We start from the raw sequence: 230,686 nt of genomic DNA, 5'->3' as shown, positions 1-230,686 counted from the left end.
GCGACTATCCCGTCGTGGCAGAGCACAAATACGCGTATGCCTACGATGTCCACAGCATCGATGCGGTACGGCTGGTGCGCCAGGGCGCCGGCGTGAACGCCGTCACCGATTGCCAGCCGTTTTATGCGATGCGCCATGGGCCGCGCAATGGCGGACGCAACCGCTACTGGGTGGCGCGGCGCGACGAGGCAAGGGCACACGGCACGCCCGGCCATGAAGTGCGTCTGTCGTTTGTCGACAGCGATGCCGACCATGGACCGGAGGTCGTCACGACGGTGTCGGTCGATATCACGTGCAGCAATCGTGACTTGCCTGCCGCACTACCCTACGGCGCCGTCGATGGAGACTTGCGGCATGAAAGCGTGGCCAATACCTTGCCGGTGCGTCTGTTGCGCCGGCCAAGCCCGACCTGCCGGTTCGCCCTGGACCTGATGACGCAGATCCGTTTGCTATCGCTGCTGTCCTTGAATCATCAGTCCTTGCTCCAGGAAGGACTGCCGATGTTTCAGGAATTACTGGAATTGCATAATTTGCCAGCCTCACAGATGTCGCGGCGGCAGATTCAAGGCCTCATGGCGCTGGCGCACCGCGCGTCGAGCACCTGGATGCCGGACGCCAGCGGCGGCACGCTGGTATTCGGCATCGATGTCTTGCTGACCGTTGATGAAGACGCGTATGTCGGTAGCGGCCTGCATGCCTTTGCGCAGGTCATCGACCATGTGCTGGGCTTGTATGTGCATGTGAACAGCTATTGCCGTTTGCTGTTGCTTTCCCACCAGAGCGGAAAGGAGTTGCTGCGATGCCAGCCTCGCAATGGCCAGCAAGTGCTGGTGTGATCGCCCTGTTATCCGAGGCGCCTTACCGGTTTGGTTTTTTCCAGACCGTGCGCTTGCTGGAGCGCTGGGTATGCCGGCAAGGGGCCTGCCCTGAATCGGCGCTGCAGGATGGCGTGCGCTTCCATAACAGCGTGGCGCTGGCGTTTCCTGCCGGCGAAGTGGAAGCGGTCTGGTACGACAGCGCACAGCGGCGCGTGCATCTGCGGCCCAGTTTGCTGGGTCTGCTGGGCGTGCACGGCACTTTGCCACTGCACTATACGGAACGCCTGGCCAGCCAGGAAAGAGCGAGTGGTCACGCCGGTGCGCGCGCCTTTCTCGACGCCGTGTGGCAACGCGCGCCGGCCATGTTTTATCGCGCCTGGGCCGATAGCCGCATCGAGTGTCAAGTTGATGCCGAAGGCCGGCCCGGCTATTTGCCGCTGCAACTGGCGCTGGCTGGCGCCTGGCCTGCGCAGCTCGCCAAGGCAGGCGCCTTGCCATCGGAAGCTATTGCCTGCCATGCGGCGGTGCTGCGCCAGCGTCCGGTCAGCAGCGAGTCGATGGGCGAGGTACTGGGCGACTATTTTGGCGTGCCGGTACGGATCGAGTCGTTTGTGAACGCCTGGCATACGCGCGCCAGCGATGAACGGTCGCTGCTGGGAGTGGCAAATGTGTCTTTGGGCCAGGGTGTCATGCTGGGAGAACGATGCAGGCGCAGCGATTTGCGTTTGCGCCTGTGGATCGGTCCCCTGAGTCGCGCACAATTTGATGAATTTTTACCAGGAAGTTCAGCCGGACTGGCCTTGCGCAGCATGTTGAGTCTTTTCGGCTTGCCTTCAGTGCAATTTGAAATTCGCCTGATCCTGCGCGCGGCCGATGTGCATGGCGTCACGCTGGCCGCTGGCATGGCCGGTGGTGGCGCTTGCCTGGGACAAACGGCCCGCCTGCAGACCGAAGAGGCAATGCGTGACTGTGACGAGATGCACTACGAGATCCGGTTTCCCGGTGCGGCTTGATGTTGCGCAGTGTCAACATGGAGACAAAGCCGAATACTGATGAGCCAGCCACTCTACATCGCACGGTGGTACCCGCTGACAGGAGAAGACAATGGATGGATCCGGCGATTTCATGCAGTTCATGCGCATGGCAAAAGAACTCGGTGCCGGCAACCGGCCATTGCGGCTGCGCCTGGCCTATGCGGACGGCTTGAATGACGACATTGTGCTGCCACAGCAGGTCGATGGCAGCGAAACCGTGTGTGGCGGCATGCAATACACCATCTGTTGCGTATCGCTCGACGCCCACCTGCCACTCAAGCAATTCATCGGCGTGGCGGCCGAATTGCTGATCGTCACCGATGAGGGGCGCTTGCGCAGCGTCTGCGGCATCATCGCGCAGGCGTCGGCGGGCCAGAGCGACGGTGGCCTGGCCGCCTATCGGTTGGTGATGCATGACGCGCTGGCGCTGATGGAAAAGCGCCGTAATACGCGGGTATTTCGCAGCAAGAATGAACTTGATATCGTCGAGTTGTTGATTGCCGAATGGCGGCTCGGCAATCCTGTCATCAGCGCCGCTTTTGCTTGCGAAGTCGACCAGGCACTGGCCGGCCGCCACTTCCCGGCGCGTGAACTGACCATGCAGCACAACGAGTCCGATGCCGCCTTTATTCGCCGGCTGCTCGCGCGGCGCGGCATTGCCTGGGTGATTCGTCCGGGGCGTCGTCCGCCTGGAGCGACGAGGACGGCGCCTGGCGATACGCCTGCACACACCTTGTTCCTGTTTGACGATGCGCGGCGTTTGCCGGACAACACGGCGCCCGTTATCCGCTACCATCGCGCGGGCGCCACCGAGCACAGTGACACCTTCACCGCCTGGGGCGCGGTGCGTACTTTGCAAGCGGGCAGCATCGGTCTTCACAGCTGGGATGATGCGGCGCCGCGCAACCGCCCGTTCATGCAAATGGCATTGAGCGGGGCGGCCGACCAGGGCCCCAATGGCAACCGCTGGGCCGCCAGTGTCGACGATTATTTTGTCGCCACGCCGCACCTGGGCGACGGCAGCGATGATTTTCGCCAGTTGGGCTTGCTGGCGATGGCGCGCCACGATCTCGATACCAAGTGCTTTCACGCCGAAGGCGTGGTGCGCGCCTTGGCCGCAGGGCAGCATTTCAGCCTGGCGGGCCATCCTGAAATCGACCGGCACCGGCCTGAAGAGCGTCGTTTTTTCGTCACCGCGCTGGAAGTGCACGCCACCAATAACTTGCCCTTGCAGCTAGATGCGTTGGTTGCCCGTCTGTTTGCCGCCAGCGGCTGGGCGACGCAAGAGGCTGGCCGCGCAGATGGCCAGGCGCAGCCCGGCATGCCCCGTTACCGCATGCGCTGTACCTGCATGCGCTCCGGCGTGGCGCTGGTGCCGGCTTTCGATCCGCAACGCGACGTGCCGCAGCCGCAACTGCAAAGCGCCATCGTCGTCGGGCCCGCCGGCGAGGAGGTGCATTGCGACGGCCAGGGGCGCATCAAGGTCCGTTTTCCGGCGACGCGCGCGGCCGACCACGCCCATGCGCAGGGCAGCGGGGCGTCCGATACCGAACGCGATACGGCCTGGTTGCGCGTCGTCAGCAACTGGGCCGGCGACGGGCAGGGTAGTGCGCACCAGTGCGGAGCGCTGTCGCTGCCGCGCGTCGGTGCGGAGGTGCTGATCGGTTTTCTGGCCGGCGATCCTGACCGGCCCATCGTGTTGGGCCAGTTATTCAATGCCGTCGCCCCGCCGCCGGCCCTGAGCAAGCGCGGCGCGCTACCGGGAAACCGCTATCAATCCGGCTTGCGCAGCCGCGAAGTGCGTGGTCAACGCGGCAATCAATTGCGCATGGACGACACGCCGGCGCAGATCAGCGCTCAACTGGCCAGCGACCATGCCGCCACCGAGCTGAATCTGGGATTTCTGGTCGAACCGCGCGCAGGTGGTGCGGCGGCACAGCGCGGCGACGGCTTCGAGTTGCGCAGCGACTCTGGCGGCGCCATTCGCAGCGGCAAGGCGCTGCTGCTGTCGGCCTGGAAGCGGCTCGATGCCGCCGGCGGTCAGTTGTCGGCGAATGAGCATCTGGCCCTGATGCAGGAGTGCCTGGACCTGTTCAAGTCGCTGGGCGAGTACGGCGCCGCGCACCAGGCGCTGCCGTTGGACGCGTCGCCCGCCGCCGCCCTGAAAGACGACGTGGCCACCGCCGCTGCGCCTACGGCCAGCCTGACGGCGCCGGCCGGGCTGGCATTGAGCAGCCCGAAGACCATCGTCAGCTATGCCGGCGTCAATGTCGACACGGTGGCGCAGCAGCATGTGCAACTGAGCGCCGGCCAGCATTGCAGCATTCACGCCGGCAAAGGTATCTCCGTGTTCGCCCACCAGGGCGGCATTGCGCAGATCGCGCACCATGGCAAATTTCTCATGCAAAGCCAGTTCGACGAGATGCAGCTCAACGCCGCCAAGGCCTTGAAGATGACGGCCAATACCAGCCTGATCGGTATCGCCCAGGATGACATCACCTTCATGACGGCGGGCGGCGCCTATTTGAAGCTGTCAGGTGGGAAAGTCGAGCTGGGCGGCCCCGGCGCGCTGACGATACGGACCGATGGCCATCACTGGAACGGACCGGCCAGCGCCACGGCCGAGCTGCCCGGCTTTGGCGAGGCGGAACTGGGCCGGGTGCCGCAGGCCGTTTCCATCCTCGACGGCAGTCCCGTCAAGGGCGTCAAGATCGTGATTGACCGCGAAGACGGCACCCGCCAGGTATTCGACGCCGACGGCGAGGGCAAGGCAGAGGCCATCGTTGGCGATACGCTGGAAAAGCTGAAGGTGCGCATTTTCAGGCCGCGCGACTGATGTTCACTGTTTTGATCGAGCAAGAGGAGATGCCATGACGCGACATAAAACCGGCGCCAAACCCACGTCGAACGCCCTGCCTTTCGATGAAAGCAAGTATATCCAGATCGGCGAAAACGACGGCCTGCTGCGCTTCGACCACGGCCTGATGCCGGTCAGCACGCGCCTGCCCCTGCCGGGAATCATGATTTTCGTGCATGGCGTCAATTCCGACGGGGAATGGTATGACGAGGCGGAGCAGGGGCTGTGCGACGGACTCAACGAGCGCTTGCACCGGCGCCAGCAGGATCCCGGCCGCAGCGCGCAGGAAGGCATTGCCATGACGCCCGCCCGTTATCTGGACCAGCTGACGCGGGACGGTTTCATCAACCCGAAAATGAAGCCGAAAACTTTCATGCAGAGCGACGGCTATTCGCCCGTGATCCGTTTTCGCTGGGGCTATGCGGCCAACGACACGGAACTGCAGACCTACGGCGACGCGATATTCCTGAATGAACAGAATTATTGGGGTGGCGGCCCGTTCGCCAACGGCTGCACTTCGCTGCCGGACTTGTGGGGGGAAGGGTTATCGGACCAGTTGTTTCTCTGGCTGCAGATCCAGCACCTCAATCCCACCAATGACCGCAAGGTCTATACGTGTCCGCCGCGTCCTTATTTTGTCCTGGCGGCGTATCGGCTGGCGTGCCTGATCCAGGCCATCCGGCAAAAGCAGGCCGATGTGCCGATCACCATCGTTTGCCACAGCCAGGGCAATATGGTCAGCATGGCCGCTGCCTTTCTCGGCGAACGCCTGCCCAAGGTCAGCGATGCGCAGGGAAGGTCATGGCCCTGCATTGCCGATAATTATGTTTTATGCAATCCCCCCTACAGCGTGGTCGAAGACAATATGGCTGATAACTGGACGGCCTCGAACCTGAAGGCGGCCGATGGCAGCAGCGGCCGCCAGACAGCCGCCGCCCGGTTCGAGACGCTGGCGGCATTCTTCGCGATGATAGGGGCGCGCAGAGCCCAGCAATGGCCAGCCGAAAAAATCGATGCCGCCATGAGTGGCAGCAACCATCCTTTCAAGGCACAACAGGACCTGAACCAATACGGGCTGCAAGGCGCCACCATGGGCCGCGTGACCCTGTATTGCAATCCGCACGACCAGGTGATCTCGTCCCTGACCGTGCAAGGCATGGGTTGGCGTGGCCTGTGCGGCCCCAGGAAGGACAAGGATGGCGTGCCGCAGCGAGACCGGCATGGCGTGGTCGATCCGGGCGAAATTGCGCGGGCTGGCGGCCAGGGCGTATTCACCCAGCGCGTATTTGCCGAAGGTTATCCGGTTGGCAAGCAAGGCGAGTATGACTACTGGGCCAATCACTGCCCGGCGCTGGTCGCCGGCAGTGACGATTTCTGGAAACCGCAATCCATGCTCTCCCGCTACAGTGTGGCCAAGGGCCTGGAAGCGCAAAATAACTGGCTGTTCAAGGTACTGACCGTGGCATTCGCGCCGGCCTTCATCATCGCCACCAGCCTGATGCGCAAACCCATCAACGCCTCGCCCGACGCGCGATGGAAAATTCCGCTCGAAGCGCCCGACCTGCCCGAGCCCTTTTTGCCGAAAGCAAAACTGTTTGGCCAGATCGAGTCCGGTTTCGACATGGGGCTCGATCCGCACGGCTGGCAACGCGACAAGGAAACCGTGCGCGCCAAGGGCGATCCATTTTTTGGCGATATCAGCATACCGCGCGGCGGCCTGCATGGCGAGCAGCAGCGTACCGACGCCGCGCGCGGCGATGCCCACAGCGAAGCGTCGCTGCAATATGAATACCACGCCGCACTGCGCATGGCGGCCAAGCGCGACGGCATGGTCGCCAACAACGAACATGTGACGCAGGAAGACAAGCCCGAAACGGCCACGGCCGACTACACCGCCTGGCGCAATCAGAAAATCCAGGGCATGTTGGCCAGCAACGTCGGTACCTATGCGACCGACCACTCGACCATCATGACCAACAGCGAGCATGCGCAAAAGGCGCTGGCGTATGACGTGGCAGTGGGCTGCTGCTATCTGCGGGACGAGGATTTGCGGGAACTGAGGACGATGGCGGATTGGCGGTTTCTTGATGATTTTGACGGTAAGAAAAATATGAATCTGAATCTGTTTATTGAATACTTTTCAGAAGGAAAGATCAATAAGTTGACTCCCTTGAAATCATAGGTTTATACACAAATCACCCAGCTTCGTCGCGTAGCGCTTTGATGGTGAGTGCAGCCACGCGCACATCCTGAATGCCCTGCCAGATTGTCTTGACGCCCGGATCGCCGTCGCCTTTTCGTCCAAGGAAGCCGCCGATGCGCGCGATCAAGCGCACCACATCGTTAAGTGTCGGAGGCTGATCCGGCCGTCGCTCCTTCGTGAGCAGGTAAGCGCCACGGATTTCATCTGGGTCGAAGAACAGGCTGGCGTCGAGATCCGGGCAGATGCGCCCGATGCGCATCAGATAGGAGACGCGCCACGCCACGATCATGAACAGCGCCAGCGCGCGTTCAAGATTGTCGATGTGGGAGAGCTGCATCGCCTCGACCTTGCAGGCGTTCTTCAACACATGGAAGAACATCTCAATTTCCCAACGCGCGCGGTACCAGTCGATCAACTCGATCACCTCATCGACGGTGGTGGCGGTTCGATTGGTGAGCAAGCGCCATTCGATCGGCTCGATGCCGGCGGGCGCATCGATTTCGCGCGCGATGACGCAGGTCGCAGCGATCTTGACGCCGCGCCGCGCCGGCAGTTCCACACGCCTGGCCCAGAGTTGCTGGCGCACCTTGCGGCCCTTCTGTTTGTCGCGCGCGCCGATGACGAAACTGATTTCCCCCACCGGCGCACCATCGAGCGTGTGCGCCCACAATCGCTCGCCCTCTGGCAGTGCCCGGTCGGTCTTCGCGCGCACCAGCCAGTCGGCCGGCGTGCCGCAGTCCTGTGCGTAGGTCATCAGCTCGATCATATCGGCCTCGCGGTCGGCCACGTACACCAGTCGCGTCGCCGGCATCTCGGCGGCCATCTCGGCGATCCGCCCGTAGCCTTCGATCCAGCGGCCACTTTCCTTGATTCCCGGTCGAACGCCGGCAGCGTTGATCTTCTCGCGCGCCCACATCCAGGCGTCGAGCACGCCTAGCGGCAACCGTTCCGGCGTGACGGCGTACGTTGGATGGACATACATGCCGCGCTGGACTTCATAGCTGAGCGGCCCGAGACCTTCGATCTGCTGCCCGTTGAAATTGAGTTCGGTCGTGTCCTGCAAGCACAGAATGACGGGGTGTTCGCCCATGCGCTGCTGCGTCTTGGCCCAGTGCGGTGCCATGATGTCGCGCCACTCGACGGCGTCGTTCTCGAGAAATCGGTATGTGGCGATCGTCTCGGCCCAGCCATTGCACGACTTAGGAATGCTGGACGAGGGCTTGTCGGCAAATCGCGCCACGATCTTCCTGGCGCGACTGTCAAGGCGGGAGTCCCCAAGGTCAAGTTCAGCAAATTCCAGGCCCGTCCAGTGCGTCGATTTAGTCATTATTTCGCGAGCCAAAAGACGAGAGTAAACCTGAAAAATCAATAGTTTACAACTGCTCCCGCAAGTGCTTGAATGTAAACGGATTTTTCCGCCCCACTGTTATCGCCAAGCAAACTTGGCGGGCTGACGCGGAGATGTGTATAAACCTATGCCTTGAAATGGGTGGAGACATGCAAGGAGGGAGCAATGCCGGAAAAAATAAAAAATTTACGTGAAAATATTTCGAAGTGAATATTTAATTTTAAAAATTAGATCGGAGATAATGTGATGGCTAAAAATTTTTTCTTTTCTTCTGTGGCGGCAATTACGGCCGCCTTAGGATTGTCCTCTTGTGCAACGACGCAGCAAGTAGTTATCGATAAAAGCAAGCTTGAAACTGTAGAGGCGAGTTTGCCGTTCATTGCGCAAGTGGTGGGAGTGCAGTGGCTGAATCCTTTGCAACGCCAGGATTATCCCACCGAGTGGCAGTTGCTATGGACTATGGGAAAAGTGAAGCCAAATAAAAAAGATGATATGGTTGAATTGTACCCTGCCGATTTCTCCGATGTTCGATCAGTGGCGGGGATTGCCTCATCTAACAATGGGAAAGGTAGTTTTGATAATTTCCACATTAAATATGTTAGGCAGGTAATAACAAAATTCCATGGCATGTATTTTTCCAATCCTACGTATTTCTATAATGCCCACGACGTAAAAAATAAAATTGGTTGGCGCGAACTGGCGGGTATTCATGTCGAGTATGCGCTCCCCGCCGAGCGGTTTGACCCGCTGCAGGCCGGCGAGGATTTGCGCGAGCAAATCAGTAGTACATTTTCCATCGGTAACCCCAATTTCCCCAACTCATGGACCCGCTCCACGCCGCCCGATGTGCGGGTCACTGCGGGCGGCGCCAACGCCGGTTTTGTCTCGCTGGCCGCCGCCCTCGATTATCTGCGCGCGCATCCCGATGAAACGGTGTGGGTGATGAGCTGGGATGCGCCCAGCTTTCCGAAAGACGAGCAGATCAATGAAAACATGGTGTTGCTGGTGCTGGCCGGCCCGCAGTTCAAGACCGAGCGCGATGCGCTGGCGTGGATCGCTTATCCGGCCACGCATCAGGTCAGCGATTTCGTGGCGGAAAAGGGCCTGCCGCCGCCCACGGTGCAGGCCTGGCAGGCCACGCTGGCGCAGGCGGCCGGCAATGGGCGCAAGAGCGATACCGAGATCGGCTATGTGATACACGACGCGCACCATGCGCACGCCGCCTCGTCCGATCGCCTCGGCAATCTGGCGCAGACCCTGACGATGGAATTGCCGGCCTTTGATTTCCTGAAACAGAGCTTCAATACGCCGGCGCTGCTGGGCGAGATGGGCGCCGCCACGGCGCTGACCAATGTGGCGCTGGCCATCGCGCAGGCCAATCACTTCGGACAGAACGTGCTGGTGGCCGGCACCACCGATGCGGGGCGGACGACGGGGGTGCTGGTGCTGCCGCCGGCCACGGTGCGGCCGATCGACCCGGTCAAGCCGTGGTTTCGCGCGCGTGGCGGCGGCAATGCCTATCTGATGTGGTGGGGCATACGGCATGCCTGGGCCAAGCTGGATGCCGGACAGTTCAATGAGCAGGGGTATTCGAAGTAGGAGGGCGGCCCGGTGTGTTGATGTCGCCGCTTACAAATCGAACGCCGCTGACAGCTGCACGGTACGCGGCGCCGATTGCGAGATGGTGCCATAAGACGCCACGCCTGCCCAATAATGGCGATCGAAGGCGTTCATCAATCCGGCGCGCACGGTGGTGGCGCGGCCGCCGATGGTGGTGCGGTAGCGCAGGCCCAGGTCGGCCCTGGCCCACGACGGCACCGATTGCACATTGCCCTGGTCGACATACTGTTTGCCGGTGTAGCTCACGGCGGCGGTAGCGGTGAGGCCTGGCAGGGCCGGCAGATCCCATTGCGCTCCCAGGTTGGCCATGACTGCGGGAACCCCCACCGGCCGCTTGTCCTTGGTGGCGGCGCTATTGGTCTTGACCAGCCGTGCGTCGAGCACGGTCAGGCCGGCAAGCAGGCGCACCGTTTTGCTGGCAGCCCCGGACAGGTTCAGCTCCAGGCCACGGTTACGCTGCTCGCTGTCCATGCGATACACCGCGCCGTAGAGCTGGCCGCTGGGTTTGCTGACCTGGAACACCGCGATGGTGGCCAGTACCTCTCCCATGTCCGCCTTGGCGCCGAGCTCATGTTGCCTGCTCTTGTACGGCGTAAATACCTGTCCCGCGTTGCTGGCGATATTGGGGGCGATATCGCCCTTGCTCAGACCTTCAATATAATTTCCATACAGCGAAATATGGCGCCAGGGCTTGACCACCAGGCCCGCCAGCGGTGTCAGCGCGCCTTGTTTGTAGCGCGTCTGCAGAGCGCCGCTGGCGGCGTTGTAGTTCTTCGATTCGACCAACTGGCGGCGGATGCCCAGTGTCAGCTGGACACGCCCGTCCAGCATGTCGAGCGTATCGGCCACTGCCAGGCTCGACAGCGTCGAGGCGGACAGTTTGGGCGTGCGGCCCGGTGCAGGCACGCCGGGATCGGCGACGGCGACCGGCGCGTAGATATTCGATGTGATCAGCTTGCCGGCCTGACTGATGCTGCCAAACTCGTCGCGATAGACATTGCCCATCACCACCATTGCATGCTGAATGGCGCCGGTGCGAAAGCGCGCGCGTACGCCGCTGTCGCCGCTGGCGCGTCGCACGCGGAATTTCCAGTTCATCGGGATGACCGTCATGTCGCCGGCGGCACTGGTAATGGTCGGTGTCTGATCCGAATAGCGCAGCACATCCGAGCGGGTTCCCCCGGCGTCCAGGAACACGCTGATATCATCGTTGAGCTCGTATTCCAGCTTGCCCAGCGCGGCCAGGTCGTTGGATTTCCACCAGCCCCACGATTGCGCGATATTGCGCTGGCCGTCGGGTGCTTGCGGGACCGGCAGCCTGGCGGCGACCAGGAACGGACGCGTCGGCGCGTCGATCCATTGATACTGTTCGATCAGGTCGAGCGAGGCGCGCAGGCGTGAACCACGGTAATCGAGTGCTACCGCAGCCACTTCGGCCCGTGACCGCTGGTGATCGAGCGGCGTTCGCCCCTGGCGATGCAAGCCATTCACGCGCACGCCGAAACGGCGCTCCTCGCCAAACCGACGGCTCACGTCAAGCGCGGCGCCCAACTGGGTGTCCGAGCCGTAGTCCAGCGTCAGCCGCGTCAGGTCGCGCGGCAAGGACCGCTTGGGTACCGCATTGACCACGCCTCCCACGCCGCCATTCGGCGACATGCCGTAGAGCAGGGCGGCAGGACCTTTCAACACTTCCACGCTCTCCAGGTATTCCGTAAATAAATGATAATTGGGCGACACGCCATACACGCCATCGAATGCCACTTCGCTCAGATTGCCTTCGTTCAGAGGAAATCCCCGGATGAAGAAGGAATCGGTGACGCCGCCGATCTGGCCGGTAAAGCGCGTCGATGCATCACCGCCCAGCACCTCCGCCAGGGTCAGCGCTTGCTGGTCGAGCATGCGCTCGCTGGTGTAGCTGCTGACACTGAATGGCGTGTCGAGCAAGTTCTTCTCGCCCAGCAGGCCGGCGCGTGCGCTTTTCTCGATCTGTCCGCCCGAATCGGGCTCGCTCTGGCCATTGACGCGCACCATAGGCAGATCGGGCGGTGCTTCGGCGCTGGTTTGCGCCCAGGCCTGCGGGGCAAGGCAGGCGCCCAGCAAGGCGGCCAGCGCCAGCGTGTGGGTGGGGCGGGAAAAACCTGGATTTGTTTGCTTGATAGGCATTGGTTGATTGGCATGATGTGAAAAAAACCAAATTATAAATGAGAAGCATTTGCATTCATAATTTATTGACGCGATATCGATGTGAGTCGACGGCTGCAACCGTGGCTGGCATGTTCTTTAAGCCCGGCCTCATCCGCCTTGGGGCCGCTTGCGCTACAATCGGCGCTTCCTTTGCTGTCACTGCCGCGCGCGGCACCCTACCTGTCCACTATGCTCCCTAAACGCCTGACCCTGCTTGCCCTGGCCGCCTTCGTGCTGGCCGGCTGCGAGACCACCGCCCCGAAACCCGTGCAAGTGCTGACGCCGCCCGAGCCGGCGGCCGTCACGCCGCGCAAGATCAAGATCGGGTTGGCGCTGGGCGGCGGTGCGGCGCGGGGGTTTGCCCATATCGGCGTGATCAAGGCGCTCGAGTCGCAAGGCATCGATGCCGATATCGTCACCGGCACCAGCGCCGGCAGCGTGGTGGGCGCCTTGTATGCGGCGGGCAACTCCGGTTTTGCGCTGCAGAAGATGGCGTTTGACATGGACGAGGCCGCTATTTCCGACTGGGCGCTGCCGCTGTTCGGCAAGTCGTCCGGGGTGCTCAAGGGCGAGGCGCTGCAAAGCTATGTCAACAAGGCTGTTGGCGGCGTGTCGCTGGAAAAACTCAAGATTCCGTTTGGCGTGGTCGCCACCGACCTGAAAAACGGCCAGCCGATCCTGTTCCAACGGGGCAATACCGGCATGGCCGTGCGCGCCTCGTCGGCCGTGCCGGGCGTGTTCCAGCCGGTGGTGATTGGCGGTCATACCTATGTGGACGGCGGCCTGGTGGCACCGGTGCCGGTGCGCTTTGCGCGCGACATGGGCGCGGACTTCATTATCGCCGTCAATATTTCCTCGCAAACCGATACCCAGAAGGCGATCAGCTCGATGGAAGTGATCATGCAGACCTTCGCCATCATGGGCCAGCGCATCAACCAGTTCGAACTGAAAGACGCCGACGTGGTGATCCAGCCCAGTCTGGGCACCATGAAGGGCAACGATTTTGCCAGCCGCAACCAGGCCATCCTGGCCGGCGAGCAGGCGACGTTTGCCGTCATGGCGCAGATCAAACAGAAACTCAAGGCCAAACGCGCGCAGTAAATACTGTCGCTGGCGTTCCTGTTTCAGCTACAATTTTAAATCACCGAATCACCGAATCACCGAATCACCGAATCACCATCACAAGGAAGCATCATGCAATCGAAACCGGTACTGAGCCTGGAAGACATCAAGAAAATCGCCGCCGCCGCCGAAGCGGAAGCGGTCAAGAACAACTGGGCAGTAGCGATCGCCATCGTCGATGACGGCGGCCATCTGGTGTGGATGCAGCGCATGGACGGCGTGGCGCCGATCTCCTCGCATATCGCCCCGGCAAAAGCCAAGACGGCCGCGCTGGGCCGCCGCGAATCGCGCATCTATGAAGAAATGATCAATGGCGGCCGGGTCTCGTTCCTGAGCGCACCGGAAATCGACGGCCTGCTCGAAGGCGGCGTGCCCATCATTTACGATGGCCACTATGTTGGCGCCGTTGGCGTGTCGGGCGTGAAATCGCATGAAGATGCGCAAATCGCCAAAGCAGGCATTGCCGCCATCACGGCCTGAGTAGCAGCCGCTATTGCCTGACAAGCCGTTCCGCGCATGCCGAACGGCCATCAATCTGCATTTTCTTCCTTGTGGAAAAGCTGCCTTTTGGTTATAATTCAAAGGTTTAGCCAATCACACACATACCGTAGCGACTACCCATCCCATCATTCAAAATGACCGTTGAAACACCCTGAGCGCATGCGACTCGGGTATCTAGGCGGTCGGTCTGACGTGGCGCAGCTACGGTAACTTTATCAGGAGTTGCCCTTGCCGCCATTTTTTTCTGGCCCTGCCGTTCCAGCCATATTAGCGCTTGCTGATGGAACGATTTTCAAAGGTTTTTCGATCGGCGCCGCCGGTCATACCACGGGCGAGGTTGTTTTCAACACCTCGATGACCGGGTATCAGGAAATCCTCACCGACCCCAGCTATAGCCGCCAGATGGTCACCCTGACCTATCCGCATATCGGCAATACGGGCGTCAATCCGGAAGACGTCGAGTCTTCCAGGGTGCATGCTTCCGGCCTCATCATCCGTGACCTGCCTTTGCTGGCATCCAATTTCCGTTCCACCCTGTCCCTGTCCGACTACCTGAAAGCTGAAAATATCGTCGCCATCGCCGGCATCGATACGCGCAAGCTCACGCGCATCCTGCGTGAAAAGGGCGCACAGGGCGGCGCCATCCTGGTTGGCACGCAAGGCAACGAACCATCGGCCGCGCAAGCGCTGGACCTGGCCCGTTCCTTTCCCGGCCTGGCCGGCATGGACCTGGCCAAGGTCGTCTCGACCAAGGCGGCCTATGAATTCCGCGATACGGAATGGACCTTGGGCGAAGGCTACGGCCAGTTGGCGGACGCCGATGCGAAATACCATGTAGTGGCGTTTGACTACGGCGTCAAGCGCAATATCCTGCGCATGCTGACGTCGCGCGGCTGCAAGGTCACCGTGCTGCCGGCGCAAGCGAGCGCCGCCGATGCGCTGGCATTGAATCCGGATGGCATCTTCCTGTCGAACGGCCCCGGCGACCCGGAGCCATGCGACTACGCGATTGCCGCCACCCGCGAGCTGATCGAGAAGGGCATCCCGACCTTCGGCATCTGCCTCGGTCACCAGATCATGGCATTGGCTTCCGGCGCAAAAACGCTGAAGATGAAGTTCGGCCACCACGGCGCCAACCACCCGGTGCAGGACCTGGAAACGAAACAGGTGCTGATCACTTCGCAAAACCACGGTTTCGCCGTTGACGCCGCTACCTTGCCGGCCAACTGCCGCGTGACCCATGAATCGTTGTTCGACGGCTCCCTGCAGGGCTTTGCCCGCACGGACAAGCCGGCCTTCTGCTTCCAGGGCCACCCTGAAGCGTCGCCGGGCCCGATGGATGTTGCTTACCTGTTTGACCGCTTCATCAAGCTGATGGACGCGGAGGAGAAAAAGAAAAATGCCTAAACGTTTAGATATCAAAAGTATTCTGATTATTGGCGCTGGCCCGATCGTGATCGGCCAGGCCTGCGAGTTTGATTATTCCGGTGCGCAAGCGTGCAAGGCCCTGCGCGAAGAGGGCTACAAAGTCATCCTGGTCAACAGCAACCCTGCGACCATCATGACCGACCCGGAAATGGCCGATGTCACCTATATCGAACCGATCACCTGGTCGGTGGTCGAGCGCATCATCGCCAAGGAGCGTCCTGACGCCATCCTGCCGACGATGGGTGGCCAGACGGCGCTCAACTGCGCGCTGGACCTGTTCAACAATGGCGTGCTGGCGAAATACAACGTCGAGCTGATCGGCGCCTCGCCGGAAGCGATCGACAAGGCCGAGGACCGTTCCAAGTTCAAGGACGCGATGACCAAGATCGGCCTCGGTTCGGCCCGTTCCGGCGTGGCGCACTCGATGGAAGAAGCGTGGGCCGTGCAGCGCACGGTCGGCTTCCCGACCATTATCCGTCCGTCGTTCACCATGGGCGGCTCCGGTGGCGGGATTGCCTACAATGAAGAAGAATTCGAAACCATCTGCAAGCGCGGCCTGGAAGCATCGCCGACCAAGGAATTGCTGATCGAAGAATCCTTGCTGGGCTGGAAAGAGTACGAGATGGAAGTGGTGCGCGACAAGGCGGACAACTGCATCATCATCTGCTCGATCGAAAACCTGGACCCGATGGGCGTGCACACGGGCGACTCGATCACGGTCGCGCCGGCGCAGACCCTGACGGACAAGGAATACCAGATCATGCGCAACGCCAGTCTGGCGGTATTGCGCGAGATCGGCGTCGACACCGGCGGCTCGAACGTGCAGTTCTCGATCAATCCGGCTGACGGCCGCATGATCGTCATCGAAATGAACCCGCGCGTGTCGCGTTCGTCGGCACTGGCGTCGAAAGCCACCGGTTTCCCGATCGCCAAAATCGCCGCCAAGCTGGCAGTCGGTTTTACGCTCGACGAGTTGCGCAACGAAATCACGGGCGGCGCCACGCCGGCCTCGTTCGAACCGTCGATCGACTATGTCGTCACCAAGATTCCACGCTTCACGTTCGAGAAATTCCCGACCGCCGACCACCACCTGACGACGCAGATGAAGTCGGTCGGTGAAGTGATGGCGATCGGCCGTACGTTCCAGGAATCGTTCCAGAAAGCCTTGCGCGGCCTGGAAGTGGGCGTGGACGGCATGAACGAAAAAACCAAGGACCGCGAAAAGATCGAAGAGGAACTGGGCGAGCCAGGTCCCGAGCGCATCTGGTACGTGGGCGACGCGTTTGCCCAGGGCTTCACCCTGGAAGAAGTGCACAACCTGACCAAGATCGACCCATGGTTCCTGATCCAGATCAAGGAAATCGTCGACCTGGAATTGTGGCTGGACACGCAGAAGCTGGAAGGCCTCGATAAAACCACCTTGTACAAGCTGAAGCAAAAAGGTTTTTCGGACCGCCGCCTGGGCTTTTTGCTGCAGACGACCGATACGGCCGTGCGCCAGCAGCGCCATGCGATGAACATCCGTCCCGTCTACAAGCGCGTCGATACTTGCGCGGCTGAATTCTCGACCGACACGGCGTACATGTATTCGACGTATGACGAAGAGTGCGAATCGAATCCGACCGACAAGAAAAAGATCATGGTGCTGGGCGGTGGCCCGAACCGTATCGGCCAGGGTATCGAGTTCGACTATTGCTGCGTCCACGCCGCCCTTGCCATGCGCGAAGACGGCTACGAGACCATCATGGTCAACTGCAACCCGGAAACCGTGTCGACCGACTACGATACCTCGGACCGTTTGTACTTTGAATCGCTGACGCTGGAAGACGTGCTGGAAATCGTCGCCATCGAAAAACCGGTCGGCGTGATCGTGCAGTACGGCGGCCAGACGCCATTGAAGCTGGCGCTGGACCTGGAAGCGAACGGCGTGCCCATCATCGGCACCTCACCCGACATGATCGATGCGGCCGAAGACCGCGAGCGTTTCCAGCAACTGCTGCACAAGCTGGAACTGCGCCAGCCGCCGAACCGCACCGCGCGCACCGAAGCCGACGCCCTGGCGCTGGCCCAGGAAATCGGCTACCCGCTGGTGGTGCGTCCTTCCTACGTGCTCGGTGGGCGTGCGATGGAAATCGTCCACGAGCAACGCGACCTCGAGCGCTACATGCGCGAAGCGGTCAAGGTCTCGCACGATTCGCCGGTGCTGCTGGACCGCTTCCTGAATGACGCCATCGAGTGCGACGTCGATTGCATCTCCGACGGTGAAACCACCTTTATCGGCGGCGTGATGGAACACATCGAGCAAGCCGGCGTGCACTCGGGCGACTCGGCCTGCTCGCTGCCACCGTATTCGCTGGCGCCGGAAACCATCGCCGAACTGAAACGCCAGACGGCGCTGATGGCCAAGGGCCTGAACGTGGTCGGCCTGATGAACGTGCAGTTCGCGATCCAGAAGCAGGAAGTTGAAGGTGAAATGCGCGACGTCGTGTTCGTGCTGGAAGTCAATCCACGCGCCTCGCGCACCGTGCCTTTCGTATCGAAAGCGACCGGCTTGCAGCTGGCGAAAATTGCCGCCCGTTGCATGGTCGGCCAGAGCCTCGCCTCGCAGGGCATCACCGAGGAAGTCGTGCCGCCGTACTATAGCGTCAAGGAAGCTGTGTTCCCGTTCGTCAAGTTCCCTGGCGTGGATACCATCCTCGGCCCTGAAATGAAGTCGACCGGCGAAGTGATGGGCGTGGGCCTGACGTTTGGCGAAGCGTTCGTCAAGTCGCAGCTGGGCGCCGGCGTGAACCTGCCGAAGGCCGGCAAGGTCTTTATCAGCGTGAAGTCGTCGGACAAGCCGCGCGCCGTGCAAGTGGCGCGTGATCTGGTCGCGTCCGGGTTCACGGTGGTGGCCACCAAGGGCACGGCGGCCGTGATCGCGGCGGCCGGCATTGCTGTCACGCCAGTGAACAAGGTGATCGAAGGCCGTCCGCACGTGGTCGACATGATCAAGAACCACGAGATCGTGCTGGTGATTAACACCGTCGAGGAAAAACGCAGCGCCATCGTCGATTCGCGGGCCATTCGCACCTCGGCCCTGGCCGCGCGCGTGACGACCTACACCACCATCGCCGGCGCGGAAGCGGCCGTCGAAGGCATCCGTCACCTCGATGAACTGCGCGTGTACGATCTGCAAGGCTTGCACAAGACCCTGCATTAAGATCGCGTCCAGTGTTATTTGCAGTGGCCGCCGTTAGGCGGTACACTGCATGCTTATCAACCACAGAGTTCCGTGCAGAGCAGCGCGCGGCCTCTGTGGTTTTCACTTGGTGCATGCATTTACCACCGATAACTAGCAGATAGTAGAGATAACATGACCTCAGTCCCATTGACCAAATTCGGCGCAGAACTCTTGAAAGAAGAGCTGCATCATTTGAAGACCAAGGAACGCCGTATCGTCATCGATGCGATCGCCGAAGCGCGCTCGCACGGTGACCTGTCGGAAAACGCCGAGTACGATGCCGCCAAGGAGCGCCAGGCGTTTGTCGAAGGCCGCATCGCCGAACTCGAAGGCAAGCTGGGCGCAGCGCAAATCATCGACCCGACCACGCTGGACGCGGAAGGCCGCGTGGTGTTTGCCGCGACCGTGAACCTGGAAGACCTGGATTCGGGCCAGAAAGTGACGTACCAGATCGTCGGCCTCGATGAAGCCGACCTGAAACTGAACAAGGTATCGGTGACTTCGCCGATCGCCCGCGCGCTGATCGGCAAGTATGCCGGCGACGTGGTCGAAGTGCAGGCGCCGTCCGGCCCGCGCGAATACGAAATCCTGGAAGTGCTGTACATCTGATGCCGGCCCGCCTGCGCATCCTGGTCGCCACCCTGTGGGCCGGCAGCCTGTGGACCATCGGCTTTGTGGTCGCACCCACCCTGTTCGCTACCCTGAGCGACCGTGTGCTGGCAGGTAATATCGCCGGCAGTCTGTTCCGTGTCGAAGCCTGGCTGTCCATCGCCTGCGCTTTGGTGTTGCTGGCCTTGCTGCAATGGGCGCCAGGCACACTCGATTTGAGGCGCCGCCGCCTGCTCGCCGCGCTGGTGCTGTCCATGCTGGTGTGCGCGCTGGTCAGCCATTTCGGCATCACGCCCTTGATGAGCGAGATCAAGGCGCAGGCGCCGTCGGGCATCATGGACGACGCCATGCGCAGCCGTTTCGGCATGCTGCATGGGATGTCGAGCCTGGTGTTTGCGGTGCAGAGCTTGTTGGCGGGTCTCTTGATCTGGAAACAACAATAATTTTTCAAGCCCAGAAGCAAAAAAAGCCGGGGTCGAACCCTCAGGGTTCGACCCCAGCCTTTGGTGCTGGGGGTGAAAAGAGCCTTATTTGCTACCCAGTGCGCTTTTCTTGGCGCTCTTCTGGCGCGGCTTGGCACGCTTGATGGAGCCGCCTTCGGTGACGCGCTCATTGCCCTTGATCATGACTTTCGTCACGCTGGGGCGCTTGGTGCCGCTGGCGCTGGCTTTGACGATGGTCACTTCGCGCATGCCCTTGCCGGAACTGACCTTCTCCTTCACCACTTCTTTTTTCGGACGGTAGATTACCAGCAGTTTGCCTATGTGTTGTACGGGGGCGGCGCCGAGATTGCCGCAAATCGTTTCGTACATTCCGACGCGCGCTTCGCGGTCGTCGCCGAACACGCGTACTTTGATCAGGCCGTGTGAATCGAGGCCCAGGTCGATCTCTTTGAGGACAGCAGGTGTCAAGCCCGCTTCGCCGATAATGACGATAGGCTTCAGCGCGTGTGCTTCGGCGCGCAGTGCGCTGCGCTCAACGGGTGTAAGTTTTAGCATAATAATTTTTAGTAATTCCCTTAAAAGCAGTATTCTACGCGAATGGCAAAGAAGAAATTAAACAAAAACTGGTTGCACGACCACATTAATGACCCATATGTGAAGTTGGCGCAAAAAGAGGGCTACCGTGCCCGGGCCGCATACAAGCTCAAGGAAATCGATGAAGACGAGAAGCTGATCAAGCCTGGTCAGGTGATTGTCGACCTCGGTTGCACTCCTGGCAGCTGGGCGCAATACATGCGCCGCAAGCTGGCCGGCAAGGATGGCGGCGGCGTCAATGGGACGCTGATCGGCCTGGACATGCTGGAAATGGAACCGATCGCCGACTTCCATTTCATCCAGGGCGACTTCCGCGAAGCGCGCGTGCTGCGCCAGCTGGAAGTGGTGTTGCAGGGGCGCAAAGTGGATCTGGTGCTGTCGGACATGGCGCCCAATCTGTCGGGCATCGCCACGGCCGACGCCGCGCGCATGGAGCATCTGATCGACCTGGCCATCGAATTTTCGCAACTGCATTTGAAACCTTCCGGCGTCTTGCTGGTCAAGTGCTTCAAGGACATGGGTTTCAGCCAGATCGTGGAAAAATTCCGCGATGAGTTCAAGGTCGTGGTGCAGAAGAAACCGAAGGCCAGCCGCGACAAGTCGTCGGAAATCTTCCTGATGGGACGGGGTCTCAAGAATCCCCTGAAAATTGCCGTTGAAGAAGACGATTCCGCCCTTGATATTTAAGGTGGAATCCGCACATGGGAACGAGAAGTGCGGCAGTGATGCTGGCCTATCGGCCTAAATTGTTTATACTGCATTTCTTGACGTGAGCGCGGTTTTTTGGGCGCGCACGGATAGTCGGGCTTTGGCACGGCCCGCTTATTGCGAGTAAAATCGTGTTTCTAGCTATAGCAAAAAGATGCGCACTGCATCCAAGGAGTCTTCGTGAATAACATGTTTTCCAAATCTGCCATCTGGGTCGTCGTACTGCTGCTGCTGTTCATGCTGTTCAAGCAGTTTGATAGCCATGGCGCCACGGGCGGCAGCAAGGCCATCGCTTATTCCGATTTGCTGGATGAGGTCAAAGCCAAGCGCGTCAAGGATGTCGTGATCGAAGGTTCGTCGATCACCGCCAAGCTGTCGGACGATACCAAGGTGCGCACCACTGCCACCACCCTCGACAAGGGTCTGATCGGCGACCTGCGCGACAATGGCGTGCATTTCGATGTGCGTCCGCCCGAGGAAGCGTCATTCCTGCAACAAATTTTCGTCTCTTGGTTCCCGATGCTGTTGTTGATCGGCGTCTGGGTGTTCTTCATGCGTCAGATGCAGGGTGGCGGCAAGGGCGGGGCATTCTCGTTCGGCAAGTCGAAAGCCCGCATGATGGATGAAGCGAGCAATACCGTGACCTTCGCCGACGTCGCCGGTTGCGACGAAGCGAAAGAAGAAGTCAACGAAGTGGTCGACTTCCTCAAGGACCCGAGCAAGTTCCAGAAACTGGGCGGTCGCATTCCGCGCGGCGTGCTGATGGTCGGCCCTCCGGGCACCGGTAAAACCCTGCTGGCGCGCGCGATTGCCGGCGAGGCCAAGGTGCCGTTCTTCTCGATCTCGGGTTCCGACTTCGTGGAAATGTTTGTCGGCGTCGGCGCAAGCCGTGTGCGCGACATGTTTGAAAACGCGAAGAAACATTCGCCGTGCATTATCTTCATCGACGAGATCGACGCGGTCGGTCGTCACCGTGGCGCCGGCACCGGCGGCGGCAACGACGAGCGCGAACAGACCTTGAACCAGTTGCTGGTCGAGATGGACGGTTTTGAAGCGAACTCCGGAGTGATCGTCGTGGCCGCCACCAACCGGGCCGACGTGCTCGACAAGGCGCTGCTGCGTCCTGGCCGTTTCGACCGCCAGGTGTCGGTGGGCTTGCCGGACATCCGCGGCCGTGAACAGATCCTCAACGTGCACATGCGCAAAGTGCCTATCAGCACCGACGTCAAGGCCGATATCCTGGCCCGCGGCACGCCTGGTTTTTCGGGCGCCGACCTGGCCAACCTGGTCAACGAAGCGGCCCTGTTCGCCGCGCGCCGCAGCAAGCGCCTGGTGGAAATGGCCGACTTCGAAGACGCCAAAGACAAGATCTACATGGGTCCTGAGCGCAAGTCGATGATCATCCGCGAGGAAGAGCGCCGCAACACTGCGTATCACGAATCTGGTCACGCGGTGGTGGCGAAGCTGCTGCCGAAGGCCGACCCGGTCCATAAAGTGACGATCATGCCGCGCGGCTGGGCCCTGGGCCTGACCTGGCAGTTGCCGGAACACGACAATCTGTCGGCCTACAAGGACAAGATGCTGGAAGAAATTTCCATCCTGTTCGGTGGCCGTATCGCCGAAGAAATTTTCGTCGGCCAGATGTCGACCGGCGCCTCGAACGACTTCTCGCGCGCCACCAAACTGGCCCGCTCGATGGTCACCCGCTTCGGCATGTCCGACAGCATGGGCGTGATGGTCTACGAAGACAGCGAAAACGAAGGCTTCTTCGGTGGCGCCACCAAGACGATCTCGGAAGCGACCCAGCAAAAGGTCGATGCCGAAATCCGCAGCATCCTCGACACGCAATATGCACTGTCGCGCAAGCTGCTGGAAGGCAACCGTGACAAGGTCGAAATGATGACCAAGGCGCTGCTGGAATGGGAAACCATCGATGCCGAGCAGATCAACGACATTATGGCCGGCCTTGAGCCGCGTCCGCCGAAAGTCATTCCGCCACGCCGTAATGCGGGCGACAGTGGTGCCGGCGGTATCTCGCCAAACGTGACGGCGCCAGCTTGATCGTAGCCGCCTTTGCTCGTCAGGCGGCACTCACAAAAAATGGGTAAGGAGCAATCCTTGCCCTTTTTCATTGAGGCTTCCACCTTTCTTCTCGACCTGATCGATTTACATGCGACACTATTTACAATTTGGCCGCTTCGGCTTCCAGTTGCAGGCGCAGGAACAGGGCCAGCGGGCGCTGGTGATGGGCATCCTTAACATCACGCCCGATTCGTTTTCCGACGCCGGCAAGTTCCAGCACCTGGAGTTTGCGCTGTCGCGCGCCGAGCAGATGATTGCAGACGGTGCCGACATCATCGATATCGGCGGCGAATCGAGCCGCCCGGGCGCGCCGCCGCTGCCTTTGGCCGATGAACTGGGGCGCGTGATGCCGGTGCTGTACGCGCTGCGCGACTGCGGCAAGCCGCTCTCGGTCGACACCTACAAGCCCGAAGTAATGCGCGAGGCCCTCCTGGCCGGCGCCGACATGATCAACGATATCAACGGTTTTCGCGCGCCGGGCGCCATCGAGGCCGTCAGGGGCAGCGACTGTGCGCTGTGCATCATGCACATGCAAAGCGTGCCGCAGACCATGCAGGACCGGCCGCAATACGAAGACGTGGTGCGCGAAGTGACCGACTTTTTGCGCGAGCGGGTCGATACCCTGGTGGCGGCAGGCATAGCCCGCGAACGCCTGTGCGTCGATCCCGGTTATGGCTTCGGCAAGACGGTCGAGCAGAATTACGCCTTGCTGCGGGCAACAAGGCAGTTGCGCAACGAATTGGGCCTGCCGGTGCTGGCTGGCCTGTCGCGCAAATCCATGATAGGCGCCGTCACCGGCCGCCCCGTTGAACAACGGCTGGCGGGCAGTATTGCCGGGGCGCTTGCCGCAGTCGCGCACGGCGCGCAAATCGTGCGTGTACATGATGTTCTGGACACCGTCGATGCGCTCAAAGTGTGGCGCATGGCGCATTGATCTTGTAAAATTTACTATAAACAACAAAAGAGAAGAATATGACACGCAAGTATTTTGGTACCGATGGCATCCGCGGCCTGGTAGGCAAGGCTCCGATCACGCCTGATTTCGTCATGCGCCTCGGTTACGCGGCAGGCAAGGTATTGGTCAAGGCGCAAAACAGCAATGTACATCCTACCGTGCTGATCGGCAAGGACACGCGCATTTCCGGCTATATGCTGGAGGCGGCGCTGGAGGCGGGCCTAGCGGCCGCTGGTGTGGACGTGATGCTGGCCGGACCCGTGCCGACGCCGGCTATCGCGTATCTCACGCGCGCGCTGCGCCTGACGGCCGGCGTGGTGATTTCCGCTTCACACAATCCTTACCATGACAATGGCATCAAGTTCTTTTCCGGCCAGGGCACCAAGCTGCCCGACAGCCTGGAACAGGAAATCGAAGCGGCGCTTGATGAGCCGATGGATTGCGTGACATCTGAAAAACTGGGCCGCGCCACGCGCCTGGACGACGCTTCGGGCCGCTACATCGAATTTTGCAAGAGCACCTTTCCGAACGAACTCGACCTGCATGGACTGAAGATCGTCGTCGATTGCGCGCATGGCGCCGCCTACCAGGTCGCGCCCCATGTGCTGCATGAACTGGGTGCGGAAGTGATCGCCATCGGCAACAAGCCGGACGGCTTCAATATCAACGCCGGCTTCGGCGCCACCGCCACCAAGGCGATGGCCGCCGCCGTGCTCGAGCATGGCGCAGACCTCGGTATCGCGCTCGACGGCGATGCCGACCGCCTGATCATGTGCGACGCCAATGGCCGCCTGTACAACGGCGACGAGCTGTTGTACGTGATGGTCAAGGACCGCCTGGCCACCGGCCCGGTGGCTGGCGCCGTCGGCACCCTGATGACCAATATGGCGCTGGAAGTGCTGTTCAAGCAGCAAGGCATCGGCTTTGCGCGCGCCAAGGTGGGCGACCGCTACGTGCTGGAAGTGATGAAGGAAAAAGGCTGGATCCTGGGCGGCGAAGGTTCCGGCCATCTGCTGTGCCTGGACAAGCACACCACCGGCGACGGCATCGTGTCGGCGCTGCAAGTGCTGTCGGCGCTCAGGCGCAGCGGCCAGAGCCTGCAGCAGTGCCTCGCCGAACTGGTGCTGTTCCCGCAGACCCTGATCAATGTGCGCGTGGCGCCCGGTTTCGACTGGAAACAGAATGCGGCCATGGTGGCGGAGACGGCCAAGGTGGAAGCCGAGCTGGGCGACACGGGCAGGGTGCTGATACGCGCCTCCGGCACGGAACCGCTGGTGCGCGTGATGGTCGAAGCGAAAGATCCCGTCAAAGCTGAAAGCATGGCCAGGCGCATTGCTGACAAACTTGCTGCTTGATTTGACGCAGTCGGGGCCTGGCGATAGTTATTTCCATTTAATTTGCCTCTGGCAATTGACGAAATTGTTCCCAGGCCTTATTATCTTGTCTTCGGAGTGTGGCGCAGCCCGGTAGCGCACCTGGTTTGGGACCAGGGGGTCCAAGGTTCGAATCCTTGTACTCCGACCAAAGTCATAAGCGGGCTGTCAGAAATGACAGCCCGTTTTCAATTCCGGGCAGCGATCGTTTGCGCTGCCACGGCATCAGTTAAAATACGGCACCTTTCCGCCCATCGTTCAACGGATAGGACAACGGTCTTCTAAACCGTGAATGGGGGTTCGATTCCCTCTGGGCGGACCAGCGATCGCTGGCCCTTGATGCGCTCCTGCATCGCGCTTTACTCTTCTTCCTGCTCTTTTTTGTTGCCCGTGCCAAACAGGCGATCCTTGGCATTCAACAGCTTTTGCACCTTGGCGCCCATCTTCATCAGCTGCGCCATCGATTCGGGCGACAGCCGCTGCAAGTCGTCGAACCAGGTATTGGCCAGGTCGACCAGTTCATACATTTCGCGCATGCGCTCCTGCGCATACTTGTCGCCCGGCTCGATGGCCGGCTCCAGCAGCGACTCGCGCAGCACCGTCAGCGTGGGCGCCACTTCGCGTCGGCGCCGTTCGGCCGCCACCACGCGGAAAATCTGCCAGACGTCGCCCAAGGACGAGAAATACTCGCGCCGGTCGCCCGGAATGCGCGTCAGCCGTATCAAGCCCCAGCCCTGCAATTCTTTCAGGCCTATACTCACGTTCGAGCGTGAAAAGCTCAGGTGCTCGGCGATTTCATCGGCGTGCAGCGGCTGCTCGGATACGAACAGCAGGGCATAGACCTGGCCTACCGTGCGGTTAAAGCCCCAGCGGCTGCCCATCTCGCCGAAATGACTGACGAAGGTCAGGATCAGCGGCGTCATGTCGATATGGTGAGTTTTCATAATTATCTGGAAGTTTTGCACTCTATTGATAGTGGGTCAATTGATATTTGTCACGTTTCGCAGTATTATACAAAAAATCGAATTTACATAAATTACTGAAAACTCAAGAAATACAAGTAACCGAGAATTTTTTTATGGCCCCCCCGCTTCCTGCCTTGCCGCGTTTTGTCCTGCCCCGTCTTGCCAGCCTGGTCCAGGGTGGCGCCGCGTTGTTGTGGCTGCCCCAGGCGGCCCTGCTGGCCTGGACGATCTCCAGCATGACGGCGGGCGCCGGCTGGCGCGCGGCCGTGCCGCCGGCCGCCGGCATCGTAGTGCTGGGCCTGCTGCGCGCTGCCGGCGAAGCGTGGGGCGCGCGCACCCTGTACGGGGCCGCGCGCGGCCATCTGTCGACCCTGCGCGCGCAAGTGGCGCTGGCCCTGGCGCAGCGTTCACCGCTGGACCGCCAGCGGGCGCAGTCGGGCCAGGCCGCCAGCGTGATCGCCGAGCAGGCCGAAGCCATCGTGCCCTACCTGGTGCGCTACCAGAGCGCGCGCTGGAAAGTGCTGCTGGTGCCACTGGTGATCCTGGCCGTGATTTTTCCGCTGTCGTGGATCGCCGCCCTGGTCCTGCTGCTCGCCGCGCCCCTGATTCCCGTCTTTATGGCGCTAGTCGGCATGGGCGCGCAAGCGGCCAGCCGCGCGCAGATGGTGGAGATGGGCGGCATGAACGCCTTTTTGCTCGACCGCCTGCGCGGCCTGGCCACCTTGCGCGCGCTCTACGCCGTCGAGGCCACCGCCGAACGCCTGGACGCCAGCGCGCAATCGTTGCGCCGGCGCACCATGGCCGTGCTGCGCATCGCCTTTCTGTCGTCGGCCGTGCTGGAACTGTTTTCCGCGCTGGGCGTGGCGATGGTGGCGGCGTATATCGGTTTTTCGCTGTTGGGCACTTTCAATTTCGGCAGCTGGGGCGGCAAGCTCAGCTTGAATGAGGGGCTATTTATCCTGCTGCTGGCGCCGGCTTTTTTCGAGCCGCTGCGCGAACTGGCCGCCGTCTGGCACGACAAGGCGGCCGGCGAGGCGGGCCTGGCCGCATTGGCCGACCTGGCCGACGGCGGCGTCGCCATGCCCGGCGGTGGCGCGACGACTGCTGTCGTGTCCAGCATCGTCCACGCCGCGCCACCGGCGCTGCACTTGCAGGGCCTCGGGTTCGCCCATCCTGGCGAGGCGCCGCTGTTTGACGGTTTTGATTTGCAGGTGTGTCCCGGCGAACAGGTGGCCCTGCTGGGCGCCAGCGGCGCTGGCAAGTCCACCTTGTTGTCGCTGATCGCCGGCCTGCTGCCGGCCACCAGCGGCGCCATCCATATTGGCGGCGTGGCGCTGGACGACGCCACGGTTGGCGGCCTGCGCCAGCGCATGGCCTGGATGGGCCAGCGGCCGCACGTGTTTGCCGCCTCCGTCAGCCGGAACATCAGCCTGGGCCGGGAAGGCGCGGACCCTGGCGCCGTCAGCGCTGCGCTGCACCTGGCCGAACTGGCGACGGTTGCGCAGGCGCAGCCCGGCGTGATGCTAGGGGACGGCGCGCAGGGGCTGTCGGGCGGCGAAGCCGTGCGCCTGGCGCTGGCGCGCGTGGCGCTCCACCCGCATGCCGATCTGCTGCTGGTCGACGAGCCGACCGCCCACCTCGACAGCGAAACGGCGGCGCGCGTGACCGATGCGTTGCTGCTGCTGGCCACAGGCAAGACCCTGATCGTCGCCACCCATGACCCGGTACTGGCGGCGCGCTTGTCGCGCCGCGTGCTGCTGGGTGCACAAACGCAGGAGCTGCAGGCATGAAAACCGCATTCACCACCAATCCCCTGTTGCGCCAGTTGCTGCTGGACCAGCCACGCAAGATGCTGCTGGGCGCCGCGTTGTCGGCCCTGACGGTGGTGGCCGGCATGGCGCTGCTGGGCCTGTCCGGCTGGTTCATTACCGCCACCTCGATCGCCGGCCTGGCCACCAGCACCGCGCTGGCGTTCGATGTGTTCGCGCCGTCGGCCGGCATACGCCTCTTGGCCATCGGCCGCACCGGCACCCGCTACGCCGAGCGCCTGGTCACGCACGACGCCACCTTTGCCGCGCTGGCTGCCATCCGCGTGCGCCTGTTTCGCCGCTGGTCGCTGCCCGCCGCCGGCCACCGCCTGCTGCGCCAGCCGAGCAAAATGCTGTTTCGCCTGACGGCCGATATCGACGCGCTCGAAGCGCTGTATCTGCGTCTGCTGGTGCCGGTCTCCACCGCCGTCTGCGCGGCGCTGCTGGCCGGCCTGGCGCTGGCTTTTCTCGACCTTGCTTTGGGCGTGGTGTTTGGCGCCTGGCTGTTGCTTGGCGGCGCCGTCATCGCAGGCGACGTTCTGCGCCGGGCGCGCCGCCACGCCGTCCATCGCTCGCGGGCGATGGAACAGCTGCGCTCTGGCGCGATTGACCTGGTGGCCGGCCAGACCGACCTGGTGATGGCCGGGCGCCTGGCCGCCCAATGCCAGGTGCTGGCGCAGATCGACCGCTCGCTGGCGGCCACCGATATTGCCCTGCAACGCCTCGACGCCAACGCCGGCGCCGCCTTCGGCGTGCTGGGCAGCATGGCCCTGGCCGGCGTGCTGCTGGCCGCTGCCGCGCTGGTCGAGGGCCAGCGGATCGGCGTGCCGGCCGCGGCGCTGGCGGTGCTGGTGGCCTTGACCGCCATGGAACCGTTTGTGGCCTTGCGCCGTGGCGCGCTGGAAGCGGGGCGCATGCTGCTGGCGCTGCGTCGTTTGAACCCGCGCGTGGCAGAACCGGTGCCGTCGCGCGTGGCGCCGGCGACAGACGGTTTGCGCTTCGAGCAGGTCAGCGCGGCGCATGCCGGCAGCCAGGTGGCCATCGTGCACGGCGTCAGCCTGGCGGTGGCGCCCGGTGAAAAAGTCGCGCTGATCGGCCCCAGCGGCGCCGGCAAGTCGACCTTGCTGGCCCTGGCCGCGCGTGAACTGGCACCGTTGTCCGGCAGCGTCAGCGCGCCGCGCGCGTGTTTATTTACTCAACGGACCGAATTGTTCCAGGACAGCCTGCGCGACAACCTGCGCCTGGCCGACCCCAGCGCCAGCGATGCGCACCTGTGGCACGCCTTGCAGGCGGCGGGCCTGGCGCAAGAGGTGCGCGCGCTCACCCTCGGCCTCGATACGCCGCTCGGCGAGGGGGGGATGGGCTTGTCGGGCGGCCAGTCGCGCCGCCTGGCGCTGGCGCGGCTGTTCCTGCACGATTCGCCCCTGTGGCTGCTCGACGAAGCCACCGAGGCGCTCAACGCCGATACCGCCATCGATGTGCTGCGGCGGCTCGCCGAGGGGAGCCGCGGGCGCAGCCTGCTGATCGCCACGCATCTGCGGCGCGAAGCGCAACTGGCGGACCGGCTGGTGACGCTACGGCACGGGCGCATCGTGGCCGAAGCGCGGCGCGGCACGCCGGCGTTCGAGGTGGCGCTGGCCGGCCTGCGTGCCGATTGAATACCATTTGTTGCAGTACAGCTGGTTTAACGAAGTAGAAACTTAGGGAACAAACAGGAGCATCATGGACCTCGATATTGTTGCATTATCAAGACTGCAGTTTGCGCTGACCGCGCTCTACCACTTTCTTTTCGTTCCGCTGACCATCGGTTTGTCAGTGATCCTCGCCATCATGGAAACCGTGTACGTGATGACGGGCCGCACCATCTGGCGCGACATGACCAAATTCTGGGGCGTGCTGTTCGGCATTAACTTCGCCATGGGCGTGGCCACCGGCATCGTCATGGAGTTCCAGTTTGGCATGAACTGGAGCTATTACAGCCACTATGTGGGCGATATTTTCGGTGCGCCGCTGGCGATCGAGGGCTTGATGGCCTTCTTCCTGGAAGCGACCTTTGTCGGCATCTTCTTCTTTGGCTGGGATAAATTGTCCGCGCGCGGCCATTTGGCCACCACCTGGCTGGTTGCCATCGGTTCGAATTTTTCGGCCCTGTGGATACTGGTCGCCAACGGCTGGATGCAGAACCCGGTGGGCGCCGCCTTCAATCCGCAAACCATGCGCATGGAAGTGACCGACTTTGGCGCCGTGCTGACCAATCCGGTGGCGCAGGCCAAGTTCGTGCACACGGTGTCGGCCGGCTATACGGTGGCCGCCATCTTCGTGCTGGGCGTATCGGCCTGGTATCTGCTCAAGGGCCGTCATGTGCAGCTGGCCAAGCGTTCGATGACAGTGGCCGCTTCCTTCGGCCTGGCGGCGTCGCTGTCGGTGGCGGTGCTCGGCGATGAAAGCGGCTACCTGGCCTCCGAACACCAGAAGATGAAACTGGCGGCCATCGAAGCGATGTGGGAAACCGAACCGGCGCCGGCGGCCTTTACGGCCATCGGCTTTCCCGACCAGGCCGCGCGCGAGACGCACTATGCGCTGCATATCCCGATGGTGATGGGCCTGATCGGCACGCGTTCCCTGAACACCGAGATTCCCGGCATCGCCCAGCTGGTCGAACGCGGCCAGTTGCTGATACGCGACGGCATCAAGGCCTATGACGCGCTGCAAACCATCCGCGCCGTGCCGCCGGGCGGCGTGGTGCCCGAAGAAGCGACGGCCCTGTTCGAATCGAAAGGCCAGTCGCTCGGCTACGCCTTGCTGCTGAAACGCTATGTCGACGATCCGCGCCTGGCCACGCCAGAACAGATCGCCAAAGCCGCGCTGGACACGGTGCCGCCCGTGATGCCGCTGTTCTGGTCCTTCCGCGTGATGGTGGGCCTGGGCATGTTCTTCATCCTGCTGACCGGGACCTTTTTTGTCCTGTCCGTGCGCCGCACCCTGGACGCCCACCGCTGGCTGCTGAAAGTGGCCGTGTTCGCCATTCCCTTGCCCTGGGTGGCCGCTGAAGCGGGCTGGATCGTGGCCGAGGTGGGCCGCCAGCCGTGGGTCATCGAAGGCGTGCTGCCGACCGCCGTGGCGGTGTCGAACCTGGGCGTGACGACGTTATTGATCACCATCGCCGGCTTTGCCGCCATCTATACCGTGCTGCTGGTGATCGAGATGAAGCTGATGCTCAACACCATCCGCAAGGGACCGCACGCGCCTGCGCCTGCCTTGTCGCCCGTGCCAACCGCCGTACAACCTGCCTGAGGAGTCGCATCGTGATCTTGCATGAATTGTTATCGTATGAAACCCTGCGCCTGATCTGGTGGCTCTTGATCGGCGTGCTGCTGATCGGCTTTGCCGTCACCGACGGCTTTGACCTGGGCACCGGCATCTTGCTGCCGTTTGCCGGCAAGACCGACCTGGAGCGCCGCGTCATCATCAACAGCATCGGCCCCGTGTGGGAAGGCAACCAGGTGTGGCTGATTTTAGGCGGCGGCGCCATCTTTGCCGCCTGGCCGCAGTTGTACGCCGTCTCGTTCTCGGGCTTTTACCTGGCCATGTTCGTGATCCTGGTGGCGCTGATCCTGCGTCCGGTCGCCTTCAAGTTCCGCAGCAAGCACGAAGACCCGGCCTGGCGCGCGCGCTGGGATATCGCCCTGTTTATCGGCGGCTTCGTGCCAGCCCTGATCTTCGGCGTAGCAATGGGCAATGTGCTGCAGGGCGTGCCTTTCCGTTTTTCCGACGACATGCATATCTTTTACGAAGGCAGCTTCTTTGGCCTGTTGAACCCGTTTGCCTTGCTGGCCGGCCTGGTGTCGGTAGCGATGCTGGTGATGCACGGCGCCACCTGGCTGCAAGTGAAAACCGAGGGCGCCGTCGCCGAGCGCGCGCGCACCTTGGGCAGCGTGGCGGCGATCGCTACCGTTGTCCTGTATGCCGGCGCCGGCGTGGCCTTGTGGGCCATGGTGGACGGCTACCGCATAACCAGCGCGATCAGCGTGGCCGGTCCGTCGAACCCCATGTTCAAGACGGCCGAAGTGGCCGCCGGCGCCTGGTTCCTCAACTACGCGGCCCATCCGTGGACCTGGACCGCGCCGGTGCTGGGCCTGCTGTCGCCGTTGCTGGCCCTGGTGTTTCTGCGCCTGCGCCGCGCCGTGCCGGCCCTGCTGGCCAGCGCGCTGGGCATTGCCGCCATCATCCTCAGCGTGGGCGCCTCCATGTTTCCCTTTATTCTGCCGTCGTCGCTCGATCCGCGCGCCAGCCTGACGGTCTGGGATTCCTCCTCGAGCCACATGACGTTGTTCATCATGCTGGTGGTCACTGCGATCTTTATTCCTCTGATCGTGGTCTACACGAGCTGGGTTTATAAAGTGTTGTGGGGCAAGGTCGACGGCCAGGCCATCGCGGACGGCAACGGCCACGCCTATTAATTCAACTTTTCAAAGGAAATCATCATGTGGTATTTCGCCTGGATACTGGGCCTTCCGCTGGCGGCGATGTTCGCCGTGCTCAATGCAATGTGGTACGAAATGGTCGACGGCGACGCGACGCCCGACAAGTATCTTTGATATGCGCAGGGGCCGGCAGCTGCCCTCGATGGTGCGCAGTGCTACACTGCGCACCATTGTTTTCACCGGACCCGCCTGATGACCACCACGCTTTCTTCCTTGCCCTACCGCGCCACCGCCGACGAGGCTTGCCAGTGGCTGCAAACGCAGACCGGCACGCCCTGGACCCTGGCGCGGCTGCTCGAAGCGGGCGGCTTGCCCTATGTCTGGCTCGATTATTCGGAACAATGGGCCGAGCTGTTCCATGACGGCGTGACGCGCTATGCGGCGCCGGTGGTGTTTATCGACGACAAGCGACACCTGGTCGCTGGCAGCAAAGATGTGTGGCTGCGTTTTACACGCGACTGCGGCAACCTGGCCATCGCCCTGAAGGATCAAGGCCTGCGCGCCAGCCTGGACGGACTGCATTTCCAGGAGCGCGACCTGCTGAAACTGGTCAAGGAATTGCTCAATCCCACTCCGGTCGAGCCTGAAACGCCTTTGGCGCCGCAGGAAAGCCTGAAGGGCCTGGAGCGCAGCGAGATCCTGCAAGCGTTTGCCGGCATCGGCAAGGTCAACCTGGAGCAGGGCATGCTGGCGGGCCAGGGCATCTTTGGCGACGATGGCGCCAGAGTGCGCAAGAATTCGCGCGGCGGCAAGAACAATTATCTGTGGAACCCGGTCACCCTGGCGTTCGGCCTGCACGATGTGCACCGCGTGCCGATGCCGCATTTGAAAAAGGCGTTTGCCACCCAGCCGCTGCTGCGGCCGTGGAAGGCGGCCTGGCTGGAATCGCTGGCGCTGCTGGGCGAATAATTTAGAACAGCTTGCCTTGCGCCAGGTCGACTTGCCGGGCGCGCCGCATGGCCAGGCCCGTCTTCTGCGCGTCCTGCTCGCTCGACAGGGCGATGCCTTCCAGCGCCAGCAAGGTCTGCTTGGCTTCCAGGCCGCCCGCGAAACCGGTCAGCGCGCCGGTGGCGCCGATTACCCGGTGGCAGGGGGCAATAATCGAAATGGGATTTTTCCCATTGGCCGCGCCGACGGCGCGCACGGCGGCAGGCCGGCCAATTTGACGCGCGATCTCGCCATAGCTGCGCGTCTGGCCGAACGGGATCGTCAGCAGCGCCTGCCATACTTGCTTCTGGAAATCGGTGCCCATAAAATCGAGCGGCACCTCGAACTGCTGGCGCATGCCGGCAAAATACTCGCGCAATTGCTGCTGCGTTTGCAGCAACACCGGATGCGCGCCGTCTTCACGCAGCTCGCCCAGGCGCACCCGTGTCGGCTGGTCGTCCTGCCACAGAATGGCGGCCAGCGCATCGCCGCGCGCCACCAGCGTCAGTTCGCCCACGGGCGAGGGCATGATCTTGCAGACACAGTGCATGGGCATTCCTTGTGAGCGGCGATAAGGTCCAGTTTATCAGCATACAAACACGTGTAGCATGCCGGCAGGGAGGATGTTGATGGAAAAAGTTGCCACTTATAAAGAAATCCGCGCGCTGGCCGTGCAACTGGCGCACGAGCGTTATCCGGGCGCGGTGGCGGCCGTGATCGGCGGCTCGTTTGCCACCGGGCGGCAGACGGCCAGTTCCGATATCGATCTGCTGCTGCTGTTCGAGCATGTGGACGCCGCCTGGCGCAGCACCCTGGTGTGGAAAGGTCGAACCGTGGAACTGTTCGCGCATGACCTGGCGACTTTCCGGTATTTTTGCCTCGATATCGACGCGCCTGGCGGCAAGGTGCCTTTGGTGATGATGGTGATCGAGGGCGCCAATATCGTGGCGCCGAGCACGCAATATGAAGAGTTGAGGACGCTGGCGCAGGCGATACACGCGGCCGGGCCGCCGGCGCTGACCGCGCAGCAATTGCAGCAGCGCCGCTACGCGATCACCACCGCGCTCGAGGACCTGGTCGATAGCCGTCATGCCGCTGAGGCGATGGCGGTGGCCTGCGGCCTGTACGGCATGCTGGCCGACCTGCATCTGCGCGCGGCTGGCCAGTGGAGTGGTGGCGGCAAGCATCTGTTTCGCCGCTTGCACGCGGTCGATGCGGCCATTGCCGTGCAACTCGACAGTGCCCAGCGCTTGTTGGTCAGCGACTTGCCGGCCGGCCAGCATGCGTATGCGCAAGTGGCTGCGGCGATACTGGCGCCGGCCGGCGGGCCCTTGCTCGAAGGCTACGACTTGCTGGCGCCGGCGTACTGGCGCTGTGACTGAGGACCGCCATTAGAACGTACTGCGTACGCTCAGGTTCACATTGCGCGGCTCGCCCCAGAACACGCTGTCATAAAAGCCGACATTGCGATAGTACTTTTTGTCGAGCAGGTTGTTGACGTTCAACTGCACGGTGGCCTTGCTGGTCAGCGCATGGCTGGTCATCAGGTTGACCAGCGCATAGCCTGCTTGCGCAATGCGCGCGGTGGTGCGCGCCGGTGGACGGCCGTACCAGGACTGGCCGTAGGTAGCGCTTTGCGCGGTGGCGCTGCCGCCCACTTTCAGGCCTTGCCAGCGGCCCTTGAAACGGTATGCTGTCGACACACGCAGCAAATGGCGCGGCTGGTTCGGCACGGCGCGCTTGCCGTCGGCTTCTTCGGCCTTCAGGAACGTATAGCCACCATTTGCCTCCCAGCCAGGGGCCAGCTGGCCCGAAACGTCGAACTCAAACCCCTTGGCGCTGACGCCTTCGCCATCGGCCACATAGGCCGAGCCGCCACCGGGCAACACAAAACCTTGCGGCACGGTGGTGTCGAGTTCGGCCAGGTTTTTCTTCCTGACTTTAAAGACGGCGGCCGACGCATTCAGCTTGCCGTCAAAAAATTCACCTTTGACGCCGGCTTCGAGGTTGTCGCCCGTTTCAGGGTCGAGGAAACGGTTGTTGCGGTCGCGGTTGGACTGCGGCGTAAACAGTTCGGTGTAGCTGGCATAGGTCGAGTAGTGTGGATTGATGTCGAACACCACCCCCGCATATGGCGTGATTTCATTGCGCGTTTCGGAAAAGCCGCTGCTGCCCGTGTAGTTTCCGCAGGTATCCCAGGCGCGCGTTTCGGTGCGGTAGTTGCTGCTGCGCGCGCCGATGATCACGTGCAGCGGGTCGGCCAGGCTCAGGCGCGAGGCCACGTAGCCGCCAGCCAGGCGCGTCATGTCGCGCGTGTAGGAGCCGTCTGGCGTGAACACGGGTTTCGGGATATTGCCGGTCCAGCTGCGGTAGTCGGGCACGGCGGCCGGATACAGTATCGTTGCTTCGCCGCCCAGCGACTTCGAATCGGTATTGCCGCCATTCCAGCCGATAATGGCCGTATGCTTGCGGCCCAGCAGTGAAAATGGTCCGCTGGCGTACAGGTCGAAATTGTCGGCCGTGCTCTTGCCTTCGCCCCAGGCGCCCGTCCACAGGCGCATGCCGGTGCCCGTTTGCGGATTCGGATAGCCGGCGCCCGCATAGGCCACCGTGGTGTTGTTGCTGCTTTCCGTGCGCGCATAGCCCAGGTGCAGCTTCCAGTTGCCGGGCAGGTGCTGGTCCAGCGCGGCGAACACCGTGTGCTGGTCGTTGGCCCAGGTGCTCCATGGCGTGCTCAAGCTGGTATTGCGTGGCAGGTTCGCCAGGCTGCCATCGGCATTCCAGTAGGGGACGGCGCCCCAGGTGGCGCCGGTCGGCGTATTGTTCTGGAAATCGATACCGGCCGTCAGCATGGTGCCTTGGCGCAAGTGCGCTTCCAGCACGGCCATGCCGACGGCCTTGCGTTCATGATACATGTCGAAATACGAATCGCGTTCCTGCCAGGCCATGGTGGCGCGGCCGCGCACGCTGCCATCCTGGCTGAGCGGGGTGGAAATGTCGGCTTCCAGCCGGTGATTGTTCCAGCGCCCCAGGCTGGCGCCGGCGCTGGCCTGGAAAGTTTTGGTGGGGCGCTTGCGTATCATGTTGATGGTGGCCGACGGGTCGCCCGTGCCGCCCATCAGGCCATTGGCGCCGCGCACCACCTCCACGCGGTCATACAGCACCGTATCTTGCAGCGGTGCATTCGAGCCGCGCGGCATGCCATCGACCTGGATATTGTTGATGCTGAAACCGCGCGCATAGAAACTGGTGCGTTCGCTGTCCTGCTGGCCCACCTGGATGCCGGTGGTCAAGCCCAACGCCTGGTCCAGGCGCACGGCACCGAGGTCGTCGAGCAGTTCGCGGGTGATGATGCTGACCGATTGCGGCGTTTCGCGCAGCGACAGTTCCATGCGCGTGGCGCTGCGTGCTTCGCCGCTGGTGTACGCACCCGTGCCTTCGGTCGTTTGCGCGGCCTGGCCGGTGATGGTGATGGCTGGCATGGTCGGCTCGGCGTCAGCTGCCTGCAGCGGCAGGCAGGCGCCGGCCAGGCCCAGCAGGGAAATGCGCAGCAGGCGTGGCAAGGGGAGCAGAGCGGGGCAGGTGTTGCGGGTGGTTGCGGCGTGTACAGACATGGTCATCCTGGCGTGGTGTCGTTGTGGGTGTCATCTCTCTTCTGGCGCTAGGCGCAGTGGCTGGTGGGGTGGCGTGTTGCTGCCCGGTCTGGCTTGGAGTACATCTATAAATTGAATGAGAATCATTAACAATATAAGGGATGTTGATTAAATAAGCCAGTATTTGCACCAAAAATGTGCGAAAAATATTGCTATCATGATATTTTTGGATGCTGTACGCTGTGCAAATGGTTCTGCGATAATGCATGCAGGATATTTGTCAGATGAAGGAATTTCATGCGTAAACAAATCGGGATCGGGATAGTGATCGCCTGTGCCGGATGCTTGTGCATTGTGTTGCCAGGCCAGGCACAGGAAGCGCCAGCGCTCGTGACGGCGCAACCGCAGCAGGAAACGCCGGCCGCGCCGGTTCCGGCACTGTCCCCATCGCCGGCGCATGAAGTTCCCGCCGCAGCAGCCGTAGCGGAACCGGGCGCGTCGGAACTGCTGCAAGCCACGCCCCAGTCGGTGACGGTCAAGGCCAGCAATCTGGCCACTGCGCCGCGCGTGCGCTTTACGGCGTACCGCGACAGCTATCTGACGGCAAAGAAAGTGTGGCAGGTATCGCGCGGCAATGTGGTGATGGCCTTGCGCCTGATTCCCGCCAAGCTCAGCGCTACCATCGACGATGTGCGCGTGGCCTTGCAGGGCGATGGCGCACCGATTGCAGTCAAGGTCGGCGAGGGCGGTGTGTTTATCGTGCCCATCAACGACGAGATCGCCGCCCAGGATGGCAGTTTCCTGGTCAACAAGGGCAAGGGGGAATTGACCGCCAGTATGGTGATCCAGCCGTCCGTGGCGCGCGACGCCTGGACGGTGGCGAGAGTGGCGCAGGTCTTGCACGACGCCAGGCTGGCGGTGCGCGCGATCACGCCGTGGTACAAGCGCCTGTTCACCACCGAGATCGAGTCGCTGGCCTTTTGCGCACCGGAGCGTGGCAGCGCCGTGCAGCTGGTGCAGGACCAGCAACTGATCGCGACCCTGCCCATGGATGACGTGGCCGTCAACGATATCAAGCTGCCCGTGTATTGCAAGAAATTCGATGGCGAAGACAAATACCCGGGCCAGTATCGCGTGGTGATGCCTGAACAGGCCACCGTGCTGCTGCTGTAAGGCGCTTAGTTGGGCTGGCGCTGCACCAGTTCCAGCGCCGCAGCCAGCGCCAGGTCCATCGTGGCCTGGTGAAACAGCAGCCACTGCGGCAGCAGGGTCAGCGCATGGCGGCCCTGTTCCAGGTCGCCCTCGTCGACGGCGGCCCAGGCGTGGTGCAGACCGCTCAGCACCCGCGCGTGCTGTTCGCGGTGGTTGGCCAGCGAGGGAAAACCGATTTCCTCCATCAGGTCTTCCTCTTCGCGGAAATCGCGTTCCACGGCCGCGATCAGTTCGCGAAAGGCCGTGCTGAACTGCCGGTCGCCCAGTTGCGACAGGCGCGCCAGTTCGTCAAACAGCGCTTCATGCGCCTCGTCGATGGCGGGGACGCCCAGCGCCATGTCTTGCTTCCATTGCGATGTCAACATGCCAACTCCTGTGTGGGCCTACGGTCGGGTTGACCGGTCCACTCCAGTGTGGGCGCGCCGAACACGGAAATCCATGATCTGGATCAAAATTACAATGGGATCAAACGCAGACAACCGGCATCTGCATCAGCGTTGCGGCCATCGCGACCACATCGCATGGGCATCGACATTCGGCGTTTGCAGCACTTGGGTCATGGAGGGAGTAGATCTGTGCAACACCACTGGCAGCAGCATCAGGGACGAGATGGCAAGGCAGGCCAGCACTTTGAGCGTCAACATGATCATCTCCCGGCAAGCCGGCGGCAGCGCGGGGATGCGGCGCCAGCCGGTTATCCAACGACATCATGCCTGCAGTGTAGGTCAACTGGCGATAAGTTCAACTTATTGCTGTGATGCACTGCACCAAGCTGTGCCGTGCCGCCGTCTATTTTGCCTTGCGGCTTTTGCGCGGCCTGCCCGCCGGCGGCAGCAAGGAATCGAACCACACTTGGGTCAGCTGCCGCGTGTTTTTCGCCGCTTCGCGCTTGATGGCGGCTGTCGCGTGGCCGCGCGCCGTATTGGCGACGCGGTTGGCGGCGCTCAGGTACATGCTCATCCAGGGGTTTTTCATGGCGCACCTCAAAGTGGAGAAGAGAACTCCACTGTAGGCCGATGGCGTGGCCTGACCGTGCGGCGCCCCACACAGGGCGCCGGGCTCCAGTCATGGTTTGTGCCACATCAATAAACATCGCGGCGGTAGCGCCCCTGGGCGCGCAGTTCGTCGAGTCCCTCCTGGCCCAGTACCTCTTGCAGCACTGCATCGACGCCGGCCGCCATGCCCTGCAGGCTGCCACACACGTAGATGATGGCGCCGTCCCGCAGCCAGGCGCCCAGTTCGTCGGCGGCGCTGCGCAGGCGGTCCTGCACGTATTCGCCAGGTTCGCCGTCGCGCGAAAAGGTGCGGTCCAGGCGCGCCAGGTGGCCGTCCTGCAGCCAGCTTTCCAGCTCTTGCGCGCAGATGCTGTCGACACTGTGCTGGCGCTCGCCGAACAGCAGCCAGTTGCGGCCAAGCCCCGCCTGCCGGCGCGCACGCAGGTGCGCGCGCAGGCCGGCCAGGCCCGAGCCGTTGCCGATATAAATGCAGGGTAGCTGCGTCAAGGCCGGCGCGAAGGCCGGGTTGGCCTGCAAGCGCAGGCGGATGGCGCTACCGAGCGGCGCGAACCGCGTCAGCCAGCCCGAGGCCACGCCATAGCCGCCGTTGGTGCCGCCCTGATGGCGTTCCTGGCGCACCAGCAACTGCAGCTCGCCGTCCTGCGGCATGGACGCCAGCGAATAGCTGCGCGGCGCATGCGGCACGCTGCCAGCGGCGTCCAGGCCTTCGCTGCCGTCGATATTACACGCGATGATTTCCGCCAGCGTGCCCGCTTCCCACTGCGCACCCACCGGACCGGACAAGCCGATTTCATACAGTTCGCCGCCCTGGCTGCCGGCATTGAGCAGTACGCGGCGCGTCAAGGTCCAGGCCTGGTACGACGCTTCTTCCTGGCGGCCGATGGCGTCGATCGGGCTGCCACTGGTGCGCGCCAGTGCCTGCGACCAGGCGTCGAGAGCCTGGGCATCGTGCTTGTCGACTTCGATCAGCGGGAACAAAGCGGTCGCGCCGAGAGCGCGCAGGCGCGCGTCCAGCACGTGGCCAAAGCCGCAGAATTCGGCGTAATGGCGGTCGCCCAGGGCCAGCACGCCGAACTCCAGGCCCGTCAAGTCAGCTGCCTTGCTGTCGCCCAGCAGGCGTGCAAAGCGGCGCGCGCCGTCGGGCGCTTCGCCTTCGCCAAAGGTGCTGGCAACGATCAGCGCGCGTTCATACTGGCGCAGTTGCGAGGGAGATAATTGATCGAGCGAGCGTACGTCGACCGGCACGCCGGCCTGCTGCAGGGCGCGCGCGCTTTCCAGGGCCAGCCTTTCGGCCTGGCCCGACTGGCTGGCGTAGGCCACCAGGGTCGGCAGGGCGCTGACATGGGGGCCGGGCGCGCCGGCGCCCAGCATGGCGCGCTGCGCGGCAACGGCCCGCCTGGCCTTGCGCCGGCCCAGATACAACATCCAGCCGGTAATGCCGAACAGCGGCATGCACAGGCTGGCGATGGTGACGATAATGCGTCCCGGCAAACCGAAATACGTGCCCATATGCAGCGGGTAAATCACGCTGACCAGGCGCGAACCCGTACCTTGCTGGCCGTAGCGCTTGTCCTCGGTGATGCTGCCGTCGGCGGGCAGGATGGCCATGGTGCTGCGCGCGCGGTCATGGGGCGCATCGGCCGCCAGCCAGGTGATTTGCACCGCCTCGCCGGCGCGTGCGGGCAGGCGCACGATGGCCAGGCTCCAGGCGCCGGCGCGCTGCTGGAAAGCATGCCAGGCGAGCGTGGTGTCGATTGCGGCGCGCGCGACCTGCGGTTTCTTCTCGCGTGCCTGTTCCGGCCGGGCCGGTGCTTGCGCCATGCGCGGCGGCTTGCCGGCCCAGGCGTCGATCTGGTCGCGCACAAAGTCGTAGCTCCAGTACACGCCGGTCAATGTCAGCATCACATACACCACCAGGCACCAGGTGCCGATCACGGCATGCAGATTCCATAAAAACGAGCGGCCTTTCAGGGCCGGATCGAACGTCAGCCAGGTGCGCCAGGCCAGCGGGCGGCGCGGCCAGCGCAGATACAGGCCCGACAGGGCCAGGCCCAGCAGGCACAGCGCCAGCGCGCCTGCGACCTGGCGGCCCGGCTCGCGCGGCAGCAGCAGCCAGCGGTGCAGGGACTCCGTCCACTCGAAAAAGCCGGCGCCTTGCAACGCCGGGCGCGTCGCGCCAGTGTAGGGGTGGACATAGACCGACTCGCCACGGCGCTGGCCCGCTTGCGGCGCAAACAACACGCGCGGCGCGGCGCCCGGCTCGGCATATACGGTGACGGAGGCGACACGCTGGCCATGGTCGGCGGCCGCCACGCTGGCCAGCTGGCCTGGCGTCAACGGCGCGCGCGTTTCCACTGGCACCTGGCGCACGCCGGGGTTCATTACATCGAGCAACTCATCCTTGAAGGAAATCGTCGCGCCCGAGATGCCAATGATCATCAGCACCGTGCCGGCCGTAATGCCGATAAACCAGTGCAGCTGGAACCAGATTTGTTTCCAGCTGGGCCAGTTGCGGCGCGTGGCGTTGCGCTGGCGCACGCCCGCCTTCGGCAGGGGCGTCGATGGCGTTGGCATGCTCGCGCGCGGCGCGGGCGTTGCGGCGATGGTCGGTGTACTCATGAATCGGCTTTCAGACGAAGGGTGGCGCTGACAACTGCAGACCAGGCCCACATCATATCGCAAATGAGAATGATTCGCGCTAATGCTTCGGCGGTTTTTTCCTGCCGCGACAGTGCCCGCGTGCTTGTCGCGCCGCGTTTTGCCATGCATACTGCCATTTTGTCCCGTGCGCAGGGCGGCACGCTGCCATCGCCGCGACGAAGGACTACAATAGCCGCCTGAATTCATACTCTCATCGATATCCCATGACCACATCGAACATCGCCATCACGCCTTCCGCCCACCCCCTGTCCGACGCCGAGCGCGGCGAGCGCATGAACAAGCCGGCCTTTGGCCGCGTGTTTACCGACCATATGGTGGTCATACCTTACCGCGACGGCAAGTGGCAACAGGGCGAGCTGAAAGCCTACGGCCCGTTGATGCTCGATCCGTCAGCCTCGTCGCTGCATTACGGCCAGGCCATTTTCGAAGGCTACAAGGCATTTGCCCAGCCCGACGGCAGCATCAGGACGTTCCGCCCGGAACAGAACGCCGAGCGCTTCAACCGCAGCGCCGCGCGCCTGGCCATGCCGGCCATTCCTGTCGACCTGTTCCTGGAAGCGGGCGACGCCCTGATTTCCATCGACCGCAACTGGGTGCCAACGAAAACCGGCGAGAGCCTGTACATGCGCCCTTTGATGATCGCCACCGATCCTTATCTGGGCGTGCGTCCGTCGGAAGAATACCTGTTCGTGCTGTTCGCCTCGCCTGCCGGCGCCTATTTCCCGCAAGGCGTGAAACCGGTCACGGTGTGGATCAGCGAAGACTTCGTGCGCGCCGCGCCGGGCGGCACAGGTGAAGCCAAGTGCGCCGGCAACTATGCGGCCAGCCTGATGGCGCAGTCGCAGGCGCAGGAAAAAGGCTGTGACCAGGTGGTCTGGCTCGACGCCGTGCACCGCGAATTCATCGAAGAGATGGGCGGCATGAACCTGTTCTTCGTCTACCAGGATGGCGAAAAAATCACGGTGGTGACGCCGGAACTGACGGGCACCCTGTTGCCTGGCATTACCCGCCGCAGCCTGCTGGAGATGGCCAAAGACCTCGGCTATGCCACCGAAGAGCGCAAGTTGTCGGTACAGCAATGGCGCGACGATATCGCCTCGGGCCGCATGACCGAAGTGTTCGCCTGCGGCACGGCCGCCGTCATCACGCCGGTGGGCGTGGCCAAGGCCAACGGCTTTGAAATGACCATCAACAACAACGAAAACGGCACCGTGACCCTGGCCCTGCGCGAGGCCCTGCTGGGCCTGCAGCACGGCACCAGGGCCGACACGCACGGCTGGATGCACACCGTCTGCTGATCTGCCGCAGTTGATCGCGTCCGCGCCGGCACTGTGTTGCCGGCGTTTTTACATCGTTCGAGGAATCCCATGCAACTGCGTTTCATATTGCCCGCCCTTGCCACACTTCTGTTGAGCCTGTCGAGCGGCCTGGTGCACGCCGCCGACGCCCGGTGCGCCATTCCGCGCAATGTCAGCTACGCCGATTACGACGTCAAGCCGTCCGACGAAAAAAATACCTGCTACAAGCAGAGCACCAATGTGCCGACCGACTACTTCATGCTGGCGCTGTCGTGGTCGCCCGGCTTTTGCGACAGCCAGCGCCGCCGTGGCGAAGTGTCCAGAAAAGCCGCGTTCCAGTGCGCCGACAACCAGCACTTCGGCTGGATCGTGCATGGCCTGTGGGCGCAGTCACGCAATCCGGCCAGCTGCGACGATCTTTCCGTTACGCCGCCGCGCAAGACGGAGCTGCATCCGCGCTATTGCAAGGGCAACCTGCCGAAACTGGCGCCGGCCGAGATACTGCCGTATATGTGCATGCAGCCCGGCGAAGCGCTGCTGCAGGGCGAATGGGAAAAGCATGGCGCCTGCGATTTCGGGACCGCCAAGCAATATTTCGAGAAGGAACGCGAGTTGTTCCAGGCCTTGACATTGCCCGACACCAGTATGCCGAAGAACGCGCTGTTCCAGTGGATGAAGGAACACAACCCGCAACTGAAGGGCCGCTGGCTCGGCTATGAAAAGCATAGCGGCGAGCTGCGCATCTGCTACTCGACAGATTTCAAAGTGATCGATTGCCAGAAATAGGCCAGCCATGATGAACTGGAACAGAACCGCGCCATTGATGGCGGGCGAAGACGGCTTGCCGCCGAAGGCGCGCGTGTGGGCCATGCTGTCGCTGGCCATCGGCGTGGGCATGGCCTCGCTCGACACGGCGATTGCCAATACGGCCCTGCCGGCGATCGCCAGCGAGCTGCACGCGACACCGGCGGCGTCCGTGTGGATCGTCAATGTGTACCAGCTGGCGATGGTGGCGACCCTGCTGCCGTTTTCGGCGCTCGGTGAAATCGCCGGCTACCGCCGCGTGTTTATCGCTGGCATGTTCTTGTTTACCCTGGCCTCGCTCGCTTGCGCGCTGGCCTGGTCCTTGCCCTCGCTGGTGGTGGCCAGGCTGTTCCAGGGTGTCGGCGCCAGCGCCATGATGAGTGTCAATACGGCGCTGTTGCGCGTGCTGTATCCCAAACATTTGCAGGGCCGCGCGTTTGGCCATAATTCGCTGGTCGTCGCCGTGGCCTTTGCCATCGGCCCCACGGCCGCTTCGCTGATCCTGGCCACCGCCTCCTGGCCCTGGCTGTTCGCCATCAATGTGCCGCTGGGCGTGGCCGGTTTTTTCGTCGCCAGCCGCATGCTGCCTGCCACCAGCTTGTCGGGCCACGTGCTTGACGCGCGCACGGCGCTGTACAACGTGGGCGCGTTTGGCTTGCTGATTTTATTGTTCGGCGACGCCGCCCACCACGCGCCCTTGAGCACCTTGCTGCCTGAGCTCGTCGCGGTGGTGATCTTCTTTATTTTGCTGCTGCGCCGGCAAAGCGGCCACCAGGCGCCGATGTTTCCCATCGACCTGTTTCGCCGGCCGCTATTTTTCCTGTCGTCGATGACGGCGATCTGTACTTTTGCCGCGCAAGGGCTGGCGTTTGTGTCGCTGCCGTTTTATTTCGAAGTGACCCTGGGCCGCTCGCCGATCGAGACGGGTTTCCTGATGACGCCGTGGGCGGTGCTGGTGGCGGTGATGGCGCCGGTTGCGGGCCGTCTCAGCGACTGCTATTCGCCGGGCGTACTGGGCGGCATCGGCCTGGCGGCGCTGGCTACCGGCCTGCTGACCCTGATCTGGATACCTGCCAGCCCGACCGTGTTCGATATCTGCTGGCGCATGGCGCTATGCGGCATCGGTTTCGGCTTTTTCCAGGCGCCGAACCTGAAAGCCATCATGGGCAGCGCGCCGCCGCAGCGCAGCGGCGGCGCCAGCGGCGTGGTCGCCACCTCGCGCCTGGTTGGGCAGGCCACCGGCGCCGCGCTGGTAGCGTATTGCTTTACGGTCTCGGCGAGCCTGGGCACGACCTATGCCCTGTGCCTGGCGGCCGGCTTTGCGGCGCTGGCCAGCATTGCCAGCTTTTCGCGCCTGGTGGTGGCGCAGCCGGCCGCGCACACCTGAACAAGCTCAGACGTCGATCGCCTTGTCGGACTGCATGCGCTTGCGCAGTTCGAATTTCTGGATCTTGCCGGTCGAGGTGCGGGGCAGGGGGCCAAAATAGATCGCTTTCGGCACCTTGAAGCCGGCCAGGTTATTTTTGCAAAAGGCGATCAGTTCGGCTTCCGTCACGCTGGCGCCTTCGCGCAGTTCGACAAACGCGCAGGGCGTCTCGCCCCATTTTTCGTCGGGCTGGGCAATCACGGCGGCGGCCAGCACCTGCGGGTGATGGTAGAGCGCGTCTTCGACTTCCACGCTGGAGATGTTTTCACCGCCGGAAATAATGATGTCCTTGCTGCGATCCTTGAGCTTGATATAGCCGTCCGGATAGCGCACGCCCAGGTCGCCCGTATGGAACCAGCCGCCGGCAAACGCCTCCTGCGTGGCTTTTTCGTTTTTCAGGTAGCCCTTCATGCAGATGTTCCCCCGGAACATGATCTCGCCGACCTGCTCGCCGTCAGGCGCGACTGCCAGCATGGTCTCCGGGTCGATCACCGCCACCTCGCTTTGCAGGTGGTAGCGCACGCCCTGGCGTGACTTCATGACGGCGCGCTCCTCCGGCGACAGCACTGCCCATTCCTCCTGCTCGGCGCAGATGGCGGCCGGCCCATACACTTCCGTCAGCCCGTATGAATGGATCAGGTCAAAGCCCATTGCCTCGATGCGCGCCACCATGGCCGCCGGCGGCGGTGCGCCGGCCACCATGCCGCGCACGGTCCAGTCTATGCCGTCGCGCCAGCCGGCCGGCGCATTGGCCAGCGCCGCATGCACGATGGGTGCGGCGCAGTAATGCGTGACGCGCAGCTCGCGCATCAGGTCGAATACCAGCTTCGGTTCGAACTTGCGCAGGCAGACGTTGACGCCGGCGCGCGCGGCGATGGTCCACGGAAAGCACCAGCCATTGCAATGGAACATCGGCAAGGTCCACAGATAGACGGCGTGCTTGGGCATGTCCCACTCCAGAATATTCGACAGCGCGTTGAGCGCCGCGCCCCGGTGGTGGTAGACCACGCCTTTCGGGTCGCCCGTGGTGCCGGACGTGTAGTTGAGGGCGATCGCATCCCATTCGTCGGCTGGACCCTGCCATGCATATTCGGGGTCGCCGCTGGCCAGCAGGCTTTCGTAGTCGAGCTCGGCAAATTGTTCCACTTGCGGCCCCAGCACGTCATTGACCTGGATCACGCGCAGCCCGGGAATCTGCGCGGCCATCTGGCGCGCCAGCTCGGCAAATTCCGTATCGGCCAGCAAGACCTTGGCCTGGCCGTGGCGCAGCATGAAGGTCAGCGAGGCCAGGTCGAGGCGAATGTTCAGGGCATTGAGGACGGCGCCGGCCATGGGCACGCCAAAGCTCGCTTCCACCATGGCCGGGGTATTGGGCAGCATCACGGCCACCGTGTCGCCCACGCCCACGCCCAGTTTCGTCAAGCTTGATGCCAGCCGGCGCGTGCGTGCATAGGTGTCGCGCCAGTTCTGGCGCACGCTGCCATGTGCAATGGCCAGGCGATTGCCATATACTTCGGCTGCCCTGACAATATAGTCGAGCGGGGTGAGGGTGGCATAATTGGCGCTGTTCTTGCCCAGGCCGGTATTGAAATCGGGTGTCATGGTGGGTCTCCTGATAGAAAAACTGCTGCTCCCTGTGGGCGGGACTGATGCTCGCCAGCATAGCACCGCTGCCGGAAAAGCAATGTCGCCTTAGTGACAACTGCGTAACAACGGCGACGATCACTGACAAGGATGGAATGGATCACGATTTGCCCGAACTTGACAGCCACGACTGGTTCACGGCGCTTGACGCCAGCCACCAGGCATTGCTGCGCGCCGGCAGCGAATTGCGCCAGTTCGAGGCGGGCGCCTGTGTGACGCGCCGCGGCGAGCCGTCGCAGCACTGGATCGGCGTGCACGCGGGCCTGATCAAGCTGGCCGTGTACAACGCCGATGGCCGCGGCGCCACGTTTTCCGGCGTGCCGGCCGGTGGCTGGTGTGGCGAAGGCAGCGTGCTCAAGCGTGAGTTGCGCCGCTACGACGTGGTGGCCGTGCGCGCCTCCAGCGTGCTGCTGGTGCCGGCCGAACTGTTCCATCGCCTGCTGGCCGAAAGCCTCTCGTTCAATGCCTATGTGATCCGCCAGCTCAACGAGCGCATGGGCCAGTTCATCGCCACCATCCAGAACCAGCGCCTGCTGGACGTCGACGCGCAGGTGGCGCAGGCGATCGCGCAGCTGTTCCATCCGATGCTCTATCCGCGCACTTCCAGGGTGCTTGCGCTGTCGCAGGAAGAAATCGGCATGCTGACCGGGATTTCACGCCAGCGCGTCAATCTGGCGCTGGGCCGGCTGGCCGAACTGGGCCTGATCAGCATCGCCTGGCAAGCGATCCGCGTGGTCGACCTCGACGGTTTGCGCCATTATGGCGTGGCGTCGCTGTGATGACAGACCTGGCGGGCGATGCATGGCATGCTGGCCGTTTTTGCTGGTAAGGCGAGCTGACCCATGGCCCTGGTTTCCGATTCTCCCCAACATCTGCTGGGCCTGCGTTTTCCGCTGCGCCTGCGCGTCACCGTGCGCCAGGGCTTTGTGACCTTGCACAATGAAATCGCCACCAAAAAACTGGGCAGTGGCGACAGCTTTGTCGTGCCCGCCTTCTTGCGCTTTGCCTGCGACGTGATGCCGGGGCGGGGCAAGCCGGCCGTGTTCAGTCTGGCGCTGGAAGAGGACGAGCAGCGGGACGAAGAGCGGGACGAGCCACGGGCCTCCGACGGTAGCGGCAAACGCTGGAGCCGCGCGCTGGCGCGGCATATTTTCCAGTTTCCGCAAGACCGGTGGACTGCCGTTCGCCTGGCCGCGCTGTGGCAGGTGACGCCGCACAAGGCGCGCTCGCGCCTGTTTGCCGAAGGCGAAGCCTTGACCAGCCTGGTGCGCGAGCAGCGCCTCGCGCACGCTCTGCATACGGCCGCGCAAGCTGGCCTGGACGATGCGCGCGGGCTGGCGGAGGTGGCGGCCGGTTCCGGCTTTGCCTCGGTGCCCGCGTTTTGCGACGCCTGTACCGATGTGGCCGGCGTGCGCCCCAGCCTGTTCCTGCGCGCGCCGATCCCGCCAGGCGATACTCCGTTATAATCGCGGCATGGGACATTTTTTACAGCGCAAGCAGTGGAGTCTGTGGTTCGCCTGCCTGGCGCTGCTGCTCAATGCCCTGTTGCCCTCGCTGTCCCATGCGTTTGCCGTTCAACAGGGCAATGCCGCCATCGACATCTGCTCGGCCAGCGGCGCCGTCTACACCCAGGCCGACCTGGCGCCCCTGTCCGGTTCCAGGCCAGAGGCCCAAGCTGGCCAACATTGTTTGTACTGCATGCACCATGCGGGCAGCCTGGCCTTGCCGCCATCGCCGCCGCCGCTGGTGGCCGTGATCAAGGGCCACGACCAGTATCGGCCGCTGTTCCACCCGGTGCCGCAGCCGCAGTTCGCCTGGCGTGGCGCGCGTCCGCGCGGCCCCCCTGGCCCCGCCTGAGTTCCTGTCTTTCCTGCCGCTACGCGGCACCATTTACGCACTACTGCGCCCATCGGGCCTGAAATCATATGAAACGTCGCTTATTCCTTCTCGCCGGTACGGCGGGAGTGCTGACGCTTGCCGCCTGTGGCAAGCCGGAACCCAAACCCCATTACAACGGCATCGACCTGACCGGCGGCGATTACAAGCCCGATTTCAAGTTGAGCGGCCCCGACGGCAGGGTGTATACCCTGGCCGATTTCAAGGGCAAGTATGTGATGGTCTTCTTCGGCTTCACGCAATGCCCGGATGTCTGTCCGACAGCCTTGTCGCGCGCCGTTGAGATCCGCAACAAGCTGGGCACTGGCGCCGACAAGCTGCAGGTGATCTTTATCAGCATCGATCCCGAGCGCGATACGGCGGCCTTGCTGGGCGAATACATGCGCGCCTTCGACCCCGGCTTCCTGGGCCTGCGCACCGACCCGCAAGCCACGGCCCAGACCGCCTTCAACTACAAGGTGTTCTACCGCCGCGTGCCCAGCGGCAGTTCCTACACCATGGACCATACGGCCATCAGCTATGTGCTCGACACGCAAGGGCGCATGCGCCTGGGCCTCAAGCACCAGTTGACGGCCGACGAATGTGCGCAGGACATCAAGACCCTGATGACCGCCAAATACACTTTATAACCAGGAGGATCTCACCATGTTGCATCTGAAAACCGTTGTTGCCGCCACCCTGGCCGTGCTGTCCTTCTCCGCCGCCGCCCAAAGCGCGGTGACCGTGACCGAACCGTGGGTACGCGCCACCGTGGCGCAGCAAAAAGCCACCGGCGCCTTCATGCAGATCACGGCACCCAAAGCCATGCGCCTGGTCGAAGTGCGCTCGCCGGTGGCCGGCGTGGCCGAAATCCATGAAATGAGCATGAGCGACAATATGATGCGCATGCGCCAGGTCAAGGAACTCGCGCTGCCGGCCGGCAAGGTCGTCGAACTGAAACCGGGCGGCTACCATGTGATGCTGCTCAACCTGAAGGGCCAGGTGAAGGCGGGCGACAAGGTGCCGCTGACGCTGGTGCTCGAAGGCGACGACAAGAAACGCGAAACCGTCGAAGTCAGTGCGGTGGCGCGCCCGCTCGGTAGCGCGCCGGCGCATTCAATGCAGCACTGAGCATTGCTTCTCTTGAAACCCGGTGCGCCGGGTTTTTTCAGGCCTGCTTGAAAATTAAACAGTTGTTTGATATGATATCAAACAACTGTTTAATTCATTTATAAATCATGACCCTCAACAACCCTGCCGAAGCGGCTGGCGAATCCGCGCGTACGCGCATCTTGCAAACAGCGGCCGAGCTGTTTGCCGAGCATGGCTATGCCAGCACCTCCGTACGCAAGATTTGCGAGACGGCCCAGGTCAACGTGGCGATGGTCAATTACTATTTCCATAGCAAGGAAGAGCTGCATCTGGCCGCCTTCGACCATGCGCATGAGCTGGCCAATGCGTCGGCTCCGGCCGTGGCGGCGGCCAGCGCAGCGGCCCGGATGGCGCCCGTCGAACAGTTGCGCCTGGCCATCGAGGCGCTGGTGTCCGACATGCTGCGCAGCGGGCCGGCCTCGCTGTTCAGCCGGCTGGTGGCGCGCGAGCTGATCGAGCCGACCGCCGCCATGCACAAACTGGTCGAGCGCCATGTGCGGCCCCAGCAGACGCTGTTTACCGCCCTGATCCGTGGCGTGGTCGGACCGGCCATGCCGGACCAGATAGTACAGAAATGCGTGTTCAGCGTGGTCGGCCAGGCCGTGTTCTATGCGCGCTCGCGCGTCGTGCATGCGCTGGTGGCGCCCGAGCTCACCTACGACCAGGCCGGCATTGCCGCCATTGCCAGCCATGTGGCGCAGTTTTCGCTGGCCGCGCTGGCCGGCATGCGGGCACAATACCCGGCAGAGGTGGCCGCATGAAGGCGCGCAACCTCACCCTGCTGCTGGCCGGCCTGTCCATGCTGGGCCCGTTTGCCACCGATACCTTCCTGCCGTCCTTCCCGGCGATCGCCACCCATTTCGATGTCGGCAGCGTGCTGGTGCAGCAGACCCTGAGCGTCTACCTGGCGGCCTACGCCTTCATGTCCTTGTTCTACGGTACCTTGTCCGATTCGTTCGGCCGCCGTCCGGTGATCCTTGGCGCGCTGCTGATCTTTGCCATCGGCTCGATCGGCGCCGCCTTTGCGCCCAGTTTTGGCTGGCTGCTGTTCTTTCGCGGCATGCAGGGCGCCTCGGCCGGTACGGGCAGGGTGATCGGCCAGGCCATCGTGCGCGACACCTTGTCCGGCGCGGCCGCACAAAAGATGCTGGCCAATATCATGATGGTGTTCAGCATCGCACCGGCCATCGCGCCCGTTATCGGCGGCTGGCTGCACGTCGCCTTTGGCTGGCAGTCGACGTTTGTGTTCACCTTTGCCGTCACCGTGCTGCTGATACTGGCCTGCTGGAAAGGTTTGCCGGAAAGCTTGCCGGCCGACCAGCGCCAGCCGTTTCATCCAGGCACCATCGCCGCCAATTACTGGCAGGCGCTGCGCCACCCCGTTTTCCTGCTGCGTTCCCTGGCCGTGGCCTTCGCCTTTGGCGGCTTCGCCCTGTATATCGCCTCGGCGCCGCATTTCATCCTGGACTTGCTGGGCTTGCCCGAAACGGCTTTCGGCTGGATGTTCGTGCCGATGGTGGCTGGCCTGGTGCTGGGCTCGGCGCTGTCGGGCAAGCTGGCCCATAGCGTACCCGGCGCCACGCTGGTGCGCTGGGGCTTGCTGGTGATGGCGGCCACGGCTGTTCTGAACATGGCCTACAACCACTGGTGTGTCGCCAGCCTGCCGTTCGCCGTGGCGCCGGTGGCGCTGTATGCGTTCGGCATGTCGCTGGCCCTGCCGGGCATGACCATGTCGACCCTGGACATCTTTCCGCAAATGCGCGGCCTGGCCGCCTCCTTGCAGAGCTTTGTGCAAATGGTGCTGTTTGCGCTGGTGTCCGGCTTTGTCGCGCCGCTGCTGTTCGACAGCGGCTTCAAGCTGGCGTTGGGGCAGGCTGCGGCCGTCGTGCTGACCGGCGTCTTCTGGTGGCTGGGCACACGACAAGCGGTTGAACAAGACATGGGGACGACTGTCAACAACAACTAATCGTCGGGCATGCTTTCTGCTTTGTTACACTATCGCTATCGGCCGCCTTCATGGGGCCAGGCAACTTTGTCACTTTATGGGCAGATCCATGCACCTTATCAACTCCAGTCTGAACCACGCCCTGCGCGTGCCGCTGGCCGCGGAAATCCATTCGCGGCCATTTTTGCAACTCGATGCACCGGAACTGATCACCCACCTGGCCGTCTACAGCAATGACGCGCATGATACGGGCAGGTCGAACATGCAGGCCCAGCACGCCACGCTGGCGGCGCTGTGCACGCATTTCGGTGTTACCGGCCCCAGCGGTGAAGCGAAGTATTTTTATTATGACTTCGGCCGCTTCCGCCTGAAATGGGAATGCCATACGGAATTTGCCACCTTCACCTTTGCCGAGCATCCCGACGCCCCGGTGCCGCTGGAACAGGCCTTCGAGCGCATGCCGTTGGAGCAATTGCCGCAGCAGTGGCTGGCCGGCCTGAAAGGCAAGCTGATGGTGGCGGCCCACGTGGTGCTCGAGCGCGCCGTGGAGCCGGCCGATACCTATATGCAGGGACTGTCGCGCGTGTTCGAAGGCAATACCCTGGTCGGCAGCGAAGTGCTGCAGGGCGGCGAGTTATGGACCGATTTCACCATCCAGTCCGACGGCTTCAGCCGCTTCATTATCCGCGACGCCGGCATGCGTTCGCAGCAGTCGGGCCGCCTGGTGCAGCGGGTGCTGGAAATCGAAACCTACCGCATGTTTGCCTTGCTGGGCCTGCCTTATGCCATGCAGGCCGCGCCGTCCTTGAGCGCGATCGAGAACGAACTGGCCACCCTGGCCGCCGCCATGGTCGAGACCGACAATGCGCGCGGCGATGACGGCGCCTCCGAGCAGGCCTTGCTCGATCGCATCACGCGCCTGGCGGCCCGCATCGAAAAACTCTCGCTCGACAATAGTTACCGTTTTTCCGCTTCCAAAGCCTACATGGGCCTGGTGCGCGCCCGTATCGAAGAGCTGCGCGAGGTGCGCATCGAAGGCATTCCGACGGTCGAGGAATTCATGGACCGCCGCCTGACGCCGGCCATGAATACCTGCGCCGCCATGGCCAGCCGCCAGGAAGCGATGGCCCAGCGCATCGCCAATACCAACGACTTGCTGCGCACCCGCGTCGGCATCGTGCAGGAACTGCAGAACCGGCAGATCCTGCAGTCGATGAACGCACGCGCCGCCCAGCAATTGCAGTTGCAACAGGCGGTCGAAGGCTTGTCGGTGGCGGCCATTTCCTACTATGTGATCGGGCTGTTCAGCTACACGGGCAAGGCGGCCAAGGTGATGGGCCTGCCGGTCAACCCGGAAATACTGGTCGGCGCGCTGGTGCCGTTCGTGGCGGCCGGCGTGTGGCTGGGGCTGCGGCGCATGCATCACAAGCTGCATGTGGACTGAGTGGGATAAAACTAGCTAGAAATAAAGTTCTAGACATAAAGTTCTAGTGTGCGTATATTGGCGTCATGTCAAAAAATACCACACTTCCAAGCCCCACCGCCGCCGAACTGGACCTGCTGCGCATCCTGTGGCAGCACGGTCCGCTCGATGCCCGCAGCGTCTACGATGCCCTGGCGGCCGAGCGCGCCGACGCCAGCTACGCCACCGTGCTGCGCCAGTTGCAGCTGATGCATGGCAAAGGCCTGCTGAGCCGTGATGAAAGCCAGCGGCCGCAGCGCTATGCGGCCGCCGAAGCGCAGGAAAAATTGCAGACCAGCCTGCTCAAGGATCTGATCGGCAAGGTGTTTGCCGGCTCCGGCAAGGCGCTGGTACTGACCGCCTTGCGCGAGCATGTGAGCGAGGCCGAACGCCTGGAAATTGAAAAAATCCTTGGCCGCAAAGACGGCAGGCAGCCATGACCCCCAGCCTGGTGATTGCCGCGCTGGGCTGGGCCTTGCTGTATGTCCTCTGGCAGGCGCTGCTGCTCGGTGCGGGCACTGCCGCCGCCTTGTGGCTGCTGCGCGGCGTTGATGCCCGGGCGCGCTATGCCGTCTGTGCATGCGCGCTGCTGCTGTGCCTGTGTATTCCCGTTGCGCACCTGCTGTATCTGCTGGCGCAGTCCGCGCCAAGCCCGTCAATTGCCGTACCGCCCGCCGCCGCGCTGCAAGCCTGGATGCCGTCGCTGGTGCTGGCCTGGAGCGCCGGCGTCGCCCTGATGAGTTTGCGCTTGCTGCTGGGCCTGGCCTGGGTGGGCAGGCTGCGCCGTCAGGCCGTGGCCGCGCCCAGCGATTGGCAGGCGCGGCTGGACGCGCTGGCGCTGCGCATGGGCTTGCAAACGTCGGTTCCACTCAGGCTGCATCACGCGCTGGCCAGCCCCGTCACCGTAGGCTTTGTCCGTCCCATTGTTTTGCTGCCTGCGTCCTTGCTGAGCGGCATGCCGGTGCCGCTGCTCGAAGCCCTGCTGGCGCATGAACTGGCGCACGTGCGGCGCTGGGATTATCTGGTCAACCTGCTGCAAAGCGTGGCCGAGGCGCTGCTGTTTTTTCACCCCGTGGTCTGGTGGCTGTCGGCACGCATGCGCGCCGAGCGCGAACTGGTGGCCGACGCGCTGGCGGCGCAGGCGCTGATCGACCCGCAGCAACTGGCCAGCGCCTTGTATGAGCTGTCTTTGCAGACGGCGGCGCTGCGCCAGCCGGGCCTGCTGGTGGCGGCACGCGGCGGCGCCTTGCTTGCGCGCATACAGTTGCTGATGGCGCCCGCACCCCTGGCTGGCCAGGCCGGCTGGAAGATGGCCGTGCCCGCCTTGCTGCTGGCCGGCGCCACCTTGCTGATGCAAACGCATGGGCAATCCTTGCCGAATGCACCCAGAATTGCAGAGGCTGCTTCCAGCCTGCTGGCCTTGCCCGTCAACGCCCGCCATATGCTGGTGTTCGACGAAGACGCGGGCAAGGTGCTGATGGCAAAAGACGCCGACGCCATCGTACCGATCGCCTCGATCACCAAGCTGATGACGGCCATGGTGGTGCTCGACGCCAGGCTCGATCCCGACGAAACGCTGCGCATCGTGCGCGCCGACGGCGAGACTAGCCAGCGCCGCAGCCTGCTGGCCGATGGTGTACTGGTGCCGCGCACGCTGCTGTTGCAGCTGGCGCTGCTGCCTTCCGAAAACCGCGCCGCCGCCGCCCTGGCGCGCACCTATCCCGGCGGCCGCGCGGCGTTTGACAAAGCCCTGCAGGCGAAGATCCGCAGCCTGGGTCTGACGCGCACCACCTTGAGCGACCCGGTCGGACGCGCGCCGTCCAATACCTCGACCGCCACCGATGTGGCCCGCATCGTGGCAGCCGCCGCGCGCTATCCCGAGATCGCCCGCATCACCACGGCCGCGCAGGCCAGCGTGGCCGTCGCCGGCAAGACACGCACCTTGCACAATACCAATGCGCTGGTCGGCGGCCAGGGCTGGGATATTTTATTGTCCAAGACCGGCAGCAGCAAGGAGGCCGGCAGTTGCCTGACCATGCGCATAAGGAGCGGCGGCAAGCACCTCACCGTGGTGCTGCTCGATGCCGATGGGGCCGAGCGGCGCGGCCTCGACGCGGCCCGCATCCGCAGCGCGCTGGCCGGATCTACCCATTTTTAACCGTGGAGAAAAACAATGACGAGCTTGGCGAAACTGATGATGGTAGTGGCGATGACGGCAGCAGCGGCAGCGGCAGGCAGGGCGCAGGCGCACGACGCCGCCGTGGACTGCGACGACTGCCAGGCGTGGAATGCACGCGTCAAACCCTTCAACATTTATGGCAATACCTGGTATGTGGGCGTGGCGGGCCTGTCCGCCGTGCTGGTCGCCAGCGAGGGCGGCCATATCCTGCTCGACGGCGCGCTGCCGCAATCGGCACCATTGATTGCCGCCAATATCGAGTCGCTGGGTTTCAGCATGAAAGACGTCAAGCTGATCCTCAATTCGCACGCGCACTGGGACCATGCGGGCGGCATTGCGGCCCTTGCTCGCGCCAGCGGCGCCACCGTGGTGGCCAGCGCCTCGGGCGCGAAAGTACTGCAAAGCGGCACCAATGGCAAAGATGATCCGCAATACCAGGCCAAGCCCGTGGTGCACGTAGAGAAAGTGGACAAGGTCACGGTGGTGAAAGAGGGCGATGTCGTCAAGCTGGGCCAGCTGGCGCTCACCGCGCACATGACGCCAGGCCATACGCCGGGCGGCACCACCTGGACCTGGACCTCGTGCGAAGACCAGCGCTGCGTCAATATCGTCTACGCCGACAGCCTGAACGCCTATTCCAGCGGCGACTTCAGGTTCACCGGCAATGGCAGGGGAAAGCAAAACACCCCCGATATCTCGGCCTCGTTCCAGGCCAGCATCGCCAAGGTCGCCGCTTTGCCCTGCGATATCATTATTCCCGTCCATCCCGGCATGACTGGCTTGGTGGAAAAAGCCGCCCAGCGCAGCGGCGATCACAATCCTTTTATTGACAGCAACAGCTGCCGTGCCTATGCGGAGAAGGCTGGAAGATTGCTGGCCAAGCGGCTGGCCAGCGAGCGTGGTTGATCCGGGAGGAACCGTTACCGCACCGCTTTTTGCAGCTCTGCCGGCAGTTGATACACGGGGCAGTACTGGTAAGCCGTGCGGTCGCCCTTGATCACCTGCGTAAAGTTCAAGGCGTCCAGCACCACGATCTGCTGGCGCTCGATGACGCGTGGTGCGGGACCGGCGCCGGCGTCGATGCAGCTCTGGTCAACCGTATAGATGCTGCTGCCGCGTTTGTGGCTGCGCACGGTGGCCTTGCAGGCGCGCGTGTGGGCGGTGGACAAGCCCTTGCCATCGTACTGGCGGATGGCGGCGTTGGCCGGTGCGCCGCAGTCGCTACCCTTGGCAACGTAAATGCCGGGCTTTAGCTGGTAGACGCCGCCCGGTTTCGGCGACGTATCGGCACTGGCCAGGGCAACGGATGAGACCCCCAGCGTCATGACCAGTATGGCGATAGTGTGGATGCTGCGTGTGTTCACTGCGACTCCTTGTAATTCAACGATGCCGATTCTACGACAGGCCAGGCGCAGGCCCCGTTTCGCATGCCGCAGCTCGGCGTGGCGCGATACAAAAAGATGTGTTTCCCCTTTAATGAGAAACAATTATCAATTACAATGCAAGCCTATTGCATTTACTTGACTCGCTTCCAGGAAACCCGAAACCCATGTCCCGCTACTTACGCCGTCCCGCTGCCTTGCTCCTGGCCGCCGCCAGCCCCCTGGCGTTCGCCGCCGATCCCCTGCCTTATACCGACACTGACACCGACACCACCGGCCACAGCCATATACCGGACGTGGTGAACGTGAAAGGCGAGCGCCAGCATTACCGCAGCCTGTCGGCCACGGGCGCCACCAAGACCGACGCCCTGCTGATGGACTTGCCGCAAAGCGTGCGCGTGCTGACCGGCGACTTGCTGCGCGATACGGGTGTCACGACCCTGGCCGGCGCGCTGGAATTGTCGAGCGGCATTGCCAAGCAAAGCCCGCTGGGCGGCCTGTGGGACAGCTATGCCATGCGCGGCTTCACGGGCGACCCGAATTTCGGTTCCGACTATATGGTCAACGGTTTCAGTTCCAGCCGTGGCTACAACGGCATGCGCGATGCGGCCAATACCCAGAACGTGGAAGTGCTCAAGGGCCCGGCGTCGGCCCTGTATGGCCGGGGCGAGCCGGGCGGCACTGTCAATATCACCACCAGGAAGCCGAAATTCGCGCCCGAGTACAGCGCTGACTTTTCGCTGGGCAGCTTCAACATGAAGCGCGCCGCCGTCGACCTGACCGGCCCACTGAGCGACAATTTTGCCTGGCGCCTGAACGCCGCGCATGAACAGGGCGACAGCTTCCGCGACACCTTGAAAGTCGAGCGCAGCCTGTTCTCTCCATCGTTCATCTGGCTGCTGGGCGACCATACCACCGTGTCCTACGAGATCGAAGCGGTGCGCCAGCGCACGCCGTTCGACCGGGGCGTGCTGGCCGTCAATGGCCAGCTGGGCGCGCTGCCGGTGTCGCGCTTCCTCGGTGAGCCCAATGATGGCCCGATGACGGTCAAGTCGCTGGGCCAGCAGCTGTTTATCCACCATGACCTGTCGGACCAGTGGATCTTGCAGGCCGGGTTGTCGTATCGCGACAGCGAACTGAGCGGTTATTCGAGCGAGGCGAACAATCTGCTGGCCGACGGGCGCACCTTGCGCCGCCAGCGCCGCCACCGCGATTTTTCCTCGACCGATGTGTCGGGCCGGATCGAGCTGGTCGGAAAAATCAATACCGGGTCATTCAAGCATGAAGTGCTGTTTGGCCTGGACGCCTACCATTTCGACGACCACCGGGTGCAGCTGCGCCGCAATCCGTCCGCCGGCAACGCTTACGCCATCGATATTTTTGCTCCCGTATATGGCGGCGTGGCCGATCCGCTGGCGCTGTCTATCGACACCCAGGAAGGGCAGAAGGCGCACGGCCTGTATGCGCAGGACCAGATCGACCTGGGTGCGCAATGGAAGGCGCTGGTCGGCGTGCGCCACGACAGCTATGACCAGGACGTGACGAACAACCGCCTGAACGTCAGCAATCAGCAGTCGCTGTCGGCCACCAGCCCGCGCGTGGGCCTGGTCTACCAGCCGTCGACGGCCTGGTCGCTGTACGCCAGCGCGGCCAAGGGTTTCCGGCCGAACAGCGGCATCAGCATCGATAACAAGGCATTCCCGGCCGAGCAGAGCCGCTCGTATGAGGTCGGCGCGAAACTGGAAACGGGCAAGCTGACCGGCACCCTGGCCGTCTACGATATCAGCAAGCGCAATGTGCTGACCGTCAATCCGCTCAATACCGACTTTGCCGTCGCCGCTGGCGAAGTGGGTAGCCGCGGCCTGGAACTGGACGTGTCGGGTGAACTGGCGCGCGGCTTGCGCGTCTCGGCGGCCTACGCCTATACGGACGCGACCGTCACGCGCGGCGACAATGCCATCGTCACCGGCAGCCGTTTTGCCAACGTGGCGCGTCACAGCGCCAATCTCGTCGCCACCCGGCAGTTCAGCCTGGGCACGGGCACGGCCAGCTTTGGCGGCGGCCTGCAATATGTGGGCGAGCGCATGGGCGACGTGGCCGTCAGCAGCAAATTCACCTTGCCGGCCTACACCACCGCCAAGCTGCTGGCCTCGTATTCGCCGACGCCGAAACTGCGCCTGGCCCTGAACGTGGAAAACCTGTTCAATCGCAGCTACTATGCCAGTTCCTATAGCCAATTGTGGGTGGCGCCGGGGGCCGAGCGCACGGTGACCCTGAATGCACATTACCGTTTTTAATCGATGACAACCGTTACCTTGACTCCCGCCACCGCCTCGCCGGCCGCCTTGCGCGCGCGCATTGCCGTCATCGACGTGATGCGCGGCCTGGTGATGCTGATCATGCTGTTCGACCATGTGCGCGAAACCGTCTTCATGCATCACCAGGTCAGCGACCCGATGGATATTGCCGCCGTCGAACCGGCGCTGTTTTTCACGCGCACGGCGGCGCATTTCTGCGCGCCGATGTTCGTCTTCCTGACGGGCCTGTCGGCCTGGCTGTATGCGCATCCGGCCGCAGGGCCGCGCAGCGCCACCGGTTTTCTGTTCAAGCGCGGCTTGCTGCTGGTGGTGCTGGAAGTGGTGTTCGTCAATTTTGCCTGGATGGGCACGTTTACGCCCGCCATCCTGTATTTGCAGGTGATCTGGGTGATCGGCCTGTCGATGATGGCGCTGGCCCTGCTGCACAAGCTGCCCTTGAAATGGCTGGTGGCCCTGGGCGTGGCGATTATCGCCGGCCAGCATCTGCTGACCTGGCTGCATGCGCAAGAGGGCACCCTCGGCTACTACCTGCTGACGGTGCTGCTGCAGCGCGGCTACCTGGTGGCGGACGGCGCCACGAAGGTCAAGGCCAGCTACCCGCTGCTGCCCTGGATCGGCGTGATCCTGCTCGGCTACGCGGCCGGCCCCCTGTATGCGCGCGGCCGCTCGCCGCAAGCACGGCGCCGCTGGCTGCTGGCGCTGGGTGGCACCAGCCTGCTGTTGCTGGCCGTGCTGCGCGGCTTTAATCTCTACGGTGAACACCTGCCGTGGGTGGCGGGCGAGACGGCTGTGCTGACGGTGATGAGTTTCCTGAACTTTACAAAGTATCCGCCGTCGCTGGACTTTTTGCTGTTCACCCTGGGCTTCGGCATGCTGGGCATGGCCTGGCTGGAGACACTTGACAACTGGTTCGTGCGCGCCTGCGCCGTCTTTGGCGGCGCGCCGATGTTCTACTATCTGCTGCACCTGTATCTGCTGCTGATCATCGGCAGGACCTTGACGGCCGTGCTGGGCATCAACCATGGCGACCGCTACGGCGTCGAGCATGTGTGGCAGGTATGGTTGTTCGCGCTGGCCATGATGCCGCTGCTGTACTGGCCCTGCCGCGCGTTTGCCCGCTACAAGCGCAGCTCGACGCAAGCCTGGGTCCGCTATTTCTGAGGTGCTCCTATTTGCAGTACAGCCGGTCGATGCTGTGCGACGACGACAGGTAATGCCGCGTCTGCCAGCTGATGGCCACCCGGTAGGCGCACGGCGGATCGAGCGCCACGTTGACGGGAAAACCACCGTTATTGCCTGGCAGGTGAGGCCCGCCCGCGCCGCCACGGAACAGGTAATTGCCCGGTGGTGGCGGTGGCGTGAAGTTGGCGGCCGGCAGCGGTGGCGGCGGATGCGCAATGCCGTTGTTGTTGGAAATGCTGAGGCTGAAAAAGCGCAGATGCGGATGGTCGATGCTGTACAGCAAATGCACGACGCCACCGGCCACGGGGTTGCAGGCGTTGCTGCGCAGCTCTTCCAGGTCCAGCGCGACGATCACGGGTGTATTGTCGAACACGATGGAGTCCAGGCCGTCGCTGGCCACCAGCGCCAGGGTGGTGGCGTCGCGCACCTCGAAGCCGAGACGGTAGCGGCGCACCGGCTCGCTTTCGGCCGCCAGCAGGCTGCGGCCCGCGTCGAGGATAGGCAAGCCGCCCGGCAGCTTGGGCGGATGCAGGCTGGTGATGGCATCGGTATTGACCACCAGCAGGTCAAAGGTGCGCAAAAAATTGCTGGTAGTAACATTGACCACCGAGGTGCTGCCGTCGCGCATGTCCACCGTCACGGCCTTGTTGTCGATGCGTATCCAGCCGCCCGGCTGCAGGTCTGCCGTGTCGATAATTACTGCTGCCGAGTCGCCCAGTCCCAGCCCGTTGGTGTAAAACACATAGCCCACATGGGTGCCGAGAATCTGCGTGAGTGGCGCCAGACTGGCCGGCGCCACCGAGGGCAGGGCGGTGGGGTCGTCGCTGCCGCCAGGCCAGGTCCATTCGCCGATCAGGAAACGGTATTCGAGCGCGTTTGCCGCAATCGCGCTGTTACGCAGCGGGCAGTTGCCCTTCAAGGTGACGCCGCCGCCAAACACGCAGGACAGCGCCGGCCCGCCCGCATAGCCTTGCGGCGAAAAGCCGCCCAGCGAGGGAAACGGGTGGATGTCGAACACCTCCACCTGCTGCCAGTGCGGCACGCCTTCCACGTCGGGCGGCAAGACTTCGCGCGAACACAATTCCACGCAAAAACAATGGCCGACGTTTTCGCGGCCCGGCGTGCGGCCCGTGGCCTGGGTTTCGGACAAAATCGTCACGCTGCCCAACTGGGCAGTGAAATACACATCGGGCCCGCTGGCAAGTTCCACGTTGATCAGGGGAGAGAACGGCGTGAGCGTAAAATCCGACGCCAGGTAGTCGATGCGAAAGCGGCCGGCCGCGTCCGTCACGGCGTCGCCCAGGGCGTCGTCCTGCAGCCAGTCGGCGTCAAAGGCGCGCACGGTGGCGCCGGCGATCGGTGCGTGCGGTTCGGCGCAGGTGCGCAAGGTGCCGCAGATGGTCCAGGCGCCGAAACGCGCGCGTATCAAACACCAGAACCGGTACGGCAGGCAATAGTCCCAGATGGCGACGAAATCGTCGCCCGCGCGGCGCCAGCGCGGCTGCACGATGGTGATGGAAAACTGCAGCGGCGGCGGTTCTTGCGGCCCAGGTTTGAGCTGCGGCACGGTGTGGCACAGCACGTCGACCTCGACCGCCTCGCCCTGGTATTGATCACCTTCGCCGATGGCAAAGCTGTAGTTGCCGTTCGCATCCGTGCGCGTTTCGGCCAGCAAAAACGGCACCTTGGCCTCGACGTCGTCGTCGCCCTGAATGGCAAAGGTTTCCTTGGCATTGGCCACCGCCAGCGCCGTGACGTTCTGCGTGTCGCGCACGCGGTACAGGCGCACGATCACGTGCGCCAGGTTTTCCGGACATTCGGCGCAGATCAAGCCGCACAGCTTGCCTCGCAGGATATAGGCCATGACGATCCCCTTGCTTGGTTGAAACAGGCGCCGCAAACGCTGCGGCGACCCTCTCAAGCTAGCAAACAGGAGCTTGAAGCCTTTGATATGGCGTAAAGCCAACCCGCTATTTAATCAGGGCAAGCACCTCGCGAAAACGCGGATGGCGGCAGTCGCGCAGCCATTCGAAGGCCAGCATTTCCACCGTCAGCAACTGCGCGCCCAGGGTCGCCAGCCTGCTGAGTGCCGCATCGCGGCTCGATGGCAGGCGCGAACCGACGGCGTCGATCGCGATGATCACATCGTAATCGCGTTCCAGCAACTGGACCGCCGTTTGCAGCATGCACACATGGGCTTCGCAGCCGCTGACGACGATCTGCGTGCGGCCGGCCGGCAGCAGGTCGATCAAACCGTCTTCGCAGGCGCCGAAATGGGTTTTCTGCAAAGTGTGCTGGCACAGCGCGGCGACTTCAAGCGCATTCGGCCCCAGCTTGCCGCTGTTCTGCTCGGTGCCCAGCACGGGAATCTCCAGCAGGTGGGCAACCTTCGCCAGCCGCACGTTCTGCGCCAGCACCGCCGCGCCATCGCCTATCGCCGGCATCAGGCGGCCCTGCAGGTCGACGATCACCAGTACCGCCTTGTTCGCATCCATCAGCATTGTTTTCTCCTTGATTGGTTTTATGGCAGCCAGCTGGGCGTGGCGGTTTCTCCCATCAGGTAACCATGGTTCAGCGCTATCACCTCGCGCAGATAATTCCATAACGCCCGCACCCGCGCGATATTGCGCCGCTCGGTGGGCGAGATCAGCCAGAACGAGCGCTGCAGGTCGATCTGGCCATCGAGCACGGGCACCAGTTCGTTCGACTGCTGGGCAACAAAACACGGCAGGATCGCCAGCGCCTGGCCGGCGCGCGCCGCGTGGTATTGCGCCAGCACGCTGGTGCTGCGAAACGTGCGCCTGGACTCGGGCGCCACATGGTCCATATAGCGCAGCTCGGCACTGAACACCAGGTCGTCCACATAGCCGATGATGGGATGCTGCGCCAGCTGGTCCACGCTGGTGATGGCCGCATGGCGCGCCAGGTAGGCCGGCGTGGCATAGAGTTTGAGGCGATAGTCCGACAGCTTGGTTACCACATACGGGCCGGACAGCGGCCGCTCGATGGAAATGGCCACGTCCGCCTCGCGCTTGGACAGGCTGACGAAGCGCGGCACGGCGATCAGGTCGACGCTGATATGCGGGTGGCGGCCGCAAAAGTGCGCCAGGTGCGGCGCCAGCACCACGGCGCCAAAACCTTCGGTGGCGCCCAGGCGTACCTGGCCCGACAGCAACCGGTTGTGCTCGCCCAATTCCTCGGTGGCGGCAAACACCGTGCTTTCCATGGTCTCCGCGTATTCCATCAGGCGGTGGCCCTCGGGCGTGAGCTGATAGCCGACGTAATTGCGGTCGAACAGCTGGGTGCCGACTTGCTCCTCGAACTTGCGCATGCGGCGCGAGACGGTCGAGTGATCGATGCCGAGTTTTTTTGCAGCATCGACCAGGCCGGCGCTGCGCGTCAGTTCCAGGAAGACCCGTACATTGTCCCAATCGAGCACTATTGTCTCCTTGTGCATTTTTGCAAAGGAAGTATGCATTAATTTCGCTTGAGCGCATATTTTTACACATGCAGAATGCAACTAAACATACAAGAAAAACCTTTATCCATCAGGAGACACTGCATGAAAAAGACCGTTCTGGCCATGGGCGCGCTGGCGCTCGCGCTATCCTTCAATGTTGCCCAGGCACAGATTTCCGATGGCGTCGTCAAGATCGGCATCCTGACCGACATGTCCGGCCCCTATTCGGCGATGGGCGGGCGCGGCTCCGTCATCGCCAGCCAGATGGCGATGGAAGACTGCCTGAAGGCCGAATGCAAGGGTATGAAGATCGAAATCGTTTCGGCCGACCACCTGAACAAGGCCGATATCGCCGCCTCGAAGGCGCGCGAATGGCTGGACCGCGACAAGGTCGACGCGATCGCCGATCTGACCAATTCCTCGGTCGCGCTGTCGGTGCAAAAACTGATGAAGGAAAAGGGCGGCATTGCCATGTTCAGCGGTCCGGCCACCGGGCGGCTGACCAATGAAGACTGCTCGCCGAACGGTTTCCACTGGATGTTCGACACCTATTCGCAGGCGGCCGGCACGGCGGCGGCCCTGACCAAACTGGGGCAAAAATCGTGGTATTTCGTCACCGTCGATTATGCCTTTGGCCACTCGCTGGAAAAAGACGCCAGCGAGGTCGTCAAGCGCAACGGCGGCACCGTGGTGGGCGCCGTGCGCCATCCGCTCAACGCCGCCGATTTTTCCTCGTTCCTGGTGCAGGCGCAAGGCTCGAAGGCGCAGGTAATCGGCCTTGCCAACGGCGGCGCCGACGTGGTCTCGGCCATCAAGCAGGCGCGCGAATTTCGTATCGGCAGCGGCAAGGACCAGCGCCTGGCGGCCTTGCTGGTATTCCTGTCCGACGTGCATGCGCTGGGCCTGGAAACGGCGCAGGGCCTGGTGTATGCGGACGGCTTTTACTGGGATTTTGATGACCGCAGCCGCGCCTTTGCGAAACGCTTTGAAGCGCTCAACAAGGGCGCCAAGCCGACCATGGTGCAGGCCGGCGTGTATTCCAGCGTCTACCACTACCTGAAATCGGTGGCGGCGGCGAAAAGCGACGATGCGAAAATCGTCGCCGAAAAAATGCGCGAACTGCCGGTCAAGGATCTTGTGATGAACAACGCATCGATCCGCCCGGATGGCCGCGTGATCCACGACATGTACCTGGTGCAGGTAAAAACCCCGGCCGAATCGAAAGGCGCGTGGGACTACCTGAAGGTGCTGTCGACCATTCCCGCCGACCAGGCGTTCAAGCCGATGGATGCGGCGGCGTGCAACCTGGTCAAGAAATAAACCCAACATTTACGGAGTCCATCATGAACCAGGCACTTGCCTCAGTCCCCGCCGTGCCCCTGCATATCGGTGGCAAGCACCACGCTTCCACCAGCACCGAATGGCGCGACGTGGTCAATCCGGCCACCCAGGAAATCGTCGCCCGCGTGCCGTTTTCCACCACCGCCGAAGTCGAGCTGGCCATAGCCACCGCCAGGGAAGCGTTCAAGACCTGGCGCAATACGCCGCTGGCCGCACGCATGCGCATCATGCTCAAGTACCAGCATCTGATCCGCGAAAATATCGGTGCTTTGGCCGAACTGATCACGCGTGAACACGGCAAGACCCTGCCCGACGCGGAAGGCGAAGTCATGCGCGGCCTGGAAGTGGTCGAACACGCATGTTCGATAGCTACCCTGCAGCTGGGCGAGATCGCCGAAAACGCCGCCAACGGCGTCGACGTGTATAACATTTACCAGCCGCTGGGCGTGGGCGCCGGCATCACGGCCTTCAACTTTCCGGTGATGCTGCCGTGTTTCATGTTCCCGATCGCGATTGCCTGCGGCAATACCTTTGTGCTCAAACCGTCCGAGCAGGACCCGTCCTCGACCATGTACCTGGTCGAACTGATGTACCAGGCGGGCCTGCCTGCCGGTGTGCTCAACGTCGTGCATGGCGGCGCCGAGGTGGTCAACCTGCTGTGCGACCATGCCGACATCAAGGCCGTCTCGTTTATCGGCTCGACCGCCGTCGGCACCCATGTGTACCGCCGCGCCAGCGAATCGGGCAAGCGCGCGCAGTCGATGATGGGCGCGAAAAACCATTGCGTGGTGCTGGCCGACGCCAACAAGGAACAGGCGATCAACAACCTGATCGGTGCGGCGTTCGGCGCCGCCGGCCAGCGCTGCATGGCCAATTCGGTGGTGGTGCTGGTCGGTGAAGCGCGCTCGTGGCTGCCTGACATCGTCGAGCGTTCGAAGGCCTTGAGAGTGGGGCCGGGCAGCGACCGCGAAGCCGACCTGGGACCGATGGTGTCAAAAGCGGCCATGCGGCGCGCGGAAAAACTGATACAGGCCGGTGTCGACGAAGGCGCGCAATTGCTGCTCGATGGCCGTGGCCACCAGGTGGCCGGTTACGAGGGCGGCAACTTCATGGGGCCGACGATATTTTCGAAAGTGAACGCCACCAATTCCGTCTACACCCAGGAGATCTTTGGCCCCGCCATGTGCGTGGTCGAAACCGACACGCTCGACGAAGCGATCGCCTTCATCAACGCCAACCCGAACGGCAACGGCACCTCGATCTTCACCTCGTCCGGCTGGGCCGGGCGCAAGTTCCAGAACGAGATCGATGTCGGCCAGGTGGGCATCAACGTGGCCATTCCCGTGCCGGTCGCCTACTTCAGTTTTACGGGCTCGCGCGCATCGAAACTGGGCGACCTGGGGCCGAACGGCAAGCAGGCGCTGTACTTCTGGACCCAGACCAAGACCGTCACCGCGCGCTGGTTCGCGCCCGACGATGGCGGCAGCGGCGTCAATACCACCATCGCGATGAAATAAGGGGCGGCGATGAGTACAAACATTGTCTTTATTGGCCTGGGCAACATGGGCCTGCCGATGGCGCAGAACCTGGCGCGCGCCGGCCACGCCGTCACCGGTTTCGACCTGATGCCGGCCAGCGTGCGGCAGTTCGTGGCCGGCGGCGGCTTGTCGTCCGAAGACCTGGCGGCGGCGATCGCGGCCGCTGACGTGGTGATCACCATGCTGCCGGCCAGCCGCCATGTGCAGGGCGCGTATTTGGGTACACCCTTGGGGGAGGCCGGCATCCTGGCGCAGGCGAAAAAAGGCGCCTTGTTGATCGACTGCTCGACCATCGCGCCGGAGGTGGCGCGCGAGGTGGCTGCGGCGGCGCTTGACAAAGGCCTGCGCATGATCGACGCGCCCGTCTCCGGCGGCACGGCCGGCGCGGCCGGCGGCACGCTGACCTTTATGGTCGGGGGTGCAGCGGAGGATCTGGCCGGCGCGCGGCCGCTGCTGGAGCAGATGGGCAAGAACATCTTCCACGCCGGCCCCAGCGGCAGCGGGCAGACGGTCAAGATCTGCAACAACATGCTGCTGGGGATTTTGATGATCGGCACCAGCGAAGCGATACGCCTGGGCGTGGCCAATGGCCTCGACCCGAAAGTGGTGTCGGACGTGATGGCCAAGAGTTCGGGCCGCAACTGGGCGCTGGAAGTGTATAACCCATGCCCGGGCGTGTTTGATAACGTGCCGGCCGCGCGCGATTACACGGGCGGCTTTGGCGTGGACCTGATGCTCAAGGACCTGGGGCTGGCGGTGGAAAGCGCCGGTGCCTCGGGCGCCAGCGTGCCACTGGGCCAGCTGGCGCGCCAGCTATACGACGTGCACAGCAAGTCGGGCGCGGGCGGGCTCGATTTTTCCAGCATTTACAGGCTGCAGCACCCGGCTGTGTAAGGTTTCAACCCGGATGACGGTGCGCCGGCCCAGGCGCACCGATTTGCCACCGCCTGCGTTCTGGCCATTACAGCAAACGGTCGTCCGGCAAAATGCCGCCTTCCTGCATGCCGGCGGCCTTGCACAGTGCGACGAAGCGTTGCTGCATTTCTGCGTCGTAGTCGATATCTGCACCACAACGTGGATACTTCTTCATGATTTGCGCCGCGCGTTCGGCACTGATGCCGCGTTCCGCAAACGAGGCGGCAGTGGCCTGCTTGAGCAATTTCATCTGGCGCAGGGCGATGCGCTGGCTTTCTGGCTTGCGCAGAAAAGTCCACAGGAATCCGATCAGCAGAATGTGGATGGGCAGTATCACCAGGAAAGGATACAGCACGCTGATGGCGCCGAGCACAAGCCCGGTGATCAGCACGCTCCTGTTGATGCCGAAGCGTCGCTTGCCTGCCCTGGCAATGGACTCGAGTTGTTGGTGTTTGGTGTAAACGGATTGCATGAGTTTGTCAGTAAGGGTGCCGGAATTGTTCAATCTCCATCAGGAGTCGCTGTTTTTCTTCGTCGTTCAGTTTGGTACTCTTCAACTTTTCAACGAATTCTTCGTGTGATTTGTAAAAAAAATCAAACTTGTTGTGCGCCGCCAGAAGGCGACGGTTTTCAAGCTCCGTATCGGAGATCAAGGCCTTGTCGTCTGCAATAGCATCATAAAAAGAGCCCTTCATTTCAAATCCCACCCTTGCCTCGCGATGATAGGGCTTGTTCACAATGCGGTAGAACTGCTCTTCGTCAAATTTGAACGGTCGTTTGCTGGCGGGGCTGATGAAGATCATCGTCAACAGCAGGGCCACGATCACCCATATCAGCCATTGCAGCAGGATGACCGTCAGGCTGAAATGGAAATAAACGGGCGTTTGCATATTCAGGGCTCTGTATATCTGCTGCACCACGGTGCCGCGATCGGCGAAAAATGCCAGTGATCCAAGTACCAGGCCACTCGTCATCCAGGTTCGGCTCAATTGTCCCCTCACCATTTGCTGCGGGCTGAGCGTGGTGGCGGCGTTGACTGCCTTGTATTTGAGGATAGGCCACAGCACATTGTCCGGAAAGTTGGCCCGCTCATGCGAGTCGCGCCGCCATCGTGGCCACGAGGCGTTGCTGTAGCTGTCGGACGCGCGGGCCTTGCTTTCGCTGAGTACCTCCTCCAGGCGCCCGGTCCCCAGGAATGTTCTGGGCGTGCCCTTGCCGATACCGGCAAGATAGTCTTTCAACGGGAACAGTGCCAGCTTGATGCGCTGCTGGCTCTCCGGGTCGCTGAGCCGCAATGCCTGTTCGCAGACCGACAGGTAGGGCGCGCAATTGCCCATTTCCGGCAGATGGCCGAACACGACGCGCGGCTCGCTCATTTTTTCGAGCTGGAAAAGCCAGAATTGCTTTTCCAGTAAAAGATAAATGTGCTCGCCTGGCGTCACGCTATGCAAGCTGGCGATCCTGAATTCAATCTGCTCCTTGCTATCATTTTCGAACAGGGCATAAAACTGCGCCACGCTGCCCACGATCTGCTGATCGGTATAGGTGCTGGTCGTCTGGTGTAGTGTTGCATTACCGTAACCATTATTGACGAGCATGGTCGATGTCGGTCCGTTGCGCGTCACGCTGGTCGTCAGAAGATGGTTGTATTGCCGCGTGCTGCGACAGGTATAGCGAGCCAGCGCGGGATGGATGGGATAGGTGACAGCTTCAGGCATCGAGTCCAGGAATATTTCTTGATTTGTTATAAGAAGGAAAATTGCATGACGGTGTTATGTAACGATATTGCCGGTAAGTAATGATGATGAACTTGAAATAGCATGCGTGCAATATGACTAATGTTCTATTGACATTTTCAGCATTGCGGCAATGCCGTTGTTGAGGGCGGGCGAGCAGTTGAACTGAGCAAGTCAACCGTGCAAGGTATCTGGAAGATAAGAATATACAATCAGCAACTTGGCAAGATGCAATATCCATCGTGCATGATCAATCTGCATGCGGGTCCTGCACAACACCAGGATTGCTGATGAACGACACCAGCAAGCATGCCATCGGCATCACCGGCCAGGAAGCGCAGCAGGCGCGCGCAGTTACGCTTTGCCCGATGCCGATACCTTGTCGCCCGCCATGCAGGTCCGGCTGGGCAAGCTGCTGGCGGCGGCCGACCACCGTGCTGGTGCTGGCATGATGTGATTCATAAGGAGCAATTGACTATGTTCAAAAATATACTGGCGGCGGCAAAACAGGCGGTAGGGCTGGACGACCACGATCAGTTGAAAAAAGGCCTGCGCGGCCTGACGCAGATGTCCACCCCGCTGTGGCAACGCGCCTGCGATTTTGTCTGCAAGGGCGGCGATCCGCAGGTGCTGCTGGAACTGCAACAGGGCGCGCCGCGCGGCGGCAAGCTGCTGGGCCGGCCGGGACGGCTGGTCAGCGGTTTCTACAGCTATAACATGGACAAGAAGGACGGCGCGCTGGCCGCCGAAAGCCTGCGCCATCGTCACCAGTTTTACGCGCAGTTCGATGCGGAAAAGCTCGCTACCGACTTGCTGGTCCGCCTGGGCAAGCTGCTGCAGGCGGCCGACCAGGGCGACTCGCTCGAGCGCGGCGGCGCACCGGTGCCCGACTGGCTGCATTACCTGGTCAACGATGCGCTGCACGCCAGTTTTGACGACACGCGCGCCGTTGCCACCGTGGTCAACCGGCGCGGCTGGCATATCGGGCTGCTGGTGCGCCTCTTGAGCGCCGAAGGCGAACCGGAAATCGCCGGCCTGCAGATGGTCTTCGAGCGCAGCGCGCTGTCCGACTATGAGCGCGAGCGCGCGTTGCCGTATCTGCTGGCGCCGGGCGCGCTGGATGACTACCTGCTGGCGCACGCCGCGCTGGTGGAGCAGCTGCCAGGCCTGCTGTCGGCCAGCGGCAAGGTGCAGCTGGCCAGGCGGCTGGGCAGCGCGCCGGCGCTGGCCGATGCCTTTGCCGCCATCCTGGTGCGCCTGGCCGTCGATGGCGGCAAGACCGTGCGCGCGGAAGCGGCGCCGCACCTGGCCGCCATCGGGCAGGAGCGCCGTATCGCACTGCTGGCGCAGCTGCTGACGACCGGCAAGACGGAAGAGCGGGTACAGGCGGCCGAGCTGATGGGACGCGGACTGGGGCCGCAGCCGGGGCCGGGGCAAACTGCGCTGCTGGAAGACGCGCTGGCGGCCGAAACGAGCAAACCGGTACAGGCGGCGATCCGCAATGCGCTGTCGTGGCTCGGTGCGGCCAGCGATGCAGGGTCCGGCGACTTGCCCGAGGCGCCGCTGCCGCCCGCGCCACCGGCCACCCGGCTCGGCGCCGATGCGCTGCAGCTACTGCGCGACAATTATGGTGCGCTGCTGGCGAAGTACCGCGTCGAAGCGCAGCAGGAACGCGAGCAGAACCAGCTGGGCAAGCACAAATACAAGTGGCAGCAGGATGCCTTGAAGCGCTACGAAGCGCTGAAGGACGACCATCTGGTGGCGGCCATCCGCGTGCTTAATGGTGAGGGAGGCAAGGGTGAGGGAGGCAAGGGCGGCGATCTGCCCATGAGAAACAATCTGGTGGGCAACGTGCTGGAATTCCAGGGGAAACTGGCGGCCTTGCCGGCATTTGGCATGTTGCAGATGGCGCGCTGGATCGTGGCCACGCAGCGCAATAGCCTGCGTTTCTGGCATGACGGCTTTTTCCAGCAGTGGCTGGCGCGCCAGGACCAGCAGGCGTTCGACCTGCGCCTGTTCGACCGCGCCATGCGCGAGGCCGGCGACCAGGGCGACAGCGTGGCCATGGTCTGCCTGGCCAGCAGCTGGTGGGGCGGCAAGCCGCAGCAGATGCTGGCCCCAGGCCTGGTCTGGCCCCTGTTTGCCGAACGGCGCGAGCTGATCGACCAGGGCCTGGGCCTGCGCGCGGTGGAAAAACGCCAGGGTGCGGCCGTGCCGGAACTGGGCGCCACGCTGGAAATACTGGGATTGTTCCCCACCTTGCCGGCGCAATGGCTGCCGCGCGTGATGGAGTTCGCGCTCGGCGAAGGCAAGCAGCACCGCGCCGCAGCGCAGCAGGTGCTCGCCGGCCTGCCGGACATCGGCAAGCGCGTGGCCGAAGCACTGGCGTCGAGCAAGCAGGACATGCGTATCGGCGCCGCGCGCTGGCTGATGGACCTCGATTACCGCGCCGCCGTTCCTGCCCTGTACCAGGCGCTGGACAAGGAGTCGCGTGAAACCGTGATCGCCGCGCTGTTGACGGCACTGGAAAAGCTGGGCGAGGACCTGAGTGCGCGCCTGTCGCCGCCCATCCTGCTGGCCGCCGCGCGCAAGGGCCTGAAGGGCAAGGCGCCGGTCGGCCTGGCCTGGTTTTCGTTTGACGCGCTGCCGGCCTGCCACTGGCAGGACGGCACGGTGGTCGAGCCCGGCATCATCGGCTGGTGGGTGGTGCTGGCCTGCAAGCTGAAGGAGCCGGGCGGCAATGCGCTGCTGCTGCGCTACCTGGGCCTGCTCGACGACGCCAGCCGCGCGGCGCTGGGCGAGACGATACTGCGCCAGTTTATCGCCCACGATACGCGCGGCCCGGGCATGCAGGTGGCCAATGAATATGCCGAGGCGCATGCGCCGGCGCGCTACCAGAGCTACCAGGACAGCGCCAAACGCTATCCGCAGTATTACAGCGCGCAGGGCAAGCTGACGCCTGAACAGGTGTTCGACGAAGTGCGGCGCGAAAAATTGCGCGAATACCTGGGCAGCGCCATCGGCGAGAAGGGCATCCTGGCGCTGGCCGCTTTTACGCCGGGCCAGGTGGCGCTGACCCTGTTGCAGGGCTATCTGCGCGACCATTATCCGCGCCGCGCGCAGATCGAAGCCATGCTCGATGGCCTGGCCGACGGGATGGACGCGGCCGTGATCCAGCTGTTGCTCGGCATCGCGCGCCGCTACCGCACCGCCTCGGTGCAGGAAAAGGCGCGCCTGCTGGTCGAGCGCATCGCCCAGGGCAAGGGCTGGAGCCACGATCAATTGGGCGACCGCACGATACCGACCGGCGGCTTTGACGACACTGGCCGTCTCGACCTGCCATATGGCGAACGGGTGTTCCACGTCACGCTCGACGGCGCCATCAAGCCGGTGCTGCACAACCCGGACGGCAAGGAAATCAAGGCGCTGCCCGAGCCGCGCCAGGACGAAGCGCCGGAACTGGCCAAGGAAGCCAAACAGCAGTTTTCAAACTGCAAAAAAGAACTGAAACAGGTCATCGCCATGCAGACGGCGCGCCTGTACGAAGCGATGTGCGCGGGCCGCGTCTGGCCGGCAAGCGAGTGGCGCGACTACCTGCTGCGCCATCCGGTCGCCGGGCGCCTGGTGCAGTCGCTGGTGTGGCTCAGCGCAGAAGAGGGCGTGCAAACCTTGCTGCGTCCGAGCGACGACGGCAGCCTGCTCGACGCCAGCGACGACGAGGTCACGCCGGGCGAGGGGGCCAGCGTGCGCCTGGCACACGCCTCGCTCCTGACGCCCGAACAGGTCGCCGCCTGGCAGCGCCACTTCAAGGACTACAAGGTCAAGCCGCTGTTCGAGCAGCTCACGCACCAGTTGCCGCCAGCGTCGCTGATGGCGGGCAAGCGCATTGCCGACCGCGAGGGCTGGGTCGGCGACACCTTTGGTTTGCGCGGTGCCTTTGGCAAGCAGGGCTATCTGCGCGGCCAGGCCGAGGATGGCGGCGTGTTTACCGAGTACCACAAGGACTTCACCAGCGTGGCTTTGCGCGTGCTGATCGAGTTTTCCGGCAGCGCCCTGCCGGAAGAGCAGATGGCGGCTGCCCTGAAAACGCTGGCTTTCTACCGCCTGCCGCAATCCTGGCGCGACGAGCCGCTGCCACTGCTTGAGGTGCCGCCGGTGCTGCTGGCGGAAGCGTATGCGGATTATCATGCGGTGGCCATGACCTGCGGCTACGATGAAAACTGGGAAAGCAGAATGCCCTTCTAGGCGAGAGAAAACATGACTGACAAAGACAAGCACGAGCATGCGGTACGCCGCAGCGCCGAACAGCGTTACGCTGGCGAACTCGAACGGCTGAAGGCGGCCGATACCGATCCGCGCCCCGAGGGCTGGCAGTTGTCGCCGCGCGCCGTGCGCCGCTTTATCCTCGGCGACGCCGCGCTCGAGGTGAGCCGCAAGTTCTATGGCGACGATCCGCTGGTCGACCGCGCCATCGTCACCCTGATGGGCCATCAGGGCCTGATGCTGGTGGGCGAGCCGGGTACGGCCAAGTCGCTGCTGTCCGAATTGCTGGCCGCCGCCATCAGCGGCGATTCGGCGCTGGCGATTCAGGGCACGGCCGGCACCACCGAAGACCATATCAAGTATTCGTGGAACTACGCGCTGCTGCTGGCCGAAGGGCCCAGCCGGCGCGCGCTGGTGCCGTCGCCGCTGTTGCAGGCGATGGAGGCGGGCAAGCTGGTGCGCTTCGAAGAGATCACGCGCTGCGCGCCCGAGATGCAGGATGTGCTCATTTCGCTGATGTCGGAAAAGCAGCTGATGATCCCCGAACTGGGCGGCGACGCGCGCGTGCATGCGCGGCGCGGTTTCAATATCATCGCCAGCGCCAACTTGCGCGACCGCGGCGTGCATGAAATGTCGTCCGCCTTGAAACGCCGCTTCAATTTTGAAACCGTCAAGCCGATCCGCGACCATGGCTTCGAAGTCGAACTGGTGCTGCGGCAGTTGCAGCGCGAGCTGGAGTCCATCGGCGCCACCGTGGTGGTGGGCCGCGACGTGGTCGAGCTGCTGGTGACCACCTTCCAGGAACTGCGCGCCGGCCAGACCCGCGAAGGGGCGGCCATCAAGACGCCGGACGCCGTGATGTCGAGTGCCGAAGCGGTCAACCTGGTGTATGCGGCCTCGCTCGAAGCGCTGCATTTCGGCGATGGGGTACTGCGTCCGCGCGAACTGGCCAACCAGCTGCAGGGCGTGGTATTGAAGGACAATGCCGACGACATCAAGCGCGTGCGCCATTATTTCGACACCGTGGTGCGCGAACGGGGCCGCCGCGATGATCTGTGGAAGAGTTTTGGCGAGGCGGCGCGCCAGCTATGGCTGTAGCACTGCCCGCCAGCCTGGCGGCGGCGCGCGGCAAGCTGCACGCCAACGGCCTGTATTTCGCGCCGCTGCGCCACCACAGCCCCGCCTGTGCGTTTGCCTTGCAGGCGATGCTGCGCGAGCTGCGCCCGGCCGCCGTGCTGATTGAAGGCCCCGACGCTTTCAATGACATGCTGCCCTTGCTGCTCGACGAGCGCACGCGCCCGCCGGTGGCGCTGCTGTGCCAGGCCAGCGAACAGGACGAAGACGGCGCCGCGCGCACCCGCTCGGCTTTTTTTCCGTTCTGCGACTACAGCCCCGAATGGGTGGCGCTGCGGGCAGGCACGGAGGTGGGTGCCCGGCTGGCCTTTATCGACCTGCCCTGGCAGGCGCGCGGCAATCGCGATAGCAGACAGCCGGAGGACGGCGAGGCGCGCAGCCTGATGGCCGAGCGCTACCTGGCCCACAGCAGCTACCTGAACGCGCTGGCGCGCGGCGCCGGCTGCCGCGACCAGGACGAACTGTGGGACCACTTGTTCGAGTCGCGTTCGCGCGCGGCCTTGCTGGACTGGCGCACCCTGTTCGGCGACGTGTTTGCCTATTGCGCCATGGCGCGCCTCGACTATGAACCGGCCGTGCTGGAAGGCGAAGGCAGCCTGCCGCGCGAGCGCCATATGGCGGCCCATATCGCGCGCTGGCGCGGCCAGGTCGACGGCCCCATCGTGGTGGTGACGGGCGGCTTTCACACCAGCGCGCTGATCGACCTGCTTGAACAAGCCAGGCCGCTTTCAAACACGCCTGCGGCAGCGCCAAGCTGGCTGATACGCTACAGCTTCGAGCGGCTCGACGCCTTGAATGGCTATGGCGCCGGCATGCCGGCGCCGGCCTATTACCAGGCTGTGTGGGAAGCGCTGCAAAGGCCTGGGCCTGGCGGCGAGCATCACCTCGTCGTTGCCGTTGACCAGCTCACGCAACTGGCGCAGCACAGCCGCGAACGCGGCCTGCAGGAGCGCATCTCGACGGCCGAAGTGCAGGCGGCGCTGCTGCAGGCGGCGCGCCTGGCGGCCTTGCGCGGCCATGCGGGGCCGGGCCGGCAAGACCTGCTGGACGCCATGCGCTCGTGCTTTGTCAAAGGCGCCATCGACGACGGCACGCAGGGCTTGCTGATCGATGTGCGGCGCCAGATGACGGGCAGCCGCCTGGGCGATGTGCCGCCGTCGGCCGGCTCGCCGCCGCTGGTCGAAGACGCGCGCGCGCAGGCGCGCCGCCACGGCCTGCGCCTTGATGACGGCGAAAAGCGCCTGGCGCGGCTGGACCTGTACCGCAAGGATCGTCACCGCCGCCGCAGCCAGTATTTCCAGCTGATGCAGTACCTCGATACGGATCTTGCGCGCTGGCAGGGCGGCCCCGATTTCCTCACCGGCAGCCGGCTCGAACTGCTGTTCGAAGAGTGGTCGTATGCGTGGACGCCGCTGGTCGAAGCGCGCCTGATCGAATTGTCCGGCGACGGCGCGACCCTGCTTGAAGTGGCGCTGGCGCGGCTGCTGCGCGAGGAGCAGGCCCTGGGCGCCGCCGGCCGCGCCAGGTCCGCCGGCAGCGCATCGGCCTTGCTGGTGCGCGCCTGCGTGATTGGCCTGCATGAGCGCCTGCCTGGTTTGCTCGACCTGCTGTCGCATCATCTCGACGACGACGGCGATTTTGCTTCCGTCGTCGCCTGCGGCCATGCGCTGGTGACCTTGTGGCGCGCGCGCGAGCCGCTCGGCGTGCGCGAGCATCCTGGCGTGCTGCACCTGATGCGGCGCGTGTGGCCGGCAGCGCTGTTCCTGCTGCCCAATCTGGCCGACGTGGATGAACCGGCGGAAAGCGCGCAGGTGGGGCAGTTGCTGGCGCTGCGTGAATTTGGCCGTGCCGCGCGCAGCGCCCTGAGCGGGGAAGAAGCCGGGCTGGCCTTCGAGGCGGCTGACCTGCACCGCCAGCTCGACAGCCTGGCGCGTCGCCCCGATGGCGCGCCCGGCATCTGCGGCGCGGCCAGCGCGCTGCTGTTTCTCGATGGCGCATGGAGTGAAACACAGCTGTCGCAGTTGCTCGAACAGCGTTTCGGCGCAGGCGCCACGCCGCAGGACGCCGTGCGGTTTTTGTCCGGCCTGATGGCCGTCGCGCCCGAGCTGCTGCCGACCCAGCCAGGCTTGCGGCGCAGCTTCAACCGGCTGGTGGGCAGCTGGGACGAGGCGAACTTCATCCGGTATCTGCCCGATCTGCGCCTGGCGTTTACGGGACTGAAACCGCAGGAGACGGGCGAACTGGCCGAGGCGCTGGCGCTGCTCAATGGCGCCGCGCCAGACGCCTTGCAGGCGCAAATCCATTACGACGTCAGCGAAAGCGAGATGCTGGCCGGCGGCCGCCTGAACGCGGCGCTGGCGGCCTGCCTGGAGCGCGATGCACTGGGCGGCTGGTTGAACCCGACACCGGAGACGCCGCATGGCTGATCATCAGGACAATGCCGAACTGCTGCGCCGCTGGCGCCTGATCCTGGGCCGCTATGCACAGCCCCTGCAAGGCGAATCGTGGACCAGGGATGACGGCCGGCTCGACGCCAGCCTCGATTACCTGTACGGCCGCGAATATGAACGCAAGGGCATGCTGCGTGATCGCAGCCCCGGCGCCGGCGGTTCGCTCGACCCCAGCCAGCTGCGCGCCATCGACTGGCTGAACCAGGCGCGCGAGCTGTTTCCGCACGATGTGTATGAAAAGGTGCAGGGCCATGCGATCGCACGCTATGAGCTCACTGGCTTGCTGCGCGATCCGTTTGTCCTGGCCAGCCTGGAGCCGAACCAGCAGCTGGCGCGCGCCCTGATCGGCATGCGCGGACGCCTGAGCTCCGACATGATAGCTGCCGTGCGCGCCATCATCGGCCGCGTGGTCGAGGAAATCACGCAGCGCCTGCGCCAGGATTTCGTCAATGCCGTGACGGGGCGGCGCAACCGCTTCCGCCGCAGCCAGATGAACAGCGCGCAGAACTTCGACTGGCGCGCCACCATCGCCGCCAACCTGAAAAACTATGACGCGGCCAGCAGCCGCATGGTGATCGCGCGGCCCATCTTCAACGCCAGGGTCAGGCGCAGCCTGCCGTGGGACGTGATTTTGTGCGTCGACCAGAGCGCCTCGATGATGGATTCGGTGATCTATGCGGCGGTGGTGGCCGGCATTTTGTCGGGCCTGCCGGCTGTCAATGTCAAGTTGGTGGTGTTCGACACCAGCGTGGTCGACCTGACGCACCTGGCTAGCGATCCGGTCGAAGTGCTGCTGACGGTGCAGCTGGGCGGCGGCACCAATATCGGACGCGCGGTGCAGTATTGCGAGCAACTGGTGGTGCAGCCGCAGCGTACCGTGATGGCGCTGATCAGCGACTTCGAGGAGGGCGCACCACCGGGGCCGCTGCTCGCTTCGTTGAAGCGCATGGCCGAGTCGAGAGTGACCCTGCTGGGCCTGGCCGCGCTCGACGAGCGCGCGCAGCCCGTGTACGACCGGGGCATGGCGCAGCGCCTGGCCGACCAGGGCATGCACGTGGCGGCGCTCACGCCCCGGCATTTCGCCGAATGGCTGGCGGGGGTGATGCAATGAGCTGGCAGACGGTGTACCGCAGCTTCGACGACGACAGCCTGGCGACCCTGGCCAATCCCGGCCTGCTGCGCCGCGCGCTGAAGGATGTGGAGGCGGGCAAGGTCGGCTGGCAGGCAGGCCAGGGCGGTGTCGTACTGGCCGATGGACAGCAGGTCAGGCTCGACGGCAGCGGCCCGCAAAAGGCGCGCTGCGATTGCCCGGCCCCGGGCATCTGCAAGCATATCCTGGCCGCCAGCGTGTGGCTGCGCGAACTGCCCGGGGAAGGCGCTGGCGAGGCTGTGGCGGCAGCCCCGGGCGTGCTGGAAGAAGTACTGGCACAGGACAGTGCGGCGCTGTGCAAGCAGGCCGGCAAGCCTGCCGTGCGCCAGGCGCTGGGCTGGCTGCTTGACGGCGATCAGGTAGAGGCCAGCGTGATCAACGCCAGGCTGCAGCTCGAGCTGCCTGCCTTGAAGCTGGCTTGCAGCTATCTGCGCGGCGCCGGCTACGAGGGCATGGTGTCGGACACGCCGGCCAAATTGCGCCGGGCCTTGCACCTGTATGCGCTGGCCTGCGTCTGGCGCCAGCATGGCCGCGAGTTTGCGTGGCCGGCCGGCATCGAGGCGGCGGCCACGCAGGGCGAGCCTGGCCTGAGTACCTCCGAACTGCTGTTCCTGGCCCAGGTGCGCCGCCTGCTGGGAGAACTGTATGACAATGGCCTGTCGCATGCGAGCGCGATCGCGGCCGGCCAGCTGCGCGCGCTGACCATGTCGGCGCGCGGCGAAAACCTGCCGCGCCTGGCCGCCATGCTGCGCGGCCTGGGCGGCACCCTGGACCTGCTGGTGCGGCGCGATTATCAGGCCAGCGAGCGGCTGGCCTTCGACGAAATGGCCGCCATCTACGCTTTGTCCTCGGCGCTGGAGCAGGCCAGCGACCAGCCCTTGCGGCGGCTGCGCGGCCAGGCGCGGCGCAGTTTCGATGCGGCCGGCGAGGCGCCACTGGAACTGCTGCCGCTGGGCGCTTATTGGTGGCAGACGCGCGGCGGCGCGCAAGGACTCACCTTGTCGTTCTGGGATCACGCAGCGGCGCGCATCGTGCAGGCGGTGCTGGCGCGTCCCGACGACGCCGACCGGTCGTTTACGCGCGAGTCGAGCTGGCAGGCGACCAGCCTGTGGCAAGGCGCCGGCAGCGTGCAGCGCCTGTGCGAACAGGGGCTGATACTGGCGGGCGCTGCGCTGGCCGAGGACGGGCGCATCGCCATGGACAGCCAGGCGCGCGCCAGCGCGGCGCCCTTGTGGGAGCTCGACGACCCACGCTGGCAGGCGATGGGGTTTGCCGACTGGACGGCGCTGTCCGCCTTTGTCAAAGACAACGTCGGCCTGACGGCGCAGAGCATCGACTGCGTGCTGCTGCGGCCCGGTGCCGTGGCGCCGCCGCAGTTGGACGAGGTGCGCCAGCAGCTGGACTGGCAGGTGTTCGATGCCAATGGCGCCGTATTGAACCTGGTGCTGCCGGCGCAGGAGTCGCTGCGCGCGCGCATCACGCGGCTGCAGGCGGCCGTCAGCGATGGCGCCGATATCCGCGCCGTGCTGGCCAGCCGCGCGCGCGGCGAAGCGGACGGCTGGCAACCGGTGTCGCTGTTGATCGCCAGGAACGGCAAGCTGCGCGTGGTGTCGCTCGATTTCGCCGTTGACGCCGGCAAGCCGCCGTCGGCGCTGTCGCGCTTTTTCAAGAGCCTGGCCGGTACCCGCCATGCGCCGCCCGTGCTGGCCGCGATTCCGGCCACCTCCCAGGTGCTGGCGCAGCTGCTCGAGCTGCTGGCCATGCAGGCGCGCAGCGGCCGGCCGCGCCTGGAAGGAGAGTTGGCGCACGAACTGGCGCGCCATGGCGCCACCTTGCGCGCGCTGGGGCTGGACTTGCCGGCGCGCTTGCTGGCCGCCTATCTGCAGGCGCCCACCGCCGGCCATGCGCTCAAGCTGGCCCATGTTTGCACCACCTGCATGGCGCTCGGAGCTGCGCGCTAAGGAAGACGGCTATATTGCATCCATATTCCCGCCTATAATGGGCTTGGCTGCCGACCAGGGACGAAAGCCTGCGGCAAGGCCTGTCCTGGCTAGCCTGAGTGGCGGCATGCTATGATATTTGTTATCGATAACAGTATGATGAGAGACTCATGAATCCCGATTTCCGTTCCAAGAGCGTGCTCGAACAGCATATCCTGCACACGATGCGCTTTTACCACCCGCGCGCGCTCGACGCCAGCGGCGGCTTTTACCATTTCTTTCTCGACGACGGCACCATTTACGACGCCACCACGCGCCACCTGGTCAGCAGTACGCGCTTCATCTTCAACTACGCCATGGCCTACCGCCAGTTCGGTGACGACGACTACCAGGCCGCGCTGCGCCACGGTGTAGCCTTCTTGCGCGATGTGCACCGCGACCCGGAAACCGGCGGCTACGCCTGGCAGCTGACGTGGCAGGACGGCGTGAAAACGGTGCAGGACGGCGCCAACCACTGCTACGGCCTGGCCTTCGTGCTGCTAGCCTATGCGCATGCGCTTGCCGCCGGCATGCAGGAAGCGCGCGCGTATCTCGATGAAACGTTCGAACTGATGGAACAGCGCATGTGGCTGCCCGAGCACGGCCTGTATGCCGATGTCGCCAGCGCCGACTGGGCCACGCTTGACGGCTACCGGGGCCAGAACGCCAACATGCACGCCTGCGAAGCGATGCTGGCGGCCTTCGAGGCGACCGGCGAGGCACGCTACCTGCACCGCGCCGAAACGCTGGCGCACAATATCACGGTGCGCCAGGCCAGCCTCGCCGATGGCATGATCTGGGAGCATTATCGTGCGGACTGGTCGATCGACCGCGACTACAACCTGCACGACAAGAGCAATATCTTCCGCCCGTGGGGCTACCAGCCCGGCCACTTCACCGAATGGGCCAAGCTGCTCCTGATCATGGAGCGCCACGCCAGGTTCATGGCCGGCCCGTCGGCATGGCTGCTGCCGCGCGCGCGCGAACTGTTCGACACTGCCCTGGCCAAGGCCTGGGACGGCAAGCATGGCGGCCTGCATTACGGCTTCGGCCCGCACGATGAAATCTGCGACGCCGACAAATACTTCTGGGTGCAGGCCGAAAGCTTTGCCGCTGCCGCCGTGCTGGCCAAGCGCACCGGCGACGAGGGCTACTGGCAGGCCTATGACAAGATCTGGGACTACAGCTGGAAGCATTTCGTCGACCATGACCATGGCGCCTGGTACCGCATCCTCACGCCCGACAATCAAAAGATCAGCAACGAGAAAAGTCCGGCCGGCAAGACCGACTACCACACCATGGGCGCCTGCTATGAAGTGCTGAACGTGATCGGCGGTGCGGCATGAACGCGCTCACACAGCAGTTTCCACGTTTCGTCTCGGCCGGCGAAGCGCTGACCGACATGCTGCGCACCGGCAGCGACCAGTGGAGCAGCCAGGTCGGCGGCTCGACCTGGAACGTGGCGCGCGTGATGGCCAGGCTGGGCGTGCCGAGCGCCTTTGCCGGCGCCGTCAGCCTCGACGTGTTCGGCGACGCGCTGGCCACGGCCAACGACGCTGCCGGACTCGATGCGCGCTTCCTGCAGCGCTACGCCAAGTCGCCGCTGCTGGCCATCGTGCACGAGCTGCATCCGCCGACCTATTACTTTATCGGCGACGACAGCGCCGACCTGCATTTCGACGCAGCGCAGCTGCCGGCCGGCTGGATGCAGGGCGCGCAATGGGTGCATTTCGGCGGCATCAGCCTGGCGCGCGAGCCGCTGGCCGGCAAGCTGGTGGCGCTGGCCGAAGAGCTCAAGGCGGCCGGCGTGAAAATCAGCTACGACCCGAATTTCCGCGTGATGATGGACCAGCGCTACGACGCCACGCTGGCGCGCATGACGGCGCTGGCCGACGTGGTGAAGGTGTCGGACGAAGACCTGGCGGGCCTGTTCCGCCATGACCAGATCGACGCCTCGTTTGCCCAGATGCGCAGCTGGAACCCGCAGGGCTCTTTCCTCTACACGCGCGGCGCGCTGGGCGCCTCGCTGTACCAGGGCGAGCGCAGCTGGCAGGCATCGCCACCGAAGATCGAGGTAGTCGATTCGGTGGGCGCCGGCGACGCCAGCATCGGTGGCCTGCTGTACAGCCTGATGTACCGCTCCGGGGCTGACGGCGGCGAGCACCTGCGCTTTGCCGTGGCGGCCGGCGCGGGCGCCTGCCTGGCGGCCGGCGCTTCGCCGCCGTCGGTGGAGCTGGTCGAATCGCTGGCGCAAAAAACCGTCGTCAGCTGATATTGGCGGCGTCACTGCCGGGGCCAGACCCTCAACGCCGCCAACGCAAAGGTCATTGCCAGCGCGCGGGCGGGTCTGATCCCGGAGTTTCGTTCAAGTTCCCGGCGCGCCCGACGATCCCCGCACCATCAACGTAAACTCCAGCAAGCGATGCGTGGCCGGCACCGCGTGATTCGTCCTGCGCTGCCGTATTTCTTCAAGCACCAGCGTCACTGCAGCGCGCGCCATGGACGCGATCGGCTGGTGGATGGTGGTCAGCTCGGGCCACACGGTGGTCGCCACCGGCGTGTCGTCGAAGCCGCACACGGCCAGCTGCCGCGGCACCGCCAGCCCCATGCCGTGCGCCACGGCCAGGGTGGCGGCTGCCATATCGTCGTTGCTGGCGAAGATCGCGGTGGGGCGCGTGGCGCCTGACAGCAGCAGCTGCGCGGCGTCGAGTCCCGAGCGGTAGGTAAACATCCCTTGCGCCAGCCTGTCTTCGGGCACGGCCAGGCCAGCTTCGCACATTGCATCCAGGAAAGCCTGCTGGCGCAGCAGGGCCGGGGTGTGGGCCGGATCGCCGCGGATAAAGCCGATATCGCGGTGGCCGAGCGCCAGCAGGTGGCGCGTCATCGCCAGCGCGCCCTGGTAGTCGTCGATGCGCACGGCGGAAATGGCCGGCGAGGGCTGGCCCGTCGCCACCGCGATCGACGGCATGCCAAGGAGGTTCAATCGCGCCTGCACTGCGGGCGAGTCGCACAGCGGCGGCGGGATCAGCACGCCGTCCACGCCGGCCGCCACCAGTTTGTCGATGGCGACGCGCTGGCCTTCGCCATCGATGCAGCGTTCGAGCAGCAACTGGCCGCCTTGCTTGCTGCATTGTTCCATGGCGCCGACCAGAAATTCGCTGAGATAGGCGGCGCTGGGGTTGCTGTACAACAGGCCGATGCGCAGGGTGCCGGTGCGCGCGGCGCGCGCCGCCAGATTGGGCTGGTAGCGCAGCGCGGCGATCGCCGCTTCGACCTTGCCGCGCGTGACGGCGCTGACGCTGGCGCGCCCGTTGATCACGCGCGACACCGTCATGGCCGAGACGCCGGCCAGGCGCGCCACGTCATGCACGGTGGCGCCGGCCGGCGTGTCGGTGGCCGTGGCGGTGAGGGGGGAAGCGGGGGCGCTCATCCTATTCGAGGTGGCCGCCGAACTTCAGCTTGCCGCTGATGCGCATGCCATGCAGCTGGCCTTCTTCCGGCCCGGCCGCGCCGCTGCGCTGCACCGTGGCGCGCCGCGCCAGGCCGACCGATAAAATATCGAGTACCATCAGCTGCAGCAGGCGCACGATCATCGGCACGAAGTTCAGATTGCCTTCCGGGTGGTTCAGGGTCAGCAGCACGTCGGCCTGGCGCGCCAGCGGCGAGCCGCTGGCGGTAATGGCCAGCACGCGCGCGCCGCAGCCCTGCGCCACTTTTACCGTGCGCAGCAGTTCGGGCAGGGCGCCCGAGCGCGAAATCACCAGCGCCACGTCACCGGGTTTGAGCATGGCGGCGCTCATTTCCTGCGCCTGCTGGTCGGCGAAATAAGTGCTGACGATGCCCAGGTTGAGCAGCTTGTGCTGCATGTCGTCGGCCACCACGCGCGCGCTGCCGACGGCCAGCAATTCCACCCGGCGCGCGTCGCGCAGCATGTCGATCGCTTCGGTCAGCGCTTTCACGTCGAGCATGTCGCGCATGGCCAGCGCGGCCGAGGCGCTGTTGCCCAGCACCTTGCGCGCCAGTTCGGCGTCGGAGTCCGACATCTCCACATGGCAGTGCGCCACCGTAATGGCGCCGCCCGTCAGGCCCGAAGCCAGTTTCAGCTTGAAGTCGGCCAGGCCCTGCACGCCGATCGAGCGGCAAAAGCGCATCACGGTCGGCTGGCTCACGCCCACGCGCTGGGCGATTTCGGCGATCGGCAGGGTCAGCATGGCGTTCGGTTCCTTCAGCACCCAGTCGGCCACCTTGCATTCGGACGGGCTCATGCGCGCACGCGCCTGGCGCACCGAGTCGAGTACCGGCGCGCCCGCGTTGGCGCGCTTGAGCTTTTGCGCCAGGATGGCGGCGATGCCGAGAAACGTCGGCAGTTCGGCCGTGATCAGGAAGGTGGGAATCTGCGCCAGGTATTCGTTCAGGCGGCCCTTCTGTTCGAAGCGCGCGCGGAACTGCGAGCGTTCGAACAGCGGCCCCAGGCGCGGCACGATGCCGCCGCCGATATAGATGCCGCCCAGGGCGCCCAGGGTCATGGCGACATTGCCGGCGATGGAGCCGAGGATGGCGCAAAAGCAGTCGACCGCTTCGAGGCATACTGCGCATTCGTTGGCGAGGGCCCGGCTGGTGATCTCGGCAGCCAGCAGCGGCTGCGCGTCGATCACGCCGGCGCGTTCGGACAGGGCGCGGTAGATCAGTTCCAGTCCGCGTCCGGAGGCCAGGCGTTCGGCCGAGACATGCGACAGTTCGCGCCAGGCATACGACAACACGTCCATCTCGCGCTGGTCGCAGGGCGCAAAGCTGACGTGGCCGCCCTCGCTGCCGAGCGCGATCCAGCGGTCTTCGGCCGGGATCATGCCCGACACGCCCAGGCCCGTGCCCGAACCGAGCAGGCCGATCACGCTGTCGGCGCGCGCCATGCCGCCGCCGATCTGCATGCGCTGGTCGGGCCGCAGATAGGGCAGGGCCATCGCCAGCGCGGTGAAGTCGTTGACCACCAGCAGGGTGTCGAGGCCGAGCGCGGTGCGCATCGCTTCGATCGAGAAGAACCAGTGGTGGTTCATCATGCGGATATTGTCGTCGTCGATCGGGTTGGCGATCGCGATGGCCGCGTGGCGTATGCGCGCCGAACCGGCGGCGCGCGCCTCAATACTGTCGATATAGGCGGTGATCGCGTCCAGCAGGGAAGCGTAGTCGTCGCAGGGCAGCACGGCCACCGCTTCCAGGTGGCCTTGCCGCGTTTCCAGCACGAAGCGGGCGTTGGTGCCGCCGATATCGGCCAGCAGGCGCGGACCATCGCTGAAACGGTCGGTCGCGTCGCTGCCCGCACTGTCTGTTCTTGCATCAATTCTCATGGCGGCGTTCTTGTCTCGTAGGCGTGCGCCGTCTTGGCGGCGCAACTGTCGTTATGGTGAAAACCACGGATTCTAGAGGGTATTTGTACTATCTGCCAAAAAATACGGCGACTCCTTTTCCGGCGCTTTCAGGCAAGCAAAAAAAAAGGTTTGCGCAAAGACAAAAATAGTCAAATAAAGTGTCTCGGACTAGTCGTAGGATTACAACATAATATGTTGATATTTGTTCGTAGTATAGTTACTATGTCTCTGCTGGAAAGATTTCTGGCCAGTATATTCGGCCACGAAATACTAGACAAAAACAACTACTGAGGAGACTTACCATGCTGCATCGCAACATGTTGAAGGCCGCGCTGAAAACGCTGCCTGCCGCTATCGTATTCGCCATCGCCAGCGGTTCCGCCATGGCGGACCCGATGTACCCAACCGATTCCGAAGGCTTCCACGGCTACCTGCGCGCTGGCGCCGGCAGCAACACGTCCGGTGGCGGCGGCTCGCAAGGCTGCTTCGGTCTGGGTGGCAACACCATGAAATATCGTCTGGGCAATGAGTGCGACGCCTACACCGAATTCGGCTACACCAAAGCCATCGCCAAATCGGGCGACGTGACCTACATGGCCACCGTCTGGGTCAACGCCTATGCGCCGAACTCCGACTTCGGCGACAACAAGGTCGGCATCGTCAAAGCCTACGTCGAAGCACAAGGGCTGGACTTCCTGAACGGCGGCACGGCCTGGGTCGGCAAACGTTTCTACTACCGTCCTGACATCCACATGCTCGATCTGCAGTACATCAACATGAACGGCACGGGCGCCGGCCTCGATCGCATTCCAGCCGGTCCGGGCAAATTCTCGTACGCCTTCTTCAAGGACAACGATATCGCCCAGCGCGACAAAAACGGGGTTTATCAAGGCACCAAATCGGCCGTGCGCCAGAACTTCATCTACGGTGAAATTCCGGTCAACACCAACGGTACCCTGGACCTGGCCGCGACCTACATCATCGGCGAAGGCAAGGACAACGATGTGTTCGGTCCACGTCATAACGGCTGGCAGCTGTCGGCATTCCACCGTCAAGGCAAGGTCTTCGGCGGCGGCAATACCTTCGGCGTGCAGTACGGCGTCGGCCCTGGCGTCGGCAAGGGCGGCGGCCAGTTCGGCGCTGCAGGCGACACTTCCTTCGGTTCGGATGTCAAGCGCACCCGCGTGTTCAATGACCTGGCGATCCAGCCGATGGAAAACTTCGGCATGGAACTGGTCGCCCTGTGGCAGAAAGACGAAGCCAAAGCCAGCGGTTCCTCGACCTGGACCTCGCTCGGCGTGCGCCCTGTCTACGCTTTCACCAACAACTTCAAGCTGATTGGCGAGCTGGGCACGGACCGCGTGACGCAATCGAGCGGCCCGACCAAGCGCCTGACCAAGCTGACCATCGCCCCGGCGATTTCGGCAGGCCCTGGCCTGTGGTCGCGTCCTGAACTGCGCGCCTTTGTCACCTACGGCAAATGGAACGATGCGGCCACCGCCTCGGTCAACACCGCCAACAACAGCGGCCCGATCTACAACAACAACACCAGCGGCACCTCGTATGGTTTCCAGGTTGAAGCCTGGTTCTAAGCTTTGCATCATGGGGCCACTCCTGTCGGGTGTGGCCCCATTTGATTGAAACAGACGAGATACCCGCTTGCAAGCGGGTCTCGGCAAGTGAGAGCGCCGGCACAGGCGCAAACTGACCTTTCTCGGCCTTTGCGCCGACACCCCCTAAAAGCTTGATCAAAAAAAGGAATTGTGGAGATGAAACTGAAATTCAAGATTACCCAAGTCGCCGCCGTCACCGCACTGGCATTTGCCGGCAACGCATTTGCCGCTGACGTGGAAGTGCTGCATTACTGGACCTCGGGCGGCGAAGCCAAGTCCGTCGGCCAGTTGCAACAAATGGTCAAGGAAGCCGGCTTTGGCTGGAAAGACTTCGCAGTAGCAGGCGGCGCCGGCGAAAACGCCACCACCGCACTGAAAACCCGCGTCATTTCCGGCAACCCACCGACCGCCGCCCAGATCAAGGGCCCGTCGATCCAGGAATGGGGCGCCGAAGGCGTGCTGGCCAACATCGATGAAGCCGCCGTTGCCGGCAAATGGGATGCGGTACTGCCGAAAGTCGTGGCCGACATCATGAAATACAAGGGCCACTATGTTGCTGCACCGGTCAATGTGCACCGCGTCAACTGGATGTGGGTCAACCCTGAAGTGCTGAAAAAAGCCGGCGTCGCCACGCCGCCGACCACCTGGCCGGCGTTCTTCGAAGCGGCTGACAAGATCAAGAAATCGGGCGGCATCGCGATTGCCCATGGCGGCCAGCCTTGGCAGGACGCCACCGTGTTCGAAACCGTTGCGCTGGGCGTGGGCGGTGTCGAGTTCTACAAGAAAGCCATCCTGAAGCTGGACCAGAAAGAACTGACCGGCCCGACGATGATCAAGGTGTTCGACACCCTGGGCAAAGTCAAGACCTACATCGACAAGGATGCGGCCGGCCGCGACTGGAACCTGGCCACCGCCATGGTCATCAACAACAAGGCCGGCTTCCAGTTCATGGGCGACTGGGCCAAGGGCGAATTCACGGCCGCCGGCAAAGTGCCAGGCAAGGACTATCTGTGCGTGGCCGCGCCAGGCACAGAGAAAGCCTACACCTTCAACATCGATTCGTTTGCCATGTTCACGCAAAAGGATGCGAGTGCGAAGAAAGGGCAGATCGCCCTGGCCAACGCCATCATGGATCCGAAGTTCCAGTCGATCTTCAACCTGAACAAGGGTTCCATCCCTGTGCGTTCCGGCGTTTCCAAGGACAAGTTTGATGCTTGCGCCCTGAAATCGATGGAAGACATGGATTCCAGCAACAAGAACGGCGGCCTGGTGCCATCGTTTGCGCATGGCATGGCGCTGCCATCGGCCACGCAGGGCGCCGTGACCGACGTCATCGCCAAGTTCATGAACACCAACATGAGCTCGAAAGACGCAGTTGCCGAACTGGCCAAAGCCGCCAAAGTGAAGTAATCCCCACGGCGCCGGCTCCCCGCCGGCGCTGCTGCATCGCAGGTATCGCAGGCCCCCTCCGGCTTCGGCCCGGACGGGCGCCATACGCAGTTCTACTTCTACGGCTGTCCTATGTCCATACGCAAGCAATTTGATCGATGGATACCGCAGCTGGTCTTGGGCCCGACGCTCATCGCCAGCCTGGTATTCGTCTATGGTTTTATTTTTCTGACCGGTTATCTGTCCCTGACCGAATCGCGCATGATGCCGAACTTCGAGTTCTCCGGCCTGTCGCAATACTATAATTTGTTCGATAACGAACGCTGGTGGACTTCGCTGTCGAACCTCGGCATTTTCGGCCTGCTGTTCATTGGTCTGTCGATTGCCATCGGCCTGTTCCTGGCCATCTTGCTCGACCAAAAAATCCGTGGCGAAGGTTTTCTTCGCGCCATTTATTTGTACCCGATGGCGCTGTCGTTCATCGTCACCGGCACAGCCTGGAAATGGATGCTCAACCCCAGCCTGGGCCTGGAAAAGGTCATGCACGACTGGGGCTGGACCTCGTTTACCTTCGACTGGCTGGTCAATTCCGACATGGCGATCTACACCGTGGTGATCGCCGGCGTATGGCAGTCGTCGGGCTTCGTGATGGCGCTGTTCCTGGCCGGCCTGCGCGGCATCGATGACGAGATCATCAAGGCGGCGCAAGTCGATGGCGCCTCGTTGCCGACCATCTACTGGCGCATCGTGATTCCCGCCATGCGTCCGGTGTTCTTCAGCGTGATATTGATCCTGTCGCATATCGCGATCAAGAGTTTCGACCTGGTGATCGCATTGACCTCGGGCGGCCCGGGCAACTCGTCCGACGTGCCGGCGATCTTCATGTACCAGTTTTCCTTCACCCGCGGCCAGTTGGGCCTGGGCTCGGCGTCGGCAATGATGATGCTGGCCACCATCGTGGCCGTGCTGGTGCCGCTGATGTACCTGGAAACGCGCAGCGCAAAGGCGATGAGATGACACACACACGCAAGCATCAATTGACACTCGGGCGGGTGGTCCTGTACCTGTTGCTGGTCCTGTTCGCCCTGTATTACATCATTCCGCTGTACGTGACCCTGTCGACGTCGTTCAAGTCGCTCGACGAGATCCGCAGCGGCAACCTGCTGGCGCTGCCGCAGGTATGGCAGTTCGAATCGTGGGGCAAGGCCTGGTCCTCGGCCTGTACCGGCGTGACCTGCAACGGCCTGCAGCCGTTCTTCTGGAACTCGCTCGAAATGGTGGTGCCTGCCGTCTTGATCTCGACCTTTATCGGCGCCTTCAACGGCTATGTGTTCGCACACTGGCGCTTCCGTGGTTCGGAACTGCTGTTCGCCGGCTTGCTGGTGGGCTGCTTCATTCCGTTCCAGGTGGTGATCCTGCCGATGGCGCGCCTGCTGGGCGACTTCGGCCTGGCCAACACCACCACCGGCCTGGTGTTCGTGCACGTGGTGTATGGCACGGCGTTTACGACCCTGTTCTTCCGTAACTACTACACCAGCGTGCCGGAAGAGCTGATCAAGGCGGCCCGCATCGACGGCGCCGGCTTTTTCCTGATCTTCCGCAAGATCGTGCTGCCGATTTCCGGCCCGATTTTTGTCGTCTGCATCATCTGGCAGTTCACGCAGATCTGGAACGATTTCCTGTTCGGCATCGTGTTCGCCAGCGGTGATTCGCAGCCGATCACGGTGGGCCTGAACAACCTGGTCAACACATCGACCGGCGTGAAGGAATACAACGTCAATATGGCCGCCGCCGTGATCGCGGCGTTGCCGACACTGCTGGTCTATCTGGTCGCAGGCCGTTATTTTGTGCGCGGGCTGACCGCAGGCGCAGTCAAAGGTTAAGGAAAAACATGTCTAGCTTATCGATTCGTAATATCCGCAAGGTCTACACCAACGGCGCCGAAGTGCTCAAGGGCATCGACATCGAGATCAAGGACGGCCAGTTCCTGATCCTGGTCGGCGGCTCCGGCTCCGGCAAGTCCACCCTGCTGAACATGATCGCCGGCCTGGAAAGCGTCACCTCGGGCGAGATCATGATCGACAACAAGGTCGTCAACGACCTGCCGCCGAAGGACCGCGACATCGCCATGGTGTTCCAGTCCTACGCCCTGTATCCGTCGATGACAGTGCGCGAGAATATCGCGTTTGGCCTGAACGTGAAAAAGGTCGCCAAGGCCGAACAGGAAGAGATCGTCAACCGCGTCGCCGAGACGCTGCAGATCTCGCACCTGCTCGACCGCCGTCCGGCGCAACTGTCGGGCGGCCAGCGTCAGCGCGTGGCCATGGGCCGCGCCATTTCGCGCAAGCCCTCGCTGTTCCTGTTCGACGAACCGCTGTCGAACCTGGACGCCAAGCTGCGCGTGGAAATGCGCGCCGAAATCAAGCGACTGCACCAGCGCCTGAAAGCCACCATCGTCTACGTCACGCACGACCAGATCGAGGCAATGACGATGGGCGACCTGATCGCCGTGATGAAGGATGGCGTGGTGCAGCAGCTGGGCACGCCGCAGGAAATCTACGATAATCCGGCCAATCTGTTCGTGGCCGGCTTTATCGGCTCGCCATCGATGAACTTTATCACCATCAAGCCGGTGATCGAGAACGGCGCCGTCTCGGCCGTCATCGAAAACGGCGGCAACAACATGCGCCTGGAGCTGCCGTTCGATGCCGAAAAGCTGCGCAGCCATGTCGGCCGCGACGTGATCCTGGGCATCCGCCCGGAACAGATCACCGACATCAGCAGCGCGCACGGCGACGTCGGCCAGGAACTCGCTTGCCTGGTCGACCTGGTCGAACCGACCGGTCCGGACACCCTGCTGACCACCCGCCTGAACGGCGCGGCCGTCACTTGCCGCACCCATCCGATCGAGGCCGTGCGCCCCGGCCAGACCATGCAGCTGTCGTTCAACCTGTCGAAAGCGGCCCTGTTCGACCCGGCCAATGGCGAACGCATCGCGTAATTGATCGCGCCACATGCATGGCCCGGCCGCCGCAAGGTTGCCGGGCCATTTTTTTGCAGGCAGCCTCAGCGCGGCGATATCGGCTTTATGTATGTTGGCGAACATAAGAATTCATGGCGGGAATTTAAAATGACGGCTAACTGTAGCGTTCAGTAACGCTGCCCCTGACCATGCGGTGCCACTCGCGGCTGGTCTTTGTCGAAGCATCGCTGTTCTTACCTGAAGCTGGCTTGTTATGAATGACAACACTACCGCGCGCGCGCAGCGCAAGCCCACCACCCGCGTCTCGACCGGCATCGCCGGCCTCGACGATATCCTGTGCGGCGGCTTGACGGCCCAGCGCGTCTACCTGGTTGAAGGCTCGCCCGGCACCGGCAAGACCACCCTGGGCCTGCAGTTTTTGCTCGAAGGTGCGGCCGAGGGCCAGCCTGGCTTGTACATTACCCTGTCGGAAACCGCAGATGAGCTCGACGCCGTGGCGCAAAGCCATGGCTGGGATATGGACGGCATCGCCGTGTTCGAACTGGCGAACGACAATTCACTCGACCCGGACGCCCAGCAATCGGTGTTTCACCCGTCCGAAGTGGAGCTGGGCGAGACCACCCGCAGCGTGATGGAGCAGGTCAATAGCTTGAAACCGCTGCGCGTGGTATTCGACAGCCTGTCCGAAATGCGGCTGCTGGCGCAAAATCCGCTGCGCTACCGGCGCCAGATCCTGGCGCTGAAACAATTCTTTTCCCTGCGCGACTGCACCGTGCTGCTGCTCGACGACAAGTCGAACACGCCGGACCAGCAACTGCACAGCATCGCCCACGGCGTGATCAGCCTGGAACAGATCGCGCAGGAGTTCGGCAAGGAACGGCGCCGCGTGAATGTCATCAAGATGCGCGGCACCAAGTTTCGCGGCGGCTACCATGACTATATCCTGGAAACGGGCGGCCTGAAAATCTTCCCGCGCCTGATCGCAGCCGAACACAACCGTGACTTCGTCGCCCGTGTCAGCTCGACCGGCGCCAGCGCTTTCGACGAACTGCTCGGTGGCGGCTTGCCGTCTGGCACCAATACCCTGATTGTCGGCCCGTCGGGCATCGGCAAGACCACGGTGTCAGTGCGCTGCCTGCTGTCGGCGCTCGAGCGTGGCGAAAAGGCCTCGTTCTACCTGTTCGACGAAGGCCTGGCGACGTTTTTCGCGCGCTCGGCCGCGTTGCAGATGGACTTGCGGCCGTACTCGGACAGCGGCCAGCTGGCGATCCACCATGTCGACCCGGCGGAACTGGCGCCAGGCGAGTTTGCCCATATGCTGCGCGACGCCGTCGAGCAGTCGGGCGTGCAATTTATCGTCATCGACAGCCTGAACGCCTATCTGCAGGCGATGCCTGGCGAGCACTTTTTGACCTTGCAGATGCACGAACTGCTGTCCTACCTGAACCAGCAGGGCGTGACCACCGTGCTGGTGCTGGGCCAGCACGGCCTGATCGGCGAAGTGCGCTCCGACGTGGACCTGAGCTACCTGAGCGACACCACCGTGCTGCTGCGCTTTTTCGAATCGAACGGCAAGCTGCGCCGCGCCATTACCGTCATCAAGAGCCGCACCAGCAACCATGCGCTGACCATCCACGAACTGCAACTGGGCGCGGGCGGCATTGTGATTGGCGGCGCACTGGAAGGTTTTGAAGGCATATTGACGGGCTTGCCGACCTACCGCGGCGCCACCCCCATGATGCTGGCGGGGTCCGATGAGCCCCGATAATGGCGCGCTCGACGAGCGGGTCCTGATCCTGGCGCCGCATGGACGCGACGCCGAAGTGATCCACCAGGTGCTGGCGCGCAATGGCTTTGGCGGCGGCGCGGTGGCCGGTTTCGACGCCATGGTGGCCGAACTGCAGCTCGGCGCCGGCGCCTGCGTGATCGCCGAAGAAGCCTTGCAGGATTCCAGCGTCAACCAGCTGCTGGCATGGCTGCGCACACAGGAACCGTGGTCCGATTTTCCCTTCGTGATCCTGATTTCCAAGCACAATGGCCTCGCGCCGCAAGCGGCGCGCAGCACCTTCGACCAGTTGGGCAATATCATCCTGCTGGAGCGGCCCTTGAATGCCGAAACCTTGCGCAGCGCCGTTGCCTCGGCCTTGCGCGGACGCAAGCGCCAGTACGAAGCGCGCAAGATCCTGGTCGAACGCATGCGCGCGGCCGAAAGCCTGCGCGACAGCCGGGTCCAGCTGCTGCAACTGAATGAAACGCTCGAATCGCGCATCGAGGAGCGTACGCGCGCGCTGGCGCAGGCCAATGACCGCCTGATGAATGAAGTGATCGAACGCGAGCGGGTGCAGCTGGCCATGGTGCAGCTGCAAAAGATGGAGGCGGTCGGGCGCCTGACGGGCGGCATCGCGCATGACTTCAACAACCTGCTCAATGTGATCCAGGGCAGCATGGACCTGATCCTGTATCTGTCCAAGGACGAGAACGCCCGCCGCAAGGCCGAAGTGGCGCGCCGCGCCTGCGAACGTGGCGGCAAGCTGACCAGCCAGTTGCTGGCGTTTTCACGCAACCAGCGCCTCAACTTGCGCGCCACCGATATCCGCACCCTGTTCGATGGCGTGCGCGAACTGATGGCGACCTCGCTCGGCTCGGCCGTCAAGCTGTCCTTCGATATCGACGCGCGCCTGCGCTTCGTGATGGCCGACCTCAATCAGATGGAAATGGCCTTGCTTAACCTGGCCATCAATGCGCGCGACGCCATGCCTGCCGGCGGCAAGCTGCTCGTGCGCGCCAGCCTGGCCGATGCGCCCGACGGCCTGCTGCCGGCCGGCCCGTATTGCCTGATCACCGTCACCGACGACGGCCAGGGCATGGACCCGGCGATTGCCGCCAAGGTGTTCGAACCGTTCTTCACCACCAAGGCGATCGGCAAAGGCACGGGCCTGGGGCTGAGCCAGGTGTATGGCATGGCCCTGCAGTCGGGCGGCACGGCGCGCGTGCTTAGCGAGCCGGGCATTGGCACCACGATCGAAATCTGGCTGCGCCTGGCCAGCGACGAAAAGCCGGCGCCGGACGAGCGCCTCGATGGCGCGCCGCCGCTGGCAGGCAAGGGCGAAGGCGCGCGCATCCTGGTGGTCGAAGACGACAGCTCGGTGCGCCTGTCGATGGTCGAATCGCTCGAAGCGCTCGGTTACCAGGTCAGCCAGGCGCAGGACGGCCATGCCGGCCTGCACGAACTGCGCCGCGACCAGCCCAGCCTGATGATCACCGATTACCTGATGCCGGGCATGACGGGCGCCGAACTGGTGGCGATCGCCAACCGCGAGTTTCCCGGCCTGCCGATGATTATCGCCACCGGCTACGCCGACATGGAAGCGATCGACCGCGTGATCGGCAGCAACACCGTGCTGCGTAAACCTTTCCAGCTGGCGGACCTGGCAGCCACGGTAAAACAGGCGCTGGGACGGCAGGGCGGGCTGGCGCCATGAGCGAAATTATGTCGCCCGCCTGTCCCGATGGCGCCGTTGGCACTGGAATGGCAAAAAAACAAGCCCGATAGCAGGCTGGTGCCGCAATGACGCTTTCCATAAAGCGTGGATCGACCTGACCAAAACGCATTGGGGTAATCCGTGCGCTCGATATTGCCAAGGCCGGGAGCCTGGTGCTGTATCTCGCCGGCGCTAAACGGTGGCGTTTTCGTCGCGCACCTCGCCGTCGGCGCTGAAGCACTGCGCCACGGCCTGCGCATCGTGTGCCTTGTCGGCCTGAAAATAAGCGGCCACCACGACCGGCAAGTTGAGCGTCATGTCGTTTCTCCTGTCAGTTGAACGAAGACTCATCATAAATGCCATGATTTTGTCGCGATACGCAGGTTTGACAGGTAAGCTATCAACTTCAAGTTAATAATCAACACCATGAAAGCAGTCTCGCTGGAAGCCATCCGCCTCTTGCGGCTCGAGCGGATGCTCCAACCGTTCATTGCGCCTACCTCGGGCTTGTTTCTGTATTTCGCGGCCAAAACCCAAGGCCAGCCCAAGCTGCGCGCGTTGATCGATATGGCCACGGCGCAGCTGCGGCAAGGCATTCTTGGCCTGACGTCAACTTGTCCTTCACCTTGACGACGGTCCAGCTTAGAACTCTTCCCAATCCTCAAGGTTGCCCTTGTCCACGATCTTGGCCTGGCGGGCAATCGGCTTGCTCGCTGCGCTCCTGGTTTGCGCTGCCTTGGCGGGCGAGAGCGGCAAGCGCGCCGCTGCGCGCGGCGCGACCTGACGCGGCCCGGCATGCTGGCTGGCGCCAACGGTGCTCGCCAGCTTGAACACGCTGACCACTGCGGACAGATCTGTCGCCTGTTCCTGCATCGCGCTTGCCGCCGCCGACGCTTCCTCGACCAGCGCCGCATTCTGTTGGGTCACTTCATCCATCTGTGCTATCGCCGAGTTGACCTGCTCGATGCCCATGGTCTGTTCCAGGCTGGCGGAGGCGATCTCGCTCATGATGTCGGTGACGCGGGTAATCGACTGCACGATATCGGCCATGGTCGCGCCGGCGTCGTCGACCAGCTTGCCGCCGACCGCCACCTTGGTGACCGAATCGTCGATCAGCACCTTGATTTCCTTGGCCGCAGCGGCGGAGCGGTGCGCCAGGTTGCGTACCTCGGTGGCGACCACGGCGAAGCCGCGGCCCTGCTCACCGGCCCGTGCCGCTTCCACGGCGGCATTGAGCGCCAGGATATTGGTCTGGAACGCGATGCCATCGATGACGCCGATGATATCGACGATCCTCTTGGACGATGCATTGATCGAGGCCATGGTCTCGACCACCTGCGCCACCACGCTGCCGCCCTTGACCGCCACTTCCGAGGCCGACACCGCGAGCGCGTTGGCCTGGCGTGCATTGTCGGCATTCTGCTTGACGGTGCCGGTCAGTTCTTCCATGGACGATGCGGTTTCTTCGAGCGAACTGGCTTGTTGCTCGGTGCGCGAGGACAGGTCGAGGTTGCCGGCCGCGATTTGATGCGAGGCGGTGGCGATGGTATCGGTGCCAGTGCGCACGCGGCCGACGATACCGGCGAGTTGATCGCGCATCGTTTTGATCGAGAACATCAGGCTGGTCTTGTCGGCATCGCGCACCATGATGGGCCGGTCCAGATTGCCGCCTGCAATTTCTTCGGCGACGGACATCGCGTAGCTCGGTTCTCCGCCTAATTGTTTCAAAATGCTTTGTGTGATGGCGATGCTGGCGCCGATCGAGGTCAGCATGCCGATGACGGAAATCAGCATGATCAAATTTCTGCTCTGATTATATTTTTCGTGGGCTTCGAGCGCCGTCTGGTTGCTGGTTTTTATTTCATAGTCCCTGAACTCGATCAGCAGATTGATCCATTTGTCCAGCGCAGGTCCGGTCTCGCCCATCAGCACGTCCGGTGCGCCGGGATCGTTGGCCAGGCCGAGGCTGGACGCTTTTTTCACCAGCGGCAGGGCGGCTGTTTTTACTTCGGCTATTTTAGCCAGATAGGTTTTTTCCTCGGCACTGGTATTCGGATCGCTCTGGAATAATTTTTCCAGTTGCTCGGCATATCTTTCGTATGACAGCAGTTTTTCTTCAAATATTTTTTTCTGCACCTCCATTCTAGGCATGTCGGACAGGACAATCAGATTGCGCATGGCGGCCGATGCTTTTTGCGCTTCGCCCATGGCTTGAGAAATCAGATTGGCCTCTTGCGCATTGAAATCTACCGTGACGGTCAGCGACTCGTTCAACGAGGCCAGTTTATTGATGCTCAGCACAGAGATCAATATTAAGATGGCGAGCACGATACCGAAGCCGATAGCCAGACGGGTGCGGACTTTGAATGTGGAAAATATCATTATTATTTTAACAATGTTTTAGCATTGTTATTTCAGTAAAATTGAGTTTCTATGATTACCCGATGCCAGCCGCCCGATGCGGGAAAGAGGGGTAGCGCTTGCTCTTTGAAACGGCCGTGTCTTGTGCGTAAAATATAGTGTGATCGGCGTGATTACAGCCTGACAGGCGGCTTCCAGGTCACTCATTTCACTGTAACATATTATTTTGTGAATATATATGTGACAGGTAAAAATGAGAAATTTGTGTTGTTTGTGTGTCAAAAAACGAATATCATCAATTTAATTGGCGGTATTGTATTTTCATTGTGTACAATTGATTTGCAATACGGCTGCTGCAAGCCGCTCGGTCAGATTCCTCCAGCCGGGAAAATATCAGCGCCTTGCGCGCCAGTCAATTCCCGATGGGGCCCGCGTGCTTGCTTCGGCAGCGCTTTCCTGTCGGCGATCGCCTACGTCAGCTTGTCATGACAGTCGCGCCTGCCGGGTCAGGCAAGCAGGGCTGTGGGTGTGCGCGGCGAGGACATCAGCGCGCGAAACGCCGCCCAGTGCTGCGCGCGCGTCGCGCCCTGGCGCTCGACCCAGGCCCTGGCCATGTCCTGGCCCAGGTTGTAGTTGATCACATAGGCGCCCATGCCATCGTAGAACTGCAGCCGCTGCGCCGCTTTTTCCACCGGATACAGGCGCACGTTAATCAGCCATTCCAGCGCTTCTGAACGCGTCAGGCCACCGTCCAGGTACTGGCGCGCGATATCGTTGTCGGCATAGGCCAGCTGCGCCAGCAGGCGATTGAGCGCCAGGTAGCGCGGCGCCAGCCTGGCATCGAGCCCGGCCAGCGGAAACAGGACCTGCTGCTCGAACGCCAGCCGCTCCTCGTCGTTCAGGCACAGTTCGATGCCGTAGTTGGCCGTGCCTTCGGCGATCAGCGATTGCGGCGAGTACAGGGGATAGACGCAGTATTCCACCCAGCCCTTGCCGCGCACCAGATCGCGTTCGAGCAGCACGTTATACACATGGTGCCCGGGATAGGCTTCGTGGCAGCCCAGGTCGACGGCGCGGTCGATATGGACCGGCAAGTCGGTATTGATCTGGATCACGCTCTGATAATTGCCCTTGTACCAGTTGTAGCCGCTCCAGGGTTTGTCGGTGACCAATTCCAGGACAAAATCTTCTTCCGCTGGCAGCGCGATGCGCGCCAGGGTACGCTCGCGGCCGGTGGCAATCGCCGCCTGCATCACATCCTGCAGGCGCTCGGGGGGAATGATGAACTGCTGGCGAAATGCCTGCACGCGCTCACTGACCGACCCCGCGCCTGGCAGCAGATGGTCCACTTGCGCCACGATGGTTTCATACCAGGGGCGCGTATGGTGGGGCGAGACAGCGTCATAGAGCCGCGCGCTTTCCTCGTCAAACGGCAGTTTCGCGCCACCGAGCATGGCCACTCTGGCTTGCATGGCCAGCAATTGAGTACGCAGGTTGGCCGCGCGCAATTGCGTCTCCTGGTCGCCCGACAAAGGCAGCAGTTCCAGCGCTGCGGCGATGTCCTGGCTGATTTTCGCCAGCGGCAAGCGCGCCGCAACGGCAGCTGTTTGCCACTCGGGCGGGCCGTAGTAGGCGTCGACATAGGACGCATCATGCTGGCCGATGGCCAGCACCAGGTGTACATAACGTTCTGCAATATCGGCAAGGGAAGCAGGCATGGCGGCATGGAGTCGGCAGTGGAAAACCCAGTATAGCAGCGCTGCGCAGTGATAACGCTGCCGATGGCGCACGCTGCCCCGTGTCATCAGCCCGTGTCATTATCCCGTGTCATTATCCCATTTATCAGCAAAATCAATAACTGGTATCTGAAATCGAAAGTGGCTTTATATCTTGAAACGCTTATCATGATATTGCACTGCAACAAACACCGCATATTTCAGGAGCTTTTCATGTCGCACACCACCTTGCCAGCCTTGACCGTTTTCTCTTTCAACAGCCTGTCCGGCGCCTTTGAGAAGGCAGCCTTGGCGGTGCAAGCACTGATGCTGCGACTGCACAACGCGCTTGCCAACGGCATCGAAGAGCGCGTGCGTGAAGAACAGGATGCGGACCTGGCCGAAGCCACCGACCGTTATGATCTGGAGTTCCGCATGCGCAAGCAAGACCGCCTGAGCGGCGGCAGCTACTGGAGCAATGGCAATAACCGCTGATACGCAAAACACGTCTGCATAAAAAAGCCCCCGTGCCTGATTGCCAGGCACGGGGGCTTTTGCATTATTGCTTCATCATAGAGGGGCGCGTCTGGGGCGGCACGGGCACAGTGCCGCTGCGTCCCGGTGCGAACGACGCTGCCGTCGTGCCCTGGACCGGCACGGCGCCCTTGCGCAGCCTGGCCACTTGGGCCGCTGTTGCAGCGCTGCCGTGATTGCCCCAGCTGGTCTGGATAAAGCTGACCACCTCGGCGATCTGCTGGTCGTTCAAGGTCCTGGCGTAGCCGCCCATCACCAGCGCCGACGGCGCCGTGTGGGTGGCCGGCACCCTGCCGCCCGACAGCACGATATTGATGGACGAGGTCGGGTCGGCCGTTTGCAGCACGGCGTTGCCGGCCAGCGCGGGGAAGGCCTTGCTGTAACCCTTGCCGTCCGAGCGATGGCAGCCGGCGCAGTTGTTCAGGTACAACTGCGCGCCAGTGGTGTCGACCTTGCCCGCAAACAGCGCCTTGGCGACTTTGTCGTCACCGACAAAAGCTTGGGCTTTGGCGTTGGCCGGCGGCAGCGATTTCAGGTATTTCGCAATGCTGGAGAGATCGTCCTTGCTCATGTATTGCATCGAGTGCGTGACCACGTCGTTCATGGCGCCGAACGAGGCGCTGTGATTGTTGCGGCCGGTTTTCAGGAATTGCGCGATATCCGCTTCGCTCCAGCGCGCCAGGCCACCGCCGTGCTCGTTGCGCAGCGACGGTGCGACCCAGCCGTCGATGGCGGCGCCGCCGGCAAGATAAGCGCTGCCGTCGAGTTCGCTCAAGGCCTTCTCCTGCAGGCCGACGCCGCGCGCCGTATGGCAGGCGCCGCAGTGGCCCAGGCCTTGCACCAGGTAGGCGCCGCGCAGCAACTGCGGGTCGCCGGCGGTCGGCGCTGGCACATAAGGCGCCGGCCTGGGGGCGAATACCCAGCGCCAGACGGTCAGGGGAAAGCGCATCGACAGCGGCCACGCAATGTCGGAGGCGCGGTTCGGCGCCGCATTGGCGGCCACGCCATGCATCAGGTAGGCGTACAGGGCGCGCATGTCGGCCTCGCTCAGGCGCGAATACGAGGGGTAGGGCATGGCCGGGTAGACCGTATAACCGTGCTTCGTCACGCCGGTGCGCATCAGCTTGTCGAAGTCCTCGAAACGCCAGTTGCCGATGCCATGTTCCTTGTCCGGCGTAATGTTGGTGGAATAGATCTTGCCGATCGGCGTCGCCATGCCCAGGCCGCCGGCATAGGGCTTGCCTTGCGGCGCCGTATGGCAGGCGATGCAGTCGCCGGCGCGCGCCAGGTATTCGCCTTGCCTGATCAGTTGCGCATCGGCCGCGGCGGCCTGGCTGCCTGCGGATAGCAGCAGGGTCAGGGCGGCAAGCCAGCGTGGTGTGTGTGTTTTCATGGGACGATCCTTACGCGGCGACCAGCGGTCGCGGGTCTTTCAGATATTGTTCGCGCACGGCCCTGGCGCACCAGTAGGTCAGCGCGGCGGCCAGGCCGGTCGGGTTGTAGCCTATGCCGACCGGAAACACACTCGAACCGACGACGAACACGTTCGGCACATCCCAGCTTTGCAGGTAGCGGTTGACGACGCTGGTGCGCCGGTCCGTGCCCATGGCGGTGCCGCCGGCCCAGTGGGTGGTCTGGTAGTTGCGCAAATCGAGGTGGTCGCCGAAGTTTTTCACCGACACGTGGATCGATTTCGGTTTCATGGCTTTCGCCACGTCCGTCATTTTTTCCGTCACGTAGCGGCTCATCTTGATGTCGTTGTCCTTCCAGTCGAAGGTAAAACGTAGCAAGGGCTGGCCGAAGGTGTCGGTATAGGTCGGGTCGAGATCGACATAGCAGTCGCGGTAGACCATGTTGGCGCCGTGCACGTCGAACGAGACGGTGCTGGTGTAGTTGTCCTTGACGGCCTTTTTCCAGTTGGAACCCCAGGCTGGCGTGCCGTCCGGCACCGGAATGCCGGCGATCGGCTTGACGCCGGCCGGGTTGCACCAGGCGGGCGAACCGCCCACAAAGCCCAGCGGGCCATGGTCGAAGTTGTCGCCGTTGTAGTCGTCGACGGCCACGCCGTTGCCGCCGGAACCGATGAAGGGGTTGGTATTTTTGCCCGGCTCGTAGAACATCTGCACGGTGGACATGGTTTGATACGCAATATTGCGCCCCACCACGCCTTCGTTTTTCACCGGATCGTAGGGCTTGCCGATGCCCGACACCAGCAGCAGATGCGCGTTGTTGTAGGCAAACGTGCTGGCAATGACCAGTTCGGCTGGCTGCTCGACCGTCTTGCCGTCGGCGTTGACATAGGTCACGCCGGTGGCCTTCTGCTTGCCACCATCGAGGTTGATGCGCAGCACATTGCAGTTGGCGCGCAATTCGAAGTTGGCCGCCAGGCGCAGCGCCGGCATGATGTTCACTTGCGGCGAGGCCTTGGAATAGTTGTAGCAGGCAAAGCCGGAACAGAAGCCGCAGAAATTGCATGGTCCCATCTGGCAGTTGTAGGGGTTGGTGTAAGGCTGCGAGGCGTTCGACGAGGCGGACACAAACGGGTGCAGGCCCACTTCCCTGGCCGCCTGCCGGAACAGATGGGCCGTGTACGGCACTTTCTGTGGCGGCAGCGCAAAGTTGTCGGAGCGGTCGGCTTCAAATATATTGCCGTCGCCAACGATCTTGCCCTTGACTTTATACGCCTGGCCCGAGGTGCCGAAGACTTTTTCGACGAAGTCGAAATGCGGCTCCAGTTCTTCATAGCTGACGCCGAAATCCTGGATCGTCATGCCTTCGGGAATGAACTTCTTGCCATAGCGTTTTTCGTAGTGGCTGCGCAATTGCAGCTCTTCCGGCAGCACGCGCCAGTGCTGGCCCGACCAGTGCAGGCCGGCGCCGCCGACGCCGGTGCCGGGCTTGAAGGCGCCGATCTGGCGATACGGCACGGCGATGCCGCCAACCGCGTGGCGGAAGGTGAACGAACTTTTCGACATGTCCTGGAAGATCTTGCTGCGCTGGATATAGGTCAGCTCGTCCAGCGTTTTCGGGTAGGCGCCGTCGGGATAGGTATCGCGGTAGGGGCCGCGTTCGAGGGCCAGCACGTTCAGTCCCGCTTCCGTCAATTCCTTGGCCATAATGGCGCCGGTCCAGCCGAAGCCGACGATGACGACGTCGACCGGTTTCAATGTCATGTCTGCCATGGTGTGTCCTTATGCGATGGAAGCCGGTGGCAGCGGGTAGTGCACGCCGTATTGTTCGACCCAGTCCATGTAGTCGGCGCGCGCGCCCGGGAAGTTGATCATGCGCCAGGCGGCCATGTCCTTGTTGCCGCCATGGGCCGGGTCGCAGAAATAGCCTTCGCGCGTGTTTTGCAGCAGTTGCTTGAAGAACAGGGACGGCGGCACCGCGCCGATGTTCAGCGTGCCTTTTTCCAGTTCGCTGATCAATGCGTCGCGCTGCGCCGCAGGCAGGTCGGCGTAAAGCTTGCCGGTTTTTTGCTGTACGGCTTGCGCGAAGCCGGGCAGGGCGCTGCGGTACAGCTCGCGCGGCGCCATATGGAACTGATAGCCGAACTCTTCCGGTGCTGACACAAAGGGCGCCTGCATGAACCACAGCTTGCCGTAGGCATAGGGCGTATTCATTTGCAGGTCGATGAATTCATGCACGCCGGCCTGCAAGGCGCCGGGGCCTTCGGCATCGGCCGGGATCAGGCGGTCGACCAGCGCGCACAAGGTGGCCCATTCGGCGGCGGTAAAATACGTGCTCTGGTAGGGCTTGCGCTGCCCGTCGCCGGTGGCCAGCACGGTGCCGGCCGTGCCGACGGCGCCGAGGGCGGCTGCGACGGGGACGGCGACGGCCGCCTTGCGCAGGAAATTGCGTCTGTGCGCAGAGATGCCGATGACTTTCATGTATAACTCCTATGGCTGTATGGCTGGGAGGGCGCATGGTTTAACGATTTCATTCATGTATATTACATAAATGAAATAATTAAAGCATGCTCCGCCTTGCGAGCATAGGGTAAAAGGATGGGGAAGGGCGCCGGGTTGGCGCTTGAGCGTTAGCGATCCCGGCGCTTGAGAACCGTTGGCTTAAAACTCCACCACGCGCCGCTCGCGCATCGCCACCGTCATGGCAATGCCCAGGCGCGTCGCTTCGGTGGCGTCGTTCAGGGTCAGCGACAGGCTGCGCCGGCCCAGGGCCGCATCGGTAAATTCCTGCGCCTCGACCAGAAAGGCATTGGCAAAGCGGGCGTAAAAGTCGGGCGTGCATTCGTTGCGCACGCCGTGCACGTCGGAAATTTCCACGCGGTTCAGACGCGGATTGCCGCCCACGCAGAGGCGTCCGGCAGTGCCGAACACTTCCGTCAGCGTTTCGTGGCCGTGGGCCATGGTACGCGAGGCCATGAAGGTGGCCATGCCGCCGTCGGCAAACTCGACCGTCGCCAGGCCGTTGTCGACGTCGCCAAACGCCTGCAAGCCGTGGTGGATGGCGTTGGTGCCGCTGGCGTACACGCGCGTCGGCGTGGGGTTGCCCAGCAGCCAGCGCGCCAGGTCGATATCGTGCACGCTGCAATCGAGAAAGATGCCGCCGCTGGTGGGCGCAAAGCGCATGAAGGCGCCGCTGGGGTCGTTCTGGTCGCAGGTTTGCGAGCGCACCATGTAAGGCTTGCCGATCAGGCCGCCGGTGATTTTTTGCTGCGCGTCCTGGTAGCTGGCGTCGAAGCGGCGCACGAAACCGATCATGGTTACCAGCTGCGGGTGGTGCGCCGCCTCCGCTTCCACTGCCAGGCAATCGCCCAGGTCCAGCGACAGCGGCTTTTCGCAAAACACATGCTTGCCGGCGCGCAAGGCGGCGATGATCTGCTCCGCATGCATGGACGTGGGCGTGACGAGAAACACGGCGTCCAGGCCCGGGTGGGCCAGCAGGGCGCCATAGTCGGCATAGCCGGTGGCGATGCCCAGTTCGCGCGCCGCCCAGTCCAGTTCGGCTGGCACGGGACTGCAGGCGGCGACGACTTGCGCATTCGGCACGCGCTGCGCCAGGTTGATGGCGTGGCGCTGGCCCAGCCGGCCCAGGCCGACGATGCCGATTTTCAAGGTAGGCGAGGACATGTGTTCTCCCACGTCTACAGGGTAACGACGCGCTGTTCGCGCCAGGACAGGCTTGCCGCCTCGGCCAGGGCCAACGCTTGCAGGCCGTCTTCGACGGTGGTGCGCAGCGGCGTGCCATTGCAGAGTGCGTCAAAAAAATGCGCCATTTCCTGCGCGTAAGCAACGCGGTAGCGTTCGAGGAAAAAGTCTTCCGGCCGGTCCACGCTGACGTTCACCGCGCCATAGGCCGTCACTTCGGTCGGCTTGTGATTGCCCGCTTGCAGCATCCCCAGGCTGCCCAGCACTTCGAAACGCTGGTCGTAGCCATAGGCGGCGCGGCGCGTGGCGTTGATCTGGCACAAGCGGCCTGATTTGGTGCGGATGGTGACGACGGCCGTATCGAGGTCGCCCGCCGCCCCGATGGCGGGATCGACCAGGCAACTGCCGGTGGCGTGCACGCTGACGGCGTCGTCGTCGAGGATCCAGCGGAAGATGTCGAAGTCGTGGATCAGCATGTCCTTGAAGATGCCGCCCGATACCTTGATATAGCTGACCGGCGGCGGCCCCGGATCGCGGCTGGTGACCACCAGCAACTCCGGCGTGCCGATTTCACCGGCTTCGATGCGCTGTTTGACGGCCTGGAAGGTGGGGTCGTAGCGGCGCTGGAAGCCGAGCATGCACAGTACGCCCGCTTCCCTGACGGCGGCGGCGCAGGCGCGCGCGCGTTCTATGGTCAGGTCGACCGGCTTTTCGCAGAAGATGGCCTTGCCGGCGGCGGCCGAGCGCAGTATCAGGTCGGCGTGGGTGTCGGTGCTCGAGGCAATGACCACCGCACGGACGTCCGGGTCGCCCAGCGCCGTTTCCATCGAGGCGCTGCTGCCGCCATGAATGGCGGCGAGTGCCTCGGCCGCTTCCTGGTTGACGTCGACCACGTATTTGAAGCGTACGCCGGGATGAAAGGCCAAATTGGCCGCGTGGATTTTGCCGATACGGCCGGCGCCAAACAATGCTACCTGGATCATGCTTGATCTCCTGTTGTGGGGTGAATAGTCTCGCAATAATTATAAGAGCGATTTCGTAAAACAGAAACAAATTTCTATTTGAGAATTCCTTGAAATTTTCATTGCGTTCGTCGCAAGCCTGGACTAATCTATGCGCAGTGCACCGGTCGCGCTGCCGCAGGGCAGGCCGGTGTCACCCTTCAATCAACGCTGACAACTATAAAAAATCATCCATCTAGGAGACATTCATGTATAGCATCAAGAGCAAGGGTTTGTTGAAGTGCCTGGCCATCGCCGCCATGGGCGCCAGTCTGGGCTTGAGCAGCGGCGCCAGCCATGCGGCGGGCGAAAAATTCGTGCTGGTCAGCCATGCACCGGACTCCGATTCCTGGTGGAACACGATCAAGAACGCCATCAAGCAGGCCGGCGAGGATTTCAACGTTACCGTCGACTACCGCAATCCACCGAATGGCGACCTGGCCGACATGGCGCGCCTGATCGAACAATCGGCGGCGCGCAACTACGACGGCCTGATCGCCGACATCGCCGACTTCAGCGTGCTGCAAAAACCGCTGGGCACGGTGGTGGCGAAAAAAATCATGCTGGTGACCATCAACTCGGGCACCCTGGCGCAAAGCGAACAGCTCAAGGCCATCATGCACGTCGGCCAGCCTGAATATGACGCCGGCCTGGGCGCCGGCAAGCGCGCCAGGGAAGCGGGCATCAAGTCCTTTGTCTGCGTGAACCACTATGCGATGAATGCCTCCTCGTTCGAACGCTGCCGCGGCTTTGCCGATGCGCTGGGCGTGGACTTCAAGTCATCGACGCTGGACACCAACGGCGTCGATCCTGGCGTAATCGAAAGCAAGGTCAGCGCCTATCTGCGCAGCAATCCGAAAACCCAGGCCGTGCTGGCGCTGGGACCGGACTCGGCGCCGGCAGCCATGCGCGCGGTGGAAAAAATGGGCCTGAAAGGCAAGATGTATTTCGCCACCTTCGACCTGTCGGAAGAGATCACCAAGGGTATCAAGGATGGCAGCATCCAGTTCGCCATCGACCAGCAGCCCTACCTGCAAGGCTACATTCCTGTCGCCGTGATGGCCATCATGAAGCAGCAGAAGACCACCGACCTGGCCAAGGTCAAGGAAATCCTGATCGCCAATCCGAAGTACCAGGCGCGCCTGGCCGAATACGGCCTGACCCCCATCTATGGCCCGCGCCACATCAGTTCCGGCCCCGGTTTCGTGACCAAGGACAATATCGCCAAGGTCGAGAAGTACGCCGGGCAATACCGCTAACCCAGAGTCTGCCAGCGGCCTGCAGCTTGCAGGCCGGTTCCTGCGCCGCCCATCACGTGGGCGGCGCGTGGCCGGCGCTCGCCCTGCTCGCGTATTTCTGGCAAACAAGTAACTGAAAGGATTTCACATGACTGCGCTCAAATCCGGCCTGGCCGCCCCCGGCGTGACTCCGTCTTTGACGCCGGCACAACCTGCCGCCGACGAACGGGTTGGCAAGACCAGCCGCGCCAAGCAATTGTTCGGCCGGCCCGAATTTGCTTCCATCTCCGGCGCCGTGCTGGTATTCGCCTTCTTTATCATTACCGCCGGCGATTCCGGCATGTTCAACCTCGATGGCGTCGTCAACTGGATGCAGGTCGCTTCCTACCTGGGCATTATCGCCATCGGCGCCTGCCTCTTGATGATCGCCGGTGAATTCGACCTGTCGATCGGCTCCATGATCGGCTTTGCCGGCATGATGATCGCCATTCCCACCATCTATTTCCATTGGCCGCTGTGGGCCGCCATCGTGTTCGCCTTTGCCGGTTCGATGGCGCTGGGCTGGCTCAACGGCTACATCGTCATCAAGACGCGCCTGCCCTCGTTTATCGTCACCCTGGCGTTTCTGTTCATCCTGCGCGGCCTGACCCTGGCGCTGTCGATCATGTTCGCCAACCGCACCATCGTCAGCGGCGTGGGCGACCTGGCGGCCAATGACTGGCTGGCCAGTCTGCTGTTCCACGGCAATTTTGCCACCGGCCTTTTCCACTGGCTGGCCAGCCATGGCTGGATTGCCGTGCTCGACGACGGCTCGCCGCTGGTCAAGGGCATCCCGAAAGTGATCGCCTGGTGGGTGGTGCTGGCCGCCGGCGCCGCTTTCGTGCTGTCGCGCACCCGTTTCGGCAACTGGATGTTCGCCGTTGGCGGCGACGCCAACGCGGCCAAGAATGTCGGCGTGCCGGTGCGCAAGGTGAAGGTCTCGCTGTTCGTGTTTACCGCGTTTTGCGCCTGCCTGTTTGCCACCTTGCAAGTGTGCGACGTCGGTTCGGCGGCGGCCGACCGCGGCATGCAGAAGGAATTCGAGGCCATTATCGCGGCCGTCATTGGCGGCGCCTTGCTGACGGGCGGCTACGGTTCCGTGATCGGCGCCTGCTTCGGCGCGCTGATCTTCGGCGTGGTGCAGATCGGCATCACCTATACCAATATCAATTCGGACTGGTTCCGCGTGTTCCTCGGCGTGATGCTGCTGATCGCGGTGCTGTTCAATAATTTTGTACGCTCACGCGTCACGGAAGCGAGGTAATCATGAACGAGCATATCCTTGCCCTGGAAAATGTCAGCAAGCGTTTTGGCTCCGTGCTGGCGCTGCAGAACATCACCATGCGGTTGCGCGAGGGGGAGGTTCATTGTCTGCTGGGCGACAACGGCGCCGGCAAGTCGACCCTGATCAAGACCCTGGCTGGCGTGCACAAGCCGACCGAGGGCCAGTATCTGGTCGACGGCAAGCCGGTGGTGTTCAATTCACCGAGCGAAGCGCTGGACATGGGCGTGGCCACCGTCTACCAGGACCTGGCGCTGGTGCCGCTGCTGTCGGTGGCGCGCAATTTCTTCATGGGCCGCGAGCCGATGAAAAAACTGCTGGGCTTGGTTCCCGTGATGGACATCGATTATGCGGCCGCCACCGCGCGCGCCAAGCTGGCCGAGATGGGCATCATGGTGCGCGACCCGCACCAGGCCATCGGCACCATGTCGGGCGGCGAAAAGCAGTGCCTGGCGATTGCCCGCGCGATCCACTTCGGCGCGCGCGTGCTGATCCTCGACGAACCGACGGCGGCGCTGGGCGTGAAGCAATCGTTCAATGTCCTGAAACTGATTTACAAGGCGCGCGAACGGGGCATTTCCGTGATCTTCATTACCCACAATGTGCACCATGCGTATCCGGTCGGCGACTCGTTCACCCTGCTGAACCGGGGCAAGTCGCTCGGTACTTTCACCAAAGAAACGGTCACGAAAGAAGAACTGCTGGACATGATGGCGGGCGGCGCGGAAATGCAGACGCTGATGAGCGAACTCGACGGCGTGACGATTTAAGGATAACCATGAAGAACACCACACAATTTGCACCTGGCCGCGCGCTCGACGTGATCTGCCTGGGCCGCCTGGCGGTGGACCTGTACGCGCAGCAGATCGGCAGCACCCTGGAAGACGCCACCAGCTTCGCCAAATACCTGGGCGGTTCGTCGGCCAATATCGCCTTCGGCACGGCCCGCCTGGGGCTGCAGTCCGCCATGCTCTCAAAAGTGGGCGACGACCATATGGGCAGGTTTTTGACCGACACCCTGGCCAGGGAAGGCTGCGACATCAGCCATGTCGGCGTCGACCGCGACCGCCTGACGGCCCTGGTGATGCTGGGCATCAAGGACAAGGACACCTTTCCGCTGATCTTCTACCGCGAAAACTGCGCCGACATGGCGATCGAGCCGTCTTCATTTGACGCCGGCTTTATCGGCTCCAGCAAGGCCCTGTTGATCACCGGCACGCATTTTTCCACCGCCGCCATGCATGCGGTCAGCTCGCAGGCACTGAGCCTGGCGCGTGCCAATAATGTGCGCACCGTGCTCGATATCGATTACCGGCCGGTGCTGTGGGGCTTGTCGGGCAAGGCCGACGGCGAGACGCGCTTTGTCTCGAACGAGGGCGTCACGCAACATTTGCAGGGTATCCTGCCGCAGTTCGACTTGATCGTCGGCACGGAAGAAGAGTTCATGATCGCCGGCGGCGGCATGGATATCATGGCGTCCTTGCAAGCCGTGCGTGCCGTATCGGGCGCCACGCTGGTGGTCAAGCGCGGCCCGCTGGGTTCGGCCGTGATCGAGGGCACCATTCCCGCCAGCCTGGACGACGCTTATAACTATCGCGGCGTGCGCGTGGCTGTGCTCAATGTGCTGGGCGCCGGCGACGCTTTCCTGTCCGGTTTTCTGAAAGGCTGGCTGCGCGGCGAAGACTACGAAGCCTGCTGCCGCTACGCCAATGGCTGCGGCGCGCTGGTGGTGTCGCGCCACGGCTGCGCGCCGGCCATGCCGTCCAGCGTCGAGCTCGATTATTTCCTGGCCAATGCCGACAAGCTTGCGCATCCCGACCAGGATGCGACCCTGGCGCGCCTGCACCGCACGACCGTGGCGCGCAGGCAATGGGATGAGCTGTGCGTGTTCGCTTTTGATCATCGCACGCAGTTTTTCGAGCTGTCGCAGCAGGCCGGCGCCGGCGAGGCGGCCATCTCCACACTGAAACAATTGCTGGTCAAGGCCGTGGCGCAAACCGAGGATTCGCTGCACCTGGCCGGTAAAACGGGTGTGCTGATCGATGGTCGCTACGGCGTCGATGCCTTGAATGAGGCGACCGGGCGCGGCTGGTGGATCGGCCGTCCGGTGGAACTGCCGGGCTCGAACCCGCTGCAGTTCGACTGGGGCCGCTCGATCGGCTCGCACCTGATCAGCTGGCCGAAAGAGCACGTGATCAAATGCCTGGTGCAGCTGCACCCGGACGACGCGCCTGAAAACCGCCTGGAACAGGAAGCCCAGATCAAGGCCCTGTACGACGCGGCGCAAGTGAGTGGTCACGAACTGCTGCTGGAAATTATCCCGTCCGATGCCTTCCCGCAAGACGAGCACACCGTGCTGCGCGCCGTCAAGCGCCTGTACAACCTGGGCATTTACCCGGAATGGTGGAAGCTGGAAAGCCTCTCCGCCCAACAATGGCAGGCGATCGACGCGCTGGTGCACGAACGCGATCCCTACTGCCGTGGCGTGGTACTGCTCGGCCTGAACGCGCCGATTTCCGAACTGGCCGCCAGCTTCGAGGAAGCGCGGCACAGCACCACCTGCCGTGGCTTTATGGTCGGGCGCACCATCTTCCAGGAACCGAGCCGCCGCTGGCTGGCCGGCCAGATCGATGACACGACCCTGATCGCGCAGGTGCGCGCCAACTTCGAGCAACTCATAGGCCTGTGGCAACGGACCCGCAACCATCTGGAGCGTGCGGCATGAGTACGCAACACAAAACCATACGGCTGACCATGGCGCAGGCGCTGGTGCGCTACCTGGCGGCGCTGCGCGTCGACAGTGGCGAACCCCTGTTCGGCGGCGCCTTTGCCATCTTTGGCCACGGCAATGTGGCGGGCCTGGGCGAAGCGCTGTATCAATACAAGGACAGCTTTCCGACCTACCGCGCCCATAATGAGCAGGCGATGGCGCATGCGGCGATTGCCTATGCCAAAGCAAACATGCGCCGGCGCATGATGGCGGTCACCAGTTCCATCGGTCCCGGCGCGACCAATTTGCTGACCGCCGCCGCCTTGGCCCATGTCAACCGCCTGCCGGTGCTGCTGTTGCCGGGCGACGTGTTTGTGTCGCGCGCGCCGGACCCGGTATTGCAGCAGCTCGAAGATGGTGGCGATGGTAGCGTCTCCGTCAACGACGCCTTCAAGCCGCTGTCGCGTTACTTTGATCGCATTATCTATCCCGAGCAACTTCTCACAGCCTTGCCGCGCGCGATCGCCGCCCTGACCGATCCGGCCGCCTGCGGTCCCGTCACCCTGTCGCTGCCGCAGGATGTGCAGACCATGGCGTATGACTACCCGGAAGAATTTTTTGCGCCAAGGATCGTGCGTTTTCGCGCCATCCCGCCGGTGCAGTCCGAACTGGAGGAGGCGGCCGCGCTGTTGAAGAATGCCAAACAGCCGCTGTTAGTTGCCGGTGGCGGCGTGCTGTATGGCCAGGCAGGTGCAGCCCTGCGCGCGTTTGCCGAACGCCATGGCGTGCCGGTGGCGGAAACCCATGCGGGTAAAAGTTCCTTGCCGTGGGACCATCCGCTGCAACTGGGCGCCATCGGCGTCACCGGATCACCGTCCGCCAATGCGCTGGCCAGTCAGGCTGATCTGGTATTGGCGGTCGGCACGCGCCTGCAGGATTTTACGACCGGTTCGAACTCGCTGTTTGCCAGGGCCGAACTGCTCAGCCTGAATGTCAACGCTTTCGATGCCCTGAAACGCCGGGGACTCGCTGTGCAGGCCGATGCGACGCTGGGCCTGCAAGGTTTATCTGCGCTGCTGGGTGACTGGTCCAGCAGTAGCGAATGGCAAGAACTGGCGCAGCGCGAGGCACGCGGCTGGCGCGACACCGTCACGGCGATCACCGGCAAGCGCGAAGTGGCCGGCCTGCCATACGACGGCGAAGTGATCGGCGCCGTGCAACGTTCGTCCGGCACGTCGGCAGTCAACGATATCGTCGTCTGCGCGGCGGGCACCTTGCCGGCCGAACTCCATAAGCTGTGGCGCACGTCGACACCCGGTGGCTACCATATGGAATACGGCTACTCGTGCATGGGCTATGAGATCGCCGGCGGCCTGGGCGTCAAGATGGCCAGACCCGATGCCGACGTGATCGTGATGGTCGGTGACGGCAGCTATCTGATGATGAATTCGGAAATCGCCACCTCGGTCATGCTGGGCAAAAAGCTGATCATCGTGGTGCTCGACAACCGCGGCTACGGCTGTATCAACCGCCTGCAGCAGGCCTGCGGCAACGTGCCATTCAACAATATGCTGGTCGATTGCCTGCAGGCGGGCGAGGGCGCGCCGCGCATCGACTTCGCCCTGCATGCCCAGTCGCTGGGCGCCTTGTCCGAACATGTGGACGGTATTGCCGGGCTGGAGCAAGCGCTGGTGCGCGCCCGCGCCGCCAGCCGCACCTATCTGATTTGCATCGATACCGACGACACGCGCACAACGCAAGAGGGCGGTTGCTGGTGGGAAGTGGCGGTACCGGAAGTGTCGACCCAACCCGGCGTGCAAGCGGCACGCGCCCGTTATGAAAACGATCGCCAAGGACAAGCAAAATGACTACATGGAACGTCAAGATCGGCATCAATCCGATCTCGTGGATGAACGACGACCTGCCGAGCCTGGGCGGCGAGACGCCGTTGGAAACGGCCTTGAAAGAGGGCGCCGAGATCGGCTATGCCGGTTTTGAACTGGGCAACAAGTTTCCGAAAGAATCGTCCGCCTTGCGCGCCGTGCTCGGCAAATATGAGCTGGCCTGCGTCTCGGGCTGGTATTCGGGCCGCCTGGCCAGCCGCTCGGCGGAAGAGGAAATTGCCGCCGTCGGCCCTCATCTGCGGCTGCTGGCCGAAAGCGGCGCCACCGTGATGGTGTATGGCGAAGTGGCCGATGCGATCCAGGGCGAAGCGCGCCCGCTGTACAAACGCCCGCGTTTTCAAAGCCAGCAGCAATGGCAGGACTATGCCGACAAGCTGACCGTGTTTGCCAGACACCTGCTGGAGCACGGCGTGCGCCTGGCCTACCACCACCATATGGGCGCGTATGTGGAGTCGCCGGCCGATGTGGATCAATTGATGGCGCTCACGGGCGACGAAGTCGGCTTGCTGTTCGACACCGGCCATATCACCTTTGGCGGCGGCGACGCCCTGACGGTGCTGAACAAGCACATCGCCCGCATCTGCCATGTGCACTGCAAGGACGTGCGGCCGAACGTGATCAAGCTGGCGAGGAATGGTCACTGGAGCTTTTTGCAGGCGGTGATCAACGGCGCCTTCAGCGTGCCCGGTGACGGCAGCATCGATTTCCCCGGCATCCTGGCCGCCTTGTACCGCCACGGCTATCAAGGCTGGCTGGTGGTGGAAGCCGAGCAGGACCCGGCGGTAGCGCCCAGCTACCAGTACGCCAAGATGGGCCATGATTATCTTGCCAAATTGGTTGATGACATACCCCGCCTGGGACAGGAGGCCGGATGAGCAGCTTGCTGGTCAAGGCGCAAGCCGGCTCGACAATCGTCGAAGTCACGCCCGAATCGGCCGGCTGGACCCATGTCGGCTTTGCCGCGCACCGGCTGGCATCAGGCGAGCAGATCAGCCTGGAAACCGCTGGCCGCGAGCTGTGTATTGTGGTGCTGACGGGCACGGTGACAGTCAAGGTGGGCGAGCAGAGCTGGGAAAACATCGGCGAACGGCTGAGCGTGTTCGAAGACCGCGCGCCGGCGGCAGTCTACGTGCCGCGCCGCATGCGTGTCAGCATCACGGCCACCAGCGACGCCGAAGTCGGCCTGTGCAGCGCGCCGGGGACGTCCGACCGGCCGGTGCGGCTGATCGACCCGAACACCATGACGCGCTCGGTACGCGGCAAGGGCGCCAACACCCGTTATGTGCGCGATATCCTGCCGCAGACGGAAGCAGCCGATGGCCTGCTGGTGGTCGAGGTGGTGACGCCATCGGGCCACTCGTCGAGCTACCCGCCGCACAAGCACGACAGCGACAATATCCCGACAGAGAGTTCACTGGAAGAAACCTATTACCACCGCTTGAATCCCGCGCAGGGCTTTGCCTACCAAAGAGTCTATACGGACGACCGCAGCATCGACCAGGCGCTGGCGGTGGAAAACCACGATGTGGTGATGGTGCCGCGCGGCTACCACCCGGTCACCATGCCCTACGGCTACGACGGCTACTACCTCAATGTGATGGCCGGCCCGAAACGGGTCTGGCATTTTAAAAACGATCCGGCCCATGAATGGCTGATGAATAAATAAGCAAGGAAAAATGATGACAATCCCGACAATTGGCCACTTTATTGGTGGCAAGCCGATGGCCTCGCGCTTCGAGCGCACGAGCGACGTCTTCAATCCCGCCACCGGCGAAATCACCGCCAAAGTCGCCTTGGCCACCAGCAGCGAACTGAACGCCGCCGTGGCGGCCGCCCACGCCGCCTTCCCGGCCTGGTCGCAAACCTCGCCGCTGCGCCGCGCCCGTGTCATGTTCAAGTTCAAGGAATTGCTGGAAACCCACTCCGATGAACTGGCCGCCCTGATCACCGCCGAGCACGGCAAGGTGTTTACCGACGCCAAGGGTGAAGTCACGCGCGGTATCGAAGTGGTGGAGTTCGCCTGCGGCATCCCGCAAATGATGAAGGGCGAATACAGCGAACAGGTCGCCGGCGGCATCGACGCCTGGTCGATCCGCCAGGCGCTCGGTGTCTGCGTCGGCATTACGCCATTCAATTTCCCGGTGATGGTGCCGATGTGGATGTTCCCGATGGCGATTGCCTGCGGCAATACGTTTGTGCTGAAACCATCCGAGCGCGATCCATCGGCCAGCCTGCTGCTGGCGAAATTGCTCACGGAAGCGGGCCTGCCGGACGGTGTGTTCAACGTGGTGCAGGGCGACAAGGAAGCCGTCGATGGCCTGCTGCACCACCGGGACGTGCGCGCCGTCAGCTTTGTCGGTTCGACGCCGATCGCCGAATATATCTACGCTACGGGATGTGCGCAGGGTAAACGCGTGCAGGCCTTGGGTGGCGCGAAAAACCATATGGTGGTGATGCCCGACGCCGATATTCCGCAAACCGTCGACGCGCTGATGGGCGCGGCCTTCGGTTCGGCCGGCGAGCGCTGCATGGCCATTTCGGTGGTGGTGGCGGTCGGCAATGTTGCCGATCAATTGGTGGAAGCGCTGCTGCCACGCATCGCCGCCTTGAAAATTAGCCAGGGCATGGATTTGGCAGCGGAAATGGGCCCGGTGGTCACGCAAGTGCACAAGGATAAAATTACCGGCTATATCGCCACCGGCGTGAAAGAGGGCGCAAAACTGGCGGCCGACGGACGCGGCTTTGTGCTGCCCGGCCACGAAAACGGTTTTTTCCTCGGTGGCAGCCTGTTCGACCATGTGACGCCGGACATGACCATCTACAAGGAAGAGATCTTCGGCCCGGTGCTGTGCATCGTGCGCGTGCCCGATTTTACGACCGCACTGGACCTGGTCAACGCCCATGAATACGGCAACGGCACGGCGATCTATACGCGCGACGGCAATACGGCGCGCGAATACACGCACCGGGTGCAGGTGGGCATGGTGGGCGTGAATGTGCCGATTCCCGTGCCGATGGCCTTCCACAGTTTTGGCGGCTGGAAACGCAGCCTGTTTGGCGACCACCACGCGCATGGCCCGGAATCGGTGCGTTTCTACACGAAACAGAAAGCGGTGACCCAGCGCTGGCCGGCCTCGACGGCGGCGGGCGCCGAGTTCGCCATGCCGACGCTCAAGTAAATCGACATGGTTTGATTCTTGCTTGCTGCAGTGGCAATCGTTCGCCACTCCAGAGAGCCCATGAAGTCGAGTCGTATCCCGCCACATTCCGAGCGTCCCTTGCGCATCGTGGTCGTCAATACCATTGTCGAGCACGGTGCGCACACGGATCTGGCGCTGGCTGCCCAGGTACAGCGTGGCAATGCCCTGCGCATCGGCTTGTTGGAGGCCGGTTATGACATCATTGCCTCGCTGCCCGCCGACCTCTACCTGCCTGAGCGCATCGCCCAACTGCAGCCCGACCTGATCATTATCGACGCCGAATCCGACGCCCGCGACGTGCTCGAGCATATCGTCATCGCCACGCGCGACGAGCGCCGCCCGATTGTCCTGTTTACCGAAGACGGCGCCACCGCCAGCATCGACGCGGCCATGGAAGCGGGCGTGTCGGCCTATATCGTGGCCGGCCTGCAGTCCGAACGCATCGCGCCGGTGCTCAACGTGGCGCTGTCGCGCTTTCGCCAGGACGAGAAGCTGCGGTCCGAATTGATCGATACGCGTCACAAGCTGCAGGAGCGCAAGGTGATCGAGCGCGCCAAGGGCCTGCTGATGAGCCATCACGGCCTGACGGAAGAGCAGGCTTACCAGCGCCTGCGCACCATGGCCATGAACAAGAAGCTGAAACTGGCCGAGATTGCCCAGCGCATTCTCGATGTCGAGGACTTGCTGGGATGAGATATTTGTCGCCAGCGAGCGGGCTATCGTGGTGCACTGCACCAGCGCGGTGCATGAATGGCCGGGGCCAGCGCCAAATCACGGCGTGCCGCTGGCATGTTCTTTGCTGCTCAACCCATCAAAGTGGTTTTTTCAAGGATACGCATGACGCAGGGAACTGAAGGCGGCACATCGCTGAGCCGGGCGGCCAGGCCGGAAAAACAGTTGGTCCGTATCGGTTATCTGCCGCTGACCGATTGCGCCTCGCTGGTGATGGCGTCCATCTTGGGCTTCGATGAAAAGCACGGCATCAAGATCGAATTGAGCCGCGAGACGTCGTGGGCCGGCGTGCGCGACAAGCTGGGCAATGGAGAACTCGACGTGGCCCATGTGCTGTACGGCCTGGTATTTGGCGTGCAGATGGGCATCGGCGGCCAGCAGCACGACATGGCCGTGCTGATGAACCTCCATCATAACGGCCAGTCGGTGGCCCTGTCGGCGGAGCTGGCGCGCGCCGGCGCCGTCGATGGCCCGTCGCTGGCGCGGCAGGTGCGCAGCAGCGCGCGTCTGCCTGTCTTTGCGCATACCTTTCCGACTGGCAACCACGCGATGCTGCTGCATTACTGGCTGGCCGCGCACGGCATCGATCCGGTGCGCGATGCGCGCGTGATGACGGTGCCGCCGTCGCAGATGGTGGCGGCCTTGCGCGCCGGCCAGATGGACGGCTTTTGCGCCGGCGAGCCGTGGGGCTACAAGGCCGTGGTCGACGGCGTGGGCGTGACGGCCGCCAGCAGCGGCGCCATCTGGCCCGACCATCCGGGCAAGGTGCTGGGCGCCAGCGCCGCGTTTGCCCACGCCCATCCGAATACCTGCCGCGCCTTGATCGCCGCCGTGCTCGAAGCGGGCCGCTGGATCGATGCCAGCGATACCAACCGCCTGCAGATGGCGGCTGCGCTGGCCGCGCCCGACTATCTGAACACGCCGCAGGAATTGCTGGCGCCGCGCATCCTCGGCCACTACCAGGACGGCTTCGGCAAGACCTGGAACGAAGGCCATGGCTTGCGTTTCCATGGTGGCGGCGCGGTCAATTTCCCGTATTTATCCGACGGCATGTGGTTCATGACCCAGCACCGGCGCTGGGGCCTGCTGCGCGACGAACCCGACTACCTGGCCGTGGCCAGGCAGGTCAGCCGGATCGACCTGTACCGCCAGGCGGCCGAAATCACGGGCACGCCGGTACCCGCCAGCACCATGCGCGCCTCGACCCTGTGCGATGGCGTGCTGTGGGACGGCAGCAACCCCGAGCAATACGCGGCCGCGTTCCCGATCCGCCACTTTTTTTAAAGTTTTACTGAAAGCAGGAGAAGCACTCATGGCACAAGCACTCATGGCACAAGGCTACGTTACCCTGGTAGGCGCCGGTCCCGGCGACCCGGACCTGCTCACCTTGAAAGCCGTCAAGGCCATCGCCGCCGCCGACGTGGTGCTGATCGACGACCTGGTCAACCCGGCCATCCTGGCCCATGCGTCGCCCGGCGTGCGGGTGGTGGAAGTGGGCAAGCGCGGCGGCTGCGCCTCGACCCCGCAGGCATTCATCGAACGGCTGATGCTGGCCGAAGCGCGTGCCGGCCTGCACGTGGTGCGCCTGAAAGGAGGCGACCCCTATCTGTTCGGGCGCGGCGGCGAAGAGCGCGCCTACCTGCGCAGCCATGGCGTGCGGGTCGAGGTGGTGCCCGGCATCAGCAGCGGCCTGGCCGCGCCGACTGCCGTCGGCGTGCCGCTGACCCACCGCAGCTGGAGCCAGGGCGCGATTTTTGTCACCGGCCACGGCAAGGATGCGGCGTGCGAGCCGAACTGGGCGGCGCTGGCGCAAAGCAGGCTGACCCTGGTGATCTACATGGGCGTGGCGCGCGTGGCGGCTATCCAGGCGGGCCTGCTGGCGGGTGGCATGGCGCCCGGCACGCCGGTGGCGGTGGTGCAATCGGCCAGCCTGGACGCGCAGCGCCAGTTGCTGAGTACCTTGCAGGATTTGCCGCTAGCCCTGCAAGCGAGCGGCCTGGGCAGCCCCAGCATTATCGTGGTGGGCGAAGTGGTGCGCTGCGCCGATGCCTGGGATGCGCATGGCGCCAACGCACTGGCTGCGGCGGGCTGACGGGAAATTTTTTGCTGCATGTGTATTGTTTGCAGGCTTTGATAGTATCCTCACGACAAGCGGGGGGCTGGCGCCCGCAGGTTGAGGAACCGGAAGAAGCGATCGACAATGCACACTCTGAGCAAGAGCTGGACGGTATTACAAGTAAAGATATGGCTTGGCGGCGCGCTGTTGGCGCTGGCAATCGGCGGCGCGCTGTATGCCGGCGCGCTGCGCACCATCAACGACGATGCGCGCCAGCGCTTCGACAATCTCGCCTATGGTGCCCAGCAGAGCCTGGTGGCAAGGGTGAAAAGCTATTCCGACCTGCTGCGCGGCATGGAGTCGCTGTTACGCACCAATGAAAACTTGTCGCGCAAGCAATTCCACGATTATGTGTCCGGTCTCGATATCGCGCGCCAGTTCCCGGCCGTCGAATCGCTGAACTATGCCGTCGCCGTGCCAGCGAGCCAGCGCGACGCCTTTGTCGACGCCGTGCGCGCCGACGACAGCCTGGTGCCGGGCGGCTATCCCGCCTTCGATATCCGTCCGCCAGGCCAGCGCGCGCACTACACCGTGCTGACCTTCCTGGAACCGGCTTCGCTGGTGGCCGAGCGCCAGGGCGTCGATATCGGTGCCAACCCGGCCATCGCGCAAGCGCTGGAGCAGGCGCGCGACAGCGGCGAGATCAGCGCCTCGGGCCAGATCATCATGATCAAGGGGCCGCCGGCCTTCATCGGCCTGGGCATGCGCCTGCCCGTCTACCGCAACGGCATGCCGCGCGCCACGGTCGCCGAGCGCCGCGCCGCCTACAAGGGTTCGGTCGGCATCGGTTTTGGCGTGGCGCAACTGGTGCGCAGTGCGCTCGAAGGCAATACCTTGCAGCCGCTGCACCTGACCTTGTACAGCGCGGCCGCGCCGGTGGCGCCCGGCGCCAGACTGCGGCTGGCGCCGGAAGACCGGCTGCTGTTCAACGATCATGGCGACCTGACGGCCGCCGCTTTCATGCCGGGCCAGGACAGCGCCTATTTCGACGAACTGCTGCCGATCGAATACCACGGCGGCGTCTGGAAAGCCCATTTCCGTGTGCGCAAGAGCGAGCTCTACAGCAATTTCGACCGCTACCTGCCGACGCTGGCGCTGCTTGTCGGCATGGCCGGCACGCTGCTGGCCTACGGCTATATCCTGATGCTGTACCGCTCGCGCCGCAGCGCCATCGGCCAGCGCATGCTGCTCGACACGGTGCTCGACAGCGTCGACGCCTATGTCTACATGAAGGATGAACAATTGCGCTTTCGCTATGTGAACGCGCGCATGCTGGAGATCCTCGAGCGGCCCGTCGAGCAGATCCTGGGCCGGCAGGCGGGCGAACTGATCGGCGAGGATCTGGCCGCCGTCTTCCATGGCCGCGAACAGCAGATCTGCGCCACCGGCGTCAAGTACGTGGGCGAAGAACGTTTCGTGGACATGCACGGCAAGGTACATCATTTCTGGAGCGTGAAAGTGCCGATGGGCCTGCCCGGCGCCGTGACCGGCCTGATCGGCCTGTCCACCGACGTGACCGAACTGCACCGGCTCAAGGAACGGGCCGATGCGGCCAGCCAGGCCAAGAGCGACTTTTTGTCGAACATGAGCCATGAGATCCGCACGCCGATGAACAGCATTATCGGCATGGCCCATCTGGCGTTGAAATCGGTGATGGACGCGCGCCAGCGCGACTACTTGCAGAAAATCTACCATTCGGGCCAGCACCTGCTGGGCCTGATCAACGACATTCTCGATTTTTCCAAGATCGAGGCCGGCAAGCTGGAGCTGGAGGTCAGGCAGTTCCGGCTCGACACCTTGCTGGCCAATATCTCGAGCCAGCTGGGCGAGGCGGCCAGCGCGAAAAGCCTGCGCCTGCATTTCGATATTGCGCGCGACCTGACGCAGCGCTGGTGCGGCGACGCCCTGCGGCTCGAACAGGTGCTGCTGAACCTGACCAGCAACGCCATCAAGTTTTCCGACCATGGCAATGTGTTCGTGCGCGTGCGTCCCGTCGAGGAGGGCGCGCGCCATGCCCTGCTGCGCTTTGACGTGCAGGACAGCGGCATCGGCATGAGCCAGCAGGAAGTGGCGCTGCTGTTCCGCTCCTTTCACCAGGCCGACACCTCGACCACGCGCAAATATGGCGGCAGCGGCCTGGGGCTGGTGATCAGCAAGCAGTTGGCCGAGCTGATGGGCGGCAAGGTGGGCGTGCACAGCCAGCCCGGACTGGGCAGCACCTTCTGGTTTACCGCCCGCCTGGACAAATACACGGGCGTGCCCGAAGACAGTGCCAGCGACAACGAGCCGCCGCTGCTCGACGTGATACGCGGCGCCTCCATCCTGCTGGTGGAAGACAATGTCTTCAGCCAGCAGGTGGGCTGCGAACTGCTGGAAGACGCGGGCGCCATCGTGCGCGTGGCCAACAATGGCCGCGAAGCGCTGGAACTGCTGGCCCAGCAAAGCTACGACTGCGTGCTGATGGACGTGCAGATGCCCGAGATGGACGGCTTCGAAGCGACGCGCCGCATCCGCGCCGACCCGCTGCTGGCAGGCCTGCTGGTGATCGCCATGACGGCCAATGCGGGCAGCGAAGACAGGGTGCGCTGCCTGGAGGCGGGCATGGATGAATTCCTGACCAAGCCGATCGCGCCCATGCTGCTGTTCCAGTTACTGGCCAAATGGCTGCGCCGGCGTGGCGGCATCGGCAACGTGGCGCCGGCGCCCGCCTCCGTGGTGACCGCCGCCGGCGCGCGCGAGGTGGAGGTGCTCGACGTGGCGGCCTTGTCGCTGACCTTCAGCAACGATCCCGTCAAGATGCGCAAATACGCCCAGCTGTTTCTCGATACGGCGCGCGACGGCCTGGCCGAAATGGAACAGGCGCTGGCGCTGGAAGACATCAACCGCCTGGCCGACCTGGGCCACCGCACCAAGTCGTCGGCGCTGGCCGTTGGCGCCAATGCGTTTGCGGCGCTGTGCCTGGCGCTCGAAGGCCTGCGCCGTGGCGGCGACCTGGCGCAGGCGCGCGCGCTGATGGCGCAAATGGGGCCGGCGCTGGCCAGGGTGGCCGAAAAAATTTCGCGCGATTTTGCCAACAGCGACGCCACCTGACGCGGGCAGCGGCGATAATAGGCGCCTGCCCACCCTGAACGTCACCGCATGCACACTCCCATCACGCCCGGCCTGTTGATTTTGCATGGCAACGAGCTCGAGCACCTGCGCAGCGCCGTTTTCCAGTGGCTGCGCAAGCATCCGCTGGCGCCCCTGGAAACCGATATTTTCCTGGTGCAGTCGAACGGCGTGGCCGAGTGGCTCAAGATCGCGCTGGCCGAGGAAATGGGCGTCTGCGCCGCCACCCGCATCGCCCTGCCGGCGCGCCAGTTGTGGCAGAGCTACCGGGGGATGCTGGGTGCCGAGCGCGTGCCGACGATATCGCCGTTCGATAAATCGCCGCTGACCTGGCGCCTGATGCGGCTGCTGCCGTCGCTGCTGGCCGATCCGGTTTTTGCACCGCTGCGCTATTTTCTCGCCGATGGCGATTGCGAACGGCGGCTGCAGCTGGCCGAACGACTGGCCGACCTGTTCGACCAGTACCAGGTCTACCGTGCCGACTGGCTGGCCGACTGGGCGGCCGGGCGCAATGTGCTGAAAACGGCGCGTGGCGAGGACATCAACCTCAAGGACGAACAGTTGTGGCAGCCGCAGCTGTGGCGCGCCGTGCATGCCGATGTCGACGCCTCGCGGCGCGAGACGGGCCGCGCCGATATCCATGAGGCTTTCCTGGCGGCGGTCGCCGCCGGCGAGGAGCCGGTGGGCAGGCTGCCGCGCCGCGTGGTGCTGTTTGGCGTCTCGGCCTTGCCCTACCAGACCTTGCAGGCGCTGGCGGCGCTGGCGCGCCATACCCAGGTGGTGCTGGCCGTGCCCAATCCTTGCCAGTACTACTGGGGCGACATCATCGAAGGGCGCGACCTGCTGCGCGCCAGCTACAAGCGCCAGCGGCAGCGCAACGGCCACGACCTGGGCGAGCTGCCGCTGGAAGCACTGCATGCGCACAGCCATCCCTTGCTGGCCAGCTGGGGCCGGCAAGGGCGCGACTTTATCCGCATGCTCGACGAATTCGACGAACAGACGCACGCCGAAGGGCGCGACGACAGCCTGCGCATCGACCTGTTCGGCGACGGGCCGGGCGTGACCCTGTTGCAGCAGGTGCAGGTGGCGATCCGTGAACTGCGCCCCCTGGCCGAACATGAACAGGTGCCGCCCGAGGCCGGCGACCGCTCGATCGAATTTCATGTCGCGCACAGCGTGCAGCGCGAAGTCGAGGTGCTGCACGACCAGCTGCTGGCCATGTTTGCCGACAGCGCAGGGAGCGGCCTGCGCCCGCGCGACGTGGTGGTGATGGTGCCCGATATCGACGTGTTCACGGCGGCGATCCACGCCGTCTTCGGGCAGCACCGCCGGCTTGATCCGCGCTTTATTCCGTTCGAGATCGGCGACGTGAAGGACCGCAGCGTCAACCCGCTGCTGGTCGCGCTCGAATGGCTGCTGCGACTGCCGCTGCAGCGCTGCCGCCAGAGCGAGGTGCGCGACTTGCTCGACGTGCCGGCGCTGGCCGCGCGCTTCGGCCTGCAGGCGATGGATCTCGATACACTGGGCGCGTGGATCGAAGGATCGGGCATACGCTGGGGCCTGGATCGCGAACACCGCGCCGGCCTGGGCCTGGGCGCGGCCGGCGAGCAGAACGCGTGGATCTTCGGCGTGCGGCGCATGCTGCTCGGCTACGCCAGCGGCGCCGGTGACGCCAGTTTCGACGGCATCGAGCCGTATGCGGAAGTGGGCGGCCTCGACGCCGCGCTGGCCGGTTCGCTGGCGCAGCTGGTCGAAGCGCTGCTGCACTGGCGCGCCGTGCTGGCGCAGGCGCGCACCCCGGGCGACTGGGGCGTGCAGGCCAGGGCGCTGCTGGCGGGTTTTTTCGATGCCAGCGACGAGGGCGACCGATTGAGCCTGGCGCAGCTGGAAGGCGCGCTGCAGGGCTGGCTGGAAACCTGCGAGCATGCCGGCTTTGCCGACGCCGTGCCGCTGGACGTGCTGCGCGTGGCCTGGCTGGGCGCGCTCGACGAGCCGACCCTGAACCACCAGTTCGTCTCGGGCGGCGTGACCTTCTGCACCCTGATGCCGATGCGTGCCGTGCCGTTTCGCGTGGTGTGCCTGCTGGGCATGAACGATGGCGACTTTCCGCGCCGAGCGCCGAAGGCCGATTTCGATCTGCTGGCGCTGCCCGGCATGGCGCGCCCCGGTGACCGCTCGCGCCGCGACGACGATCGCTACCTGATGCTCGAAGCGCTGCTGGCGGCGCGCGACAAACTGTACGTGAGCTGGGTCGGGCGCAATGTGCGCGACAATTCCGAACAGCCGCCGTCCGTGCTGGTGTCGCAGCTGCGCGACTACCTGGCCGCCGGCTGGTCGCTGGACCGTCATTTGAGCACGCTCACCACCGAGCATGCGCTGCAGCCGTTCAGCCGCCGCTATTTCGAAGACGGCGGTCTGTTGACCTATGCCGGCGAATGGCGCATCGCCCATGCCGATGCAGGCCAGGCGCCGCAGTTGCTGGCGCTGGGGCCCTATGAGCTCAACCCCGACACCCGTTTGAGCCTGGGCGAGCTGGCCAGTTTCGTGCGCCAGCCCGTCAAGTATTTCTTCCGCCGCCGCCTTTCCGTGCACTTTGCCGATGCCGCCATGCTGGGCGAGGATGAAGAGCCGTTTGGCCTGAATGCGCTCGAGCGCTACGTGCTGGAAGACGCCATGCTCAAGGGCGCAAAAGATCTGGAAGCGCTCGGCGAGGTACACGGCAAGTTGCGCGAGCGCGCCGATGAGCTGGTACGGCAAGGCGTATTGCCGATTGGATTGATTGGCAAACAGGTAGTAGAGCAATTGGTGCAGGCACTGGTGCCGGTACGCAGCGCCTGGCTGACGCTCTGCGCCGCCTATCCGCTGGCTGCGGAAAAAAGAGCGATTTCGCTGCCGTTTGGCGAGCTTGCGATGGAAGACTGGCTCGATAAACTCCATGGCAATGGGGTCGAGACGATCTGGCTGGAACAAATGTCCTCCAGGGTCACCGACAAAGAGGGGCAGGCACGCGGCGACAAATTGATACTGATGTGGCTGCGCCAACTGGCCTCGGCGGCCATCGGCTTTCCCGTTACCGGTTTCCTGGTGGCGCGCGACGCCATCGTCAGCATGGCGCCGCTCGACCCGGCCGCCTCGCGCGAAACGCTGGCGAGCTTGCTGGCACTGTGGCGCGAAGGCATGAACCACCCGCTGCCGACGGCCTGCAAGACGGGCCTGGCGCTGGTGCAGGGCGGCGATCCGCGCGCCGTGTATGACGGCCGCTTCGAGATGGGCGGCGAGCGCGAGGAATTGTGCCTGGCCCGGCTGTGGCCCGAATTCTCGGCCCTGGCGCTTGAAGACGCGTGGCAGGACTGCACGCGCGAATTGTATGGTCCGCTGGCCGACTGGCTGCGCCAGCAGGTCACCGTGGACCCGATCACGGGCCTGGCTGAAGAAGGAGAAGCACCATGAGCAGCCATGTATTGAATCCGCTGGCGTTTCCGCTGCACGGCTCGCGCCTGATCGAAGCGTCCGCCGGCACCGGCAAGACCTGGACCATCGCCGCGCTGTATGTGCGGCTGGTATTGGGCCACGGCGAAGACGGCACGGCTTTTGCGCGCCCGCTGCTGCCGGCCGATATTCTGGTGATGACGTTTACCCGCGCCGCCACGCGCGAACTGTCGAACCGGGTGCGCGAGCGCCTGATCGAGGCCGCAGCGTATTTTCGCAATGAATCCAATGGCAGCGACCCGTTTCTCGATGCGCTGCTCGACACCTGCCCGGACGAGAGCGCGCGGCAAAAGGCGGCGCACCGGCTGATGCTGGCCGCCGAAACCATGGACGAGGCGGCGATTTTCACCATCGACGCCTGGTGCCAGCGCATGCTGCGCGAACACGCCTTCGACAGCGGCAGCCTGTTCGACGAGGAACTGGTCAGCGACGAGCAGGCCCTGTTCGAGGATGCGGCCCACGATTACTGGCGCCAGCAGGTCTATCCCTTGCGCGAGCAGGCGCTGGCCGTGCTGCTCGATTGCTGGCCCGATGTGGCGGCGCTGAAAAAAGCCGTGCGCGAACTGGCGCGCCGGCCCGGCATGATGGTGATGGCGAGCGACGAATCGCTGTCGTCGCTGGTCGATCGCGAACAGCAGGCGCTCACTGCGCAACTTGCCGGCCTGAAACAGGGCTGGGTCGCGCGCGCCGACGCGATGGCAGCGTGGATTGACGGCCACCGCGCCGCCAACCCCAAATGCTTCAACGGCGTCAAGATGAAGCCCGACAACCTGGCCAAATGGTTCGATGGGTTAAGGCGCTGGGCGCAGGACCCCTTGCTGTTGCTGCCGGCCGTCACCGCCAAGGCCTGGGAGCGCCTCACACCGTCCGGCATCGAGGACGCGTTTGCCAAAAATTTTACCGCCAGCGTGCCCGGATGTTTTGAGCACACGGCGCAGCTGGCGCAAGACCTGGCGGCCATCACGCCGCTGGCCCATACCCTGCACCTGCACGCGGCTGCAAAGATCGCGCGGCGCATGGACCAGCTCAAGCGCCAGTCGCGCCAGTTCGGCTTTGCCGACATGCTGCAGCGCCTGCACGACGCGCTGGCCGGCGAAAATGGTGCCGCGCTGCGTCAGCGCATCGTGGAACAATATCCGCTGGCGATGGTTGACGAATTCCAGGATACGGCCCCGGCCCAGTACCAGATCTTCAACCTGCTGTACCGGATTGCCGACAACGACCCGGCCTGCGGGCTGTTCCTGATCGGCGACCCGAAGCAGTCGATCTACGGCTTTCGCGGCGCCGACATTCAAAGCTACCTGGCGGCGCGGCGTGCCACCGAAGGGCGCCACTACCAGCTGGGCACCAACTACCGCTCGACGGCGCCGCTGGTGGCGGCCGTCAATCAATTGTTCCTGCACGCCGAGCGGCCCGAGGTGCCCAAGGGTGCCTTCCGTTATCGCCACGGTGACGATAATCCGCTGCCCTTCGAGGCGGTCGAGGCCAGGGGCAGAAATGAACGGCTCGTCAACAGTGATGGCGCGCTGCCGGCCCTGCTGGCCGCCTGCGCCAGCGACGAGTCGCTGCGCGGCGACAGCTACCGCAGCTACTTTGCCGATCACTGCGCCGAGCATATCGTCGCCATGCTCAATGACCCGCAAGCCGGTTTTGACGGCCCAGACGGCTTTGCGCGCCTGCAGCCGGCCGATATCGCCGTGCTGGTGCGCGACCGCAAGGAGGCCGGTGCGGTGCGCCGTGCGCTGGCGCGCCGGCGCGTGGCCAGCGTGTATTTGTCCGACAAGGACTCGGTGATCGACAGCGAAGAGGCGCAGGACGTCTTGCGCTGGCTGGCGGCGCTGGCCAATCCGCTCGATGGCGCCCTGGCGCGCGCCGCCTTTGCCACCGGCACCGTCAACCTGCCGCTGGGCGAACTGGCGCGGCTGTCGAGCGACGAACTGGAATGGGAACGGCGCATCGAGCAGTTAAAAGCCTTGCACCTGATCTGGCAGCGCCAGGGCGTGCTGGCCATGCTGCGCCGCTTTATCCACGAGTTGCAACTGCCGGCCATGCTGTTGCGCCAGACGGGCGGCGAACGGCGCCTGACCAATCTGCTGCACCTGGCCGAACTGCTGCAGTCGGCCAGCCGCCAGCTCGATGGCGAACAGGCGCTGATACGCTGGCTGGCCGAGCAGATCGAAGGCGGCGGCGAGAGCGGCGACGAACGCGTATTGCGGCTCGAAAGCGACGCCGAACTGGTCAAAGTGATCACCGTGCACAAGTCGAAGGGCCTCGAATATCCGCTGGTCTACCTGCCGTTCGCCGTCACCGCCCGCAAGGCGGAAAAGCGCAACCGCAGCTTCGTCGACTATGCCGACCAAGAGGGCGAACGCCACCTGGACCTGTCGCTGTCGGACCAGGCGATGGCTTTTGTCGAGGAAGCGCGCATCGAGGAGGACTTGCGCCTGCTGTACGTGGCGCTGACGCGCGCGCGCCATTTTTTGTGGCTGGGCGTGGCCGCGCTGGCGGCGCGCAAGGCGGGCGACAATACCCTGCATGAATCGGCGCTCGGTTACCTGCTGACGGGCGGCGACCAGCTGCCGGCCGGGCAATTGCAGCAGCGCTGGCACGAAGTCTGTGGCGGCTGCGACGCGATCGCCATTGCCGGCCTGGCGCAGCCCGGGCCCGCCACCTTGTTGAACCGTATCGAGCACCGTCCCCAGTTGCGCGAGCCGCCGCAATTTACCGGCCGCTTCGAGCGCGACTGGTCGGTCGGCAGTTTTACCTCGCTTACGCGCCAGATCGGCGCCGTGGTCAGCCATGTGCCGCAGCGGGCGCTGGAAGAAACCTTGCTGGAGGACGCTAGCAGCGTGGCGCCCGCCGCCAGCCTGACGGCGCCGCAGACGGCCGATGCACCGTGGCACCGTTTTCCGCGCGGCTCGCTTGCCGGGACCTTCCTGCACAATCAGCTTGAATGGATGGGTGGCGAAGGTTTCGATTGCGTCCGTCAATCGACTTTTGACGAACGCCTGGCCAGGCGGTGCGCCCAGGCCGGCTGGGGGCACCGCCAGGAAGACGCCATCGCCTGGCTGCGCGAGGTCGCCATCACGCCGCTGCCCTTGCTGGACGCGCCGCTGGCGGCACTCGACAGCACCTTGCCGGAGATGGAATTCTGGTTCCCCAGCGAGCACCTGGCCACGGAGCAGCTGGACCAGCTGTGCACGCGCTTGCTGTTGGGTGGCGCGCCGCGCCCGGTGCTGCCACGGCGCCAGCTGCACGGCATGCTCAAGGGCTTTGCCGACCTGGTGATCGAACGCGAAGGCCGCTACTGGGTGCTCGACTACAAATCGAATGCCCTCGGCAACAACGACGCGGCCTATCACACCGAGGCGCTGGCGGCCGGCATGGCGCAGCACCGCTACGATATCCAGGGCGCCATCTATATGCTGGCGCTGCACCGCTTGCTGAAAAGCCGGCTGGGCGAGCACTACGATCCGGCGCGCCAGCTGGGCGGCGCAATTTTCCTGTTCTTGCGCGGCATCGCCAACCCGGACACGCACGGCTGCTACTGGCTGGCGCCGCAACTCGAGTTGCTCGACGGCCTAGATCAATTACTGGAAAACACGCATGCATAACCCCACCGTGGAACCCTTGCTGGCCTTTTTCGATGGCGTGGCCGATGCGGGACTAGTGCGCCGCCTGGGCGCGGCGTTCGCGCGCTTTGTTGCCAGCCTGGCGCAAGGCGAAGTACAAGCTGCGGAGGCGCCGGCGCTGGTGGTGGCCTGCGTGGTGCTGTCGGAACTCGAAGGGCGCGGCCACAGCTGCGTGATGCTGGCCGAGCTGGCGCATGCGCCGTCGCAGCTGATGGGCTGGACTGACGAGCAATGGCAGGCCGTGCTGGCCGTGTCCGGGCCGCTGCCCGATACGCTGGAGGAGTGGTGCGCGCTGCTGGCCAGGGCGCCGCAAGTGTGGTCGGCCGGCGTGGCGGACACCCATCAACCGCTGGTGCTCGACGGCGAGCGCCTGTATTTGCGCCGCTACTGGCGCGACGAAACGGCCGTCGGCATGGCCATTGCCGCGCGCGCCTTTGATACGGTGGCGCCACCATTGCCGCAAGTACGCCAGTGGCTGGACCTGCTGTTCGACCGGCCGCCCGAAGGCGGCGGGCCGGACTGGCAAAAGGTCGCCTGCGCCATCGCCCTGCGCGGCAAGGTGGCCATTATCACGGGCGGCCCGGGCACCGGCAAGACCTATACGGTAGCCAGTTTGCTGACCTTGCTGTTTGCTGTCTCGCCGCAGCCGGAGCAACTGCGCATCGCGCTGGCCGCGCCGACCGGCAAGGCGGCCGCGCGCCTGAAACAGTCGATCGACCAGGCGCTGGCGGGGCTGGCAAAAAAAGTGGGCGCAGCAGTTGGCAATGGCCTGCCCCTGATGACGCTGGCGCAGCGCATGGGCGCGGCGCGCACCCTGCATAGCCTGCTGGGCGCGCGGCCCGGCACGCGCGCGTTTGCCCACCATGCCGGCAACGCGCTCGACGTGGACGTGTTGATCGTCGACGAGGCGTCGATGGTGCACCTGGAGATGATGGCCTCGGTGCTGGACGCCTTGCCGCCGACCGCCATATTGATACTGCTGGGCGACAAGGACCAGCTGGCGTCGGTGGAGGCGGGCGCCGTGCTGGGCGACCTGTGCCACGATGCGCAGGCGGGCGGCTATGATGCGGCCACCATCGCCTATGCGCAGGCGGCCAGCGGCGTGGCCATTCCCGCCGGCTTTGCAGGCAACGCCGGCGCACTGGCCCAGCAGACCGTGATGCTGCGCCACAGCCACCGTTTCGGCGGCCCGATCGGAGAACTGGCGCTGGCCGTCAACGATGGCCGGCCTGACCTGGCCAAGGCGTGTTTTGCCAACGACGGCGAGAACAAGGTGGCCTGGCGCGTGCCGGCCCAGCCTGAAGAGGTGCTGCGCCTGGCGCTGGCTGGGCGCACGGGGGCGCCGGGCGGCTACCGGCCTTACCTGGAACTGGTCAAGGCGGGCAGCGAAGGCCACGACAGTCACGACGACTGGGTGCGCACCGTGCTGCACAGCTTTGAAGCGTTTCGCATCCTGTGCGCCGTGCGCGATGGCGAATGGGGCGTGGCGGGGCTCAATACGGCGATCGAGCTGCGCCTCGAGCGCGAAGGCCTGCTGCGCCGCGCCGAGTGGTATGTGGGCCGGCCCGTGATGGTCACCCGTAACGACTACGGCACCGGCGTGTTCAATGGCGATATCGGCTTGACCCTGCCGGACCCGGCGCGCCCCGCTTCGCTGCGCGTGTATTTCCTCGAAGGCGAGAAGGTGCGCAGCGTGCTGGCCACCCGCTTGCGCCAGGTGGAAACGGCGTTTGCCATGACGGTGCACAAGTCGCAGGGCTCGGAATTTCGGCATACGGTGCTGGTGCTGCCGCAGGAAGGCGGCGCCATGCTGGCGCGCGAACTGGTCTACACGGGCATCACGCGCGCGCGCGACTTTTTTACGCTGGTGTCGCCGACGCAGGCGGTGCTGTTCGACGCGGTCTTGCGCCGCACGCAGCGCGCCAGCGGCTTGCGCGGGCTGATCTCTTAGATCGGCACCATCGGCTTTGGCCCCAGTGCGGGCGCCAAGGCGGGAGCCAAGGCGGGAGCCAAGGCGGGAGCCATTTGCCTGGCCAGCTCCAGAAAGGCATTGGTGGCGGGCGTGTTCTGGCGCCGGTCGCGCACGGCCAGGCCCACCTTGCGCATCACGGGCGGGTCCAGCGGCAGGGCGACGAGCTCCGGATACTGGCTGGCCAGATGCTGCGGCAGCGCCATTTCGGCGACGATGGAGACCCCGGTGCCGCGGCTGACCATGTCGAAAATCGTGATCATCTGGCTGATATGGTAGGGCACGTCGGGTTTCAGGCGGGCGTTGGCGAACAGCGGTTCGATCAGCGCCGCGCAGCCGGCTTCGGACATGATGAAGGGGTCGGCGCACAGCTGCGCCAGCGTGACGCTGGTATTGCCAGCGAGCGCATGGCTGCGCGGCAGCAGCGCCATCATCTGGTCTTCCACCAGCGGCATGGTGTCGAAACGCTCGTCGGGCAGCACCAGGAAGCCCACGTCGACCCGGCGCTCGCGCAGCCATTGCAGCACTTCATGGTCGGCGCCCTCGTCGATGCGCAGCTCGATGCCCGGATAGCGCTGCCTGAACTGCGCGGTGATTGCCGGCAGCAGATTCAACGAGGAGGTGGCGCCGAAGGAGCCGATGCGCAGCGAGCCCTGGCGCTGGCCCAGCACGTCGGCCGCTTCCTGGCGCATCGCTTCGGACAGGCCAAGGATTTCGCGCGCGCGCAGCAGCAACTGGCGGCCCACCTCGGTCAGCTCGGCCGAGGCCTGGTGGCGCACGATCAGGTCCACCCCCATTTCCTTTTCCAGCGCCTTCAAGGCATGCGAGACGGCCGACTGGCTGATGCCCAACTGCATGGCGGCGGCGGAAAAGCCGCGCAGCTCGGCTACCAGGGTAAAAATTTCCAGTTGCGTGAAGGTCATGGACAGGTCGCTGTGGGTTATGAGTAATTGCTCATTATTTCATGAGCTGATATTAGTATTAATATATACGCACACTACCCGCCGCACAAGCGGCATGACAGGATCTTTCATGCGCACTCTCGCCATTCCCACGCTCGCCAGCCAGTCGCCACTGGTCTATATCAAACTGATGTTTGTCGCCCTGTTCTGGGGCGGCACCTTTATCGCGGGCCGGGTGCTGGCCCAGCAGATGCCGCCCATGACGGCCGCCAGCGGCCGCTTCGGCGTGGCCGTCCTGCTGCTGGTGCTGCTGGCCTGGAAATTCGAAGGCGGCCTGCCGCGCCTGGACCGCAAGCAACTGGCAACGACCGCCGCGCTGGGCCTGACCGGCATCTTTTTGTACAACCTGTGTTTTCTGGCCGCCCTGTCGCGCATGCCGGCCGGCCGCACGGCGCTGTTCGTGGCCCTCAATCCCATCGTCACGGCGCTGGCCTCGGCCCTGCTGTTCCGTGAACGCCTGGGCGCCTTCAAGTGGCTCGGCATCATGCTGGCGTTTTGCGGCACGGCCATCGTCATCACGCGCGGTGACCTGGCCGGCCTGTTGCATGGCAATGGCGGTGGCATAGGCGCCGGCGAGATCTTCATGTTCTGCGGTATTTCCAGCTGGGCCGCCTACACCCTGATCGGGCGCGTGGCCCTCAAGGGCTTGAGTCCGGTGGCCGCCACCACCTACGCCGCCATGTGGGGCCTGGCGTTTTTGCTGGTGGGCGCCGCGTTTGAATTCCCGAGCGTGCCATGGCGCAGCTACGGCTGGCAGGTGTGGGCCGCCATCGGCTATCTGGGCGTATTTGGCACCGTGATCGGCTTTGTCTGGTATTACGAGGGCGTGAAAGCGATCGGCCCGTCGCGCACGGCCGTGTTCAACAATCTGGTGCCGGTGTTCGGCATCGTGCTGGCCGCCGGCCTGCTGGGCGAGCCGGTGCTGGCGTCGATGCTGGTGGGGGGAGTGGTGACGATTGCCGGCGTCATCATGACCAACCGGCAAGCCAAATAATTATTTGGCGCGGCGGCGCTTGCCCGGTTTCGCCGGCGCTTTTTTATGCCGGCTGGCCGAGGCGCGCACCACTTTCGGTTCGGCGATGCCGTTTTCGGCGGCCAGCATGCGGCGGATATTGACGGCGTCCATGGCGCGCACGGAGTTGGCGCGCGCGTTGAGCAAAATCATGGTGGCGAACTTGCCGGCCGACTTGATGCGCATGATCAGGCAACGCCCCGCTTCATTGGTAAAGCCGGTTTTCGACAGGCCGATATCCCAGCCTTTGGCGCCTACCAGCCGATTCGTGTTGTGGTATTCCACGTCGCGGCCCTTGATCTGGATCACGTCTTTCGAATCGGTGGTGATGCGGCTGATTTCCGGGTAGCGCGAGGCGGCCACAGCCATCTTGACCAGGTCGGCGGCCGTCGACTGGTTGTTCGGCGACAGGCCGGTCGGCTCTTCGATCACGGTCTGGCGCATGCCCAGCGCCTTGATCTTGGCGTTGACGGCCACCGCGAAGGCGGTCGGGCCGCCCGGATAGGTGCGCGCCAGCGAAGCGGCGGCGCGGTTGTCGGACGACATCAGCGCCAGCTGCAGCACATCATGGCGGCTCAAGGTGGCGCCGACGGGCACGCGCGAGGTGCTGTGTTTCAAGGTGTCGACGTCGACCTGGTCGATCAGGATCTCTTCCTGCATATTGGCCCTGGAGTCGAGCACGACCATGGCCGTCATCAGCTTGGTCAGCGAAGCGATGGGCACGACCACGTTGGCATTTTTTTCAAGCAAGACTTTACCCGTACCGTCCTCGACCACCAGGATGGACTGGGAACCGAAGGGCACGGCGATGGCGGCTGTCGATAGCGTCATCAGCACGGCGGCGAAGATTTTTTTGAGCATGGGACTTTGTATGGAAAAGCAGTTTCGGGGCGCCACGGGAGGGCGCTGCGGGCAAAAGGGCGAGCATGCCCCCGGGCGGGACTATGTCTCTGAAGCAATATTTGCCAAAGCTAGACGATACCATCAAAAACCTGGCAATGTCTATGGCATGCGGCCTGTGCAAGGCCATTTATGGCCGTCGAGGCAAAATAAAACCCGGACTATTGCCTGAGTGAAAATTGTTGGTGCTTTATTGATTTCAATCCAGAAACTTCGTATTATTCCTGCAAGATAGGTGTTGTGATATCGGATGCGTCGTATTTGAAGCACGCCATTTCGTGCTTCGTCACCTGCCGCTGGGCAGGCCAGGGGCGCCGCCATAGACTGTGTTCATGCCCGATGATTGTTGCGAGGAGGACGCAGATGTGGAAAAGAATCGTGGACTGGCAGCGCGCGGTCGATGATGAAACCTTGCTGGTGCTCAAGCAGCCAGAAATGGCGGGCCAGGTCCGGGGTCGCTTGCGCGGCTGTATCGCGCGCAAGCTGGCAACGCTGACACCGATCGAGCGTCAGCAGTTTCATGACTTCATGGAAAAATATCGCGGCATCGGTTTTTATATTGCCGCCGCCAAGCTGACGCTGCTGCTCTGCATGGTGGGTGTGCTGCTGCACCTGATGGCGCCCGACAAGCTGGGCTGGGGCAAGGCTTTGCTGTTGAGTAATGTCCTGGGGCTGGCCATGGCTTGCGGCGTGCTGGGTGTGTGGTTCAGCTACCGCAGGCTGGCGCGCAGGAAGATCAGGCTGATGATCGTGCTGATGTTGCTGTTGCCTTTACTGGCCGGCTTGCTGATCGGTTTGCTGCTGTTCCTGCTGGACCCCGCAAGTTCGCTGCGCGAGTGCGTGGCGCGCGGCGCACGCATCGGTGCTTATGCCAGCGGCACGGCAGGCCTGGTCTATCTGGTGCCGATGTCCATCGTTGCCATGTGGCGCAACCGCCAGTACGAAGCGCTGACCTTGCAGCTGCAGCAAAACGCCGAGCGCGACCGCCTGGCGCGCGCGCTCAGCGAATCGCAGCTGCGCTTGCTGCGCGCCCAGATCGAGCCGCATTTCCTGTTCAATACCCTGGGCGCGGTGCAGCAGCTGGCCGAACAGGGCGGGCCAGGCGCGGCCAGGGCGGCGGCGCTGACGGCCGACCTGATTGCGTTCCTGCGCGCCAGCCTGGCCGAGATGCGCAGCGAGCAAGTACCGCTGCAAAGCGAGTTCGACATGGTCGCAGCGTATTTGCGCGTGATGCAGGCGCGCATGGGTTCCCGCCTGCGCTATGCGCTCGAGCTGCCCGCCGAATGTGCGCACGCGACCATCCCCAGCATGATCGTGCTGACCCTGGCCGAGAACGCCATCAAGCACGGCATCGAACCGTCCTTGCGCGGTGGCGAGATCGCCGTGTCGGCGCAGCAAGTGGACGGCATGCTGCGCCTGCGCGTGCGCGATACGGGCATGGGCTTGCCGGAACAGGGCACGGCGCAGGCGCAGGAAGGCGGCCTGGGCCTGGAAAACGTGCGCAGCCGGCTGCGCTTGTCCGATCCGTGCGCCAGCCTGGACGTGCGCGACGGCGAAGACGGCGGCGTGATCGCCGAGATATTGCTCCCCATGAACATTGAGACCAGCCTGAAAGAGCCTGCCGTATGAACACCACCATCCTGATTGCCGAAGACGAGCCGCTGATGCGCGAGCGCCTGCAAACCATGCTGGCGCTGGCCTGGCTTGATGCGCGCATCGTGCTGGTGGCCGAAAACGGCAACGACGCCTGGGATGGTTTCCTGGAACATGAGCCCGAGGTGGTGTTTCTCGATATACGCATGCCGGGCCTGTCGGGCCTGGAAGTGGCCGAGCGCATCGGCAAGCGCGCCCATGTGGTGTTCGTTACAGCCTACGACCAGTATGCGGTCGACGCGTTTGACGCCGGCGCCGTCGACTACCTGTTGAAACCGGTGCAGGCCGAGCGCCTGCAGCGCGCGGTGCAGCGCCTGCGTGAAAAACTGGGGGCGCAACCGGCCGACATGGCCCAGCTGCTGCAATCGCTGCGCACCGCGCTGCCGGCGCCGCCGCGCGAAAAGCTGAAGTGGATCAAGGCCAGCGTGGGCAAGCAGATCCGCCTGATCGATATCGACGAGGTGCTGTTCTTCCAGGCCGACAGCAAATACACGCGCGTGGTGCTGGCCGGCTCGGAAGCGCTGGTGCGTACGCCGCTGAAAGACTTGCTCGGCGGCCTGGACCCCGAGCAGTTCTGGCAAATCCACCGCGGCACCATGGTCAACGTCAAAGCCATCGAAGCGGCCGAACGCATCGACGCCGAGCGCATGCAGGTGCTGCTCAAGGGCAGTACGGAAAAGCTGCCGGTGAGCCGGACGTTTACCTATCTGTTCCGCGATTAATGCAGCATCTCGCCCAGGACGAGTTGCAAACGGTCATGGAAGGCGGCGAAGCTGGGCATGGCGGAGGCGCCTTGCGCATCGAACTCAATGCCACGCACCCACTCGGCGAGCTCAACCGCGCTTTTTTCGCCGCCGAGCGCACGTGCCAATTTTTCCTTGGCCGAATTAGGCGCGTCGTCATTGCCGGGCACATCTTCCAATTTGGCGCAATGCTGGAATGGCTGTTTCTTTGCCGCGCACAGCAACCAGGCTTCGGACTTGGGATTGGGCAGCATCGGCACGCCACGGGGGAACTGGGCGCGGTGAAAGCCGTCGAGCATGGATTGCCATTTTTGTTGCCATAGGGCTGGCGGGTCGGAGCGCATCTTGTCGTGGTCGCGGAATAAAACGGCAATTGTGATGTCGTTGAGCTCTGTTTCTATTTCCAGGCTTGCCTGACCGAGATCGAGCGCATTGGCATGGAAATAGCCAGTTTCCACTCCACGCTTTTTGCCAGGCAGTATCACGCTGCGTTTATTATTCTTGCGCTTGACAGCGAGTTCAACAAGGCGTGGTTTGCTGATGAATTGGATCGCGCCGGGGGCGTCTGCCAGTGCGTAGCCCAGCCTGCGTTCAATCAATTGCTCCAATAACACCGTGATCGGTCCCGACTGGAAGTTGTGATCGCTGCAGCGGCCCTGGGCGTTGGTGCACATGCCCAGGTCGCTGGGGCCTTCGCCACTCAGGATCAGTATCATGCTGTGGCTTTCCTCGGTGCAGGTGCTTTTTTCGCCTTCTCGTCAACGTCTTCGGCAGCTTGGGCTTGCTTGTCGAGTTCGACGCAGGTGGCCGTCAGTGCTACCAGATCGGTGTCAACGAAGGCTTCACCGGGTCCCATCAGATCAAGCTTTTCCCCGACTCCAGGCAGCGAGAAGAAGGGGCGTACCCTTGTAAACCCTTCTGGCGTCTTGTATACAAACAGCACTGACTCGCGCGCCACGTCATCTTCCAGATAGTTCAGTATCATCGGGTTGTGCGTGGTAACAAGGATCTGCTGTTTTGCATTGACCAGCAAGTTCACCAGTTTTTCCACGATCTCCGGGTTGACGCCATTTTCCACTTCATCGAACAGCAGCATGGCATCGCCATCAAGCGTTTGCGCCAGCATGGCCAGCACGCGCAGCAGGCCGTCGTTGATATGGCGCACCTCCGACTCCACATGCTTGCCGTCGAAGTCTTCGATGATCGACAGGCGCTTCCAGCCGCCCTTTGTAGGGGACGATTTGAAGTCGATTACGCGTGGATAAAAGGTGCGCAGCAATTCAAGAAGATGCTGCTTGTCGCCGCCTTTGATTGCATGCAGATAGGCAGAAAGCTTTTCACCGCCAATGCCAATGCTGGTCGCGCTGTCACGCGTTCGCTGGCGCATTAAATGTGGTGAGAGTAGTTCTAATGAGCGTATATTGCGTAGCGTATCGCGAATACTTTTTAGTTCCGAGCTAAGCTCTGTGTCCCGCAGTTGAGAAAGAATGGAACCTTGGTAGCTGAACGCTATGGGTGTCATTTCAGAATTGCTAATCCGATACTGCCTCCCTTTTAATAAAAGCAATTCTTCTTCACCTTGCTCATCATTCCAGCATGTAGCCATTTCATAAAGGCAAGCCAACTCTTTTCTATTAAATGAGCCGTACCATAATTTGTTAAAATTATCATTTTCTTGGCGATTAGTGGCAACAAAAGCAATATTGCTTGTCGGAGCAAATTTCGATGCTATGTCCGCTTTGTCCCAACCGCGCGATATCAGCCACTCATCTAGTCGTCCACTCATTACCTGAGAAAGAAAATCAAATGCTTGTAAAATGGTGGTTTTTCCTGCGCCATTCAAGCCAATCAAGACGGTAAATTTAGGTAGAGAAACTTGGAAATCCACAAGTGACTTGAAGTTGCTAATGCCAAAAAAATTAATCATCTCTATATCTACCTGTGAATGATGCGACAAACCCGTCACGAATTTCAGTTTTGTCTATCATCCCACATCGCCACCCATTGGGGAATAGCGACGCTTGTAGCTACATAATGGTGCCGGCCCACAGAACGGGGCCGGGCGGGTGGTGACACTTACTGGATCTTGGCAATCGACACTTCCGTCGACTTGACCAGCGCGATCACTTCGCTGCCCACCTTCAGGTCCAGGTCCCTGATCGAGCGCGTGGTGATGACCGAGGTGACGATGCCGTGCGGGGTTTCCACGTCGACTTCCGAGACGACGGAGCCGAGGATGATTTCCTTGATCTTGCCGCGAAACTGGTTACGTACATTGATTTCCGAGATAGCCATGGTTTGTCCTTTTGCTGGTGGAGACGCCGGTTGGCGCGACAAGGACAGCGTAAGGGGTGGCGGGAAGTTTGCAAACGAATCGATTTGCATACCCATATGCAAAAAATCGCCTGAGCATTGCTGTCAGGCGATTTTTTTCAGATAAGGCGGCCGCGCTTATTTCTGGTAAATCTTGTCGAACTCGCCGCCATCATCAAAGTGTTTCTTTTGCGCCTGCTTCCAGCCGCCGAAAACGTCATCGACCGTAAACAGGCTGATCGGCTTGAAGCTGGCCGCGTATTTCTTCGCCACCGTGGCCGAACGCGGACGCAGGAAGTGCCTGGCGGCCAGTTCCTGGCCGGGTTCCGAGTACAGGTATTGCAGGTAGGCGGTCGCTTCCTTGCGGATGCCGCGGCGGTCAACCACCTTGTCGACCACGGCCACCGGCGACTCGGCCAGGATCGATATGCTCGGGTAGACCACCTCGAAGTTGTCGCCGAATTCCTTGCGCACCAGTTGCACTTCGTTTTCGAACGTCACCAGCACGTCGCCGATTTCACGCTGGGTAAAGGTGGTGGTGGCGCCGCGGCCGCCGCCGTCGAGCACCGGCACGTTCTTGAACAGACGCGTCACCAGGTCGCGCGCCTGCGCTTCGGTGCCGCCTTTTTTCACGGCATAGCCCCAGGCCGCCAGGTAGGTGTAGCGGCCGTTGCCCGAGGTTTTAGGGTTCGGCACGATGACCTTGATGCCGGGCCTGGCCAGGTCGTCCCAGTCCTTGATCTGTTTCGGATTGCCCTTGCGCACCAGGTACACCATGGTCGAATAGAAGGGCGCGGCGTTGTTGGGGAATTTTTTGGCCCAGTCGGCCACTACCAGGCCGCGGTCGGCCAGCAGGTCGATGTCATTGGCCTGGTTCATGGTCACGACCGACGCTTCCAGGCCGTCGGCCACCGAGCGCGCCTGCTTGCTCGAGCCGCCGTGCGACTGCTTGATGGTGATGGTTTCGCCGGTCTTTTTTTGCCACTCGGCAATAAATGCCGGATTGACGTCCTTGAACAATTCGCGCATCACGTCGTACGACACGTTCAGCAACACCACCGGTTCGGCGGCGCCGGCGGCCATCGGCAAGCCCATTCCCAGGGCGCCGACTGCCATGGCGCTGGCCAGCAACCAGCGGCGTGTCAGCGAGGTGAGTGGCGATGCGATGAGCGGCAAGGCGGCGTTTTGTGTGGGCATGTTTCTTATCGTGTGGTGGTTGCAGATGGACATAGTCTAAAATTCTGGCCGAAAAGGAAACGAACTTTTTGTAATATGCTTAGATTCGTCCGGCAATACGCAGTTCACTGTCACTGCTCGCCATCGGCAAGCCGGCTGGCGCCGCTGTGCGAAAAAAACGGATCGCGTCGCTTGGTGTATAGTCGGAATCGCGCGCTGCAGGGCTGATGCCGCCTGTATCGGCAACCGTAATAATTTGTGAGTATCCATGAGTCTTGAAATTCGTATTGCAACATCGGCCGACGCTGTCGACGCGTGCACCGTATTGCGGCGTTCCATCGTCGAATGCTGCGCCCTCGACCACCGGCACGATCCGGCCATCCTGGAAGCCTGGCTGGGCAATAAAACACCGCAGATGGTGGCGTGCTGGTTTGGCTCGCCCAACAATTTCGCGCTGGTCGCCGTCGAGGCGGGCGCGGTGGTCGGCGTGGCGCTGCTCACGCGCGCCGGCAAGCTGGCCCTGTGCTACCTGCTGCCCGAAGCGCAGCGGCGCGGCGCCGGCGCTGCCCTGGTGGAACAGATCGAAACGCAGGCCAGACAATGGGGCATCAAGGCGCTGCAATTGCACAGTACCGCCAGCGGCCAGGCTTTCTTTGCAAGGCACGGTTATACCGAGGCGGGCCAGGTGCGCTCGCCGTATGGCGTGCAAACGGTTTTTTGCTGGAAGGCGCTCGATCCGGCCTGCCTGGTGACGGGCGAGGCCAAAGGGGATGCCAGGCGCAAGCGTTTCTGCAACTGCAATTCGGCCTGATCAGCAACTGATCTGGATATACACGGCGCCTTGCGGCGCTGTTGCCGGCTGCGGCGCGCCGCCCGCAAACACCTTCAATTCACCTGGCGCGAAGGCCGTCCACGCTTCGTTTTCCGTCAGCGGGTGGGTGGCGATGACGGCGATGCGGTCATCGAGGTGATTGTGCTGGCGAAAGTCGATGCTGCGCTCGCAGTCGATCAGCTGCGCCACGGAAAACGGGTATTCGCGTACCACGTAGTGCAAATGCGTCGAGCAATGGGCGTACAGCAGTTCGCCATCCGACAAGATGAAATTGAAGCTGCCATGGGCCGCGATCTCGTGCGCGATGTCGGTGATCGCCGCGCGCAGCGCCTCGCGCGCCGGTTCGCCGTCGGGAAAGCGGGCGCGCAGCGCGCCGAGCAGATGGCAGAACGCCTGTTCGCTGTCGGTGTCGCCACGGCTGACATAACGGTCGTCGGCCGGTGTATGCCAGGGTTTCAGCTCGCCATTGTGCGCGAACGACCAGGTCCGGCCCCATAGCTCGCGCGCAAACGGGTGCGTGTTTTCCGGCGCGATGCGGCCATGCGTGGCCTTGCGGATATGCGCGACGATATTTCGCGCCTTCACCGGCTTTTCGTGCACCTGCCTGGCCAGCGGCGAATCGATGGCCGCCAGGTGATCGGTCAGCAAGGTGCAGCCCTCGCCGGAATGAAAGGCGATGCCCCAGCCGTCGCGATGTTCGCCCGTGCGGCCGCCCCGTTCCGCAAAGCCGGCGAAGGAAAACCCCAGGGCGGCGGGCTTGCTGCTGTTCATGGCGAGTAACTGGCACATAGGGGGGCCTTTCTGCGATATCGGTACCGGAGCACAGTAAGCCCGGCTTGTCCGAGCGAAAAGGATTTTTTCTGCATATGCATATGCCGTTTCACGACAGCTGTGCTTATTTGCTGAGCGCATATCAAATGGCGAAAGCATTCGTTCGCGCTGGCGCCGCGCGGCCTTATTCTGCACGCTTTGGCCCAATGAAGGAGTCAGCATGCCGTTTCCCGTCCTTGATCATTACCTGGCCCGTTTGTCGCACCAGACGCAGGCAGGCACCAGTATCTGGCTGGACGAGGAGGGCAGGGCGCTGGGCCGCTTTTTCAACTGCACCATGACCAGCGCCTTCCAGCCGCTGCGCGAACTGGGCAGCGGCAAGGTGCTGGCCTTCGAGGGCCTGGCGCGCAGTGCGTCGAAGAGCGACCAAGGCTTGTCGCTGTGGCGCTTGCTCGACCATGCGGCCAGCGACGATGAATCGGTGGAGCTCGACCGCTTGTGCCGCATGCTGCACGCGATTAATTTTTTCCGCCAGCCCGGCGCCGGGCAGTCGGACCTGTACCTGAACGTGCACGACCGTCTGCTCAGTGCCGTCAGCAGCAATCACGGCCACGCCTTCCAGCGCATCCTCGACGCGCTGGGCCTGCCGATAGCGCGCATCGTGCTGCAACTGCCCACGGTCACCGCCAACCAGGGCTGGCTGCTCAACTATGTGGCCGACAATTACCGCCGCAACGGCTTTCGCCTGGCGATCCATGCCAGCAGCGTCAGGGAGGCGACGGGCCTGCTGGAACGCTTGCATCCGCACAGCTTCAAGCTCGACGCGGGCAATCTCGGCGATGAAGAGGCAGCCGCCGACTTTGTCACCGCGTGCCATGCGGCCAGTACCCGCGTGGTCTTCAAGCGCCTCGATACGCCGGCCGCGCTGCAGGCCTTGCAGCGTATCGCCGCCGCCACCGGGCTGCCCATCGTGGCCCAGGGTTATCTGCTCGACAAGCCCCTGAGCTTGCTGGCTGTGGCCGACGCGGCCGAATCGCCCGCGCCTGTCGCCGCCTGAGCAAGACAGACGCGTTACTGTCCCAGCCTGCGCCGCCGCCCTCGTCTGCGGCCCAGACGGGCGTGCCGGTATCCGTTTTTTGTGTGATGCGCGTTTGCCGTGCTGATTGCCTGCGGCACTGCCGAAGCTGGTCGACACCGGCATTCAGTCGCCCAATCTGTTGCGTTTCAGGGGCAGCGAAGACCTCGGCATCGGCAACAAGGCGATCTTCATGCTGGAAAGCCGGTTCCAGCTCGACACCGGCGCCCAGGTCGGCAACTTTTTCGGACGCCAGGCCTATGCCGGTCTGTCCGGCGACTGGGGCACGCTGACCGCCGGCAACCAGTACGAGTTCATGTTCGAGTCGCTGTCGCAGCAGCGTTTCGGTCCCGTGATCAAATATGTCAGCCTGTACGTTGCGGGGCGGCGTGCGCCACGCTTTCTAATTCAGCTAAGTAATCGCTCAAAAAATACTGTCTAACTTCCATGGAATCAGGATGGAGGATTTTCAGGGATGAAACGACTGGAATTGAGCGAGGAAGAAAACCGGACGCTGCTGGAGATGGGGATTTATCATCCGCACGCACGTACGCGGCGGCGCGCCCAAGGAGTGCGGCTGCTGGGCCAAGGGATGACGTTACAGCAAGTTGCCGATGAGTTTGATGTGCATCTCAATAGCGTGGAGCATTGGCGGCAATGCTGGGTGCGCCTGGGACTGGTTGGCTTGTATGAGGGTCGGCACAGCGGTCGGCCACCGAGTTTGTCGCGCCAGCGGCAGCACGAACTGGGACAGTTGGCACGGGAGGAAGGCGGAAGTTCGGGTTCGCTGCTGCGGCGCTGGCTGGAACGGGGACGAGAGCGCCTGAGCCGCTGCACGGTGCGCCGCTACTTGCGCCGGATGGGTTTGCACTACAAGCGCTGTCGCTTGAGCTTGAAAGGGCAACGCGATGAGGCGGCCTTCGAGCGCGCCTATGGGGCGCTCGCCTCGCTGCGGGCCATGGCGCGGGCCGGTCAATGCGAGTTGCTGTATTTCGATGAGGCGGGCTTTGGCCCGAATCCCCCGCTCCAGTATGGCTGGATGTCGACGCGACACACGCGCGCCGCACGTTCAGGCACGCATGAGCAACGAGTCAACGTACTGGGGGCGTTGCGCCATGACCGCTCGCTGATATGGCGTATGCACGACAAGCGCACGACACGCGAGGACGTGATGGCGTTCCTGGACGAGTTAGCCAACCAGGCGCATTCGGCGCCGCGTATCGTGGTGCTCGACAACGCCGCTATTCACAAGGGTGAGCCGATGCGGGAAAAGCGCCAACAATGGGAGCAGCAGGGCTTGTACTTATACTACCTGCCGCCCTACAGTCCGGAACTGAACCGTATCGAAATCCTGTGGAAACAAGCCAAGTACGTCTGGCGCCGCTTCCGTTATCTCACGGGTGACAGCCTGCGCGACGAAGTTCGTTCCATCATGGAAAATTATGGAAAAGCATTCACAGTAAATTTTGCGTAACTACTTAGCTGACCTGACCCGCAGTCTTACGGCATCCCTGTCTCTGGCAGCGGGCGCCTTTTCTTTTTCTCTCTCTCATCAGTCGTGGACCTCGGTGCTGCAATACAGCGTTCAGGACGGCTGGATGCTTGCGCCCGCTTACCTTGTTTTGTCGTCTGATCGTGATCAAGTTTCTTTCGCCGAAGAGGCGATAGAATCGTTGAAGTTTTACGTGCGGATTTTGGATAACCGGAAGACTGATTTTCCTTTTCCTTTTGCTTACTGCTATGAATTCGAGGCTGAGGGCTGGCAATGAGAAAGAAAAAGGCGAAGTTTTGTTCTACCATTCTTTGGGCTGCCTGCGTCTTGGTGCTGCAGCTCGTGGTTACGCTTGGCGGTGCCGCCAAAGCCGCAGTGGCGTCCGATACCTGTTCATATATGCAACTGAAAAAGGTGGTCGGCGAGCGGCCCTTGCAGCCCTCGGCCCAGCGTCGGCGTGTGTCTGCTCTTTCCGCCGGGCTTTCTTGCCCGAACATCTCGGAGTACCCGATGGTCGCGGCGGCAGCAGCGTATGAGTTGTCTCTATTTTATACGGGTACCACTGGCATTGGGCCTGCGGACATACGGCGAGCAATAGAATACGCGGCCCAGTCGGCCGAGTTGCTGCGTTCGACAGACGATAAAGAACTTTGGTTCAAGACGCGTCTCGCCGTAGTCCGACTCCGGATGTACGATGCCCAAGACATCGATGCCCTTCTTGAAATTCGGCGCGGCTTGGACAGCCTCTTGACGGAGTCGCAAGGTACATCTCGGGTGGGACGCGCAGACGCTGAATTCTACAAAGTGCTTGCCGAACTCAATGCGACCATTTTTGACCGTGGTGACCCGAGCGCGCGAGTTGCTGCGATCAAGGCGCTAGATCGTTACCTTGGCACGGAAGCCGGCCGCGAGCAGACGCAGGAACGGGCAAATGCCCTCGAGACAAAGGCCAGGTTGCTGGTCACATTTGGTTCCCGAGATGGGGGCGGACGAGCCCATGATCTCGACCCGGCGGTCAGTGCCTTCGAAGAAGCGATTGAGCTGTATCGCAAGTTGGGCAGCAAGGACGATAGGGTGCGCACGCAAGTGAACTTGGCGATGGCCTATGTTCAAGGGGAAGGAACACGTTTCAGTGAGAACCTTGAAATGGCAATTGCGATTCTCAAGCGGGTACTCAAGGAGCTGAGCCCACGTCGTGACCGGGATGCCTATGTAGGGGCTGCAAGTAACCTCGGCAGTGCATTCATGGCACGCCAGGTTGGTGAGCACAACCAGAATATGCTGAAGGCCGTGAAATGGTTCCAGCTCGCCAGAACCCAACTCGACCCGAAGAAGCAGGAAGAGCAAGTACTATGGATACGTAGCTCGGTCAACCTCGCCATGGCACTGGCGGCGACGAAGGTGGCGGAGGAAACCAATCTCCAAGACGCGGATGACATCCTGACCGAGACCATCGCGTGGCTCGAAGAAAGGAAGCGATTCACGGAAACGGTGAAGCCGCTTGCGATTCAGGCATCAGTCCGGCTCACTTGGGCATCGTGGGGACGCGCGGAGCAGCTGGACGCCGCTGGCGCGCTGCTTGCGAAGGCCGATGAACGGGCCACCCATCTTCCAGCAGCGCAGCGAGCACTGCTGCAGGCGGACCGAGGCGAGTATCTCCGATACCGGTTTGCGGCTGGGGACGTGAAGGCCCTGGATCAGGCAGTCGTTGCATACCGTGCCGCCATCGCGCTGACTGATCGACGAGCGTCCCCGTCGGTCTGGGCCAGCATGCAGAATAACCTCGGTAACGTCTGTAATGCCAAGAGCCGGCCGGACCTGTATCAATGCGCGTTCGATGCTTATCAGCAGGCACTTCTGGTACGGACCGAGGCGGCAATGCCCCAGGAGCATGCCGATACCCTGGTAAATCTCGCGAACCTCGAGTTTGAGAACGCGAACTGGCAACAAGCGGCCGAGCTGTACACGTCGGTCGCGCAGCGCCATCGCGGCATGTTTGAAATGATCGAGCAGCGTGAGGTCCTGTTGACGGCGGCTGGCCAATCCAAACGCTGGTTCGAGCGGGCCGCTTACGCGCTGGCGAAGCAAGGCAGGGCGGAGGAGGGCCTCTGGATTGCGGAACAGGGCAAGACTCGCCTGCTAAAACGTCGCCTTGGGCTGAAGGATCTGGCAGAGAATATCGTACCGCGCCGCGGCTTTGACGATATCCATGCGGCGGTCGGTAGGCTGGTGCTGGTGCCAATCGTCACCACGCAGGGTGGAGTGGTGTTCTCGCTATTCCAGTCGCCTCACGGCTGGGTTGTAATGGAGGTGTTTTTGGACGGCCTAAATGCGAACACGGTCGTTGCCTTCATGCAAGGGGAGCGGCAAGTCACTGATTCCATGGGGGGCTGGCTCGGGACTTACCAGGATTTTGTTCGCGATGGAGACTTGGACAAATCGATCCGGCAGTCTTGGAATGGAAAACTTCGCGAGAGCCAGGCATGGCTGGGAATGAGGCTCGTCCAGCCAGTGTTCGCTGCGTTGGCGGCCAAGGGCATCTCGCCAATTTCGGTAGCGTGGATCACCCAGGGTGAGCTCGCGATCTTGCCGATGCATGTTGCCTTGATGGCGGATGGCAAGCCACTGTTCGAGCATATGCCAGTGATGTATGCCCCAAGCCTCCTAATGCTTCGCCAGCCGCTGGAAACACCCAAAGCTCGCCAGCGAAAAGATCTTGCGCTGGTCGCTGTGGGTAATCCAACCAGCAAATCCCCATTGCCATTCGCTGATGTGGAGGCACGCAGTACGTTCTCGAGGTTGCCGTACTCGAGAGCCAGGTTATTTACGGGCGGACAGGCGACTTCCGCAAATGTAAAGCAGGCTCTTCCGCGCGCACAGGTGTTCCATTTTGCCGGTCATGCGAGCTTTAATCGCGAGCATCCCACACAGTCCCACTTGTTGTTTTCTAATAAGCAACGCTTGACTGTTGCCGATCTTCAAACGACTGTGGGGGACACGGGCCCAGACCTGGCGATCCTGTCTGCCTGCGAGTCTGGTTTGATCCAGATATACGACATCGCCAACGAATTCCAAGGACTTCCTGCGGCCTTTTTGGGCCTCGGTTCCCAAGGGGTGGTTTCGACGCTGTGGCCGGTCGACGATAGAGCGACTCTTTTCCTTGTCGATCGACTGATGGAAGCAAAGATTGTCCGAAATCGCCCTGTTCCAGATGCGCTGCGCGAGGCGCAACTATGGCTTCGAGATGCCCGAGGTGAGGAGCTCCTGAAGGCAGCCCGGCGTCTCTTGGGGTTGGCCCGGAATTCCGTATCGAAGGCTGAGCTTACCGCGCTGGTATGGCGTGTTGAGCACCAGCCGCACTGGCAGCCCTTCAAGGACCCTACGCAATGGGCGGGTTTTTTTTATTCAGGGAGAGACCTTCATGAAATTCGCCAGTAGTAGTTGCTTTTCGCAATCACAACTCTGCATAAAAGCGTTTGGCGCTATATTCTGCCTCGTCGCCAGTGCGGCCTGGGCGGTCAAAAGGATCCCGACGGTGCCAGCAATGAACCTCAGCTCGAGCGAAGCGCATTGTCTTGCGGACAATGCAGAATTGTTGTTGCGTGACAAGGGCGACCCAGTGCTCTTCTACTTTGACCTTTGTCTTCCCGATGACGCCACGACAAGAAGTAGTGCCAACAGTCTGCCAGTCGTGCCCGGGCCTGGAGGAACTGCGGTCAATAGCAACCCTCCTATCAAGGTGAGCAAGGCATTGTTGCGTTGTATCAGGCGCAAGAGTACGCAGTCACCCGCCTTCCTTGATACGAATCCCGTTGTGCTTAATACGTTGGTGTGCAAAGAATGAGTGATCAGACACCTTTTTTTCCTGTCACGCTGGTCGATTGGCTTGAAGTTTGCGCAAAGGTTTTGCTCATTGGCGGGGCCATGGTTGGCGCGGGGTGGGCTTATTTCGAGTATCTGCACAAGGAAGAGCAACAGCGGATCGAAGGCAGCCTGGGTTACGTCAAGCGGTTTTCCGAAGGGCCAATGCTCGAGTCGACGAACCGCATCGACAGTGCGTGGTATGCATATCGGGAACAGTTGCTAAAGCTACAGGACTCGTCGTCTGAGGCGGCATATCTGCAGAGGTATTATCAGCTAGTCATGTCCGTTGTTGAGCTTACCCCAATTCCTGCCAAGTATGGTGTGCCGACCCGTGGCATTGTGGGCGACGTCAATGCAGTGGAATCGTTTTTTTCGGAACTTCAGATCTGCGTGAGCTCGGGACTATGCAACGGCACGGCTGCTCACGCCTACTTCGATAGCTATGCCCAACGCTTCTATTGTCTTCACGAACCCTATCTCAGCTGGAAGGCGGCCAACTATTCTTCCGGTTACGGAAAGGATCTGGCGAAGTTCGCTGCGCGCGATCCGCTGGCATGTCGAAGAAATGTCAGCGCCCAGCCGTCCCATCAATGAATTCCTGACTGCTATCTTCAAATTATCCTCTCGATTACCACGGGAGGTACGGGTGTCAAACGAGGATCGGCAGAAGGTGGGGGCGGCACTGATTTGATGGCGCTGTCTGCCGACGCGATTTAGCTGTCGATGGCAGCGGCAAGACTGTCCACGTCAACCTGTGGGCTTACTGCTCTGGCGTGCACGGGCACAGGCGCAAATTTTTTTTCGGCTCAACCACCGCCATCGTCCCTTCCGGCATGCGTACGCGCTGGCCGTCGCTCTCGAATTCGGCGCTGCCTTTGAGCGACATGTGTACCAGCGCGAAATCATCGAAAGGGCTCGGCGACTTCGACCTGGTCCCCATAACGCAGCACGAACAGTTGCAAACGCCTGATGCGGCGCCATGCGGCCCCGCTCCAGTCCCCCATGGGCATCGAACGCCGCCTTGTCGATACGCAGGAAGAATTGTTCGCAGTCGCCGCTGAACGTGGCACCGAAGCGCGTGCCCGGAGTCAGCAGCACGCCTTGCCCCTTGCCGAGCGAGGCCTGCAGCTCGCCGACGCTCACCTGCGCCACACCCGCCAGGACGATGATGATCAGATGGTAATCGGTGATGTCTCCCGCTTCCACCGTCATTGGCCTGCCGTAGGACAGCGATCCGAACGCGAGGTGGCGCAGCCTGAGGTGGTTCATGCGGGCGCACTGCCCCGGGTGGAGCGGCCCGGGGATCAAACGATACGGTTGTAGCACCGCCGCAATGCGCTGCCGCGCTTCTTCCATATCGGCCGTCTCAAAATACATGTAGCGCAGCAAAGTGGATGCGTCGATCTGAAATGAGGTTGACATAGGAGCTGTTGAAGGCAGGTTATAGACCTGTTAGGCGCAATTGAAGTAATTGGGCATTCGGTCGGTACGGCGGTGGCGCCTTTTTCAAGATATAGGCCTAGCGTCGGATTGTCAATCCGCACCGCCGCATTATGCCGCTGCGGCATGGTAGTTGCCAAAATCGGTCTTGGACATGCGCCGCGCCTGTTTCTATGATTGCCGAAACCAATCCGAGGCACAGATGACCAACCCCTTAATCAAGATCGAGCGCGTCGAAGTGCTGTTAAGTAATCGCGCAAAAAATACTGTCTAACCTCCATGCAAGCGAGATGGAGGATTTGCAGCGATGAAACGATTGGAATTGAGTGAGGAAGAGAACCGGACGCTGCTGGAGATGGGGATTTACCATTCGCACGCGCGTACGCGGCGGCGCGCCCAAGGAGTGCGGCTGCTGGGTCAAGGGATGACGCTACAGCAAGTTGCCGATGAGTTTAATGTGCATCTCAATAGCGTGGAGCATTGGCGGCAATGCTGGGTGCGCCTGGGACTGGTTGGCTTGTATGAGGGTCGGCACAGCGGTCGGCCACCGAGTTTGTCGCGCCAACGGCAGCACGAACTGGGACAGTTGGCACGGGAGGACGGCGGAAGTTCGGGTTCGCTGCTGCGGCGCTGGCTGGAACGGGGACGAGAGCGCCTGAGCCGCTGCACGGTGCGCCGCTACTTGCGCCGGATGGGTTTGCACTACAAGCGCTGTCGCTTGAGCTTGAAAGGGCAACGCGATGAGGCGGCCTTCGAGCGCGCCTATGGGGCGCTCGCCTCGCTGCGGGCCATGGCGCGGGCCGGTCAATGCGAGTTGCTGTATTTCGATGAGGCGGGCTTTGGCCCGAATCCCCCGCTCCAGTATGGCTGGATGTCGACGGGACACACGCGCGCCGCACGTTCAGGCACGCATGAGCAACGAGTCAACGTACTGGGGGCGTTGCGCCATGACCGCTCGCTGATATGGCGTATGCACGACAAGCGTACGACACGCGAGGACGTGATGGCGTTCATGGACGAGTTGGCAAACCAGGCGCATTCGGCGCCGCGTATCGTGGTGCTCGACAACGCCGCTATTCACAAGGGTGAGCCGATGCGGGAAAAGCGCCAACAATGGGAGCAGCAGGGCTTGTACTTATACTACCTGCCGCCCTACAGTCCGGAACTGAACCGTATCGAAATCCTTTGGAAACAAGCCAAGTACGTCTGGCGCCGCTTCCGTTATCTCACGGGTGACAGCCTGCGCGACGAAGTTCGTTCCATCATGGAAAATTATGGAAAAGCATTCACAGTAAATTTTGCGTAACTACTTAGTCGACGTTCCCACCATACGTCCGCATCAATTGTCGGTGGCGACCATGCGCCAGCAAAACCTGGTACTGGTGCGCATCACCGCCAGCGACGGCATCGTCGGCTGGGGTGAAGCGAGCACCATCGGCGGCCTGGCGTACGGCGAGGAAAGCCCGGAGAGCATGAAGGTCAATATCGAGACCTATATGGCACCGGTGCTGCGCGGCGCCGACGCCGACAGTCCCGCCGCCCGCATGCACGACCTCGATACGCGCTTCCAGGGCAACCGTTTTGCCAAGTGTGCGATCGAAACCGCACTGCTCGACGGCCAGGCGCGCCGCCTGGGCGTGCCCTTGTCCAGCCTGTTCGGCGGCCGCCTGGCCGACAGCCTGCCGGTGGCCTGGACCCTGGCCAGCGGCGATACCGCGAAAGACATCGCCGAAGCCGAACAAATGCTCGACCTGCGGCGCCACCGCGTGTTCAAGCTGAAAATCGGCGCCCGCACCGTGCGCGACGACGTGGCCCATGTCGCCGCCATCAAGCGCGCGCTCGGCGATCGCGCCAGTGTGCGCGTGGACGTCAACCAGGCCTGGGAGGAAACCGACGCCATGCTGGGCATGCAGATGCTCGAGCACGCCGGGGTCGACTTGGTCGAACAACCGATCGCCGCCGGCAACCACGAGGGCATGCGTCGCCTGCGCAATATGAACCGGGTGCCCTTGATGGCCGACGAGGCGCTGCACGGACCGGCGGACGCGTTCCGTCTGGCCGCCGCCAGCGCGGTCGACGTGTTTGCCGTCAAGATTACCCAGTCGGGCGGCTTGCGCGGCGCCCAGCAGGTGGCCGCCATCGCGGCGGCGTCCAACGTGGCGCTGTACGGCGGCACCATGCTCGAAGGGCCGGTAGGCACCATCGCATCGGCCCAGCTGTTCGCCACGCTGCCCGGCATGAGCTGGGGCACTGAACTGTTCGGTCCGCTGCTGCTGACCGAACAGGTGCTGCGCACGCCCCTGGTCTACCGCGACTTCGCCTTGCAACTGCCATCCGGTCCCGGGCTCGGCATCGAGCTCGATGAAGACAAGCTCGCCTTTCTGCAACGCCGGCACTAAGCAAGTACGCATAAATTCTTGTGGATTCTGACTTCCATAACCGGCGCTCTGCGGCGTTGCCCGCTGCTCGCAGTGCTCGCACTGCGTCGCATCGGGCGCCTTGCAGCGCATCCGGTTCTGTTCGTCATAATCTCACAATAATTTCTTGGCACTTACTTAATACTTTTTTAGAGGAGCACCATGTTATTCAAAGTCAGCATGACCGTCAGCCTGCCGCACGATATGCCCGTGGCCGTGGCCGATGAACTGAAGACGCGCGAGCGTGCCATCGCCCAGCAGTTGCAGCGCGACGGCCAGTGGCGCCACCTGTGGCGCGTGGCAGGCCATTACGCCAACATCAGCGTCTTCGATGTGGCGGGGCCGGCGGAACTCCATGATTTGCTGTTGAGCTTGCCACTATTTCCCTACATGGAAATCGACGTCGAGGCGCTGTGCCGCCACCCGTCGTCGATCCATGAAGACGATCGCTGATCGCCCCCGTTGTTACTGTAATTCCCCTCACAATATTGGAGACATAGAATATGAACCAGCCAGCCATCGACGCCCTGCTCGCCAAAATCGAAAGCACTGAAAAAGCCTCGGGCAGCCCGCGCGTCAAGACCATCGTCAACCGCATCGTGCGCGACCTGTTCGTCACCATCGAGGAGCTCGACATCGAGCCGGAAGAATTCTGGAGCGCCATCAGCTACCTGACCGAAGCGGGCCAGTCCGGCGAATATGGCCTGATCGCGGCGGGCCTCGGCTTCGAGCATTTCCTCGACCTGCGCATGGACGAAGCCGAGGCCCGCCAGGGTGTTACCGGCGGCACGCCGCGCACCATCGAAGGGCCGCTGTACGTGGCCGGCGCGCCAGAATCCGCAGGCAGCGCGCGGCTGGACCAGGATCCGCAGCCGGGTGAGGTATTGTTCATGCAGGGCCAGGTGCGCGGTGCCGACGGCGCGCCGATGGCCGGCGCGGTGGTGGAAGTGTGGCACGCCAATCACCTGGGCGGCTATTCGTTCTTCGATCCGAGTCAAAGCGCCTTCAACCTGCGCCGCGCGATCCGCACCGATGCCGAGGGGCGCTATCGCTTGCGCACCCGGGTGCCGGTGGGCTACAGCGTGCCACCCGGCGGCGCCACCGAAAAGTTGCTCGGATTGCTGGGCCGCCACGGCACCCGGCCTGCGCACATCCATTTCTTCGTCACGTCCGCCGGCCACCGCAAGCTCACCACGCAGATCAATATCGAAGGCGATCCTTACCTGTGGGACGACTTTGCCTTCGCCACGCGCGACGGGCTGGTGCCACCGATGACCCGCGTCGACGATCCTGTCGCGCTGCGCGCCCATGAAGTCGACGCGCCGTTCTACGCGATCGATTTCGACTTCGACCTGCACGCCGAGCAGCAAGGGCTGCCGGCCGACCAGATCGCGCGCGCGCATTTCGCGGTGTGATGGCGGCCCCCACGCATGGCCTGCAGCATGGCCTGACAGCGGGGCCGGAGCCGATCGCCTATACGCTCGAAGGCCCGCCCGGCGCGCCGGTGGTGATGCTGTCGAACTCGCTGGGCACCACGCTGGACATGTGGCAGCAGCAGGCGGCGGCGCTGGCGACGCGCTACCGCGTGCTGCGTTACGACACGCGCGGCCACGGCGCCACCGCCGCTGCCAATGCCGATCAGCACGGCGTGGCCGGCGGCGCCACGCTGGACCAACTGGGCGCCGATGTCTTGCGCCTGCTCGACTCCCTGGCGATCGACCGCGTGCGCTTTTGCGGCATCTCGATGGGCGGCTTGATCGGCCTGTGGCTGGCCATCCATGCGCCCGGGCGGGTGCAAGCGCTGGTAGTGGCCAACAGCGCCGCGCGCATCGGCAACGCGCAGGGCTGGACCGACCGCGCCAATTTCGTCGAAGCTGAGGGCATGGACGCGGTGGCCGATGGCGCCCCCGGCCGCTGGTTTGGCGGCGCCTTCCGCGCGCAGGCTCCGCAAGTGGTGGCGCGCCACGTCGAGGCGCTGCGAATGTGTCCGCCGGCGGGCTATGCGGCCTGTTGCCGGGCGCTGGCCGAGGCCGACCTGCGCGGCCAGCTGGCGCGGATCACCGCGCCCACGCTGCTCATTGCCGGGCTGTGCGACGAAGTGACCACGCCGGCGGACGCACGCTTCATGCTCGATCATATTGCACACGCCAGTTATGCCGGGATCGAGGCGGCCCACCTGTCCAATCTGGAAGCGCCGCAGCAATTCACCGATCTGTTGCTGGCGTTTCTGCAATAAAGCCCATGGGCAGCATGTGGGTCGCCATCTCGCGAAAACGCGCCAGGATGGGCGAGCGGTCGTCGGTGCGGAAGTTCATGATCACGGGCGAGACCAGCTCCGGCTCCGACAGTGGGCGCAGCAGCACGCCATTGCGGGGTGCGCCCTGGACTGACGCAGGTACCAGCGCAACGCCTACGCCCGCCGCCACCAGGCCCAGCGCGGTTTGCATCTCGTTGGCCTCGCGCACCTGCGCCGGTTGCAGATGGCGCGCTGAAAACAGTTCCAGCACCTGGTCGGCATAGCTGGGGCGCGGGCGCGCCGGATAGACGATCAACGGCTCCCTGGCCAGGTCTGGCAGGTCCACCGTCGGGCGCTGCGTCAGCCGGTGCCCGGCGGGCAGTGCCGCCAGCAGCGGCTCGCGTACCAGGGTGACACAGCTGATCGCGGGATCGTGGATGGGCAGCCGGCCGAAACCGATATCGATGCGGCCCAGTTTCAGCGCGGTCGCTTGCTCCATCGTCATCAGCTCGATGAAGCCCGATTCGATGTCAGGCATATCGAGCCGAAACTGCCGTATCAGGTTGGGCAACACGCCGTACATGACCGACGGCACAAAGCCGATGCCGAACCATGGCCGCTGAGCCTCTGCGATACGGCGTGCGCCTTCCTCGATCTCGGCCAGGCGCGCCGCCACCTGCAGCGTTTGCTCGTGAAAGAAGCGGCCGGCCGCAGTCAGGGCGATCGGGCGCGATTCGCGGTCGAACAGCTGAATTTGCAGGATCTCCTCGAGCTGGCGGATTTGCCGGCTCAGCGCCGGCTGGGCGACATGCAGCATGTCGGCGGCCCGGCTGAAACTGAGCGACTGCGCCACGGCGTGAAAATATTTCAGTTGACGCATTTCCATGGTGTTCGTCGTTTGAAAACACCATTATCCAACGCCGGCCCCGATCGCGCATGCGAGTGCCCCTGCCGCGCTTATCCGCTTTTTGCGTTTCAGCCGTCGCCCCGTTTGAATCCCTGCGACGCTGCCGAAATCGGATAGCGACCGCTGGAGGCGGTAACTGGAAACGGGTGGACCTGATCAATTGCGACACCATGTTCCAGAACCTGCAGGTGTTCGCGGGACGGGCGCGGGCCCACGGCGTGTCTGTCGTCCAGGTGCGCGCGGCGCGCGGCCAGGCAAGGAAGAGGGAAGGGGGGCGGTAGCGGCCCCCTTCCTCTCAGTGCATCAGTTCTCCGGTGTGCTTGGGTGCTGTGGTCAAGTAATTTCGGACACATCCATAGGGGCGGTTTTTGCCATTTTCCGCTCATAGGCGGCGGGCGGCAAATTACCCAATACTGAGTTCAATCGCTTGCAGTTGTAGAAGCCGACAATGTAGTCCGTGATGTCGGCTTTGGCCTCGGCGTGATTAGCATATTGCCGTTGCCAGACCCGCTCCATCTTGAGGTTCAAGAAGAAGCGTTCGGCAACGGCGTTATCCCAGCAATTGCCTTTTCGGCTCATACTGCAAACGAAGCCGTGTTTGTCGAGCAGGTCCTGATACAGCTCGCTGGCATATTGACTTCCCCGGTCGGAATGGACGATTAGACCGGGGCCAGGCTGCCGCTGTTGGATGGCCATGTTCAAGGCCTCGCAGACCAGCTCAGCGGGCATGCTCGGCGCCATGGCCCAGCCGACCACCTTGCGTGCGAACAGGTCCATCACGAGCGCCAGGTACAGCCAGCCGGCGCCGGTTCGGATGTACGTAATGTCGGTCACGTAGGCCAAATTTGGCGCCACCGGATTGAACTGCCGGTTAAGCACATTGGCGGCGATCGGCAAGTTGTGCTTGCTGTCCTGGTGTGCACGAATTTACGCTTCCATACGGGCTTCAAGGCGGCTTTACGCATCAGACTGCGCACCTTGTACCGGCCTACTACGAAGCCCTCGTTGGCCATCGCCGTCACCAACCGGCGGCTACCGTAGCTCTGCTGGCTAGCCATGAATGCGGCCTTCAAGTGGACGCTGGTTTTGCACAAAACCGGTTTGGCAGAACGGCGCTGCGCCTCGTAATAGCCGGAGCGGCTGACGGCCAAAACACGGCAACTTTGCTGGACCGCGATGGCCTCCTTTTGCAGTTCACGAACGAGCTGGTAGCTCATTTCAGTTCGCGTGCAAAGAAGGCCGACGCTTTTTTTAATATATCGACATCCTGGCGAAGTTGGCGGTTTTCGACTTCCAATTGCCGGATGCGCTGCTGTTCGACGGTGAGCGGCTTGCCTATGCCTGGCAAACCGTTTTGCTCGGCGCTATGCTGTGTCACCCAGCGCCGTATCGCGGTCGGACCGATGTTCATGCTCTCGCTGACGTTCTGCACGCTCAGGCCCTGTTCTTTGATCATGCGTACGACTTCCAGCTTCAGGCTGATATCGAATTTCTTGCGTTGCTTTGCCATTTACATTTCCTCAGTTGATGGATTATCCACCCATTGAGGTGTCCGGCATCATTAGACCACTGCACCATCCGCTGGTGCAATTTCCGCGTACCGACGGTTCGCGCACCCCCTATAAAGTTTTCAGTTCCCAGGAAGTGTTCGAGCGCGAGCAGGACCGCATCTTCCGTGGTCCGGTCTGGAGCTTCGTCGCGCTGGAAGCCGAGATCCTCAAGCCAGGCGATTTCAAGAGTACCTTCGTCGGCGATACGCCGGTGGTGGTGACCCGCACCGACGACGGCTCGCTGGCCGCCTGGGTCAACAAATGCTCGCACCGGGGCGCCACCGTCTGCCGCGAAGCGCGCGGCAATGCCAGTTCGCACAGCTGCGCCTACCACCAGTGGAGCTTCGACCAGCGCGGCAACCTGCTGGGCGTGCCGTTCCGGCGCGGCCAGAACGGCATGGCCGGCATGCCCAAGGATTTCGACCCGAAATGCCACGGCCTGCGCCAGTTGCGCGTGGATAGCTACCGGGGTCTGGTGTTCGCGACCTTCAGCGAGACCGTGGAGCCGCTGGTGGACTACATCGGCCCGGAGATGACACCATGGCTCGACCGCATTTTCCACAAACCGATCGTGTACCTCGGTTGCACGCGCCAGTATTCGAAATCGAACTGGAAGCTGTACATGGAGAACGTCAAGGATCCGTACCATGCCAGCCTGCTGCACCTGTTCCACACCACCTTCAATATCTTCCGGGTAGGCATGAAGGCACGTTCGATCGTGGACAAGCGCCATGGCCTGCACAGCATCATCACCGCCACCAAGAACCAGGAAGAAACCTCGGACGCCTACAAGCAGCAGGCCATCCGCTCGTTCGATGAAGGCTTCGAGCTCGAAGATCCGTCGGTGCTGGGCCAGATCCAGGAATACGAGGAAATGACCACCAACCACATCCAGCCGATCTTCCCGCAGCTGGTGGTACAACAGATCCATAACACGCTGGTGGCGCGCCAGTTGCTGGCCAAAGGCCCCGATAGCTTCGAGCTGATCTTCCACTTCTTCGGCTACGCCGACGATACCCCCGAGCTGCGCGCGCTGCGCATCAAGCAGGCCAACCTGGTGGGACCGGCCGGCTATATCTCGATGGAAGACACGGAGGCGACCGAGATGGTCCAGCGCGGCACCAAACGCGACCCGGACGAATGCTCGGTGATGGAAATGGCCAAGGACAAGCCGGATCAGGAGGAAACCCTGATCACCGAAGGGATGATCCGCAAGTTCTGGCAGGGTTACCAAAAGCTGATGGGATTTTAAGGAAAATGAACATGGAACAAATGATCTTGTGGTTCGAATTGCACCAGTTGCAGCAGCAGTATGTCGCCGCGCTCGATAACGACCGCCTTGAAGAGTGGGCGACGCTCTTTACCGCATAGGTTTATACACATCTCCGCGTCAGCCCGCCAAGTTTGCTTGGCGATAACAGTGGGGCGGAAAAATCCGTTTACATTCAAGCACTTGCGGGAGCAGTTGTAAACTATTGATTTTTCAGGTTTACTCTCGTCTTTTGGCTCGCGAAATAATGACTAAATCGACGCACTGGACGGGCCTGGAATTTGCTGAACTTGACCTTGGGGACTCCCGCCTTGACAGTCGCGCCAGGAAGATCGTGGCGCGATTTGCCGACAAGCCCTCGTCCAGCATTCCTAAGTCGTGCAATGGCTGGGCCGAGACGATCGCCACATACCGATTTCTCGAGAACGACGCCGTCGAGTGGCGCGACATCATGGCACCGCACTGGGCCAAGACGCAGCAGCGCATGGGCGAACACCCCGTCATTCTGTGCTTGCAGGACACGACCGAACTCAATTTCAACGGGCAGCAGATCGAAGGTCTCGGGCCGCTCAGCTATGAAGTCCAGCGCGGCATGTATGTCCATCCAACGTACGCCGTCACGCCGGAACGGTTGCCGCTAGGCGTGCTCGACGCCTGGATGTGGGCGCGCGAGAAGATCAACGCTGCCGGCGTTCGACCGGGAATCAAGGAAAGTGGCCGCTGGATCGAAGGCTACGGGCGGATCGCCGAGATGGCCGCCGAGATGCCGGCGACGCGACTGGTGTACGTGGCCGACCGCGAGGCCGATATGATCGAGCTGATGACCTACGCACAGGACTGCGGCACGCCGGCCGACTGGCTGGTGCGCGCGAAGACCGACCGGGCACTGCCAGAGGGCGAGCGATTGTGGGCGCACACGCTCGATGGTGCGCCGGTGGGGGAAATCAGTTTCGTCATCGGCGCGCGCGACAAACAGAAGGGCCGCAAGGTGCGCCAGCAACTCTGGGCCAGGCGTGTGGAACTGCCGGCGCGGCGCGGCGTCAAGATCGCTGCGACCTGCGTCATCGCGCGCGAAATCGATGCGCCCGCCGGCATCGAGCCGATCGAATGGCGCTTGCTCACCAATCGAACCGCCACCACCGTCGATGAGGTGATCGAGTTGATCGACTGGTACCGCGCGCGTTGGGAAATTGAGATGTTCTTCCATGTGTTGAAGAACGCCTGCAAGGTCGAGGCGATGCAGCTCTCCCACATCGACAATCTTGAACGCGCGCTGGCGCTGTTCATGATCGTGGCGTGGCGCGTCTCCTATCTGATGCGCATCGGGCGCATCTGCCCGGATCTCGACGCCAGCCTGTTCTTCGACCCAGATGAAATCCGTGGCGCTTACCTGCTCACGAAGGAGCGACGGCCGGATCAGCCTCCGACACTTAACGATGTGGTGCGCTTGATCGCGCGCATCGGCGGCTTCCTTGGACGAAAAGGCGACGGCGATCCGGGCGTCAAGACAATCTGGCAGGGCATTCAGGATGTGCGCGTGGCTGCACTCACCATCAAAGCGCTACGCGACGAAGCTGGGTGATTTGTGTATAAACCTATGTCTTTACCGAGGATTGCCTGTACGAGATCATCCCGCGCGAGAACGAGGATGCCGGCTTGCCGATCGGCGTGATGTACTGCGACAGCCAGCGCATGCTGCGCGACCGGGTCTTGTCGCTGCGCCACGCCAATATCTACGGCGCGCACAGCTACCGCCACATGACCTCGGGCCTGCAGCTGCGCAGCATCGACGCCGATACCGTGGAAACCGAATCGAGCTATGTGGTGATCCAGACCTTGCAGGACGGCGAGTCCTTCGTCTACCAGGTTGGCCGCTACCTCGATCGCGTGGTGCGCACGCCCGCTGGCTGGCGCTATCAGTCCAAGCGCGTCATTTTCGACACCTCGCGCGTGGCCACCTTGCTGGCTACGCCAATCTGAGGTTGCCATGACGACCTGGTTCGATCTCGGCACGACCGGTGAGTATTCCGAATAGACGCCGGTGGCGAGGCAGGCCGGCGGCCAGCCGCTGGCCGTAGTCCGCATCGGCGATGAAGTGTTCGCGCTGCGCGACAAGTGCAGTCATGGCAATGCGCGGCTGTCCGAAGGCTACGTCGAGGATGGCTGTGTCGAGTGTCCGCTGCACCAGGGCCTGATCGACATCCGTAGCGGTGCGGCCCGCTCGGCGCCGATCACGGAGGCAGTGCGCAGTTTTCCGGTGCGGGTGGTGGCGGGGCGGGGCGGGGTCGAGGTGGCCGAACCGACCGCCGTGGCGGCCGATGCCGCAAGCGCCTGCAACGGCGCCTGCGCGGCGCCTGCCTTGCCGCAGCCGCGCGCGGTGTCGGTGTGCATCGCCAGCATCGACAAGGTCGGCCGCGATGTCGCCGTGCTGCGCCTGCGCCAGGACAGCGGCGCACCACTCGACTACCTGGCTGGCCAGTACCTGGACGTGTTGCTGGGCGATGGCCGCCGGCGCAGTTATTCGATGGCGGCGCCGGCCGGCGGCGACGTGCTTGAGCTGCATATCCGCCACTTGCCCGGCGGCGTTTTCACCGACCGCGTGTTCAACGAGTTGCAGGCCGGGCAGCGGCTGACACTGGAAGGCCCTGCCGGCGACTTCTACCTGCGGCCGAGCGCGGCGCCAGTGCTGCTGCTGGCCAGCGGCACCGGCTTTGCGCCCGTGAAGGCGTTGCTCGAACACGCCATTGCCAGCGGCACCACGCGGCCGATGCGCCTGTACTGGGGCGGGCGCAAGCCGGCCGACCTGTACCTCGATGCGCTATGCCGCCAGTGGGCCGCCAGCTTGCCCTGGTTCGATTATGTGCCGGTGGTGTCGGAGCCGGCGCCGGAAGACGCCTGGTCCGGCCGCACCGGCCTGGTACACCACGCCACGCTGGAGGACTATGCCGACCTGGCGCAGCACGAGGTATACGCCTGCGGCGCGCCGCAAATGGTCGCGGCTGCGCAGCACGACTTCAGCACACTGCGCGCCCTGCCGCCGACCCGTTTTTTTGCCGACGCCTTCCTGTCGCAAGCCGATTTGAGGCTACGCGTCTGACCTTGTCAAGTAACATCAAATACTTTAAAGAGCAATTCGCATGGCACACTACATCGATATCCAGGCTGCGGACGGCGCCGGCAGTTTCAAGGGCTACCTGGCGTTGCCCGCCAGTGGCAAGGGACCTGGCCTGGTGGTCGGGCGGGAAATCTGTGGGAACAGCACGTTTACCACGAATTCGCGGCCCGCGACGTGCCGGCCACCATGGCCACCATGGTGGCCGAGCCGTATGTCAATCATATTCCGACCCTGACCGGCGGCGTGGGCGCCAAACAACTGGCGCGTTTTTACGAACATCATTTTGTGCATGGCAACCCGGAAGACATGCGCATGATACCTGTTTCGCGCACGGTGGGCGCCTTTCAGGTGGTCGATGAATTCATCATGTGCTTTACGCACACGTGCGAGATCGACTGGTTGCTGCCGAACGTGGCGCCGACCGGAAAATACGTGGAAATCGCAATGGTCGGCATTATCAACTTCCGTGGCGACAAGCTGTACCATAAGCACATCTACTGGGACCAGGCCAGCGTGCTGGTGCAGATCGGACTGCTCGATCCGCAGTTGCTGCCGGTGGCCGGCATCGAATCGCCGCGCAAGCTGCTCGATGAAACCATCGCGTCGAACCAGATGATGGCGAAGTGGGCCGGTAGTGACGGGAAATTATCGTCGATTCCGGTGATCGAGGGCCAGCACGGTAGGCGCGAGGGTTTTTCTTCAGGACACAATACGCTATAGTATTCCCCATCGTTTTATCGGGGAACCACTATGGCAACGCGCAGGAATTTTTTACAACACGGCATGAGCATGGCGGCCCTCGGGCTGGTGGCCGCGCCGCTGATCGGCTGTGCTTCGCGCACCGCCACGCCACCGTCGGCCTCGGCCAGCGCCAGAGCGCGGCCGCCACGCACCGGCGTGCCGCCGCCACCGTCGCAGCAACTGGCCGGCGTCGACCACAGCATCACCACGCCGCGCGGCGCACCGATCACCGAGATGGCGCCGCCGCCCGATATTTTCGATGCACAGATCCTTGACCTGGAATTCTGGCTGAAACCGCGCACCCTGGAAGTGATACGCCCGGCCAGCAATGAAAAAGCGCGGCTGCTATACTGGAAAGATGGCGAAGTCATCGATTCGGCCTACCAGGAGCTGTGTCATTTGCTGCGCGACGTCAACGGCAAGAAGACGGCCCCCATCGATCCGAAACTGTTCGAAACCCTGTGGGGCACGCAAGCGTTTATCGCCCGCTACGGCATCGAGCAGCCGCTGGAGATCTTGTCCGGCTACCGCACTGCCGAATCGAACAGCCGGCTGCGCGAAGCGGGGGTACCCGCCGCGCGCCAGTCGCTGCATATTTCCGGCAAGGCGGCCGATATCCGCGTCGCCAACCTGAACTCGGAAGTGCTCGGCTCGCTGGTGCGCAGCTTCAAGCAGGGTGGTGTGGGCTTTTACTACCGCTCCGGCCCGCGCGGCGGCTGGATTCATGCCGATACCGGATTGCAGCGCACCTGGAAAGGCTGATCCTTGCTGATAATGGCGGGGCGGTTACGGCACGGTATCGGCCATGGTCCGTTCCAGTGCGGGCACATTGACGGGCCGCTCCCAATCGATGCGCCAGCCCCGGCGGCGGTTCTCGTGCATTTCCGGGCCGCGTTGCAAGAAATTATCCATGAAGCCGGCAAAGTCCGAGACAGAGCCGCTTTGACGGTGCATTTGGCGCGCCAGGCGCTTCTTGTCGTGGACTGATGCTTGTTCATGCTGGCGTGAACAGAGGATAATGATGTCTGGCGGACAAACGGTTTCGCCGCATCACCGCAAAGAAGGCAATCATGCAAGGCGCAGCAGACAACGCAGCAGCAAGCAATACCGACAGCACGGTCGGCGACGAGATCCTGGCGCGCCCCCGTTTCCGGCCCCGTCCGTGGGAGCATCTGGAAACGCCGTATGACGTGGAAGTGTGGATCGAGGAGCATAACCGCGCCATGCAGGACAATATCGGCGCCCAGGAAACCGGCGTGGGCATCTGCTTCACCCTGGCCGCAGGCGGCGATATCTACCTGCAGACCAGCGCCGATGGCGCCGTCGTGCTCGACGTCACGCCTGACGCGGCCTGGGTCGCGCCCCTGATCAGCGCGGCCACCGGCTGTGAAACGCCGCCTTCGTCCTTGTGGATCTTGCCCGACGATAAATTGATTCAACTGCTCGTAGGGCTGTCGAGCCTGGTGGCCAGCAGCTTGCTGGTGGTCGGCCATGATTTTGGCTTGCGTCGGCGCGGCATGGGCTTTTAAGCGGCGCATTGTCCTGTCGAGGCCGGCATTGTATGATGCAATCCCTGCCAATTTCATGCACCGTCCGGTGCGTTGCCGCCACCGTGCCCATTGCTGATAAATCTGACAAACTGGACCTGCGTAATGTCAGCCTGGTGTGCGTGGAAACACGCTATCCCGAGCTGGCCAGATTCGCCATCGAGCGCTGCCTGGCCGGCGCCGATTTCAAGGAATGCCTGCTGTTGACGTCGCGCTTGCACGCGCTGCCGGCCCATATATCGCAGGTTTTGATCGCGCCTATCGAGAGCATCGAAGCGTATTCGGCGTTCATGGTCAATCAGCTGGGCGCGCATTTCAGCGGCACGCATGTGCTGATCATGCAATGGGACAGCTTTATCGTCGATCACCGGCAGTGGCAGGGTGCTTTTCTCGACTGCGATTACATCGGAGCACCGTGGTCGCATCGCCCGGCTGCCGTCGGCAATGGCGGCTTTTCGCTGCGCTCGCGGCGTCTCTACGATGTCCTGCCGCAATTGCGGATGGCCCAGCCCCATCCCGAGGATTACGCGATCTGCGAACTGCATGGCGCGCAGCTGGAGCGCGATTTCGGCATCCGCTTTGCCGACGCCGCCCTGGCGTCGGCGTTTGCCTACGAATGCGTTGCGCCAGTCGCCCCGACGTTTGGTTTTCATGGGTTTTTCAATTTTGGCCAGGTGTTGGGCGACATCGAACTCGCCGCCTACCTGGTCCTGTGCGACGACGCCACCATGCATGGCTCGGCGGTGCGGCGCATGATCAAGCAGTTGTACCAGGCCCGCCGCTATCGGATGGCGGCGCGGGTGCTGCGCCGGCGCACCAATGGCGGCGCGGCCATGTTTGCCGACGCCTGCCTGCTCGCCGCGCGTGCCGGCGTGCATGCGTTCAGGCATGGCCTTGCGCGGCGGCTTTCAGCTGTGACGCTGTAAGGCCGGTGCCTGCCCGCCCATCAGCGCTTCGACGGCGGCCAGGGTCTCGCCGGCGCTGACGCTGGCCAGGGTCAGGCCGGGCGCCAGAATGACGCGGTAGTGGCGGCTGGCCGGATAAAACCAGCGGTAATTGTCGGTACGGATATAGTAGCCGACGATTTTCCTGTCATACGCCGACGCGATATGGATCACCGAGGTGTCGGGCGAGAGCACCAGTTCGCAGCGCCGTATCAGCGCCGCCAGTTGCAGGATATGGCCGGTGAAAGGCGAGCGCATGACGTTGGCATGGCCGGCGCCGTCGACGATCTCGGCGACGCGCGCCTCGCTGCCCGGCGCGGCGATCACCAGCAGGGCGTGGCGCGGGTAGCGCGCGGCGATGGCGGCGCAGCAGCGCCGCGCGTCAGCCACGCTGACGGTGCGCTGCGCATTGCTGCCCTGGAAGTTGAGGCAAAACAGACCGTCATACGTGTCCAGCAGGGCGTCGCAGGCCGCGTCGATGGCCGCCGCGTGCTGGTCCACGCCGAACAGTTCATAGCGCATGTCGATATCGCGCAGGCCGAATTGGCCGAAGGTGGCGAAGTAGCTCTGGAGGATATGGCTGCTCCTGTCGCAGGGCACCGTATGGTCGAACATGCCCAGCCTGGCCGTCGAGGTACCGTACTTGGGAATGGCAAAGCCCGTCAGGTAGCGCGCGCCCAGCCATTTGATGCGCAGCAGCAGGGGAATCGAAAAGCGGTTGTAGGGATTGAAGATGACGTCGTAGCGGCGGTTGCGCAGTTGGGCGATGGTGGTGCGCAGGTCGCGCAGCAACGGCTGCTTGTCCCAGACGATGATCTCGCTGACGTGGGGATTGTCGGCAATGATGTCGCGGTTGGCGCTGCTGGCGGCCACATCGATCTGCCAGTGCGGATAGTTTTTCTTCAGTTCGCGCAGCAACGCCGTGGTGACGATCATGTCGCCGATCTTGTCGTTACGCAAAATCAACACCTTGCGCACGCTGGCGATATCGAGGGCTTGCTTGTCGGATTTTCCCAGCAGGGCGTAACTGATCAGGCGGGCGATGGTCTTTATCAAAGCGAACTCGTGGCAGCGATAGCAGGCAGGGCGGCGCGCACTAGCGCAGGCCGAGCAGCGCTACCACCCGTTCGCGGCTGATACCGACAAGGGCAGAACTGATGGCCAGCAGCGATTCATAGCCGGGCTTGCTCGCCTTGTCCGTAAAGCTCTGCGCCACCGTTTCCATGCCTGTCTCGACGGGTTTGGCCTGGGCATTCTCGACCCTGGCGGTAGCCTGCGCCAGCGCCAGGGCGACTGCAGCGCGCGATTGCTGGAGATGCGCCAGCGCCAGCACCACCTCGTGCAAGGTGGCGCGCAGCGCTTCGGTGTCGCCGGTATCCCATTGTTCCGGCGCGATGGCGGCCGGTTCCGGGTCGGTCCTGACGCGGTTCATCTGGCCGCCTGGAAAGCGGATGCCGCTGCCGCGCACCGACAGGCTGTCGCGTACGTTGGCCCACGACGATTCGGGGGTGCTGAACACGACCTGGCCGTCCTCGTCCTGGCGCACGCGGATATTCGACGGCATCAGCGCGCGGTCGAAGCGGGCGATGATCTCGTCGTCGGTCAGGCCCGGTTCGATATTGACCGACCGCAGCGCCTGGTTGGCGCCGCCGACGGAAAACGCCAGCACTTCCTGCGAGCCTTCCCGCAGGCTGGCCATGGTCAGGCCGCGGATGGTAAAGCTCTGTTGCGCCGACTGCGGGCTGCTGTAGCCAAGCTGGGCGTCGAGCGAGCCGCCCGAGGCGCTGCTGCGGTCGCGCCAGGTGCTGCTGAACTGGCGCACGCGCGCCTCGACCTGGCCATCGCGCCCGGCGCGCGCGGCCAGTTTGGCGGCCAGTTCGCTTTTCAGCGCCTGCAGCTGGCTGCTGCTGCGTTCGAGGTAATCGAGGGTTTGCTGGGCATTCGAAATTTCGCCCTGCAACTGATGATCCCAGTTGCTCAGTCCGCGCTGCAGCGGCGCCGCCGAGCCTCTCGGCGAGGCGCCGTCGGCACGCGCGCTGGCACCGTCAACGCTGGAGGCGCCATCGACGCCGCGTGCCGTGCCGTTGCCTTTGCCGGCGACGCCTGTGGAATTGGGGAGCTGAGCGATTTGCATGGGGATCAGAGGATATCGAACAGGGAAAGTGCACCCACTTTGCCGTAGGCCTTGTAGGTCGCTTCCAGCGCGCTCTGGTAGCCGCTCAGGTCAATCGCCGCCGCGCCGAAGTCGGTGCTCCTCAATTCCACCAGCGCAGTATTGTTCGACAGCGACACATTGTCCAGGTTGTTATTGAGCGTGGACAGGATGTTCTGCGCGCCGCCAAAGATGGCGATTTTACCAGACAACAGCTCCATCCCCGCATCGGTGCCATCGAGCGAGCCAGTCACCGTCGCGCGCACGGCCGGATCGGTCGGATTGAGGCCGGGCGCGCTCAGGGTATCGATGGTCTGGTCGATCTTGTTGAGCCAGCTTTCCAGGTTTTTCACGTCGACGTTGGCGGCCTGCGTGATGCCATTGCCCACCACCACCGTTTGCGTTTCGGTATTGCCCGTATAGCTGTAGCGTGAACCGACCGCCGCGCTGGCGTCGTAGGTGATCGCCGGCTTGTCGGTGGCGGTGCCGGAGAACATGTAACGGCCTTCCTGGTCCTTCAGGTTGGAGGTGTACAGCACGCTGTCGCGCATGGCGCGCAGCGATTCGGTCATCGCCTTCAGGTCCGATGGCGCATTGCTGCCATCGGCGGCCCAGACCAGCAGGTCGCGCGCCTGGCCCATGTCGCCGACCATGCTCGACAGGTAATTTTCATTTTTCAGCAAGCGCGTCTGCACTGCGGAAATATTGTCCTTGTACTGGGTGACCATCGCCTGTTCGCGCGTCAGGCGCGAAATGCGCACATTGCCGATCGGATCGTCCGACGGCAGCTGGATGCGCAAGCCCGACGACATCTGCTGCGTCAGGTAATTGATGCGTTCCCGGTTTTGCTGGATCGATCCATTGATCAGCGACTGATACTGGTTGCTCGCTACACGCATGATCTGCCCCCTTAACCCATCATTGCCAAAGTGGCGTCAAATAACGTATTGGCGACGGAAATGACTTTCATGTTCGCCTGGTACATATTCTGGAATTGGACCAGGTTCATCGCTTCCTCGTCCTTGTTGACGGCACTCGTTGCGCTCCAGTCGTTGACCGCCTGGCCGCGCACCGTATCGGCGGTCTTCAGCAAGGCCTGGTTTTGCTGGCTGGCGATGCCCAGCTTGCCCACCAGTTGCGTATCGGCGTCGCTCATCAGGACCTGCCCCAGCCACGTCACCGTGACCGGCTGGTTCTTGATGTCGATCAGTTTCTGCAGGTTCTTGCTGTCGCCGGCGGCGCCGCCACTGCTGGCCAGCGCCAGGTCGGCCGTCGTGAATGTCTTCTTGATCGACATGATGCCGTCGTTGTACTCGAACAGATCCGGCCCTGGCGCGCCAGCCATGGTCTGGCCCTGGTTCAGTTGCAGGTTGACCTTGTCGGTCAGGCTCTTGCCCAGATCGCCCAGCGACTTCAGCAGTGGCTGCAAGGTGTTCTGTTCGAATTCACCGAGGCCACCGATCTGGCCGCCGATGGCGATATTGTCGAGCTTGAAGGTCGAGTTGGCAAATTTCAAGGTGATGCCTTGTGCGCCCAGCACGTTTTCGCTGCTTTCGAGCGTGGCCGACATATTGCCGATCACCAGCGGCTGGCCGCTTTTCAGGGAAATATTGAGCGAGCCGTCAGGCTGCGAACTGACTTCGACGCCCATCTGCGCCGCCAGGCCATCGACCAGTTGGTCGCGCGCGTCGATCAGCGCCGAGACGTTGGTGCCGGCCGCGTTCGAGGTGGAAATGCGCTGGTTCAGCGAGGCGATGTTCTGCAGTGCGGTATTGGCTTGTGGCATCATCGCCGCACGCTGCTGGTGCAGCGACAGCACCTGGTTGTTCATCACATTGTTGATGCTGTTGAAGTGCTGCGCCATGGCGTCGGCCGAGGTGATGATCTGCTGGCGCAGCGGGGTCGAGGTAGGATCGACGGCGGCCGCGTTCAGGGCCGTGAAAAAACCGTCGATGCCGTTGCTGATGCTCGACTTTTCATCGCCCATCACGCGCTCGAGCTGGGTCAGGTAGGGCTGGGCCTGCGAGCGGAAACCCTGCTCCGACGCGGTGCGCCACATCTGCTGGCTTTTGTAGGCGTCGCTGAAACGCATCAGCGCGCCCACTTCCACGCCGTTGCCGGCCGAGCGCACACCAGCACCAGAGGCAAGCGAACTGAGCAACACGCCCTGGCGGGTATACCCCGGGGTTTGCATGTTGGCGATATTCTGGCTCGCCGCACCAAGCGCGGCTTGTGCGGCGATGCTGCCCGACAGGGCATTGCTGATCATGCTCATGGCATTCTTTCGTGATAGGGGGCGCTAGCGCTACCTGTGTTAAAGGCGACGTTTCAGGCCGGCTTATTAAGTCCTGCCGCAACTTTGTCCGCTTTGACATCGATTTTCGTGGCCGGGGCGGCGGCGGCGGGCAGCAACTGGCGCAAAATCGCGTCGGCGATGCCAAAGGCGCGCTGGCCGGCTATCTTGTCGGCCACCAGATTGTCGGCCAGTTCCAGCATGTCGCTGTTGACCGGGTCCTTGTAGACGCTGTCTTCGCCCGCCATCTCGCGCGTGCCGGAGCGCATCTGGCGCAGCATGTGCGAGATGAAAAACGCTTCGAACTTGACGGCCGCCTCGGTGGCCTTGGCCGCATAGCGCGGGTCTGCCGGTGTCACGGCGCCGGCCGACTTGTCGTCCAGCGCCGAGGGCAGGGCGCCGTTGCTGTTGTCGATAGGAAAGTTCATCAGATCACCACCAGTTCGCCTTCGATCGCGCCGGCCTGGTCGAGCGCCTGCAGAATGGCCATGATATCGTCCGGCGAGGCGCCCAGACTGTTGACCACGTCGATAATCGACTGCAGCTTGGCGCCCGCCGGCCACTGGAACATTTTGCCGTTGCCCTGGTCGACCGACACTTTCGATTGCGGCGTGACGCTGGTCTGGCCTGCGCCGAACGGCGCCGGCTGGCTGACGTTCGAGCTTTCGGAAATGATTACCTTCAGCGCGCCATGGGTGACGGCGGCCGCCTTCACGCGCAGGCCTTCGGCGATCACCACCGTGCCGGTGCGCGAATTGAAGACCACCTTCGGCGTGTCGATGCCGACATCGATGCTGAGCGCCTCGAGCTTGGCCATGAAGGCCACGCGCTGGGTCGGGTTTTCCGGGGCAATCACTTCCACGCTGGTGGCGTCGCGGGTGGTGGCGACGGCGCCAAAGCGGCGGTTGACGGCCTCGACTATATTGATGGCCGTTTCGAAATGCGGATGGCGCAAATTGAGCGTGACGGTCGGGCGGGTGGAAAAGTCGCTGAGAATCTCGCGTTCGATATTGGCGCCGTTCGGTATGCGGCCCGAGGTCGGGGTGTTGACCGTCACCGAAGAGCCGCTCTTGCCGCCGGCGCTCAGCCCGCCTACCACCACATTGCCTTGCGCCAGCGCATAGGTTTCATTGTCGGCCGCGCGCAGTTCGGTCAGCAGCAAGGTGCCGCCGCGCAGGCTTTTGGCGTCGCCCAGCGACGACACCGTCACATCGATGGCCTGGCCGCGGCGGTAGCCTGGTGGAAACACGGCACTGACCATCACGGTGGCGACGTTCTTGCTTTTCGATTCGGCGCCGTCGGGCAGTTTCACGCCAAACTGCTTGAGCATGTTGACCACCGACTGGCTGGAAAATTTGACCTGGGTCGTGTCGCCGCTGCCGTTCAGGCCGACCACCAGGCCGTAGCCGACCAGCGGGTTGTCGCGCACGCCTTCGATGCTGACCAGGTTGCGCAGCACCTGCGCGGCCAAAGCTGGCAGCGGCAGCGACAGGGTGCAGCAGGCGGCCAGCAGCAGGGCGGCGGGCAGGGCGGGACGAAATCTCATGAGCTCACCTTAAAACGGCATCCAGGGACCGACGAAAAAGCGCGTCAGCCAGCCGGGAGTATTGGCTTCGGCCAGGGTGCCCTGGCCGGAATAGGCGATCCGCGCATTGGCGATGCGCAGCGACGACACCTGGTTGTTCGAATCGATGTCGGCCGCGCGCAGGTAGCCGCGCAGACGCACGAATTCCTCGCCCTGGTTCAGCGTCAGGGTTTTTTCGCCCTGCACCCGCAACAGTCCATTGGGCAGCACTTCCTGCACGATCACCGTGATGGCGCCAGACAGCGCGTTTTGCTGCGTGCTGGTCGAGTCGCCGCCAAAGTTGCGGTTGGCCGACAGGTCGACGCCGGTTGTCGGGAAGGTCTTGCCAAGGAAATTGGCGGCCTTCACGCCGACCGTCGAACCCTTGTTGAACGAGGTGCCGGCCTTCTTGCTGGCCTGGGTGGTTTCCTGCAGCGACACGGTGACCACGTCGCCGACGCGAAAGGCGCGGCTGTCCGAGGTCAGCGACAGGCCGGCATCGGGGTTGAACACGCCGCCGGACACGCCGCCACGGCCGTTGTTGCGCTGGGCCACCAGCGGCTCTTCGGAAAACGTCGGCGCCACCGGCGCGCCCGGGCCGCTGGCGCAGCCGGCCAGCAAGGCCAATAGCAGCGCCGCGCCTGCTTGCAGTGCGGCTTTCATCAACGGGCCGCTTGCGCCAGGTATTGCAGCATGTTGTCGGCCGCCGACAGCACCTTGGTATTCATTTCATAGGTGCGCTGGGCGGCGATCATGTCGACCATTTCCTCGACCACCTGCACGTTCGAGCCTTCCAGCGCGAACTGCTTGAGCTTGCCCAGGGCACCGGTGCCCGGATTGCCTTCGATCGGCGCGCCGCTCGCCGCCGTTTCCTGGAACAGGTTTTCGCCCAGTGCCAGCAGACCGGTCGGATTGACGAAGTTGGTCAGCGTCAGCTGGCCCAGTTGGGTTGCCGCCACGTTGCCGGGGACGGTGGCCGAGACCATGCCGTTTTCACCGATGGTAATCGCGCTGGCGTTGTTGGGCACGGTGATCTGCGGCACCAGCGGCAAGCCCTGGGCGTTGACCATCACGCCGTTGGCGTTCATGCCGAGCTGGCCGGCGCGCGTGTAGGCCGCTTCGCCGTTCGGGCGCAGCACCTGCAAAAAACCGTTGCCGGTGATGGCGACGTCGAATTCGCGGCTGGTCGTCTGCAGGCTGCCGGTGGTAAATACCTTTTGCGTGCCGACCATGTGCGTGCCGTTACCGAGCTGCACGCCCGATGGCGACAGCGTATTGTCGGCGCGCTGCGCGCCCGGCTGCTGCTCGACCTGGTAGAACAGGTCTTCGAATACCACGCGGTCGCGCTTGAAGCCGACCGTATTGACGTTGGCCAGGTTGTTGGCGATCGCTTGCAGTTTCGCGTCTTGCGCCTGCACGCCGGTCTTGCTGATCCACATTGCTGGATTCATAGCTTGCTCCTTGAATTGGTTGGCGTGCGGGCTCAGGCGCCCAGCAGGCGGTTGCCCGATTCGGTCATCGAATCGCTGGCCTTGAATACTTTCATCTGCATCTCGAAACTGCGGTTCAGGCTCATGGTAGCGACCATTTCCTCGACCGCCGACACATTGCTGCCTTCGATATGGCGGTCACGGATGCGCACTGCCGGGTCGGCCTGCAGGTCTTCGCCGCTGCGCGCGACGATCAACCCTGCCTCATTCTTGGTCAGCTCGCCCGTTTCGGCGTTGACCAGCTTGAGCTTGTCCACCGCCTGCATCTGCGCTGTGCCGGGTACCTGGATCGAAATCGTGCCGTCCGAGCCGATCGCCAGGCTGGTGTGCTCGGGCAAGGTGATCGGACCGCCTTCGCCCAGCACCGGCCGTCCGTTCAGCAGCAGTGCGCCCGTTTCATCGAGCTCCATGGCGCCGGCACGCGTATACGCCTCGCCGTTTTGCCACTGCACCGCCAGGTAGCCGTTGCCGGCGATCGCCACATCGAGATCGCGCCCGGTTTCCTTGATGGTGCCGTTGCGCGTGGAAATCGCGCTCGACTGCGTCTGCGCCATGTGGCGGTCGTCGTAGCCATAGCCCTTCTGCAGCGACTGCACGGTCGATACTTCGAGATTGGCGCGAAAGCCGCCGGTCTCGATATTGGCCAGGTTGTTGGCGTGTACCTGCTGTGCCTTCAGGGCACGGTCGGCGCCGCTCATGGCGGTGTAAATCAGCGCATCCATCGTGGTTTACCTTTGCGTGACCGTCATTACAACGCTTGCATCAGCGATTGCAGCATGGCGTTTTCGGTCGACAGCACTTTCGAGTTGGCCTGGTAGTTGCGCTGCGAGGTCATCAGGCCCACCAGTTCGGTGGTGATGTCGACGTTCGACTGCTCCAGCGAACTGGTCGCCAGCTTGCCGGCCATGCCCACGCCAGGACGCTCGTACAGCGGCGCACCGGAAGCGGTCGAGGCGGTCCAGCTGGTGTTGTCGGCGGCGGTCAATGCGCCTTCGTCGGCGAAGTTGGCCAGGGCGATAGTGCCGACGTTCTTGGTTTCGCCGTTGGTGTATTTCGCCATGATCGAGCCGTCCGCGGCCAGTTCCACGCCGGTGTAGGTGCCCGAGGCATAGCCATCGGGTTTGTTGGTCGAGGTGGTGTTTTCACCCGAGGACAGGGTGGTGTCGGAGTAATTGAGGTTGAACGCCAGCGGTGCCGCGCCCGAGCCGGTGAGCGGATCGCCCATCTTGACCGGATTGAACGTCGGTTTCCAGTCTGGTCCTGCAACGGCCGGTAGCGTCGGTACATTGTTTGGCGTGACGCCGTTGACGGTCGCCAGTTGGCCGTCAAGGCCAAACACCAGCTTGCTTACCATTACCTTGGGTGGCGTCGCCAATGGCTGCTCCATCACCGGTTTGTCGTCGAGCGTATATTGCACGTCCAAGGTGCTCGGGCCGGTTTTCACGAAATACTGGCTCAAGGTGTGCTTGGCGCCCAGCGAGTCATACAGCACCGATACTTTTGCGCTGTTGTAGGTCTGGATATCGGTCTTGTCGAACTTGCTGCCATCCTTGATGCTCCATTCGGCCGACAGGTTGGCGGCATAGGCCAGGTTCTCGGTCGCTTGCGCGGCAATCTGGCCGGTCGGGATCTTCATGTCGCCCATCGGGCCCAGGGTGGTCGTGCCTTTGGGCGCCGGCGCATAGCCTTGCACCAGCTTGCCGTTCGAGTCGGTCAGGAAGCCGCTGCTGGCGGCGCTGAAAATGCCGACGCGGCTGTAGCTCAGGGTGTTTTGCGCAGAGCGGCTGACAAAGTAACCGCGGCCGTCGATGGCCGCGTCGAGCGTGCGGCCGGTGTTGAGCACGCCGCCGTTGACGCTCATGCTTTGCGTGGTCGAGCCGATTTCCACGCCCGTGGCGCGGTCGCCGGCGTACATCGACGAAAAGTTGGCGCGGCTGCTGCGAAAGCCATAGGTGCCGGCGTTGGCGATATTGTTACTCGAGGCGGTCAGTTGCTCGTTGATGGCCTGGATGCCGGACAGTGCGATGTCGAAACTCATGGTGAACTTCCTTTAGTGAAGGACAGGATTATTGGGTGAAAAGCAAAAGCGCTGCGGGCCGATCAGGAGGTCTTGCCATTGAAACCGGTGATCGCGCCCGGACTGACTTCACCGAGGTTGGCGACATTGAGGATCATGCTGCCGCTGGACGACAGGCGAACACTGCTCAGTTTGCCCGCGATATCGACCGACGGCTTCTCGCCGCTGCTGGTGGTCACGGCCATCGTGTAGGTGCCTGCCGGCAAGCCCAGCTGTTGCGGATTGATGGTAAAGGCGGCGCTGCCGGCCGCCTTGGCGCCCAGCTCGATCTTGTATTCCTTGTCGGCGGCGTCTTTCAGGGTCAAGGTGGTCTTGCTGCTGTTCGACGACAGGGCGATGCTGCCGCTGACCTTGGCGCTGTCGAGCTGCACCGTGCTGGTGTTGACCATCACTTCCGAGCCTACCTGCGCGCCGAGCGCCAGCACCTGCATGCTTTGCAGCACGCTGGCGTTGGCGCTGGTCAGGGTCGACAGGTTCTGCATCGCTTCGGTCTGCGCCTGCTGCGTCAACTGGTTGATGAACTGGCTGGGATCGGTAGGCGCCAGCGGGTCCTGGTTGCGGATCTGCGCCACCAGCAACTTGGTAAACATGTCTTGCGTGGCATTGTTCTGCGACGCGATCGTGTTGCCGGTGTTGTTGGTGTTGCCGGTGCTGCCCGTGAAAAGGGATGTTTGCATGATTACACTTCACCTAATTTGAGGAGCGCCTGCTGCATCGACTTGATACGGCCCAGAACTTCCACATTGGTTTCAAAGGCGCGCGACGCCGACATCATGTCGGTCATCTCGGCCACCTGGTTGACGTTGGGGTAGAACACCATGCCGTCCGCATCGGCCATCGGGTGGCCCGGTTCGTACAGCTTGCGCAGCGGCTCGTCGCTTTGCACCACGTCGAGCACCTGCACCCGGCCACCGGCCGCGTCGGCGCCGTCCATCACGGCCGCGAACACCGGCTTGCGGGCGCGGTAGGTCTCGGCTTCGGAGCCGGCGACCGACTCGGCGTTGGCCAGATTGCTGGCAATGGTATTCAAGCGCACGGTCTGCGCCGCCATCGCCGAACCGGCGATCTTCGAAATATCCTGGAAGCTCATGCTGTTTATCCTTGTCCGGAAATGGCCTTGGCCAGTCCCTTCAGTTTCATGTTGACGAAACTGAGGCTGGTCTGGAAGTCGCTGGCGTTTTGAGAAAAGGCCGCCTGCTCGACGCCGATCTCGACCGTGTTGCCGTCGCGGCTGGGCTGGTAGGGGACGCGGTACAGGGAGCTGGCGTCGTCGTCGGTCGACAGCATGCCCGCCGCATTGTCCTGCAACTGCTGCATGGCGCTGCCGAAATCCATGTCCATGGCCTGGAAGCCTGGCGTGTTCTCGTTGGCGATATTGGCCGCCAGTACGCGCGTGCGGTCAGCGCGCAGGGCCAGCGCGTCGGCGTGCACGCCGATTGCGTCCTTGAAATTAATCCCCATGGTCATCCTTTGTATTGAAGTCGTTCGTGCTGGCGCGGGTCTGGCTGTCAAAGGCAGGGTGGGCGTAAAATGCCTGCCTGGTCATGTTGACGCATGTTAAGGTCATGCTGCTTCACCATTTTTGATCAGGATTTGTAAATAAAGGTAGCAATGATTCATTTCACTAATTATGTCGCCACATCCACTAAGGCGCGTGCATGTCGTACGCTGCTCCCCGGCCTTTTTTTGCTGACCAGCCTCTATAGTAGTGCAGGACGAGCTGAATTGCCAGCCGACAATATATTTTCAAGGGTGGAGCAACTGGCGCGCGAGCAGTTGGCGCGGCAGGCTGCCACTGCAGGACTGCTGGAACCGCTGTTCGACGTCGCTGTTGTAAAAACCACACGTGTCATTCCCGCCTGCCCGGTTCGGGTGACGGTCGAGGCGCAGGACAGCCGCTCGCTGCAGCGCATGCGCTTTCTCGCCGCCTGTCCCGGTGCCGACGGCTGGCGCTATGAAATGCTGGTGCGCGCCACCGTCACGGCCAAGGTGGCGGTCACCAGCGTACCGGTGTTGGCCAACACGCCGTTGCAGGCGCGCGACGTGGAGCTGGCGCGGCGCGACGTGACGCTGGTGCCCGACAGCATCGCCACCCTGTCGGACGTGACAGGGCTGTCGAGCCGGCGCAGCCTGCGCGCCGGCGAAGTGTTGCGCCAAGGACAACTGGCTTCGCCGGTGCTGGTCAAGCGCGGCGCCTCGGTCAATATTGTTGCGCAAAAAGAACAGGTACGCGTCAGCATGGACGGCGTGGCAATGGATCCGGGCGCGCAAGGCGAGGTGATCCGCGTGCGCAACGCTTCCAGCGGCACGGTGATCCGTGCGCGCGTGATCGACGAGGGCGTGGTGGAGCCGGCGAACTGAGGCGCAAATTTTACTCTGCGGCCGCAGCGGCGCTGCGCTGCAGTCGCGTGGCCAGCTGGCCCAGCTTGGCCGCGTAATGGGGATCGGTGGCGTAGCCGCCACGCGCCAGCCCCTGCGCAAAGGCATGCGCGTCGCTGCCGGCGTTCAGGGCGGCGCGGTAGCGCGGATTGTCGAGCAGCACCTGGGTATAGTCGCGAAAGGCGCTGGCCTGGTCCGGATAGCTGCGGAAACGCTCGGTTTTCTTCAGCGCCGCGCCGCTGTCGCCGACATATTCGGTGGTCAAGGCCTGGGCCACTTCGCCCTGCCATTTGGCGCCAGCCTTGATGCCGAACAGATTATTGGTGTCGGTCGTGCCCTGGCGCAGCGGGCGCTGGCCCCAGCCCGATTCCAGCGCCGCATGGGCAGCTACAATTTCCGGTGCCACGCCCAGGCGCGCGCCCGCTTCCTCGGTCCATGGCTTGATCGAGGATAAAAACTGCTGCTGTACTTCGCCCAGCTCGCCGCCCTGGTCGATCGCGCCCAGCACATTGGCCGGCGCGCTGTTGGCCGACCAGGCCCGGCCTTCGGTACCCGGCATGCTGGCGTTGCCGCCGCCATGTTCGATAAAGCTCGCCACTTCTCCCTGCACCTGCTGGAACACGCTGCTGAAGCTGGCGGTGGAGGCGGTGGGGCCGGTCGCGCGCATATTGCTTTGCACGCCAGCCGTCGGGCTGGCAGCGCTCGTTGCGGTCGTGGCACGGGCATTGCTTGCGAAAAAATCAGCCTGGCGCATAGGTATGTTCCTCGCCGTGCAGCACGCGCTGCATGGTCGTGTATTGTTCGGTTAACAGCTGACTGTTGCGGGTGTTCAGGCGCTTGCATTTGAGCACCATCTGCTCCAGTTCATCCCACTGGGCGCTGGCCTCGGCGCGCGTGTCATCGGGCAGCGAGGCAAACAGCTGTGCCATCGCGGCCTTGGGGCCGAGCAGGGCGGTGACCAGGCTCACGCGCTGGCGCCGGCGACCATCAAGCAGATCGACGGCGGCGACCACCTGTTCGGCCAACACCTGCAAGTGGCCGGTCTGGTGGCGCAGGGTTGCCTGGAATTGCTCTTCCAATAATGCCAGCAGTTCAATATAGCCCCGGCGGTCATCGGCCATGCCTTGCAGCACACGTTGCATGGCTTGCTGGCGCGTGATGCCTTTGCGTGGCGCGTTCATGCGTCGCTGCCGTGGAAGCGCTGGATCAGGCCGGCTATTTTCGACGGGTCGAACGGCAGTTCACCCTTGGCCAGCGCGTCGCGCAGCATGGCCACCCGTTCGTGATCGATGTCGGGCATGGCGCGCAGCGCCGTGATGGCCGGCTGCAGCACGGCCGATTGCAGTTCGGCACCCGCCGACGAGCCAGCGCCGGCGGCCACGGCGCCAGCGTTCTCGGCGACCGCTTCGGTCGGCGCCACGGCAGTGCCGGGCACGGCGGCGCCAGTGTTAGCAGAAGAGATTTTCATGCGTTGCCCCTTGCCTTTAATTTGCATTGTCGGCCCGTTCTTTCTTCGCTGGCATGCCCAGCTTGTCACGCAAGCGTTGCAGTGTTGCTGAATCGGGCGCGCCCACTTCGATATCCTTGCCTTGCTGCCCCTGGCCGGTCATGCCGAACATGGAGGCGATGCTGTCGGCCTGGCCGCGCGTCAATATTAACAGTTCGATGCGGCGGTTGATGCCGGCGCTGGCGTTTTTCGTGTCCAGCGGCGCGCGGTCGGCCATGCCCACCACCTGCAGCACGCTTGCCGGGTTCATGCTGCCCGACAGCAGTTGCGCACGCGCCGACATGGCACGGTTGGCCGACAGGGTCCAGTTGGAATAGCCTTCATAGCCGGTGTTGGCGTACTGCAGCGAATCGGTATGGCCGACAATCAGCATCTGGTTTTCCATCTGTGCGAAGACCGGTCCCATTTCACGCAGCAGCTTGCGGAAGCGGTCGGTGGGCACGGCGCTGCCGCGCACAAACATGCCTTGCTTGTCGGTATCATGCAGCATGACGCGCAAGCCGTGCGGCGTCACCACCGATTGCAAGTTGCTCTTCAAGCCGGCCTCGTCGCTGAGTTTGTCGAGCGCGCGCGACAGCGCCAGCAGGTCTTCCGGCGTCTGGTAGCTCATCTTGGGCTTGGCCTCGGCCTCGGCCTTGGCCTTGGCCTGATCGGGTTTGCCGTCTTTCTGTTGCGCGCCCTCGGTGCGCGTGTCGCCCATGCCGTCACGCGGCATCGGGAATCGGTCGATCAGGCTGCCGCGCGGTCCGCCTTTCTGTTCCGGCATGACGCCTTGTCCTTCGCCCTGGCGGCTGCCCGCCAGCGCATCCATCATGATTTCCTTCATCGCCTGCTGTTCGCGCGCGGCCATCAGCCACAGCACCAGGAACAGCGACAGCAAGGCCAGGCAGAAGTCGGCGAACGCCACCTTCCAGGCGCCGCCGTGAGCATCGTCATCATGCTTGCGTCCGGCGCGCTTGATGATGGCCTGATCATGTTTCTCATGCGGTTTTAGCACGGCGGCCTCCCCGGCCTTGGCCCTGCTCAGCTTCTGCTCCGCCGCTCTCGAGCGCATTGATCCAGCTTTCCAGCTGGGCAAAGCTCGGCTTGATATTGAGTTGCACCAGGCGCCGGCCCGAGTCGATCGCCAGCAGCGGCGGCTTGCCCGCGACGTGGGTCACCAGCACGACTTTCACGCATTCCATGGTCGAGCCTTCTTCACTGACCAACTGCTTCATCATGTTGCACATCGGATCGAGCACGCCGTAGCAAAAGAAGATGCCGATAAAGGTGCCGACCATGGCGGCGCCTACTTTTTCCGAAATTTCGGCCGCGTCGGCGCCATCGGCCACCGAATTCATGGCCATCACGATGCCGAGCACGGCGGCCAGAATGCCGAAGCCGGGCATCGCTTCGGCGATCTTGTGCAAGGATTTGGATGGCTGCAGCAACTCATCGTGGATCGCTTCGAGTTCCTGTTCCAGCACGCCTTCGAGTTCATGTGCGTTGATCTTGCCCATCGCCATCAGGCGGAAGTTATCGACGATAAAAGCCAGCAATTTCGGCTCTTCCAGCACCAGCGGATAGCGCTGGAACAAGGGGCTTTCACGCGGGGCTTCGACGTGCGCGTCGAGCGCCTTGAGGCCGCCGGCTGCCGTTTGCAGCAATTCATACATCAACAGCAGCAACTGGCGCTGGAATTCCGAGCCTTGCTTCTTGTGCGTGACGACCTTGCGCATCTGGTGCAGCATTTCGCCGAGCACATGCTTGGGATTGCCCAGTACCAGAGCGCCGACGGCGGCGCCGATAATGATGATCAACTCGACCGGCTGCCAGATCGCATGGACGGTGCCGCCCATCAGGGCAAAGCCTCCGAATACACATCCCATCACGATTAAGATACCGATAATTACCATGTCAACTGCCTTTCTGCGTGTGCTGCATCAATTTATGGGTGGAGCTTGTTCTTACCTATCCTGCAGCATGGCTTTCATTTTCCCCAAGGCCATCTTGTTCAACTGGCAGACCCGCGCGTCGCTCAGGTCCAGCACGACGGCGATTTCCTTGTAGCTCAGTTCGAACTCGTAATACATCTGCACCACGCGCTGCTCGCGTTCATCGAGCGCGCGCAAGGCCTGCTCCAGGCTGCGCCGCACCATCAATTGCTCTTCCGGGCTCGGTGCGCTGTCAGCCTGGCCCAGGCTTTCCTGCAAAATATCGTCGAAGCTGGCGATCAGTTCGGCGTTTTCCGCCAACTGGTATTGCTGGTACGCTTCCGGCGTCAGCTTTAGCGCCGCCATGATTTCCGCTTCCTGCGGTTCACGGCCCAGGCGCCGGGTCAGCGCGCGCACGCTGTCGCGCAGGCGGTGGCTTTCCTGGCGCACTGCGCGCGGGCGCCAGTCCTGGCGCCGCAGCTCGTCGAGTATGGCGCCGCGGATGCGCAGGCTGGCGTAGCTGCCAAAGGACTGATCCGGCACGCCGTAGCGGCGCAGCGCTTCGAGCAGGCCCATCAGGCCAATCTGCTCCATGTCGTCGCGGTCGATGGCGCCCGACACCTGCGAATTGAGCTGGCGCACGATGCGCTTGACCAACGGCGCATACGCGACCAGGTGACGCTGTTCTTCCGCCACGCCGAGCGCGGTCGCGCCGGCGGCGGCATATTCGCTGGCGCCGTAAGCTTCCTGATATTGCTCCGCATAGGCCACGGTATCTCCCATCAGTGAAACTGGCCTGCTGGTGTCGGCTTATTCAATGATCAGCTTGCCTACCATGACTTCGCTGAACGGTTTTTCCATCTGCTCGCGCTCATAGCTGAGATTGAAAGCCTTGTTGATCTCCGCGGCATATTGCTCCACCGTCATCGCTTGCGCCTTGTCCGTCGAAAAACTGGACAGGGTGCTGACGGCGATCGAGCGCATCAGCGGCAAATGCGCTTTCGCCGTCTTTTCATTTTCTTCCGTGGTGGAGATCACCAGGTCGGCCGACAGGTAATGGGTATCGGTTTCACCGGGGCCGTGGCGCAGCATCACGATGACCTTGTCGAGCGTGACGAATTTGCGCGCCTTCTTGCCCGTTGCCGGCGGCGGCGGCGCTTTGGCGTCGGCCACTTCGGCGTGGCCGGCAACCGGTTTGGCCAGGTACCACATGGCGCCGCCTGCCGCACCGGCGGCCAGCAGGGCCACCAGCAGGAAGCCGCCGATCAGTTTTACTTTGGTATTCATCAGTTGTATTCCCGCTCATGCATGGCAAAGGTGGTGCCATATGGCGTGCCGGCCGGCGTGTCGTCAGACAGCGCGCGTCCAGGCTCGGCGTCATCCTGCTGGCGTGCCGGCTGACGCTGGCCACGGGCGTCGCCCTCGGCAAACGCTTGTGCGGCCGGGCTGCGCGGCGTGGCGCTGATGGTGACAGCCACCTCGGTGTACTGGCGCTGGGCCAGGTCATTGCGCATGTTCTCGCCAATGCTCTGTAACTGGCGCAACACTTCCGTGTTCGAGGCGGACAGGTTCACTTGCAAGCTGCCGGCTGTGTGGCGGATGGCAATGTCGATACGGCCCAGCATCGGCGGATCGAGGCGGATTACCGCGTATTCGCTGTTGCGGCTGATCTGCGTTTGCAGGCGCTCGCCCAGCGCTTCGCGCAGCGGTTCCTGCCATTGCTGGGCTGTACCGTTGAGTTTGATGATATCGCCGCCCTGCGCCGGCAGCGTGCCGGCCGTGGCCGCCGCTGTCAGGCCCAGGTTGGCGGCGGGCGCTGCCGCCGGGTTGCTGGCGGCGCCGTTGCGTTCCGCGTCCAGGCCGCCGACATTGCCGGCAATCGTGACGGGTGCGCCCGGGGTGGTGGACTTGAGCGGCGTGCCTGGCGCGTCGGGCAACCCGGCTTGCTGGCGAACGGCCGGCCGCACATCCACGGCGCTGTCGCTCGCCGCCGCAGGGGTGGCAGGAACGCCTGGCGCCACGGCGGCAACAGGCAGGCCTGTCACGGTGGTGGTGGTGGTGGCCGGTTCGGAGGTCGTCGCCTTGCCGTCGGGTGTGGCAGCCCGGGCGGGTGCTGCACCGGGCAGCACGGGCGCCATGGCCGGCATCGCGGCGGCCATGCCCGGCGTCACCGGCGCCATGGCCGGTGTTGCTGGCGCGCTGGTCACTGCGACTGTGCCGGTATCGCCGGGAACGTTCGCCGCTGGCTTGACGCCGGGCGCGTAGGCGGCAACCGCAGCCGGCATGCCGATGGTCGGAATGAATGCTGCGGCAAGCGCCGGCGCCACGGTATTCGTGGCGGCCGCTGGTGCGGGCATCGCTGCCGTCAGTGGCTCGCCCGGTTGAGGAATCGGTACCAGGGCTCCCAGTTGCGCATTGAACTGCATGGTTGCTGGCCGCACGGTCAGTCGCACGGTGGCAGGCGCCGTCAGGTCGTCGGGGGCACCCGCCATGGCGACGCGCGGCGCAGGGGGGGCATTGGTGCTTGGCGCCGGCGTGACGGGGGAGGTGATGGCAGACACTGCCGCAACCGGCGCTGCCGCAGCAGGTACTGCTGACGCAGGCAATGCAGCAACAGGCGTTGTGGCAACAGGCGCTGCTGAAGCGGGCAATGCAACAACAGGTGCTGCGGCAACAGGGGCTGCTGAAGCGGGCAATGCAGCAACAGGTGCTGCGGCAACAGGCGCTGCTGAAGCCGGCACTGCCGCAACAGGCGCTGCCGCAGCAGGCACTGCTGACGCAGGCAATGCAGCAACAGGTGATGCTGAAGGAAACGATGCAGCCACAGGTGCTGCTGAAGCAGGCCATGCGGTAACAGGCGCAGCGGCAGGCGTCCATGTGGTAGCAGGTGTCGTCGCGGCAGCAGCGGCGGCACTGAACGCAGTGGCGGCAACAGGCGCGCTGCCGGCCATCGTCGCGGCAACCGGTGCGGCTGCAGTTTCGCTGTTGATCAAGGTCGTCGTGACCGGTGCGGTAGCCGAGCCGGCTGGAACGCTGGCGGCGCGCGTTGCCGCCAGCGCGTTGCCGCCTGTGCCGTCGCGCTGCGCTGGTGGCGTTGGCGGCGTCGTCATCGCCGGCGCTGGCAGCCATGGCGCCGCCATCGATGGCAACGGTGTTTGCGGCGCAACCGCTGGCACGCCATCGGCTGGCGGCTGGTCTGGCTGGTCGGTCTCGTCCGACTTCGGCGCAGTGCTGGCGACCGGTTCGCTGGCCTGCACGGCGACGCCCATGGCGTCGGCAAACAGCCCCCTGGCAGGGGGGGGCGCGACGCCGGGCAGCGCGGGCGGCACGGCAACTTGCGCCGTGTCCACAGCGGCGCCAGCGCCAACAGTACTGCCGATCAAGGGCGTGCCGGCGGCGCTCACCGCAGTCGTCGCGCCAAACAAGTCGGCAGCATTAAAAGTCGTCGCCTTGAAATTGAAGTTGATATTCATGCTTGATTCCCATCTTGATACATGGCGCCTTCCAGCGCGTAGGCGACCCAGCCCTCCTGCCTGGAATGGAGATCGCCCAGTTGCAGACCGAGCCTGTGCTTTTCATCGGAGCACAATTGAAACGCGCGCGCATGCGCCGCGCGCAGCGTGCGCAGCGCCTCCTGTTCGTTCGCGTCCAGGCCACCCTGTGCGGACAGCACAGCGAGCTGGCGCGCCAGACGGCGCTCCAGCACATCGAGCGTGTCCCAATCGTGCTTGCCGGCGGCGGCCTGCAGCTCGCGCGCCAACTGCAGCAGCACGGCACTGTTATCCATGCTTGGCCTGGACGCCCAGCCAGCCTTGCTTGATGGTGCCCAGCAAGGTGGTCACTTCGTCGATCAGCGCCGGGTCCAGGTTGACACCGGCCAGGTACAGGCGGCCGGTGCAATATTCATACAGACGGCCAAGGTTGACCACGACTTCGCCACCCTGTTCGAAATCGAGCGAACTCGACAAGCCGTTGATGATTTCCGTGCATTTGTTCAGGCTGATTGCCTTTTGTTCGTAGCGCTTGCCGACGATATGTCCACGCGCGCGCGCCAGTTCCTCCAGCAAGCCGTCGGTGAGCAGCAATACCAGCTCGACTGGCGTGGCGCGCGAGGTCTGCGCATCCAGGTTGACGGCATGGTAATCACTGTAGGCATCGTGGTTCATCATTTTCTTTCACTTTAAAATGCTGAGACTGGCAACGGGCGCCAGCCTTTATTTGGACTTGTCGTTGCCAAACAGGGCATCGAATATGCCGGTCGTTTGCGACATGCGCGCTTGCAGGTCCTGCAATTTCGTAAACTGTGCCTTGTAGCGGTTGTACATGGTGGTGTAGTCGGTTTCGAACTTGGCCTGGCGCTCGTCGAGTGTTTTTTGCAGCTTGGCGACCGAGGTTTCGCGCTGCGCCAGCTGGCCATTGGTCGAGGTCCACGTATCGACAAATTTGTCGAGCTTGCCGGCGATGCCGCTTGGTGCACCGCCCGAATTGTTGCCTATGGCTTTGTCGAGACCGGTAGGATTGGCTTTCACCGCCGCATCGAGCTTGGCGGTGTCCAGAGCCAGGCTGCCGTTGCGCTGCGCCGTGATGCCAAAGGTGGCCAGTGCGCCGGTGGCCGTTTCACGCAAGGCACGCACCATCTGGTCGCGCAACACGCGCACGCCGCTGTCGGTGGCAAAGGTGCCGGCCGCCTTGCCCGAGGCCGGATCGCCCGGGTCGGTCAGGCCGTCGAGCACGCTCTTGAGCTTGTTGTAGGCCGTGACAAAGCTTTGTGCGTTGGTCGCCGTTGCCGACGAGTCGAGCGCCACCGTCAGGGTGATGGGCGCGTCGCCGCTGGCCTGTGCCTTGGTAAAGGTCATTTTCACGCCGTCGATATTGCTGAAGGTATTCGACGACTGCTTGACGCGGTTGCTCGTATCGTTGGGGTCCGCCGGTTTGCCGCCAACCCAGACGACGGCGTCCTGGGCCTGCACCACTTGATTGGGCGCCGCCGCCAGACTGGTTTTCAGGGCGCCATCGGCCATCGCGCTGGTGTCGAGCGACAGGGCGCCTTCTTCGCCACTGACGTTCGACGTCAGCACCAGCTGGGCGATGCCGCCGATGGTGATCACCGAGGCTGTCACGCGCGAATTATTCTTCGGTTCGGCATTGATGGCTGCGGCGATTTCCTTGGCCGACAAGGTCGGGTCGGCGTCCGTGTTGGCCTTGCTCAGGTCCACCGTGAAATCGCTGTTGTTGGCCAGCTTGATCTTCAGGTTGCCGTCGCCGCTGGCCGGCACCGCACTGCCGCCGATGGCGCCGAGTGAAATCTGGTTGCTGGTGGCCACCTTTTCCACGAACAGCGAATACGTGCCGCCGGCAGCCGTTGCGCTGGCGGTGGCGCTGCCGAACGTGGTATTGCTGAAGGTGGCGCTCTGCGCGGCGATGGTCTTGCTGCCGGTCAGCGCCAGCAGACTGGAGGTGAAGGTGGTCAGCGCCATCTTCATGCTCGTCAGGCCGGCCGAGGTGGCTGTTGCCGCCTTGGTTTGCGCCGTGATGCGCGCCTGCAGGCTGGCCGTGTATTTGTCGGTCAGCGCCTGTGCCGAAGCGGTCGGATCGTAGGTGTTGGAAGCGGTGGTGGTGAGGGCCATGTCAGACTCCTAAATAATTAGCATGCAGGATATACGTAATGACAAGGCGACCAAATTTCGGCGTTTCTGAAATTATTTCTGCAAAACATCATTTTACCTGCCCGCGGAACCAGAATTGCGTCGCCAGTTCATCCTGTCGCTTGGCATCGATCCGCTGTTGTTCAGTTGCAACGGTGCGCTGCTTTTGCGTCAACACCTGATCGAGCACTTCGCGCTTGGCCCAGGCCGCATTGAGGGCGCGCTGCGATACCGCCATATTGGCCTCGTGCAGATGCAGGTCGGTACGGTGCTGCTGCGCCACCTCCATCACCGACTGTTTGAAATTGCCGCAATTGACCGACAGCGCCAGGTGCAGCGCGCCACTGGGGCCGCTGTCGGTGTACAGGCTGGTCAGGCGTTCCAGGTTTTTCTGGTAACGGTCGCGCACGGCCGTCTGCGCCGCCATTTCGGTTTGCAGGCGTTCCACTTCGGTGCTGCGCAGGCCGACCAGGGTGGTCAGGTTGCGGATGGTGTGCGAGTTGCTCATCAGGGCGCCTATGACATGATCTGTTCAAGTTGGGTAATGCAAGGCCCCATCGGTGCTTCTTCCTTGGTGCCCTGGCACAAAAATGCTTCGATCTGCGGATGCAGTTGCACCGCGCGGTCGGTGATCGGGTCGGCGCCGGGCACATAGGCGCCCAGCGGGATCAGGTCGCGCACGCGCGCATGGCGCGCCATGGCCGCCTTCAGGCTGCGCGCCGCCTGCATGTGGGCCGGTGCGATCACTTGCGCCATGCAGCGGCTGATCGAGGCGGCCACGTCGATGGCCGGGTAGTGGCCCCGTTCGGCCAGTTCGCGCGTGAGCACGATATGGCCGTCGAGAATCGCGCGCGCCGTGTCGACCACCGGGTCCTGCTGGTCGTCGCCTTCGGCCAGCACGGTGTAGATGGCGCTCATGCTGCCGTCCTGGTGCGCGCCGTTGCCGGCGCTTTCGACCAGTTGCGGCAGGTTCGAAAACACCGATGGCGGGTAGCCGCGGGTAGCCGGCGGCTCGCCCAGCGCCAGCGCCACTTCGCGCAGCGCCATCGCGTAGCGCGTGAGCGAGTCGACCAGCAGCAGCACATGCTGGCCCTGGTCGCGGAAATGGGCGGCGATCGAATGGCACAGTTCGGTGGCCATGATGCGCATCAGCGGCGATTCGTCGGCCGGCGCGATCACCAGCACGGCTTTTTTCAAGCCTTCCTCGCCGAGCGACTTTTCGACGAATTCGCGCACCTCGCGGCCGCGTTCGCCGATCAGTCCGACCACCACCACGTCGGCCACGGTCTGGCGCGTGATCAGGCCCAGCAGTACGCTCTTGCCGACGCCCGAGCCGGCCATCAGCCCCACGCGCTGCCCCTTGCCCAGGGTCAGCATGCTGTTGATGGCGCGCACGCCGACGTCGAGCGGCTCGATCACCGGTTGCTTTTTCAGGGGATTGATCTTCGGTGGCGAGACGTCGAGGATATGCTCGCCGCCAAGGCGGCCCAGGTCATCGATCGGCTCGCCCAGGCCATTGATCATGCGGCCCAGCCAGGACGGCCCGATCTGCAGGCTGGCCTTGTCGGGCAGCGGCAGCACGCGCGCGCCGGTAGTCAGGCCAGCGGCCTTCTTGAACGGCATCAGATAGGAGACTTTTTCGCGAAAGCCGACCACTTGCGCGTCGAGCCATTCGCCGCTGACAGTTTCGATCTGGCAGCGTTGTCCCGTGTGCAGCTTGCAGCCGGCGCTTTCGAGCAGCAGGCCGGAAGCGCCCACCAGACGGCCGGTGGGCGTGGCCACCGGAATGTCGCCCATCTCGAAACTGCGCAGCGTGTCGGCTATCATGCAGGCGCGCCCTGGTCGGCGTGTTCGGCGGCCAGCGCCAGGTGGCTGCTGACCTGGTCCATGCAGGCGGCCAGGCGCTGATGGCAGCCGGCGTCGACTTCATTGTCGCCGGCCTTGATGCGGCATTCGCCGGCGTCGAGCCTGGCGTCGGCGATCAGGTTCCAGCGCTTGGCGCGCTTCGGATCGAGTTCGCTGATGCGCTTCAATTCTTCGGGGTTCAGATAGACGTCGATTTCCTCGCGCGTCGGCGGCATCGAGGCCAGCGTTTCGTCGACCAGCGCCAGCAATTGCACCGGCTGCAGCGCCAGTTCGGCGCGGATCACCTGGCGCGCCACCTTGGCCACCAGGTCGACCACTTCCTTGCGCTGGGCGGCGCGGTAGTCGGCGCGCACTTTCTTCAGGTCGCGCAAAATCGCGTCGACCGGGCGCGCCAGCTTGTCGAGCGCGACCAGGGTTTCATTGCGGCCTTCTTCGCGGCCCTGGACCACGCCGTCGTTGCGGCCGGAATCATAGCCGTCCTGCTGGCCGCGCACCAGGCCCACTTCATAGCCGTCGCGCTGGCCCTGCTCGAAGCCTTCCGAAACGGACGCCTGCCACTGGCCGTCGGTGTCGTCGGAGCTGGCGCGCTGGCCGGCGGCGATGAATTGCGACAGCGGCGGGAAACGGTAGGTGCGGAAAGGTTTCATTCGATCACCGCCTCGGCAAACAGCTGCACTTCGATTTCGCCGGCGTCGGCCAGCCCCTTGACGGTGGCCATGATCTCCTGGCGCGTCTGTTCGATGCGCGACATCGGCACCGGGCCGGAGCGGCGCATCATGTCCTCGAAGCTTTGCGCCTGGCGGCGCGGCATGGTTTTGAGCACCGCATCGCGGATCGCCGGTTCGGCGCCCTTGAGGGCGATGGCCCACTGTTCCATCGGCACGTCTTCCAGGATGCGCGTGAGGGTGACATCGCTTTGCGTGGACAGGATCAGGAAATCGTACATGCTCAGCTCGATCTCCGACACCACCGCCGGATCGTGGGCGCGCAGCAGTTCGACCAGCGCGGCGCGGTTGCCCGGCATGCGGTTGAGAATCTCGGCGGCCTGGCGTATGCCTTCCACGCTGGTGCTTTGCGTGTCGAGCGCGCCCAGGCAGCGACCCACCAGTTCATCGAGCTCGACCAGCAGATCGCGGTCGATTTCGTCCAGGCGCGCCAGGTTCAGCAGCACCAGGTCGCGCCCTTCGACCGGCAGCGCTTCGAGGATCTGGCCGGCCAGCGCCGGCGGCAGGAAGGCCAGGAACACGGCCTGCATCTGCACGTGTTCGTTGACGATGTATTCGGCCAGCCACTTTGGCGAAGCCCATTGCAGGCGCGCCATTTTCGGCCGGATCGCATCGCCATAAATATTGTTCAGCACACTGTTGGCGATATCGCTGCCCAGCGCCATGTCGAGCGAACGCTTGAGGTAACTGCGCGAGGCGCCATGCACGCCGCTTTGCTGGCGGTAGTCGTCAAAAAAAGTCTGCATGGCGGTCTTGACCGCTTCGACCTTGATGCCGCTCATGCGTGACATCACCTGCGTCACTTCCAGCAGTTCTTCGCGCGACAGGCAGCGCAGCACCGCCGCAGCCTGTTCTTCGCCTATGCTCAGCAACACGATGGCTGCCTGCTCCACCGGCGTCAGGCTGGCGTTCTCGTCGTCCTGCTCGTCAGGGAGATTATTGTTGTTGAATTCGGCCATTTTTCTGCATCCATTGTTTGACGACTTCGGCGACACGTTCCGGTTCTTTTTCGGCCAGTACTTTCAAATGGTCGACCATCACGTCGACCGCCGAACCAGGCGGTGGCAGGTTGTAGTTCTCCAGCAGCGGCACCACTGGCATCTCGCCGCCGGTGGCGCTCGCCACGCCTTCGAGCTTTGGTGCGCCCGCCGCAGCGCCGAGCGCCGGGATGGCCGCCGCAGCGCCGCTCGCGCCGGTGGCGCCAGCGGCCACGCCGTTGCCGGCCAGGGCCATGGCCGGATCGAGTGTTTTCAGTTCCGGCGGCGCCAGGCGGGTGGTCAGCAGGCGCATCAGCGGACGCAGCACCAGGAAGTAGCCGAGCACGGCGCCCAGGGCATACAGCAGCCAGCTGCTGAAGTCGACCACCGTATCGCGCTCTTCCCACCACTGCGCCACTGGCTGTCTGGCAGGGAAGGGCAGGGCGGTCAGGCTCAGGCTGTCACCGCGCTGGGCGTTGATGCCCAGGCCGCTGCGCAGCATTTTTTCGATATTGGCCAGTTCGGCCGGCCTCCAGCCGGTCTTGGCGTCGGGTGCGGCGGCGCTGTTGAGCACCACGGCCACGCTGAGTTTTTCCAGGCGGCCACGGCTGCGCTTGATCTGCGTGATGCTGCGGTCATACGCATACTGGCGCGTGGTGGCGTTCTTGCGGGCGGTGCCGTCTTCGGGTTTCGGTGCGCCGTCGGCACCGGCTGCAGCGCCCGTCGGGCCGGGCACGGCGGCGGCCGGCGGGCGGTTCGACAGGCTGCCCGGAATGCCGGCCACGTTGCGGTTGCGTTCCTGCTCTTCGCGCATCGCTTCGCTGGTCACTTTTGGCGCTTCGCCGTATTTTTCCAGCGTTTCCTCGACCCGGTCATTGTCGACCGCAGCCGTCACGCTGAGCTTGAAATTGTCTTCGCCGAGAACCGGGCCCAGCAAGCCTGTGATATTGCGGCGGATCTCATCCTGATAGCGTTTGGCGCCCTCATTGCCGGCCGCCGAGGCATCGAAGCCGTCGGCCAGGTCGATATGCGAGGACAGCAGGTTGCCGCTCTGGTCGACCAGGCTCACGCGTGTTGGCGCCAGGCTGGCCACGCTGCCGGCCACCATGTTGATCACGGCGGCGATCTGTTCCGGCGCCAGGGTACGGCCCGGTTTCACGGCCACCACGATCGAGGCCGACGATTTGTCGCCATCGCTGGCGACAAACGAGGTGGACTTGGCGATCGACAGGTGCACGCGTGCCGATGCGATCGCATCCATGGTCATGATACTTTGCGCCAGCTCGCCTTCCAGGCCGCGGCGAAAGCGCACGTCCTGCACGAATTGCGACACGCCCAGCGGATCGTTCTTGTCCATCAGTTCCAGGCCGGCCGGCAACTGCGCCGTCACGCCTTTCGAGGCCAGCAGCATGCGCACCTTGCCCAGCATGGCGTCGAGCACCAGTACCTGGCCGCTGTCCGGGTGCAGGCGGTAGGGGATGTGTTCGGCGTCCAGGGTGGCCATCATGTCGGTGACGGCCACTTTTTCGCGCGCGCCGAACACCGGCTTGTAATTGGCCTGGTCGCGCCAGAAATACATCATCACCATGGCGGTGATGCCGATGGCCAGCACAACGATGGGGACGAGATTTTTCAGCAGGGCGGGCGGAATGGCGGGCTGGGCGCCAGCGCGCCAGCGCGCAAAGGCGGACTTCATGGGGGTAATCACTTGGAATGACTTTCGCGTGGAGGCTGGGCGTGAGGGTAAGCGTAGTGCAAGAGTGACAGTAAGTATGGACTAACTACAGTGGCAATTTGATCAGTTCGTCGACGGCGCCCATGACCTTGTTGCGCACTTGCATCAACATGGAAAAGGACAGGCTCGCTTCCTGGCTGGCCAGCATGGCGCCGACCAGATCGTCGCTCTTGCCGCTGTCGACGTCGCTCATCTTCTGCGCCGCCGCGCGGTCCTCGGTGTTGACCTTGCCGAAGGCGTCCTGCATGCTTTGCGCAAACGAAAAGCCCGATGGTTCCTGCGCGCCAAAGCTGGCGGCCGGCGCGATGCTGGTGCCCAGCGCGCGCGCATCGTTGCTTAATGCCGCCAGGTCGGCCTTGATAAAACCTGCGAGTTCATTGCTCATCTTGTCCTCTTTTCAAATGCGGTGCGGAATCAAACAGAATTACTGGTGTTGCCATCTTGCCCGGTCCGATGTCGCCGAACCCATCAGTTTTATCAGTTGCCACGCCACGCCAAATGCGAGAACGAGTTTCAAGCAAACCCTCACTGTCGTATGCAATATGTCTGCATGGCCATGGCAATAATATTCAAGCGATAAAAGTTTCTTGCGACGTCAATCTCTAATCAAATCAACCATCAGCAAAACTGAAATCAGGAAAGTGGAATGGCCTGCTGCAAAGCGATATTTTATGGTCGCAAGCTTACCTCGCAGCAACTATAAAGTAAAGGACGGATTGTCCCTGATAATATTGACTCGTGGCAATATGCGGTAATTTACTGTATTCTCCAGCACCGGGGAGAGCCAGGATAATGCGAAGGGCGTGCTGGATTGCCGGCGCACTCTGCAGCGTCATTGCAAGTTGTGGCTTTTTTGTGCCGATTTTGCCGGCGACGGCCAAATCAAATGGCCTGTCCGCGGCATATTGGTCATATGCAAGTTCAGGCGATCCCGTATAATTTGTTCTGCCATCGCAACACCGACTTGACCCACATGATAACTACCAAGACAGATCAAACTTTGCGCCATCAAGTCCTCGATTCCTGTCTGCTTGGGCGTCCTGTCCACTTGTTGCACGTCTTTGGCGCCCAGTTGCGCGACGACCTGACAAGCGGATTGCGCCTGCCGATGAGCCGCCGCTATTGGGGAAATTTCCAGATCGACGACGTCAGTCTGTCGCGCGTGGACAACGAAGACAATCAAAACCGCTGGCTTGCCTTTGCCTCGCCGGCAGGCCAGGCCGGCTTTTCGCTGGACCGCAAGATCTTGCTGCAGGTGCTGAACTACCGCTATGGCAGCGCCGGCGCGAAAAGCGTGCCGGTCGACCCGGCGCTGGTGCGCGTGACGGCCACCGAAGAACGCTTGTCTGTGGTGCTGGGACAACAATTGATCGCCAGCCTGTTTTCGCGCATCCACAAGAACTTGCTGGCGGTCGGCAAATCGAGCAGCATCGATCCGGAAGCGGCGCTGGTGCTGCAGCCTGGCGTGCGGCCGGCGCGCTCCAGCTGGATCGTCAGCGTCAGCGTCAGTGATGTCGAAGCGGGGCTGTCCGGACAAATCTGGTTTTCGCTCGACAAGCCATTGATGGCCGATGTGCTGCGCGGCCTGCTGCCCGAACGGGCGCAGGCGAAAAAGGCGCTGCGCAGCGTGCGGCCACTCGCTTCGCGTTTGCAAGTGACGCTGGAAGGTCGCCTGGTCAGCAAACAGGTGCAACTGGGCGCCCTGTTCGACCTGCGGGTGGGCGATGTGATCCCGGTCAGCCTCAGCCGAACCGATGTCATGCTCGACGATTCGCGCCTGTTTACGGCCGCCGTGTCCGAACACAAGGGCAAGCTCTGTTTAACCTCATTTGAAGATGTCGAATAATATGAATATGACCGATACCAACCAGAGCGAAACCTTGCTGGAAGACCTGGGCGACGAGATGATCATCGACCAGGGCGATGTCAACGAGGTCAGCGATGTCGCCAGCACGCGCACGCGGCGCGACATCCCGCAGATGATGCGCAAGATACCCGTGACCCTGACCCTGGAAGTGGGCTCGGCCCGCATCTCGCTTGAAGAGCTGATGGCGATCGGCCCGGAGAGCGTGATCGAACTCGACATGCTGGCCGGCGAACCGCTGGTCATCAAGGTCAATGGCACGCCGATCGGCCGCGCCGAAGTGGTGGTGGCCGGCGAAAACTACGGCCTGAAGGTAATCGATCTCGATGGCCTCAATCTCGACCTGATGACGGCATGAAGCAGGCGGTAACCGGCTGGCGCGGCCACCGTGGTGCGCTGGCTGCGGCCTTGCTCGCGCCGCTGCTGATGCTGGCGTGCGCCAGCGCCGGCGCGCAGGACCTGCTGGCCGGCGTGGTGCCGGGCGCAAAGACCGACCTGTCGGTCAAGATGCAGATCCTGGTCATCATGACCTTGCTGGGCTTGCTGCCCGTGATGGTCATGATGATGACCAGCTTTACCCGTTTCGTGATCGTGCTGTCCTTGCTGCGCCAGGCCCTGGGCCTGCAGCAGGGTTTGCCCAACCGTATCGTCACCGGCATCGCGCTGATTCTGACCTTGCTGGTGATGCGTCCGATCGGCGAGCAGGTGTGGAAGGAAGCATTCGTGCCGTATGACCGCGACCAGATCGGCCTGCAGCAGGCCCTGAAAACCGCCGAAGTGCCGGTCACGCGCTTCATGCTGGCGCAGACGAGCAAGGCGGCGCTGGCGCAGATCGCCCACCTGGCCGGCGAGCCGTCCACCATGCGCCCGCAGGATCACAGTTTTACCGTCAAGCTGGCCGCCTTCGTGCTGTCGGAACTGAAGACGGCGTTCCAGATCGGCTGCATGCTGTTCATACCGTTCCTGATCATCGACCTGGTGGTGGCGTCCGTGCTGATGGCGATGGGCATGATGATGCTCTCGCCGCTGGTCATCTCGCTGCCGTTCAAGCTGCTGCTGTTCGTGCTGGTCGATGGCTGGACCCTGACCGTCAATACGCTGGTCACCAGCATACAGGCGTATTAAATGCTGACGCCGGAAGTTGCCGTCGACCTCGTCATCGAAGCGCTGCACATCGTCATGCTGCTGGTGGTGGTGCTGGTCGTGCCCGGTTTGCTGATGGGCCTGGTGGTGGCGCTGGTGCAGGCCGCCACGCAGATCAACGAACAGACGCTGAGCTTTTTGCCGCGCCTGCTGGTGACCTTGCTGGCGCTGATACTGGCCGGGCGCTGGATGTCGGGTTACCTGATGGATTATTGCGTGTCGATTTTTCAGCGCGCCGCCACCCTGGTCGGCTAGCGGGACGCGTGCATGAACGAGATTTTCAACCAGGTGCTGCCGTTCCTGCTGGCCGTATGGTGGCCGTTCTGCCGCATCCTGGCCATGCTCAGCGCCTCGCCCGTGATCGGCGACGCCACGGTGCCGGTCACGGTGCGCGTCCTGCTGGCGCTGATCCTGGCGATCCTGATGCTGCCGGTGATGCAGGCGTCCGGCGCCTCGCGCGAACTGCTCACCATCGATCCGCTGTCGCTGCACGCGATGGTGGCCACCCTGGAGCAGGCCATCATCGGCTTCGTGCTGGGGCTGGCGTTTCACTTTGCCATGTCGGTCATGTCGGTGCTCGGCTTTCTCGTGTCGAGCCAGGTGGGCTTTTCGATGGCCGTCATGAACGATCCGCTCAACGGCACTTCGTCGGACGTGATCTCGGGCCTGCTCACGATTCTGTGCATGATCGTGTTTTTTACCGTCGACGGCCACCTGGTGCTGGCCGGCGTGATCGGCGCCAGCTTCAAGGCCTGGCCGGTCGGGCAGGGCTACGGTCCGCTGCTGCTGCAGACGGTGGCTTATAACGTCGCATGGATTTTTGCCGCCGCCATGCTGCTGGCCCTGCCGATCGTGTTTTCCACCATGGTGGTGCAGCTGGGCTTCGGTTTCCTGAACCGCGTGGCGCCATCGCTGAACCTGTTCTCGCTTGGCTTTTCGATGATCACCGTGTTTGGCCTGCTGATGCTGGTGCAGATCGTCAAATTCATTCCCGAACACTATATCGCCATGACCAACCGGGTGCTCGACATGATCGCCGAACAGATGCGGGTAGCCCATGGCTGACAATAGCTCGGGCGACAAAACCGAAAAGGCGTCACAGCAAAAGCTGAAGAAATCGCGCCAGGAAGGCCAGGTGGTGCGCTCGCGCGACCTGTCGACCGCGCTCGGCATCCTGATCAGCATGAAGCTGTTCGTGTATCTGTTGCCCAGCTATCTTGAGTCGTTCCGCCAGCTGTTCGCCATGTCCTTTATGCCACTCGACAGCACGGGTGCGCTCGACAATGCCATGTCGAGCGCGTTTACGACCTCGGTAGGCCTGTTGATCAAGATGATCCTGCCGCTGTTTTGCGTGCCGTTCTTTGTCGTGCTCGGTTCCCTGATTCCCGGCGGCTGGGTCATCAGCACCAAGAACTGGGCGCCGAAGATGGAACGCCTGAGTCCGGCCAAGAACCTCGGACGCCTGATCACGCCGAAGCATGGCTTTGAATTCGGCATCTCGATCGCCAAGGCGGTGGTGCTGGGCATGGTGCTGGTGCATGTCAGCCGTTCCAGCCTGGCGCACTACGTGGACCTGCAGCACCGGCCCTTGCAGCAGGCCATGCTGGACGGCTCGGCGCTGATGCTCGACGGCCTGATGGCGCTCATTTCGGTGTTTATCCTGTTCGCCATCATCGACGTGCCGGCGCAGGCCTTCTTCTTTGCCAAAAATCAGCGCATGAGCAAGCAGGACGTCAAGGAGGAGCACAAGAGCAGCGAAGGGCGGCCCGAAGTGCGCCAGCGCATCCGCCAGTTGCAGCAGCAGCTGGGCCGGCGCAGCGTGCGCAAGACCGTGCCCGACGCCGACGTGGTGATCGTCAATCCCGAACACTATGCCGTCGCGCTCAAGTATGACCAGGACCGCGCCGAGGCGCCCTTCGTGGTGGCCAAGGGGGTCGACGAAATGGCGCTGTATATTCGCCAGGTGGCGCGCGAACACAATATCGAGACGTTGGAACTGCCGCCGCTGGCGCGCGCCATTTACAACACCAGCCAGGTGCAGCAGCAGATTCCTGTGCAACTGTACCAGGCCGTGTCGCAGGTGCTGAACTACATCCTGCAACTGAAAGCATTCCGGTCCGGGCAGCGCACTGCCCAGCCCGTGTTACCCACCGAGATGGCCGTGCCATCTCATCTGAGCGAGGTCGTACCGCCATGAATTTCCTGAACCGACTGGTTGCCGAGATGCGCCGCCACAAGTTCGCCACGCCAATGTTCTTGTTGGTGATACTGGCCATGATCATCTTGCCGCTGCCGCCGGTGCTGCTCGATATCCTGTTCACCTTCAATATCGTGCTGGCCCTGATCGTCATCCTGGTCAGCGTCTCGGCCAAGCGGCCGCTCGATTTCTCGGTCTTCCCGACGGTGATCCTGGCCACCACCATGCTGCGCCTGACCCTGAACGTGGCGTCGACGCGGGTGGTACTGCTGCACGGCCATACTGGCGCCGACGCGGCCGGTAAAGTGATCGAAGCGTTCGGTAATGTGGTTATCGGCGGCAACTTCGTGGTCGGTATCGTGGTCTTCGTGATTCTGATGATCATCAACTTCGCGGTGGTGACCAAGGGCGCGGAACGCATCTCGGAAGTGTCGGCCCGGTTTACGCTCGACGCCTTGCCGGGCAAACAGATGGCGATTGACGCCGACCTGAACGCCGGCCTGATCAACCAGGAAAAAGCCCAGTTGCGGCGCAAGGACGTGGCCGCCGAGGCGGACTTTTATGGCGCCATGGACGGCGCCTCGAAATTCGTGCGCGGCGACGCCGTCGCCAGTATATTGATTCTGATCATCAACATGGTCGGTGGCGTGGCGATCGGTTCGCTGATGCACGACCTGTCGTTCGGCGAGTCGTTCCGCCAGTATGCGCTCTTGACCATCGGTGATGGCCTGGTGGCGCAGATCCCGGCGCTGCTGCTGTCGGCCGCAGCCGCCATTCTGGTAACGCGTATCAGCGATTCTGGCGACTTTGAACAGCAGGTGGCGGGCCAGGTGCTGACCTCGCCAACGGTGCTCTTCAGCGCCTCCGGCATGATGGTGGCGCTGGCCCTGATTCCGGGTATGCCGTGGTTGATGTTCATGACGTTCGCGGCGGTGCTGGGCTTTGTCGCCTGGCGCCTCACGCAGCAACGCATCAAGGCGCCCGATAATTCCGGCATGGCCGCCGTCGCAGCGGCGCTGCTGGGCGACAAGCCGGCCGAGCTGGAATGGCAGCAGTTGCCGGCCGTGCAGCCGCTGATGGTCATGCTCGGCTATAAACTGGTCGGCATGGTCGACAAGACCCAGGGCGAGCCGCTGAACAAGCGCGTCAAGGGCGTACGCCAGAGCCTGTCCGAAGCGATGGGCTTGCTGTTGCCGCAGATCGGCGTGCGCGACGACCTGGCCCTGAAGCCCTCGCAATACACGATCATGCTGTCTGGCACGGTGGTGGCCCAGGCCGAGGTGCAGGCCGACCGCCTGATGGCGATTCCCTCGCCCAATGTGTATGGCCAGCTCGACGGCATTCCCGGCATCGAACCGGCCTACGGCATGCCCGTCACCTGGATCGAACCGGGCGAGAAGGCCCATGCGCTGGGCATGGGCTATCAGGTGATCGAAGCGCCCAGCGTGATCGCCACCCATCTGTCGAAAATGATCCGCGAGTACCTGCCGGAACTGTTCCGCCATGAAGACGTGTCGCACATGATGGAGCGCCTTAATGCGCTCTCGCCGAAACTGTCGGACGCGCTCGGCAAGGCGCTGACGCACACGCAACTGCTGCGCGTGTTTCGCGTGCTGCTGGCCGAAAACGTGTCGTTGAAGGATATCGTGCCGATCGCCACCACCTTGCTCGACAGCGCCGAAACGACCAAGGACCCGATCCTGCTGGCGGCCGAAGTACGCTGTGCGCTGCGGCGCCAGATCGTCAGTGGGCTGTTCGGGCAAAAGCTGGAGATGCAGGCGTTTAACCTCGGTGGCGAGCTGGAAAACATGCTGCTCGGTTCATTGAACCAGGCGCGCCAGTCCGGCAAGGTGACCCTGGATAATTATCCGATCGACCCGCACCTGCTGTCGCAACTGCAGGTCAACATGCCGGTCGCGCGTGAGCAGATGAAGCAGCAGGCCACGCCGCCGCTGCTGCTGGTGCTGCCGCAGATCCGCCCGCTGCTGGCCCGCTATGCGCGCCTGTTCGCGCCGGGCCTGCATGTGCTGTCGTATAACGAGATTCCGGAAAACCGCGAAGTGAGCATTATCGGCACTGTCGGTTGATTCAGTTGTGCTCGTCGATGGGGGTGAGCAGTTCGATGGCCAGCTGATCGGCCGGCAACACGATTTCCTCGACCGTGGCGTCGCCCCAGTAGTCCTTGGGCGCCGCCACTTCCTTCGATACAAACACCGGCTCTTCCGGCGCCGACGGCGCTGGCGCCTCATGGCCGGCCGGATCCTGCGCCGCTTCTGCGGGCGGCCGTGTCAGCAACAGGGCCACTTCGGCCATCGCCTGGAATACCGGCAGCGACAGCGCGCTGGCCGCCGCCTGCATCGGGTAGCCGCCATGCACGCTCTGGCCATGCAGCGCGCGGTTCAGGCGGCAGCGCAGCAGGCGCAGGCCGGCCTGGCGCACGCAAGCGGCGATCTCGGGCAGCACGCGGCGCAGATGCGCCAGGGCCAGCTCGTCATCGGCGGCCAGTTCCAGCAGCACGCCATCCTGGGCCGGTTCCATCTGGATCACCACCCGTCCGACATCGTCGATCAGCAATTCGATGCGCAGCGCCACCTTGCCGTGGCGCTTGCGCGGCGCGTCGTCGCCGTCGCCGCCGGGCAGCACGCGCAGCAGCAGGCGCTGGCCGCCCCAGCCGTAGACGGCAAAGCGCCAGGCCTCTGTATCGAGCGGCAGCGATGGTCGCGTCACCGGCTGCTGCTCGGCCATGAACAGGTTGCCGGGCAGGTGCTGGCCGCGCGCGTGCTCCTGCAGCGCCGCATATTGCTCGCCGTAGGTTTTCACCATCACGCGCCACGAGGCGGCCAGCTGCGCCGCATCGGGCGGCTGCCACACCAGCTGGCGCGTAAAAAATAATTGATTGAGCTGCATCGCGCTGCTGTCGCGCGCGGTGGCGCCCAGGCCCGGCTCGCCGGCATGCGGCTTGACCAGGGCCGCCAGGGCGTCTTGCGCTTGCGCCAGCTGCGCCGGCAGCGTGCCGGCGTCGGGCGCCGGCGCCATGAAGGAGCCGACCGGCACCAGCGGCAGCACCACGCCCGGCGTCAGCGGCGTGGCCGGGCTGACGTCGAGACGCTGCGTAATCAGGGGCAGGGGGTTGCCTGCGGATACTCTGTCTATGGCCATTGCTGCTCTTCCCGCCTGGGATGAAAAAAAAGCCAACTGCTTGCGCAGTTGGCTCTGGTGCGCCTGACCTGCGCAAGGTCAGAAGAATATTACTATTATTGCAGCAGCGACATGACCATCGAGGACATGCTGTTGCTTTGTTTCAGCATTGCGGTACCAGCTTGCAGCAGCATTTGCGAAGCGGTCATGTTCGAGCTTTCGGTCGCGAAGTCGGTGTCCATGATACGACCCGAAGCGCCTTGGGTGTTGGTGCTGACGTTCGACAGGTTGCTGTAGACTTTGTCCAGGCGGTTCGCTGCCGCACCCAGCGACGAGCGGGTGGTGCCGACCGAGTCGATCGCGGCCTGCAGTTTGTCGATGGCGGCCGAGGCATTTGCCGGCGTGGTCAGTTCGGTGCCTGCGGTGCCCGCTGCGGCGCCGAAGGTGTTGAAATTGGCGGTGGCGCCTTTCAGCGCAGTCTGCATGGCGCCCAGCTGCGCCGACAGGTCAAAGCTCATCGTTTCCTTGGTCGAGGCGCCGATCTGGAATTGCAGGTTGCCCGAGAACTTGCCGTCATTGGTGGCGTCGCTGGCATTGGCGGCGGTGCTGTACGCTGCGGAAGCGGCGGCGGTGGCTTTTGCCACTTGATCGTTTTTATCGGCGGTCAGTTTGGCGGTCGTTGCAGTGACCACGGCAGCGGCGGTAGTGGCGTTGGCGCCGCCTGTGCCGTTGGCGGTCACTGCAGTGGCCAGCACCGAGCCAGCCGAGGTTGCCAGGTAGGTGGTACCGAGCGTTGAATCGGTGACAGCCAGGCCATCAGTGGTAGCTTTGGTCAGCGCCGCAGTTTTTTGGGCTGCCGTTGCTGCGACGGACATCAGTTTGGCGCCAGCGAACGAGGTGTTGCCCAGAACGTTGCTCAGTTCGTTGGTCAGTGTGTCGAATTCGGATTGCATGGCTTTTTGGTCGTCAACGGTCGACGAACCATCGGCCGCTTGCGTGGCCAGGTCTTTCATGCGCACCAGGATGTTCGTGCTTTCGCCCAGCGCGCCGTCGGCGGTCTGGATCATCGAGGTGGCGTTCTGCGTGTTGCGCATGGCCATGGCCATACCGCTGGTTTGTGCTTTCAGGCGGGTGGCGATTTGCAGGCCGGCAGCGTCATCCATTGCCGAGTTGATGCGGTAGCCGGTGGACAGACGCGTCATCGATGTCGACAGCGACTGTTGGGTTTTCGAGATCGACGATTGTGCGGACAGGGCGGCAGCGTTGGTGTGAAGGCTCAGCATGAAAAGTACTCCAGTTGGTTGAATGCGGTGTGGAGCAGCATTTTTGCGCTCTCATGAGTACAAGACGACCATTGCTTCGAGAAAATTAAATTCTTATGAGAAATTTCTGAAAATAAATTCATGCGAGGCAAACCGTTGCCCATACAGTGCGACCTCATGCTTGCAGAATTGCCAGGTCTTTCAGCAGTTGCGCGTCATCCGGTGCCAGCGCCAGCGCCTGCCGGAAATTGCTGGCGGCATCTGCGACCATGCCCAGTGCATGTTGTGCCCGGGCAAGATTACCATACGCGGCAGCAAATTGCGGATCGCGTTCCAGCGCCCTTTGATAGCAGGCAATTGCCTCCTGGTGCTTGTCGTGTGCCTGCCATTCATTGCCCAGATTGCTCAGCGCCTGGGCGTCGCCGGGAGCCAGTGCCACCGCCTGCAGCAGCGTTTGCAAGGCATCCTTGCCTTGTAGCTGCAGCGCGGTGCCTAATACGCTCCAGGCAAAACCGGATGCCGGATAACGCGTGACCAGCGCTTGCGCCGCAGTTTCCAGTACCGCATGGCGCCCTGCTTCGAACAGGGCAATCAGCTGTTCTTCTTCCGCCTGGCTGGGGCCGTCGCCGGCCAGCAACTGGCGCGCGCGGTGTTGCAAGGCCTGTGCCTGAGCGCTGTCGTGTCCCTGCGCCATCGCCGCGTCGATAATTTCCAATGCCTGCTGCGGCTGGCCTGCCTGCAACAAGCCATTGGCGTAGGAATAATGAAAGTCGCTCTCGTCGCCGGCGCTCTGCAGGGCCTTGTACAGATAGGGCAGGGCCGCATCGTGATAGCCCAGCTGGCCTGCCAGCAAACCCATGTTGTGATTGGCGATGGGGTGGTCGGCTTGCACATGAAGAATCGCCAGGTACAGTGTTTCGGCCGCTTCAAGTCGGCCGGCCTGGTGATGTTCGAGCGCCAGCGGCAAGGCGACGTCCACCTTTACCTCATGCAATGCCTTGTGGCTGCGGGCGCGCTCGATCAGGGCACTTTGTTCAGGTTCGGACTCGAACGACGTTGGTGGCAAGCCGGCACACCAGCGCTGCCAGATGGTGCGCAACGCGTGATCGAGGCCGGCGGCGATCAGCGCCGGCTGCCCCATGGCGCTATTGCTCATGCGCGCACGTGCTTGCATACGAATGGCGGCAAGGTGGGGCAGGTTGCCGGCAAGCTGTACACCCTTTTCAATAAAATCGGCTTCATCGCTGGCGATAAATTCAGGCAACCCGGTTTGCGACATGATTGCGGCGCCAACCCGGCACGGCAGGGTCGGGCCGGTCATGGTCAGGGTGGGTACGCCCATCCACAAGGCATACAGGGTTGTGGTGCCGCCGGCATAAGGCGAGGTGTCAAGACAGATATCGACCTGCTCATGCAGCTTGAGGTAGGCGGCGGTATGCGTATGGCGATAAAAATCAAGCCGTTCGCTGGCGATGGCTTCCTCTGCAAACCAGGCGCGCAAGGTGTCGGCAAGGCCATCGTCGGACATGCCGGCCATGACCATGCGCGCATCGGGCAAGGCGCGCAGCAATGTCGCCCATCTGGCAATCAGTTTCCGACTCAGTTTGCTGGGCCGGTTGAAACTGCCAAATGTGATATGGCCATTGGTCAGTGCCGGCGCGGCACTGACCGCAGGGGTTTCGGCAGGCGGCATGAAAGGTGAGGTTGCGGGCAGACGCAGCAGCTTTTCCGTAAATTGCGCGTCCAGCAGGCCAGGCGGTGAAAAATATCGGTCACTGATATAGTAGTCCATCGCTTGTAGACCGGTCGTCATGGGATAGCCGATCCAGCTTGCCTGCAACGGCGCGGGCTTGCCGGCAAAAGTGGTCAGCCGGTTGCCGCCGGTATGCCCGGACAGGTCGATCAGGATGTCGATGCCGTCGTCGCTGATCAACTGCGCGAGTTGCTCATCATTCATTTTTTCCACTTGCCGCCAGATATCGACCAGTGTTTTCAAATGCCGGCTCGATTCATCGTCATGCAGACTGTTGGCATATACCAGCAGTTCCAATCCCGGCGCATGGCGCAGATGGTCGAATACTGGCGTGATGAAACTGGAAACGACATGGCTGTACAGATCGGCGGAGACGAAACCGATACGCAGGCGGCGCTCGGGGTCGCGCACGTTCGCATGCCGTGGCCAGGCTGCCCGTTGCGGTGCTTCGAATTGCTCCGCGTAGCGCAGGTGTTCGGAAAACACCGCTGCGGGAGCCAGTTGTTCACTATGAGAAAGTGAAAACAGCAGATTGCTGTGGATAAATTTCCAATCCGGATTGATTTCCAGCGCCAGGCGGCATTGCTTTATCACCTCATCATTGCGGCCTTGCCTGAAAAGAATCGAAGTGAGATTGGTGCGTGCCTGCAGATGTGCGGGATGGCGCGCAATGGCGCGCCTGGTATAGTCCAGCGACTCGTCAAGCCGACCAACTCCCAGCATGCACACGCCCATATTGCACAGGGCATCGGCAAAATCCGGTTCGATTTCCAGGGCGCGCATGAAACTCTGCTGTGCCAGTTCGATCTGCCCCTGGTTTTGCAGCACCGAGCCGATATTGTTGTGGGCCGAAGCGCTGTCCGGCATCAGGTCGAGCACTGTTCGATAGGCAATCAAAGCCTCGTCCAGTGCGCCCGTCGCCTGCAAGGCCGCGCCCAGGCTGCAGGCAATCGCCGCGTCTTCCGGCGCCAGCAGCGACGCCGCACGGTAGTGGACAACAGCTTCTTCATACCGTTCACGCTCATGCAACAGCGATGCATAGTCTTTCAATGCGTTGAGGTGGTTGGGCTTGAGTTCGATCGCCAGACGAAATGCCGCCTGCGCATCGTCTGTTTTGCCGCTCAGGGACAAGGCATGACCAATGGTATAGTGAACTTCGGCGTCTTGCGGCAAGCTCGACTGCATCTTGCGATAATTATCGATGGCCGCCGCGATGACCTTGTCAGCCTTGCTGTTGGCTCGGCCAGCACTTGCCAGGACCGCATTTCGTGGCGATGGTGGAGTAGATGATGGCATATGTGTCCAGACCTCAGTGCAACTGCAGGAACAGCGCGGTACCCATCACGAATGCGCAGCTGAGACGGTGTTTGTTTTCATTCAGGAATTCGTCGCCCACCCGCTGCGGACCGTCGCCATAAGGCCAGACGTAATCGTCGATGACGATCCAGCCGCCCGGCAACACATGGCCGCTCCAGGCGTCGACATCGGCGCGCGCCGCTTCATAGCTGTGGTTGCCGTCGATATGCAGTATGGCAATCTGACCGCAATAGGTGGTGGTGCCGAAGGCAGAGGTTGTGACGTCGCGTTCGGTGGCGTAATGCCGTACGGCCTCGGTCGATGGCAGGCGCAGATAATTGATCTTGCCGTTGCTATAGGGAAGCAAGCTCATTTCAAAGACGCGCAAGATTTCGTCATTGTCAAATTCGTTGACCAGGCTGTCAAGCAGGCCGGCAGCATCGTGCTGCACGGTAAACTCGCTTTGCCATGGGTCTACGCACAGGAGGGGGCCTGTATGGTGCAGCTGTGCCAGTCGTGCCAACACAAAGGCCGACTTGCCATAGGCGCTGCCAATTTCGACGATATCACCGGCCACGCTATGTCGGGCGATTTCACACAGTGCGCCTATCTTTTCATCATCGCACATGCCCGGAATGATGGTGGCGTGCCTGAACAACGTGCTCAGTTCCAGTTCGGAAGCGCAAGGCAGCTGTTTCACGCTCGATGCCAGTGACAGCGGTTTTTCCAGCATCTGCAGACCGCGTCTGGTGGCCGCCTTGTAGCCGCTCACTTCTTCCGATATGGGCGATGCATTGACGAGAGGCACGTCTGGCGCGATCACCGGCAACATGCGATTGAGATAGGACCACGCCACCACATTGGGCGTGTAGATCGCGCCGACCTTGTATTGATTGATCAGCGTGACGAGCGCGTCACTGAAGGCGGGATCGGTAATGTAGGGCAGATGTGCCCAGTCCGGATAGCGCGATTTTGCCACGTCATAGGCAAGCGAAGACGAACCTATCACATCCTGGCCGGTACGAAGACAGCGCTCCAGATATTCCAGGGAACGCGGCATGCCTGCCGGAAAAATCAGAACAGGCTTGGCATTGCTGGAGGAATTATTCATGGAATTTTGCATATTCTTTAAAATGGGTAGGTCAGTCTCGGGCGCCGTCCGGGCTACGCTGTACGGATGATCTGTACGATCTTTTCGACATGCGCATCGGTCAGTTCCGGGTGCATGGGCAGGCAGATGACTTGCGCCGATACCAGCGTTGCCGCAGGCAAATTGGCCGTGGCTGCGGAGGGCATGCCGCGATACATGGGAAACTCGCTGATGAGAGGGTAAAAATAACGCCGTGCATAGATGTCGGCATCGCGCAACTTCTGGAACAGCCCGTCGCGGCTCAGGCGATAGCCCGCTTGCACCAGGATGGGGAAGTATGAATGGTTGTGTACCGCGCTTGCCGGTGGCTTGGGGCAGTGAATGCCATCGATGCCGCGCAGGCCGGCGCGATACTTGTGATCGATCTCGGCGCGTTGTTGCAAGGCCATATCAATATTCTTTAACTGCAGCAAGCCGAACGCCGCACTGATCTCGTTCATCTTTCCATTGATGCCAGGAGCGACGACAGTGACTTCGTCGACAATGCCGAAATTTTTCAGGTGATCGATATGGCGCTTGGTCTTTGCGTCGGGAGAAACAATAGCGCCGCCCTCGAAGGTGTTGAACACCTTGGTGGCATGAAAGCTGAGCACGGACAAATCGCCCTGCAGCAGCACGCTGCTGCCGCCAGATTGCACGCCAAAAGCGTGCGCCGCATCATAGATTACTTTCAAGCCATAATTGCTGGCAATTTCTTCAATCCGCCCGACATCGCAGGGATGACCATAGCAGTGCACAGGCATGATGGCCGTCGTTTGCGGTGTGATCGCCGCCTCGATTTTTCGGGGATCGATGTTGAAGCCACCGGGTTCGATATCGACGAAAACCGGCTTGATGCCGTTCCACAGCATGGCATGCGCGGTGGCCACGAAGGAGTAAGGCGTGGTGATGACTTCGCCGGAGATGCGCATCGACTGCAGGGCCGTCATCAGTGCCAGCGTGCCGTTGGCAAACAGGGAGATATATTTGACGCCCAGGTACTGCGCCAGCGCCTGCTCGAGCTGCTGGTGGTAGGGACCGCAATTGGTCAGGATCTTGTTGTCCCAGATCTGCTCGAGATAAGGCAAAAAGTCTCGCAGCGGCGGCATGGCCGGCTGCGTGACATAGAGGGGCTTGTTGTCGGCTTCAGGTTTCATAGGTCGCTATCGGCAATGTGGGGGCAGTTCTGATGACGCCAGTCGAGTGGCCCGTTCATGGCGAGGACAAGAGGGTAATTCATGGCTGTTGCAGCGTGCCGGCCAGCTTGAGGCAGCGCCGGAAATGCGCAATTTTTTCTTCCCGGACAGATAAAATGCCGAACCGTTCGTTGTCTGCCGCCCCATGCACGATGCGTTGGCAGATCTGATGATCTTCATGAAATACCTGGCGGTTCATGGCCGCAGTGGAGCGAAAAAATTCGGCCAGCGCAGTGCTGGCGGCGGCATTTTTAGTTACGCCAGGCAACAGACGGCTGGAAAAATGGGTGCGATTGGCCGACTCTGCAGGGAAGAAATGCTGCAGAGAATAGGAATAGCCAAACGTCGACGATAACATTGTGAATGGAAACAGGTAGATGCTTTGATAGCCCGGGTATTGCCCCTCGAGCTGAAACAGGCGCTTGATGCCTTTGAGCTTTTTTTCCATGGCAATGTTGCCAAGCGGTGCCTGCCATACCGAGGTCCACGCGGTGAAATCATTGACGCCGTCGCCCAGATTCAATTGTCCCAGGCTGTCCGGATGGATGAACGGCACGTGCAAGGGTTCCAGTGCGTTTTCCAGTGCGATACGCCAGTCGCACTCAAACGTATAGGCATTGACGTCGGCCAGACCGTCGATATTGAAAGACAGGGCGCCGAGCAGGTTGAAGGTGTCGCCCAGTTGCGCGTCGAGCGGCATCGCCGGACATATCGAGGCAAACAGAAAGTCGGCGCACCAGTCGGTCTGCAGCGTATTGAGGCGCGCGTTGCGCAGATCGTCTGCCGCGTATTGCTCCCTGCATGGAATATGCAGGGAACCGGCGCGGTAGGACCAGCCATGATAGGGGCAGGCGATGGCCCCGTTGCCGGTGTTGTCGGTGAAAAAACGCGTGCCGCGATGGGGGCACAGGTTGTCAAACACCACCAGTTCGCCGTCGTCGTTGAAGATCACCACTTCCTGATCGAGCCAGTCAAGTTTCAGAAAATCGCCGGGCTGCGGCAATTCGCTGCGATGGCACAATAAATGCCAGAATGTATTGCGCAGCTGCGGCGCCGAAAGGGGATATGTCGTCATAATTTTTTGGCCGGCATGGCATACACGGTACTGCCCGCATCCACCGGACGCATGACGATTGCCCCGGCGCCGATCCTGGCACCGCTGCCGATGCGCAGTTGCGGCAGCACCACCGCGCCGGAACCGAAGAAAACGCCGGCCTCGACGATCACGCCGCCGGTAATGTCGACGTGTGAACTGAGCGTGGTGCCATCGCCGATCACGGCGTCATGGCCGATGCCGGAATAGCTGTTGATGGTGACAAAATCGCCTGTCACGCTGTCGGCTGACAGCATGGCGAACGGACAAATGATGTTGCCCTGGCCCACGGTTGTCGTGCGCGCCAGCACGGCGCTGGGGTGGATCAGCGTGAAAAATACGGCGCCCTTCGCTTGCAAGGCTGCCGCGATGCGTAATTTGTCGGCCGGTTCCGCAATTGCAATGACGAAAGCATCTCCGGCACCCGGGGCATAGGCGTCGATGGCTCCCAGCAAAGGATACTGGTACTCGTCATTCAGGCATGGCGCCACCGCGCGCGTGTCGTCCAGAAAGCCCTTGATGCGGATGGTGGCCGGATCGAGCATCTGTTCGAGCCAGCAGCAAATTTCGCGGCCAAAACGCCCGGCCCCAACAATAATAATGTTTCGCATAGTGTCCTTCACGCGCTAACGCGCCAGATACCCGCCATCGACCGCCCAGGTGGCGCCGCTGACCCAGCGCCCCGCGTCCGATAGCAGGAAGGCGACCACCTGGGCGATGTCTTCCGGCTTGCCCAGCCCGAGAGGGTGGCGCTCGGCGTAGGCCTGCACCGCCGTTTCGGGCAGCCCCTGCAGCAGGCGCTCATGCATTTCCGTTTGTACGGCGCCAGCGGCAATGCTGTTGACGCGCAGGCCGCGCGGCGCCAGTTCCACCGCCAGCGCGCGCACCATGCCGTCGATGGCGGCCTTGGCTGCGGCATAGACGGCCATGCCTGCCTGGCCCCGTTGTGCCGCGACGGAGGACATGAACAGCAAGGCCGCGCCGTCTTGCATGACGCCACGCAAGGCGCAACCGCGTGCCAGGGCCAGTGCGCTATGGATGCTTGACGAAAAAACCTGCGCGGTTTGCTGCGCCTTCGATAATTTCATGGGACGCAGCAGTTCGACGCCAGCGGCATGAAACAAGCCGGACAGGGGTTGCTGGCCGGTGGTGATTTCTTTCAGAAATTCCGCGATGGCGTCACTGCCATCGAGATCGAGTTCGCGCGCCAGATGGCCTTCGCCGGCAAGTTCGGATAGTGTCGCGGCGAGGCGCTGCGGGTCGCGGCCGGTAATGACCAGCTGTGCACCGTGATTGGCGAGCACGATGGCGGTCGCGCGGCCGATGCCCGATGAGGCGCCAGTAACAACGATGCGCTGGCCGACCAGGAGGGAAGGATGGAAAATCATGATGACCGTTTCTCTATGGTGATACTTCAATCAGCTGGTTTACTGCCAGTGGCGGCAGTTCCATCAAGGCTGCGGCCCAGGAATAGCCGACACCGAAACCGAACATGGCCACCGTCATGGCGGCACTTGTCAGTTGCGGCAACTGATCGCAGACCAGCAGCGGAATCGAGGCGCTGGACGTATTGCCGAAACGCGCCATGTTCATTGGCGCTTTTTCAGGCGGTATTTTGGCTTTCTTGATGATGTGTTTCAGCATGAAAGTATTTGCCTGGTGAAACAGGAAAGCGTCGATCCTGTCGCGTGGCTGGCCTGCCAGCGTCAGCAGATCGTTGACCAGCGGCGGAATATGCGTTAGCGTGAAATTGAAGATTTCTCCGCCATCCATGTACAGGCGGGCCGGATCGCGCCCGGCCAGGCGTGCATCATCGTCCTGATAGGCGCGGTGGGCGCTGGCCGGTATCATCAGGTGGCGTTCGCCTTGGCCGTCCGTGCCGAGCAGGAAGTGAGCCGGCGCCGCCAGCGGGTCAAACTCCAGCGCCGTCGCCGAACCGGCGTCGCCGAACAGCAGCGCGGTGGCGCGGTCCTGCGGATCGACGGTCTTGCTGATGGTGTCGCCCACGAGCAGCAGCACCCGCTGTATGGCCAGGCCATCGAGCATTTTCCCGGCCAGCCACAAGCCATAGACATAGCCGGAACAGCCGAGGTTGACGTCGAACGCGGCGCAGGACGAGGGCAGTTGCAGGCGCCCGTGCAGGGCGCAGGCCGTCGCCGGCAAGGCGTAGTCGGCTGTTTGGGAAATGAAGATCAGCGCATCGACGCTGTCGCGTTCCCAGCCCAGGCCGGCCAACAGCGTCTGCGCCGCTGCCTGGCACAGGTCGGCGGTGGTTTGTCCGGGTGCGGCGCGCCGGCGTGCCTCTACCCCGATCATGCGCGCCACGTCGGCGACGCCTTCGGCGCCGAAAGTGGCTTGCAGGCTGGCGTTCGTCACCTCTTCCTGCGGCACGGCGCACACCAGGCCACGCATGGCCAGGTTGGCGATGGTAAAGGGCAAGCCTGATGCCGTCCTGACGCTGGCCATGATTATTGCTTGGCGCCGGTGTTGATCATTGCCGTAATATCGGCCACCGTGACGCACTGCGACAAGGCTTGACCATTGAGCATCTGATCGTACAGTTCGTCCACCAGCGCGATGACGGAAATGATGGCCAGCGAATCCCATGCGTAATCAGCGAGCTTGAGTTCCGGCGTGATGTCGACGGCATCGATTTCCAGTATTTCTGCCAGTCCATTAAATAATGCGTGCATTGTTCGTCCTAAAAAAGAGGTAATGATGGATCAAGGCAAGGTGGCCAGGGTGCCGGCCCACGAATAACCGACGCCAAAGCCGAGCAGCAGGGCGGTATCGCCAGAGCGGATGCGACCGCTCGCGCGGGCCCTGGCAATGGCGATCGGGATGGTAGACGACACCGTATTGCCGACGGTATCGAGTTCGATGATGAATTTTTCGGCAGGAATCTTCATTTTCTTGCGCAAGGCTTCCAGCATGAACTGGTTTGCCTGATGCAAGATCACATGGTCGATGTCATCGAGCGTCTTGCCGGCCTCATCGAGCAGTTCGCGCATCACGCGCGGCACCGAAGACAGGGTGAACTGCATGATTTCGGCGCCATCCATGAACAGCTGGTCCTGGCTGCGCACATTGCCGGCGGCGTCTTCCTTTTCCACCGCGCTGGCGGCGCTGTGCGGCATGCGCATGCCGCCGGCGGGCACCATCAGATTGGCGGCGCCGGCGCCGTCTGTGCCCAGTACAAAGGGGCCGAGCGCCGCTGGTCCGTCGGCGGCCGCGACCAGCGTGGCCGAGGCGCCATCGCCAAACAGCGTGCGCACGCTGCGGTCAAGGGGGTTGATCAGCTTGGAATACGTGTCAGCCGTTAATAATAATACCTGCCTGCGGATACCTGCTTCGATCAGGCCCTTGGCCAGCGCCAGTCCATACACATAGCCCGAGCAGCCAAGATTGATATCGAGCGCGCCGCACGAGGTCGGCAGCGCCAGGCGCGCTTGCAACAGGCAGGCGGTGGTGGGCAACAGATAGTCGGGGGCCTGCGTGCACAGGATGATGAAATCGACTGCATGGCGGTCGATGTCGTGTGTCTCGAACAGCGCGTTGGCAGCATGGAAGGCCAGGTCGCCGGCGGTTTCATCGCTTGCCGCAATATGGCGCCGCACGATACCGGTCTTGTCGGCAATCTTTTGTGCCGGCCAGTCGGGGAATATCTGCGCCAGAGCGTCGTTGTCCAGCGTTGCTTCAGGCAAGTGATAGGCAATGGCGGCGATGCGGGCTTGTGACATGGCCATCTGTCAGTCTCCGGCCGCTGGTTCGGCGATGACCGTGTCGCCGACGTCGAACGAGATCGCAGGCAGGCCCGCACACCAGCGCCGCCAGATGCTGCGCAGGGCAAGTTCAAGTCCTTGCGCGATCACTGCAGGCTGTCCGGTCGCCGCGTTGTTCATGCGGTCGCGCATCGCAGGCCTGAGAGCGCTGAAGCTGTCGATGTTGCTGGCGAAGCGCTGGCCTTTTGCCAGGAAGTCCGCTTCGTCTAGCGCAATGAATTCATCGAGGCCGGTCGCCGACAGGATGGCGGACGTCACGTGGCCCGGCAAGGTTCGTCCGCGCAGCGTGAGCGTGGGCACGCCCATCCACAGCGCGTGAAAACCGGTGGTGCCACTGGTGTAGGGCGAGGTGTCGAGGCAAATGTCGACCTGGTGATGCAGCCCCAGGTAGTCGCGGGTATTGGTGTAGCCGTAAAATGTCAGGCGCGTCGAGGCGATGCCTTCTTGATGGAACCAGGAACGCAGCATGTCGCTGGTCTGCTTGTTGGGCATGGCAGCGACCAGCATTCTTGCACTCGGCACCAGGCGCAGCAATTTGGCCCAGCGGGCGATCACACTACGGTTCAGTTTGCCTGCCCGGTTGAAGCTGCCAAAAGTCATGTAGCCATTGGCAAGCGCTGGCGCTGGGCCGATATCAGGCGCGTCGGGCGAGGGCAGGAACGGTGCGGTCGCCGGCAGGCGCAGCAGCTTCTCGGTGAATTGCGCATCAAGCGTACCCGGTGGCGAAAGGTGTCGATCTGTCAGAAAATAATCCATTGCCTGCAAACCGGTGGTACCTGGATAACCGATCCAGCTCAGCTGCAGCGGCGCCGGTTTGCGCGCAAACGCTGGCAGGCGGTTGAAGCCGGTGTGGCCCGACAGGTCGATCAGGATGTCGATGGCGTCGCTGGTGACCAGTTGCGCCAGTTCCGCATGGGTCAGTTTTTCGACCTGGCGCCATATATGGGCAAGACCGTGCAGATGCCGGCTGACGTGGTCATCGTGGAAGCTGTTGGCGTAAATCACGATTTCCAGGCGCGGCGACAGAGCCAGGTGCTCCAGAATAGGCGTAATGAAATGCGCTACTGCATGATTGTACAGGTCGGCGGACACAAAGCCGATGCGCAGGCGGCGCTCGGGGTCGCGCACGTTGGCATGCTGCGGCCACGCAGCGCGCAGCGGCGCCTCGAAATGCTCGGCATACTTCAGGTGTTCCGCAAGCAGGGCGGCGACGTCGATATCCTGGCTATGCGTAAGATAGAACAACAGGTTGCTGTGCAGTTCGTCCCAGTCCGGATTGATCTTCAGTGCCTGGCGGGCATGCGCGATGGCCTTGTCGATGCGGCCCAGACGGGTCAGTGCGGCGCTGATATTAATGTGCGCCCGGCGGTGATGCGGATCGAGCTTGGCCACGGTTTCAAAGCTGCTGACAGCCTCGCTGAGGCGTCCCATCTCCATCAGGCAGGTGCCCAGGTTGACATGCGCGGCGGTGGATTTAGGCCCCAGCTTTACGGCGCGCCTGCAGCTGTCCAGCGCGGCGTCCTGTTGCCCCATGGTGTTCAGGACGGCGGCGATATTGCTATGGGTGATGGGATTGTTCGGCGCCAGTACAGCCACTTGCCGGAAAGAAGCCAGCGCCTGTTCCAGCTGGCCGTCTTCCTGCAGCGCCATGCCGAGGTTGTTCAAGGCGTCGATATTGTGCGGTTCGAGCAACAGCGCCGCCTGGTAGATGGCGATCGCCGGTTCCTTGCGCCGGGTTTCGCGCAGCAGATCGGCATAATGCAGCATCGGCGCGGCGACGGTGGCGTCGAGCGCGATCGCCTGGCGGTAGGCGCTTTCCGCCTCGGCCGTCTCGCCCAGCGCATGCAGGCTGCGTCCCAGGCCGTGGAAGTGGGCGGCAATGGCCGCCGGCAGCGCGGTGGCGGCGCGGTAGCTGGCGGCAGCTTGCGCGTTGCGGTCCAGCCTGAACAGCACATTGCCCAGACCGCCATGCGCCATGGCGTTGGCAGGGTCGCCCTGCAGCGCCGCCGCATAGCTTTGCATGGCTGGCTCCGGCCGGTTCAGCGCCACTTGCACATCGCCCAGCTTGCGATGCAGATCGGCGGTCGCGGGCGCCAGCGCCAAAGCCTGGCGGTAGCTCGCTTCGGCCGCCTGGAATTGTTGCTGCGCCTGTAAAATGTCGCCCTTGCCCGCATGGGCAATGGCCAGCGCAGGATCGAGCTCGAGCGCGCCACGGTAGCATTCGGCCGCTTCCTTCAGGTGTCCTTGCGCCTGCAGCGCATCGCCCAGGCGGCTCAGGGCCTCGGCAAAGGCGGGCGCCAGTTCCAAGGCGCGCATGAAACACGGCATGGCCAGGTCGGGCTGGCCGCCATCCATATGGGCATTGCCCAGGTGCAGATGGGTTTCGGCGTCGCCGGGCGCCAGTTCCACCGTTTTTTGCAGGGCCGCCAAGCCATCCTTGCCCTGCAGCTGCAAGGCCATGGCCAGCACGCTCCAGAGCAGCGCCGAAGCAGGGTAGAGCTCGAGCAGGGCGCGTGTCGCCTGTTCCATTTCCCCATGCTCGCCGCTCTCATGCAGGACAACGATATGATCGATCTCCTGTTGAGTGGGCTGCTGCCCGTCACTGGGCGGCGGTGCTGCGGAATCGGTAGCGTGCATGGAAGAAATAAGAGTGAGTGCCACCCTCAATTGTAAGGGCTGGCAGTGCTTTAGAGAAATATCTTCTTCATAAACTTCACTTTGAAAAAAATGGCGTGGACATCTTGCGATGTCCACGCCATTCTACCTTGCAGCTTGCCTGCAATCAGCCATTTACATATTCGGATAATTCGGCCCGCCGCCGCCTTCCGGCGTGACCCACACGATATTTTGCGTCGGGTCCTTGATATCGCAGGTTTTGCAGTGCACGCAGTTCTGCGCATTGATCTGCAAGCGTTCGGCGCCATCGTCGTTTTTTACGAACTCATAGACGCCGGCCGGACAGTAACGCGCTTCCGGACCGGCATAGGTGGCCAGGTTGACATCGACCGGCACGCTGGCATTTTTTAACGTCAGGTGGATAGGCTGGTCTTCGGCGTGGTTGGTGTTCGAGATGAACACCGACGACATCTTGTCGAAAGTGAGTTTGCCGTCCGGCTTCGGATAGACGATTTTTTTCGATTGCGCCGCCGGCTTCAGGCATTCGTGATCGCCATGCGTGTGGTGCAGGGTCCACGGCGCCTTGCCGCGCAAGAGTATCTGATCGATACCCGTCATCAGGCTGCCCAGGTACAGGCCTTTCGACAGCCATGGCTTGACATTGCGCGCCACATGCAGCTCTTCATGCAGCCACGATTGTTCGAAAGCAACGGGATAGCTGGCCAGTTCGTCGTGCTGGCGCTGTTCGCCCAGCGCGCCGAACGCCGCTTCGGCCGCCAGCATGCCGCTCTTGATGGCCGCGTGGCTGCCCTTGATGCGGCTCATGTTCAAAAAGCCCGCATCGCAGCCGATCAGCGCGCCGCCGGCAAATACCAGTTTCGGCAAACATTGCAGGCCGCCGGCCGTGATCGCGCGCGCGCCGTACGAGATGCGCTTGCCGCCTTCGAAGAATTTGCGGATTTCCGGATGGGTCTTGTAGCGCTGGAACTCCTCGTACGGCGACAGATACGGGTTTTCATAGGCCAGGCCCACCACGTAGCCGACCATCACCTGGTTGTTTTCCAGGTGGTACAGGAAGGAGCCGCCATAGGTTTTGGCGTCCAGCGGCCAGCCGGTCGAGTGGATCACCAGGCCGGGTTGATGTTGGGCCTGGTCGATTTCCCACAGCTCCTTGATGCCGATGCCGTACGATTGCGGGTCCTTGCCCGCGTTCAGGTCGTATTTTGCCATCAACTGCTTGCCCAGGTGGCCGCGCGCGCCTTCGGCGAACAGCGTGTATTTGGCGTGCAATTCCATGCCCAGCTGGAAGTCCGGACCCGGTTCGCCGTCGCGCTTGACACCCATGTTGCCGGTGGCCACGCCCTTCACGGCGCCGTCGTCGTTGTACAGGATTTCTGCGGCCGGAAAGCCCGGGAAGATGTCCACGCCCAGGTTTTCCGCCTGCTGGCCCATCCAGCGCACCACATTGCCCAGCGAGACGATGTAGTTACCATGGTTTTCAAAGCAGGCCGGCACGGCGAAATTCGGCGTTTTATAGGCTTTGGTTTCGGTCAGGAACAGGATGCGGTCTTCCGTCACTGCGGTGTTCAGCGGCGCGCCCAGTTCCTTCCAGTTCGGGATCAGTTCGGTCAACGCTTTTGGGTCCATGATGGCGCCCGACAGGATATGGGCGCCCAGTTCGCCGCCTTTTTCCAGCACGCAGACCGACACTTCCTGGCCTTTTTCGGCAGCCAGCTGTTTCAGGCGGATGGCGCTAGCCAGGCCGGCCGGGCCACCGCCGACGATCACCACGTCGTACTCCATGGTCTCGCGCGGTCCGTACTGTTCAATTAAGTTATTTGGCTGTGTCATGGTCTCGTTTTATGGTTACTGAATTTTGTGAATCGGGAAGCGCAGGGGAATTTAAGCACGAGTGTGCTTGTTTTTGGCGCGGATTGCAACTTTGGCGCCATTTTGCGGGACATTGCCCCACGCCGCAATCTAATTCCGGGCATTTTGTGTAATGATGGCGTTTACTTTATCCCAGCCGTGGCGGGCAGGAAGTTGTCCGGTTGCCAATACTAGAGGCAAAGTGTTGTTCAAAACAGAATAGGAGTAGCTCGTGGGCATAGAAGTCAATTTCGAGGGCAAGATCGCCCTGATTACAGGCGCGTCCAGCGGCCTTGGCGCGCGCTTTGCGAAAGTGCTGGCGCAGGCCGGCGCCCAGGTCGTGCTGGCCTCGCGCCGCACCGAGCGGCTCAAGGAGTTGCGTGCCGAGATCGAAGCCGATGGCGGCGCCGCCCACGTGGTGTCGCTCGACGTGACCGACTTTGCCAGCATCAAGTCGGCCATCGCCCATGCGGAAACGGAAGCCGGACCGATCGATATCCTGGTCAACAATTCCGGCGTGTCAACCACCCAGCGCCTGGTCGACGTCACGCCCGAGGATTACGCCTTCGTGATGGACACCAATTTGCGCGGCTCGTTCTTCGTGGCCCAGCAAACGGCCAAGCGCATGATCGCGCGCGCCAAGGGCGATCCGAAAAAACAGCACCGCATCATCAATATCGCCTCCATGGCCGGCTTGCAGGTGTTGCCGCAGATCGGCGTCTATTGCATGAGCAAGGCCGGCATGGTGCACATGACGCGCGCCATGGCGGTGGAGTGGGGCAAGTACGGCATCAATACCAACGCCATCTGCCCAGGCTATATTTCGACCGAAATCAATGAAGACTATTTTGCCACCGAGCAGGGCAAGAAGCTGATCGAAATGCTGCCCAACAAGCGCCCGGGCAAGCCGGAAGACCTCGATGGATTGCTGTTATTGCTTGCTGGCGAGGATTCGCACTTTATCAATGGCGCCATCATTTCAGCCGATGGAGGTATGACCGGCTTTTGACATTGACCTGGAGCATTGCTTTAACACTGCCTGACGGCTATGATGGGTGCTTTCGATTTCCTGCGACTGCTGGATCATCGCTCTGACTTGAGTTTATTTTAATATTTCAATATTGAAATAGTGTTTTTATATATTAATTCATGATCTGGCAGCTTGAAAGTGATCGGATTAATTTTGACATCAGATTTATTGAGAATGAAATGAAAACTACTTCCGCTGCGGTCGAACGCGCTGTTAGTCTGGCATCAGGAAAAATTTTTGACCCGGATGTGTTTAAAGAGGTCGGATTTTTCGTCATGCGCGATGCGATTCCCGAGGCTGTCGTGCAGCGTTGGCAGATGGAGTGGAATGATTTTTATACCAATCAGTTGAAAAATGGCCGTAGTGTCAATCGTGCCAATCCGGTGGCGTTGACCGAGAAATTGCCCGGCACCCTGGCGACCATGTACCGCGAGCCGATTTTTGCGGAGACATTGAAGCATGTTTTTGGCGAACATGTGGCATTATATAATCACCGTTTCGTCATCAAAGATGCGTATAGCCTCGATAAAGTATTTCTGCACCAGGATTCCTGTTATCACTTGGGTAGCCTGAATAAATGCAGTGTGTTTGTACCTCTCAGTATTGTCAATGAAGATAATGGTGGATTAAGTTTTCATGCGGGATCGCATAAAATGGGATTTTTGGGCGATGCTGGAGAAATCGATCCGAGCAGTTTTGATATGGTCTGGCCAAAAGTCACGCCGGCATTACACCCAGGTGATTTTGTTGTCATGAACAGTTCCCTATGGCATGAGTCAGGGCCGAACAAGAATGGCGTTAATCGTATTTTGGCGGACATGATAATGCAGCCGGCCAATGATCCGACTGGCAAGGAGTTGCTGAGCGGTACTTGGCAAACCGATTTTTTTTATTCGCCACTGAATTGTATTCGTTACTTTTCAAATTCCAGAGTTTTGAAGATCATCAAGTATGAAAAAGAGCTGAATACGCTCCTGGCGCGCTAAAACCATATGAAGTTGCATTAAGCTGATTTGTTATTATTCTGAATGGTGATGTGGAGCAATGCATAACGAGGCAGAAGGTCTGATCCATTGTACAGCCTTACGTCGTTTTGAATTTTGAACGAACAGGAGCTATACCATGCGCTGGTTGTTGGAACATCCGGGTGAACACGCAGTTACTTCTGCCAAGCAAATTCATACCTTGGATCTTCCCATTCTTTAGGTAAACAAATACTGCCCTCGCAATTGCCGAATCGAGGCGGCTCGACCTGACCTCGGACCTGTTCAGATGGCGGTGTTCCATCGGGGCGGATTGTTAGCGCGGCAATTGCAAGCCCACTAGCTTGTGCACCAGCTCCGACGACGTTGACGCGGCAAACTTGCGCATCAGCTTGGCGCGGTGCATTTCCACCGTGCGCGGACTGAGGTCGATCTGGCGCGCGATCAGCTTGCTGGTCTTGCCCTCCACCAGCAGCGCGGCGATTTCGCGTTCGCGCGGCGTCAGTTGCGCCGTTACCGGGCGTTGTTCGCTGACATCCTCGAACGTCCAGATACCGGCGCCCAATGGCTGGCCCGGCAGCATGGCGTGGCCCGTCACATGGCACCAGAACAATTCGCCATTCCCGCGGCGCATGATGCGCTCGTCCGAATAGCGCCCTTTGGCGTTCATGATGGGGATGATGCGCTCACCGGTGCGCAGGAATTCATCGTGGGTGGGATACAGTACTTCGAAGGACTGGCCGTCGAGCTGCGCGCGCGTGTAGCCGAACATGGCTGCCAGCGCTTCGTTGCAGCTACGCATGATGCGGTGCTCCGACATGCACATGCCGACCGGCGCGTGCAGGAAGATGCTTTCATAGTCGATCGCTGTCGTGGCATTCATCGGATGGGGATCACTCTCACAGGGCGAACCGCGGCACGGCGCCGGTAGTTCTACGGTATTGTACTTTCGACGGGCGTATTTTATGCTCACTTGCTGCAGGCGTCGGCGATCCATGCCAAGATGCCGCAAAGAATTTCACAATAAAGTTCAACACACCAGAGGGACACCCATGAATAAAGTTTATCCTGACGCCGCCGCAGCGTTGGCAGGCATCGTCCAGGACGGCCAGACCATCGCCGTCGGCGGCTTCGGCCTGTGCGGCATCCCCGAAGCCCTGATTGGCGCCTTGCGCGATTCGGGCGTGACCGGCCTGACCGCCATTTCCAACAATGCCGGCGTGGACGGCTTCGGCCTGGGCCAGTTGCTCACCACGCGCCAGATCAAGAAGATGATCGCCTCCTACGTGGGTGAAAACAAGGAATTCGCGCGCCAGTACCTGGCCGGCGAGCTGGAACTGGAATTCACGCCGCAGGGCACCCTGGCGGAAAAATTGCGCGCCGGCGGCGCCGGCATTCCCGCCTTCTTTACCAGGACCGGCGTGGGCACCATCGTCGCCGACGGCAAGGAATTGCGTGAATTCGACGGCGAACAATATGTGATGGAACGCAGCCTGGTGGCCGATGTGTCGCTGGTCAAGGCCTACATGGCCGACCGCGCCGGCAACCTGGTGTACCGCAAGACGGCGCGCAACTTCAATCCGAACGTGGCCATGGCCGGCAAAATCACCATCGTTGAAGTGGAAAAGCTGGTCGAAGTGGGCGAAATCGACCCGGACCACGTGCATACGCCGAGCATTTTCGTGCACCGCATCGTGGTCAACGCCACGCCGGAAAAACGCATCGAGCAGCGCACCGTGCGCAGCGCAGCATAAAAAAGATATCGGAGATAGACATGGCTTGGACTCGTGATGAAATGGCGGCGCGTGCCGCGAAAGAATTGCAGGATGGTTTTTATGTGAACCTGGGCATCGGCTTGCCGACCCTGGTGGCCAATTATGTGCCGGACAATATCGAAGTGTTCCTGCAGTCGGAAAACGGCTTGCTGGGCATCGGCCCGTTCCCGCTTGATACCGAAGTCGATGCCGACCTGATCAACGCAGGCAAGCAGACCGTCACCGCCTTGCCGGGTGCGGCCTACTTCAGTTCGGCCGATTCCTTCGGCATGATCCGCGGCGGCAAGATCAACCTGGCCATCCTGGGCGCCATGCAGGTGTCGGAAAAAGGCGACCTGGCGAATTGGATGATTCCAGGCAAGATGGTCAAGGGCATGGGCGGCGCCATGGATCTGGTGGCCGGCGTCAAGCGCGTGGTGGTGCTGATGGAGCACGTGGCCACTGCCAAGGACGGCAGCACCTCGCACAAGCTGCTGAAACAGTGCGACCTGCCGCTGACGGGCGTGGGCGTGGTCGACGTCATCATCAGCGATCTTGGCGTGATCGATGTGACGGAAAACGGCCTGAAACTGGTCGAACTGGCGCCGGGCGTGAGCAAGGAACAGATCCAGGCGGCCACGGGTGCGGAACTGGACGTGTCCGCAGTGTAATTGCTGGCAGTACTTGATCAATAGCGGCGGACAGCGATGTCCGCCGTTTGTTTTTTTTGCGGCGCTGGCTTGCGGCCAGACGGTATTTGCCTGATAATGAGAATACTTCTCATTATTATCGACTGACCTTCAGGCAGTCTTCTCTCATGCCTGCGAGCAAGCCTTTCACCGACCCTGATGTGCAGCATGGCCACGCCGTGGGCCGGCTGTATGGCGAGCATCATGGCTGGCTGCTGTCGTGGCTGCGGCTCAAGCTCGGTTCCAGCCACCTGGCGGCCGACCTGGCTCAGGACACTTTTTTGCGCGTGCTGGCCACCCGCGCCGGCGTGACGCTGCTGCAACCGCGCGCCTACCTGCGCACCATCGCGCACGGCCTGGCCGTCAATTACTGGCGCCGCTGCGATCTCGAACGCGCCTGGCTGGAGGCGCTGGCCGCCATGCCCGAGGCACTGGCGCCGTCGCCGGAAGAGCGCTTGCTGGTGCTGGAGACCTTGCACCGTCTCGATGCCATGCTGGCGCGCCTGCCGCACAAGGCGCGGCTCGCCTTTCTCATGCATCAGCTCGACGGCAGCGGTTATGCCGAGATCGCCTTTGAGCTGGGCGTCTCCGAACGCATGGTGCGCAAATACATGGCGCAAGTCATGTTGCATTGCCTGTGCCTGCAGCAGGACGATTGAGATGCACGCCAGCACCGTCGCGCGCGAACGCTATATCGTCCTGCAACAGGCGGCTGCCTGGTTTGCCTTGCTCGAATCAGGCGAAGCTGGCGAGGCCGAGCGTGCCAAGTGGCAGCGCTGGCTGCAGGCCGATCCCCTGCACGCCGACACCTGGCGCCAGGTGCAGGCGATCAGCGGCCAGTTTCGCGACCTGCCGCAGGCGCCTGCGCGCGCCGCGCTGGCCACCAGACCTGCGCATGGCCGGCGCGCCGTTGCCGCCATGCTGGTGGCCGCTGTCGGTGGCCTGGCGCTATGGTGGCGCGATGATGTGCGGCCCGATGACGTATTGGCCGAGGCCGGCAGCCACGCCAGCGGCGTCGGCCAGCTACGCCGGCTGCGCCTGCCCGATGGCGGCCAGTTGCAACTCGATACGGACAGCCTGGTCGATATCGATTATGGCGCCCGCGCGCGGCGCATCGTGCTGCGCCAGGGTCGCATCGCGCTCAGCACCGCTGCTGACACCGTATACCCGCAGCGCCCGCTGCTGGTCTGCACGGCGCAGGGCAGCCTGCGCGCACTGGGCACGCGCTTCGAGGTGCGGCAAGATGCAGCGCTTACCTTGCTGCGGGTGCAGCAGGGCGCGGTGGAAATCACGCCGCGCCACGGCCCGCCGGTGGTGGTGCCGGCCGGGCAGGGCGCGCAATTTGGTCCCGGGCGGGTGGCCGCTCTGACGCCAAGCGGCCAGGCGGCGCCAGCCTGGACGCGGCGCATGCTGCTGGCCGACAATATGCGCCTGGCGGACTTCGTGCAGGAATTGTCGCGCTACCGGTACGGCTACCTGGGCTGCGATCCGCAGGTGGCGAACTTGCGCCTGGTGGGCGCTTATCCGCTTGACGACCAGGACGCCATCCTGGCCATGCTTGAAGCGAGCTTGCCGGTGCGCGTGCGGCGCAGCATGCCATGGTGGGTGACGATTGCGCCGCGCGACGGCGTGCCGTAAAAATATTTCTCAAACGGAGTTCCGCTTTTCAGCGCTCGATTGGCAAACAAGAGAACGCTGAATTTCAACTGAAAGGACTCCATGTCATCCTCTACCGCCCCACGCCGTTACCAGCTGGCCCTGGCTATCCATCTTGCCCTGCTGGCGCTGCCGGCCCTTGCCGTGCAAGCACCGGCTTCCTTGCAGGCCGCCGATGCCGGCCAGGTTCGCCAGTACGACTTGCCGGCCGGGCTGCTCAGCACGGCGCTGAGTCGTTTCGCCAGCGAAGCCGGCATCGCGCTGTCGGCCGACGCCCGTCTGACCGATGGCAAGCATGCGCCCGCCCTGGCGGGCAGCCATACGCCGGCACAGGGCTTGCAGTTGCTGCTGGCCGGCAGCGGCCTGGAAGCGGTGTTGCGCGCGCCGGGCAGCTATGTGCTGCGGGTACAGGCGGCGGCAACGCGTGAGCAGGCCATGGCGGTCATTACCGTGGTCGGCAACTGGCTGGCCCACCCCGATGCGCACTCGAGCTTTGAACATGGCGGCGCGCGCGATGTGGTGGGGCGCGACGAGATGGTGCGCCTGGGCGCGACCGATGCGCGTGACGTGCTCAATCGCATCCCTGGCGTGTCGGCGCCTGCCAACAATGGCACGGGCAGCCACGACATGGCCCTGAACTTCGGCGTGCGCGGCCTGAACCCGCGCCTGGCGGCCCGTTCGACCGTGCTGATGGACGGCGTCCCGGTGCCGTTCGCGCCGTATGGCCAGCCGCAATTGTCGTTCGCCCCGATTTCCATGGGCAATATGGATGCGGTCGACGTGGTGCGCGGCGGCGGCGCCGTGCGCTATGGTCCGCAAAACGTGGGCGGCATCGTCAACTTCGTCACGCGTGCGATCCCTGACAAGGCCTCGGCCGAGGCCAGCGTGCAGGCCGAACAAAGCCCGTCCTCGTCCAGCGACAGCATCAGGACGCACACCAGCCTGATGCTGGGCGGCACCTTGGACAACGGCCTGGGCGGCGCCGTCCTGTACAGCGGCGTGCGCGGCAGCGACTGGCGCGAACGCAGCGAGACGACGATCGACGACCTGATCCTCAAAGGGCGCTACCGCATCGATGGCGCCAGCAGCGTGTCGGCCATGCTGCAGCGCTATGACGGCGAAGCCGACATGCCGGGCGGCCTGACCAGCGCCGCCTTTGCGCGCGACCCGTATCAGTCGACGCGGCCCCATGACAATTTCTGGGGCCGGCGCAACCTGGCCAGCCTCGCCTACGAATACAAGCCCGACCGCCAGCGCCAGTTCACCATGCAGGCGTTTTATACCGACACCTTGCGCAGCGGCTACCTGGACCAGGGCCGCAACCTGACCCTGTCGCCGCGCAACTACACAGTGCGCGGGGTGGAAACGCGCTACTCGCAGGCATTCCGGGCAGGGCAGGTGCGCCATGAAATCGGCGTCGGCCACCGCTTTGTCGACGAGTCCAGCCATGAGCTGCGCTACTGGCGCCTCAAGAGCGGCGCCATGCTGCCAACCGAAAGCAGCCCGATCGACCGCGATACCTCGGGCTCAACACGCGCCCACGCGCTGTTTATCGACGACCGCATCGATGTCGGCAGCTGGACCGTCACGCCCGGTCTGCGCAACGAGCGCATCCGCTCGTACCAGGACAACAATCTCACCGGCAAGCGCGACGGCGGCAACTACAATGTGCTGCTGCCGGCCCTGAGCGCCATCTATCACGTCAGCGATGCGTGGAATCTGTATGCCAGCGGCGACAGCTCGTTTGGCACGGTGCAGTACAGCAAAATGGCCAATGCCGTCGTCAGCGGCGGCGCCGAACCGGAAAAAGCCCGCTCATGGGAAGTGGGCACGCGCTACCAGCAAGGCCCTTGGCGCCTCGATGCCAATCTGTTCCTGATTCGTTTCAGCAACCAGTACGAAAGCAACCAGCAAAACAACAGCGTCTACGCACGCGGCAAGACGCGCCATCGCGGCCTGGAAAGCAGCGTGCAGTATGAATTGGGTAACGGGCTTGATGTCTACGCCAGCTATGCGCTGGTCGACGCGGCCATCAAGGAAGATGGCCCGAACTTCGGCAAGCAGGTGCCGTTTTCGCCGCGCCACAAAGGCACGGCCGGCCTGGCCTGGAAGGGCGGCAAATGGCGTGCCAGCGTCGATGGCCTGTTCGAAGGCGGGCAGTACGCCGACAGCGCCAACACCGTGGCGGAAAATGCTGCCGGCAACAATGGCCGCATTCCCGGCTACGGCGTATGGGCTGCGCGCGGCAGCGTCGATATTGCCAGCCTGCCGGCCGCGTTGCGTTTGAGCCTGGGCGTGAAAAACCTGTTCGACCGCCGCTATTTCACGCGCTCCTTCGACGACAACAACCTGGGCAAATACGTGGCCCAGCCGCGCACGGTGTATGTGCAGCTGAGCAGCCGTTTCTAACGTTAAAAATGGGTGACATGGATGACGCCCATAAAAAAACCCCGCAGATCGCTCTGCGGGGTTTTTTTGGCCTAGTGAAAGCTTACTTCACGATACTGACTGCGGGTGCGATGTAAGCATCATCGGCGGGGCTGGTCGGATGGGCCAGCTCGCTGTGCAGCTTGTCCATATCCAGCTCTTTTTCCCATTTCGACACGACGATGGTGGCTACGCCGTTGCCGACGAAGTTGGTCAGCGCGCGGCATTCGCTCATGAAGCGGTCGATGCCCAGGATCAGCGCCATGCCGGCCACCGGGATTGTCGGCACCACGGCCAGGGTGGCGGCCAGGGTGATGAAGCCGGCGCCGGTAATGCCGGAAGCGCCTTTCGAGGTCAGCATCGCCACGCCCAGGATGGTCAGCTCCTGCCAGATGGTCAGTTCCGTGTTGGTCGCTTGCGCCACGAACAGGGCGGCCATGGTCATGTAGATATTGGTGCCGTCCAGGTTGAACGAGTAACCGGTAGGCACCACCAGGCCAACGACCGGCTTGGAGCAACCCAGGCGTTCGAGTTTTTTCATCAGGGCCGGCAGGGCCGATTCCGACGAGCTGGTGCCGAGCACGATCAGCAGTTCTTCCTTGATGTACAGCAGGAAGCGGCCGATCGAGAAGCCGGTATAGCGGGCGATCAGGCCCAGCACCACGAACACGAACAGGAAGCAGGTCAGGTAGAACGAGCCCATCAGTTTGGCCAGCGGGATCAGCGAAGCCAGGCCGTATTTACCGATGGTAAAGGCCATCGCGCCGAAGGCGCCGACCGGAGCGACTTTCATGATGATGTTGACCATGCCGAAGATGGCGTGCGACAGTTCGTCGATCAGCTTGGTGACCGGACGGCCACGCTCGCCCAGCAGCGACAGCGAGAAGCCGAACAGGATGGCGATCAGCAGCACTTGCAGGATGTCGCCCTTGGCGAACGCATCGACGAAGGTCTTCGGGATGATGTTCATCAGGAAGTCGGTGGTCGTCAGGCCTTCGGCGTGCGTGTATTGCGCGATCGACTTGGCGTCCAGGTGGGCCGGATCGGCGTTGAAGCCGGCGCCCGGTTTCAGGATATTAGCCACCAGCAAGCCGATCGCCAGCGCGAAGGTGGAAACGACTTCGAAGTAGAGCAGGGCCTTGCCGCCGACGCGGCCGATTTTCTTGACGTCCTGCATGCCGGCGATGCCGGACACCACGGTACAGAAAATCACCGGGGCGATGATCATCTTGATCAGTTTGATGAAGCCGTCGCCGAGCGGCTTCATGTCGACGGCGTTCGATGGATAGAACACCCCCAGCAGCACGCCGGCCACGATGGCGAACAGCACCTGTACATACAGGATTTTGTAGAATGGTTTTTTCACGGAAGTCTCCTCTTGCGGGTTGATGGATGCGATCATCCGCGTATTGGTTCGCCCGCTCAATTGTGGATAACCGCAGATATGCACATTTTGTATATCGGGTATCAGACAATGGGAAATCGATGGTGGGCATGCTGCGCCGCAGCAAAGGCGGACCAATTCAGCCGTGCGCTTGGAGCATTGCCCGCGCTGCGCTACACTTCGCCAGAGGCTTGCGCGCAGCACCCGTCAGGGGGCACGGCGCGCCGCTGTTTTTCCATCGATGACACCACCTGGAACTCGCATGATCGAAGCCCGTATCCACACCGTCCAGTGCATTTCGCCGGCCGGCCTGCACAGCATGTCCTATAAAGAATGGGGCGCGCCCGACAATCCCGATGTGCTGGTGTGCGCCCATGGCGTCACGCGCGTGGGCGACGATTTCGACAGCCTGGCGCAAGCCATGGCCAGCGACTACCGCGTGATCTGCCCCGACGTGGTCGGGCGCGGCCGTTCCGGCTGGCTGGCCAACCCCGAGTTCTACCGCGTGCCGCAATACGTGAGCGACATGGTGACCCTGCTGGCGCGCGTGCTGGCCAATGGCGAGCGCCAGACGGTGGACTGGTTCGGCACCTCGATGGGCGGCTTGATCGGCCTGGGCCTGGCGTCCTTGCCGCACAGCCCGGTCAGCAAGCTGATCCTCAACGATATCGGCCCCACGCTGGCGCCCGAGGCCTTGCGGCGCATCGGCGACTATATCGGCCAGGACCTGCGCTTCGACACGTTTGAACAGGGTGCGCAGTTTGTGCGCGACGTGTCGGCCAGTTTCGGCCCGCACACCGAGCTTGAATGGCACAAGCTGGCGCAGGACGTGCTGCGCCAGGATGCCGATGGCTGCTGGCGCCGCCATTACGACATGGGGCTGGCGCTGCCGTTCCGCTCGGCCACGCCGGAATCGGCCGCGCGCGACGAAGCCATGCTGTGGGCCGCCTACGACGCCGTGCGCTGCCCGACCCTGCTGGTGCGCGGCGCCGACTCGGACTTGCTGTCGCACGCCACGGCGCAAGCCATGCTGCAGCGCGGCCCGAAGGCGCAACTGGTGGAAATTGCCGGCGTCGGCCACGCGCCCACCTTTATCCATGACGAGCAGATCGCCATCGTGCGCCAGTTTTTGTTGAACAAGTAGCTGCGGCTGCGTTTTACCGATTTTGAAACAAACGAAAGAAATAGCATGGAAATTACCCGCTTGCACGTAGGCAAACGCCTGTCCGAAGTCGCCATCCATAACGGCACCATCTACCTGGCCGGCCAGATCGCCGAAGACACCACCCAGGATATCAATGGCCAGACGCGCGAAGTGCTGGGCCACATCGACCGCCTCCTGGCGGAAGCGGGCAGCGACAAGACCTGCATCCTGTCGTGCCAGATCTATATCGCCGACATGCAGCATTTTGCCGGCATGAACGAGGTGTGGGACGACTGGGTCGCCGCTGGCCACACGCCGCCGCGCGCCACCGTCGAAGCGAAACTGGCCAATCCGGCATGCCTGGTTGAAATCGTCATCATCGCTGCGGAACGTTAAGGCCACCATGGTTTCCACTTCGGCCCCCAATAGCGCCACCTCGGAACAACTGGTCGAGGGCCTGAGTGCGCCGGACAGCGCGCGCGTGCTCGATGCGCTCGCCTACGCCACCGAGGCCTACGGCGACAAGCAGACCTTTGTCGGCCGCCCCGCGCTTGATTTTGCCATCGGCGTGGCCACCACCCTGGCTTTCTTGCGCAGCGATGCGGAAACCCGCATCGCCGGCCTGATGTTCGAGCTGACCCTGTTGGAGCCCGATACGGCGGCCGATATCGAGCCGCGTTTCGGCAAGCAGGTGTGCGACCTGGCCACCGGCGTGCGCCAGCTGATCCGCTTGCGCGCGCTGAACCAGAGCTCGTATGCGGGCGGCGCCGGCGGCCGCGGCAAGAACGCGGCCCAGCAGGCCGTGGCGCAAGTGGAAACCCTGCGCAAGATGCTGCTGGCCATGGCCTCGGACATGCGCGTGGTGCTGGTGCGCCTGGCGTCGTGCGTGACCACCTTGCGCTACTTTGCCGAGATCAAGCTGTTCAACGACATGACGCGCGAATACGGCCGGGAAACACTGGACCTGTACGCGCCGCTGGCCAACCGGCTCGGCATCTGGCAGCTGAAGTGGGAACTGGAAGACCTGTCGTTCCGTTTCATCGAGCCGGAAGCCTATAAACGCATCGCCAAGATGCTGGAAGAGAAACGCATGATGCGCGAGGGCTTTGTCTCCTCGGCCATTTTGCGCCTGCAGACAGAGCTGGCTGCGGCCGGCATCGAGGCCGAAGTGTTCGGCCGCCCGAAACATATCTACAGCATCTGGAACAAGATGCGCGGCAAGGAACTCGATTTCACGGCACTGTACGATGTGCGCGCGTTTCGCGTGATCGTCGCCGACGTCAAGACCTGTTATACGGTGCTGGGCGTGGTGCACAATATCTGGACCCCGATCCCCAAGGAATTCGACGATTATATTTCGCGTCCGAAACCCAATGGCTACCAGTCGCTGCACACGGTGGTGATGGCCGACGACAGCCGGCCGCTGGAAGTGCAAATCCGCACCAATGAAATGCACAGCTTTGCCGAATACGGCGTGGCCGCGCACTGGCGCTACAAGGAAGAGGGCGGCTCGAACTTTGCAGGCCAAAAATACGACGAAAAGATCGCCTGGCTGCGCCAGTTGCTGGCCTGGAAAACCGAGGTGGCCGACGCCGTTGTCGGCCAGGAAGAGATCCAGCGCGAATGGGTGGAAAAGCTCAAGTCCGCCACCCTGGATGACCGTATTTTCGTCATGACGCCGCAGGCGCGCGTGCTGGAATTGCCGGTCGGCGCCACGCCGGTCGACTTTGCCTACCACCTGCACAGCGACGTGGGACACCGTTGCCGTGGCGCCAAGGTCGACGGCGTGATGGTGCCCCTGAACACCCAGTTGAAAAACGGCCAGACCTGCGAAATCATTACCGCCAAGGGCGCGCCGGGCACGGCCGGGCCGTCGCGCGACTGGCTCGGCGCCGGCTACGCCGTCAGCACCCGCACGCGCTCGAAAATCCGCGCCTGGTTCCATGCGATCGATATCCAGGAAACCCTGGGCCACGGCCGCGCGCTGGTGGAAAAATCGTTGCAGCGCGAAGGCAAGACGGCCGTCAACCTCGAAGCGCTGGCGCAAAAGCTGGGCTTTGGCAAGGTCGATGAATTGTTTCTGGCGGTCGGCAAGGATGAATTCAGCCTGCGCCATGTCGAGCAGGCGCTGCACGACACGGGCGAAGTGGTGGAGCCGGAGGACGCGGTGCTGGTCGGCAAAAGCCGCGCCTCCAGCGTGGAGCAGGGCGCCAAGTCCGGCGTGCTGGTGGTTGGCACGGAAGGCCTGATGACGGTGCTGGCCAAATGCTGCAAACCGGCGCCGCCGGACAGCATCGTCGGTTTTGTGACGCGCGGCAAGGGCGTCTCGATCCACCGCGCCACCTGCAAGAACTTCGAGGAAATGCGCGCGAAGGCGCCCGAGCGCGTGATTTTTACCGAGTGGGGCAGCACCGGCGGGCAAGATACGGTCTACCCGGTCGACATCTTCATCCTCGCCGGCGACCGCCAGGGCCTGCTGCGCGATATCTCCGAGATTTTCTCGCGTGAAAAAATCAACGTCATCGGCGTCAACACCCAAAGCGCCAAGGGCCAGGCCCGCATGACCTTTACGGCCGAGATCAGCTCGACGGCGCAGTTGCTCAAGGCCTTGAATGTGATCAAGGATGTCAGCGGCGTGCTCGAAGCGCGGCGCAGCTGACAGTTGTTCCTGTGCGGGCGGCTGCTTGCCGCCTGGCTTTCTTGTTGTCTCCCTGCTCCTCATGATGCGTCCTGCGCCGGCAGGGGACGTCCCTTCTTTCCATGAAGCATCGATGTTAATTTTATCAATATTTTATCCAAGATAAAATATTGGCAATGGGAAATGATATCATTGCAAGAAATTTTCGCTATCCTGGCGAAAGATGGCCGTAGCAGACTGCGGTAACTCCTTGAAAATCCCATGAACCGCATCTACCGCTCCATCTGGAACCAGGCCACGGGCGCCTATGCCGCCGTTTCCGAAAACGTCAAATCGGCCGGCAAGCGCTCCATGCCCGGGAGTAGCGGCGGCGCGCATTTTGCGCTGACCAGCATGGCGGCGGCGCTGATGCTCGGCTACGGCAGCCTGGCGCTGGCCGGACCGACGGGCGGCACGGTGGTGGCGGGCCAGGCAAACATTAGCGGTGCGCCCGGTTCGACGGTGATCCACCAGGGCAGCCAGAACGCGGTCATCAACTGGGCCAACTTCAATATCAACAAGGGCGAGTCGGTGCAGTTCGTGCAGCCCAACAGCAATGCGGTGGCCCTGAACCGGGTGCTGGGCAATGACGGCACCACGATTTTGGGTAAGCTGTCGGCCAACGGCAAGGTGTTTATCGTCAACCCGAACGGCGTGCTGTTCGGCCAGGGCGCGTCGGTCAATACGGCCGGCCTGGTGGCCTCCACGCTCGATATCAACAACGCCGACTTTATGTCGGGCAACTACAAATTTGCCGGCAATGGCGCGGGCAAAGTGCTGAACCAGGGCGCGCTCAGCGCGCCGGGCGGTTTTGTAGCCTTGCTGGGCGCGCAGGTGTCGAATGAAGGCACGATCCAGGCGCGGCTCGGTTCGGTGGCGCTGGCCGCCGGCCAGGCGATCACGCTCGATGTGGCTGGCGACGGCTTGCTGAACGTGGCGGTGGACCGCGGCGCGGTGGGCGCGCTGGTGCAAAATGGCGGCCTGATCCGGGCCAATGGCGGCAGCGTGGTGATGACGGCGCAGGCCGCCGGCAAGCTGCTCAAAACCGTGGTCAACAACACCGGCGTGATCGAGGCGCACACGATAGACACGCGCGGCGGTACCATCAAACTGCTGGGCGACATGCAAAGCGGTACGGTGAACGCGGCCGGCACCCTGGACGCCAGCGCGCCCGACGGCGGCAATGGCGGCTTTATCGACACCTCGGCCGCGCATGTAAAGCTCGATGACACATTGAAGGTTACGACGGCATCGAGCAAGGGCCTGACCGGCACCTGGCTGATCGATCCGACCGACTTCACGATTGCCGCCACCGACGGCGACCAGACCGGCGCGTTCTATACCAATGCGCTCAAGAGCAACAATGTCACCATCCAGACCCTGGCCACGGGCGCAGGAGCCGGCGACATCAATGTCAACGACAATATCGCGTGGAACGCCAACACGCTTACGCTCACGGCCCACAACAGCATCAATATCAACCGCGCGCTGCGCGGCGCCGGCACGGCCAGCCTGGCGCTGGAATATGGCCAGAGCGCAGTAGCGGCGAACAATACCGCTACCTACAACGTCAAGGCCGAAGTCGACCTGCCGTCGGGCCAGAACTTCAGCACCAAACAGGGCAGCGACGGCGTGGCGACCGTGTACACGGTGATCAACAGCCTGGGCGCGCCTGGCAGCAGCACCGGCACCGACCTGCAGGGCCTGGGCCTGGGCGGCAGCTATGCCCTGGGCAGCAATCTCGACCTCAGCGCCACCAGCGGCTGGAATGCCAACAGCGGCTTTATGCCGATCGGCAGCGATGGCGCGCCGTTTGCCGGCGCCTTCGATGGCCTGGGCCATGAGCTGCATGGCCTGACCATCGCCCGCACCGACACCGCCCCCGTGGGCCTGTTCGGCAATATCGGCGCCACTGGTGCGGTGCGCAACCTGGGCTTGGTCGGCGT

The 230,686-nt window shown here is 62.8% G+C and carries 197 protein-coding genes, 2 tRNA genes and 5 pseudogenes (1 of these 204 cut by a window edge); 120 read left to right on the top strand and 84 right to left on the bottom strand.

Features of this window, described 5'->3' with window-relative positions; all coding sequences use genetic code 11:
- From tssF to CD932_RS00970, 4 genes are all read left to right on the top strand, one after another.
- Positions 1-836: the final stretch of a type VI secretion system baseplate subunit TssF gene (tssF, locus tag CD932_RS00985; RefSeq protein WP_176460837.1), read on the top strand. 1,003 nt of this gene lie to the left of the window's left edge; the window shows 836 of its 1,839 coding nt (coding positions 1,004-1,839); the start codon falls outside the window, past its left edge; its stop codon occupies positions 834-836.
- On the top strand, positions 800-1,831 hold the full coding sequence (tssG, locus tag CD932_RS00980; protein WP_094441010.1) for a type VI secretion system baseplate subunit TssG: 1,032 nt from the start codon (positions 800-802) through the stop codon (positions 1,829-1,831). Before tssF ends, tssG begins: the two co-directional genes overlap by 37 nt.
- 91 nt (positions 1,832-1,922) lie before the next feature.
- Positions 1,923-4,688, top strand: a complete 2,766-nt coding sequence (locus tag CD932_RS00975; RefSeq protein WP_094441009.1) for a type VI secretion system Vgr family protein — start codon at positions 1,923-1,925, stop codon at positions 4,686-4,688.
- A gap of 34 nt (positions 4,689-4,722) precedes the next feature.
- Positions 4,723-6,891, top strand: coding sequence for a DUF3274 domain-containing protein (locus CD932_RS00970; RefSeq protein ID WP_094441008.1), 2,169 nt, complete (start codon positions 4,723-4,725; stop codon positions 6,889-6,891).
- A 13-nt stretch (positions 6,892-6,904) separates the two neighbouring features.
- On the opposite strand, the gene CD932_RS00965 is transcribed toward CD932_RS00970, so the two are convergent.
- On the bottom strand, positions 6,905-8,239 hold the full coding sequence (locus tag CD932_RS00965) for an IS4 family transposase (protein WP_094440899.1): 1,335 nt from the start codon (positions 8,237-8,239) through the stop codon (positions 6,905-6,907).
- 267 nt (positions 8,240-8,506) lie between these two features.
- On the opposite strand from CD932_RS00965, the gene CD932_RS00960 reads away from it, so the two are divergent.
- Positions 8,507-9,859, top strand: coding sequence for a hypothetical protein (locus CD932_RS00960; protein WP_254926414.1), 1,353 nt, complete (start codon positions 8,507-8,509; stop codon positions 9,857-9,859).
- A 30-nt stretch (positions 9,860-9,889) separates the two neighbouring features.
- Here CD932_RS00960 and CD932_RS00955 read toward each other — a convergent pair whose 3' ends face one another.
- On the bottom strand, positions 9,890-12,043 hold the full coding sequence (locus CD932_RS00955) for a TonB-dependent siderophore receptor (protein ID WP_094441007.1): 2,154 nt from the start codon (positions 12,041-12,043) through the stop codon (positions 9,890-9,892).
- A gap of 210 nt (positions 12,044-12,253) precedes the next feature.
- Between CD932_RS00955 and CD932_RS00950 the strand changes: the two genes are divergently transcribed.
- The 6 genes from CD932_RS00950 (at position 12,254) to CD932_RS00925 (ending at position 19,390) form a co-directional block, all read left to right on the top strand.
- Positions 12,254-13,165, top strand: coding sequence for a patatin-like phospholipase family protein (locus CD932_RS00950; protein ID WP_094443368.1), 912 nt, complete (start codon positions 12,254-12,256; stop codon positions 13,163-13,165).
- Between the two features lie 93 nt (positions 13,166-13,258).
- Entirely contained in the window at positions 13,259-13,666 is a 408-nt protein-coding gene (locus CD932_RS00945) for a heme-binding protein (protein WP_094441006.1), read from the top strand.
- A gap of 249 nt (positions 13,667-13,915) precedes the next feature.
- Positions 13,916-15,094, top strand: a complete 1,179-nt coding sequence (gene carA, locus CD932_RS00940) for a glutamine-hydrolyzing carbamoyl-phosphate synthase small subunit (protein ID WP_094441005.1) — start codon at positions 13,916-13,918, stop codon at positions 15,092-15,094.
- A complete protein-coding gene (carB, locus tag CD932_RS00935; protein ID WP_094441004.1) occupies positions 15,087-18,317 on the top strand; it encodes a carbamoyl-phosphate synthase large subunit in 3,231 nt (1,076 codons plus the stop codon). The genes carA and carB overlap by 8 nt, the downstream gene beginning before the upstream one ends.
- Before the next feature lie 153 nt (positions 18,318-18,470).
- Positions 18,471-18,947, top strand: coding sequence for a transcription elongation factor GreA (gene greA / locus CD932_RS00930; RefSeq protein ID WP_094441003.1), 477 nt, complete (start codon positions 18,471-18,473; stop codon positions 18,945-18,947).
- The gene (locus CD932_RS00925) at positions 18,947-19,390 is read left to right on the top strand and encodes a DUF4149 domain-containing protein (protein ID WP_176460836.1); all 444 of its coding nucleotides are present in this window, start codon (positions 18,947-18,949) and stop codon (positions 19,388-19,390) included. The genes greA and CD932_RS00925 overlap by 1 nt, the downstream gene beginning before the upstream one ends.
- Before the next feature lie 84 nt (positions 19,391-19,474).
- Here the strand turns inward: CD932_RS00925 and CD932_RS00920 are convergent, their stop codons facing one another.
- The gene (locus CD932_RS00920) at positions 19,475-19,945 is read right to left on the bottom strand and encodes a YhbY family RNA-binding protein (RefSeq protein ID WP_065307652.1); all 471 of its coding nucleotides are present in this window, start codon (positions 19,943-19,945) and stop codon (positions 19,475-19,477) included.
- Between the two features lie 42 nt (positions 19,946-19,987).
- Here CD932_RS00920 and CD932_RS00915 point away from each other — a divergent pair, with 42 nt between their 5' ends.
- The 6 genes from CD932_RS00915 (at position 19,988) to CD932_RS00890 (ending at position 25,424) form a co-directional block, all read left to right on the top strand.
- Complete coding sequence (locus CD932_RS00915; RefSeq protein WP_094441001.1) at positions 19,988-20,671, top strand: RlmE family RNA methyltransferase; 684 nt, start codon at positions 19,988-19,990, stop codon at positions 20,669-20,671.
- A 201-nt stretch (positions 20,672-20,872) separates the two neighbouring features.
- On the top strand, positions 20,873-22,753 hold the full coding sequence (ftsH, locus tag CD932_RS00910) for an ATP-dependent zinc metalloprotease FtsH (protein ID WP_094441000.1): 1,881 nt from the start codon (positions 20,873-20,875) through the stop codon (positions 22,751-22,753).
- Between the two features lie 109 nt (positions 22,754-22,862).
- Positions 22,863-23,708: a dihydropteroate synthase gene (gene folP / locus CD932_RS00905; RefSeq protein WP_094440999.1), complete on the top strand. Its 846-nt coding sequence runs from the start codon at positions 22,863-22,865 to the stop codon at positions 23,706-23,708.
- Positions 23,709-23,746: 38 nt separating this feature from the next.
- The gene (gene glmM, locus CD932_RS00900) at positions 23,747-25,084 is read left to right on the top strand and encodes a phosphoglucosamine mutase (RefSeq protein WP_094440998.1); all 1,338 of its coding nucleotides are present in this window, start codon (positions 23,747-23,749) and stop codon (positions 25,082-25,084) included.
- 92 nt (positions 25,085-25,176) lie between these two features.
- Positions 25,177-25,253 (top strand) — tRNA-Pro (locus tag CD932_RS00895).
- 96 nt (positions 25,254-25,349) lie between these two features.
- Positions 25,350-25,424 (top strand) — tRNA-Arg (locus CD932_RS00890).
- A 37-nt stretch (positions 25,425-25,461) separates the two neighbouring features.
- Here CD932_RS00890 and CD932_RS00885 read toward each other — a convergent pair.
- On the bottom strand, positions 25,462-26,025 hold the full coding sequence (locus CD932_RS00885; protein ID WP_094440997.1) for a GbsR/MarR family transcriptional regulator: 564 nt from the start codon (positions 26,023-26,025) through the stop codon (positions 25,462-25,464).
- 155 nt (positions 26,026-26,180) lie between these two features.
- Here CD932_RS00885 and cydD point away from each other — a divergent pair, with 155 nt between their 5' ends.
- The 6 genes from cydD (at position 26,181) to CD932_RS00855 (ending at position 33,268) form a co-directional block, all read left to right on the top strand.
- On the top strand, positions 26,181-27,857 hold the full coding sequence (gene cydD, locus CD932_RS00880) for a thiol reductant ABC exporter subunit CydD (protein WP_094440996.1): 1,677 nt from the start codon (positions 26,181-26,183) through the stop codon (positions 27,855-27,857).
- Positions 27,854-29,533: an amino acid ABC transporter ATP-binding/permease protein gene (locus tag CD932_RS00875; RefSeq protein ID WP_094440995.1), complete on the top strand. Its 1,680-nt coding sequence runs from the start codon at positions 27,854-27,856 to the stop codon at positions 29,531-29,533. Before cydD ends, CD932_RS00875 begins: the two co-directional genes overlap by 4 nt.
- A gap of 64 nt (positions 29,534-29,597) precedes the next feature.
- A complete protein-coding gene (locus tag CD932_RS00870; RefSeq protein ID WP_094440994.1) occupies positions 29,598-31,169 on the top strand; it encodes a cytochrome ubiquinol oxidase subunit I in 1,572 nt (523 codons plus the stop codon).
- Positions 31,170-31,180: 11 nt separating this feature from the next.
- Positions 31,181-32,335 carry a cytochrome d ubiquinol oxidase subunit II gene (gene cydB / locus CD932_RS00865; RefSeq protein ID WP_094440993.1) on the top strand — a complete coding sequence of 385 codons (1,155 nt, stop codon included), beginning with the start codon at positions 31,181-31,183 and terminating at the stop codon, positions 32,333-32,335.
- A gap of 24 nt (positions 32,336-32,359) precedes the next feature.
- Entirely contained in the window at positions 32,360-32,473 is a 114-nt protein-coding gene (gene cydX / locus CD932_RS00860; protein ID WP_094440992.1) for a cytochrome bd-I oxidase subunit CydX, read from the top strand.
- Between the two features lie 78 nt (positions 32,474-32,551).
- The gene (locus CD932_RS00855; RefSeq protein WP_094440991.1) at positions 32,552-33,268 is read left to right on the top strand and encodes a hypothetical protein; all 717 of its coding nucleotides are present in this window, start codon (positions 32,552-32,554) and stop codon (positions 33,266-33,268) included.
- Position 33,269: 1 nt separating this feature from the next.
- Here the strand turns inward: CD932_RS00855 and CD932_RS00850 are convergent, their stop codons facing one another.
- Complete coding sequence (locus tag CD932_RS00850) at positions 33,270-33,836, bottom strand: methylated-DNA--[protein]-cysteine S-methyltransferase (RefSeq protein ID WP_094440990.1); 567 nt, start codon at positions 33,834-33,836, stop codon at positions 33,270-33,272.
- A 79-nt stretch (positions 33,837-33,915) separates the two neighbouring features.
- On the opposite strand from CD932_RS00850, the gene CD932_RS00845 reads away from it, so the two are divergent.
- Positions 33,916-34,668, top strand: coding sequence for a nucleotidyltransferase domain-containing protein (locus CD932_RS00845; RefSeq protein WP_176460835.1), 753 nt, complete (start codon positions 33,916-33,918; stop codon positions 34,666-34,668).
- Between the two features lie 9 nt (positions 34,669-34,677).
- Here CD932_RS00845 and CD932_RS00840 read toward each other — a convergent pair whose 3' ends face one another.
- The gene (locus tag CD932_RS00840) at positions 34,678-36,900 is read right to left on the bottom strand and encodes a TonB-dependent siderophore receptor (RefSeq protein WP_176460834.1); all 2,223 of its coding nucleotides are present in this window, start codon (positions 36,898-36,900) and stop codon (positions 34,678-34,680) included.
- A gap of 276 nt (positions 36,901-37,176) precedes the next feature.
- Here CD932_RS00840 and CD932_RS00835 point away from each other — a divergent pair, with 276 nt between their 5' ends.
- Positions 37,177-38,052, top strand: coding sequence for a hypothetical protein (locus CD932_RS00835; RefSeq protein ID WP_141213143.1), 876 nt, complete (start codon positions 37,177-37,179; stop codon positions 38,050-38,052).
- A 5-nt stretch (positions 38,053-38,057) separates the two neighbouring features.
- On the opposite strand, the gene CD932_RS00830 is transcribed toward CD932_RS00835, so the two are convergent.
- The 4 genes from CD932_RS00830 to CD932_RS00825 all read right to left on the bottom strand — a co-directional run bounded on the left by CD932_RS00830 (position 38,058) and on the right by CD932_RS00825 (position 41,726).
- On the bottom strand, positions 38,058-38,456 hold the full coding sequence (locus CD932_RS00830; RefSeq protein WP_094440986.1) for a bacteriohemerythrin: 399 nt from the start codon (positions 38,454-38,456) through the stop codon (positions 38,058-38,060).
- A 126-nt stretch (positions 38,457-38,582) separates the two neighbouring features.
- Complete coding sequence (locus CD932_RS28630; protein WP_176460833.1) at positions 38,583-38,735, bottom strand: hypothetical protein; 153 nt, start codon at positions 38,733-38,735, stop codon at positions 38,583-38,585.
- 145 nt (positions 38,736-38,880) lie between these two features.
- Positions 38,881-39,066 carry a hypothetical protein gene (locus CD932_RS27980; RefSeq protein WP_141213142.1) on the bottom strand — a complete coding sequence of 62 codons (186 nt, stop codon included), beginning with the start codon at positions 39,064-39,066 and terminating at the stop codon, positions 38,881-38,883.
- Between the two features lie 107 nt (positions 39,067-39,173).
- Positions 39,174-41,726, bottom strand: a complete 2,553-nt coding sequence (locus CD932_RS00825) for a sulfite reductase flavoprotein subunit alpha (RefSeq protein ID WP_254926413.1) — start codon at positions 41,724-41,726, stop codon at positions 39,174-39,176.
- Between the two features lie 245 nt (positions 41,727-41,971).
- On the opposite strand from CD932_RS00825, the gene CD932_RS00820 reads away from it, so the two are divergent.
- The 3 genes from CD932_RS00820 to CD932_RS00810 all read left to right on the top strand — a co-directional run bounded on the left by CD932_RS00820 (position 41,972) and on the right by CD932_RS00810 (position 45,257).
- Positions 41,972-43,066, top strand: coding sequence for a branched-chain amino acid aminotransferase (locus CD932_RS00820; protein ID WP_094440985.1), 1,095 nt, complete (start codon positions 41,972-41,974; stop codon positions 43,064-43,066).
- 69 nt (positions 43,067-43,135) lie between these two features.
- On the top strand, positions 43,136-43,852 hold the full coding sequence (locus tag CD932_RS00815) for a hypothetical protein (RefSeq protein ID WP_094440984.1): 717 nt from the start codon (positions 43,136-43,138) through the stop codon (positions 43,850-43,852).
- A 7-nt stretch (positions 43,853-43,859) separates the two neighbouring features.
- Positions 43,860-45,257: an MFS transporter gene (locus tag CD932_RS00810; protein ID WP_094440983.1), complete on the top strand. Its 1,398-nt coding sequence runs from the start codon at positions 43,860-43,862 to the stop codon at positions 45,255-45,257.
- A gap of 6 nt (positions 45,258-45,263) precedes the next feature.
- Here CD932_RS00810 and CD932_RS00805 read toward each other — a convergent pair whose 3' ends face one another.
- Positions 45,264-46,898 (bottom strand): acyl-CoA synthetase, encoded by a 1,635-nt coding sequence (locus tag CD932_RS00805; protein ID WP_094440982.1) that lies wholly within the window; start codon positions 46,896-46,898, stop codon positions 45,264-45,266.
- Between the two features lie 137 nt (positions 46,899-47,035).
- Here CD932_RS00805 and CD932_RS00800 point away from each other — a divergent pair, with 137 nt between their 5' ends.
- The 11 genes from CD932_RS00800 (at position 47,036) to bla (ending at position 56,459) form a co-directional block, all read left to right on the top strand.
- The gene (locus CD932_RS00800; RefSeq protein ID WP_094440981.1) at positions 47,036-47,719 is read left to right on the top strand and encodes a Crp/Fnr family transcriptional regulator; all 684 of its coding nucleotides are present in this window, start codon (positions 47,036-47,038) and stop codon (positions 47,717-47,719) included.
- Positions 47,720-47,782: 63 nt separating this feature from the next.
- Positions 47,783-48,406 (top strand): hypothetical protein, encoded by a 624-nt coding sequence (locus CD932_RS28625; RefSeq protein ID WP_176460832.1) that lies wholly within the window; start codon positions 47,783-47,785, stop codon positions 48,404-48,406.
- 7 nt (positions 48,407-48,413) lie between these two features.
- Positions 48,414-48,797 carry a DUF2946 family protein gene (locus CD932_RS00795; protein WP_176460831.1) on the top strand — a complete coding sequence of 128 codons (384 nt, stop codon included), beginning with the start codon at positions 48,414-48,416 and terminating at the stop codon, positions 48,795-48,797.
- Between the two features lie 68 nt (positions 48,798-48,865).
- Positions 48,866-49,465, top strand: a complete 600-nt coding sequence (locus CD932_RS00790) for an SCO family protein (protein ID WP_094440979.1) — start codon at positions 48,866-48,868, stop codon at positions 49,463-49,465.
- Between the two features lie 16 nt (positions 49,466-49,481).
- The gene (locus CD932_RS00785) at positions 49,482-49,946 is read left to right on the top strand and encodes a copper chaperone PCu(A)C (RefSeq protein ID WP_176460830.1); all 465 of its coding nucleotides are present in this window, start codon (positions 49,482-49,484) and stop codon (positions 49,944-49,946) included.
- A 107-nt stretch (positions 49,947-50,053) separates the two neighbouring features.
- Positions 50,054-50,728 (top strand): CerR family C-terminal domain-containing protein, encoded by a 675-nt coding sequence (locus CD932_RS00780; protein ID WP_094440978.1) that lies wholly within the window; start codon positions 50,054-50,056, stop codon positions 50,726-50,728.
- On the top strand, positions 50,725-51,933 hold the full coding sequence (locus tag CD932_RS00775; RefSeq protein WP_094440977.1) for a multidrug effflux MFS transporter: 1,209 nt from the start codon (positions 50,725-50,727) through the stop codon (positions 51,931-51,933). The genes CD932_RS00780 and CD932_RS00775 overlap by 4 nt, the downstream gene beginning before the upstream one ends.
- Before the next feature lie 88 nt (positions 51,934-52,021).
- On the top strand, positions 52,022-53,356 hold the full coding sequence (locus tag CD932_RS00770) for a DUF3422 family protein (protein WP_094440976.1): 1,335 nt from the start codon (positions 52,022-52,024) through the stop codon (positions 53,354-53,356).
- 65 nt (positions 53,357-53,421) lie between these two features.
- The gene (locus tag CD932_RS00765; RefSeq protein WP_094440975.1) at positions 53,422-53,814 is read left to right on the top strand and encodes a BlaI/MecI/CopY family transcriptional regulator; all 393 of its coding nucleotides are present in this window, start codon (positions 53,422-53,424) and stop codon (positions 53,812-53,814) included.
- Complete coding sequence (locus tag CD932_RS00760; protein WP_094440974.1) at positions 53,811-55,532, top strand: M56 family metallopeptidase; 1,722 nt, start codon at positions 53,811-53,813, stop codon at positions 55,530-55,532. Before CD932_RS00765 ends, CD932_RS00760 begins: the two co-directional genes overlap by 4 nt.
- Before the next feature lie 15 nt (positions 55,533-55,547).
- Complete coding sequence (gene bla, locus CD932_RS00755) at positions 55,548-56,459, top strand: subclass B3 metallo-beta-lactamase (RefSeq protein WP_094440973.1); 912 nt, start codon at positions 55,548-55,550, stop codon at positions 56,457-56,459.
- Between the two features lie 14 nt (positions 56,460-56,473).
- Here bla and CD932_RS00750 read toward each other — a convergent pair whose 3' ends face one another.
- Positions 56,474-56,917: a hypothetical protein gene (locus tag CD932_RS00750; RefSeq protein ID WP_094440972.1), complete on the bottom strand. Its 444-nt coding sequence runs from the start codon at positions 56,915-56,917 to the stop codon at positions 56,474-56,476.
- A gap of 185 nt (positions 56,918-57,102) precedes the next feature.
- On the opposite strand from CD932_RS00750, the gene CD932_RS00745 reads away from it, so the two are divergent.
- On the top strand, positions 57,103-59,232 hold the full coding sequence (locus CD932_RS00745; RefSeq protein ID WP_094440971.1) for a TonB-dependent siderophore receptor: 2,130 nt from the start codon (positions 57,103-57,105) through the stop codon (positions 59,230-59,232).
- 3 nt (positions 59,233-59,235) lie between these two features.
- Complete coding sequence (locus CD932_RS00740; protein ID WP_094440970.1) at positions 59,236-60,414, top strand: DUF1624 domain-containing protein; 1,179 nt, start codon at positions 59,236-59,238, stop codon at positions 60,412-60,414.
- 7 nt (positions 60,415-60,421) lie between these two features.
- Here CD932_RS00740 and CD932_RS00735 read toward each other — a convergent pair whose 3' ends face one another.
- The 3 genes from CD932_RS00735 to CD932_RS00725 form a co-directional block, all read right to left on the bottom strand.
- Complete coding sequence (locus CD932_RS00735) at positions 60,422-62,299, bottom strand: carboxypeptidase regulatory-like domain-containing protein (protein WP_141213141.1); 1,878 nt, start codon at positions 62,297-62,299, stop codon at positions 60,422-60,424.
- Between the two features lie 106 nt (positions 62,300-62,405).
- Entirely contained in the window at positions 62,406-62,936 is a 531-nt protein-coding gene (locus CD932_RS00730) for an isochorismatase family protein (protein ID WP_094440968.1), read from the bottom strand.
- Between the two features lie 20 nt (positions 62,937-62,956).
- Entirely contained in the window at positions 62,957-63,874 is a 918-nt protein-coding gene (locus CD932_RS00725; RefSeq protein WP_094440967.1) for a LysR family transcriptional regulator, read from the bottom strand.
- A 123-nt stretch (positions 63,875-63,997) separates the two neighbouring features.
- Between CD932_RS00725 and CD932_RS00720 the strand changes: the two genes are divergently transcribed.
- The 3 genes from CD932_RS00720 to mmsB are packed head-to-tail and all read left to right on the top strand — an operon-like array spanning position 63,998 to position 67,668.
- Complete coding sequence (locus CD932_RS00720; RefSeq protein ID WP_094440966.1) at positions 63,998-65,215, top strand: ABC transporter substrate-binding protein; 1,218 nt, start codon at positions 63,998-64,000, stop codon at positions 65,213-65,215.
- Positions 65,216-65,238: 23 nt separating this feature from the next.
- The gene (locus CD932_RS00715) at positions 65,239-66,753 is read left to right on the top strand and encodes a CoA-acylating methylmalonate-semialdehyde dehydrogenase (protein ID WP_094440965.1); all 1,515 of its coding nucleotides are present in this window, start codon (positions 65,239-65,241) and stop codon (positions 66,751-66,753) included.
- 9 nt (positions 66,754-66,762) lie between these two features.
- Positions 66,763-67,668 carry a 3-hydroxyisobutyrate dehydrogenase gene (mmsB, locus tag CD932_RS00710; protein WP_094440964.1) on the top strand — a complete coding sequence of 302 codons (906 nt, stop codon included), beginning with the start codon at positions 66,763-66,765 and terminating at the stop codon, positions 67,666-67,668.
- Positions 67,669-67,735: 67 nt separating this feature from the next.
- Here mmsB and CD932_RS00705 read toward each other — a convergent pair whose 3' ends face one another.
- Complete coding sequence (locus CD932_RS00705) at positions 67,736-68,194, bottom strand: hypothetical protein (protein WP_141213140.1); 459 nt, start codon at positions 68,192-68,194, stop codon at positions 67,736-67,738.
- Entirely contained in the window at positions 68,169-69,407 is a 1,239-nt protein-coding gene (locus CD932_RS00700; protein WP_094440962.1) for a hypothetical protein, read from the bottom strand. Before CD932_RS00700 ends, CD932_RS00705 begins: the two co-directional genes overlap by 26 nt.
- Positions 69,408-69,902: 495 nt before the next feature.
- On the opposite strand from CD932_RS00700, the gene CD932_RS00695 reads away from it, so the two are divergent.
- The 7 genes from CD932_RS00695 (at position 69,903) to CD932_RS00665 (ending at position 82,673) form a co-directional block, all read left to right on the top strand.
- Positions 69,903-73,670 (top strand): DUF4132 domain-containing protein, encoded by a 3,768-nt coding sequence (locus CD932_RS00695; protein WP_176460829.1) that lies wholly within the window; start codon positions 69,903-69,905, stop codon positions 73,668-73,670.
- Positions 73,671-73,682: 12 nt separating this feature from the next.
- Complete coding sequence (locus CD932_RS00690) at positions 73,683-74,786, top strand: AAA family ATPase (protein WP_094440960.1); 1,104 nt, start codon at positions 73,683-73,685, stop codon at positions 74,784-74,786.
- A complete protein-coding gene (locus CD932_RS00685; protein ID WP_094440959.1) occupies positions 74,777-77,248 on the top strand; it encodes a DUF5682 family protein in 2,472 nt (823 codons plus the stop codon). The genes CD932_RS00690 and CD932_RS00685 overlap by 10 nt, the downstream gene beginning before the upstream one ends.
- Positions 77,241-78,383, top strand: coding sequence for a VWA domain-containing protein (locus tag CD932_RS00680; protein ID WP_094440958.1), 1,143 nt, complete (start codon positions 77,241-77,243; stop codon positions 78,381-78,383). Before CD932_RS00685 ends, CD932_RS00680 begins: the two co-directional genes overlap by 8 nt.
- The gene (locus CD932_RS00675; RefSeq protein ID WP_094440957.1) at positions 78,380-80,383 is read left to right on the top strand and encodes an SWIM zinc finger family protein; all 2,004 of its coding nucleotides are present in this window, start codon (positions 78,380-78,382) and stop codon (positions 80,381-80,383) included. Before CD932_RS00680 ends, CD932_RS00675 begins: the two co-directional genes overlap by 4 nt.
- A 149-nt stretch (positions 80,384-80,532) precedes the next feature.
- Complete coding sequence (locus CD932_RS00670; RefSeq protein ID WP_094440956.1) at positions 80,533-81,747, top strand: AGE family epimerase/isomerase; 1,215 nt, start codon at positions 80,533-80,535, stop codon at positions 81,745-81,747.
- Positions 81,744-82,673, top strand: coding sequence for a carbohydrate kinase (locus CD932_RS00665; protein ID WP_094440955.1), 930 nt, complete (start codon positions 81,744-81,746; stop codon positions 82,671-82,673). Before CD932_RS00670 ends, CD932_RS00665 begins: the two co-directional genes overlap by 4 nt.
- A 93-nt stretch (positions 82,674-82,766) precedes the next feature.
- On the opposite strand, the gene CD932_RS00660 is transcribed toward CD932_RS00665, so the two are convergent.
- Positions 82,767-83,831 carry a LacI family DNA-binding transcriptional regulator gene (locus tag CD932_RS00660; protein WP_094440954.1) on the bottom strand — a complete coding sequence of 355 codons (1,065 nt, stop codon included), beginning with the start codon at positions 83,829-83,831 and terminating at the stop codon, positions 82,767-82,769.
- A gap of 1 nt (position 83,832) precedes the next feature.
- Complete coding sequence (locus tag CD932_RS00655) at positions 83,833-85,746, bottom strand: glucokinase (protein ID WP_094440953.1); 1,914 nt, start codon at positions 85,744-85,746, stop codon at positions 83,833-83,835.
- Between the two features lie 323 nt (positions 85,747-86,069).
- Between CD932_RS00655 and CD932_RS00650 the strand changes: the two genes are divergently transcribed.
- The 7 genes from CD932_RS00650 (at position 86,070) to CD932_RS00620 (ending at position 95,234) form a co-directional block, all read left to right on the top strand.
- Positions 86,070-87,359 carry a carbohydrate porin gene (locus CD932_RS00650; RefSeq protein ID WP_094440952.1) on the top strand — a complete coding sequence of 430 codons (1,290 nt, stop codon included), beginning with the start codon at positions 86,070-86,072 and terminating at the stop codon, positions 87,357-87,359.
- Positions 87,360-87,536: 177 nt separating this feature from the next.
- Positions 87,537-88,790 (top strand): ABC transporter substrate-binding protein, encoded by a 1,254-nt coding sequence (locus CD932_RS00645; RefSeq protein ID WP_094440951.1) that lies wholly within the window; start codon positions 87,537-87,539, stop codon positions 88,788-88,790.
- Positions 88,791-88,901: 111 nt separating this feature from the next.
- Positions 88,902-89,786, top strand: coding sequence for a carbohydrate ABC transporter permease (locus CD932_RS00640; protein WP_094440950.1), 885 nt, complete (start codon positions 88,902-88,904; stop codon positions 89,784-89,786).
- On the top strand, positions 89,783-90,652 hold the full coding sequence (locus tag CD932_RS00635) for a carbohydrate ABC transporter permease (RefSeq protein WP_065305860.1): 870 nt from the start codon (positions 89,783-89,785) through the stop codon (positions 90,650-90,652). The genes CD932_RS00640 and CD932_RS00635 overlap by 4 nt, the downstream gene beginning before the upstream one ends.
- Positions 90,653-90,660: 8 nt before the next feature.
- Positions 90,661-91,770 carry an ABC transporter ATP-binding protein gene (locus CD932_RS00630; protein ID WP_094440949.1) on the top strand — a complete coding sequence of 370 codons (1,110 nt, stop codon included), beginning with the start codon at positions 90,661-90,663 and terminating at the stop codon, positions 91,768-91,770.
- Positions 91,771-92,005: 235 nt separating this feature from the next.
- Complete coding sequence (locus tag CD932_RS00625) at positions 92,006-93,520, top strand: ATPase domain-containing protein (RefSeq protein ID WP_094440948.1); 1,515 nt, start codon at positions 92,006-92,008, stop codon at positions 93,518-93,520.
- On the top strand, positions 93,507-95,234 hold the full coding sequence (locus CD932_RS00620; RefSeq protein WP_094440947.1) for a response regulator: 1,728 nt from the start codon (positions 93,507-93,509) through the stop codon (positions 95,232-95,234). Before CD932_RS00625 ends, CD932_RS00620 begins: the two co-directional genes overlap by 14 nt.
- A gap of 192 nt (positions 95,235-95,426) precedes the next feature.
- Here CD932_RS00620 and CD932_RS29215 read toward each other — a convergent pair whose 3' ends face one another.
- Positions 95,427-95,552, bottom strand: coding sequence for a hypothetical protein (locus CD932_RS29215; protein ID WP_254926412.1), 126 nt, complete (start codon positions 95,550-95,552; stop codon positions 95,427-95,429).
- Between the two features lie 108 nt (positions 95,553-95,660).
- Here CD932_RS29215 and CD932_RS00615 point away from each other — a divergent pair, with 108 nt between their 5' ends.
- Positions 95,661-95,864, top strand: a complete 204-nt coding sequence (locus tag CD932_RS00615) for a hypothetical protein (RefSeq protein WP_094440946.1) — start codon at positions 95,661-95,663, stop codon at positions 95,862-95,864.
- Between the two features lie 12 nt (positions 95,865-95,876).
- Here the strand turns inward: CD932_RS00615 and CD932_RS29620 are convergent, their stop codons facing one another.
- Both CD932_RS29620 and CD932_RS00605 read right to left on the bottom strand, forming a co-directional pair.
- Complete coding sequence (locus tag CD932_RS29620; RefSeq protein ID WP_094440945.1) at positions 95,877-97,616, bottom strand: methyl-accepting chemotaxis protein; 1,740 nt, start codon at positions 97,614-97,616, stop codon at positions 95,877-95,879.
- A 485-nt stretch (positions 97,617-98,101) separates the two neighbouring features.
- A complete protein-coding gene (locus CD932_RS00605) occupies positions 98,102-99,313 on the bottom strand; it encodes a hypothetical protein (protein ID WP_094440944.1) in 1,212 nt (403 codons plus the stop codon).
- Between the two features lie 324 nt (positions 99,314-99,637).
- On the opposite strand from CD932_RS00605, the gene CD932_RS00600 reads away from it, so the two are divergent.
- Positions 99,638-99,805, top strand: a complete 168-nt coding sequence (locus tag CD932_RS00600) for a DUF3563 family protein (RefSeq protein ID WP_094443365.1) — start codon at positions 99,638-99,640, stop codon at positions 99,803-99,805.
- A gap of 64 nt (positions 99,806-99,869) precedes the next feature.
- On the opposite strand, the gene CD932_RS00595 is transcribed toward CD932_RS00600, so the two are convergent.
- The 5 genes from CD932_RS00595 to iolG all read right to left on the bottom strand — a co-directional run bounded on the left by CD932_RS00595 (position 99,870) and on the right by iolG (position 105,938).
- Entirely contained in the window at positions 99,870-101,237 is a 1,368-nt protein-coding gene (locus tag CD932_RS00595) for a cytochrome c (protein WP_094440943.1), read from the bottom strand.
- A 10-nt stretch (positions 101,238-101,247) separates the two neighbouring features.
- Positions 101,248-103,026, bottom strand: a complete 1,779-nt coding sequence (locus tag CD932_RS00590) for a GMC family oxidoreductase (RefSeq protein WP_094440942.1) — start codon at positions 103,024-103,026, stop codon at positions 101,248-101,250.
- Between the two features lie 9 nt (positions 103,027-103,035).
- A complete protein-coding gene (locus CD932_RS00585; RefSeq protein WP_094440941.1) occupies positions 103,036-103,734 on the bottom strand; it encodes a gluconate 2-dehydrogenase subunit 3 family protein in 699 nt (232 codons plus the stop codon).
- Positions 103,735-103,914: 180 nt separating this feature from the next.
- Positions 103,915-104,937 carry a Gfo/Idh/MocA family oxidoreductase gene (locus CD932_RS00580; protein WP_094440940.1) on the bottom strand — a complete coding sequence of 341 codons (1,023 nt, stop codon included), beginning with the start codon at positions 104,935-104,937 and terminating at the stop codon, positions 103,915-103,917.
- Positions 104,938-104,951: 14 nt separating this feature from the next.
- Complete coding sequence (iolG, locus tag CD932_RS00575) at positions 104,952-105,938, bottom strand: inositol 2-dehydrogenase (protein ID WP_094440939.1); 987 nt, start codon at positions 105,936-105,938, stop codon at positions 104,952-104,954.
- A 278-nt stretch (positions 105,939-106,216) separates the two neighbouring features.
- On the opposite strand from iolG, the gene CD932_RS00570 reads away from it, so the two are divergent.
- The 15 genes from CD932_RS00570 to recD all read left to right on the top strand — a co-directional run bounded on the left by CD932_RS00570 (position 106,217) and on the right by recD (position 131,357).
- Positions 106,217-107,215, top strand: a complete 999-nt coding sequence (locus tag CD932_RS00570) for a sugar ABC transporter substrate-binding protein (RefSeq protein WP_254926591.1) — start codon at positions 106,217-106,219, stop codon at positions 107,213-107,215.
- Between the two features lie 127 nt (positions 107,216-107,342).
- The gene (locus tag CD932_RS00565; protein WP_094440937.1) at positions 107,343-108,497 is read left to right on the top strand and encodes an ABC transporter permease; all 1,155 of its coding nucleotides are present in this window, start codon (positions 107,343-107,345) and stop codon (positions 108,495-108,497) included.
- A gap of 2 nt (positions 108,498-108,499) precedes the next feature.
- Complete coding sequence (locus CD932_RS00560) at positions 108,500-109,285, top strand: ATP-binding cassette domain-containing protein (RefSeq protein WP_094440936.1); 786 nt, start codon at positions 108,500-108,502, stop codon at positions 109,283-109,285.
- An 8-nt stretch (positions 109,286-109,293) separates the two neighbouring features.
- The gene (gene iolC, locus CD932_RS00555; RefSeq protein ID WP_094440935.1) at positions 109,294-111,240 is read left to right on the top strand and encodes a 5-dehydro-2-deoxygluconokinase; all 1,947 of its coding nucleotides are present in this window, start codon (positions 109,294-109,296) and stop codon (positions 111,238-111,240) included.
- Positions 111,237-113,093 carry a 3D-(3,5/4)-trihydroxycyclohexane-1,2-dione acylhydrolase (decyclizing) gene (gene iolD, locus CD932_RS00550; protein WP_094440934.1) on the top strand — a complete coding sequence of 619 codons (1,857 nt, stop codon included), beginning with the start codon at positions 111,237-111,239 and terminating at the stop codon, positions 113,091-113,093. The genes iolC and iolD overlap by 4 nt, the downstream gene beginning before the upstream one ends.
- Positions 113,090-114,004, top strand: coding sequence for a myo-inosose-2 dehydratase (gene iolE, locus CD932_RS00545; RefSeq protein WP_094440933.1), 915 nt, complete (start codon positions 113,090-113,092; stop codon positions 114,002-114,004). Before iolD ends, iolE begins: the two co-directional genes overlap by 4 nt.
- A complete protein-coding gene (gene iolB / locus CD932_RS00540) occupies positions 114,001-114,795 on the top strand; it encodes a 5-deoxy-glucuronate isomerase (RefSeq protein ID WP_094440932.1) in 795 nt (264 codons plus the stop codon). Before iolE ends, iolB begins: the two co-directional genes overlap by 4 nt.
- A gap of 13 nt (positions 114,796-114,808) precedes the next feature.
- Complete coding sequence (locus tag CD932_RS00535) at positions 114,809-116,308, top strand: CoA-acylating methylmalonate-semialdehyde dehydrogenase (protein ID WP_094440931.1); 1,500 nt, start codon at positions 114,809-114,811, stop codon at positions 116,306-116,308.
- Positions 116,309-116,368: 60 nt separating this feature from the next.
- Positions 116,369-117,022: an ANTAR domain-containing response regulator gene (locus CD932_RS00530; protein ID WP_094440930.1), complete on the top strand. Its 654-nt coding sequence runs from the start codon at positions 116,369-116,371 to the stop codon at positions 117,020-117,022.
- Between the two features lie 144 nt (positions 117,023-117,166).
- A complete protein-coding gene (locus CD932_RS00525) occupies positions 117,167-118,345 on the top strand; it encodes a CmpA/NrtA family ABC transporter substrate-binding protein (protein ID WP_094440929.1) in 1,179 nt (392 codons plus the stop codon).
- 28 nt (positions 118,346-118,373) lie between these two features.
- Entirely contained in the window at positions 118,374-119,153 is a 780-nt protein-coding gene (cobA, locus tag CD932_RS00520) for a uroporphyrinogen-III C-methyltransferase (protein WP_094440928.1), read from the top strand.
- A gap of 108 nt (positions 119,154-119,261) precedes the next feature.
- Positions 119,262-122,267 (top strand): CHASE domain-containing protein, encoded by a 3,006-nt coding sequence (locus tag CD932_RS00515; RefSeq protein ID WP_094440927.1) that lies wholly within the window; start codon positions 119,262-119,264, stop codon positions 122,265-122,267.
- 48 nt (positions 122,268-122,315) lie between these two features.
- Positions 122,316-125,735, top strand: a complete 3,420-nt coding sequence (gene recC, locus CD932_RS00510; protein ID WP_094440926.1) for an exodeoxyribonuclease V subunit gamma — start codon at positions 122,316-122,318, stop codon at positions 125,733-125,735.
- Positions 125,732-129,388 carry an exodeoxyribonuclease V subunit beta gene (recB, locus tag CD932_RS00505; protein WP_094440925.1) on the top strand — a complete coding sequence of 1,219 codons (3,657 nt, stop codon included), beginning with the start codon at positions 125,732-125,734 and terminating at the stop codon, positions 129,386-129,388. Before recC ends, recB begins: the two co-directional genes overlap by 4 nt.
- Entirely contained in the window at positions 129,381-131,357 is a 1,977-nt protein-coding gene (gene recD, locus CD932_RS00500) for an exodeoxyribonuclease V subunit alpha (RefSeq protein ID WP_094440924.1), read from the top strand. The genes recB and recD overlap by 8 nt, the downstream gene beginning before the upstream one ends.
- Here recD and CD932_RS00495 read toward each other — a convergent pair.
- On the bottom strand, positions 131,354-132,298 hold the full coding sequence (locus CD932_RS00495) for a LysR family transcriptional regulator (protein WP_094440923.1): 945 nt from the start codon (positions 132,296-132,298) through the stop codon (positions 131,354-131,356). The two genes, recD and CD932_RS00495, sit on opposite strands and share 4 nt — an antisense overlap.
- Positions 132,299-132,407: 109 nt before the next feature.
- Between CD932_RS00495 and CD932_RS00490 the strand changes: the two genes are divergently transcribed.
- Positions 132,408-133,331: a DMT family transporter gene (locus CD932_RS00490; RefSeq protein WP_094440922.1), complete on the top strand. Its 924-nt coding sequence runs from the start codon at positions 132,408-132,410 to the stop codon at positions 133,329-133,331.
- Here CD932_RS00490 and CD932_RS00485 read toward each other — a convergent pair whose 3' ends face one another.
- Positions 133,332-134,210, bottom strand: a complete 879-nt coding sequence (locus CD932_RS00485) for a serine hydrolase (protein WP_094440921.1) — start codon at positions 134,208-134,210, stop codon at positions 133,332-133,334.
- A gap of 402 nt (positions 134,211-134,612) precedes the next feature.
- Here CD932_RS00485 and CD932_RS00480 point away from each other — a divergent pair, with 402 nt between their 5' ends.
- Both CD932_RS00480 and CD932_RS00475 read left to right on the top strand, forming a co-directional pair.
- Complete coding sequence (locus CD932_RS00480) at positions 134,613-135,878, top strand: sensor histidine kinase (protein WP_176460828.1); 1,266 nt, start codon at positions 134,613-134,615, stop codon at positions 135,876-135,878.
- Entirely contained in the window at positions 135,875-136,624 is a 750-nt protein-coding gene (locus CD932_RS00475) for a LytTR family DNA-binding domain-containing protein (protein WP_094440919.1), read from the top strand. Before CD932_RS00480 ends, CD932_RS00475 begins: the two co-directional genes overlap by 4 nt.
- On the opposite strand, the gene CD932_RS00470 is transcribed toward CD932_RS00475, so the two are convergent.
- The 4 genes from CD932_RS00470 to CD932_RS00455 all read right to left on the bottom strand — a co-directional run bounded on the left by CD932_RS00470 (position 136,621) and on the right by CD932_RS00455 (position 140,155).
- Positions 136,621-137,361: a hypothetical protein gene (locus CD932_RS00470; RefSeq protein WP_094440918.1), complete on the bottom strand. Its 741-nt coding sequence runs from the start codon at positions 137,359-137,361 to the stop codon at positions 136,621-136,623. The two genes, CD932_RS00475 and CD932_RS00470, sit on opposite strands and share 4 nt — an antisense overlap.
- Positions 137,358-138,572 carry an AAA family ATPase gene (locus tag CD932_RS00465; protein ID WP_094443364.1) on the bottom strand — a complete coding sequence of 405 codons (1,215 nt, stop codon included), beginning with the start codon at positions 138,570-138,572 and terminating at the stop codon, positions 137,358-137,360. Before CD932_RS00465 ends, CD932_RS00470 begins: the two co-directional genes overlap by 4 nt.
- 149 nt (positions 138,573-138,721) lie before the next feature.
- The gene (locus CD932_RS00460) at positions 138,722-138,940 is read right to left on the bottom strand and encodes a molybdopterin-binding protein (protein WP_094440917.1); all 219 of its coding nucleotides are present in this window, start codon (positions 138,938-138,940) and stop codon (positions 138,722-138,724) included.
- Positions 138,941-139,096: 156 nt separating this feature from the next.
- Positions 139,097-140,155, bottom strand: a complete 1,059-nt coding sequence (locus CD932_RS00455; protein ID WP_094440916.1) for a sulfate ABC transporter substrate-binding protein — start codon at positions 140,153-140,155, stop codon at positions 139,097-139,099.
- 247 nt (positions 140,156-140,402) lie between these two features.
- Here CD932_RS00455 and CD932_RS00450 point away from each other — a divergent pair, with 247 nt between their 5' ends.
- Positions 140,403-140,945 (top strand): GNAT family N-acetyltransferase, encoded by a 543-nt coding sequence (locus CD932_RS00450; RefSeq protein WP_094440915.1) that lies wholly within the window; start codon positions 140,403-140,405, stop codon positions 140,943-140,945.
- On the opposite strand, the gene CD932_RS00445 is transcribed toward CD932_RS00450, so the two are convergent.
- On the bottom strand, positions 140,946-141,755 hold the full coding sequence (locus CD932_RS00445) for a class II glutamine amidotransferase (RefSeq protein WP_094440914.1): 810 nt from the start codon (positions 141,753-141,755) through the stop codon (positions 140,946-140,948).
- A gap of 202 nt (positions 141,756-141,957) precedes the next feature.
- Here CD932_RS00445 and CD932_RS00440 point away from each other — a divergent pair, with 202 nt between their 5' ends.
- The 7 genes from CD932_RS00440 to CD932_RS00415 all read left to right on the top strand — a co-directional run bounded on the left by CD932_RS00440 (position 141,958) and on the right by CD932_RS00415 (position 148,762).
- Positions 141,958-142,794: an EAL domain-containing protein gene (locus CD932_RS00440; RefSeq protein ID WP_094440913.1), complete on the top strand. Its 837-nt coding sequence runs from the start codon at positions 141,958-141,960 to the stop codon at positions 142,792-142,794.
- A gap of 106 nt (positions 142,795-142,900) precedes the next feature.
- Entirely contained in the window at positions 142,901-143,254 is a 354-nt protein-coding gene (locus tag CD932_RS00435; RefSeq protein WP_094440912.1) for a porin, read from the top strand.
- 33 nt (positions 143,255-143,287) lie between these two features.
- The gene (locus CD932_RS00430) at positions 143,288-144,286 is read left to right on the top strand and encodes an IS630 family transposase (RefSeq protein ID WP_094440911.1); all 999 of its coding nucleotides are present in this window, start codon (positions 143,288-143,290) and stop codon (positions 144,284-144,286) included.
- Positions 144,279-144,581: a hypothetical protein gene (locus CD932_RS00425; protein WP_094440910.1), complete on the top strand. Its 303-nt coding sequence runs from the start codon at positions 144,279-144,281 to the stop codon at positions 144,579-144,581. The genes CD932_RS00430 and CD932_RS00425 overlap by 8 nt, the downstream gene beginning before the upstream one ends.
- Positions 144,578-147,742: a CHAT domain-containing protein gene (locus CD932_RS00420; protein ID WP_094440909.1), complete on the top strand. Its 3,165-nt coding sequence runs from the start codon at positions 144,578-144,580 to the stop codon at positions 147,740-147,742. The genes CD932_RS00425 and CD932_RS00420 overlap by 4 nt, the downstream gene beginning before the upstream one ends.
- The gene (locus tag CD932_RS27975; protein ID WP_141213139.1) at positions 147,726-148,148 is read left to right on the top strand and encodes a hypothetical protein; all 423 of its coding nucleotides are present in this window, start codon (positions 147,726-147,728) and stop codon (positions 148,146-148,148) included. The genes CD932_RS00420 and CD932_RS27975 overlap by 17 nt, the downstream gene beginning before the upstream one ends.
- A complete protein-coding gene (locus tag CD932_RS00415) occupies positions 148,145-148,762 on the top strand; it encodes a hypothetical protein (protein WP_094440908.1) in 618 nt (205 codons plus the stop codon). The genes CD932_RS27975 and CD932_RS00415 overlap by 4 nt, the downstream gene beginning before the upstream one ends.
- Positions 148,763-148,928: 166 nt before the next feature.
- Here CD932_RS00415 and CD932_RS29720 read toward each other — a convergent pair whose 3' ends face one another.
- Positions 148,929-149,054, bottom strand: coding sequence for a hypothetical protein (locus CD932_RS29720; protein ID WP_369679834.1), 126 nt, complete (start codon positions 149,052-149,054; stop codon positions 148,929-148,931).
- Between the two features lie 332 nt (positions 149,055-149,386).
- Positions 149,387-149,524, bottom strand: a pseudogene (locus CD932_RS29715) (AraC family transcriptional regulator); the annotation flags it as partial.
- 391 nt (positions 149,525-149,915) lie between these two features.
- Here CD932_RS29715 and CD932_RS00400 point away from each other — a divergent pair.
- From CD932_RS00400 to pcaD, 5 genes are all read left to right on the top strand, one after another.
- Positions 149,916-150,914 carry an IS630 family transposase gene (locus tag CD932_RS00400; RefSeq protein ID WP_094440906.1) on the top strand — a complete coding sequence of 333 codons (999 nt, stop codon included), beginning with the start codon at positions 149,916-149,918 and terminating at the stop codon, positions 150,912-150,914.
- On the top strand, positions 150,907-152,007 hold the full coding sequence (locus CD932_RS00395) for a muconate/chloromuconate family cycloisomerase (protein ID WP_254926411.1): 1,101 nt from the start codon (positions 150,907-150,909) through the stop codon (positions 152,005-152,007). Before CD932_RS00400 ends, CD932_RS00395 begins: the two co-directional genes overlap by 8 nt.
- A 180-nt stretch (positions 152,008-152,187) precedes the next feature.
- On the top strand, positions 152,188-152,478 hold the full coding sequence (catC, locus tag CD932_RS00390; protein WP_094440904.1) for a muconolactone Delta-isomerase: 291 nt from the start codon (positions 152,188-152,190) through the stop codon (positions 152,476-152,478).
- A gap of 50 nt (positions 152,479-152,528) precedes the next feature.
- Entirely contained in the window at positions 152,529-153,440 is a 912-nt protein-coding gene (gene catA / locus CD932_RS00385; RefSeq protein ID WP_094440903.1) for a catechol 1,2-dioxygenase, read from the top strand.
- Positions 153,440-154,261, top strand: a complete 822-nt coding sequence (pcaD, locus tag CD932_RS00380; RefSeq protein WP_094440902.1) for a 3-oxoadipate enol-lactonase — start codon at positions 153,440-153,442, stop codon at positions 154,259-154,261. The genes catA and pcaD overlap by 1 nt, the downstream gene beginning before the upstream one ends.
- Here pcaD and CD932_RS00375 read toward each other — a convergent pair.
- Together CD932_RS00375 and CD932_RS00370 are read right to left on the bottom strand one after the other, a co-directional pair.
- Positions 154,230-155,147 (bottom strand): LysR family transcriptional regulator, encoded by a 918-nt coding sequence (locus CD932_RS00375; protein WP_094440901.1) that lies wholly within the window; start codon positions 155,145-155,147, stop codon positions 154,230-154,232. The genes pcaD and CD932_RS00375 overlap by 32 nt on opposite strands.
- Before the next feature lie 354 nt (positions 155,148-155,501).
- Positions 155,502-156,678 (bottom strand): annotated as a pseudogene (locus tag CD932_RS00370) (IS3 family transposase).
- Positions 156,679-156,695: 17 nt separating this feature from the next.
- Between CD932_RS00370 and andAc the strand changes: the two are divergent.
- From andAc to CD932_RS00335, 7 genes and pseudogenes are all read left to right on the top strand, one after another.
- Positions 156,696-157,970, top strand: a complete 1,275-nt coding sequence (gene andAc / locus CD932_RS00365) for an anthranilate 1,2-dioxygenase large subunit AndAc (protein ID WP_094440900.1) — start codon at positions 156,696-156,698, stop codon at positions 157,968-157,970.
- Between the two features lie 11 nt (positions 157,971-157,981).
- Positions 157,982-158,068, top strand: a pseudogene (locus CD932_RS00360) (anthranilate 1,2-dioxygenase); the annotation flags it as partial.
- Between the two features lie 167 nt (positions 158,069-158,235).
- Positions 158,236-159,570, top strand: a complete 1,335-nt coding sequence (locus CD932_RS00355) for an IS4 family transposase (RefSeq protein ID WP_094440899.1) — start codon at positions 158,236-158,238, stop codon at positions 159,568-159,570.
- 17 nt (positions 159,571-159,587) lie between these two features.
- Positions 159,588-159,968, top strand: a pseudogene (locus tag CD932_RS00350) (nuclear transport factor 2 family protein); the annotation flags it as partial.
- A gap of 61 nt (positions 159,969-160,029) precedes the next feature.
- Positions 160,030-161,085: a Rieske 2Fe-2S domain-containing protein gene (locus CD932_RS00345; RefSeq protein WP_254926410.1), complete on the top strand. Its 1,056-nt coding sequence runs from the start codon at positions 160,030-160,032 to the stop codon at positions 161,083-161,085.
- Between the two features lie 150 nt (positions 161,086-161,235).
- Positions 161,236-161,823 (top strand): annotated as a pseudogene (locus CD932_RS00340) (hypothetical protein); the annotation flags it as partial.
- A gap of 255 nt (positions 161,824-162,078) precedes the next feature.
- On the top strand, positions 162,079-162,606 hold the full coding sequence (locus CD932_RS00335; RefSeq protein ID WP_094443363.1) for a DUF882 domain-containing protein: 528 nt from the start codon (positions 162,079-162,081) through the stop codon (positions 162,604-162,606).
- 24 nt (positions 162,607-162,630) lie between these two features.
- Here CD932_RS00335 and CD932_RS27970 read toward each other — a convergent pair whose 3' ends face one another.
- The gene (locus CD932_RS27970; protein ID WP_141213137.1) at positions 162,631-162,798 is read right to left on the bottom strand and encodes a DUF3460 family protein; all 168 of its coding nucleotides are present in this window, start codon (positions 162,796-162,798) and stop codon (positions 162,631-162,633) included.
- Between the two features lie 116 nt (positions 162,799-162,914).
- Here CD932_RS27970 and CD932_RS00330 point away from each other — a divergent pair, with 116 nt between their 5' ends.
- Both CD932_RS00330 and CD932_RS00325 read left to right on the top strand, forming a co-directional pair.
- Entirely contained in the window at positions 162,915-163,373 is a 459-nt protein-coding gene (locus CD932_RS00330) for a hypothetical protein (RefSeq protein WP_094440897.1), read from the top strand.
- Positions 163,374-163,456: 83 nt separating this feature from the next.
- The gene (locus tag CD932_RS00325; protein WP_094440896.1) at positions 163,457-164,317 is read left to right on the top strand and encodes a DUF5672 family protein; all 861 of its coding nucleotides are present in this window, start codon (positions 163,457-163,459) and stop codon (positions 164,315-164,317) included.
- Here the strand turns inward: CD932_RS00325 and CD932_RS00320 are convergent.
- From CD932_RS00320 to flgB, 13 genes are all read right to left on the bottom strand, one after another.
- Positions 164,300-165,391 (bottom strand): glycosyltransferase family 9 protein, encoded by a 1,092-nt coding sequence (locus CD932_RS00320; protein ID WP_094440895.1) that lies wholly within the window; start codon positions 165,389-165,391, stop codon positions 164,300-164,302. The two genes, CD932_RS00325 and CD932_RS00320, sit on opposite strands and share 18 nt — an antisense overlap.
- A 40-nt stretch (positions 165,392-165,431) precedes the next feature.
- The gene (locus tag CD932_RS00315; RefSeq protein WP_254926409.1) at positions 165,432-166,469 is read right to left on the bottom strand and encodes a hypothetical protein; all 1,038 of its coding nucleotides are present in this window, start codon (positions 166,467-166,469) and stop codon (positions 165,432-165,434) included.
- A 5-nt stretch (positions 166,470-166,474) separates the two neighbouring features.
- Complete coding sequence (gene flgL / locus CD932_RS00310; protein WP_094440894.1) at positions 166,475-167,386, bottom strand: flagellar hook-associated protein FlgL; 912 nt, start codon at positions 167,384-167,386, stop codon at positions 166,475-166,477.
- 11 nt (positions 167,387-167,397) lie between these two features.
- Positions 167,398-168,762, bottom strand: coding sequence for a flagellar hook-associated protein FlgK (gene flgK, locus CD932_RS00305; protein ID WP_094440893.1), 1,365 nt, complete (start codon positions 168,760-168,762; stop codon positions 167,398-167,400).
- Between the two features lie 53 nt (positions 168,763-168,815).
- Positions 168,816-169,208, bottom strand: coding sequence for a flagellar biosynthesis protein FlgJ (locus tag CD932_RS00300; RefSeq protein WP_094440892.1), 393 nt, complete (start codon positions 169,206-169,208; stop codon positions 168,816-168,818).
- A complete protein-coding gene (locus CD932_RS00295) occupies positions 169,208-170,326 on the bottom strand; it encodes a flagellar basal body P-ring protein FlgI (protein WP_094440891.1) in 1,119 nt (372 codons plus the stop codon). Before CD932_RS00295 ends, CD932_RS00300 begins: the two co-directional genes overlap by 1 nt.
- Before the next feature lie 9 nt (positions 170,327-170,335).
- A complete protein-coding gene (gene flgH, locus CD932_RS00290) occupies positions 170,336-171,007 on the bottom strand; it encodes a flagellar basal body L-ring protein FlgH (RefSeq protein WP_094440890.1) in 672 nt (223 codons plus the stop codon).
- Positions 171,007-171,795, bottom strand: a complete 789-nt coding sequence (gene flgG, locus CD932_RS00285) for a flagellar basal-body rod protein FlgG (protein ID WP_176460827.1) — start codon at positions 171,793-171,795, stop codon at positions 171,007-171,009. Before flgG ends, flgH begins: the two co-directional genes overlap by 1 nt.
- Before the next feature lie 32 nt (positions 171,796-171,827).
- Positions 171,828-172,556, bottom strand: coding sequence for a flagellar basal body rod protein FlgF (locus tag CD932_RS00280; RefSeq protein ID WP_094440888.1), 729 nt, complete (start codon positions 172,554-172,556; stop codon positions 171,828-171,830).
- Between the two features lie 26 nt (positions 172,557-172,582).
- Positions 172,583-173,872, bottom strand: coding sequence for a flagellar hook protein FlgE (locus CD932_RS00275; protein WP_094440887.1), 1,290 nt, complete (start codon positions 173,870-173,872; stop codon positions 172,583-172,585).
- A 62-nt stretch (positions 173,873-173,934) separates the two neighbouring features.
- A complete protein-coding gene (locus tag CD932_RS00270; RefSeq protein WP_094440886.1) occupies positions 173,935-174,588 on the bottom strand; it encodes a flagellar hook capping FlgD N-terminal domain-containing protein in 654 nt (217 codons plus the stop codon).
- Positions 174,589-174,590: 2 nt separating this feature from the next.
- Complete coding sequence (gene flgC, locus CD932_RS00265; protein WP_094440885.1) at positions 174,591-175,001, bottom strand: flagellar basal body rod protein FlgC; 411 nt, start codon at positions 174,999-175,001, stop codon at positions 174,591-174,593.
- A 5-nt stretch (positions 175,002-175,006) separates the two neighbouring features.
- Positions 175,007-175,372, bottom strand: a complete 366-nt coding sequence (gene flgB, locus CD932_RS00260) for a flagellar basal body rod protein FlgB (RefSeq protein WP_094443361.1) — start codon at positions 175,370-175,372, stop codon at positions 175,007-175,009.
- Positions 175,373-175,636: 264 nt separating this feature from the next.
- On the opposite strand from flgB, the gene flgA reads away from it, so the two are divergent.
- Positions 175,637-176,272 carry a flagellar basal body P-ring formation chaperone FlgA gene (gene flgA / locus CD932_RS00255; RefSeq protein ID WP_094440884.1) on the top strand — a complete coding sequence of 212 codons (636 nt, stop codon included), beginning with the start codon at positions 175,637-175,639 and terminating at the stop codon, positions 176,270-176,272.
- Positions 176,273-176,282: 10 nt separating this feature from the next.
- Here the strand turns inward: flgA and CD932_RS00250 are convergent, their stop codons facing one another.
- The 8 genes from CD932_RS00250 to CD932_RS28620 all read right to left on the bottom strand — a co-directional run bounded on the left by CD932_RS00250 (position 176,283) and on the right by CD932_RS28620 (position 182,271).
- Positions 176,283-176,957: a glycoside hydrolase family 73 protein gene (locus CD932_RS00250; protein ID WP_254926408.1), complete on the bottom strand. Its 675-nt coding sequence runs from the start codon at positions 176,955-176,957 to the stop codon at positions 176,283-176,285.
- Between the two features lie 73 nt (positions 176,958-177,030).
- Complete coding sequence (gene flgN, locus CD932_RS00245; RefSeq protein ID WP_094440882.1) at positions 177,031-177,471, bottom strand: flagellar export chaperone FlgN; 441 nt, start codon at positions 177,469-177,471, stop codon at positions 177,031-177,033.
- The gene (flgM, locus tag CD932_RS00240; protein ID WP_094440881.1) at positions 177,468-177,758 is read right to left on the bottom strand and encodes a flagellar biosynthesis anti-sigma factor FlgM; all 291 of its coding nucleotides are present in this window, start codon (positions 177,756-177,758) and stop codon (positions 177,468-177,470) included. Before flgM ends, flgN begins: the two co-directional genes overlap by 4 nt.
- Positions 177,759-177,774: 16 nt before the next feature.
- Positions 177,775-178,794 (bottom strand): flagellar motor protein MotB, encoded by a 1,020-nt coding sequence (locus CD932_RS00235; protein WP_254926407.1) that lies wholly within the window; start codon positions 178,792-178,794, stop codon positions 177,775-177,777.
- Complete coding sequence (gene motA / locus CD932_RS00230; protein WP_094443360.1) at positions 178,778-179,692, bottom strand: flagellar motor stator protein MotA; 915 nt, start codon at positions 179,690-179,692, stop codon at positions 178,778-178,780. Before motA ends, CD932_RS00235 begins: the two co-directional genes overlap by 17 nt.
- A 51-nt stretch (positions 179,693-179,743) precedes the next feature.
- Positions 179,744-180,493: a FliA/WhiG family RNA polymerase sigma factor gene (locus tag CD932_RS00225; protein WP_254926406.1), complete on the bottom strand. Its 750-nt coding sequence runs from the start codon at positions 180,491-180,493 to the stop codon at positions 179,744-179,746.
- Positions 180,494-180,520: 27 nt separating this feature from the next.
- On the bottom strand, positions 180,521-180,997 hold the full coding sequence (locus tag CD932_RS00220; protein ID WP_094440879.1) for a flagellar basal body-associated FliL family protein: 477 nt from the start codon (positions 180,995-180,997) through the stop codon (positions 180,521-180,523).
- Entirely contained in the window at positions 180,997-182,271 is a 1,275-nt protein-coding gene (locus CD932_RS28620; protein WP_176460826.1) for a flagellar hook-length control protein FliK, read from the bottom strand. Before CD932_RS28620 ends, CD932_RS00220 begins: the two co-directional genes overlap by 1 nt.
- A 44-nt stretch (positions 182,272-182,315) precedes the next feature.
- Between CD932_RS28620 and CD932_RS28615 the strand changes: the two genes are divergently transcribed.
- Positions 182,316-182,564 carry a hypothetical protein gene (locus CD932_RS28615; protein WP_176460825.1) on the top strand — a complete coding sequence of 83 codons (249 nt, stop codon included), beginning with the start codon at positions 182,316-182,318 and terminating at the stop codon, positions 182,562-182,564.
- 615 nt (positions 182,565-183,179) lie between these two features.
- On the opposite strand, the gene CD932_RS00210 is transcribed toward CD932_RS28615, so the two are convergent.
- The 9 genes from CD932_RS00210 to CD932_RS00170 all read right to left on the bottom strand — a co-directional run bounded on the left by CD932_RS00210 (position 183,180) and on the right by CD932_RS00170 (position 191,043).
- Complete coding sequence (locus tag CD932_RS00210; protein ID WP_094440877.1) at positions 183,180-183,497, bottom strand: hypothetical protein; 318 nt, start codon at positions 183,495-183,497, stop codon at positions 183,180-183,182.
- On the bottom strand, positions 183,490-183,879 hold the full coding sequence (fliS, locus tag CD932_RS00205) for a flagellar export chaperone FliS (RefSeq protein WP_094440876.1): 390 nt from the start codon (positions 183,877-183,879) through the stop codon (positions 183,490-183,492). Before fliS ends, CD932_RS00210 begins: the two co-directional genes overlap by 8 nt.
- 45 nt (positions 183,880-183,924) lie before the next feature.
- Positions 183,925-185,337 carry a flagellar filament capping protein FliD gene (gene fliD / locus CD932_RS00200; protein WP_094440875.1) on the bottom strand — a complete coding sequence of 471 codons (1,413 nt, stop codon included), beginning with the start codon at positions 185,335-185,337 and terminating at the stop codon, positions 183,925-183,927.
- Between the two features lie 88 nt (positions 185,338-185,425).
- Positions 185,426-185,863 carry a flagellar export protein FliJ gene (locus CD932_RS00195; RefSeq protein WP_094440874.1) on the bottom strand — a complete coding sequence of 146 codons (438 nt, stop codon included), beginning with the start codon at positions 185,861-185,863 and terminating at the stop codon, positions 185,426-185,428.
- A gap of 8 nt (positions 185,864-185,871) precedes the next feature.
- Complete coding sequence (gene fliI, locus CD932_RS00190; protein WP_094440873.1) at positions 185,872-187,182, bottom strand: flagellar protein export ATPase FliI; 1,311 nt, start codon at positions 187,180-187,182, stop codon at positions 185,872-185,874.
- A complete protein-coding gene (fliH, locus tag CD932_RS00185) occupies positions 187,179-187,868 on the bottom strand; it encodes a flagellar assembly protein FliH (protein WP_094440872.1) in 690 nt (229 codons plus the stop codon). Before fliH ends, fliI begins: the two co-directional genes overlap by 4 nt.
- Complete coding sequence (locus CD932_RS00180; protein WP_094440871.1) at positions 187,865-188,905, bottom strand: flagellar motor switch protein FliG; 1,041 nt, start codon at positions 188,903-188,905, stop codon at positions 187,865-187,867. Before CD932_RS00180 ends, fliH begins: the two co-directional genes overlap by 4 nt.
- Positions 188,883-190,619, bottom strand: coding sequence for a flagellar basal-body MS-ring/collar protein FliF (fliF, locus tag CD932_RS00175; protein ID WP_094440870.1), 1,737 nt, complete (start codon positions 190,617-190,619; stop codon positions 188,883-188,885). Before fliF ends, CD932_RS00180 begins: the two co-directional genes overlap by 23 nt.
- Positions 190,620-190,704: 85 nt before the next feature.
- Complete coding sequence (locus tag CD932_RS00170; RefSeq protein ID WP_094440869.1) at positions 190,705-191,043, bottom strand: flagellar hook-basal body complex protein FliE; 339 nt, start codon at positions 191,041-191,043, stop codon at positions 190,705-190,707.
- A gap of 663 nt (positions 191,044-191,706) precedes the next feature.
- Between CD932_RS00170 and CD932_RS00165 the strand changes: the two genes are divergently transcribed.
- Genes CD932_RS00165 through CD932_RS00135 form a run of 7 tightly spaced genes read left to right on the top strand, consistent with a single transcriptional unit; the run spans position 191,707 to position 197,949 of the window.
- Positions 191,707-192,504, top strand: a complete 798-nt coding sequence (locus CD932_RS00165) for a FliM/FliN family flagellar motor switch protein (RefSeq protein WP_094440868.1) — start codon at positions 191,707-191,709, stop codon at positions 192,502-192,504.
- A 1-nt stretch (position 192,505) separates the two neighbouring features.
- Positions 192,506-192,880, top strand: coding sequence for a FliM/FliN family flagellar motor switch protein (locus CD932_RS00160; RefSeq protein ID WP_094440867.1), 375 nt, complete (start codon positions 192,506-192,508; stop codon positions 192,878-192,880).
- Positions 192,877-193,647: a flagellar type III secretion system pore protein FliP gene (fliP, locus tag CD932_RS00155; RefSeq protein ID WP_094440866.1), complete on the top strand. Its 771-nt coding sequence runs from the start codon at positions 192,877-192,879 to the stop codon at positions 193,645-193,647. The genes CD932_RS00160 and fliP overlap by 4 nt, the downstream gene beginning before the upstream one ends.
- Positions 193,648-193,920 (top strand): flagellar biosynthetic protein FliQ, encoded by a 273-nt coding sequence (locus CD932_RS00150; protein ID WP_094440865.1) that lies wholly within the window; start codon positions 193,648-193,650, stop codon positions 193,918-193,920. It abuts the gene before it with no gap.
- A 12-nt stretch (positions 193,921-193,932) separates the two neighbouring features.
- Complete coding sequence (locus CD932_RS00145) at positions 193,933-194,730, top strand: flagellar biosynthetic protein FliR (RefSeq protein ID WP_094440864.1); 798 nt, start codon at positions 193,933-193,935, stop codon at positions 194,728-194,730.
- Positions 194,723-195,862 (top strand): flagellar biosynthesis protein FlhB, encoded by a 1,140-nt coding sequence (locus CD932_RS00140; RefSeq protein ID WP_094440863.1) that lies wholly within the window; start codon positions 194,723-194,725, stop codon positions 195,860-195,862. Before CD932_RS00145 ends, CD932_RS00140 begins: the two co-directional genes overlap by 8 nt.
- On the top strand, positions 195,859-197,949 hold the full coding sequence (locus tag CD932_RS00135) for a flagellar biosynthesis protein FlhA (RefSeq protein WP_094440862.1): 2,091 nt from the start codon (positions 195,859-195,861) through the stop codon (positions 197,947-197,949). The genes CD932_RS00140 and CD932_RS00135 overlap by 4 nt, the downstream gene beginning before the upstream one ends.
- Before the next feature lies 1 nt (position 197,950).
- Here the strand turns inward: CD932_RS00135 and CD932_RS00130 are convergent, their stop codons facing one another.
- The 13 genes from CD932_RS00130 to CD932_RS00070 form a co-directional block, all read right to left on the bottom strand.
- Positions 197,951-199,021 carry a hypothetical protein gene (locus CD932_RS00130; RefSeq protein ID WP_094440861.1) on the bottom strand — a complete coding sequence of 357 codons (1,071 nt, stop codon included), beginning with the start codon at positions 199,019-199,021 and terminating at the stop codon, positions 197,951-197,953.
- A 95-nt stretch (positions 199,022-199,116) separates the two neighbouring features.
- Positions 199,117-200,283, bottom strand: coding sequence for a flagellin (locus tag CD932_RS00125; RefSeq protein ID WP_094440860.1), 1,167 nt, complete (start codon positions 200,281-200,283; stop codon positions 199,117-199,119).
- Between the two features lie 154 nt (positions 200,284-200,437).
- Positions 200,438-203,311: a tetratricopeptide repeat protein gene (locus CD932_RS00120; RefSeq protein WP_094440859.1), complete on the bottom strand. Its 2,874-nt coding sequence runs from the start codon at positions 203,309-203,311 to the stop codon at positions 200,438-200,440.
- A 13-nt stretch (positions 203,312-203,324) separates the two neighbouring features.
- Positions 203,325-204,422 carry a class I SAM-dependent methyltransferase gene (locus tag CD932_RS00115; protein WP_176460823.1) on the bottom strand — a complete coding sequence of 366 codons (1,098 nt, stop codon included), beginning with the start codon at positions 204,420-204,422 and terminating at the stop codon, positions 203,325-203,327.
- A 53-nt stretch (positions 204,423-204,475) separates the two neighbouring features.
- On the bottom strand, positions 204,476-205,597 hold the full coding sequence (locus tag CD932_RS00110) for a DegT/DnrJ/EryC1/StrS aminotransferase family protein (RefSeq protein WP_094440857.1): 1,122 nt from the start codon (positions 205,595-205,597) through the stop codon (positions 204,476-204,478).
- 79 nt (positions 205,598-205,676) lie between these two features.
- Positions 205,677-206,711 (bottom strand): aromatic ring-hydroxylating dioxygenase subunit alpha, encoded by a 1,035-nt coding sequence (locus CD932_RS00105; RefSeq protein WP_094440856.1) that lies wholly within the window; start codon positions 206,709-206,711, stop codon positions 205,677-205,679.
- Positions 206,708-207,340 (bottom strand): acetyltransferase, encoded by a 633-nt coding sequence (locus tag CD932_RS00100; RefSeq protein ID WP_094440855.1) that lies wholly within the window; start codon positions 207,338-207,340, stop codon positions 206,708-206,710. The genes CD932_RS00105 and CD932_RS00100 overlap by 4 nt, the downstream gene beginning before the upstream one ends.
- A gap of 15 nt (positions 207,341-207,355) precedes the next feature.
- A complete protein-coding gene (locus CD932_RS00095; RefSeq protein WP_094440854.1) occupies positions 207,356-208,117 on the bottom strand; it encodes an SDR family NAD(P)-dependent oxidoreductase in 762 nt (253 codons plus the stop codon).
- A gap of 13 nt (positions 208,118-208,130) precedes the next feature.
- The gene (locus CD932_RS00090; protein WP_176460822.1) at positions 208,131-209,195 is read right to left on the bottom strand and encodes a ketoacyl-ACP synthase III; all 1,065 of its coding nucleotides are present in this window, start codon (positions 209,193-209,195) and stop codon (positions 208,131-208,133) included.
- A gap of 2 nt (positions 209,196-209,197) precedes the next feature.
- Positions 209,198-209,422, bottom strand: a complete 225-nt coding sequence (locus CD932_RS00085; RefSeq protein ID WP_094440853.1) for an acyl carrier protein — start codon at positions 209,420-209,422, stop codon at positions 209,198-209,200.
- Between the two features lie 30 nt (positions 209,423-209,452).
- Entirely contained in the window at positions 209,453-210,475 is a 1,023-nt protein-coding gene (locus CD932_RS00080) for a ketoacyl-ACP synthase III (RefSeq protein WP_094440852.1), read from the bottom strand.
- A gap of 3 nt (positions 210,476-210,478) precedes the next feature.
- A complete protein-coding gene (locus tag CD932_RS00075; RefSeq protein ID WP_176460821.1) occupies positions 210,479-213,040 on the bottom strand; it encodes a tetratricopeptide repeat protein in 2,562 nt (853 codons plus the stop codon).
- A 261-nt stretch (positions 213,041-213,301) separates the two neighbouring features.
- Positions 213,302-214,978 carry an electron transfer flavoprotein-ubiquinone oxidoreductase gene (locus CD932_RS00070; RefSeq protein ID WP_176460820.1) on the bottom strand — a complete coding sequence of 559 codons (1,677 nt, stop codon included), beginning with the start codon at positions 214,976-214,978 and terminating at the stop codon, positions 213,302-213,304.
- Between the two features lie 250 nt (positions 214,979-215,228).
- On the opposite strand from CD932_RS00070, the gene CD932_RS00065 reads away from it, so the two are divergent.
- Both CD932_RS00065 and CD932_RS00060 read left to right on the top strand, forming a co-directional pair.
- Positions 215,229-216,005 (top strand): SDR family oxidoreductase, encoded by a 777-nt coding sequence (locus tag CD932_RS00065; protein WP_094440849.1) that lies wholly within the window; start codon positions 215,229-215,231, stop codon positions 216,003-216,005.
- A gap of 200 nt (positions 216,006-216,205) precedes the next feature.
- Positions 216,206-217,012, top strand: coding sequence for a phytanoyl-CoA dioxygenase family protein (locus CD932_RS00060; protein ID WP_094443357.1), 807 nt, complete (start codon positions 216,206-216,208; stop codon positions 217,010-217,012).
- A gap of 313 nt (positions 217,013-217,325) precedes the next feature.
- Here the strand turns inward: CD932_RS00060 and CD932_RS00055 are convergent, their stop codons facing one another.
- Positions 217,326-217,892: a LuxR C-terminal-related transcriptional regulator gene (locus CD932_RS00055; protein WP_094440848.1), complete on the bottom strand. Its 567-nt coding sequence runs from the start codon at positions 217,890-217,892 to the stop codon at positions 217,326-217,328.
- A 169-nt stretch (positions 217,893-218,061) separates the two neighbouring features.
- Between CD932_RS00055 and CD932_RS00050 the strand changes: the two genes are divergently transcribed.
- The 5 genes from CD932_RS00050 to fecA all read left to right on the top strand — a co-directional run bounded on the left by CD932_RS00050 (position 218,062) and on the right by fecA (position 223,517).
- Positions 218,062-218,763 (top strand): CoA transferase subunit A, encoded by a 702-nt coding sequence (locus tag CD932_RS00050; RefSeq protein ID WP_094440847.1) that lies wholly within the window; start codon positions 218,062-218,064, stop codon positions 218,761-218,763.
- 20 nt (positions 218,764-218,783) lie between these two features.
- Complete coding sequence (locus CD932_RS00045) at positions 218,784-219,434, top strand: CoA transferase subunit B (RefSeq protein ID WP_094440846.1); 651 nt, start codon at positions 218,784-218,786, stop codon at positions 219,432-219,434.
- A 146-nt stretch (positions 219,435-219,580) separates the two neighbouring features.
- On the top strand, positions 219,581-220,111 hold the full coding sequence (locus CD932_RS00040) for a sigma-70 family RNA polymerase sigma factor (RefSeq protein WP_094440845.1): 531 nt from the start codon (positions 219,581-219,583) through the stop codon (positions 220,109-220,111).
- A 1-nt stretch (position 220,112) separates the two neighbouring features.
- Positions 220,113-221,090, top strand: a complete 978-nt coding sequence (locus tag CD932_RS00035; protein WP_094440844.1) for a FecR domain-containing protein — start codon at positions 220,113-220,115, stop codon at positions 221,088-221,090.
- Between the two features lie 81 nt (positions 221,091-221,171).
- The gene (gene fecA, locus CD932_RS00030; RefSeq protein ID WP_094440843.1) at positions 221,172-223,517 is read left to right on the top strand and encodes a TonB-dependent Fe(3+) dicitrate receptor FecA; all 2,346 of its coding nucleotides are present in this window, start codon (positions 221,172-221,174) and stop codon (positions 223,515-223,517) included.
- A gap of 82 nt (positions 223,518-223,599) precedes the next feature.
- On the opposite strand, the gene CD932_RS00025 is transcribed toward fecA, so the two are convergent.
- The gene (locus CD932_RS00025; protein ID WP_217907225.1) at positions 223,600-224,937 is read right to left on the bottom strand and encodes a dicarboxylate/amino acid:cation symporter; all 1,338 of its coding nucleotides are present in this window, start codon (positions 224,935-224,937) and stop codon (positions 223,600-223,602) included.
- A gap of 244 nt (positions 224,938-225,181) precedes the next feature.
- Here CD932_RS00025 and CD932_RS00020 point away from each other — a divergent pair, with 244 nt between their 5' ends.
- The 4 genes from CD932_RS00020 to CD932_RS00005 all read left to right on the top strand — a co-directional run.
- Positions 225,182-226,063: an alpha/beta fold hydrolase gene (locus CD932_RS00020; RefSeq protein WP_094440842.1), complete on the top strand. Its 882-nt coding sequence runs from the start codon at positions 225,182-225,184 to the stop codon at positions 226,061-226,063.
- A gap of 45 nt (positions 226,064-226,108) precedes the next feature.
- Positions 226,109-226,459 (top strand): RidA family protein, encoded by a 351-nt coding sequence (locus CD932_RS00015; protein ID WP_094440841.1) that lies wholly within the window; start codon positions 226,109-226,111, stop codon positions 226,457-226,459.
- 7 nt (positions 226,460-226,466) lie between these two features.
- On the top strand, positions 226,467-228,722 hold the full coding sequence (locus CD932_RS00010; protein ID WP_094440840.1) for a bifunctional (p)ppGpp synthetase/guanosine-3',5'-bis(diphosphate) 3'-pyrophosphohydrolase: 2,256 nt from the start codon (positions 226,467-226,469) through the stop codon (positions 228,720-228,722).
- Positions 228,723-228,962: 240 nt separating this feature from the next.
- Positions 228,963-230,686: filamentous hemagglutinin N-terminal domain-containing protein (locus tag CD932_RS00005; RefSeq protein ID WP_141213136.1), on the top strand; the 1,724-nt coding region annotated here is incomplete at its 3' end.

It is taken from the genome of Janthinobacterium sp. PC23-8, assembly GCF_002250505.1.
GTDB lineage: Bacteria > Pseudomonadota > Gammaproteobacteria > Burkholderiales > Burkholderiaceae_D > Janthinobacterium.
This window is presented reverse-complemented; position numbering and strand designations above follow the sequence as displayed.

What these genes read in the sequence shown, in the direction of transcription:
- CD932_RS00760 (WP_094440974.1), top strand. Translation starts at nt 53,811, where the DNA reads ATGACCCCCAGCCTGGTGATTGCCGCGCTGGGCTGGGCCTTGCTGTAT.
- flgH (WP_094440890.1), bottom strand. Translation starts at nt 171,007, where the DNA reads ATGAAAGCCGCACTGCAAGCAGGCGCGGCGCTGCTATTGGCCTTGCTG.
- CD932_RS00070 (WP_176460820.1), bottom strand. Translation starts at nt 214,978, where the DNA reads ATGACACAGCCAAATAACTTAATTGAACAGTACGGACCGCGCGAGACC.
- CD932_RS00765 (WP_094440975.1), top strand. Translation starts at nt 53,422, where the DNA reads ATGTCAAAAAATACCACACTTCCAAGCCCCACCGCCGCCGAACTGGAC.
- CD932_RS00950 (WP_094443368.1), top strand. Translation starts at nt 12,254, where the DNA reads ATGCTCCCTAAACGCCTGACCCTGCTTGCCCTGGCCGCCTTCGTGCTG.
- CD932_RS00250 (WP_254926408.1), bottom strand. Translation starts at nt 176,957, where the DNA reads ATGCGCGCGACCGGCCCCACCGCCTCCACCGCCAGCTTCAGCAGCGTG.
- CD932_RS00430 (WP_094440911.1), top strand. Translation starts at nt 143,288, where the DNA reads ATGAAACGACTGGAATTGAGCGAGGAAGAAAACCGGACGCTGCTGGAG.
- CD932_RS00525 (WP_094440929.1), top strand. Translation starts at nt 117,167, where the DNA reads ATGACGCAGGGAACTGAAGGCGGCACATCGCTGAGCCGGGCGGCCAGG.
- CD932_RS00805 (WP_094440982.1), bottom strand. Translation starts at nt 46,898, where the DNA reads ATGACACCCGATTTCAATACCGGCCTGGGCAAGAACAGCGCCAATTAT.
- CD932_RS00580 (WP_094440940.1), bottom strand. Translation starts at nt 104,937, where the DNA reads ATGTCCTCGCCTACCTTGAAAATCGGCATCGTCGGCCTGGGCCGGCTG.
- flgL (WP_094440894.1), bottom strand. Translation starts at nt 167,386, where the DNA reads ATGCGTGTAGCGAGCAACCAGTATCAGTCGCTGATCAATGGATCGATC.
- CD932_RS00690 (WP_094440960.1), top strand. Translation starts at nt 73,683, where the DNA reads ATGACTGACAAAGACAAGCACGAGCATGCGGTACGCCGCAGCGCCGAA.
- CD932_RS00730 (WP_094440968.1), bottom strand. Translation starts at nt 62,936, where the DNA reads ATGCTGATGGATGCGAACAAGGCGGTACTGGTGATCGTCGACCTGCAG.
- andAc (WP_094440900.1), top strand. Translation starts at nt 156,696, where the DNA reads ATGGATTATCCACCCATTGAGGTGTCCGGCATCATTAGACCACTGCAC.
- CD932_RS00095 (WP_094440854.1), bottom strand. Translation starts at nt 208,117, where the DNA reads ATGATTTTCCATCCTTCCCTCCTGGTCGGCCAGCGCATCGTTGTTACT.
- CD932_RS29215 (WP_254926412.1), bottom strand. Translation starts at nt 95,552, where the DNA reads ATGACGCTCAACTTGCCGGTCGTGGTGGCCGCTTATTTTCAGGCCGAC.
- CD932_RS00015 (WP_094440841.1), top strand. Translation starts at nt 226,109, where the DNA reads ATGGAAATTACCCGCTTGCACGTAGGCAAACGCCTGTCCGAAGTCGCC.
- CD932_RS00225 (WP_254926406.1), bottom strand. Translation starts at nt 180,493, where the DNA reads ATGGGAGATACCGTGGCCTATGCGGAGCAATATCAGGAAGCTTACGGC.
- CD932_RS00295 (WP_094440891.1), bottom strand. Translation starts at nt 170,326, where the DNA reads ATGAGATTTCGTCCCGCCCTGCCCGCCGCCCTGCTGCTGGCCGCCTGC.
- CD932_RS00530 (WP_094440930.1), top strand. Translation starts at nt 116,369, where the DNA reads ATGAAGTCGAGTCGTATCCCGCCACATTCCGAGCGTCCCTTGCGCATC.
- CD932_RS00800 (WP_094440981.1), top strand. Translation starts at nt 47,036, where the DNA reads ATGGATCACGATTTGCCCGAACTTGACAGCCACGACTGGTTCACGGCG.
- CD932_RS28625 (WP_176460832.1), top strand. Translation starts at nt 47,783, where the DNA reads ATGGCCCTGGTTTCCGATTCTCCCCAACATCTGCTGGGCCTGCGTTTT.
- CD932_RS00060 (WP_094443357.1), top strand. Translation starts at nt 216,206, where the DNA reads ATGAAAACTACTTCCGCTGCGGTCGAACGCGCTGTTAGTCTGGCATCA.
- CD932_RS00595 (WP_094440943.1), bottom strand. Translation starts at nt 101,237, where the DNA reads ATGAAAACACACACACCACGCTGGCTTGCCGCCCTGACCCTGCTGCTA.
- CD932_RS00855 (WP_094440991.1), top strand. Translation starts at nt 32,552, where the DNA reads ATGACCACCACGCTTTCTTCCTTGCCCTACCGCGCCACCGCCGACGAG.
- CD932_RS00720 (WP_094440966.1), top strand. Translation starts at nt 63,998, where the DNA reads ATGAAAAAGACCGTTCTGGCCATGGGCGCGCTGGCGCTCGCGCTATCC.
- cydD (WP_094440996.1), top strand. Translation starts at nt 26,181, where the DNA reads ATGGCCCCCCCGCTTCCTGCCTTGCCGCGTTTTGTCCTGCCCCGTCTT.
- CD932_RS00665 (WP_094440955.1), top strand. Translation starts at nt 81,744, where the DNA reads ATGAACGCGCTCACACAGCAGTTTCCACGTTTCGTCTCGGCCGGCGAA.
- CD932_RS00490 (WP_094440922.1), top strand. Translation starts at nt 132,408, where the DNA reads ATGCGCACTCTCGCCATTCCCACGCTCGCCAGCCAGTCGCCACTGGTC.
- flgB (WP_094443361.1), bottom strand. Translation starts at nt 175,372, where the DNA reads ATGGGGATTAATTTCAAGGACGCAATCGGCGTGCACGCCGACGCGCTG.
- iolB (WP_094440932.1), top strand. Translation starts at nt 114,001, where the DNA reads ATGAGCAGCTTGCTGGTCAAGGCGCAAGCCGGCTCGACAATCGTCGAA.
- recC (WP_094440926.1), top strand. Translation starts at nt 122,316, where the DNA reads ATGCACACTCCCATCACGCCCGGCCTGTTGATTTTGCATGGCAACGAG.
- CD932_RS00470 (WP_094440918.1), bottom strand. Translation starts at nt 137,361, where the DNA reads ATGATACTGATCCTGAGTGGCGAAGGCCCCAGCGACCTGGGCATGTGC.
- CD932_RS00840 (WP_176460834.1), bottom strand. Translation starts at nt 36,900, where the DNA reads ATGTCTGTACACGCCGCAACCACCCGCAACACCTGCCCCGCTCTGCTC.
- CD932_RS00740 (WP_094440970.1), top strand. Translation starts at nt 59,236, where the DNA reads ATGACAACCGTTACCTTGACTCCCGCCACCGCCTCGCCGGCCGCCTTG.
- CD932_RS00145 (WP_094440864.1), top strand. Translation starts at nt 193,933, where the DNA reads ATGAACGAGATTTTCAACCAGGTGCTGCCGTTCCTGCTGGCCGTATGG.
- CD932_RS00515 (WP_094440927.1), top strand. Translation starts at nt 119,262, where the DNA reads ATGCACACTCTGAGCAAGAGCTGGACGGTATTACAAGTAAAGATATGG.
- CD932_RS00685 (WP_094440959.1), top strand. Translation starts at nt 74,777, where the DNA reads ATGGCTGTAGCACTGCCCGCCAGCCTGGCGGCGGCGCGCGGCAAGCTG.
- CD932_RS00650 (WP_094440952.1), top strand. Translation starts at nt 86,070, where the DNA reads ATGCTGCATCGCAACATGTTGAAGGCCGCGCTGAAAACGCTGCCTGCC.
- bla (WP_094440973.1), top strand. Translation starts at nt 55,548, where the DNA reads ATGACGAGCTTGGCGAAACTGATGATGGTAGTGGCGATGACGGCAGCA.
- CD932_RS00850 (WP_094440990.1), bottom strand. Translation starts at nt 33,836, where the DNA reads ATGCACTGTGTCTGCAAGATCATGCCCTCGCCCGTGGGCGAACTGACG.
- CD932_RS00870 (WP_094440994.1), top strand. Translation starts at nt 29,598, where the DNA reads ATGGACCTCGATATTGTTGCATTATCAAGACTGCAGTTTGCGCTGACC.
- tssG (WP_094441010.1), top strand. Translation starts at nt 800, where the DNA reads ATGCCAGCCTCGCAATGGCCAGCAAGTGCTGGTGTGATCGCCCTGTTA.
- CD932_RS00535 (WP_094440931.1), top strand. Translation starts at nt 114,809, where the DNA reads ATGACAATCCCGACAATTGGCCACTTTATTGGTGGCAAGCCGATGGCC.
- CD932_RS00620 (WP_094440947.1), top strand. Translation starts at nt 93,507, where the DNA reads ATGAGCCCCGATAATGGCGCGCTCGACGAGCGGGTCCTGATCCTGGCG.
- CD932_RS00040 (WP_094440845.1), top strand. Translation starts at nt 219,581, where the DNA reads ATGCCTGCGAGCAAGCCTTTCACCGACCCTGATGTGCAGCATGGCCAC.
- CD932_RS00445 (WP_094440914.1), bottom strand. Translation starts at nt 141,755, where the DNA reads ATGTGCCAGTTACTCGCCATGAACAGCAGCAAGCCCGCCGCCCTGGGG.
- CD932_RS00820 (WP_094440985.1), top strand. Translation starts at nt 41,972, where the DNA reads ATGACCACATCGAACATCGCCATCACGCCTTCCGCCCACCCCCTGTCC.
- fliF (WP_094440870.1), bottom strand. Translation starts at nt 190,619, where the DNA reads ATGAAGTCCGCCTTTGCGCGCTGGCGCGCTGGCGCCCAGCCCGCCATT.
- CD932_RS00635 (WP_065305860.1), top strand. Translation starts at nt 89,783, where the DNA reads ATGACACACACACGCAAGCATCAATTGACACTCGGGCGGGTGGTCCTG.
- folP (WP_094440999.1), top strand. Translation starts at nt 22,863, where the DNA reads ATGCGACACTATTTACAATTTGGCCGCTTCGGCTTCCAGTTGCAGGCG.
- CD932_RS00825 (WP_254926413.1), bottom strand. Translation starts at nt 41,726, where the DNA reads ATGAGTACACCGACCATCGCCGCAACGCCCGCGCCGCGCGCGAGCATG.
- recB (WP_094440925.1), top strand. Translation starts at nt 125,732, where the DNA reads ATGAGCAGCCATGTATTGAATCCGCTGGCGTTTCCGCTGCACGGCTCG.
- CD932_RS00475 (WP_094440919.1), top strand. Translation starts at nt 135,875, where the DNA reads ATGAACACCACCATCCTGATTGCCGAAGACGAGCCGCTGATGCGCGAG.
- CD932_RS00465 (WP_094443364.1), bottom strand. Translation starts at nt 138,572, where the DNA reads ATGATTAATTTTTTTGGCATTAGCAACTTCAAGTCACTTGTGGATTTC.
- CD932_RS29720 (WP_369679834.1), bottom strand. Translation starts at nt 149,054, where the DNA reads ATGTCGCTCAAAGGCAGCGCCGAATTCGAGAGCGACGGCCAGCGCGTA.
- CD932_RS00100 (WP_094440855.1), bottom strand. Translation starts at nt 207,340, where the DNA reads ATGCGAAACATTATTATTGTTGGGGCCGGGCGTTTTGGCCGCGAAATT.
- CD932_RS00335 (WP_094443363.1), top strand. Translation starts at nt 162,079, where the DNA reads ATGGCGCCGCCGCCCGATATTTTCGATGCACAGATCCTTGACCTGGAA.
- CD932_RS00695 (WP_176460829.1), top strand. Translation starts at nt 69,903, where the DNA reads ATGTTCAAAAATATACTGGCGGCGGCAAAACAGGCGGTAGGGCTGGAC.
- CD932_RS00590 (WP_094440942.1), bottom strand. Translation starts at nt 103,026, where the DNA reads ATGGCAGACATGACATTGAAACCGGTCGACGTCGTCATCGTCGGCTTC.
- CD932_RS00570 (WP_254926591.1), top strand. Translation starts at nt 106,217, where the DNA reads ATGGGCGCCAGTCTGGGCTTGAGCAGCGGCGCCAGCCATGCGGCGGGC.
- CD932_RS00160 (WP_094440867.1), top strand. Translation starts at nt 192,506, where the DNA reads ATGAATATGACCGATACCAACCAGAGCGAAACCTTGCTGGAAGACCTG.
- iolG (WP_094440939.1), bottom strand. Translation starts at nt 105,938, where the DNA reads ATGATCCAGGTAGCATTGTTTGGCGCCGGCCGTATCGGCAAAATCCAC.
- CD932_RS00440 (WP_094440913.1), top strand. Translation starts at nt 141,958, where the DNA reads ATGCCGTTTCCCGTCCTTGATCATTACCTGGCCCGTTTGTCGCACCAG.
- motA (WP_094443360.1), bottom strand. Translation starts at nt 179,692, where the DNA reads ATGGTAATTATCGGTATCTTAATCGTGATGGGATGTGTATTCGGAGGC.
- CD932_RS00180 (WP_094440871.1), bottom strand. Translation starts at nt 188,905, where the DNA reads ATGGCCGAATTCAACAACAATAATCTCCCTGACGAGCAGGACGACGAG.
- CD932_RS00210 (WP_094440877.1), bottom strand. Translation starts at nt 183,497, where the DNA reads ATGGATAACAGTGCCGTGCTGCTGCAGTTGGCGCGCGAGCTGCAGGCC.
- CD932_RS00845 (WP_176460835.1), top strand. Translation starts at nt 33,916, where the DNA reads ATGGAAAAAGTTGCCACTTATAAAGAAATCCGCGCGCTGGCCGTGCAA.
- CD932_RS00670 (WP_094440956.1), top strand. Translation starts at nt 80,533, where the DNA reads ATGAATCCCGATTTCCGTTCCAAGAGCGTGCTCGAACAGCATATCCTG.
- CD932_RS28630 (WP_176460833.1), bottom strand. Translation starts at nt 38,735, where the DNA reads ATGTTGACGCTCAAAGTGCTGGCCTGCCTTGCCATCTCGTCCCTGATG.
- CD932_RS00920 (WP_065307652.1), bottom strand. Translation starts at nt 19,945, where the DNA reads ATGCTAAAACTTACACCCGTTGAGCGCAGCGCACTGCGCGCCGAAGCA.
- flgK (WP_094440893.1), bottom strand. Translation starts at nt 168,762, where the DNA reads ATGAGCATGATCAGCAATGCCCTGTCGGGCAGCATCGCCGCACAAGCC.
- CD932_RS00010 (WP_094440840.1), top strand. Translation starts at nt 226,467, where the DNA reads ATGGTTTCCACTTCGGCCCCCAATAGCGCCACCTCGGAACAACTGGTC.
- CD932_RS00915 (WP_094441001.1), top strand. Translation starts at nt 19,988, where the DNA reads ATGGCAAAGAAGAAATTAAACAAAAACTGGTTGCACGACCACATTAAT.
- CD932_RS00785 (WP_176460830.1), top strand. Translation starts at nt 49,482, where the DNA reads ATGTTGCATCTGAAAACCGTTGTTGCCGCCACCCTGGCCGTGCTGTCC.
- CD932_RS00450 (WP_094440915.1), top strand. Translation starts at nt 140,403, where the DNA reads ATGAGTCTTGAAATTCGTATTGCAACATCGGCCGACGCTGTCGACGCG.
- mmsB (WP_094440964.1), top strand. Translation starts at nt 66,763, where the DNA reads ATGAGTACAAACATTGTCTTTATTGGCCTGGGCAACATGGGCCTGCCG.
- glmM (WP_094440998.1), top strand. Translation starts at nt 23,747, where the DNA reads ATGACACGCAAGTATTTTGGTACCGATGGCATCCGCGGCCTGGTAGGC.
- CD932_RS00830 (WP_094440986.1), bottom strand. Translation starts at nt 38,456, where the DNA reads ATGTTGACATCGCAATGGAAGCAAGACATGGCGCTGGGCGTCCCCGCC.
- CD932_RS28615 (WP_176460825.1), top strand. Translation starts at nt 182,316, where the DNA reads ATGCAGCAACAGGCGTTGTGGCAACAGGCGCTGCTGAAGCGGGCAATG.
- CD932_RS00735 (WP_141213141.1), bottom strand. Translation starts at nt 62,299, where the DNA reads ATGGCCTATATCCTGCGAGGCAAGCTGTGCGGCTTGATCTGCGCCGAA.
- CD932_RS00140 (WP_094440863.1), top strand. Translation starts at nt 194,723, where the DNA reads ATGGCTGACAATAGCTCGGGCGACAAAACCGAAAAGGCGTCACAGCAA.
- CD932_RS00770 (WP_094440976.1), top strand. Translation starts at nt 52,022, where the DNA reads ATGCACCTTATCAACTCCAGTCTGAACCACGCCCTGCGCGTGCCGCTG.
- CD932_RS00745 (WP_094440971.1), top strand. Translation starts at nt 57,103, where the DNA reads ATGTCCCGCTACTTACGCCGTCCCGCTGCCTTGCTCCTGGCCGCCGCC.
- CD932_RS00675 (WP_094440957.1), top strand. Translation starts at nt 78,380, where the DNA reads ATGAGCTGGCAGACGGTGTACCGCAGCTTCGACGACGACAGCCTGGCG.
- CD932_RS27970 (WP_141213137.1), bottom strand. Translation starts at nt 162,798, where the DNA reads ATGCACCGTCAAAGCGGCTCTGTCTCGGACTTTGCCGGCTTCATGGAT.
- CD932_RS00560 (WP_094440936.1), top strand. Translation starts at nt 108,500, where the DNA reads ATGAACGAGCATATCCTTGCCCTGGAAAATGTCAGCAAGCGTTTTGGC.
- CD932_RS00585 (WP_094440941.1), bottom strand. Translation starts at nt 103,734, where the DNA reads ATGAAAGTCATCGGCATCTCTGCGCACAGACGCAATTTCCTGCGCAAG.
- CD932_RS00645 (WP_094440951.1), top strand. Translation starts at nt 87,537, where the DNA reads ATGAAACTGAAATTCAAGATTACCCAAGTCGCCGCCGTCACCGCACTG.
- iolD (WP_094440934.1), top strand. Translation starts at nt 111,237, where the DNA reads ATGAGTACGCAACACAAAACCATACGGCTGACCATGGCGCAGGCGCTG.
- CD932_RS00815 (WP_094440984.1), top strand. Translation starts at nt 43,136, where the DNA reads ATGCAACTGCGTTTCATATTGCCCGCCCTTGCCACACTTCTGTTGAGC.
- CD932_RS00125 (WP_094440860.1), bottom strand. Translation starts at nt 200,283, where the DNA reads ATGCTGAGCCTTCACACCAACGCTGCCGCCCTGTCCGCACAATCGTCG.
- CD932_RS00195 (WP_094440874.1), bottom strand. Translation starts at nt 185,863, where the DNA reads ATGAGCAACTCGCACACCATCCGCAACCTGACCACCCTGGTCGGCCTG.
- CD932_RS00300 (WP_094440892.1), bottom strand. Translation starts at nt 169,208, where the DNA reads ATGAACTTTCCTATCGACAACAGCAACGGCGCCCTGCCCTCGGCGCTG.
- fliI (WP_094440873.1), bottom strand. Translation starts at nt 187,182, where the DNA reads ATGATAGCCGACACGCTGCGCAGTTTCGAGATGGGCGACATTCCGGTG.
- CD932_RS00955 (WP_094441007.1), bottom strand. Translation starts at nt 12,043, where the DNA reads ATGCCTATCAAGCAAACAAATCCAGGTTTTTCCCGCCCCACCCACACG.
- fecA (WP_094440843.1), top strand. Translation starts at nt 221,172, where the DNA reads ATGTCATCCTCTACCGCCCCACGCCGTTACCAGCTGGCCCTGGCTATC.
- CD932_RS00170 (WP_094440869.1), bottom strand. Translation starts at nt 191,043, where the DNA reads ATGAGCAATGAACTCGCAGGTTTTATCAAGGCCGACCTGGCGGCATTA.
- CD932_RS00075 (WP_176460821.1), bottom strand. Translation starts at nt 213,040, where the DNA reads ATGGAACAGGCGACACGCGCCCTGCTCGAGCTCTACCCTGCTTCGGCG.
- CD932_RS00970 (WP_094441008.1), top strand. Translation starts at nt 4,723, where the DNA reads ATGACGCGACATAAAACCGGCGCCAAACCCACGTCGAACGCCCTGCCT.
- CD932_RS00795 (WP_176460831.1), top strand. Translation starts at nt 48,414, where the DNA reads ATGGGACATTTTTTACAGCGCAAGCAGTGGAGTCTGTGGTTCGCCTGC.
- CD932_RS00780 (WP_094440978.1), top strand. Translation starts at nt 50,054, where the DNA reads ATGACCCTCAACAACCCTGCCGAAGCGGCTGGCGAATCCGCGCGTACG.
- flgM (WP_094440881.1), bottom strand. Translation starts at nt 177,758, where the DNA reads ATGAAAATCTCTTCTGCTAACACTGGCGCCGCCGTGCCCGGCACTGCC.
- CD932_RS00925 (WP_176460836.1), top strand. Translation starts at nt 18,947, where the DNA reads ATGCCGGCCCGCCTGCGCATCCTGGTCGCCACCCTGTGGGCCGGCAGC.
- CD932_RS27980 (WP_141213142.1), bottom strand. Translation starts at nt 39,066, where the DNA reads ATGAAAAACCCCTGGATGAGCATGTACCTGAGCGCCGCCAACCGCGTC.
- iolE (WP_094440933.1), top strand. Translation starts at nt 113,090, where the DNA reads ATGACTACATGGAACGTCAAGATCGGCATCAATCCGATCTCGTGGATG.
- CD932_RS00485 (WP_094440921.1), bottom strand. Translation starts at nt 134,210, where the DNA reads ATGCTCAAAAAAATCTTCGCCGCCGTGCTGATGACGCTATCGACAGCC.
- flgC (WP_094440885.1), bottom strand. Translation starts at nt 175,001, where the DNA reads ATGAGCTTCCAGGATATTTCGAAGATCGCCGGTTCGGCGATGGCGGCG.
- CD932_RS00085 (WP_094440853.1), bottom strand. Translation starts at nt 209,422, where the DNA reads ATGCACGCATTATTTAATGGACTGGCAGAAATACTGGAAATCGATGCC.
- catC (WP_094440904.1), top strand. Translation starts at nt 152,188, where the DNA reads ATGTTATTCAAAGTCAGCATGACCGTCAGCCTGCCGCACGATATGCCC.
- fliH (WP_094440872.1), bottom strand. Translation starts at nt 187,868, where the DNA reads ATGAAACCTTTCCGCACCTACCGTTTCCCGCCGCTGTCGCAATTCATC.
- CD932_RS00875 (WP_094440995.1), top strand. Translation starts at nt 27,854, where the DNA reads ATGAAAACCGCATTCACCACCAATCCCCTGTTGCGCCAGTTGCTGCTG.
- CD932_RS00220 (WP_094440879.1), bottom strand. Translation starts at nt 180,997, where the DNA reads ATGAATACCAAAGTAAAACTGATCGGCGGCTTCCTGCTGGTGGCCCTG.
- CD932_RS00835 (WP_141213143.1), top strand. Translation starts at nt 37,177, where the DNA reads ATGCGTAAACAAATCGGGATCGGGATAGTGATCGCCTGTGCCGGATGC.
- CD932_RS00270 (WP_094440886.1), bottom strand. Translation starts at nt 174,588, where the DNA reads ATGCAAACATCCCTTTTCACGGGCAGCACCGGCAACACCAACAACACC.
- CD932_RS00375 (WP_094440901.1), bottom strand. Translation starts at nt 155,147, where the DNA reads ATGGAAATGCGTCAACTGAAATATTTTCACGCCGTGGCGCAGTCGCTC.
- CD932_RS00775 (WP_094440977.1), top strand. Translation starts at nt 50,725, where the DNA reads ATGAAGGCGCGCAACCTCACCCTGCTGCTGGCCGGCCTGTCCATGCTG.
- CD932_RS00415 (WP_094440908.1), top strand. Translation starts at nt 148,145, where the DNA reads ATGAGTGATCAGACACCTTTTTTTCCTGTCACGCTGGTCGATTGGCTT.
- CD932_RS00460 (WP_094440917.1), bottom strand. Translation starts at nt 138,940, where the DNA reads ATGGCTATCTCGGAAATCAATGTACGTAACCAGTTTCGCGGCAAGATC.
- CD932_RS00090 (WP_176460822.1), bottom strand. Translation starts at nt 209,195, where the DNA reads ATGGCCAGCGTCAGGACGGCATCAGGCTTGCCCTTTACCATCGCCAAC.
- CD932_RS00115 (WP_176460823.1), bottom strand. Translation starts at nt 204,422, where the DNA reads ATGAATAATTCCTCCAGCAATGCCAAGCCTGTTCTGATTTTTCCGGCA.
- CD932_RS00055 (WP_094440848.1), bottom strand. Translation starts at nt 217,892, where the DNA reads ATGAATGCCACGACAGCGATCGACTATGAAAGCATCTTCCTGCACGCG.
- CD932_RS00625 (WP_094440948.1), top strand. Translation starts at nt 92,006, where the DNA reads ATGAATGACAACACTACCGCGCGCGCGCAGCGCAAGCCCACCACCCGC.
- CD932_RS00130 (WP_094440861.1), bottom strand. Translation starts at nt 199,021, where the DNA reads ATGGCCATAGACAGAGTATCCGCAGGCAACCCCCTGCCCCTGATTACG.
- CD932_RS00120 (WP_094440859.1), bottom strand. Translation starts at nt 203,311, where the DNA reads ATGCCATCATCTACTCCACCATCGCCACGAAATGCGGTCCTGGCAAGT.
- CD932_RS00280 (WP_094440888.1), bottom strand. Translation starts at nt 172,556, where the DNA reads ATGGATGCGCTGATTTACACCGCCATGAGCGGCGCCGACCGTGCCCTG.
- CD932_RS00885 (WP_094440997.1), bottom strand. Translation starts at nt 26,025, where the DNA reads ATGACGCCGCTGATCCTGACCTTCGTCAGTCATTTCGGCGAGATGGGC.
- CD932_RS00330 (WP_094440897.1), top strand. Translation starts at nt 162,915, where the DNA reads ATGCAAGGCGCAGCAGACAACGCAGCAGCAAGCAATACCGACAGCACG.
- CD932_RS00605 (WP_094440944.1), bottom strand. Translation starts at nt 99,313, where the DNA reads ATGCCTGCTTCCCTTGCCGATATTGCAGAACGTTATGTACACCTGGTG.
- CD932_RS00965 (WP_094440899.1), bottom strand. Translation starts at nt 8,239, where the DNA reads ATGACTAAATCGACGCACTGGACGGGCCTGGAATTTGCTGAACTTGAC.
- CD932_RS00135 (WP_094440862.1), top strand. Translation starts at nt 195,859, where the DNA reads ATGAATTTCCTGAACCGACTGGTTGCCGAGATGCGCCGCCACAAGTTC.
- CD932_RS00680 (WP_094440958.1), top strand. Translation starts at nt 77,241, where the DNA reads ATGGCTGATCATCAGGACAATGCCGAACTGCTGCGCCGCTGGCGCCTG.
- CD932_RS00660 (WP_094440954.1), bottom strand. Translation starts at nt 83,831, where the DNA reads ATGAGCGCCCCCGCTTCCCCCCTCACCGCCACGGCCACCGACACGCCG.
- CD932_RS00080 (WP_094440852.1), bottom strand. Translation starts at nt 210,475, where the DNA reads ATGGCCATGTCACAAGCCCGCATCGCCGCCATTGCCTATCACTTGCCT.
- CD932_RS00045 (WP_094440846.1), top strand. Translation starts at nt 218,784, where the DNA reads ATGGCTTGGACTCGTGATGAAATGGCGGCGCGTGCCGCGAAAGAATTG.
- CD932_RS00035 (WP_094440844.1), top strand. Translation starts at nt 220,113, where the DNA reads ATGCACGCCAGCACCGTCGCGCGCGAACGCTATATCGTCCTGCAACAG.
- CD932_RS00945 (WP_094441006.1), top strand. Translation starts at nt 13,259, where the DNA reads ATGCAATCGAAACCGGTACTGAGCCTGGAAGACATCAAGAAAATCGCC.
- CD932_RS00630 (WP_094440949.1), top strand. Translation starts at nt 90,661, where the DNA reads ATGTCTAGCTTATCGATTCGTAATATCCGCAAGGTCTACACCAACGGC.
- CD932_RS00315 (WP_254926409.1), bottom strand. Translation starts at nt 166,469, where the DNA reads ATGCAAATCGCTCAGCTCCCCAATTCCACAGGCGTCGCCGGCAAAGGC.
- iolC (WP_094440935.1), top strand. Translation starts at nt 109,294, where the DNA reads ATGAAGAACACCACACAATTTGCACCTGGCCGCGCGCTCGACGTGATC.
- pcaD (WP_094440902.1), top strand. Translation starts at nt 153,440, where the DNA reads ATGGCGGCCCCCACGCATGGCCTGCAGCATGGCCTGACAGCGGGGCCG.
- CD932_RS00110 (WP_094440857.1), bottom strand. Translation starts at nt 205,597, where the DNA reads ATGAAACCTGAAGCCGACAACAAGCCCCTCTATGTCACGCAGCCGGCC.
- CD932_RS00495 (WP_094440923.1), bottom strand. Translation starts at nt 132,298, where the DNA reads ATGACCTTCACGCAACTGGAAATTTTTACCCTGGTAGCCGAGCTGCGC.
- CD932_RS00020 (WP_094440842.1), top strand. Translation starts at nt 225,182, where the DNA reads ATGATCGAAGCCCGTATCCACACCGTCCAGTGCATTTCGCCGGCCGGC.
- CD932_RS00975 (WP_094441009.1), top strand. Translation starts at nt 1,923, where the DNA reads ATGGATGGATCCGGCGATTTCATGCAGTTCATGCGCATGGCAAAAGAA.
- CD932_RS00565 (WP_094440937.1), top strand. Translation starts at nt 107,343, where the DNA reads ATGACTGCGCTCAAATCCGGCCTGGCCGCCCCCGGCGTGACTCCGTCT.
- CD932_RS27975 (WP_141213139.1), top strand. Translation starts at nt 147,726, where the DNA reads ATGAAATTCGCCAGTAGTAGTTGCTTTTCGCAATCACAACTCTGCATA.
- CD932_RS00480 (WP_176460828.1), top strand. Translation starts at nt 134,613, where the DNA reads ATGTGGAAAAGAATCGTGGACTGGCAGCGCGCGGTCGATGATGAAACC.
- CD932_RS00275 (WP_094440887.1), bottom strand. Translation starts at nt 173,872, where the DNA reads ATGAGTTTCGACATCGCACTGTCCGGCATCCAGGCCATCAACGAGCAA.
- cydX (WP_094440992.1), top strand. Translation starts at nt 32,360, where the DNA reads ATGTGGTATTTCGCCTGGATACTGGGCCTTCCGCTGGCGGCGATGTTC.
- CD932_RS00355 (WP_094440899.1), top strand. Translation starts at nt 158,236, where the DNA reads ATGACTAAATCGACGCACTGGACGGGCCTGGAATTTGCTGAACTTGAC.
- fliP (WP_094440866.1), top strand. Translation starts at nt 192,877, where the DNA reads ATGAAGCAGGCGGTAACCGGCTGGCGCGGCCACCGTGGTGCGCTGGCT.
- fliD (WP_094440875.1), bottom strand. Translation starts at nt 185,337, where the DNA reads ATGGCCCTCACCACCACCGCTTCCAACACCTACGATCCGACCGCTTCG.
- CD932_RS00640 (WP_094440950.1), top strand. Translation starts at nt 88,902, where the DNA reads ATGTCCATACGCAAGCAATTTGATCGATGGATACCGCAGCTGGTCTTG.
- CD932_RS29620 (WP_094440945.1), bottom strand. Translation starts at nt 97,616, where the DNA reads ATGATATTTTCCACATTCAAAGTCCGCACCCGTCTGGCTATCGGCTTC.
- recD (WP_094440924.1), top strand. Translation starts at nt 129,381, where the DNA reads ATGCATAACCCCACCGTGGAACCCTTGCTGGCCTTTTTCGATGGCGTG.
- CD932_RS00600 (WP_094443365.1), top strand. Translation starts at nt 99,638, where the DNA reads ATGCTGCGACTGCACAACGCGCTTGCCAACGGCATCGAAGAGCGCGTG.
- CD932_RS00400 (WP_094440906.1), top strand. Translation starts at nt 149,916, where the DNA reads ATGAAACGATTGGAATTGAGTGAGGAAGAGAACCGGACGCTGCTGGAG.
- CD932_RS00420 (WP_094440909.1), top strand. Translation starts at nt 144,578, where the DNA reads ATGAGAAAGAAAAAGGCGAAGTTTTGTTCTACCATTCTTTGGGCTGCC.
- catA (WP_094440903.1), top strand. Translation starts at nt 152,529, where the DNA reads ATGAACCAGCCAGCCATCGACGCCCTGCTCGCCAAAATCGAAAGCACT.
- greA (WP_094441003.1), top strand. Translation starts at nt 18,471, where the DNA reads ATGACCTCAGTCCCATTGACCAAATTCGGCGCAGAACTCTTGAAAGAA.
- CD932_RS00700 (WP_094440962.1), bottom strand. Translation starts at nt 69,407, where the DNA reads ATGCCTGAAGCTGTCACCTATCCCATCCATCCCGCGCTGGCTCGCTAT.
- flgG (WP_176460827.1), bottom strand. Translation starts at nt 171,795, where the DNA reads ATGAATCCAGCAATGTGGATCAGCAAGACCGGCGTGCAGGCGCAAGAC.
- CD932_RS00960 (WP_254926414.1), top strand. Translation starts at nt 8,507, where the DNA reads ATGGCTAAAAATTTTTTCTTTTCTTCTGTGGCGGCAATTACGGCCGCC.
- fliS (WP_094440876.1), bottom strand. Translation starts at nt 183,879, where the DNA reads ATGATGAACCACGATGCCTACAGTGATTACCATGCCGTCAACCTGGAT.
- CD932_RS00455 (WP_094440916.1), bottom strand. Translation starts at nt 140,155, where the DNA reads ATGCCCACACAAAACGCCGCCTTGCCGCTCATCGCATCGCCACTCACC.
- CD932_RS00655 (WP_094440953.1), bottom strand. Translation starts at nt 85,746, where the DNA reads ATGAGAATTGATGCAAGAACAGACAGTGCGGGCAGCGACGCGACCGAC.
- cobA (WP_094440928.1), top strand. Translation starts at nt 118,374, where the DNA reads ATGGCACAAGCACTCATGGCACAAGGCTACGTTACCCTGGTAGGCGCC.
- CD932_RS00715 (WP_094440965.1), top strand. Translation starts at nt 65,239, where the DNA reads ATGAACCAGGCACTTGCCTCAGTCCCCGCCGTGCCCCTGCATATCGGT.
- CD932_RS00150 (WP_094440865.1), top strand. Translation starts at nt 193,648, where the DNA reads ATGCTGACGCCGGAAGTTGCCGTCGACCTCGTCATCGAAGCGCTGCAC.
- CD932_RS00025 (WP_217907225.1), bottom strand. Translation starts at nt 224,937, where the DNA reads ATGATCGCATCCATCAACCCGCAAGAGGAGACTTCCGTGAAAAAACCA.
- CD932_RS00615 (WP_094440946.1), top strand. Translation starts at nt 95,661, where the DNA reads ATGAAAGCAGTCTCGCTGGAAGCCATCCGCCTCTTGCGGCTCGAGCGG.
- carB (WP_094441004.1), top strand. Translation starts at nt 15,087, where the DNA reads ATGCCTAAACGTTTAGATATCAAAAGTATTCTGATTATTGGCGCTGGC.
- CD932_RS00105 (WP_094440856.1), bottom strand. Translation starts at nt 206,711, where the DNA reads ATGACGACATATCCCCTTTCGGCGCCGCAGCTGCGCAATACATTCTGG.
- CD932_RS00810 (WP_094440983.1), top strand. Translation starts at nt 43,860, where the DNA reads ATGATGAACTGGAACAGAACCGCGCCATTGATGGCGGGCGAAGACGGC.
- flgN (WP_094440882.1), bottom strand. Translation starts at nt 177,471, where the DNA reads ATGAACGCGCCACGCAAAGGCATCACGCGCCAGCAAGCCATGCAACGT.
- CD932_RS00050 (WP_094440847.1), top strand. Translation starts at nt 218,062, where the DNA reads ATGAATAAAGTTTATCCTGACGCCGCCGCAGCGTTGGCAGGCATCGTC.
- CD932_RS00790 (WP_094440979.1), top strand. Translation starts at nt 48,866, where the DNA reads ATGAAACGTCGCTTATTCCTTCTCGCCGGTACGGCGGGAGTGCTGACG.